The sequence below is a fragment of the Pseudomonas sp. B2M1-30 genome (genome assembly GCF_025447575.1).
Classification (GTDB): Bacteria; Pseudomonadota; Gammaproteobacteria; order Pseudomonadales; family Pseudomonadaceae; genus Aquipseudomonas; species Aquipseudomonas botevensis.
Window position 1 is genome coordinate 112,947 of record NZ_JAOEJT010000002.1, and the last position, 230,686, is coordinate 343,632.

Genomic DNA, 230,686 nt, shown 5'->3' on the forward strand with positions numbered 1-230,686 from the left:
TACAAGCAAGGCGGTTTGTAAAAGGGCGGAGCGATAGCTACCGACCACACCCGGCAGCTTCGCTCGTCATCCGCAGGGCTTACGAATCAGTGTCGCCCTGGGCGCTCAAGAACGCGCGAGGACAACGGTGTGGACATCACGATTGAGGTTCGCGTCTCGCCATAAAGGTTGATCCGTTCGATCAAGCGCTCCAGATCGCTCATGCTGGTCGCGACCAGTCGCATGACATAGGAATCGGCCCCGGTGACATGGTCACATTCGAGAATCTCGGGAATCGAGCGCAGCAAATCCAGAAACTTTGCCTTGGCCGGCTGGGGCACCGTCATCGCGATCAACGCGGCTACCGGGTAACCCGCCGCCGCCAGATTGACGCGAGCGGCATAACCTTCGATGACTCCCACCTCTTCGAGACGCCTGACGCGCTCGGTGACGGCCGGCACGGAGAGGTGGACTTGGCGAGCGAGCTCCGTATACGTCATCCGGCCGTTGTTTTGAAGGTTGCCGAGTATTTTCCAGTCGATTTCGTCCATTTTCTTTAATTTTTAAGTAAAGGAGGCATTATTCCTTTAAAACTGCATTCTTCGCAAATTGGAGAATGCCTACGATGACCACTGAATTCGACGTGCATCGTAAGGGGAAGGCATATGTTGTTCATCAAAGCGGTCGTCATCGGCTGTTCGATTGCTGCACCGGTAGGGCCGATCGGGCTGCTCTGCATTCAGCGCAGTCTGAAGCGCGGATTTCGTTCGGGATTTGCCACCGGCATGGGCGCTGCCAGCGCCGATGCGGTCTACGGCCTGCTTGGCGCGATTGGCGTAGCGGGAGTCGCCCTGTCTTCACCCTCGCTCGCCATGATCTTGAAGATCATGGGCGGCGCGTTTCTCGTTTGGCTCGCCTGGGGCATTGCCCGGGACATGCGCAAGCCCTTGTCGGAATCGAAGGAAGAAGCGTCGGCAGCGGCGGCTCGGGATTTTCTGACAGCGTTTGGCCTGACGCTCTCCAACCCCATGACCATATTGTCCTTCATCGCCATATTCGCGGCGCTCGACCCACTTAGCGGCGGCCACGACCATACCGGCAACGCCATGTGGCTCGCCACCCTGACAATGGTCGCCGGCGTGTTCCTGGGTTCTGCGGCTTGGTGGCTGTGCTTGAGCGGCACAACGTCCGTGCTGCGGCAAAAAATGTCGGCTTCCTTCATGCACACGGTTTCCTCCGTGTCGGCGCTGGCTATCGGAGCGTTTGGATTGGTGCAGGTGGTCAGTGGCGTGCGGGCTGTCCTCTGACAAAACCGCTAGCAGAGGGCCGGCTTCGGATACACACGACCCGAAGCCGCCCCAAGGAACCACGGTTTACGCTACTTCAACATGGTCCAACGCTTGATTCACCGCCAACTCGGCAACCATCACCACCTGCGCGATACCCAACGCCGTTTTGCGATGCGAATGGTCGAGTGTTGCTGCGAAGTTGCTGAGCATTTCGCTGACTGAGCCGAGGTTTTCGCTGGCGTTGGCGAGCAGCGATTCGGTGTTGTACTTGGGATTGGCCATGTACATGGCCTCGGGTTCGTTGCAAGACGACATGATCCGCGCGGACGGGGAGAGGTAATGGTCGAGCGCACGCTCGGCGGCATCGTGGAGTTTCTTCGAACCGGGACATTCGTAGGGCGAGGCGGGGTCGGTTTCCAGATGGGGTTCTGGTGGGTTGGGGGTGATTTTGAACATAGATGAAACTCCTTGTGTCGTTACAGGAGCCTTCACCCAATCGCTACCAAACGATGGGTGGCGGCCATACGCAGGTTGGTAGACCGGACACAAGGAAACCGGCGCGCCCGAAAGCGCCCTGTGCATGGCCACCATAAAATCGCGGCGAGTGAACGCCGCCATGGTGAGCTACGCATCTTGTGTTCATCCCGGGCTACCAAACCCGATCACTGTTTTTCAGTGACATGGGAACGATAAAAGTCATGCCTTGGACGCACAAGCCGGCGGATTCTGGCGTAGGTGTAGGGAAGGGCGCAAGGTGTTGTAGCCCTTTGCGGGGAGATGAGAGTTTGATTTAAACGGCAGTGTTTAGATCAGTGAGGATTGTTTGAGAGCAGCTAGGCTCACGTTGCGATTGGCACAGGCTACAAGGAAATTTGAAACGGACAGAAACGTACAAAATGCTTTGCATCCTCGCGTGAGAGGCCGCTTCCGGCCAATAGGAGACGCTTTTCATGGGCTGACTCCGACGAACCCATTCGGGTTGAGCGATACGAAATGTTGGTGAATTCGTTTTAATGAGTTGGAATGTTCACCATTCTCTTTCAAATGAGTAGTATCGGGAAAACGTTCATTTGGATTCTCCGGTCATGGCAAGAAAAAAAACTCGCGATGCCGCACACACACACAAAATCAGAAAAAAAGCCCCCTTCGACCTGTCAGTGATTACAGAGGAATATCCTCATTTTTCACATCTTCTTGCTGTGGCTGTGGGGCAGCTTAATGAGTTGCCAGATTTTTCTGATGATGAAAAAATTGCTGTGATGTCCGACTTCGGTGGTGAACATCCGGGCGCACACTTTTACACCTATTCATTTCTAATCTTGGCTTACAACAAAATCGGCCCGTTCATGGAGCAGATTGAAAAACTAAGGCAAAAAATATGGCTTACTAAATCCCTACAGTGAGTTTGCATTCAAAGACTTGGGTTATGGGCCAAGGAGCCGGGCTTTACCAGAGTTTCTTCATCTTGTGGATAATTTTATCCACGGCGCAATTATTACCATAGCTATCGACAAGCAGATCGATACAGTTTTTGGTTTATCCAAAAAACAAGCGCATCAGCTAATCGAGGAACAACTACTTTCGATGGGTTTAGGTAAGTGGAAAGGTGCAGCAGGAGAGAAAGTTCTTCGCGTTTGCCATTCGATCGCATTGTTTACCGCTCTCACTACGAGGGAAAACCAACGCTTGCTTTGGTATTGTGATAACGATGCTATTAACGAAAACGCGCAAGACAGAGGTTTCGCCGATACACAGCAAATATTTCTTCGGACGCTTGGTATGTACTCCAAGCATAAACTAGACCTCGTTGGATTCGGTAGGTCATTCAATGGTAAGTCTCACTTGGATGACCTGCTGAGTATTCCGGATTTTGCGGCGGGAGTCGTTCAGGATCTCCTAAAGTCTCATAAAACTGGTGATGACATCATTCCTGGCGGAGCGGAAAAAGTAGAATTACTGAAATGGATGGCAAAAAAAAGCAAATTTCTATCAAAAATAACGATTCAAATTAGCAAGCTTACTGGCGGTGAGCTCGGTAGCGGGATAGTTGATTTTTCTCCTGCTAAGCAGACTAGCTAAAAGATTAATCAATTGTTTACAAGGCAGCACAATTTTGACGATCTTTCACATTTTGGGAATTAGCAGCCCTTCATAAGGGGCACCTATGAGTGATTCACGGTCGACAAGAGGCGATCATGACCAATAGCACCCGAATAGGGAAATATGGCGAAGCATCAGTAGAAATGTGGCTCTTTTTGGCCTGATAGAGGCACACGATGCCGCAGCTGGGGGTGACTTAAGCACGATCTAGGATCTGCTCCCTGCAGCGCGTAATCTTCAGTCATGAATAAGGGAGGGATTTCATGGTACACGAAACGGATACGCTGTTATATCAGGCTGGTTGGATCACCGCGAACCAGCTCTTTGAGCGAATGTTCTCCCCCCTAGCTTTGGAGTGGGTCTTTAGAGATCGTTTCAAGGGCTCCTTAGCGAAAGGGATTGACCGAATTAATGGCTTCCAGTTCTGCGCTCGGTCAGCAATGGAATTTGAAATAGTCTCAGGTAAATGCCTCGATGGCTCATTCAGATTTGCTCCATATCTAGAGCAATTAAAGTTGAAGGGGAGAGGGAAAGAACCCCGTATAATAAGTATTCCAACTATTCGTGACAGAGTAGTCTTGCACCAACTGCAAAAATATCTTGCACTAGTTTTTCCCGATCAAGTTCCAAGAAATGTCGCTAGTAGCTACGTACGACAAGTTGCGCTCGATGTGGGTGCCATGCACCGTCCACGCGCCTGGGTATGCAGCACTGATATACGAAAATTCTACGATTCTATTGATCAAGATCGTATTGTCATGCTTGTCAGTAGAAAGATAAAAAACCAGCCTGTTCTAAGTCTGATCGGTCACGCGTTACGTACCCCAACGGTTCCTAAAAATACACCTCGAAAACAGCGTTCCTTATTTAGGCAGGATACAGGGGTTCCACAAGGGTTAGCGATTTCTAATATTCTAGCGGCTATCTACATGGCAGATGTAGATCAAGCCATGCGCGCCATTCCAGGGCTTCATTACTATAGATATGTAGACGATGTTTTGATGTATGGAGACGAAAAGCTTGTTTCCTCCTCATTTACATCCTTAAAAGGAAGGCTTTCTAGACGCGGTTTAAAGCTTCACAGCCTGAACTCTGAGAAAACGAAATTTGGTCCGTTAGATCAGGAGTTCGCATATCTTGGATATGTTTTCAAACTACCAGAAATAACTGTGCGAAGAGTTACGGTTGAGCGTTTTCTACAATCGATCGCAGCAAAAATTAGTGATTACAAACATAACAAGTCTAGACGGCTTGAAAAATTCAAATATCTTACAGAGTCTCGATTGGTGGATATATTTTATTTGGAGCTGAACGAGAAGATTACAGGTGCGATAAGCCAAAATAAAAGGTACGGATGGGTTGCCTATTTCAACCAAATCACCAACGAGAAGCTTTTGCATGAAATGGACGGTGCTATTAGGCGGATGGTTTCACGGGTTCCTGAACTAGCCGTGCATGGGGTCAATCGACTCAAGAAATTGGCGAGAGCGTATTTTTCGATGAAATACGACCCGCGTGGCGGTTATATTAGGGATTATGATGTGGTGAAGACGACGGCTGAGAAGCTCAGCTTTTTAGAAAGCCGCGGCAGGATAGACCCGGCGGTGGCTCTAACCGAGGTCCAGATTCTCGAGAGATACGATCATTACATCCGCCTAGTATTGGCCCGGATGCACGAAGATGAAGGGGAAATTTACTAGTGGTATGTGTATATTGACGGTGGGTAGCGCCTACCGCTATGCGGTACCTCTTGCCTCTGGACGAGAGCGGAAGTGCTCCGGGCCCCGTAAAAAGGGCGTGACACAATGTGTTATACCTTCCCCAGGGCCGTTTAACGGTCGCTTGAGAAGTGGATCTGACTGATTACTCGGGCGCTACCCTTTTTTTCAAGGACAGATAAATGGAAGAATACCTCGTTGAACTACGCACGGTTATCTGGCGGACAGCTGGCGCGCGTTACAATGCGGCTAGACGTTTGAAGCGAAAAGAGCTTTTCTCAACGATTAGCTTGACATTTTTCTCAGTCATTAGTATCTGCCTTGCTGTGGTTCAAAAAGTCTATGCTCCGGCAATCACAAAAAGCACCGGGCTTGATGACTACATAACTACTCTTTCGATTTTGTCAGGTATTTTTTTGCTAGCTATTTCTTTAATGGAATGGGGAGCAAGAAATGGTTCAAACGCTGATGCGCTCTACAAAAATGCCGAAGATTTAAATTCTTTGCAGAGAAAAATAAAGCAAGAGCTTTTTAAGGTTGGTTCTGGTTCAGTTACATGGGAGAGATGTGGCGCAATATCCGCAGAATACGACGCAGTCCAAAGCCGTTGTGACATCAATCACGACCCAATAGATGATCAGCGTTTTATTGCCGACTATCGGTCTGCGCCAGAGTTTGTTCATAAAAATATAAGCTCAAAGCGGGCCCTTCGCATCCGCATTTTATGGTTTTTTTCAAGTGTCTGGTATTACTTGATTTTTTGGCTAATATCGCTTTTTGCTTTGCTTCCTGTGTTTTCCAGAATTGAGTTCATGACACCAGCTTGAATGGATTCCATCGCTTAAATCCATACTTTCATAATATTCCTAAAGAGCATCGATTAGTGGAAGCTGTAGGCCGAAAGATGTCAGTCTCAAAGAGCAGCTTTTGGTCAACAGCGGACATGTGGTACTGGAAGTTTAAAAAATCGGGCCTTCCTCCTTTGTATCCCTAATTTGCGAGTTGTTACGACTTGCAGGCCTATCTGACAAAAATTAATTTCCGCAAGTCATTTTAGGGCTTGAAAACACCAAATTGTATTCCCGCTAGGGCCTCATCGCGAGTGACTACCTATAGTTGAGTAAAATTGATATGCTTGACAAAATGGGAAGCATATCAATATTTAGTACCGGCTATATGGCATATCAAGGATTCACTAATTATGGAAAAAATTAATCTTGAAGCGATTGATCCTAAAGTCGAACCAATTGATGAGAAGCTACACCGCATTGGAAGAGCTGCCATAGGAGCAGTACCCGTTGTGGGAAGTCCGTTGTTGGAGATATTTAATTCTTTACTTGACGCTCCTTTAAATAAGCGTCGCACAGAGACAATGCTTGCGATTGGATCAGCTCTAAACGACCTCATAGATCAAGGGGTTGTAACGGAAGCAGGGCTACAGGAAAATGAAGCGTTTGTAAGTACGGTTGCAGAAGTTTGCAATATCTCACTAAGGAACCATCAGGCAGAAAAACTTGAAGCTTTACGAAATGCAGTAATAAATTCTGCGTTACCTACATGCCCAAGCGATGATTATCGCCAGATATTCCTTAATTTTGTAGACGTATGCACAGTTTCACACATTAGGCTCCTAAAGCTTTTCGAAGATCCTGAGCGGTGGTTTACAGAGAATAATCGTGTTAAGCCATATCAAACCACAGTATCTCTATCTCAAATTATTGCAAGCGCTATGCCCGAACTAATTGCAAATCAAGAAATTCTTGACAGCATATGGAGCGACCTCTATCAAAAGGGGTTGGTTGAGGTAAAGCAGCTTGAAATGATTCTAAGCGCAGAAAGTTGCCTGTCAAAACAGAACACCAAATTCGGAAGCAAGCTCGTGGCTTTTTTGAGTTGACTGCCTATAGAGTGAGATTATCTTGTGAAGCAAATTTTCTACGCTGGCAATGATCGTCAGCCGTGCGCAGCAGAATATGCAATAGTTGTTGATAGTTCTGGCTCGATTCAACGCGCCCACATTGTTGTAGTGCAGTCGTCACAAAAAGGTATATGGACTAGCTTATACAATACTGACGAAGGACGAAATAATGTATTGAATAGGATTCTGGTGCAGGATCTTTTAGGAGTGAGAATAGAGTTTTTGACATTTAATATTATTTTAGATCTGTCCACTAGAATGGAGGGTTTTCGCCTTCCGATTAGGTTAAATTGGGATGACTATCTGCGCAAGGGTAACCCTTACAGGGCTAAATTTTCTCTAGTATTTGACTTTAAACGTTTCTTTCTTCAATTATTTCGCAGAGAAAGTAGAGAGGTTTCAATCTGGAGCGGTCATGTAGTCGGCGGTTGCGCAGAGTTCTACACCGATCTAATGGATCCAGATAGGTACTCACTCGACATTCACGAGGCTAGTAAACTTTTAGAACAAGCAGGGTACAGTCGCCCTAAACGTCGCTGCTAACTCAAAACCAGTGGGTTTACAGATATGAGAATGGAACGGCAACGTGTCGGGACGCTAGGCGGATTAGAGAAAATGGAACAGCCGTAATCGGTTCCGTCGACTGATATTGGCCCTAATCGGTAGCTCCGAGCGTCCGCTATTGGCCGATTGCTGCCGCTCACAAACTGCTACGAATAGCCAATAGCAAGTCAGCACCACCCCAAAAATCACCCACCCCCAACCGGCTTAGCCAACTCAATCCCCGCCGCCCCCAACCGCTTCAAAATCTCAAACAACAAATCACTCTTCGTCACCCCGACAATCCTCGGGCTCCCGACATACCCCGTCACCGTCAACGTAATCCCGTCCGGCGTCAGTTTGCTGAACCGTACAAACGGCGCCGGTTTTTCCAGGATGGTTTCGTGCTCGGTATAGGTATCCAGCAACAAGCTCTTGACCTGTTCCGGATCGATATCCAGCGGGAACATCAATTCCAGCGTCGCCACGCCTTGGGCGCTGCCGCCGAGGGTGACGTTGCGCAGGTTTTGCGAGATGAGTTGGGAGTTGGGGACGATGACGATGGAGCGGTCGCTGAGCTGGATTTCGGTGGCGCGGACGTTGATGCGGCGGATGTCGCCTTCGACGCCGCTGATGCTGATGAGGTCGCCGACTTTGACCGGGCGTTCGGTGAGGAGGATGAGGCCGGAGACGAAGTTTTTAACGATTTCTTGCAGGCCGAAGCCGATGCCGACGGAGAGGGCGCTGACGATCCAGGCGAGGTTGGTCCATTGCACGCCGAGGGAGGAGAGGGTGAAGAGGATGACGGTGGCGTAGCCGATGTTGGAGAACAGGGTGCTCAAGGACGCGCACATGCCCGGGTCCATGTCGGTCTTGGGCAGGAATTCGTTGTCGAGCCAGCGGCGCAGGGCACGGATCAGGTAGATGCCGATCAGCAGCGCCAGCACGGCGTTGATCAGGTGGCCGGGGACGATGTTGAGTTTGCGCAGGCCGGCGCCGCCGAGGATGGTGCCGATGTTGGCGAGCAGTTGGCCGAGGGTGGTGCCGATGCCGCCGACGAACAGGGTGATCACGCCCAGCAGCAACAGGCCGGCGCGGCCGAAGCCGGCGGTCAGGATCGCCATTTGCTCCAGGCGTCGGTCGCTGACGCCCAGCAGTTGCTTCAGGGCCTTGCCGCTGGAGTGTTTCGGCGAGAAGAGGAATGCGCAACCGTCCTTGAGCACTTGCATCAGCAGGTAGAAACCGGCAAGGACGATGTAGCTCCAGACCAGTTCGTAGGTGACGAAGCGGGCGAGGGACACGTAACCGGTGAGCAGGGCGATGATCGAGATGACCATCGACAGGCTGGCGACGGTGTAGATCACCCCGGCCAGGGTATTGCCCGCCGCCGAGGTGTCGCCGGCAGCGACCAGCGCCTTGCGCACGCGGGCGGTGCGGACCAGCAGCGTCACGACGATTGCCATCACCAGCACTGCTGTTATGCCACGGCCGGCCATGACGATCTGGCTGCTCATGCCCGAGGCGTTGCTGATCTGGATCAGCGTCACTAGCACCAGCAGGGTGCCGGCGAGCAGACGCGGGAACGGTTTGAGGGCGAGGGCGACTTCGTCTTCGATCGATGGCAGGCGCCATGACGGGTGTTCGGTGGACAGCAAGGCGCGGCCCAGGCTGGTGATCATCACGCAGGCGTAGACGGCTTTTTCGAATTCGTCGGAGAAGGTCGCCAGCATCGGCGACAGCGGCACATGGCGGGTGCAGGCGTAGTAGAGCAGTTCCAGCGCGATGGCGGTGGTGGCGAGCGTGGCCAGGGCCGAGGCGAAGGCCAGTGAGCTGCGGCGCAGGCGTCCTTCGGGCATGCGGTGGATGCAGAATTGCGCGAGCCAGCGGTCGGCGAGGCGACGGCCGACGGTCCAGATCAAGGCGGCCAACAGCACCAATAATGTCGTGAAGAAGCGCTGGCCGGGTTCCCAGGCCTGGGCGCCGGTTTGCCGGATCTGCTCGCCGAATGCTTGCCAGCGCTGTCGGTCATCCGGCGATGGGTCGAACAACGGCGCCCAGAACGACGGGTTGAGAATGCTGTAGGTGCGCAGGGTCAGCTCGCTTTCCAGCAGGTTGCGGCGGATGCCGGCGATGTGGGTGATCAGGTCGGTGGCGCTCTGCTTGAGCGCGGCGAGGTTTTTCAGGGTGGTGTCGACTTTGTTTTTCTGTTCGGTCAGCGAGGCGCGTTGGGCGGCGATGTCGGCCTGTTCGGGGGCGATCGCATCCGCCGGCGCGGCGCCGAGGACGCTGAGTTGCACGCTCAGTTGGGCCTGTTGCGGCAGCAGCGATGCCGACAGCCGATCGACGTCGAGGATGAACGACTGCACCCGGTCTTGCGGGCCTTCGAGCTGGGCGTAATTGTTGGTGGAGGAAATCTGCTGTTTGAGTTCGTCCAGGCGTTGTTGCAGCGATTGCAGATCAGTCGCCGAGACTCCGGGCAACGGGGCGGCAATGCCGGCGTTGGCGGTGTCGGGCGGATCGGCGGCGAAGGCGGCCACGACACTTGGGCCGAGCAGGGTCACGGCGATGAAAATCAACGACTTCAAGGCATTGCGCATGAGCGGGCTCGATTCCGGTTGATCACACAAACATTGAGGTTAGGTGATCGGGCCGGGGATCGAGGAAAAGTTTCAGGGTGGGTGTGCCATCCCCCCACATCCCCTGTGGGAGCGGGCTTGCCCGCGAAGGCGATGGGTCAGCTACATAAAGACCGACTGACAGGACGCCTTCGTGGGCAAGCCCACTCCCACGAGATCACCAAGAGAGGGCTGCCTTAGAACGCATACGGAATACTGATCTTGGCCCAGAGCATTTCACCCTCCGGCCGATTTTCCACATCGAACTCCTTGGCCCAGCGAATCTCCGCGCTGGCGTACTTGAGGAACGTGAAATACAGCGCCGGGCCGATGGCGAACACTTTGCCGCGCACGCCGTCGTTCACGTCTTCGCCGGCAAACTGCACGGTATGGCCGAACTGTTTGTCGTCGGTGGTCTGCTTGAGGAAGTAGCCGTTGACGCCGAGCCGCAGGTCATCGGTGACCCGGTAACTGGCCGAATAATCGAAATGGAAGATCTGCCCCGACTTGTAGTCGGTGTCCTTGTTTTTCTCGTTGAAGCTGTAGGTGGTCTTCATCGACACCTCGGTGCGCTCGGTCGGCAGCCAGGTGAAGGAGAACAGCGGTTTGTAGGTGTAGAAATTGTTGCTGGTGTTGGCCAGGCGATCGACGCTGTATTCGCCGGTAGGCACGGTGACTTCAACCGCTGCGCCGAGGGTCAGGTTCTTGCCCATGTCCCACAGGATGATCGGCGCGAATGTGGTATCACCCATGCCTTCGCGGGTGTCGCTGAGGCCGAATACCGAGACTTCCTGTTTCAGCCACGGCTGGGCGATGTACCCGGCCAGGCGTCCGCCGAGAATCCGGACCGGGCTCAGGTAGTCGATGCGCGGGATGACGGCCGTGGACTCGATCTCGACATTCGGCACCTTGCCGCCCAGCGAGCTGATGTTGAATTTGGTCGCCTTGTAGTGGTTGTAGTAGAGGTTGAACGCGACCATGTTTTCCGGGAGGTTGTCGACGTCCAGGGGCAGGACAAAGAATCCGTCGGTGCCGGTGCCGATATTGTCGACGCCGGCTTCGGTCGCCAGGGCCGGCAAGGTCACGGCGCTGGTGGCGAGCATCAGGGCGAGATGCGCAGGGAATGTCGCGCGGTTCTGGGTCATGTCCGTCCTCATTATTATTGTGATTGGGCGTACCGCCGGGGCACATGGCGCCCGGCACCATAGAAATAAGCCGTTGTCGTACGCCGGGGCAGGGTATTGGCGGACACGTAGGGGGACTTCTGCGGACAGTCCGCCAAGCCTGTGCTAACTTCTTTCGACATAACCGGTTACAAAAATAACAATTCAGCGTGATCCGGGATGTCCACCTCCATGAATATGAAAGTCGTCGACCCCACCTACGAACTGGCGCTGGTGTCGCCGTTCCTCTTGCAGACCCTGGCCGAAGTCGCCGCCAACAAGGGCATCGACCCCGAGAGCCTGTGCCGTGGCCTGGGTTTTACCTGTGAAGACTTGCAGGACCCGGCGCAACGCATTTCTTATCGCCAGGCCGTCGCCATGATCCAGCGCGCGCTCAAGGTCCTGCCCAATCAGGGGCTGGGGCTGTGGGTCGGCGCGCAAAATGTGCTGGGCACGCTTGGGCTGCTGGGGCATGTGCTGTCGCTGTGCAAGAACCTGCGCGACGCGTTTGCCCTGGGGATTCGTCATCAGCACACGTCGGGCGGGATCGTGGTGTCCAGCGTGGAGGTGGTGGGCGAGCAGGTGTACCTCGATGCCGAGTGCCGGCTGCCGTTTGCCGAGATTCAGATGTTTGCGGTGGAGGAATTTTTCGCCAGTTTGCTGGTGTATGGCCGGGCGCTGGTGGGCAATGACTTCAAAGCGATTGCCGTGGAATTCGTGCATGCGGCGCCGGATTACGTCGACGAATACCACCGGCTGCTTGGGCCGCAGGTGCGTTTCGGGTGCCTGCACAATCGCATGTTGATCGATGTGCGCTGGCTGGATGTGAACCTGCCGAACCATCATTCCCTGGCGTTGCGTCAGGCGGTGAAGTTGCTGGAGCTGGAAGCGGCGCAGGTGCATCAGAAGCTGGACCTGATTCAGGCGGTGGAGCGGGCGATTGCCCGGGACCTGAGCCAGGGCAGTCATATCGAGAAGATTGCCGGCGACCTGAACATGAGCAGCCGCACGTTGCGCCGCCGGTTGACCGAGCATGCGCTGACGTTCGAGGCACTGCTGGAACAAGTGCGGCAGGCGCGGACGATGAGTTTGTTGGCGAACCCGGAGATGCCGATCGAGCGGATCACGGAGGAGGTCGGGTACAGCGATGTGCGCAGCTTTCGCCGGGCGTTCAAGCGCTGGACGGGGATGAGCCCGAGTGCGTGGCGGCAAGAGCCTGCGGCCTGATTTTCTGGCGCATCGAATCCCCCACAAACCATCCGCCTACAGGTAAACTCCGCGCCACTTTCTCAAGGAGTTCACATGAGTTACTACCAGCCGGGCATCCTCGCCACCCCCGTTCCCCCGCAAGCACGTCACCTGTTTTTCGCTCTCGAATCGGTTGAAGCGCTGCCGCAGGCGTTCGACAACCTGCTGAATCTGGTGGATGGCAAGTCGGCGGTGGTCGGTTTTGGTGAGTCGCTGGTCAAGGCCCTCAACGTCGAAGTCGACGGCTTGCGCAGCTTCCCGGCGCTGACCGGTGTCGGCGTGGAAAACCCGTCGACCCAGCACGCCCTGTGGGTCTGGCTGCACGGCGTTGACCGTGGCGAGCTGCTCAATCGCAGCACCGCCGTGGAGACCGCACTGGCCCCGGCCTTGCGTCTGGTACAGATGAACGAAACCTTCCGCCACATGAACGGCCACGACCTGACCGGTTACGAAGACGGCACCGAAAACCCTCACGACGAAGCTGCGATTGCCGCTGCGTTGCTGGGCGAGGGCGCCGAAGGTCTGGTGGGCGGCAGCTTCGCCGCGATCCAGCAGTGGCAGCATGACCTCAAGGGGTTCCACGCGTTGTCCGCCGAAGACAAGGACAACATCATGGGCCGCCGCCTGAGCGACAACGAAGAAATCGACGACGCGCCAGTCTCCGCCCACGTCAAACGCACCGCTCAGGAAAGCTTTGCTCCCGAGGCGTTCGTTGTCCGTCGTTCGATGCCATGGATCGAAGGTGACCGTGCCGGCCTGATGTTCCTCGCATTCGGTTTCTCCCTCGACGCTTTCGAAGCGCAATTGCGCCGCATGAGCGGCCTGGAAGATGGCATTACCGACGGTCTGTACCGCATCAGTCGGCCGATCACCGGTGGCTACTACTGGTGCCCGCCGCTGAAGGATGGTCATCTGGATTTGCGCGCGCTGCGCATCGGCTGACGGGTACAGGATAAGGAGCAGGGCATGGACATGGACGTGAACCTGGTGCGCTGGGGCATGATCGGTTGTGGCAGTGTCACAGAACGCAAGAGCGGGCCGGCCTTCTACAAGGCGCCGGGTTCTGCGCTGGTGGCGGTCATGGGCCGCCGTCTCGATGCTGTCAGCGATTACGCCGCGCGCCACGGCATCGCTCGGGTCTATACCGATGTCGATGCGTTGATCAACGACCCGCAGGTGGACGCGGTGTACATCGCCACGCCCCCTGACACTCATCACGCCTACAGCCTGAAAGTCGCCGCCGCCGGCAAGCATTGCTGCGTGGAAAAGCCCATGGCCCTCAACGCCGGGCAGAGCCGCGACATGCAGCGGGTGTTTGCCGACGCCGGGCTGCATTTGTTCGTCTCCTACTATCGCCGCTCGTTACCGCGCTTCCAGCAGGTGCGGCAGTGGCTGGAGGAGGGGCGCATCGGCGAAGTGCGGCACCTGAGCTGGACGCTGACCAAGGCGCCGTCGCCCATGGATCTGGACGGCAGCGCCAACTGGCGCACTGACCCGGCCGTGGCGGGTGGCGGTTATTTCGCTGACCTGGCCAGCCATGGCCTGGACCTGTTTCAGTACCTGCTGGGCGATATCGTCGAAGTCGCGGGGCTCACCGCGCGCCAGGCCGGGTTGTACGCGGCCGAGGATGCGGTCAGTGCCAGTTGGCGTTTCGCTTGCGGGGCGCTGGGCATGGGCTGCTGGAACTTCGTGGCGGATCGGCGCGAGGATCGGGTCGAGATCATCGGCAGCCAGGGACGGCTCGGGTTTTCGGTGTTCGACGAGCATCCCGTGCAACTGCATGCCGAGGAGCACCTCAGTCTGGACATTCCCCACCACGAACATATCCAGTGGCACCACGTCCTGGGCATGAACGCGCACATTCGCGGCACCGCGCAACACCCGGCCACCGCCGCCGAGGCCTTGAAGACCGACTGGCTCATGGACCAGATCCTCAAGCGCTCCTGACGGCATTTCACTGTGGGAGCTGGCTTGCCAGCGATAGCGGTGGAGCGGCGCATCTAAGGTTATGCCCAAACAATATTTCTCAAGCTTGTCATAACGTCTCTAAGATCACGTCATAACTCGTTATAACAAGTGATCCCGTGATGACCGATAACGTTCTCTCCCTCAGCAGCGTCCCGCTGCACACTCAACTGCGCGATGTCCTGCGCGCCCGCATTCTCGATGGGGAATACCCGCAAGACAGCCAGATGCCGTCCGAAAGCGAGCTTGGCGCGTTGTTCAAGGTCAGTCGCATCACCGTGCGCCAGGCTCTGGGCGATCTGCAAAAGGAAGGGCTGATCTTCAAGATCCACGGCAAAGGCACCTTCGTCGCCAAACCCAAGACCTTTCAGAACGTCAGCAGCCTGCAAGGTCTGGCCGAGTCCATGACCGGGCGCGGCTACGAAGTAATCAACCGCCTGCGCAGCTTCAAATTCATCCCTGCCGACAAGCGCGTCGCCGAGCGTCTGCAAGTGGCGGAGGGCGAAGTTGTGGCGCAGATCAAACGCGTACGTTTGATCAACCGCGAGCCGATCTCCCTGGAAATCACCTACCTGCCCAAAGCCATCGGCGAGCGGCTGGAGAAGGCTGACCTCGTGACCCGCGACATCTTCCTGATCCTGGAAAACGACTGCGGCATCGCCCTCGGCCACGCTGATCTGGCGATTGACGCGGTGCTCGCCGACAGCGACCTGACCCAGGCACTGAGCGTCGAGGCCGGCTCGCCGATCATGCGCATCGAGCGTCTGACCCACGACGCCAGCGGCCAGCCTCTGGACTTCGAACACCTTTACTACCGTGGCGATGCGTTCCAGTACCGCCTGCGGATCGACCGGCAAAAAGGGGAGCAGGCATGAGTCGCAACGTTCTTGAACAGGAATACGACATCGTCGTGATCGGTGGCGGCACAGCCGGGCCGATGGCGGCGATCAAGGCCAAGGAAAACAATCGCGACCTGCGGGTGCTGCTGGTCGACAAGGCCAACGTCAAACGCAGCGGCGCGATCAGCATGGGCATGGATGGCCTGAACAACGCGATCATCCCCGGCCACTCAACGCCAGAGCAGTACACCAAGGAAATCACCATCGCCAACGACGGCATCGTCAATCAGGCGGCGGTGTATGCCTATGCGACGCACAGTTTTGAAACCATCGAGCAACTCGACCGCTGGGGCGTGAAGTTCGAGAAGGATGAAACCGGCGATTACGCGGTGAAAAAAGTCCACCACATGGGTGCCTATGTGCTGCCGATGCCGGAAGGGCATGACATCAAGAAAGTCCTCTACCGCCAGTTGAAGCGCGCGCGGGTGAGCATTACCAACCGCCTGGTCTGCACCCGTTTGCTGACTGACGAGGAGGGCGCGGTCAACGGCGTGATGGGCTTCGATTGCCGCACGGCGGATTTCCATGTGATCAAGGCCAAAGCGGTGATCCTCGCGTGCGGCGCCGCCGGACGCCTCGGTTTGCCGTCCTCGGGTTACCTGATGGGCACCTACGAAAACCCGACCAACGCCGGTGACGGTTACGCCATGGCCTATCACGCCGGGGCCGAACTGGCGAACCTCGAGTGCTTCCAGATCAACCCGCTGATCAAGGACTACAACGGCCCGGCCTGCGCCTACGTCACCGGCCCGCTGGGCGGCTACACCGCCAACAACAAGGGTGAGCGCTTCATCGAGTGCGACTACTGGAGCGGGCAGATGATGTGGGAGTTCCATCAGGAACTGGAAAGCGGCAACGGCCCGGTGTTCCTCAAACTCGATCACCTGGCCGAGGAAACCATCCAGAACATCGAGGAAATCCTCCACAGCAACGAGCGCCCGAGTCGCGGTCAGTTCCACGCCAATCGCGGCACCGACTACCGCACGCAGATGGTCGAGATGCACATCTCCGAGATCGGCTTTTGCAGCGGCCATTCGGCGTCCGGGGTGTGGGTCAACGAGCGTGCCGAGACCTCGGTCAAAGGCTTGTACTCGGCCGGCGACATGGCGGCGGTGCCGCACAACTACATGCTCGGCGCATTCACCTACGGCTGGTTTGCCGGGCACAACGCGGCGGACTACGTCGCCGGGCGCGAGTTTTCCGCGCTGGATGCCGGGCAGATTGCCAGGGAGCAGGCGCGGGTCTACGCACCGCTGGACCGCGAACACGGCCTGCCACCGGCCCAGGTCGAGTACAAGCTGCGGCGTTTCGTCAACGACTACCTGCAACCGCCGAAAGTAACGAAGAAGATGCAGATCGGTCTGCAACGCTTCAGCGACATCGAGCGCGATCTGGATGAAATGAAGGCCAACAACGCCCACGAATTGATGCGCGCCATGGAAGTCAGCGTGATCCGCGACTGCGCCGAAATGGCCGCACGGGCCTCGCTGTTCCGTGCCGAAAGTCGCTGGGGCCTGTATCACTATCGGGTCGACCACCCGCAACGCGACGACCGCGAATGGTTCTGCCATTGCCATCTGAAGAAGGGCGATGACGGCCGCATGACCAGTTTCAAGAAAGCCGTCGAGCCTTACATCATCCCGCTCGACGCCGAGGAAATGCAGGCCTACGACCGCTTGCGGGTTGGCGCCTTCGCCGCTTGATACACCGATAAGAGAGAGCCCGAACCATGGCCTATCAAGCCCAGGAAATCTTCTTCCGCTCCAATGCCCCCGTCACCGTGGACGAGGACAAATGCATCGCCGAAAAGGGCTGCACCGTCTGCGTCGACGTTTGCCCGATGGACTTGCTGGCGATCAACCCGGCGACCCAGAAGGCCTACATGGCGTTCGACGAATGCTGGTACTGCATGCCCTGCGAAAAGGACTGCCCGACCGGGGCGGTGAAAGTCGAGATTCCGTATTTGTTGCGCTGAGACACCCTTCTGTCGGAGCGACTTGCCCGTCAAGAGGCCCGCCCAGACACCGCAAGACCGCCATCCGGCCACCCCCGGACGCCTGAAATCGAACACCCCTCGTTTCCCACCGTGCCCTGATCGCGGCGGAGACGAACATCCTATAAATGATTCGAGGGGAAACACTCATGTTGCGTGCAGCAATCGCCGGTCTGGTACTGGCTTCATTCACCTTGTCCGCTTCGGCGCAAACCATCCGCATTGCCATCGGCACCCAGGACACCACGATCAACTGCGCCGCTGGCGGTCTGTTGATTCGCGAGCTGGGCCTGCTCGACAAATACCTGCCCCACGACGGCGCCTACAAGGACGCTAAATATGATGTGCAGTGGAAGAACTTCACCAGCGGCGCGCCGCTGACCAACGAAATGGTCGCCGGCAAGCTCGACTTCGGCGCCATGGCCGACTTCCCCGGTACGTTCAACGGCGTGGCCTTCGAAACCGCCGGCAAGCACAGCCTGTTCATCAGCGTGCTGTCGGGCAGCATCAAGGGCAGCGGCAACGGCATCGTGGTGCCGAGCGCCTCGGGCGTGCAGTCGCTGAGCGAACTCAAGGGCAAGACCATCTCCGTCCCGTTCGCCTCCACCGCCCACGGTATGTTGTTGCGGGCCGTGGCGGAGCAGGGCTGGGACCCGCTCAAGGACGTGAACATCATCGCCCAGCCGCCGGAGGTCGCCGGCTCCGCGTTGCAGGCCGGCAAGATCGACGCCCACGCCGATTTCGTGCCGTTCGCCGAGCTGTTCCCCAGCCGTGGCTTCGCCCGCAAGATCTACGACGGCGCCCAGGCCAACGCCCCGACGTTCCACGGCGCGCTGGTGGATCAGGCGTATGCGAAGAAATACCCGGAAATCGTCGTCGCCTACCTGCGGGCGAGCATCGAGGCCAATCAGTTGCTGGCCGCTGAGCCCGAGAAATACAGCGAACTGATCGCCAAGGTCACCGGCGTCGATGCCGAGGTCAACTACCTGTTTCACGGTCCGCTCGGTGTGCAGACCCGCGACCTGAGCTGGAAACCGGAATATCGCCAGGCGGTCGGCACCGCCATCGATACGCTCAAGCTGTTGAAGAAGGCTGATCGTGGACTCGATCTGAATACCTTCATCGACGACCAGTACATCCGCGCGGCGTTCAAGGCGTCGAATCTGGACTACACGGCGCAACTGGCCAATTACGCGCAAACGCCGTTGAAGTCGGTGGATGCGGCCACCGGGAAAGCGATCACGGACTTCAGCCATGTCGCGGAGATCTGGGTGCGGGGTGAAGACAAGGTGCGTCAGTACGCCTCTGCCGAAAGTGCCTTCACCGCGTTGGCCGGGTTGAAGCAGGAAGGCAAGAACATCCGTGCGGTGTATGCCCAGGCCAGTGACAGCGGGATCAAGTTGCTGGCGGAGCAGGCGTGGTTTGCCAGCGATGCCAAGGGACGCTTGAGCGCGTTTCTGCTCAAAGGCCAGGCCCAGCAATTCGCCTCGGCGCAGGGCGGCAAGGTGTTCGACTTTGCCGATGCCACGACCCAGGCCATCGCCAGCCGCTAAAACCACTAGCCCTCCCGAAACGTCGGACCGCCCGTAGGGAGAGGGGACTGATTTTGGTGTTTGGGCTTAATGCGTCGGTCTGAAATTTCGAGTCGAGCCTGGATTTTGAAGGGCATGAAGATCGGCTCCCTTTCCCCCTCGCCCCCTTGGGGGAGAGGGCTGGGGTGAGGGGGCTGGATCTGCGCCACACCACAGTCTCAAAACTGGAAACCCATCAATGAAAACACCCAAAACCCGCTGGATCTCCAGAGCCGCCTCGCTGCTGCTCTGCCTGCTGTTCTGGCAACTCGCCGCCAGCCAGCACTGGAATCTCGGCTTGGTCACCTTCGCCAACGTGCCGACACCTTTGGCCGTGATCGAAGCCGCCCTCGGTCTCGGCGACTCCGGCAAGCTCGCCCAACACCTGAGCAGCAGCCTCGCCCGGGTCTTCGCCGGCTACCTCGCCGCGCTGCTGCTCGGCATTGCCCTGGGCCTGGCCATCGGCCGTTCGAAATGGGCCGAAGACCTGCTGCTGCCACCGCTCGAAGTGCTGCGCCCGATTCCCGCCGTGGCGTGGATTCCATTGGCGATCCTGATGTTCCCGTCGTCGGAGCTGTCGATGGTGTTCATCACCTTCACCGGCGCGCTGTTCCCGATCCTGCTCAACACCGTACACGGCGTCGAAGGCGTCGATCCACGCCTGATCGCCTCGGCCAAAAGCCTCGGGGCAGGGCGCCGGGCGATTCTGCTGGAGGTGATCCTGCCGGGCGCCGCGCCGAGCATCATCACCGGCCTGGCCATCGGCATGGGCACCTCCTGGTTCTGCCTGGTGACCGCCGAAATGATCTCCGGCCAGTTCGGCATCGGTTACTACACCTGGGAGTCGTACACCATCCAGAACTACCCCGACATCGTGGTCGGCATGTTGCTGATCGGCGTGTTGGGCATGGGCAGCAGTCTGTTGATCAAACGCCTGGGCGGGTTGTTCACGCCTTGGCACCGACCACGAGGAAAAGCCTGATGAGCGCGATGCAAACCCCCGAAGGGCGGATCGACATCCGCCAGTTGTCGATTGTCCTCGGCCAGGGCAAACAAGCCTTCGAAGCGGTACAGGGTCTGGACTGCCAGATCGAACCCGGCCAGTTCGTGTGCATTCTCGGGCCGTCCGGCTGCGGCAAGTCGACCTTGCTCGGTGCGCTGGCCGGGCACCTGCAAGCCCACGCCGGTACGCTGAAAGTCGACGGCGCCGAAGTGCCCGGACCGTCACCGCAGCGCGGCATGGTGTTTCAGCATCACACGCTGTTCCCGTGGCGCACGGTGCGCGACAACGTGGCGTTTGGTCTGAAGATGCGCGGTATCGGCAAGGCTGAGCGTCATCGTGCTGCCGATGAAATCCTCGCACTGGTCGGCCTCGACGGCTTCGGCGAGCGCTGGCCGGATCAACTCTCTGGCGGCATGCAACAACGGGTGGAAATCGCCCGAGTGCTGGTCAACCGGCCACGCCTGCTGCTGATGGACGAACCTTTCGGCGCGCTGGATGCCCTGACCCGGTTGAACATGCAGGAACTGCTGCTGGACATCTGGACGCGAATCCGCACCACCGTGGTGTTCGTCACCCATGACATCGACGAAGCGCTGTTTCTTGCCGACCGCCTGCTAGTGATGAGCGCGCGACCAGGGCGGATCATCGAAGACCTGCGCCTGGATTTCCCCCGTCCCCGCACCACCGAACTGGTCACCAGCGGCGAGTTCTCACGGCTCAAACGCCATTGCCTCGAACTGCTGCGCCACGACAACGACCGGCCGCTGCCGCGCCTCAACCCGCTCGGCCTGCCTCCTGAAAACCCTTTGCCGCGATTTGCCCTATGACCTCATTTTTTGCTGTGACCGATAACCACGACATCCTCGCCCTGCAAGCGCGTCTGACTGCTGACGATGCCGGGGTGCGACGGATTGCGCTGATCGACTTGGCCGACCTCGAAGAGCCGGACGGCTTGCTCTGGCTGGTCGAACGACTGGCGCAGGACCCCGCCGAGGAAGTTCGCGCCGAAGCCGCGCGTTTGCTGGAGGCCTGGGAGGACGAGCCGGTGGTTGAGGCGCTGTGTCAGGCGCTGACCGATCCGTCGCCCGCGGTGCAGGCGGCCGCTGCGCAGAGTCTGAGCCTGCTGAAGACGGAGGCGGCCGGCCGGGTGATTCTGCCGTGGACCGGGCATGCCGAGGTCGGCGTGCGAATCGCTGCGTTCCGCGCCTTGCGTGAGCTGCGCTTCCCCGAGGCCGCGCCGGCCGCCGTCACGGCGCTGAACGATGCCGATGCCAATGTGCGCCGCGAAGCGGTGGGTGTGCTCGGCTGGCTCAAGCAGCTCGACGCTTTGCCAGCGCTGGCGCGACTGGCCGCCGATGACCCGGACACCGAAGTCCGCCGCGCCGCCACTGGCGCCCTTGGCCTGGCTTCCGGCGCCGAAGTGCTGCCGGCCCTGCGCCGCGCCTTGCAGGACAACGCCTGGCAAGTCCGCGAAGAAGCCGCAACTACCCTGGGCAAAGTCGGCCAACCTGACGCCGGCCCGGCGCTGATCGAAGCCCTCGGTGACGATTACTGGCAAGTGCGCCTGCGCGCCACCCGCAGCCTGGGACGCCTGCGTTACGCCGCCGCCCTCGAAGCCTTGATCGACACCCTCGGCCATCGCATCAGCAATCTGCGCAAGGAGGCCGCGCTGGCTCTTGGGGAGCTGAATGATCGCGGCGCGGTGGCAGCCTTGCAGGCGGCACAGGACGATGGCGACCCGGAAGTGCGCAAAGCCGTGCGCATTGCCTTGAGTCAGTTGCAATGAGCCCGCTGGCGATCGGCAATTCCCGGAGCGAACAGCGCCTGCGCCTGACCTGGCCGGACGGCCGCGAATCGTTGCTCGATCACGCCGAACTGCGCCGCCAGTGCCCGTGCTCGCAATGCCGCGCCTTTCGCCTGCGAGGCCTGACGCCGATGGTTGATGAGCGCGTCCGGGTGATCGAGCTCAACCCCCAGGGCTATGGCCTGCAACTGGTGTTCAGCGACGGCCATCAGCGCGGCATTTATCCGTGGGCTTATCTGGCACAGCTCGATTCCTGACCTTTAGTGGGCGTTGGGGGCGCGCGCGTAAGCGATTCTTTGGAGGCAGGCTATTGCGCAGCCGTCATCGCCGGCCGACAACTGTGAAACATATCCAGCGCAGGCTGATACAGCGAAGTCCTCACATCAAACAATCCCAGTACCGAATGAAACAGGTTGTCGTGGCTCAGGTCCGCTTGCCCGCGCTTGCCCTCCAGGCATCCCCGGTCAATGCCCGATTGCGCCAGGGTGCCGTTGCCGAACCACATCACCATCGGCACATGGGTCTGCGCTTCCGGCGCCAGGGCGTATGGCGCGGCATGCAGGTAGAGGCCGTTTTCACCGAGGGATTCGCCATGGTCGGAGACGTAGAGCATCGAGGTGTCGAGGCTGTCCTGATTGTGCTTGAGCAGTTCGATGACCTTCGCCAGGAAGTGGTCGGTGTAGAGGATGGTGTTGTCGTACACGTTGACCAGTTCTTCACGGCTGCAACTGCCTAATTGGTTGGTGTGGCAGATCGGTTGGAAGCGCTCCAGCTCCTTCGGGTAGCGCTCGTAGTATTCCGGGCCGTGACTGCCATCGGCGTGCAGGACGATGATCGCGTTGCCCTTGAGGCTGTCGATGTAGCTCTGCAAATCCGCCAGCAGCGCTTCGTCGAGGCAGTTGTTGCCATCGCAGAACGGCCCCGGCTGGTTCTTCGCGATGTCGCGGTTCGGCACGCGCAGGCAGGTGCCCTTGCAGTCGCTGTTGTTGTCCAGCCACAGCACCTGCACGCCGGCCCGTTGCAGGATGTCGAGCAGGCCTTCGTAGGTTTTGCCTTTCTTGTCGCTGTAGTCCTTGCGGGGGAACATCGAGAACATGCACGGCACCGACACCGCCGTGGAGGTGCCGCAGGCATGCACCTGAGTGAAGTTGAGGATGTCCAGTTTGCTCAGTTCGGGGTTGGTTTCGCGTTCATAGCCGTTGAGCGAGAAATGGTCGGCGCGGGCGGTTTCGCCGACCACGAACACCATCAACGATTTCTTCTCGCGGCCGGCCGCCCTGGCGCTCATCACCGCGTCTTCGCCGATGGCCTGCACCACGAAATGCTTTTTGATCCCCAGGCGTTGCTTGGTGTACTTGCTGATCGCGTAGATGTAGTTGGTCGGGTTGATGAAGTGGGTGAGCTTGTCTTCCTGACGGAAGATCGGCGCGTAGGTCGAATAGAACGCGCCCACCGAAGCACCGATCACCAGCACGCAGGCGGCGACCACCAAAATCTTGTTCAGCAACCCGCGAAAGAACGGGCGGTAGCTCACCGGCCAGCGCCAGATCAACACCGCCGGCAGCACGCCGAGCAACAGCACATAGGCCAGCAGTTTGCCGCTGAACAGGGCGGCGGCTTCGCCCGGATTGGTTTCGAACACGTTCTGAATCATCACCGTGTCGATGGTGATGCCGTATTCGTTCATGAAATACGCGGCGCAGGCCGAGAGCAGGGCGACCAGGGTCAGGGCCGGTTTCAGCGTCCAGCGAAACGACACCAGGGTCAGCAGCAGGGTGATGGCGGCCCACAGGAACAGCCCGAAGGAGGCGAAAAACGCCAGTTTGTGTGCACCTTGCAGGGTAATCAGCGTGCCCAGCGCCTTCCAGGTCGCCAGGTTGTACAGCGCCACCAGTGCCAGGGAAAACAGCAGCACCAGCCGGGTTGGAGTGATGGACGGTAAGCGCGATCCTTTGCCCAAAGCCATTCGAACATTCCTCTACTCAAATTAGAAAACACACGCGGTTGCGCGTGTAACTGTAGAAGAACATTGGTAAAAATTTTGTAAACATCCTGTAACAAACGATTTTCTTGTGGGAGCGGGCTTGCTCGCGAAGGCGGCAGACCCGCCGGTATCCATTTCACTGATCCACCGCATTCGCGGGCGAGCCCGCTCCCACAAAAACACAACAGTGCTTGCCGGTCAGAAGGATTTGCTGACGCTGGCGATCACCGTCGCCGTACACACATCCTTGAATCCCCAGTTGCTCAGGCACTGGGTTTGCGACAGATCGGTGTCGACATAACTCAGACCCAACACCACACCCGCCAGGTTATGTGTCAGTTTCACCTCCCACTCGCGGTAAGCCTCTTCGCCACGACCGGACGCCGAGTACAGGTGCGGATCCTTGAAATCCATGTTGCCGTAACGCAGTTTCAGCGCGGAATCGAGTGGCAGCTCGGTTTCGTAGCTGATGTAGCTGTAAAGCGAACTCTGTTTGCTGTCGGCGCCCGGCGCGTCGCTGGAGTAATACGCCGCCACTTTCACCCCGTAGGCGCCGAGAATCGCGTAGACCTCGCCCTGATTGAACTGACTCTCCTTGGGGTAGGCGTACTTGATGTAGCCCAGATCCAGGCTCAGCGCCTCGGTGGCCTGCCATAGCCAGCCGGCGTAGTAATCGACTTCCTGGCGGGTCTTCAGCCCGCCACCGAAATCGACGTTGGAGGTCCAGGCGCCAAGGTACAGGCCGCTGCTGTGGGCCAGGGTCAGGCCAGCCTGCGCGGCCGGATCGTTCTGGGTTTGCGAGATGCCGCGAGTGCGGTAGTCGCTGGCCAGGGTCAGATCCACCAGGACGGCGAAATCGTCGTTCAGGGGGACGGCGTGGCTGCTCAGGGGCAGCAGACTGAAGAAACCGAGGGCGAGCGAAGGCAAGGCTTTCATGTGAAGTCCCGTTGTTGTGATTGTTATGGGCAGGAAAAAGCGCTGGGGGAGGCAAATGCGGGAGCGGGCAGGCCCACTCCCACACGTTTTGGGTTGCCTGTCCTATCGGCGGCGGGCAGGTCCCAAAAGAAGATCTATGTTGTTTTTGCTTTCAAAGACTTGGCGCGTAAACCTGACGGCCGCCGAACCATGTCTGCAACACCTGGGTGTCGTGCAGGGCCTTGTCATCGACGCTGAACACGTCGCGGTCGAGGACGATGAAGTCAGCCTGCTTGCCGAGGCTCAGCGAGCCGATCTGCTGATCCAGGCCAATGGTGCGCGCGGCGTTGGCGGTGTAGGCGTAGAACATGGTTTCGCGATCCAGACGCTCGTCGGCGTTGAGCACCCCCAGCGGCCCGACGCGCGTGATGGCCTGGGCCATGGCGTTGAACGGGTTGGGCGATGACACCGGCCAGTCACTGGCGCCGGCAATGGTCGCGCCCTGTTTCAACAGCGAATGCGCCGGGTATTGATAGCGAAAGGCGAGGGCGCTGACGTAGGGCTTGATCATGTCCGTGGTGTAGTCGTCGGCACTGGCCCACAGCAGTTGCATCGAAGCAATCACGTTCAGCGGCTTGAAGCGGGCGAACTCTTTCGGGTTGACCATCTGCAAGTGGGTGATCGAGTGAGTCACACCGCTTTGCCGATCCTTGCGCGCCTGGGCGATACCGTTCAGCGATTCGCGTACCGCGCGGTCACCGATGGCATGAATGTGTACCAGCCAGCCGCGCTGGTCGATGGCGCTGACCAGTTCGCCGAAGTGTTGCGGATCGATCAGCAACTCGCCCTGTTTGTGCGAATTGCTGTAGGGATCGATCATCGCCGCACTCTGCGCCGGGTATTCGATCACGCCGTCGGCGAAGATCTTGATGCCCGGCAGCGTCAGGTTGGGAATGCCCTGGAACTGCTGGCGCACCTTGTCCAGCACGTCGAGGTCGGCCGGCACGCTTTTCGGGTTGGCCACCAGCAGGGCGGCGACATGGGCGCTCATGCCGCCGCTTTCGGACAAGGCCTTGTAGGCCGGCAGCACGCCGACGGTTTTCTCGGTGGGTTTGAGGGCGAATACCGGCTCGCCCGGTGCTGCGTTGGCGGCGGGATCCATCCACGCCGTGATGCCGAGGCTGTTGTTGTAGCGCACGGCGGATTGCGCGGCCTTGAGCATGTCGGCGGGGCTTGGCACTGGCATTTTCGAGGCGACCCGATCCCAGCCGGCGTCCACCAGAAAGCCATTCGGTTCACCGTTGGCGAGTTTGCCGATGGTGTCTTTTTCCGCGTCCGGCAGGGTTTTCAGAAGGGCAGCATCAATGCCTGCGCGCTTGAGCATCACGTTGTTGGCCCACGCGGTGTGGTGATCGCTGCCGGTGAACACCACCGGCACATCGGCCCATTCACCGCTGTTGAAGAGCTTGCCCAGCGCTTCGGCCTGCGCCCAGTACGCCGAACTCATGCCGGCCACGCTCAACACATCGCCATGCCGGGCCTTGCCGTCGTCCCGCCAGCCGCGCAGACGCTGTTGCAGTTCATCGAGGTTGACCACCTCGTCTTCCATGTTCGCCGACACCATCTCCAGACCGCCGAAAATCGCGTGGGAGTGGCTGTCGATCAGGCCAGGCATCAGCGCCTTGCCGGCCAGGTCGATGACCTGGGTGCCGGGCTCGATCAAGGCTTTGATCTGGGCGTCGCTGCCGACTTTCAGCACCTTGCCGTTTTCCACGGCCAGGGCCTGAACCTTGGGTTGAGCGCGGTCGGCGGTAAAGATCTTGCCGTTGACCAGCACCAGATCGGCGCCGGCCATGGCTTCCAGAGAGGCAAAACTCACAGCGGCGGCGAGCAGGCTTGGGATGAATCTTTTCATTGAACATTTCCTTGTTATTGCTTTTGATGGCGAGATTAGTGGCTGTCGACGCCTGACAGAACGCCTCACTCACGAAAAACGTTTTTGCCTGAATGGAAAAAGCATGGACAAGTTGGGTGCATTGAAAATGTTCGTGGTCACTGCGCAGCTCGGCAGTTTCAGCCGCGCCGCCGAGCAATTGGGCAAGACCCCATCGGCCCTGACCAAAGCGGTCAATCATCTGGAAGCCGAGCTGGGTGCGCGGTTGTTCGAGCGCAGTACCCGGCGGATTCTGCTCACCGAAATCGGCCGGCTCTATCTGGAAACCGCGCGTCAGGTGTTGCAGCGGCTGGAAGAGGCCAGCGAGGAAATCGAGCAGTTGCAACATGGCCTGCGCGGCAGCCTGAAAATCACCGCGCCGCTGGCTTACGGCCGGGCGTTTCTCGATCAGGTGTGTGACGGCTTTTTGCAGCAATACCCGCAGATCAGCCTGCAGGTGGACCTGTGCGACGAGTTCGTCAATTTGCTGGAAAGTGGTTACGACCTGGCGCTGCGCGAGGGCCATGACGACTTGCCGGGGTTGATTGCACGGGTGGTTGGCAGCAATCGTCTGGCGTTGTGCGGCAGTCCCGAATACCTGGCGCGCAAGGGGCTGGAGGTGACGCCGCAAACCCTCGATCAGCATGAGTGGCTGCTGTACCGGCATCCGCTGCTCAGCCGCGAATTCTGGTGGGTCGAGCGCGACGGTCAGCGCCTGAGCCTGGCGCAACCGACGGCACCGCTGTTGCGCAGCGACAATTACGACTTGTTGCTGGCGAGCGCCCTGGCCGGGCGCGGCCTGCTGCACACGCCTCTATGGAGCGCCGCGCCGTACATCGCGGACGGGCGACTGGTGCGGGTCATGGCCGATTACGACATCGACCCGGACAGCTTCGGCCCGCACATTCTCGCGGTGTACCCCAGCCATCGGCGGGCCACGGCCAAGGTGCTGGCATTCATTGATTACATCGCAGGGTTTCTTGCCGAGCGTGAGTTGAGCTGATCGCTCCTACGCAGAGCGTGGGGAAGATCAAAAACGTTGCAGCATGAGTCGACCTGACTGGCGGTGCTTGTCAGGAAAAAACCGAAAGAGTACAAATGTACTCCATGACCCATTTGACTCCCCGCCGTACCGCCATCCTGACCTTTATCCGCGAACGCATCGCCGAACACGGTCAGCCCCCAAGCCTCGCTGAAATCAGCGAGGCTTTTGGTTTTGCCTCCCGCAGCGTGGCGCGCAAGCATGTGCTGGCGCTGACCGAAGCCGGGTTTATCGAGGTCAATCCGCATCAGGCCCGGGGCATTCGCCTGCTCAACCAGCCACCACGCCCGGAGCTGCTGGAGGTCCCGGTGCTCGGGCGGGTGGCCGCGGGTGCGCCGATCGGTGCCGATGCCGACATTCACAATCGGCTGATGCTCGATCCGGCACTGTTCTCCCGGGTGCCGGACTACATGCTGCGAGTGCAGGGCGATTCGATGATCGAGGACGGCATTCTCGACGGCGATCTGGTCGGCGTGCGACGCAATCCCGAGGCGCTCAACGGCCAGATCGTCGTGGCGCGGCTGGATGGCGAAGTCACCATCAAACGCTTCGAGCGGGTCGGTGATGAGGTGCGCCTGCTGCCGCGCAACCCGGCGTACCAGCCGATTGTCGTGCGGGCCGATCAGGATCTCGCCATCGAAGGCGTGTTCTGTGGTCTGGTGAGGCAAGGCTGATGGGCGCCGTCGTTGCGCTGGATACGCTGTTCAATGGCGGCCAGGTCTGGAAGGGCCGGCCTGCGCCTGCGACCGCCAGCCCACAACCCACCGGGCACCCGGCGCTGGATGCGGCACTGCCCAACGGCGGCTGGCCGGAGGCGGCGTTGAGCGAAATCCTCGTCGCCGGCCCCGGTGTCGGCGAACTGCAACTGGTGTGGCCGACCCTGGCGCGACTGTCGGCGGCGGGTGAGCGCATCGTGCTGGTGGCGCCGCCATTCGTGCCGTACCCGCAGGCCTGGGCGAATGCCGGAGTCGATCTGCGCCAGTTGTCGGTGATCCAGGCCAGTGAACGCGATGCGTTATGGGCCGCGGAACAATGCCTGCGCTCGGGCAGTTGCGGCGCGGTGCTGTGCTGGCCGCACAAGGCCGATGATCGTGCCTTGCGGCGTTTGCAGGTGGCGGCGGAAACCGGCCAGACCCTGGCATTCGCGTGGCGCTCGCTGAACGAAGCGCTCAACCCGTCGCCCGCCGCGCTGCGGATTGCCATTGATGCGCGACCGGCGCAGTTGCGCGTGCTCAAGTGCCGGGGCGGTCTGGCGCGCACGGCGCCGATTGCCTTTGCCGTGGGGCACTGAGCCATGCGCTGGGTGTGCATTCTGTTCCCGCAACTGGCCCTCGACGCCGTGCTGCGCCAACGTCCCGATCCCGAACAACCGCTGGCGCTGCTCAGCGGCCCGGCCCAGCGCCGGGTGCTGCAAGCGGTCAACACCTCGGCGCGAGAGCTGGGCCTGCGTCCCGGTCAGTCGATGACCGCTGCGCAGGCTTTGAGCAAAGGTTTCGCCACCGCCGATTACGATGTGGCCGAGGTCGAGCATTGGCAGCAGTTTCTTGCCGCGTGGGCCTATCGGTTCAGCGCCCAGGTCAGCGTGCATTACCCGCGCACGGTGGTGTTTGAAATCGAATCCAGCCTCGGTCTGTTCGGCTCCTGGGCGCAGTTCGAGGCACGATTGCGCACGGAACTGACCGACTTGGGCTTTCGCCATCGCATCGTCGCCGCGCCAAACCCGGTGGCGGCGCGGGTTCTGGCGAATGCCTACGACGGACTGGTGGTGCCGGACGGCGAAGCCTTGCGTTATCACCTCGGCCAGTTGCCCATCGACCGCGTCGGGTTTGAGGCGGGTGTGGCGACGGCGTTGTCGCGCATGGGCCTGCGCAACCTCAGTCAGGTGCAGGGCCTGCCGCGTCAGGCCCTGGCCCGGCGCTTCGAGGCGCCGATGCTCAAGCACCTCGATACGCTGTTCGGCGCACGTCCGCTGGCGCTGGCGTTCTACCTGCCGCCAGATCGCTTCGATGTGCGGATCGAACTCAACTTCGACGTGCAGTCCCATCAGGCGCTGCTGTTTCCGCTGCGTCGCTTGACCGGCGATCTGGCGGCGTTCCTCTGCGGACGCGACAGCGGCGTGCAGCGTTTCGATCTGCATCTGGAACACGCCGGGTTGCCGGACACGCTGATCAAGGTCGGCCTGCTCAGCGCCGAGCGCGATCCGGCGATGTTGTTCGAGCTGGCCCGGGGGCGACTGGAGCAGGTGCAGGTCGAGGCGCCGGTACGTGGTTTTCGCCTGCGCGCCGAAGACCTGCCGAGTTTTGTGCCGCAGTTTCAGGAACTGTTCGACGACCGTCCGCAACAGACCCTGCCCTGGGAGCAACTGCGCGAACGCCTGCGCGCGCGGCTCGGGGACGACGCGGTGCAGGGGTTGCGCTTCCAGGCCGATCATCGCCCCGAGTGTGCGTGGCAGAGCGCCGATGACAAACAGCGTTGTTCCGCGTTGCCGGGGGTACAGCGTCCGGGATGGCTATTGAACGAGCCGCAAACCGTGGCCGAGGGTTCGGCGCGGATTCTCATGGGACCGGAGCGCATCGAGTCCGGCTGGTGGGACGGTGACGATGTGCGCCGCGACTATTACCTGATCCAGAACCGTGCCGGCCAGCAAGGCTGGGCCTATCGGGCGGTGGGTGAGGGCGGGCCGTTGTGGCTGCAAGGCTGGTTCGCATGAGCGGCGGCTATGCCGAATTGCACTGCCTGTCGAATTTCAGTTTCCAGCGCGGTGCTTCCAGTGCCCTGGAATTGTTCCAGCGCGCCAGACAGCATGGCTATCAGGCGCTGGCGATCACCGATGAATGCACCCTGGCCGGGATTGTCCGCGCCTGGCAAGCGGCCAGGTCCGTGGAGCTGCCGCTGGTCATCGGCAGCGAAGTACGCCTCGATCACGGGCCGAAACTGGTGCTGCTGGTGGAGAGCCTTGAGGGCTATCAGGCGTTGTGCGGGTTGATCACCCGTGCCCGGCGGCGCACGCAGAAAGGCCAATATCAGGTGCTGCGCGAGGATTTCGCCGAGCCGCTGCCGGGGTTGCTGGTGCTGTGGGTGCCAGACGCGGTCGATGACGTCGAAGAGGGCCGCTGGCTGAAACAGACCTTCGGCGAGCGTCTGTGGCTGGCGGTGCAGTTGCATCGCGGGCAGGACGATCAGCGGCGGCTGGCGGCGTTGTTGCAGTTGGCCGGTGAGCTGGAGATCCCGGCGGTGGCCAGCGGCGATGTACACATGCACGCCCGTGGCCGGCGCGCCTTGCAGGACACCATGACCGCGATCCGCCACCACGTCCCGGTGGCCGAGGCCGGGTTGCGTTTGCACCCCAACGGCGAGCGCCATTTGCGCAGCCTCGACGGCTTGCGGGAACTGTATCCGCCGGCCCTGCTGGACGAGTCGGTAAAGCTGGCCCGACGTTGCACCTTCGATCTGGGGCAACTGCGCTATCAATACCCGAAAGAACTGGTACCTGAGGGCTACACCGGCCGTTCCTGGCTACGACACCTGACGAAAAAAGGCCTCGCCTGGCGCTGGGAAAAAGGTGTCCCGGTCAAGGTGTTGAGGCAGATCGGCAAAGAGTTGAAGTTGATTGGCGAACTCGGCTACGAAAGCTACTTCCTCACCGTCCACGATGTCGTGAAATTCGCCCGGGATCAGAAGATCCTTTGTCAGGGCCGTGGTTCGGCGGCCAACTCGGCGGTGTGTTACGCCCTGGGCATCACCGAGATCGACCCGGATCGCACCACATTGCTGTTCGAGCGCTTCATGTCGAAGGAGCGCAACGAGCCACCGGACATCGATGTGGACTTCGAACACGAACGCCGCGAAGAAGTCCTGCAATACGTGTTTCGCCGTTATGGCCGGCACCGCGCGGCATTGACGGCGGTGGTCAGCACTTATCACGCCGCCGGGGCGGTGCGCGATGTGGCGAAGGCGCTGGGCCTGCCGCCGGATCAGGTCAACGCACTGGCCGATTGCTGTGGCCACTGGAGCGACGAGACGCCGCCACTGGAGCGGCTGCGCGAAGGCGGGTTCGACCCGGACAGCCCGGTGCTGCGGCGGGTCTTGAGCCTGACCGGGCAACTGATCGGCTTCCCCCGGCACTTGTCGCAGCACCCCGGTGGTTTCGTGATTTCCGAGCAACCGCTGGACACCTTGGTGCCGGTGGAAAACGCCGCGATGGCCGAACGCACGATCATCCAGTGGGACAAGGACGACCTCGACGCGGTCGGGCTGCTCAAGGTCGATATCCTCGCGCTCGGCATGCTCAGTGCGATTCGCCGCTGTTTCGACCTGTTGAGTCGTCATCGCAACCTTCACCTGAGTCTGGCGACAATCCCGGACAAGGATAAAGCGACCTACGACATGATCAGCCGCGCCGACACCATCGGTGTGTTCCAGATCGAATCCCGGGCGCAGATGTCGATGTTGCCCCGACTGCGGCCACAAAAGTTTTATGACCTGGTGATCGAAGTGGCAATCGTCCGGCCGGGGCCGATCCAGGGCGGGATGGTGCATCCGTACCTGCGGCGCAGAAACGAGGAAGAAGAGACAACCTATCCTTCGCCGGAATTGAAGGTGGTGCTCGAACGTACCCTCGGCGTGCCGCTGTTCCAGGAACAGGTGATGCAGATCGCCATTGTTGCCGCCGGCTATACCCCCGGCGAGGCCGATCAGTTGCGCCGTTCGATGGCCGCCTGGAAACGCCACGGCGGGCTCGAACCCCATAGGGAACGCTTGGCCACCGGCATGCAGGAAAGGGGTTACACCCCGGAATTCGCCGCGCAGATTTTCGAGCAGATCAAAGGCTTCGGCAGTTACGGCTTTCCCGAATCCCATGCTGCCAGTTTTGCCTTGCTGACCTACGCCAGTTGCTGGCTCAAGTGCCATGAACCGGCGGCGTTCGCCTGTGCGCTGATCAACAGTTGGCCGATGGGGTTCTACAGCCCGGACCAGATTCTTCAGGATGCCCGTCGCCATCAGTTGCAGATCCGCCCGGTGGATGTACGCGCCAGTGACTGGGATTGCAGCCTGGAACCGATGGCCGGCGCGCAACCGGCGATCCGCATGGGCCTGCGCATGATCAAGGGCTTTCGCGAGGACGATGCCCGGCGCATCGAAGTGGCGCGCCAGTGCGGAGCGTTTGCCGATGTCGGTGAATTGGCCGAGCGCGCAGGGCTTGATAGCCGGGCACAGGCGTTGCTGGCGGACTCCGGGGCCTTGCGCGGCCTGGCCGGCCATCGTCATCGGGCGCGCTGGGAGGTGGCCGGGGTGCAGAAACAGCTCGGCTTGTTTGCCGGGTTGCCGAGCCAGGAAGAGCCGGAAGTGATACTGCCCAAACCAAGTGTCGGCGAGGATTTGCAGGCCGATTACGCCACCGTTGGCATGACTCTGGGGCCGCATCCGCTGGCGTTGCTGCGCGGCGAGTTGCGGGCGCGGCGTTGTCGCAGTTCCCGGGAGTTGCTGGATGTCGAGCACGGACGCCCGGTGAGCATCGCCGGGCTGGTGACCGGGCGACAACGGCCGGGCACCGCCAGCGGCGTGACCTTCGTCACCCTCGAAGACGAATTCGGCAACGTCAACGTGGTGGTCTGGCGCGATCTGGCCGAGCGCCAGCGCCGGGTGCTGGTCGGCTCGCAATTGCTCAAGGTCGACGGACGCTGGGAGCGGGAGGGCGAGGTGCGGCACCTGATTGCCGGACGCCTGAGTGATCTGAGCCCGCTGCTCGACGGCATCCGCGTGCAGAGCCGCGATTTTCACTGATATCGCCTTGATGTGGGAGCGGGCAAACCTGCTCCCACTGGACATTGGGAGCGCTCAGGCGTCAGCGCTCGGGCCAGAACCGCTCGCCGCCCCCCGGCGCCTCCGTCCATGCCTGCAACGAGCGGGTCGGCAGGTCGAAGTAGTCCCGGGTTCGTGCATAGCCATGCCCGCCCATGCGACCAATCGCATCCAGGCCCAATTGATCGATGTACAGGGTTTTCGGGTCGATCAGTTCGTCGCGTACATGGGCCATCAACACCTCGCCGAAAATGATCTCCCGCGATTGACCGATCGACAGCGCCATCATGCGGCGGCATTCCAGTGCCACTGGCGCTTCGCCGATCCGTGGGCATTTGACCGTGGTGCCGGGGATCGCCGTCAGGCCTGCCGCCGTCAGTTCATCGAAGCCGGGGGCGAACGGCACCGCGCAGACGTTCATCGCCTCCACCAGCGCATCGCTGACGATGTTGACGGTGAATTCCTGGTTCAACTGGATATTGCGCGTGGTGTCCTTGGGGCTCTGGTCTCCGTAGTTTTCCACGCCGAGCGCGAGGATCGGCGGGTCCGCCGACAACGCATTGAAGAAACTGAACGGTGCGGCGTTAACCCGTCCCTCGGCGTCGACCGTGGTCACCAGGGCAATCGGTCGGGGCACCACGCTGCCGATCAGGATCTTGTATTTTTCCCGTGGGTTGAGCTGGCTGAAGTCGAAGCTGTGCATGGCAGAAATCTCTAGAGAAGTGGATCGATGGCGCTTAATGGCGCTTCGGCGCTGTAGTCGTCGGCGAACGGGATGGCCGGCTGGAACAGGGTTTTCCAGTCCGGTCGGCCATGGGCGCGGTCGCTGTGGCTGCGCAGCAGTTTTTCGTATTGGCGTTGTGCCTGGCGTTGCAGGGTGGGGTAGTCGACGCCGCTGACCTGACCGTCGTGCATCACGCAGCGACCGTCGATATAACTGGCGATGCAATCGTCGCCGCGCCCGGCCAGCAACAGGTTTTTCAGTGGATCGAACAGCGGCCCCAGGTGCAGGCCGCGCAGGCTGAACACGGTGATATCGGCTTTGGCCCCTGGCGCCAGCCGTCCGAGGTCAGCGCGGCCCAGTGCCTTTGCACCGCCAAGGGTGGCGGCGTTGTACAGGTCGAGGCTGCCGGTCAGCGAGTTACCGCCCTCCATCAGCCGCGCGACGTTCAACCCATGGCGCATGTTTTCCAGCAGATCCGCCGGCCAGGTATCGGTGCCGAGGGCGAAGTTGATGCCTTTGGCCCGGTAGCGGCCGAACGAGTTGAGCGCTTCACCGTCGCGGGCGAACACCAGCGGGCAATGCACCAGACTGGCACCGCCATCCACCAGCCGTTGCAGGTCGTCATCGCCGCTGGTGTAGATGCCGTGGGGCAGCAGGCTGTGCGGATTGAGCAGTTGCAGTTGTTGCAGCCAGTGTAGGGGCGACACGCCGTGCAGACGTTCCACCATGGCGTATTCGCCGGGGGACTGGCAGCAGTGCAAACGCAACGGTGCCTGCAGTTCTCGATTGAGCGCAGCGGTCTGCCGCAACAGGGCCGGGGTGCAGGTCTGGATGCGATCCGGCAGCAATGCGCCGCGAATCAGATCACCGTGGCTGCCGTTGAAGTTATGGAAAAACCGCTGCGCCGCTTGCAGGCCCGCCAGGCCTCGGGCCTCGTCCCAGTGGTGGCCGAGGCTGCCGTCGGTGCGCCAGTAAGCCATGCCGCTCATGTAGCAAGGGCCGAGATAAGTGCGCAGCCCGAGTTCGGCGGCGACCCCGGCGACGGCGGCGAACTCGTCATAGGTTTCCGCCCACTCGCGGTAGTACATCGAGGTGATCGGCATCGCTGTGGTGATGCCGTTGCGAATCAACTGGGTGAAGGCGTAGCGATACTTGAAGACTTCCTCGTCCGGGCTGTAGCTCTCACGGGGGCCGGCGCTCAGGTAATCCTCCGACCACATGCGGCCCATGAAGCGCTCGTCGCCGTTGTCCAGGGTGAGGACGGTGGAGTCGAGGTCGCCGAGGGCGTCGAGGTCAATGAAACCGGGGCCGATCAGCGCGTTGCCGTAGTCGATCCACTGATCCACCGGCCCCGGATAACCGCGTCCGACGAACTCGATGCGCGAGCCGTTGAACACCACTTCGCCGTCGCGCCACAGCACGTGCCGGGCGCCGTCGAAGCCGACCACGCAACTGGCCTTCAGGCCGATGCGTTTCACAGCCGGCTACCCAGCAGACGCCCGCCGCTGGCGATCAGTTCACCGCCGCGATAGACCTCGCGCAGGGGGCGCGCGACCACGGCCTCGCCGAGGGTTTCGACCGGCATCAGGAGAAAGTCCGCCGACCGGCCGATGCCGAAACCATGCTCGACCCCCAGCGCCCGAGCGCCATTCAAACTGGCTGCGTCGAACGCCGCCGCCAGTTCTTCGTCCTTGGCCAGATCGAAACGGAACGCCAGCAGCATCGCCCGCTCCAGCATGTCGCCGTTGCCCATCGGCGACCACGCATCGCGGATGCCGTCGGAGCCCAGGCAGACATTGACGCCCGCCTCGCGCAGGGCCAGGAACGGCGGCACCGCGCAATCGGCCGGCGCCGAACTCATCAGGGAAATCCCCAGCGCCGCCAGACGTTCGGCAACCGGTCTGACCTGGCTCCACGGCAACATGCCGAGGCAATAGGCGTGGCTGATCATCACCCGGTTGTGCAGGCCGAAACGCTCGGTGTAATCGACGATCCGCGCGATCTGCCACAGGCCCAGTTCGCCTTTGTCATGCAGGTGGATGTCGACGCCACGCTGGAATTCGCTGGCCAGTTTGAACACGAAGTCCAGTTGCGCGATCGGGTCATTGTCGATGCCGCAAGGGTCGAGGCCGCCGACGTTCTCCACGCCCAGGGCCATGGCTTCGCGCATCAGTCCGGCGGTGCCGGGGCGGCTGATCAGGCCGGTTTGCGGGAAGACCACCAGTTGCAGGTCGATCAGGTCGCGGTAGCGCTCACGCAGTTGTTGCATGGCTTCGACGTGGCGCAGGCCGAACTCCGGGTCGATGTCGACGTGACAGCGCAGGGTCAGCGAGCCACGGGCGATGCAGTTTTCCAGCAGCGCGCCGGCGCGTTCGGCAATCGGCGCCTGAACTTCGCGCAGCACCCGGCGCTCGTTGCTGATGTAGTCCTTGAGCGTCGGGCCGGCGCTGTTCGGGCGCCAGGGCTGGCCGTAGAGGGTCTTGTCGAGGTGGACATGGCTTTCCACCAGGGGGGCGGTGAGCAACTGGTTCTGGCCGTCGATGTCGGTGGCGGCGAGCGGGGCGCTGGAGGCCGGACGGCGTTGGGTGAACCGGCCGTTTTCGATCAGCAGGTCTTCGGCGGGGGCGCCGTAGGGGCGAATGTTGCGGAGCCAGCGGGGGTGGGACATGGGAACCTCGGTGTTCTTTGAAATTTTTTCCCTCACCCTGGCCCTCTCCCGGAGGGAGAGGGGACCGAATGGGGATATTGAAGAGCTACGCCGACCTGAACGTTTTCCCCTGAATCCATAATCGACCAGGTCTTTCAGGTCGGCGGATAGCGCAAGACAACTCGGTCAGTCCCCTCTCCCTCCGGGAGAGGGCTAGGGTGAGGGGGCTCTTCGAGGTCAGCCTGCAAAGTCGGCGTTTCACTAAAACCGGCGATCCACGATCAGCCCTTGAGCTTCGACCAGATGCGGTCCTGCAGCTCCCGCGCCTTGTTGCTGCATTCCTTTTCCAGGCGCAGGCGCGAGGCGTATTCCTCGGGCATGTTGATGGCGTCCATGACTTTCCATTTCGGATCGAGCAACCCATCGCTCTGGATACCGTTGGCATAGGCAATGGCGTTGGACACCGCTGCCGCGTTTTCCGGTTTCATCATCCAGTCGATGAAGATCTTCGCGTTACCCGGATGCGGCGCGCTTTTCGGCACGGCGAAGTTGTCCTGAAACATCGCCACGCCCTCACGGGGATACACGTACTTGATGGTGTTCTTCTGCAATGTTGCGCGGGCGGTGGAACCGTTCCAGTTCTGCATCATGATCACCTCGCCCGAGGCCATGCGGTCGACGGTGTTGTCCGAGCTGTACATCTTCAAAAACGGCTTCTGCTTTTGCAGCAGCTCAAGGATGCGCTTGGCGTCCTGCGGGTTTTCCGTGCATTCGTCGACGTTCAGGTAATGGCTGGCGGCATTGATCACGCTGCTGGAGGTGTCGAGGGCGGCAAGCTGGCCTTGCAGTTCCTTGCGCGGCTCGAAGAACTCTTTCCACGAATCGTCCAGCTTGCCGCCGGGCACCCGCGCGCTGTCATAGGAAAACCCGGTCGTGCCCCACAGATACGGCGCGGAAAACTTGCGCCCCGGATCAAAGCTCGGGTCGCGAAACGGCCCTTTGACGTACTGGAAATTGCTCAGGGTCGGCGTGTCGATTTCCAGCAGCAGATTCTGTTTGATCAGGGTCTGCATGATCGATTGCGACGGCACGATCACGTCATACGCCGCGCCACCGGCCTGCAATTTGGCGAGCAGGGTTTCGTTGCTGTCGTAGCCGTCCATGGTGACCTTGATCCCGGTCTCCTTTTCGAACTTGGCCAGCAGATCCACCGGGTAGTAATCGGTCCAGTTGTAGAAAAACAGCTCCTTGGGCTCGGCGGCGTGGGCGCTGAATGCGGTGAAACAACTCAGGGCCAGACCGGAAATTGCCAGACGCATGCTTTTGACTTTCATGAACGGAGCGCTCCAGGTTTATTGTTGTTTGCCGCGTTGGCCCAGCCAGAAGGCCAGCACCACAAGGACGATGGAAATCACCAGCATCAGGGTCGAGATCGCGTTGATTTCCGGGGTCACGCCGGCCTTGATCGCCGAGAATATGTACACCGGCAACGTGGTCGAGCCGGGGCCGGCGACGAAGAAGGTCATGATGAAATCGTCGAGGCTGACCACGAATGCCAGCACCGCCCCGGACAGCACCGCCGGCCACAACAGCGGCAAGGTCACCCGGCGGAATACCTGCCACGGGTTGGCGTACAGATCGTTGGCGGCTTCCAGCAGGCTTTTGTCCAGATCATTGAGCCGTGCGCGGATCGGCAGGTAGGCGAACGGAATGCAAAAACCGATATGGGCGACGATCACCGTCATCAGGCCGAGCTTGATCCCCAGCGCCATGAACAGCAGCAGTGTCGCCACGGCGGTGACGATCTCCGGCAGGATCAGCGGCAGGTTGATCCCGCCCTCGACCATTTTCTGTCCGTAGAACGGCCGGTACGTCGCCAGTGCCGCCAGCAGCGCAATCGCCGTGGCGCAGACGGTGGCGATGGTCGCGACGATGATCGAGTTCAGTGCGGCGGTCTGGATCGACGGATTGGCCAGGATGCGGCCGTACCAGGCGAACGAGAATTCGGTCCACACCGTCGCCGAGCGGTTGGCGTTGAAGCTGTAGACGATCAACACCAGGATCGGCAGGTACAGGTAGGCGAGGATCAGCAGGCTGACCTCCCGGGTCGCGGGGAGTTTTTTCAGGTGCAGAGAAATCATGCTTTGGCTCCCCGGTTCAGGGTTTTCGCCGCGCTGCGGCTGTAGAGGGCGTAGAGCACCAGTGACAACAGCAGAATCCCCAGCAGCAGGAACGACAGCGAACTGCCCAGCGGCCAGTTGCGCGCGGTGCCGAACTGCTGCTGGATCAGGTTGCCGATCATCAGGGTCTTGCCGCCGCCGAGAATCGCCGGGGTGATGAAGGCGCCGAGGCTCGGCACGAACACCAGCAGGGCGCCGGCAATCACCCCCGGCATCGACAGCGGCAGGATGATCCGCCGCAACGCGTGCCAGCGATTGGCGCCGAGGTCGTAGGCGGCTTCCACCAGGCGCCAGTCGAGTTTTTCCAGGGTCGAGTAGATCGGCAGGATCATGAACGGCAGAAAGCTGTAGACCAGGCCGACGCTGACCGCGAAATCGTTGTAGAGCAGGGTGATGCCGCCGGCGCTCGGGAACAGTGCGTTGAGGGTCTGGGCGACCCAGCCCTGTTCACGCAGGATGATCAGCCAGGCGTAGTTGCGGATCAGCAGGTTGGTCCAGAACGGGATGGTGATCAGCAACACCATCAGATTGCGTCGGCGCGGGGTCAGGCTCGACATCCACAATGCCACCGGAAAGCCGAACAGAAAGCACAGCACCGTGGTGCCGCCCGCCTGAAGCACTGAACGCAACAACGCCTGGGCGTAGACCCAGTTCAGTTCCAGTTCGCCGTCGAAACCTTCCTGGAAAAACAGCTGCACATAACTTTGCAATTGCCATTGCGCCTGCCAGTCGACGCCGCCATAGGTGTTGCGCGGGAGCAGGCTGATGTAGCCCATGATCCCCAACGGAATGGCGATCAGGGCGAGCAGGGTCAAGACCACCGGGCTGAGCAACAGCGCGCGGTTGAGGGACGGGGACGTGCTGCTGACGCTCATCTCAGGCCTCCATCAACAGGCAGGCTTGCGGCGGCAGATGCACGGCCACGCGCTCACCGACCGTGCGGCCACGGTTCAGGCCTTCGTTGTTCTCGCGCAGCATGACTTTGATGTCGTTGTTCAGGCGGCACTGGTAGAGCGTCGCGGTGCCGACATACAGAACCGCTTCGATCACCCCGCGCAGGTGATGGGGCTGGCTCGACTCGACCAGTTGCGAACGCTCGGGACGAAACGCCAGTTGCACGCTGCTGCCATTGACGCCCTGGGGCAGGCAGGGGATTTCCACCGGCATGCCGTTGGGCACAAAGATGTTTTCGTTGTGCTGGCCGCGCTTGAGCTGGCCGGGAAGGAAATTGATGTCGCCGATGAACTGCGCGACGAAGCGGTGTTGCGGGCGTTCGTAGATATCGGTCGGGGTGCCGATTTGCAGGATCTTGCCGGCAGACATCACCGCGATCCGGTCGGACAGGGTCAGGGCTTCTTCCTGATCGTGGGTGACGAAGATGAAGGTGATCCCGGCTTCCTGTTGCACGCGCTTGAGTTCGACCTGCATTTCCTTGCGCAGCTTCAGGTCCAGCGCCGACAGCGGCTCGTCGAGCAGCAGCACTTTCGGTTTCGGCGCCAAGGCCCGGGCCAGGGCCACGCGTTGCTGCTGACCGCCGGACAACTCCGCCGGTTTGCGCCCGGCCAGATGCTCCATCTGCACCAGCGCCAGCATTTCGTCGACCCGCGCCGGAATCTGCTTGCGATCAAGACCCTGCATCTCGAGGCCGAAGGCGATATTCTGCGCGACACTCATGTGCGGAAACAGTGCGTAGCTCTGGAACACCGTGTTGACCCGGCGCTTGAACGGCGGCAGGTGATTGACCGTTTCGCCGGCCAGACGGATTTCCCCGGCGCTGACATGTTCGAAACCGGCGATGGTGCGCAGCAGGGTGGTCTTGCCGCAGCCGGACGGGCCGAGGAGGGTAAAGAACTCGTTGTCGGCGATGTTCACCGAGACGTTGTCGAGGGCGGGGGCCAGGCCCGGATCGTCGGAATAGCGCTTGGAAACGTTGCGCACTTCAATTGCTATTGGTTGACCCATAATGGTGCAATCCTCTAATTATTGTATGCAATATCTGAATGCAATTTAGAAATACCCGGATTAATCTGCCGGTGCAACCCCCTTTTTCCGTGGCAGTGCATTCGCCAGGGGACGGTTGCCCGGTGCTGAAGGAGTGTTCGAATGACCGAAAAGAAAACCGAAACCACGGTCGACCGCGTCTACCAAGGGGTTTACGAGGCGATCAGCAAGCGTTCGCTGCGCCCCGGCATGAAGCTGGGCGAAGCGTCACTGGCGGAGCTGTTCAATGTCAGCCGCACGTCGGTTCGTGCCGCGCTCAAACAATTGGAGGCCGACGGGCTGGTGACCACCGAGCCCAATAAGGGTGCGTCGGTGTCCCTGCCCAGCGATGAAGAGATCCGTTCGCTATTCGAAACCCGGCGTCTGATCGAGATCGGCATCGTCACCGAGCTGTGCCGACGCAAGGACACGGCCGCGATGCGCGACCTGCGCGATCATCTGTTGCTGGAAGATGAGGCCCACGAGGCCGGTGATCACGAACGGCTGATCCATCTGCTCGGCGAGTTCCACATCAAACTGGCCCGCAGCCTGAACAACCCAGTGCTGCTCGACTGGTTCCAGAAACTGATTTCCCGCGCCTCGCTGTACGCCGCCGCACTGGACGATGACAGCCACCAGGCCTGCCGCGACGACGAGCATCTGCGGCTGATCGAGTACATCGAGGCCGGCAACCAGAACGCCGCGATCGAACTGACCTGCATGCACCTGGACGGCATTCAGAAGGCGATTCTCGACGTCGCCGCAAAAATGAAGACGGGCTACCATCCGCTCAAACACTTGATCGAAGTCTGAGTTCCGGGCGAAGGTGCAATCGGCTATACCTCTAATGAAACCATTTGCCGTTGGCGAAGCTCGAAACAGACGGGCGTGGCGTCAGGGGCGTTGCGAATCAGTCGGTCGAAAATCACGGGACATTGAGCCAGTCGATGCAGTTTTTATCCGATAGCCATGGTTGCGCGGGTTGGAAAGGCGAGATGGCCGGGCGCATTCGTGCGCACGACTGGAGCCAGACCGATCTTGGCCCGCTGGAAACCTGGCCGGCCAGCCTGTGCAGTTCCGTGCAGATGATGCTGGCCTCGCCGCTGCCGATCGTGATGCTCTGGGGCCATGCCGGCTACATGATCTACAACGATGCCTACTCCGAATTCGCCGGTGGCCGGCATCCTTATCTATTGGGCTCGCCGGTAGAGATGGGCTGGCCGGAAGTCGCCGACTTCAACCGCAATGTCGTCGACACCTGCCTGGCTGGCGGCACGCTGGAGTACCGCAACAAGGTGCTGGTGCTGTTGCGCAATGGCGTACCGGAAGATGTCTGGCTCGACCTGTATTACAGCCCCGTCCCCAACGATGACGGGATGCCCGCCGGTGTCATGGCGATGGTGGTGGAAACCACCGAGTTCGTGAAATCCGAGCGTTTGCGCCAGGCTGCGGAAAATGCCTACCGCGCCGACAACGAACGGGTGCGCCTGGCGCTGAACGCGGGGGCCTTGCTCGGCTCGTTCGTCTGGGACGTGAAGCGTGATGTGCTGTCGGCTGACGAACGCTTCGCCCGCACCTTCTCCTACCCGCCGGATCAGGACCTGAGCAACCTGCCGCAGTCCATCGCCGAGTCGCACATTCATCCGGATGATCGCGCCTGGGTGCAGGAGCGCGTCAGCCAGTCTGTACAGACCGGCGAACCCTACAACGCCGAATACCGCGTACTACGCGCCGATGGCAGTTACCTGTGGGTGCTTGCCAGCGGTGCTTGCGAGTTCAACGAGCAGGGTGAGGCGTTCCGCTTTCCCGGTGTGCTGATCGACATTCATGAACGCAAGATCGCCGAAGAATCCCTGCTCAAGTTCACCCGCAACCTCGAACAGCGGGTGGCCGCTGAAGTCGAGGCGCGGCTGTCCGCCGAAGAGCAATTGCGCCAGTCGCAGAAGCTCGAAGCCATCGGCGGCCTGACCGGTGGCGTGGCCCACGACTTCAACAACCTGCTGCAAGTGATCGCCGGCAACCTGCACCTGCTGGCCCGCCATGAACCGGGCAATAGCAATGTGCAGCGCCGGGTCAGCGCTTCGCTGGCGGCGGTCGAGCGCGGTGCCAAGCTGTCATCGCAACTGCTCGCGTTTGCCCGCCGCCAGCCGCTGTCGCCCGCGGTGTGCAATCCCCGGCAGATCTTCGAAGGCCTCGGCGAACTGCTGCAACGGGCGCTGGGCGAAACCATCCAGATCGACGTGCGCTTGCCCCAGGAACCGTGGCACATCAACGTCGACCGCAACCTGCTGGAAAACGCCATTCTCAATCTGGCGATCAACGCCCGCGACGCCATGAAAGGCGAGGGCACCATCGTGCTCAGTGCCCACAACACGCCGCTCGATAAAGCGTTTTGTGCCGGCAAGGGCATCGTTCCGGGGGATTTTGTCCGGGTGGCGGTCAGTGACAGCGGCGTCGGCATCGCCCCGCACATGCTGGAACAAGTGTTCGAACCGTTTTTCACCACCAAGGCCGACGGCCAGGGCACAGGCCTGGGACTGAGCATGGTGTTCGGTTTCGTCAAACAGAGCGGTGGCCACGTCGAGATCGAAAGCCATGTTGGTGAGGGCACACGGGTGCTGTTGTACTTCCCGCGCAGCCTGCGACCGTTGCGTCATGACACTGCGAGCGCGAGTGAGCAGTCAGGTGGCGGCCACGAAACCATTCTGGTGGTCGAAGACAACGAGGCGGTGCGTGCCTCGGCGGTGGAGCTGTTGCGCGAGGAAGGCTATCGCGTGCTCACTGCCAGCAACGGTGATATCGCCATGCAAATGCTGCTCGAAGGGGCGGAGGTCGACCTGATCTTCACCGATGTGGTCATGCCGGGGCTGATCAAAAGCTCCGATCTGGGCGCCTGGGCCAGGGTTCAGGCGCCGCCGGTGGCGGTGCTGTTTACCTCCGGGCATACCCGCGACATCATCTCGCGCAATCACCAACTCAGTCCTGACACTCACCTGCTGGGCAAACCCTACAGCCCCGAAGCGCTGTTGCAGATGATCCGTTCGGTGCTCGGTGGCTGAGTTCTTCCCCGCGTTGCCGCATTCCATTCTTCCAATCAAGGCTGGCCGATGACTGACAAGCGCAGCTCCCATTCCGCCGCGGGCATGGTCCGCGTGCGCGGTGCCCGAGAACACAATTTGAAGAACGTCGATGTCGACATCCCCCGTGATGCGCTGGTGGTGTTCACCGGGGTGTCCGGTTCGGGCAAGTCGTCGCTGGCGTTTTCGACGCTGTACGCCGAGGCGCAGCGACGCTATTTCGAATCGGTGGCGCCCTATGCGCGACGCTTGATCGATCAGGTCGGCGTGCCGGATGTCGATTCCATCGAAGGCTTGCCGCCCGCCGTGGCCCTGCAACAGCAACGCGGTACGCCGAGTACGCGCTCCTCGGTGGGCAGCGTGACCACGCTGTCGAGCCTGATCCGCATGCTGTATTCCCGCGCCGGCAGTTATCCGCCGGGCCAGCCGATGTTGTATGCCGAGGACTTTTCGCCGAACACGCCCCAGGGCGCGTGCCCGGAGTGTCATGGGCTGGGACGGGTCTACGAAGTCACCGAGGCGCTGATGGTGCCGGACCCGAGCCTGACCATTCGCCAGCGCGCCGTGGCGTCTTGGCCGCTGGCCTGGCAGGGACAGAACCTGCGCGACATCCTGGTGACCATGGGCATCGACGTCGATATTCCCTGGCACACACTGCCGAAAAAGCAGCGCGACTGGATTCTCTTCACCGAAGAAGCCCCGACCGTGCCGGTGTATGCCGGGCTGACCCCGGAAGAAACCCGCGTCGCCCTCAAACGCAAAATGGAGCCGAGTTACCAGGGCACTTTCACCGGCGCCCGGCGCTACATCCTCCACACGTTCACCCATTCGCAAAGTGCGCTGATGAAGAAGCGCGTTTCGCAATTCATGCTCGGCAGCCCATGCCCGTTGTGCGAGGGCAAACGCCTGAAGCGTGAGGCGCTGTCAGTGACGTTTGCCGGTTACGACATTGGCGAATTGTCCCGGATGCCTTTGCTGCAATTCGCTGAAGTGTTGAAACCGGTGGCGGCGGCGAGCTATCTGGAACACCCCGATGAAACCGGCGAAACCCTCAGCCACGCGCAGACCCGCGAAGCCCGCCAGCAGCGCGAGGCCCATGGCGCCAGCGGCCACATCAATGCCCCGGATGTGCGACACACACCGAATCTGTCGCTGGAAAAACGCCTGGCGGCGCAGCGCATCGCCGAGGATCTGCTGGAGCGGGTCAGTACCCTGACTGACCTCGGCCTGGGTTATCTGGCGCTGGAGCGCAGCACGCCAACCCTGTCGTCCGGCGAGTTGCAGCGCCTGCGGCTGGCGACGCAATTGGGCTCGCAACTGTTCGGCGTGATCTACGTACTCGACGAGCCGTCCGCCGGGCTGCATCCGGCCGACGGCGAGGCGCTGTTCGAGGCATTGCAGCGTTTGAAGGCCGATGGCAACACGCTGTTTGTGGTCGAGCATGATCTGGAAACCATGCGCCGTGCCGACTGGCTGATCGACGTCGGCCCGGCGGCGGGCGAAAAGGGCGGTCGGGTGTTGTACAGCGGGCCGCCGCCGGGGCTGGCTGAAATCGATGACTCGCAGACCCGCGCCTATCTGTTTGCCGGGCATTCGCGTCCGCTACGCGCCGCGCGCAAACCGTCAGGCTGGCTGAAACTGCAAGGCATCACCCGCAACAATCTGCACAACCTCAGCGCGGAGTTTCCGCTGGGCTGTTTCACCTCGGTGACCGGTGTGTCGGGTTCCGGCAAGTCGAGCCTGGTCAGTCAGGCGTTGCTGGAGCTGGTCGGTGCGCAACTGGGGCGCCCGGTCAGCGAGGCGGAGCCGGAAGAACTCAGCCTCGAAGACGACACGCCGCAGGTCAGCACCGGGCAAGTGGTCGCCGGGCTGGAGTCGATCAAGCGTCTGGTGCAGGTCGATCAGAAACCCATCGGCCGCACGCCACGCTCCAATCTCGCGACCTACACCGGGCTGTTCGACAACGTGCGCAAGCTGTTCGCCGCCACCCCCGAGGCGCGGGAGGCGGGTTACGACGCCGGGCAGTTTTCCTTCAACGTCGCCAAGGGCCGCTGCCCGACATGCGAGGGCGAGGGGTTTGTCAGTGTTGAATTGCTGTTCATGCCCAGCGTTTATGCGCCGTGCCCGACGTGTCACGGCGCGCGCTACAACCCGCAGACCCTGGCGGTGCAGTGGCAGGGCCTGAGCATCGCCCAGGTGCTGCAATTGACCGTGGATGAAGCGGTGACGGTGTTCGCCGAACAACCGGCGATCCGCCGCTCGCTGGAGGTATTGCGCGACATTGGCCTCGGCTACCTGAGGCTGGGGCAACCGGCGACCGAGTTGTCCGGCGGTGAGGCGCAACGGATCAAACTGGCCACCGAGCTACAACGCAACCAGCGCGGCGCGACGCTGTACGTGCTGGACGAGCCGACCACCGGCTTGCATCCACGGGATGTCGACCGTTTGCTGGAACAGCTCGATCTGCTGGTAACGGCAGGGCATACGGTGATTGTGGTCGAGCATGAAATGCGCGTGGTCGCTCAGAGTGACTGGGTCATCGACATTGGCCCGGGAGCAGGCGATCAGGGTGGCAAGATTGTCGTAGCCGGAACACCACAGAAAGTCGCCGCCAGCAAAAAGAGCCGCACCGCGCCGTTTCTGGCCAGTGTCCTGGCCTGAAAATCAGATATCAGGGTGTTCGAGGGTTCTGTGTCTGGCTCAAAGCCTCCGTGCCACCTGAGCCGGCGAAAGCGCCGGTTCAGGTGCCATCCAGTGTCCGGCGAACCTTGTCCAGCAGTTCACTGATCTGGAACGGTTTGATCAGCATTTCCATGCCGCTGCCCAAAAAGACTTGGCGATTGAGGGCGGTTTCCGCGTAGCCGGTCATGAACAGGATCGGCAGGTTTTCACGCCAGCCACGGGCGACATCGGCCAGTTCGCGGCCACTCATGCGAGGCAGGCCGACGTCTGTCAGCAGCAGGTTGATCGACGGGTCGTTCTGCAGGCGCTCCAGCGCCGTTTCGATATCCGGTGCCTGGGTGCAGCGGTAGCCGACATCCTCCAGCACTTCGGTGACGAATATCCGCACCGACGGCATGTCTTCGACAATCAGCACGTGCTCGCCCGAACCCTGCGGGTCCAGCACTGGCGGCACCGTCTCGGTGGCTGTCGGGTCGCTGGTGGCCGGCAGCATGATGGTCACTTCGGTGCCACGGCGAGCGACGCTGCGGATGTGCGCATCACCACCGGACTGGCGAGCGAAACCGTAGATCGACGACAGACCGAGGCCTGTGCCCTGGCCCAGCGGCTTGGTGGTGAAAAACGGATCGAACACCTTGTCGATCAGGGTGTGGTCGATGCCGCTACCGTCGTCGCGCACCGCCAAGGCCACGTACGCACCGTCGGCCAGGTTCGGATCTCCATGAGAGTAAGCGGCATAGGTGCTGACCCAGATATTGCCCCCTTGAGGCAGCGCATCGCGGGCGTTGATCACCAGGTTGAGCATCGCGCTTTCCAGCTGGCTCGGGTCGACCAGGGCGATCGCCGGTTTGCTGGTCAGTTCCAGCTTCAAGGCGATGCGCTCACCGATGGTGCGCACCAGCAACTCCTCGAGTGAACGCACATGTTCGTTGATATCCACCGGACGGGTGTCGAGCGGTTGTTGCCGGGCGAAGGCCAGCAGGCGATGGGTGAGGGCGGCTGCACTCATCGCCGAACTGAGCGCGGCTTCGGCGTAGAAACGCACCTTGTCCGGACGGTTGTCGACGACGCGTTTCTGGATCAGTTCAAGGCTGGTGATGATCCCGGTCAGCAGGTTGTTGAAGTCGTGGGCAATCCCCCCGGTCAACTTGCCCAGTGCGTCCATTTTCTGCACTTGCAGCAATTGCGATTCGGCACGTACGCGCTCCGCGACTTCCTTGGCCAGTTGGGTGGTGGTGTCGTCCAGTTGTGCCAGATGCGAGCGTTCGCGATGACGATGTTCGGTGACATCTTCGATGAATACCAGGCTCAGCTCGGGCGTGCGATACGGGGAAATCTGCCACTCGGTCTCGCGGAGCTCACCTTGAACAAGCATGTTCAGGGTGCCTTTCCAGCGCTCTCCGTCATCCAGGCGCAGGCGCAGCTCATCGAGGATCGTCTGCTGATTCTCGGCGAAACATTCCTTGAGCACCTGCGTATCCAGGTTGTCCTGAATCAGTTGGGTAAAGGCGTGGTTGCATTCATGCACTTGCAGGCTGGCATCGAGCACGGCGATCGGCGCCGAGACATTGACGAAAATTTCGCGAAAGCGCGCCTCGCTTTCGCGCAGGGCATTTTCCGTGTCGCGCACCCGCAGCAGCGTACGCAGGGTGGCCAGCAACACGTCCGGGTCCACCGGGTGAATCAGATACGCGTCGGCGCCGGCGTTGAGGCCGGTGATGATGTCGCCGGTCTGGATCGACGCCGCCGACACATGGATCACCGGCAGCAGTGCCGTGGCGGCCACGGCGCGCAACTGACGGACGATATCGAAGCCACTCATGTCCGGAAGGTTGACGTCCAGGATCAATGCATCCAGCGCTTCACTGGCGATCAGCGCCAGGCCGTCGCTGCCGGTGCCGGCTTCCAGCACCAGGTAGCCGTGACGCTCCAGGCGCCGGCGCAGGGCATAGCGCGTGGCAACGTTGTCGTCGACGATCAACAGGCGGATGTCACGTTTCATGGACGTTCTCCAGAGCGATCGCCAGCGGAATGATCACGAAGAATACCGAGCCGACGCCGGGGGTGCTTTCGACCCCGACTTCGCCACCCAGCAGTTGCGCGAAGCGTTTGCACAATGACAGGCCCAGGCCAGTGCCGCGCAGGCGTTTCTGCAACGGAGAGTCGACCTGGGAAAAGTCTTCGAACAATGCACCATGCAGCTCGGGCGCAATGCCGATACCGGTGTCGCTGACGGCAAAGCGCACCTTGTCCTGGCCTTCGAGGCACGCGGAAACCCGCACCTCGCCCCGCGTGGTGAATTTCAGCGAGTTGGAAATGAAGTTGCGCAGAATCTGCGCGAGTTTTTTGTCGTCGGTGTACAGCCGTGGCAGGCCGACCGGCTCTTCGAAAATCAGATCCACCGCGCTGGCATCGACAATCGGCCGGAACATCCCGCGCAGGGCGGCAAACAGGTCGAACATGTCGAACCAGGCCGGCGAAATGCTGATACGTCCGGCCTCGATCTTGGCCAGGTCCAGCAGGTCATCGACCATGTCGCTGAGCTCGCGGGCGGCGGTGCTGACGAACGCGACCTGTTTGTGTTGTTCCGGGCTCAGCGGGCCGTCGAGTTCGTCGCTGAGCAGGCCGGTGATGCTCAGGATCGAGCCCAGCGGCGTACGGAATTCATGGCTCATGTATGACAGGAATCGGCTTTTCAGGTCCGAAGCCTGGCGCAACTGTTCGGCCTGGGTGTCGAGCTCGGCGTACAGGGCCAGCACCCCCTGATTGGTTTCATCGAGCTCGTCGCGCAGGGCGGCCGATTCGCTCTGCAATTGAGCGATCAGCGCCGCCTGTTCGGCGCTGCTCAGGCTTGGCGATTCAGCCATGGACGGCCTCCAGGGCAACGACCAGTACCGTTACATCGTCCCGTCCGCGACAGAAATCGCGGTGCAGCACGGCGGCTATCACGGCGGGATGGCGGTGCACCAGACCGGGGTAGTCTTGAAGGTTCCAACGGGACTGCAAGCCGTCGCTGTACATGATCAATAGATGTCCGTTCACGTGAGCATAGTCAAAGGGCTGGGCTTTCCGGTATTGCGCACCGACGATCCCCGGATGGGAGGCCAGGCCTCGCGATTTGCCGGCGCCGATCAGGCAGGCACCGATGTTGCCGATGCCGGCGAAGCTCAGGCTGTCGCGCCCGGGGTTGAATTGCGCAAAGGCCACGGCGCCGCCCCGGCTGCCGAGCATCTCGCGGTGCATGTCCTCCATCAGCAGGACCGGTGCAGCGAACGGCGTGCGGGCGAAAGCACTTTCGCCCGCGCGGGCGCTGCGTTCGGCTTCCTCGCCATGGCCGAGGCCATCGATTACCAGTGCGCTGAGGCAGCCCTGGTGCCAGGCCAAGTGCCAGGTGTCACCGCACGCCGGGTCGTCATGCAGCGCATGCTGACTGACGCCGTAGCGCAGGTCCGGCCGTCGATCGCTGTGCGGATAAAGACGTGCCAGCAATACGGCGCCACGGCTGTCGGCATGCACGTCGAACACCTCGGCCTGCCGAGCGACGGCGCCAAGGCCGATACCCTGGGTGCCACCGGTGGAAAACCCGTCGGCCAGACAGGCGTGCAGATCAAACCCCTGAGCCCGATCGACCGCGATTATTTCGATGCCGAAACCCGCCTCGCGGGGCAGCACCCGCAGGTGCAATTCGCCGTGGCTGGCATGCTTGAGCAGATTGCTCGCCAGCTCGGTTGTCACCAACGCGACTCGGCCGGCATCGCCGTCGTCGAAACCGTGTTGTTCGGCAAGCCTCTGCGCGGTACGCCGGGCGTGTCCGATCTGGCTGCTGTCTTCGATCGGCAGAACCCGGGTCATTGCCCCGGCGATATTCATGTCCATCGGGTAATCGTGATGCGGGTGCCCTGGCCGGGAGCGGTGTCCAGTTCGAACTCATCCACCAACCGCTTGGCGCCGGTCAGCCCCAGGCCCAGACCACTGCCGGAGGTCCAGCCATCGGTCATCGCCAGTTTGACGTCGGCAATGCCGGGGCCTTCGTCGCGAAAGATCAGGCGCAGGCCGACCTTGTGCTGGTCGTCGAGAATCTGCCAGTCCATGTCACCGCCACCGCCATAGACCATGGTGTTGCGCGCCAGCTCGCTGACGGCGGTGACCAGTTTGGTCAGATCGATCAGGCGCATGCCGCATTCGGTGGCGAGTTTGCGCGCGGTCTGGCGGGCCAGCACAACGTCCTGTTCGATGTGAATCGGCTGAGTACCACTGCTGCGCACGGTCATTTCTGGCGTACTCGTTCCTGCAACAGTTTCATGCCGCGCTCGACATTCAGCGCGGTGCTGACACCGGGCAGGGTCAGGCCCAGTTCCACCAGGGTGATCGCCACCGCCGGTTGCATGCCGACCAGCATTGTTTCGGCATCCATGATTTTCGAAAGACCGGCAATCGTGCTGATCATCCGCCCGATGAACGAATCGACCATGTCCAGCGCCGAGATGTCGATCAGCACCCCGCGCGCCGAGGTGCGGCTGATGCGCTCGGACAGGTCGTCCTGCAAGGTCAGGGCGAGCTGGTCATGCATGTCGACCTGAATGGTCACCAGCAGGAAGTCGCCCATCTGGAGAATCGGTATGCGTTCCATGGCTCAGGACGTCTTGGTCAGGTTGACGCCCAGACGGGTCAGCGCCAGTTTCAGCGCATCGGCCAGATTGGCCTTGGTGATCACGCCTTGCAGGTCGAGGCCGAGGTGGACGATGGTCTGGGCAATTTGCGGACGTACGCCGCTGATGATGCACTCGGCGCCCATCAGCCGAATGGCGGTGACGGTTTTCAGCAAGTGCTGCGCGACCAGCGTGTCGACGGTCGGCACGCCGGTGATATCGATGATGGCGATTTCGGCGCCGGTGTCGACGATGCGTTGCAGCAGCGATTCCATCACCACCTGGCTGCGCTGCGAGTCGAGGGTGCCGATCATCGGCAGGGCCAGTACGCCGTCCCACAGCTTGACCACCGGGGTCGACAGTTCCAGCAGTTCTTCCTGCTGCCGCTTGATCACCGCTTCACGGGTTTTCTGGTAGGTCTTGATGGTGTGCATGGCGAATGCGTCGAGCAGTTCGGAGATTTCCCAGAGCTGCTCGGCGAGCAGCGCGGGATCGTCTTTGTAACGCTCTTGCAGCACGGCGAACAGCGGGCCTTTGAAGGCAAAAATGAAGGCGGCGGTCTGTTGCGAATCCTGGCCGAGCAGGGCACGGCTCTGGGAGAGTTTTTCGAGGAACTGGCGGGTGGCTTCCCAGCCGGCAGCGGCAATATTGTTGCCGTTTTGATTCTCCAGCCCTGCCTGCACCAGTTGCAGGAATTCGCGGGTCTGCTGCTGGACTTCATGCTCCTTGAGGTTGCGGGTGGCGCCGCTGGCCTCCAGACCGTTGTACCAATCGCTCAGCAGTTGTTCCTGCTTGTTCTTCAACGCATCGAGTGTGCCTTTCTGCAGTGCTGCCATGTGCGTGTTGCTCCGTAGCGAATGGGGGGCCGGTTCGACAGGAAATGACCGGCGCGAAATGACTGACCCTGGCGGTTCTGAATAGTTGTTCGATTCGCCAGGAAAATTTTGCTGATGTCGCAGGAACGCCTCGGTAACTCTAGCCGGCGTGGTGCAGCGTGACGATGTTTTGAACGTTTAGTCAGCACCAGGCTTCGAAACTTCAAGGCCCGACGATTTCAAGTCGCGCTGTCGAACCACGAGGTGCGTATGAACGAACAATCGACGCAACAGCAACCCCCCTCCGGGGAGCCGATCAATCGCAATGATCCGGCCATCGACCCGCAAGTGCCGGGGCAACCTGCACCGACCATACAACCGACCGAGCCGGGGCAGGCCCACGGCGGCGATCCGGCGGTGGATCAGAAAAACCGCCACACCGATAACGACAACGAATTCAGTCCCGGCTTCAAGCCCGATCCTGATCGCCCGCAACCCGGTGACCAGACCGACCACGATATCGATACCGATGGTGGCTAGGCGCTGAAATGCAAAGAGGCCGCATCCAGTGGATGCGGCCTCTTTTTATGCCGGGTTTATTTGCTTGGATGTTTGGCTTGCAGCTCTTTGGCATGCGCCAGGTGTTTTTCCAGCGCCGGGAGCATTTTCTGTGCAAAGGCCTTCAGTTCGGTGGCGCCCTTGGTTTTGTCGTCGGTGACGGTGTTGGCTTCTTTCTTGAACAGCTCGATGGTTTCTTCGTGGGCCTTGACCTGATTGTTGGCGTAGGCCGCGTCGAAGGATTCATCGCGCATGTCGAGGATCTTTTCCTTGGCCTGCTTGACCAGGGTCGTGGTGTCCGGCACTTCGATGTCGTTGGCTTTGGCGATGGTCGCCAATTCATCGTTGGCCTTGCCGTGATCGGTAATCATCTGTTCGGCGAAGGCCTTGATGTCGGCCGACGCGCTTTTTTCCAGGGCCAGGCGACTGGTTTCGATCTCGGCGATGCCGCCGGCAGCGGCGTTATCGACAAAATCGTTGGAGGTGGCGGCGAAGGCACTGCCCATGCCGGTGCTCAAAGCGACAGCCAGGGCGAGGTGACGCAGGTTGAATCCGTCCATTGGTATTTCTCCACGCAGGTTTTTGTGAGCGTTATCCAATGGAGGGAGCGCGGCGGACAAAGGTTTGATCGTATTTGCGAAAGGGCGACGAACGGACATCGCGGTTCTGACAGGGGGGTCGACAGAAGGGGCCGAGGCGGGCCATTCTGCATACCGGCGGCGCAATCAGTGGCGCTGGCCGTCGATCAATTACGGAGGTGTTTCATGCCGGTTCCCCACGATCTGTATCAGGATTTGAGTATCACCAAGGAAAAGATCCAGCAAATACGCTCCCAGGACCCGCATCTGGACGCACTGATCAATAAATATCTCCAGGCGGACAAGGAAGTGGTCGAGGCTGAAACTGCCACCTCCGACGCTCCCAGCGATGACGTGTTGCGCAAGCTGAAAGAAGTCCGGGTATTCGTCAAAGATCAGATTGTCGCGAACTTGCAGCAGCACCTCTGACCTGCGGTTGATCCGCCGACCGTCGATTGCATGATCTCCGGTGGCGGATCAATTGGAACGCCCGCCGCGACCGGCACCTCGAATGTACAGAGTCCGAACCCATCGACTCCTTGCGAGGTGCCTCATGACCGACCCCAGATTCCCCAGTGAAGAGCAGGGCGCATTCGACCCCGTGCCCACCCATCCCGAACCCAACAGCCCGGCGCACACCACGGCCCATCCTGAAAAGGAACCGGGGCTGAAGGATGTGCCTGAGGATGAGGATCCGGACACGTTCGATTCGTCCGGGGCCTGATAGTCCGTCTTCGCGGGCAAGCCCGCTCCCACAAAAGCAACACAATCGAGTGTGGGAGTGGCTTGCCCCACGAAGAGGCCAGGGAATCCAGTACACAGCCGACAGGCTTACTTCAGCGCCGCCGCCAACGGCAACCGCGCCATGTGTGTCGCCTTCAGTGAGCCCAGGTACAGCCAGTCGCCGTACTCGCGAGCCGTGGTGATCGGCGAGTAATTGCCTTCACTGGAATCCTGCAGATTGGCGACGACTTTGCCGTCCGTATCCAGGCCGAGCACAAAGCCACGCCGCTCGATCGGCTTGGGCAGTACGGTCATCGCCCGTACCAGCATCTTGCGTACGAAGGGGTGTCCGGCGGTGCGATCAAGGATGGGATTGCGCGGCGTGTACAGCGCGATCCAGAACCGCTCGCGACCGTTGAACGCGAGGTTGTCAGGCATGCCCGGCAGGTTGTCGATGAACAGGTCGTGGGTGCCGGCCTTCGGCCCGCTCAGCCAATAACGACTGATGCGGTAGGCGCCGGTTTCGTTGACCAGCACGTAAGTGTCATCAGGCCCGAGGGTCACGCCGTTGGCGAATTGCAGGTGATCCAGCAGCACCGTGGTTTTCCCGGTCTGAAAGTCGTAGCGCAACAGACGCCCGTCGCCACCATGTTCGACGATCGCCTCAAAATCATGGCCGTAACCCCAGCGGCTCGACGCATCGCTGAAGTAGGCGTAATGCCCGGATTTGTCGATGGCGACATCATCGGTGAAACCGAACGGCAAACCGTTGGCTTCGGTGGTCAGCGGAATCAGCCGTCCCTGGGCATCGAGAGACAGCAGCCCTTTCACCCCATCGGCAATCACCAGCAAACCGTTCGGATGCCGCGCCAGTCCCAGCGGACGCCCGCCAGTATCGGCCAGCACCTTGCGCTGCTGGCCGTCGAGGCTGCTCTGGATCAGGCGCCCGTCATGCAAACCGGTGATCAGCAAATCGTTTTCCAGCAGCAGCGCTTCGGGGCCTTCGATGTCGCTTGGCCCCACCTTGACCGCTGCCTTGAGCCGTTGATTGTCTGCGTAGACGCCCTCGCTCAGCGACGGCGCCGGTTGCGGCGTCCAGGCAACCGGCTCGACCCGGGTCGGCATCAGCAACAGAAATCCCAGTACGATCACCAGCAGCAAAACCCCGTGGCGCAGCTTCATGCGCTGGCCCGCGCGAGCGTCAGATGTTCGATGGCCCGGTCACGCAGGGCCAGCATCGACGCCGCTGACTCCCGGTCGATACGCCGCTTGAGCAGCAGTTGATTGGCCAGGCGCATGCCCAGACTGTCGAAACGGTAATCCAGGGTACGAACGAAACGCGTGCCATTGCCCTCGGCCGAGCATTCGTAGGTCAACAGCAGCGACAGGCCATGATCACCCTGAGCCCGCGCGCACCAGCGCCGCCCCGGCAGGTATTCGCTGACCTCCCAGCTCAGATGACCGTCACGGCCGCCGACACGAATGTCCTCCTCGAAGCGCGACCCGGCATGCAACGGGCCGGCGGGGCCGTCGATCTTCAGCGACGACGGATGCCACTGCGGCCAGCGGCTGACGCTGGCGGCGTAGGCGAGGATGGCAATCGGGTCGCCAGCGATGTCGATCTGGTGCTGCATGCGGGTCATGGGCGTTCTCGAATGGCTCAGGGGCGTGGGCTGCGGTTCCCAATAAAGGGTGCCGAACAGGTAGTCCATCAACGGCAGGACGATATTGAAATTGCGTTCCTGCATGCGCTCGCGGCGATGATGCAACTCGTGCAGGCGGCGCATCTGGCTGATCCATGGCAGACGGGTCAGCGGGTTGGCCGGCGGCAGATGCTCCATGGCGTGAAACACTTCATAGGTCAGGTAACCCAGGACCATGCAGCCACCGAACAGCCCGGCGACGTTGGCATTGATCTGCGCGACCAGCCACCACAGCGGCAGGGTGATGACCAGCGTATGCAGGACGATCAGCCACGCCGGGAACAGGATCACGCGCCAGTCGCGGGCGCTGTCGTAGGTCATGTGGCCGGGGGTGAAAAAGCTGTGATGGTCGCCGGCATGGCGGGCGTAGAACATTTTCGCGAAGCTTTTCTTGTGATGCCCCAGATGCCGGTGCACCACGTACACGGCGAAGTTGAAGAACAGCAGCGTCAGCGGCACCGTCAGCCATTCCAGCGCCTGCACCTGATGCACGCCGCTCCAGAACGCACCGATCGCCAGCACGCCGAACAGCAGCACAAACGCACCGTGCAGCCACGGGTTGTACAGCGGATGAATCGCCGCGCGATAGCGGCTGCGGAATGCCTCGGTGGTCTGCCTCACTGCGGTCACCTGTGGAATTGTTGTTATTCCAGCAGATTAGCCGATCCCGCCGCTCAGGCTTGATGTCACAAATGCCATGATCCGGTGTAAAGCGACCGGGGCGTTGAGGCTCAGCTCAACGGATTCCAGCGTTGCGACCAGTCGTCATCGTCCTTGATCACGTCGCGCAGCAGGTCGAATGCGTGCTGCAGGGTGGCCGAGTCGCGATCCCGGGAGTAGACGAGGTAAGTCGGGTAGCCGAATTCCGGGGCCTTGGTCACGGTTTCCAGAGCGCCGCTTTCAAGATAGGTGCGAACGACACGGGTGCGGAAATAGCCGCTGCCGCCGTTTTCCAGAATGTATTGCAGGGCCAGCGGGCCGAGGTTGAAGCTCAAGGCAGCCTTGGCTTTCGCCGGCAGGGCGGCGTCGTGCTGGCGACGGAAATCCGAACCCCAGTCGATGTAGACATAGGGATCGGGTTGTCCGGGCGTTCTGACCAGAATCAGCTTCTCTTCGAGGACTTGCTCGACCTGCAACCCCGGCCAGTATTCCGGTTGATAGACCAGCGCGGCGTCAAGCACGCCGAGTTCAAGCTGGCGCAGCAGATTTTCGCTGTCGCGCACCTCCATGCGCAGGGCATGACTGGGGATGGCTTCACTGAGTTTGGCGGCCCAGCGCAGCATCAACGGGTTGCACAGACTGACTTCGCCGCCGATGTGCAGCACATCGCGATACCCCTCGGGCAGCGGCAGGTCGCGGCGGGCGGCCTCCCAGGTCTGCACCAGTTGGTTGGCATAGACCACGAACGCTTCGCCATTGGGTGTCAGCTTGGCGCCGGCGCGATTGCGCACGAACAGGGTGCTGCCCAATTGGCTCTCGAGCTTCTGTACCCGCGCGGTGATGGCAGTTTGCGTGACGAACAACTTCTGCGCCGCCGCCGCGAGGCTGCCGTGGCGAACGATTTCCAGAAAGGTACGGGCGAGGTCGATGTCCATGGGCGGGCCACTGCTTGAGGTGCGCGCATTGTAAGGGCAGCTTCGGGATCACGTCATCGTTCAAAAAGCCCCGCACCCTTCCTTTCTCCCGGAGGGAGAGGGGAAGGGCAGACACCACCGATCAGCCCGCCAGTTCGACGTCACGCACCCGCGCCCATTCCGCGATCAACCGTGCCGGAGTCCCGCAAACCTTGCGCTTGTACACGAAATGGCGGCACTTCTCGGCAAACTGATTGCGGTTGTACAGCATGTCCTCCTGCATCTCCTGCAACTCGGTGTCCCGGCATTGCCCGATCAGCACATGATCGACCCGCAACTTGCGCTCGCGCACGGCGGCGTAGGTCGGGTCGCCCAGAACACCGTTGGCCCGTTGCAGCAGCCACAGGGCGAACTCGTCCGGGCAGCGTGGCCCGAGCTCCTGAACCATGCCCAGTTGCAACGCCTGGCGGGCGCTGACCGGCAGGCAGGCCTGGGTCAATTGCTCGGCCATGGCCGGGCCGACCGCCCGGGGCAGGCTGTAGGTCCAGTATTCCGAACCGTACAGCCCCATGCTTTTGTAATGTGGATTGAGCACCACGTCGGCCCGGGCAAACACAATGTCGGCCGCCAGCGCCAGCATCACCCCGCCGGCACCGGCATTGCCGGTGATACCGCTGACGACCAGTTGCCGGGCACTGAGCAGTTCTGTGCAGACGTCGTCGATGGCCTGGATATTGGCCCAGGCTTCGGCGCCCGGATCCTCGGCGGCCTGAATCACGTTCAGATGCACGCCGTTGGAAAAACTCCCGCGTCCGCCCTTGATCAGCAGCACCTGAGTGTCGCGGGCCTTGGCCCAACGCAGGGCTTCGACCATTCGCCCGCATTGCTCGGTGCTCATGGCGCCGTTGTAGAACTCGAAGGTCAGTTCACCGACATGCCCGGATTCGCGGTAACGGATCGGTTGATAGGCCTCCTCGCAGAACGGCGTACGGGCGAGCGACCAGTCCAGCACCGGCAGCCCCGCCAGTTGCCCGGCAAGCACATGCCGCGCCGGGCGTTTGAAGGTTTCCTCGCCGGGCTGCGGTTTGCGCCGTAGCGAGCCGATCCACAGGCTGTGATCGCCGGTCGCTACCAGAATCGCATCGTCATGCACGGCGAGGATTTCCCCCGGCCTGCCGGTGCGCTCGTCCGGGTGTGCGTCGTACACGTAGTACTGCCCGCCGGCCAGACTCGCAAGGACGCCGGGCTGACCGTCCGCCGCATCGATGCAGCGCTTGATGAAGCGTGAGCAGTCATGCCAGCTGAAACTGCGATCGTCCTGCTTCATGTTCGGCTGCAAGCGCCCGCGTACTTTCGGATCGTTGTAATCGAGCGCTACCGGGACGAAACCGTCGATGAATTTCTCCACCACTTCGCGGATGCAGCGAATCGCCGCATCGCTGACCCGGCCGTTGTACAGCTCGGACTTGCGCAGCCCCGCCGGCAGATTGAATTCGCAGGTGGCCCACACCGGGCCGGCGTCCATTTCTTCCACCGCTTGCAGGGCGGTGACGCCCCACGACGGCAGCTCACGGGTGATCGCCCAATCCAGTGCGCTGGCGCCGCGATCACCAACGATGCCGGGGTGGATGATCACCACCGGGCGTTGCGGATGGCGCCACAGCGCCTCGGGTACGCGATCCTTGAGGAACGGGCAGATCACCAGATCCGCGCCGCTGTTTTCGATCTGTTCGCACACGGCGGTTTCGTCGGTGAACAGCACCACGCTGGGCGAATGCCCGGCCTCGCGCAGCTCCAGCCAGGCGCGTTGCGTCAGGCCGTTGAACGCCGATGCCAGCAGAATGATGTTGAGTGGTCGCATGCTTGCTCTTCCTTGAGGTGCTTTTCCTTGATGGGGACAGCCGCAGGCTCCCGGGGAGCCGTCCGTGGCTTTCGATGGAAGCGCAAGGGTAGAGAGTGTCGTCGACCGTGCCAGTGACCGAGATCAACGTTGTGTCAGCCAATGTTTCTGCGGCGACCAAGGGGCTTTTTTGCGGCTTTTTTGTTCGGAAAACCCATGGGCGTCCTACGGAAAGTGGAGATTTTTGCTCCTGGGGCGGGATATTTCCGACGACATTTTAGGGTTGGCCGTCGGAAGTGCGGTCGATAGCATCGGTCGTGACATGAAGTCACTGAGCGGCGTAAGCGCTCGGAGCCCTGACAACGGATGGATTATGCGAACCCTACCTATCGAGAACGAAACGACCTTTTATTCTCCTCGCCAATCCTGGCGCGATGACCGTGCCAGATGTCCCATGGAGGGCGATGCGATGCCACCAGCAAAAGCGCCCCGGCTCTCGGGGCTGAAGAGGGTCGAAGGCAAACCTGTCGAGGTACTGCTGCACGGCCGGCAATGGGACGAGGACCCGATGTATATCGTTCACTACACGCAGCAGGGCTTTGACCTGCGGGACGTGGCCAACATGATTTCGACCTCCGAGCTGTACCGGGAAAACGAGCTTGTCCAGCTCATCACCGGCAAGTCCGTCCCCACCGTGCGGCGTCTGCTCAAGGAGGTGAAGCCGACTCGCCTCAGCCGGCAACAGAGCATGATCGCTTTCCAGTACGCACAGGCGCTGGAGCTGGCCGTCCACGTACTTCACGATCAGGAGCGGGCCGAGGCATGGTTGAACAAGGCGACCAAGTGGCTGAATGGCTACAGGCCGGTGGAACTGATCGAGAATCCGCTCGGATATAAAATGGTGGATGAGTGTCTGAACCGGATCAAATACGGGGTTTATCAATGAACCCGCTGCCCTGGGATGAGCGCTGGTACGCGTGGCGGCTGGACCCCGAGGTGTATCGGTGTACCCTGGGACAGCGGTATCGGTTCGGAACTCATGGGTGGGCGATGGAACCGACCTGGCCGGCGCGTCGTTTATGCGTCGGTCGATCCGTCCACGGCCATACTGGAGGTTGCGGCGCATGGCAGTTTTGATGCACTGGATAGAGAGCCCCATGTGCTGACGTGCTTTGAGGTGACCAACGCCGCTCAGGTCAAGATCGTCCAGCCGGAAGAGATGCCGAACCCGAACTGGCTGATCCCCGCGCAACCGTCGCCCAATCAGCAACATTTTGCCGATGCGTTGCTGGCCGAGCATCCGTTTGTGCTCGTTCCTTCGGCGGCAACCCGCCATTCGTGGAATTTGCTGGTGAGCTGCGAACTGGCGGAGGGACAGTTCAGGCTGGTGTCGCAAGAGCGCTTCGGCTTGGACACGCGGTTGCTGAAAGAACTGGCATTGGCCTGATCGGTCCCAATGGTTTCCTGCATCACCTGCGCACCGCTAAAGCTTGATCTGCTCCTGAAACGACAAATCCCGCCACGGGGGCGGGATTTGTTTTTCGCTGACCGGAGTCTTACGAAGGGAACAGCTCGGACAGTTTCATGGCCAGCATCATGTCGCCTTCAGCGCGCAGTTTGCCGCCCATGAATGCCTGCATGCCGTCGGTCGAACCGTCGACGATGCCTTCCAGGGTTTCGCCGTCCATCACCAGAGTGACCTGGGCGTCCGGGTTCTCGCCTTCTTTCAGTTCGCAGGTGCTGTCCTTGACGATCAGCGAGAAGTTCTTGGTGTCGTCGATGCGGAAACCGAAGACCAGATCCAGACCGGCAGCAGCGGCTGGGTTGAACTTGGCTTTCATTGCTTGTACGGCATCAGCTACGGAGGTCATGGTTCGATCCTTTTTGGTTGATTGCAGCAGGGTCACAGTAATCCGGACTCAGCGGAAGGTGATGAGTTCCGGGGCCTTCAGCAGTTGCAGATGCGCATGACTGTTGAAGGAAGCCAGAGCCACCTCGCGACCGCGAAACTTCAGCTGGTTGAGCGAGGTGTTGACGATTTGCCAGTTCAGTTCAAAAGCCTGTCGGGCAGGCACTTGGGTAATCAGGTGGAGCAGGGCGGTGATGGTGCCGCCAGAGGTGAATACCGCGATTTTCTGGGTGTTGTCGGCTTGTTCGAGGATGCGTTGCAGTCCGCCCTGGACTCGTTCGACGAACCCCAGCCAGCTCTCCAGGCCCGGTGTGTCGTAGGTGCCGGCCAGCCAGCGCTCGATGATCAGGGCGAAAATACGCTGGAACTCGCCACGGTTCTGTGCGGCGTTGCGCAGGATCTCGAGGGCTTCGGGTTCGTCCGGGAGCATGGCCGGGAGCAGGGCGCGGATCACCGCGTCGGCGTCGAACTCGTTGAAGGCGGAATCGATTTCCAGGGGTGGCACCGGCAGGCCGACGGCGGCGAACTGCTCCAGCGCGCTGTTGGCGGTGTGCTGCTGGCGACGCAGATCACCGGACAGGCAGCGATCGAAGCTGATTCCCAGCTCGGCGAGGTGCCGACCAAGGATTTCCGCCTGACGCACACCGGTGGGGGACAGGACGTCGTAGTCGTCTGCACCGAAGGAGGCCTGGCCATGTCGAATCAAGTAGATGCTGCCCACGTCCGCGTCATCCCGGTACGTTGAAGGTTGAGGCGAGGTTATGGGGATGCAGGTGAGCTGTCAATGAAAAAACATACGCTTGTTTGAAATGCCCGTTACAGGCCTGTTTCCAGAGGTTTCACGGCTGGCCGATGAAGCAGCGCATGGGTATGCTGGACGTTATCCCGCGCGTGTTACACATCGGCGCATCGATTGAAGGAGTCCTCGTGGAGTTTTTGACTGAATACGCCAGCTTCCTGGCCAAGACCGTGACACTGGTCATCGCCATCCTGGTGGTGCTGGCCAGTTTTGCTGCGTTGCGCAGCAAGGGCCGCCGCAAGTCGGCCGGCCAGTTGCAGGTCAGCAAGCTCAATGATTTCTATAAAGGCTTGCGTGAGCGCCTGGAGCAGACCTTGCTCGACAAGGACCAGCTCAAGGCCCTGCGCAAGGGCCAGGCCAAATCCGAGAAGAAACAGAAGAAGCAACCCGAGACCAAACCACGAGTGTTCGTGCTGGACTTCGACGGCGACATCAAGGCCTCGGCCACCGAAAGCCTGCGTCATGAAATCACCGCGCTGCTGACCCTCGCCACGCCGAAGGACGAAGTGGTGCTGCGTCTGGAGAGCGGCGGAGGCATGGTTCACAGCTATGGCCTGGCGTCGTCGCAACTGGCGCGTATCCGTGAAGCGGGCGTGCCGTTGACCATTTGCATCGACAAGGTCGCGGCCAGCGGCGGCTACATGATGGCGTGCATCGGCGAGAAGATCATCAGCGCCCCCTTCGCGATTCTCGGCTCCATCGGCGTGGTCGCGCAGTTGCCCAACGTCAACCGCCTGCTGAAAAAACACGACATCGATTTCGAAGTGCTGACCGCCGGCGAGTACAAGCGCACCCTGACCGTGTTCGGCGAAAACACCGAGAAAGGCCGGGAGAAGTTCCAGGAAGACCTGGATATCACTCACCAACTGTTCAAGAACTTCGTGGCCCGCTATCGCCCGCAACTGGCGATAGATGAAGTGGCGACCGGCGAGGTCTGGCTCGGCATCGCCGCGCTGGACAAGCAGCTGGTGGACGAACTCAAGACCAGCGACGAGTACCTGGCCGAGCGCGCCAAACAGTCCGAGCTTTATCACGTGCATTACGCCGAACGTAAGAGCCTGCAGGAACGTATCGGCATGGCCGCCAGCGGTTCGGTGGATCGCGTGCTGTTGAACTGGTGGAGTCGCCTGACCCAACAGCGTTTCTGGTAAGTCCTGTCAGGAGTTCTGTTTGCAATACCGCAAACAGAACTCCATGCACTTTAAAAAGTGCGGTAAATAGATACTTCAACGTTTCATATTGTTGATATCTGAATTTAAGTAACGATCAGCTATTCGCGCTTTTTTCGGAAAAATTTCAACCTTAAGCTGTGTGTTCTTAACAGCAAGAAGGTTGTTTTTACATGGAAGTTGAAAAAAACAATACCGCCGTGCTTGGAATGACACCGGCCCAGCAAGGTGTATTTTTCGATCTGCTGAAAAAGCAGATACCCGCGTGGATGCTCCAGGCACCAGAAGATGTGCGTACCGCGCTGTATAAAAGCCTGAAGTCCAGTTATCAATCGCGAAGCACCGTGCTTGATGAGTTGCGCGCCTTCAAGTCACCAGAAAAATTCTGTGCGCCGTTGCTGGCCCAGGCCTTGTCAGCCAAGTTGGTTGAGTCTGTGCAGGTTGAAGGCGTGGTTTTCCAGCATGTGCGTTCGGCCTCCAGCCTGCTCGGGCTGCGCAAGAAACTGGTGTTGCCGATCGCCAGGGATCTGTTGACGGCGGCCTGTGAAAACTTTGAAGCCAGCGAGACTGGCGCCGGCAACTATCACGAACGATCGCTGATATACATTCCGGATCGTATTACGGGTCGTGGCAATAAACTTCTCCCGATCGAACCCCATGAGTTTGCGCAATTGTGCCGCGCACTGGATCTGGGGAAAAGTTACCAGAATCACCTCGCTGCACTGTTTGGCAGTAAAAGCCAGGTTGGAAGTTTGCGGGAGAAATCCATTGCCTGTGCGAAAGATCAGTTTGAAGTTGAAAGGCATCTCGCCTACATGCAGAAGCATATAAGCGAAGATGTTTACAAGATGTTGAAGTCCGTCAGCGAGAACAAGTCGTCGATAACCCTGGGTAAAAACTCGCTGGGTTATCAGCGTCTGGAAATGCTCGATATCAAACTCCACGGCCCGATGTTCGTCGGCCCTGTCACCGAACACAAGGATGGTGACTTCCGTTGCGTCGTCTACCTGCCGGGCGATCCGCTGCATCCATTGAAGGAGTACGCCTCGTTCTCCCAGTTCGAGGTGGAACTGAGCAGACGCCTGCGAACGCCTGAGTTCCGCACGTTTTTCATGCGGTACATCAAACTGAAGGACCGGGCCACGTTTCTCTCCAATCTTGACCAACGCCTGATAACCGTCAGACACCCCAGCCTGCACAAGGAGTCGGTGTATGTGCAGATCAGTGGCTTCGATCTGGACACCGAGAACAAATACGATGTGTTTCTGGCGATGTTTCAGCATCACGCCGAGCAGGTGCTGGCCAACGCGCGTTTGCTGGTGGTGCCGACTGACGATGAGGACGAAAAAAGCCGACTGGCGAGGCTCGAAACCTACCAGACCATCGGCTTCAACGCGGTGCTGTTCTTTGCTTCATTCGTTCCGGTGGTGGGCGAAATCATGTTCGCCGTGGCCGGTATCCAATTGCTCTCGACGGTGTATGAGGGTATCGCCAGTTGGGCCGCGGGGGAGCAGGAACAGGCCACGGACTATTTGTTCGATACGCTCGAAAACCTGGTCCTGATGGCGGCGCTGGGAGTCACCGGCAAAGCGGCCAGCGGCACCTACAAGGCGATCATGGCGAGCGATTTTGTCCTGCGCTTGCGTGAGGTGCCGATTTCACCCGGGGCGATGCGTTTATGGAAAAGCGACCTCTCGGCTTATCGTGAGCCTCAAATCATCCCCCGTGGGATCCGGGTGGACGAGCAGGGGCTGGTCTCACAGAAAAACAATCGCTACCTGCGCATCGGCGCGGACAACTTTGCCGTGCAACCCAGACAGCAAACCGATGTGTGGGAAGTCCAGCCTCCGCAACAGACTGGCAGCTATTTGCCGGTACTCGAAACCAACGGCGCCGGGGCATGGCGACATGATTCCGAGTTGCCCCAGGAATGGAATCTGCTGACCTTGTTCCGACGTCTGGGCTATCGCGAGGAAGAGGTGTCGGATGGGCAGGCCTTGCAGGTGTTGGCCGCCATCGGTGTCGATGAAAACCAGTTGCATCGTCTGTTTGTCGACCGGCGAAAACCGATGGCAACTCTGGTCGACACGGTCCGGCGATTTCGCGCCGATGCTGCCGTCGAGCAGTTCATGCAAGCGCTGGGTGAAACCACATCCGCCCCCATGGCCGATGCCGATCTGCAGTTGTTTTTGCTGACTTCCGCCAGCAACTGGCCGAAAGATCTTGCCGTGAGCGTCGTCAGCGCCCTGGGTAACGAGATCACCCGCTACGGTCCGGCCAAGGCTTCGCGGCCTTTGAAGATTGCTCAGGATCTTTTGCACAAGGGGCAGTTCTATCCGGTGCTCCTGGCGGGCCTTGATAACCCGCAGCGCACGCTGCTACTGGGTACGGCGTCGAATGAACAGGCCAGCCAGATTTCCCGTCTCACGCAATTGCTCGCCAGGCAGGCCGGGCGCTCGCGTCTGGCGCTGTTCAACCGACTGGACCTGCGTACCGACATTGCCAGGCAGTCGATGGCCGCCCCGGTGCGCAAGGCGTTTGCCGGGTTGCCGGGTGCGGTGGTCGACGAACTGGCACTCAATGCCGATGCCAGCGAGTGGCTGGAGCTTGAGGACGACAAGCTGCCGCTGCGCCTTGCCGAAGAGGCGCGACGCTATCAGCAAGTGGTGAACCTGAACCGTGTCTACGAAGGCCTGTACCTGGATGGGGCCAGTGACCTGAGCACCGATATGGTGGTGCTCGATACCCTGGGTAATCTGCCAGGATGGCCGCAGGATGTGTTTATCGAAATCACCGAGTGGGCAGTGCCGTCCGAGGACAAGGCCAGACTTGGCCCGGCCGATGCCCGCTACAAAGTGTTCATCGAGGCGTTCGAGGATCGTTATCAAGCGGTCGATGCCGACGAGAAGGTGCTGGCGAAACACTCCTCACGCACCCGCGCGAATTATTTTCAGACCCTGTGGCAAAGCCTGCCTGAACATGCGCGAAAGGCGCTGGGCGTCGAGGCGGACGACGCGGGTGTCGGTTTGCGCGAGAAGATCACTGCACTGGCCCTGCAACGACGTGAGCTCGTTGCGCGACTGGTGAGTAAGGCGTCTCTGCGCGTAGGCTACCGCTCGCCCATGGGCCTGGCTGATCCACGAGTCGTGCGTCTGGTGAGTCTGAGCCAATCGGCACCGGTTGCCCAAGTGGCGCGGTCAGCGGCGCTGGCTCGACGGGCGCGGGAGCTTTACCCCTTGCAGTCGCCTGCGCAGATTGAAAGCTTTCTGACGTCCCTGGGCAGCGATGACGTGGTGGCAATCCGCACCCTTGAAGGCCTCAGGCAGCAATACCTGACGATACGCAACACACTGGAGCGCTGGGTGCACCGTGAAACCCACTACCAGACAGGGGACGGCCCACGCCTAACGGTGCCCGCGCACAACAAGGCGCGGGCAGCCCAGGCCATCCTGCGGGCCTGGCGCAGGGAGTCGGGAACCGCCGGGCACCCTTCGGAAATGCTCGACAACCTGACCTTCGACGCACAGCCGCTGGGTGAACTGCCGGCGCTCGTCGGTGACTTCCGACACATTGGCGTGCTGGAGATGGACAACGTCGGCGCCAGCGCCGGGCTGAACACGTTTTTGCACAACTTTCCCAACCTGCACTCGCTGAGCCTGACCGGCAACGGCCTGACCCGTGTGCCCCAGGCGATCGACGCGATGTCGCGCCTGACCCATCTGGACCTGAGCAACAACCAGATTTTCCTTACGGCCGAGGCGGCGGTGTCGCTGGGTGCCAAGGATCATCTGCAATGGCTCAATCTGAGCTTCAATCCTTCGCTGGGGCGGATGCCGACGGTCTCGGCGATGCGCAAGCTGCAGCACCTTGCCCTGCGCGGCACCGGTATCAGCGAGTGGCCCGAAGGGCTCGACGAACTGCTGGAGCTGCAAACCCTGGACTTGCGCGACAACCTGATCGAGACCCTTCCAGAGGCCGTCTTCAAGGCTCGACAGGCGCTGAATCATGGCACTAACGTCGATGGCAACCCGCTGTCTGCCACCAGTCTGGCGGCGATTGCCGATTACCAGCAGGCCGAGGGCGCCAGCCTTGGCGTGATCACCGCCGACTACATCGATCCGCCTGTCGCTGCGTCGGGTTCCGACGCACGCGGCGCCCATTGGGTGTCCGGTCTGTCGCTCGATGACGTGGTGCAAATGCAGGCAACCTGGGCATCGCTGTCGGCCTATCCGAATTCCCGGGATTTCTTTCTGGTCCTTGAACAGTTGCGCAATACCGCCGATTACACCCGCCAGCACAGGCTATTGGCCGCGCGAGTGTGGAATGTGTTGCAGGCAGCTGCAGAAGACGACAGCTTGCGCAGCGCACTGTTTCGCATGGCCCGGATCGGCCGGGTCAGTGCCAATGAGCCATCGGGATTGTTTAGTGATCTGGAAGTCAGGGTGCTGTGCTATCGGGCCACAGAAGCGGCGCGTACCGGCGTCCAGTCCCTGGAGGGAGAACTGGTGCGACTGCTGCGTGGGCTGTTCCGTCTGCAGGAGGTGCAGAAACAAGCGATGATCGACATCGGCATTCGCGTGCTCGACGACTCGATCACCCGCCAACAGGCGCTGGAGCTGAGCCTGAGTTACCGGGTCAGGCTGGCGCAACGCCTGGATCTGCCGGCCCAGCCCCGGGCGATCAACGTGCAACTGGATGTCGAGGTCACCGAGCAACAGTTGGACAAGGCTTACAAGGAAGTGGCGAAGGCGGAAAACTCACCTGCGTTGCTGGAGTCGATCAATGCGCAGTCGTTCTGGTCCGATTACCTGAATACGACCTATCGCGGGCAATTTGTGGCCGTGCTGGCGCGTTCTGCCGATGCGCTGGCTGAGCTGGAGGCACAGGCTGATTTGTCGCGCGCAGCGGCGACGCAGCGGATGATGGCGATTTTTGAAAACTATCGGAACGAGAACCTGCAGTTGCGCAAACAGTTGACGCAACAGGCGCTGGCGCGCCATCCGGGCCTGGCGATGCCCGCTGCACCGACGCCGGGGCGGCTGACGAAGGGCTGAGGTGAAGGCGAAAAAAAACCTGAGTCCGGGCAACCGGACTCAGGTTTTTTTGTATCAGCGGCGACGGAACAGCGGCAGCGGTTCGTCGGTGGCGGCCTGGTAGGTCACCGAGAAGTCCTTGAGGCTTTCCAGTGCGTCGTACGGGTCTTTGTCGGCGCGCAGGGCGAAGGCATCGAAACCGCAACGGCGCATGTAGAACAGCTGGTCGCGCAGCACGTCGCCAATCGCCCGCAATTCACCTTTGAAACCGTAGCGGTCACGCAGCAGGCGCGCGTTGGAGTAGCTGCGGCCATCGGTGAACGCCGGGAAGTTCAGGGCAATGACCTGGAACTGTGCGACGTCGTCACCGATTTCCTCGGCTTCTTCATCGGCGTCCAGCCACACACCCAGGCCACCATCACGGGCCTTGAGCATGCGCCCGTGTTCGCGCCACAGCTGCAACGGGACGATGTAGTCGTCGCAGTTGCTGATCTCATCGATATTGAAATCCTTGGGCAGCAGGTGCCAGGTTTCGTCGATGACCTCGTTGTTCTTAATGATTCGCTGCATAGACGCGTTCCTTGAAGAGGTCGATGCCAATACGCTGGTAGGTGTCGATGAAACGCTCGTCTTCGGTGCGTTGTTCAACGTACACGTCGATCAGCTTGGAGATCACATCCGGCATGTCGTCCTGGGCGAAGGACGGGCCGAGGATCTTGCCCAGGCTCGCGTCACGGCTGGCGCTGCCGCCGAGGGACACCTGATAGAACTCTTCGCCTTTCTTGTCCACCCCGAGGATGCCGATGTGGCCGACGTGGTGGTGACCACAGGCGTTCATGCAGCCGGAGATGTTCAGGTCCAGCTCGCCGATGTCGAACAGGTAGTCCAGGTCGTCGAAACGGCGCTGGATCGATTCGGCGATCGGGATCGATTTGGCGTTGGCCAGGGAGCAGAAATCACCGCCAGGGCAGCAGATGATGTCGGTCAGCAGGCCGATGTTCGGCGTGGCGAAACCTTGCTCGCGCAGCTCGCCCCACAGGGTGAACAACTGGCTCTGCTCGACGTCGGCAAGAATGATGTTCTGCTCGTGGGAGGTGCGCAGTTGACCGAAGCTGTAGCGGTCGGCCAGATCGGCCACGGCGTCGAGCTGCTTGTCGGTGATGTCGCCCGGCGCAACGCCGGTCGGCTTCAGGGACAGGGTCACGGCCACGTAACCCGGCTTCTTGTGCGCCAGGGTGTTACGCACACGCCAGCGGGCGAAGCCCGGATGCTCTTTGTCGAGATCGGCCAGCGCGGCGGTCTGGTTGTCCAGCGCGCGGTAGTCCGGGTCGACGAAGTGCTTGGCGACGCGATGCACTTCGGCTTCGGTCAGGGTGGTCTGGCCGCCGCGCAGGTGTTCCATTTCGGCGTCGACTTTCTGGGCGAAGACTTCCGGAGTCAGTGCCTTGACGAGGATCTTGATCCGCGCCTTGTATTTGTTGTCGCGACGGCCATAGCGGTTGTAGACCCGCAGGATGGCGTCGAGGTAGCTCAACAGGTCCTGCCACGGCAGGAATTCGTTGATGAAGGCACCCACCACCGGGGTACGGCCCAGGCCACCGCCGACCAGCACGCGGAAACCCAGCTCGCCAGCGGCGTTGTGTACCGGCTCAAGACCGATGTCGTGGACTTCGATGGCCGCGCGGTCGGAGCTCGCACCGTTGATGGCGATCTTGAACTTGCGCGGCAGGTAGGCGAATTCCGGGTGGAACGTAGTCCATTGACGAACGATTTCGCACCATGGACGCGGGTCGATCAGCTCATCGGAGGCGACACCGGCGAACTGGTCGGTGGTGACGTTGCGCAGGCAGTTGCCGCTGGTCTGGATCGCGTGCATCTGCACGGTGGCCAGTTCGGCGAGGATGTCCGGGATGTCTTCCAGCGCCGGCCAGTTGAACTGCACGTTCTGCCGGGTACTGATGTGGGCGTAGCCCTTGTCGTAGTCGCGGGCGATCTTGGCCATCATGCGCATCTGACGCGAGGTCAGTTGGCCGTAAGGCACCGCCACCCGCAACATCGGCGCGAAACGCTGGATGTACAGGCCATTTTGCAGGCGCAGGGGGCGGAATTCTTCTTCGCTCAGCTCACCTGCCAGATAGCGTCGGGTCTGATCACGGAACTGCTTGACGCGGTCCTCGATGATCCGCTGATCGTACTCGTCGTATACGTACATATAAGTCCTGTTCTCAGGCTTGGGTCACTCGGGTGGGCACTCGCGTTTTCGCTTTGCCGGAGTCCGATATGCCTCTGCAATTCTGCGCGCACGGCCGCGCACTCCCAACGGAGCCGGGGCAATATACCCGTTTGCAGTTATGCGCAAAAGTGATGTTTGAGTATATGTAAAGAACCAAATCGCCTAACGAGAATCACTGTCAACTAACCCACATTTGTCGTGCGGACAATCATCGTCTTAACTGTGGTCGAGTCTTTCTGCAATCACCGATAAAACCGACAAGAGGCGATGCAATGAGCAACCCGACCAAAGCAAGGAAAAGCGATAGCAGCGTCGATGCCTGGGCGATTCTGTTCCTGATCATTCTGGTTGTTGGAACGGCAGTGTTCTGGGTCAGTCATCAGTAAACGACCTGTCCGGGTCCACTTCCGACATCTGTCGGACGAAAAGGGGGATCAGACGCAGAAAGCCGCTGTTTCGATGGCTATAATGCGCCGCCATTTTTTCCCTGGGCCCGGACGATTCATGCTCAAGTTCCTCCACATCGCTGTTCTGCTACTCGGCGCGGTTCTGGGAACCGGTGCGCGGGCCGAATCCGTGCTGTTTCTGAATCCAGGCTCGAGCGATGAAGCGTTCTGGGTCAGTTACTCGCAGTTCATGCAGGCGGCTGCCCGGGATCTGGGGATCGATCTGCAAATCCTCTACGCGCAGCGTCAGCCGGAGCAGACCCTGGCCCAGGCGCGAATCGCCTTGCAGGGGTCGAAGCGTCCCGACTACCTGGTGTTCGTCAACGAGCAATACGTGGCGCCGCAGATCATGCGTATGGCGAACCGGAGCGGGGTGAAGCTGTTCATCGTCAACGCCGCGCTGACGCCCAACCAGCAAAACCTGGTGGGCGAGCGTGCGGACCGGATCGGCAGCCTGGTGCCCAATGACGAGGAGGGCGGCTACTTGATGATGAAGGAGCTGATCCGTCTGCACCGGCCGGTCGCGTCCGGTGAGCGGATCGAGCTGCTGGCCTTCTCCGGATTGAAAATCACCCCGTCGGCGCAATTGCGCGAGAAAGGCATGCAACGGGCGCTCGCCGAGCATCCCGAGGTGCGTCTGCGGCAATTGGTCTACAGCGGCTGGACCCGGGAACGCGCCTATGAGCAGGCCCGGCAACTGCTGGGGCGCTATCCGGACGTTTCACTGGTGTGGTCGGCCAACGACGAGATGGCGTTCGGCGCGATGCGGGCGTTTTCCGAAGCGGGCCGGGTGCCGGGCAAGGATGTGCTGTTCAGTGCGGTCAACACTTCTTCGGCGGCGTTGCAGGCGCTGGTCGATGGCCGTTTGAGCGCATTGCTCGGTGGCCATTTCACCCTGGGTGGCTGGGCGCTGGTGGAGTTGCATGACTATGCGCAGGGTGTCGACCTGAGCCGGTATGGCGGGCGTGACCGGCAGATTCCGCTGTTGCAACTGATCGGCAAGGAGCAGGCGCGCCGGATGCTCGCCATGGGCGAGTCCCCGGATTACGGCGTGCACTTTCACAAGCTTTCGGCCAAGGGACGACCGGCTTCGTACCGTTATCCGTTCACCCTGCAGACCCTGATGCACTGACGCGTCTCAGACCCCTGCCAGATGCACCACCAGTTGGACGATGCCGAACAGCGTCAGGGCGAACACCGCCGTGAAGGCAATTCCCAGGATCACGAAATGGCTGGGCTTGCCGTGGGTGAAATCCCTTGCCCGGTTCTTGCCGCTTTGTACCCCGAACGCCGCCGCCATGACGCTGTGCAGCATCTGCCAGAAGGTTGGGGGCTTGTTGTCGACTGGATCGTCCATAAATCCCTCGTCTTGAAGTTGGCCCATTGAGCATAGCCAATCCTGCGCCCGGCGCGGAAAAGCCTTGTAAAGCGTTCGCCGCCGCGCCGATAACTATCTACCGCAATCCGGTCCGCGCCGAATGATGTGCTGACGCTCCCATTTACCGGAGCGAGAGCATGTCTGAAACACTTCTGCCTGAGCCGCCAGGCACCGAACCCCGGCGCCTGACCCGCAGCATCCACGCTGCGCGCCTCGAACAGTCCATTCCCCCCTGGCTGACGGAGGCCGCGCCATCGCAGCGCGCGGCGTTGAAAAAGGCCAGGGCGCCACTGCCGGACTGGTATCGAAAAACCACCCGAGCGCAACGCAAGGCGTTCGATGACAGTCTGGCGGCCAGCTTCAGCGCCCAGAGCCGGCTCGGCAAGACCATGGCCGGGTTGCAGGATATCCACGCCTTCGCCGAACCGTTGCTGACCAGAACCCTGAAGAACCTGTTCAATGTGGAGCTGGACGTCAATAACACCTTCCTGCATCTGATCCAGTCAGTCGACGCAGGGATCTGGAAAATCGAAATCGGCGCTTTTGAAGTGTCGAGAATGTCGTTGTTGCAGGCCGCGCTGCATAACGTTGAAGAGGCTGAATGTGAGCCGGACGCGTTCCATCGGGCGTCCGGGTTCTCGGTAAAGTCGGCGCAGTCGGGCCAGCCGGAGGCGATCAGCCCGGCAATGACGGTTAGCCAGTTCCTCAAGACCTGCCGGGTGCTGGACATCGGCGCGCTGTATCAGCAGTACCTGAAAAACTTCCTGTACCCGCAAGATCCGCAAACCCGGCAAAACCACCGCGAGCAATTCATCACCGCGCAAAAAACCGCGTTGCGTGCGGCGGCCGAGCAGGCGCTGCTGCAAAAGGACATCGAGCCTGAGGATTACGCTTCGATCCTGACGATCATTGCGGGTGAACGGCAACCCCGGCAGGGCAGCAAACACATCTGGTTCTGCGATCTCAATCTGATGCGGCACCGGTTGACGGGGTGTGTCTGGTTCGCGATCGGCGAGCCGTTCAAACGTCTGGATGAGCTGATTCTGTACATTCCCGATGACCCCCAGCATCCGTTGAAGCGCTACCGGGCCGATCAGGTAGAGCCGATGTTCAGACAGCGCTTTACCGCGCGCGACGGAGCGGTCACCGACGGCAGCCCCACGGCCTATCAGCGGTTTTTCAGTCGCTTCGTGGCGTATGCCGATCGTCCGCACTATTTCAGCCAGTTCACCCAGGATGCGCCGGACGCCTCGCTCAAGAGCAGACTGGAGCCGTGGTTGCTCACGATCAATAACCTGATCAACGGCCTCAGCCCGGTGCCAAACCTGTTTATCAATCACTTTCCGCCAGCGCCGACGCCGAGGCAGGTGCCAAACGATGACCCGTTTCTCGGCGTGAGCCACCTGCCGTTCAAGGCGCAGTCGTACTGGGACGACAACATCGACCTGTGGGATTACCTGTTCGAGCGCCATCGCGAACAGATGATCGAGGATGCGCGCCGCTATGCCGTGCCGTCGGCGGACATCGATGCCAAGGTGCGCAAGGAACTGTTCGCCAGGCTGCTCGACATCGGCATGCTGGTGCTGAATACCGTTTCAATGTTCGTGCCGGTGCTGGGTGAAGTGATGATGGCGGTGATGGTCTGTCAGTTGCTGGGAGAGTCGATCGAGGGGGTGATCGAGTGGAGCGAGGGCGACCGGCAAGCGGCCAAGGCGCACCTGCTCGATGTTGCCGAGAATCTGTTGCTGGCCGGCGTCACGGCGGGCATCGGCAAAGGCGTCTCCAAATGGCTGGCGGTGCCGGCGGAACCGGTGATCGAAGACCTGCATTCGGTGACGCGGGCCGATGGCAGCAGCCGTCTGCACAAGGCCGACCTGGCGGGTTATGAGGTCACTGGCGAGTTCATGGCCGATGCCGGGCCTGACGCCCAGGGCCGATATGAGCTGGATGACCGCTCGTACATCCGCATCGATGGGCGGGTTTACGAGCAGGTTTATGACCCGTCCCTCGACCGTTGGCGAGTCAGGCATCCCGTCGAACCGCAGGCTTATCGACCGATCCTGACCCACAACGCGGCCGGTGCCTGGCGCCATACCCTGGAGAATCCGCTGGGCTGGAGCCGTCTGAAACTGTTGCGGCGCATGGGCCATGTCACCGACGCCTGCTCCGACGAGCAATTGCTCAAGGTCGCCGATATTTGCGGCGTCAGCGACAACGCGTTGCGCAAGATGCACATGGACAATCGGCTGCCGCCGCCGGAATTGCTTGATGCGCTGCGATTGTTCGAAGCCGATCGGGATGTCACCCAGGTGATCGAGCAAGTGGTCAGCGGACACGCCATCGACGAGCGTTACCTGTACGCGGTGCCGCTGGTGACCCGACTGGAGCACTGGCCGGCCGGGCGGATTTTGCAGGTCTTTGAAAACCCGCGCATGACGGGCGTGCGTGCCGAATACGGACACGAGCGCCTGTCGGCCGATACCCCACGCAGAACCCCGATCCGCATGAGCCGGTTCGATGTGCTGAGCGGCGAATTGCCGATGCGCATTCTCGCGGCGCTGGACGAATCCGAAATCAGCACGTTGCTGGGCGCCGAAGCCGCGCAGAACCGGGGCTGGCGACCGCAAGCGCTGCGGGACCGGATCGGCGCCTTCGCCCGGAGCCGACGGCGGGGACTGTTCGACGGGTTTTATCGCAGCGCCACACTGGCCGATCCTGGGGTCGACAAATTGCGGCGGGTCTATCCGGGACTCAGCGATGCCGCCGCGCAGGACATTCTGGCCCATGCCGACGCCGAGGCCATGGCGGCCCTGAAAACCACGGCGCGGGTGCCGGGCAAGATGCTCGAGGAAGCCCGCTGGCATGCGCGACGCGGCCGCTTGACTCGCGCACTGGCTGGATTGCACATGGAAAACCTGCCATCGGCCGACACCCGGCGCGTCGCCTTGCATACCCTGAGCCGGCTGCCGGGCTGGCCGGATGATCTGTACCTGGAAATCCGCGAGGGTCATCTCGACGGGCGGTTGCTCGACAGCATCGGCAATCGAACGGCCGGGCAGCATTGCCGGGTGGTGAAGAAAGGCCCGGTGTTTCAGGCGATCAATGCGCGGGGCGAAGCGCTGAATGAGCCCGCTGCGTCCACAGACAGTTTCTATGCCGCGCTCATGCACGCCTTGCCGGTTGAGGCCCGCCAGGCGCTGGGTGTCCCTCGTGTCACACAGGGCGCCATGCTGCGCCGCGCCATCAGCGCCCACGCCACGGCGCATATCAACGACACCGCCGCGATTCTGGTGCCAACGGGCAAGGCAAAACGTCGGTTCAAGCCGCCGCAGCGGATCAGGGAGCGTCTGCTGGGTTATCCCGCCAGCGGGGCGGGCATGGTCGGTTCTTCAGGCTTGAACATGGCGCTGGTGACGCGCCTGCAGGGGCTCTATCCGCCGTTGAAGATCGCCAGGGCCAACGGCTTTCTGCTCAAGTTGCTGAGGGCCGGGAAAAGCGAAGCGCAGATTCTGCAAATGCTCGAAGAACTCGGGCAGCAATGGTTGGCGTTCGAGCAGGCGCTGGACGGCTGGGTCAGCCACGGCGGCAACTGGCAGCAGAAAAACGCGATTGCCAACAACCTGAAAAATGCCTGGCGCCGAAGACCTTTCGTGGATGAGCATCCGGCCTATGCTCAGCTGGATCTGGTCAGCGACGAGCCGTTGCCTGCGCTGTCGGCGGATTTCTCGCACATTTCCACCTTGCATCTGCGTGTGCCCGGTTCGACGGATCAGCAGATCCGCGCGTTGCTGCGCAACTTTCCCGAACTGGAACACCTCGACCTGAGCGGCAACCGGCTGACGAGCGATCCGCTTTCCCCGCACAACGCGGCGCGGCTGCGCCAACTCGATCTGTCCGACAACCTGCTGTATCGGCTGGATGTCAGCGCGATGCATCGCCTGGAAAGCCTGAATCTGAACCGCACACACTTGCAGGAGTGGCCCCGTGGCGCAGAAAGCCTTCGGCACCTGAGCTGGCTGGACTTGCGCGACAGCCGCATCCGCCAGTTGCCCGCCGAGTTACTGTCGCGCAACGAACTGCTGCTCAATACCAATTTGACGGGCGTACCGCTGACGGAGCAGGCGCGCCTGCAACTGGAACTGGCTCACCAACGCTGCGAATTCGCCCTGGGCCTGCCCGACGGCGCGCTGGCGCGGTTTTTTCGTGAGGACGTCTCTTACTACGACACCCAGCCGTTCGAAAACGGTTCGCTGCTCGCCAGCCGCTTGCTGCCGTTGCCGCCGGAGCTAGCGGCGGTTGCAGACCAGCCGTCATTCATCCAGCGCCTGCGCAGGATTGACCCCTCCCTGACCGAGGAGAGCGCAGCGGACGTCGTCCGCAGTTTGCGCAATGGCGCCACCGACGCACAGGTCAACGCGCGGATTGTCGATTGGGGCCAGCGCTTCGAGTCGATCACCCGGCAGTTGAACGGCTGGATCTTCACCCGACGTACCGGCAGCGCACTGTTTGGTGGACGCTGGCGTTCTTCGCAGGGTCGCCGCGAAGCCGCGATGCGGATGATCGAACACTGGAAAAAAGGTCTGGTGGAGGAAGTCGGTGGCGGCTCCTGGGTGCTGGACCTGTCGAACATCCACGGATTGGGGGCGCTGCCCCGACTGCCCGCCGAATTCGAGCATATCGACGCGTTGAACCTTCGCGGGTTGGCCCTGAAAGAAGCGGATCTGGCGGATTTCCTGCCGGCCTTCACGCGATTGCGCTGGATCGAGCTGGGTCTTAACAAGCTGCGTCGCCTGCCGCGAGCCATCGCCGGCATGGAGCATCTGGAGGAACTGGGGCTGTCCGGCAATCGCCTGGGCGATCTTGCGGCCATCGCCCAGGAACTGAGTCGCCTGCAACGTCTCACTTACCTGAGGCTGAACTACAACCGTGTGCGCGCGTTCAATGGCGAGGCCCTGCAAGCCTTGCCCGGATTGCAGAGGCTGGAGCTGAACTACAACCAGATCAGCCTGTTCAGCGGGCCGGTGCCTGATGGGCTGCAAAAGCTGTATCTGAACGGCAACAATCTGCGTTATTGGCCGGACGGTGTTCTGCAAGCGCGGAACCTGGAAAAACTCAGCCTGACCGGCAACCCGATCAGTGAACTTCCGCCCGAGATGTTCGATGGCAGCCATGATCTGTTGCTGGCGGGAACGCGGATGTCCGCCAATTTCCGTTTTCTGTCGAAGGACAGTCTGCTGCGGATCAAGGCTTACATGGACAGGGTGCGCGCTCACAGGGCACTGGGGATTACGCGCGATACCCTGGAGAAATGGCTCGCCGACAGCGAGTGGGGGGCGGCGGATGCCGGGTCTGAAAGTTCATCGGTCGAGGATCTGGAAAAATAGCCGGCCGGCCCTTGTGTCGCCGCAGCGGACACAAGGGCCTGTGCAAGGCTTACTCGTCGTAACCCAGATTTGGCGCGAGCCAGCGCTCGGTGACGCTCAACTCCTGGCCTTTGCGCGAGGTGTAGCTTGCCACCTGATCCTTGTCGACCTTGCCCACGGCGAAGTATTGCGCCTGTGGGTGGGCGAAGTACCAGCCGCTGACCGCCGCCGCCGGGAACATCGCGTAGTGCTCGGTGAGGAACACGCCGCTGCGACCGGCGCGCAGTTCTTGCGCTTCAGGATCGAGCAGTTTGAACAGCGTGGCCTTCTCGGTGTGATCCGGGCACGCCGGGTAGCCTGGCGCAGGGCGGATGCCGGAGTATTGCTCCTTGATCAGCGCCTCGTTGTCGAGAGCTTCGTCCTTGGCGTAACCCCAGTGCTCTTTACGCACCTGTTCGTGCAGCCATTCGGCGCAGGCTTCGGCCAGACGGTCGGCCAGGGCTTTGACCATGATCGAGTTGTAGTCGTCGCCAGCGTCCTGATAGGCCTTGGCCACTTCTTCGGCGCCGATCCCGGCGGTGGTGATGAAGCCGCCGACGTAGTCGGTCACTTCGCTGTCCTTCGGCGCGACGAAGTCGGCCAGGGAGAAGTTCGGCTTGCCGTCGGTCTTGATGGTCTGCTGGCGCAGGTGATGCAGGCGCGCCATTGGCTTGCCGTCATCGCCGTACAACTCGATGTCGTCGTCATGCACCTGGTTGGCCGGCCAGAAACCGAAGACCGCGCGGGCGCTGATCAGCTTCTCGTCGATCAGCTTGGTCAGCATCTCGCGAGCGTCCTTGTACAGCGCGGTCGCGGCTTCACCGACCACTTCGTCTTCGAGGATGCGCGGGAACTTGCCGGCCAGGTCCCAGGAGATGAAGAACGGTGTCCAGTCGATGTACGCGGCCAGGACGTTGAGGTCGATGTTGTCCAGCACACGAGTGCCGGTGAACGTCGGTTTGACCGGCTGGTAAGTCGCCCAGTCGAACTGCGGTTTCTTGGCGATGGACGCCGCGTAGCTCAGACGCTCGGTGCGGGCGCTGCGGTTGGCGGTGCGCTCACGCACATCAACGTACTCGGCGCGGGTCTTCTCGACGAAACCGGCCTTCAGTTCCTTGGACAGCAACTGTGTGGCCACGCCGACCGCGCGGGAGGCGTCGGTGACGTAGACCACGGCGTCGTTGCTGTACTTCGGTTCGATCTTCACCGCCGTGTGTGCTTTGGAGGTGGTCGCGCCGCCGATCATCAACGGCAGGTGGAAGTCCTGGCGCTGCATCTCGCGGGCCACATGCACCATCTCGTCCAGCGACGGCGTAATCAGGCCGGACAGGCCGATGATGTCGCATTTCTCTTCGCGCGCCACTTGCAGGATCTTCTCCGCGGGCACCATCACGCCGAGGTCGACGATGTCATAGCCGTTGCAACCCAGTACCACGCCGACAATGTTCTTGCCGATGTCGTGCACGTCGCCTTTCACGGTGGCCATGAGGATCTTGCCCTTGGCTTCCGGCTTGTCGCCTTTTTCCAGTTCGATGAACGGAATCAGGTGGGCCACGGCCTGCTTCATCACGCGGGCGGATTTAACCACCTGCGGCAGGAACATTTTGCCGGCGCCGAACAGGTCGCCCACGATGTTCATGCCCGCCATCAGCGGGCCTTCGATGACCTCGATCGGCCGCGCGAACGACAGACGCGACTCCTCGGTGTCCTCGACGATATGGGTGGTGATGCCCTTGACCAACGCGTGTTCCAGACGCTTGTTGACCTCCCAGCTACGCCATTCTTCGGTTTCGGCTTCCTTGACGCTGCCGTCGCCCTTGTACTTGTCGGCGATGGCGAGGAGGGCGTCGGTGCCTTCCGGGGTGCGGTTGAGGATCACGTCCTCGACGGCGTCGCGCAGCTCCTGCGGGATCTGGTCGTAGATCTCCAGTTGGCCGGCGTTGACGATACCCATGGTCAGCCCATTGCGGATCGCGTACAGCAGGAATACCGAGTGGATCGCCTCGCGCACCGGGTTGTTGCCACGGAACGAGAACGACACGTTGGACACGCCGCCGGAGCTCAGGGCATACGGCAGTTCGTCACGGATGTAGGCGCAGGCGTTGATGAAGTCCACAGCGTAGTTGTTGTGTTCTTCGATGCCGGTGGCCACGGCGAAGATGTTCGGGTCGAAGATGATGTCTTCCGGCGGGAAGCCGACTTCGTTGACCAGAATGTCGTAGGAGCGTTTGCAGATTTCCTTTTTGCGCGCCTCGGTGTCGGCCTGGCCGACTTCGTCGAACGCCATCACCACCACGGCGGCGCCGTAGCGCTTGCACAGTTTGGCGTGGTGGATGAACTGCTCGACGCCTTCTTTCATGCTGATCGAGTTGACGATGCCTTTGCCCTGGATGCACTTGAGGCCGGCTTCGATCACTTCCCATTTCGAGGAGTCGATCATGATCGGTACGCGGGAGATGTCCGGCTCACCGGCAATCAGATTGAGGAAGGTCACCATGGCCTTCTTCGAATCGAGCATCCCTTCGTCCATGTTGATGTCGATCACCTGGGCGCCGGCCTCGACCTGTTGCAGGGCGACTTCCAGGGCTTCGGTGTAGTTGTCTTCACGGATCAGGCGGGCGAACTTGGCGGAACCGGTGATGTTGGTCCGCTCACCGACGTTGACGAACAGCGAGTTGCGATCGATGGTGAACGGCTCCAGACCCGACAGGCGGCAGGCCTTGGCGATGTCCGGAATCTGCCGTGGCGCATAACCGGCCACAGCCTTGGCGATGGCTTCGATATGGCCGGGAGTGGTGCCGCAGCAACCGCCGACGATGTTGAGGAAACCGCTCTGGGCGAACTCTTCGATGACCTTGGCGGTTTCCGACGGCAGTTCGTCGTACTCGCCGAATTCGTTCGGCAGGCCGGCGTTCGGGTGCGCGGAAACGTGGGTGCTGGCCTTGTCCGAGAGTTCTTCCAGATACGGCCGCAGCTCGCGGGCGCCGAGGGCGCAGTTCAGGCCGACCGAGATGGGCTTGGCGTGGGCCACGGAGTTCCAGAACGCTTCGGTGGTCTGGCCGGACAGGGTACGGCCGGAGGCGTCGGTAATGGTGCCGGAAATCATGATCGGCAGTTCGACGTGCAGTTCTTCGAACACGCCCTGCACGGCGAAAATCGCGGCCTTGGCGTTGAGGGTGTCGAAGATGGTTTCGATCAGGATCAGGTCAGCACCGCCCTCGATCAGGCCTTTGGTGGCCTCGGTGTAGTTCTCCACCAGCTCATCGAAGGTGACGTTGCGGTAGCCGGGGTTGTTGACGTCGGGCGACAGCGAGCAAGTGCGGCTGGTCGGGCCGAGGACGCCGGCGACGAAACGCGGTTTGGCCGGGTTCTCGGCCGTCTTGGCGTCCGCGATCTTGCGTGCCAGGCGTGCGCCTTCTACGTTGAGTTCGTAGGCCAGTTCTTCCATGCCGTAGTCGGCCATGGAAATCCGGGTGGCGTTGAAAGTGTTGGTTTCGAGGATGTCGGCGCCGGCATCCAGGTAGGCCTTCTCGATGCCGCCGATCACGTCCGGACGGGTGATGACCAAGAGGTCGTTGTTGCCCTTGACGTCACTCGGCCAGTCGGCGAAGCGTTTGCCGCGATAATCTTGCTCTTCGAGCTTGTAGCTCTGGATCATCGTGCCCATGCCGCCATCGAGAATCAGGATGCGCTCTTTGAGAGCTTGCTTGAGAGCTTGAAGGCGGACGCTGCGATCGGACATTGGGACTACTCGAAAAGACCATGACGAAGGGCCGGAATCATAACAAACCTGTATGGTTTTGGAGCATGCGGCGCTTTTGCATGAATATCGCTCATGTTGGTACGGCCGTCATAACGGTAGAATCGCGGCGTTTTTTCAGGATCGGGATCAGGGACATGTCGTATCGCGTCATCAGCATTGCGTTGCTGCTTTTCAGCTGGGGCGCGTTTGCCCAGGATCCTGCTGTCTCATCTGCGGTTTCTTCCTCTATTTCTTACACCCGCGATATCCAGCCGATCTTCACCGAGAAGTGCGTGGCCTGCCACGCGTGCTACGACTCCGCCTGCCAGTTGAACCTGGGCAGCGGCGAAGGTGCGAGCCGGGGCGCGAGCAAAATGCCGGTCTACGATGGCGACCGCAGTCAGGCGGCGCCGACCACCCGATTGTTCTACGACGCCTTCGGCAAACGCGCCTGGCAGCAGAAAGGCTTCTATTCGGTGCTCGACGCCCAAGGCAGTCAGGCGGCATTGATGGCACGCATGCTTGAGCTGGGGCACAAGACTCCGTTGCAGCCCAACGCCAAGCTGCCCGAAGACATCGTTCTCGGTCTCAACCGCGAAAACCTGTGCGCAATGCCCGCCGAGTTCGACGGTTACGCCGGCGCCCACCCGAAAGAAGGCATGCCGCTGGCGGTGACCGGCCTGACCAACCAGCAATACCAGACGTTGCAACGCTGGCTGGCGTCCGGCGCGCCTATCGACGAACAGGGCCTGGCCCCGAGCGCCAAGGAAGCGATGCAGATCGTGCAGTGGGAAAACCTGCTCAACACCCCCGGCGCCCGGCAGAGCCTGGTCGGTCGCTGGCTGTTCGAACACTGGTTCCTGGCGCACATCTATTTCAAGGACGGCGAGCCGGGGCATTACTTCCAGTGGGTGCGCTCGCGCACGCCGACGGGGCAGCCGATCGACCTGATCGCCACCCGTCGCCCCAACGACGATCCGGGCACCCAGGTGTATTACCGCCTGTGGCCGGTGCAGGGTGTGATCGTTCACAAGACCCACATCACCTATCCGCTGAGCGCGGCGAAGATGGCGCGGGTCAAGAGCCTGTTCTACAACGGCAACTGGCAGGTCAACGCCTTGCCGGGCTACGGGCCGCAGAGCCGGGCCAATCCGTTCGCCACCTTCGAGGCGATTCCGGCCCAGGCGCGGTATCAGTTCATGCTCGATAACGCCGAATACTTCGTGCGCACCTTCATTCGCGGGCCGGTGTGCCGGGGGCAGATCGCGACCGACGTGATCCGCGACAACTTCTGGGCGTTGTTCCAGGCGCCGGAACACGACCTTTACATCACCGACCCCAACTACCGTGGCCAGGCCACGCCGCTGCTGGCGATGCCGGGGCAGAACGACGACGTCGGCAGTGTACTGAGCCTGTGGCACAACTACCGCGACAAGCGGAACAAGTACGAAGCGCTGCGCCGCGACAGCTACGCCGACCTGCCGGCGCCGAGCTGGTCGACCCTGTGGGCCGGCAACGACAATGCGCTGCTGAGCATCTTCCGCCACTTCGACAGCGCCTCGGTGACCAAAGGCCTGATCGGCGAAGTGCCGCAAACCCTGTGGCTGTTCGACTACCCGCTGCTGGAGCGCACGTATTACCAATTGGCGGTCAACTTCGACGTGTTCGGCAACGTTTCCCATCAGGCGCAGACCCGTCTGTATTTTGACCTGATCCGTAACGGCGCCGAGCAGAACTTCCTGCGCCTGATGCCGGCCGACTCCCGCGAGGACTATCTCGACGATTGGTATCAGAGCAGCGGCCAGTTCAAGATGTGGCTGGATTACGAAGCCATCGACGACGACAAGCCGACCGGGCTGAAGCTCGACGAAAAGGACCCGAAACGTGATTTCGCCATGCAATTGCTCTCGCGTTACGGCGACCTCAATGCGCGGCCGGACCCGATCAACCGCTGTGAAGATGCCTATTGCTCACGGCCGAACATTGACCCGGCGCTGCAAAACGCCGAACAGGCCCTGAGCCGTCTGACCTCACGCCCGGCGGCAGGTCTCAAGGTGATCGATCAGTTGCCGGAAGCGACCATGCTGCGCATCGAAACCCGCAGCGGCAAACGCGAGGTCTACAGCCTGCTGCGCAACCGCGCCCACAGCAACGTGGCGTTCCTGCTCGGTGAGTCGCTGCGCTATCAGCCGGGCCTCGACACCGTGACCATTTATCCGGGCGTGCTCAGCAGTTACCCGAACTTCATGTTCAACATCCCGGCGGACGAAGTGCCAGCGTTTGTCGATGCCATGGAAGCGGCCAAGGATGCACCGCAGTTCGAGAAAGTCGTCGAACGCTGGGGTATCCGCCGCAGTCATCCGCAATTCTGGTTCTATTTCCACGACCTGAGCCAATACATCCACGAAACCGATCCGGTGGAAGAGGGCGTGCTGGACATGAACCGCTACGAGAATCTTTGATCGTTTGGTGAAGCCCTGCTGTCCCAACCTCAAGGACACCGCACCGCCCACGGGATGTGGCGGGCGGTGGTGAGTTGAGGTTGTGACCGGGAGCGCTCAATGCTGATTTCAGTCCAGGCCCTGCGTGCCTTCGCGGCGTGGGCAGTGGTCGGCCATCACTTCATGCAGATCTTCTTCGGCTTCCAGGCCCGTGGCCCGCTGGGCCAGCTGTTCATCGACAAAGGCGCGGTGGGTGTCGATATTTTCTTCGTCATCAGCGGTCTGGTGATCTTCCTGTCCACCGAAGGCAAGGCGTTGCCGCCGGCGCGGTTTCTGCTGTATCGGCTGTTTCGCATCGTGCCGGCGTATTGGCTGTACACCGTGTTGATGGCGTTGCTGGTGGTGTTTGCCCGACCGCTGTTGCCGGATCAAACCCTGGACTGGAACCACTTGTTGCTGTCATTGCTATTCATCCCCACACAAAACCCCGGTGGCTACGGCTTCTATCCGACCCTGAATGTCGGCTGGACGCTGAATTACGAAATGCTGTTCTACGTGCTGTTCGCCTGGGCGCTGCTGTTTCGCTTGCAGCTGCGTCTGTGGGTGGTTGCAGCGTTGTTGTTTGCGGTTTGCCAGACATGGACCGGTTTGGGCTGGATCAGCGAGTTCTATCGCTCGGACATCGTTTACGAGTTTCTGCTGGGGATCGGCATTGGCATGCTCTATCGTCGGGGCTGGTTTCGCAGCGGTTTTTACCGGCCGTTGCTGGGAATCGGCGCCGCGCTTATGGCGATTTATCTATTGCCGCCAGCTCCACGGTTACTCGCCTGGGGCGTGCCGAGTGCTGTGCTGGTGATTTCCTGCATGTCGCTGGAGTCTCGCTTCGAGCATAACCGGCTACTCAAGCTGCTGGGCGACTGTTCCTACTCGGTTTACCTGATGCACGTACTGGTACTTTCGATGGGTGGATTCCTTGCCCATCGTTACGGCATCGACCCGTATATGATGTTCATCCTTTGTGTAATCGCAATCGCCGCCGGTTCATGGCTGAGTTATCAATGGGTTGAAAAGGCCAGTTATCAATGGCTTAAAGCGCGATTTGAAGGTGAAGTGTTCGAGAAACTTTCCCGACAAAAATACTAGGACTTTGTCCGGCGCACCGATTGGCGTAAACTCCGCCACAAGCCTGCGAGGAGTTTCCATGACCGCTATTACCATCACCGACGCCGCCCATGATTACCTGGCCGATCTGCTCTCCAAGCAGAACACCCCGGGCATCGGCATCCGCGTCTTCATCACCCAGCCTGGCACCCAGTACGCAGAAACCTGCATTGCCTACTGCAAGCCAGGGGAAGAAAAACCTGAAGATACCGCGCTGGGGCTGCCTAGCTTCACCGCTTACATCGACTCGTTCAGCGAGGCGTTCCTTGAGGATGCCGTCGTCGATTACGCCACTGACCGCATGGGCGGCCAATTGACCATCAAGGCGCCAAACGCCAAAGTCCCGATGGTCAACGCCGACAGCCCGATCAACGAGCGCATCAACTACTACCTGCAAACCGAAATCAACCCTGGGCTGGCGAGCCACGGCGGTCAGGTCAGCCTGATCGATGTGGTCGAGGACGGCATCGCCGTTCTGCAGTTCGGCGGCGGTTGCCAGGGCTGCGGCCAGGCCGACGTGACCCTGAAGGAAGGCATCGAGCGCACCTTGCTCGAGCGCATTCCGGAGCTCAAGGGCGTTCGCGACGTGACCGACCACACGCAGAAAGAAAACGCTTACTACTAAGGCGTTCGCTGCGAACATAAAAAACGGCGCACCGTGAGCGCCGTTTTTTTATGCCTGAAACTCAGGACTTGTCCGCCAAGTGGCCGCTACGGCCGATACAAATGCGCATGCCCCGCGCGATACAGCGACGACTCACTGAAATGGTCGCTGCCCAACACCCGGCCCACCAGAATCAACGCCGTGCGTCGAAAACCCTTGGCGGCGACTTTCCCGGCGATATCCGCCAGCGTTCCCACGACCCAATCCTGATCCGGCCAGGTCGCGCGGTGAATCACCGCAATCGGGCAATCGGCGCCGTAGTGTGGCAGCAGCTCGGCGAGGATCTTTTCCAGATGATTGACCCCCAGATGAATCGCCATGGTCGCCCCGTGCTGCGCCAGACTGCCCAGTTCTTCCCCGGCGGGCATCGCGGTTTTGTCCGCGTAACGGGTCAGGATCACGCTTTGCGAGATATCCGGCAGGGTCAGTTCGGCGCCCAACAACGCGGCGCAGGCGGCGGTGGCGGTGACGCCGGGGATGATTTCGAACGGGATGTCCAGCTCACGCAAATAGCGGATCTGCTCGCCGATCGCACCATACAGACTCGGATCGCCGGAATGCACCCGCGCCACGTCCTGTCCCCGGGCGTGGGCGGATTTGATCAGTTCGATGATTTGTTCCAGATGCAATTCGGCGCTGTTGACCACCGTTTCGGCTTGATGACCTTGCAGCACCGCCGCCGGTACCAATGAGCCTGCGTAGATGATGACCGGGCAGGTGCGGATCAGCCGCTGGCCTTTGACGGTGATCAGTTCCGGGTCGCCGGGGCCGGCGCCGATGAAGTAGACGGTCATCGCTGAATCCTGTGAAAAAGGGCAGGGTGAGGCGGTATCAGAGCGCTTCAGATGAAGAATGCTCATGATCGATGGCGGGGATTATCGGGATTTCAGGCGGCGCCGGCCAATGCCAAAGTCGCCTGGGCGTATTTCTGCCGTGAAATCAGCAGTTTTGCAGGGGCCTGGATCAGCTGTTCGGCAAGGGCCAGGGCGGCACTTTCGGCCACGCCGTAGCAGCCGGTGCGCTCATAGGCGATTTGCGAACGGTGACTCAATCGCGGCTGGTAACCGGCCAGTTCCTCGCGGCTGAAGTAGAGCAGGGGCAGCGCGAGTTGCGCGGCAAGTTCTTGCAGGCCCGGTTCGTCACGTTTGAGGTCGATGCTGGCCAACGCCTTGACTGCCCGCAGTTCAATGCGATGAGCCTGCAAGGCCTGGTCAAGCAGCGCACGCAGGGTGCTGGCCGGGCAGCCGCGCTGGCAGCCCAGGCCGACCACCAGGGTCGGCGCTGCGCCAGCATCGGTCATGCGTTGTATTGACCGTCGTTCTTGCGGCGGAACAACCAGGCGCTGATCAGGCCCAGGGCCAGCCAGAACGCCACGTTGGTCAACTGCGAAGCGATCTTGAACTGAGCTTCCAGCACTTCCGGAGCGAGCATCGAATGCACTTCCGGTTGCGGCGCGCCGATCACATGCGGCACGGCGATGATCGCCACGCCAAGGATCTTCATTAGCCAGTTGCGGCTGAACGCGATCAGCGACAGACCCACAGCGGTGGACGCGGCGGTGCCGATCCACCACATCTGCCGCGAGGCCAGATCGGCGGCAGCGGTGCCCGGCAGTTCCGGCGGCAGGCCCATGGTCGGCGCGAGCACGAAGGTCGCATAACCGGCGAGGCCCCAAAGCAGGCCTTGCGAGGTTTTGGTCGGCGCACGCAGGGTGTACAGACCGGCCAGCATCAGGGCGAAACCGACAGCGACGACGAGGTTGCCGCCGGTGGTCGAAACCACGCGCTGCCAGCCATCTTCCGGCTCCCAGGCTTCGGCGTCGTGCGTGTGCGCGGCGGTGCCGGCGGCGTGTTCGTGAACTTCAGCCACTGGCTCGGATTTCTCGAAGGTTTCCGCCTGGAGAATCAGCGGCGACACCCAGAAGCTTTGCAGCAGGGTCAGCAGCAGGGCGGCCAGCAGGCCGGTGAAGCCTGCGGTTTGGGCAATGCGCTTGATCATGTCGTCAGGTCTCAGTGGCACGGGAACGCGGCGCTGTGGCGGGTATCGTGGGCGGCGTTGTGTACCGCTTCGATGTGCGAGAAACCGGCGAAGTAGACCAGGCAGGCACCGAGGATCGACGCGCAGACGGCGGCGGTCAGGCGTTGGCTCAGGGTGTTGGTGCTGGAGATCTTGTCCGAATTGCTGCCGGTGCTGCTGATGATCGACATGGCGCTTCCCTCTGGAGTGTCAGCGGGTGAACGGAGCGCATGAAAACCCCTGCGGGTCAGGCACGCAGAGGTTCGAACAGCGCCCGCCCACCGCGGGTTTGTTATGTTCAGCGACGCAAGGTACGCGCTGTGTGTTGCGGGCCGGTCTCCGGGCTCGCGAGGGGTGGCGTCTGGCCGACCTGCAAGCATCACCTTCCCATGCCATGGCACAGTGGATCTGACGCTTCTCTCGCTTACCGTTGCGGGGGCAGCACCGGACTGACATGGCTTTTGAGTAAAGCACATGATTCACCGGTTTCCCGTTTCACCCTTTGCAGGGCACCCGTAACAAGGTGTGTAGGAGAGCATGGGGGAGGGTTTGAGTCAATTGAATGGGGGCATATCCGTTTTTTGAGCACCCGAAGCAACGGATATGCCCCCAATCTCAAAATCCACCAAGCATTGACCCATCCCCATACCCTGCGTAGCCTTGCGCTTTCGAGGTTCTTCGGCGCGTGCCGAAGCTAAGAAGGGAACGCGGTCCAAGCCGCGGCTGCCCCCGCAACTGTGAACGGTGCTGTTCGCTGCCACGCCACTGCAGGCTCCCCCTACGGAGCTCGCGGGAAGGCGCAGCGAATGCCGGGCCAAGTCCCGAACGCCGTCAGCCAGGAGACCTGCCTCGATACAGATTCTCACTACAACCGGGCGGGGTGATCCGGTGGCGAACGCTTCCGGCGCGTGTCTGCGTGGCCGGTTCTCGTCCCGTATGCCCGCCACCTTGCCAAAGGGCATCCGATGAAAACATTGGCCAAACTTCCCGTCACCATCGTCACCGGTTTTCTCGGCTCGGGTAAAACCACCCTGCTGCGGCACATGCTCGACAACGCCCAGGGTCGTCGTATCGCGGTGATCGTCAACGAGTTCGGCGAGCTGGGCATCGACGGTGAAATCCTCAAGCAATGCACCATCGGCTGCACCGAAGAAGAAGCCACCGGCCGCGTCTACGAACTGGCCAACGGTTGCCTGTGCTGCACCGTGCAGGAAGAGTTCTTCCCGGTGATGCGTGAACTGGTCGCCCGTCGCGGCGATCTCGACCACATCCTCATCGAAACCTCGGGCCTGGCCCTGCCAAAACCACTGGTGCAAGCCTTCCAGTGGCCGGAAATCCGCAGCGCCTGCACCGTCGACGCGGTGATCACCGTGGTCGACAGCCCGGCCGTGGCCGCTGGCACCTTCGCTGCGTTCCCGGATCAGGTCGACGCCCAGCGCAAACTCGACCCGAACCTGGACCACGAGTCGCCGCTGCACGAGCTGTTCGCCGATCAACTGGCGAGCGCTGACCTGGTGATCCTCAACAAGGCTGACCAGACCAGTCCGGAAGATCTGGCCCGTGTGCGCCTGGAAGTCGCCGAAGAACTGCCGCCAGCGGTAAAAATCATCGAAGCCAGCAACGGTCGTCTGCCGCTGGATGTGTTGATTGGTCTGGGCGCCGGTTCCGAAGAGCACATCGACAGCCGCCACAGCCATCACGATCACCACCACGACGGTGATGATGACCACGACGATCACGATCACGACGCCTTCGACTCGATCTCCATCGAGCTGCCGCAAGCCGACGAGAGCCTGCTGCTCGACGCCCTGACGCAACTGGTGGTTCAGCACGGCATCCTGCGGGTGAAGGGTTTCGCGGCGATCCCGAACAAGCCGATGCGCCTGCTGATCCAGGGCGTGGGCACGCGTTTCGACAAGCACTTCGACCGTCAGTGGGGTGCCGATGAAGCGCGCGTCACCCGGCTGGTGCTGATCGGCCAGGAACTGGACGCCGCCCGACTTGAAGCGCAACTGCGCGCCGCGCTCAGCGTTTAAACCATGCACCTGCTCAGGACCCAGCCCGGCGGTTTCGTGTCGGATGACAACATCGCCGACCTTGGACAAACCCCCGCCGAACTGGTGATCCTGTGCAGCGGCGATTCCAGCCTGGCGCTGCTCGCCGAAGCGGCGCAGCAGTTGCCCGAGGATTACCCGAGCCTGCGTCTGGCCAACCCGATGCAGGTGCAGAATCACGCGTCGGTGGATCTGTACGTCGACGAAGTGCTGCGCCACGCCAGGGTCATTCTGATTTCCCTGCACGGCGGCATCGCCTATTGGCGTTACGGGGTCGAGCGTCTGGTCGAACTGGCCGAGCGCGGTGTGCAGGTGATTCTGGTGCCGGGCGATGACCGTCCCGATCCGGAGCTCAGCGACCTGAGCACCGTCGGCGCCGAGGATCGCGACCGGCTCTGGCAGTTCCTGCGCCAGGGCGGCATGGGCAATGCGCTGGATTTTTTCCGTTGTCTGGCCAACCGTTGGCTGGCGCGCGATTACACCTGGGGCGAACCGCAAACCCTGCCGCGCACGGCGATTTACCATCCCGATAAAAACACCGCCGCACTGAGCGACTGGCAAGCCGATTGGTTGCCCGAACGCCCGGTGGCGGCGGTGTTGTTTTATCGCTCGCATTTACAGGCGGCGAACACCGCGTTCATCGATGTTTTCTGCCAGCGGCTGCAGGCGGCGGGGCTTAATCCGTTGCCGATTGCCGTGGCAAGCCTCAAGGAGCCGGGTTGCCTGTCGGTGGTCGAGGACTGGCTGGATGAAGTCTCGGCCTCGGTGATTCTCAACACCACGGGATTTGCCCAGTCGAGCCCCGAGGCGCCACATCTGCGGCCGTTTCGCCGCGATATCCCGGTGATCCAGGCGATTTGCGCCCAGGACAACGAACCGGGCTGGCGCGAAAGCGAGCAGGGCCTCGGCCCGCGAGACCTGGCGATGCACATTGCATTACCGGAGCTCGACGGGCGGATCATCAGCCGCCCCATCAGTTTCAAGGACCTGGCCTGGCGCAGCGAGCGCAGTCAGTCCGATGTGGTCTGCTACCGGGCGGCGCCCGAGCGGATGGATTTTGTTGCCGAACTGGCGCGGCGCTGGAGCGATCTGGCGCGGGTGCCGAACGGCGATAAACGCATCGCGTTGATCCTCGCCAATTACCCGACCCGTGACGGGCGCATCGGCAACGGTGTCGGACTCGACACGCCGGCGGCGGCGTTGAATATCCTGCGTGCATTGCAGGCCGAGGGGTATCCGCTGACGGCGCAGTTGCCGGACAGCGGCAGCGAATTGATTCGCCAATTGCTTGGCGGCGTCAGCAACGACCTCGACACGCTGGATCAGCGGCCGTGCATGCAAAGCCTGGCGATGGATGACTATCTGGCGATGTTCAACCGCTTGCCCGAAGCCAATCGCGCGGCGGTGCTGGAGCGCTGGGGCACGCCGCAAAACGATCCGATGTGTCGCCAGGGGCGGATGATGATTGCCGGCCTGCGCCTGGGCCTGACTTTCGTCGGCATTCAGCCGGCGCGGGGGTATCAGGTCGATCCGAGCGCGGTGTATCACGACCCGGATCTGGTTCCGCCCCACGCTTATCTGGCGTTTTATTTCTGGCTGCGCCACACCTACGGCGCCCATGGCGTGATCCACGTCGGCAAGCACGGCAACCTCGAATGGTTGCCGGGCAAGGGCGTGGGGCTGTCCGAAAACTGCTGGCCGGATGCGCTGCTCGGGCCGCTGCCGAATATCTATCCGTTTATCGTCAACGATCCGGGCGAGGGCGCCCAGGCCAAGCGCCGTACCCAGGCGGTCATCATCGACCACCTGATGCCGCCGCTGACCCGCGCCGAAACCTACGGCCCGTTGCGCAACCTGGAACTGCTGGCCGACGAGTATTACGAGGCGCAACTGCTCGATCCCCGGCGTGCCCGGGAATTGCAGCGCGACATTCTGCAGCTGGTGCGCGAGGCGCAGATCGACCGCGAATTGCAACTCGACGCCAGTCTCGACAGCGACGCCGATGCCGCGATCTGGCTGCCACGGCTGGACACTTATTTGTGTGATCTGAAGGAATCGCAGATCCGCGATGGTCTGCACATCTTCGGTGAATCGCCGGCCGGGCAGTTGCGCATCGACACGTTGCTCGCGTTGCTGCGTATTCCGCGTGGGGATGGCAAGGGCGCGCAGTCGAGTTTGTTGCGGGCGTTGGCGAAGGCGTTTGCACTGGGCTTCGATCCACTGGATTGCGCACTCGCCGAGCCTTGGGTTGGCCTTCGTCCAGATGAATTGCAAGCCGTGAGCGATGATATCTGGCGCTCCGCCGGGGACACTCGCGAACGTCTTGAGTTGTTCGCCGCGCAACTGATTACGCAGGCGCTGACCCACTCGGTTCCGCACGAAACGCAATGGTCTGAAGTCAACACAATACTCAGCCACCTGCGCGAAGTCGTCGCCCCACGCCTCGACGCCTGCGGCCCCGCCGAAATGCGTGGTTTGCTCGATGCCCTGAGCGGACGTTTCGTCCCCGCCGGCCCGAGCGGTGCACCGAGTCGCGGACGCCTCGATGTATTGCCGACCGGGCGCAACTTCTACTCGGTGGACGTGCGCAACCTGCCGACCACCACCGCGTGGCGCATCGGTTTCCAGTCGGCCACCCTGATTCTCGAGCGGCATTTGCAGGATCACGGCGATCATTTGCGCCAGCTCGGTCTGTCGGTCTGGGGCACGGCGACCATGCGTACCGGCGGCGATGACATTGCCCAGGCGATGGCGTTGATGGGTGTGCGTCCGGTGTGGGCCACCGGCAGTCAGCGGGTCGATGATTTCGAGATTCTGCCGTTGAGCCTGCTCGACCGGCCTCGGGTCGATGTGACGTTGCGGGTTTCCGGATTTTTCCGCGACGCCTTTGCCAATCTGATCCGGCTGTTCGATGCGGCGGTACAAGCCGTGGCGGAGCTGGATGAGCCGGACGACCTCAATCCGCTCGCCGCCAGGGTCCGAGCCGAGCGCGAAGCCTTGTTGCAATCCGGGCTGGACGAAGACGCAGCGCGGCGTCAGGCCGGCTGGCGGATCTTCGGCGCCAAACCCGGTGCCTACGGCGCGGGCGTGCAGGGCGCCATCGACGGTCGCCTGTGGCAGAGTCGCGAGGATCTGGCCGAGGTCTACCTGAACTGGGGCGCCTACGCTTACGGCGGTTCCGACGAAGGCACTGCGGCCCGCGAACAGTTCGTCCAGCGCCTGAGCCAGGTGCAAGCCGTGTTGCAGAACCAGGACAATCGCGAGCATGACCTGCTCGACTCCAACGACTATTACCAGTTCCAGGGCGGCATGCTCGCGGCGGTGGAGAGCCTGCGCGGCGAAGCGGCGGCGAGTTATCACGGCGATCACAGCCAACCGGACCTGCCGAAGATCCGCACCTTGAAGGAAGAACTGAACCGGGTGATCCGCGCCCGGGCGGCCAATCCGAAATGGATCGACGGGGTCAAGCGTCACGGCTATAAAGGCGCGTTCGAACTGGCGGCGACGGTCGATAACCTGTTTGCCTTCGATGCGACCACGCAGTTGATCGACGATCACCAGTACGCGTTGCTGGCCGATGCCTATTTGCTGGACCCGGCGACCCGGGATTTCGTCCGCGAGCACAATCCCCATGCACTTCGGGACATGACTGAGCGGATGCTCGAGGCGCAGCAGCGCGGGATGTGGAAGGCGCCCGGGGATTACCGCGAGGCGCTGGAGAATCTGCTGCTGGATATTGAGGAAGAGGGGTGACAGTTTCAAAGCCCCTCACCCTGTAGTTCCAACGCACACCGAAGACCACGACAGAGAAAATCCAGATGACCGACACCCCCCATTTCCCGCTCTCCGCCGTGGTCGGCGCCGATGACCTCAAGCTCGCCCTGTACCTCACCGCCATCGACCCGAAAATCGGCGGCGTGCTGATCGAAGGCCCGCGTGGCATGGCCAAGTCGACCCTGGCCCGAGGCCTGGCGGATCTGCTCGCCAGCGGTCAGTTCGTCACCTTGCCGCTGGGCGCCACCGAAGAGCGGCTGGTCGGCACCCTCGACCTCGACGCTGCACTGAGTGACGGTCGCGCGCAGTTTTCTCCCGGCGTGCTGGCGAAGGCTGATGGCGGTGTGTTGTACGTCGATGAAGTGAACCTGCTGCCGGACCATCTGGTGGATCTGCTGCTCGATGTCGCGGCCAGCGGCACCAACCTGATCGAGCGCGACGGCATTTCCCATCGGCATTCGGCAAAGTTCGTCCTGATCGGCACGATGAACCCGGAAGAGGGCGAGCTGCGCCCGCAATTGCTGGATCGTTTCGGCTTGAACGTGGCCCTTGGCGGTCATACCGCGCCGACCGAACGCGGGCAGATCATCCGCCGTCGTCTGGATTTCGACAGTGACCCCCAAGGGTTCTGCGCGCAGTGGGAAACCGAGCAAAAGGCGCTGCGCGCGCGCTGCGAAAACGCCCGCAAGGCGTTGCCGGGCATTCCTTTGGATGACGCCGCGTTGGCGCAGATTACCGAGCGTTGCTTTGCTGCTGGCGTCGACGGTTTGCGCGCCGATCTGGTTTGGTTACGGGCAGCGAGGGCGCACGCGGCCTGGCGTGGCGCTGCGCAGATTGCCGAGCAGGACATCGACGCTGTGGCCGAATTCGCCCTGCGTCATCGCCGCCGTGAACAGGCCGCGCCGAGTCCGCAACAACCGCCGCAATCGCCGGCCACCCACCCGGCCAATCCGAGTGAAGGGCAGGGCCAGTGGGGCGATTTGCCGGCGCCGGCACTCGCCACCGGCGCGCGCCGTGAAGTGCCGGGCTGGCCAAAAAAGCCTTAGGCATTCGCCCCCGATCCGACGCGGGGGCGAATGCCAGACCCCGCGCCGGTCGGCTGGACAATGGCCGCCAGGGCAAGCGTCACGCCGCGCGCAGCGGTTCGGTCAACTGGCCGGCAACGCTGCTCAACGGACGCCCCCGGAGCCGTGCCGATCTGCTGTTCCAACTGCGTACCCGTACGCCTCACGAGTTGTGGCTGGTGATCGTCGATGCGTCGGCCTCGACCCGACGTCATCAAGCGTTGAGCGATGCCAAGGGCTTGCTCGCGCAGTTGTTCGATGACGCCTACCGACAGCGCGCGCGACTGGCCTTGCTGACCGCCAGCGGTAGCGTGCCGCAATGGCAAGTCCAGGGGTTGAAGGCCTCCAGCGGATTGCGCCTGTGGCTCGATGGTCTGGGTGCGGGCGGCGGCACACCGTTGCGCGCGGCGCTGGTGCAGGCCGAGCAATGGTTGACGGTGCGGCGCAAGCGCTTTCCCGCCGAGCAGCAGCGCTTGTTGGTGGTGACTGATGGGCGCTTGAAAGCCTTGTCCGGACTGCCGGTGCTGGCGTGTCCGGGGTTGTTGATCGATATCGAGCGCGGGCCGATCCGCCTGGGCCGGGCCAAAGAGCTGGCGCAGGCGTTGGGCGCGGATTATCGGCATATCGATGGGTTGGATTCGGTCACAGGAATCAGCGGCGGCTGAGTCAGTGAGCCTCAGCCCTCACACCTCCATCGCCTGCCGATACTGCCGGGTCCGACGACCCAGATAGATCTGGTCACGAATCAGCGCCCACAGCGCCGACACCCCAGGACGCGGTGTGCGTCCACGGCTCAAACGATCCATCTGAAACCGCACCACGGCCATGTTCGCCAACGATGCCAGCGCTTTGCGTTTCCAGCGGATCGGTGGCAATTGCGGCTGGCTGTCACGGCCTTCGCGCCAGTGCTTGACCAGATGTGGCTCGATGGCCAGCGCCGTGGCGATCCCGGCCATGGCGACACCACTGTCCAGCACTTGCTCGACAATCGGCAGACGGCGAATCCCGCCCGTGACCATCACCGGCATCCGCGCCACGCTGGCGAGTTCACCGGCCATTTCCAGAAAGTACGCCTCACGGGCCAGAGTCCGTCCGTCGCGCGCTTCGCCCTGCATGGCCGGAGCTTCGTAGCTGCCGCCGGAGAGTTCGAGCAGGTCGATCGGTAATTCGTTGAGCCACTCGATCACCTGATGCGCGTCGTGGGTGTCGAAGCCGCCGCGTTGAAAATCCGCCGAATTGAGCTTCACCGCCACGCAGAACTGCGGCGAAACCGCCTGACGCACCGCTTCGACCACCGACAGCAGCAGGCGCGCGCGGTTTTCCAGGGAGCCGCCCCAGCGGTCGGTGCGGCGATTGCTCAGCGGCGAAAGGAATTGGCTCAACAGATAACCGTGCGCGGCATGAATCTGCACACCGCTGAAACCTGCTTTCTCGGCGAGGGCGGCACTGGTGGCGAAACGCTGGATGACCTCTTCGATGTCGTCTTCGGTCATGGGTTTGGGTTGGGCGAACATCTTCGAGAACGAACCCATTTCCAATGCGACCGCCGACGGCGCCAGGGCTTGCTGGCCGAGTTTGGCGAAGGTCTGGCGGCCGGGATGATTGAGCTGCATCCAGAACTGCGCGCCGCCGCTGCGACCAATCTTCGCCCACTGTTCGAAACGACGCAGATGCCTCTCGTCTTCCAGTACCACGCCGCCGGGGCCGGTCATCGCGCGACGGTCGATCATCACGTTGCCGGTCAGCAACAGCCCGCTGCCGCCGTCCGCCCAGGCTTGATACAGATTGAACAGCGCTTCGGAAGGTGCCTGCTCGCGATCGGCGAGGTTTTCTTCCATGGCGGCTTTGGCGATACGATTGCCGACGTTCTGACCGTTGGGCAGTTGCAGAGTTTGGAAGGGCGACATGCTTGACTCCTCATCAGTGATGGGGAGAGGCTAAGCTTAAAGTTAACTTTAATGTCAAGCGTGTAAATCGAGGGTGAAAATGAAGATTGGAGAACTGGCGCAACAGAGTGGCCTGAGCGCTTCGCGAATCCGTTTCTATGAAGCTCAGGGACTGATCCCCAAGGTCGAGCGTCTGGGCAATGGTTATCGGCGTTATCCGCCGCAAGTGCTGCAATCGCTCCACATCATCCAACTCGCGCAGCAGGCCGGATTCAGCCTTGAAGAACTCAAGGCGCTGTTGCCGGACAGCGCCACCGGCGAGTTCAAGGAAGAGGAACTGGTGACTGCCTTGACGCGCAAAGTCGAACAGATCGAAGCGATGCAGGCGCACCTTGCGCAGAGCAAGGCCCATCTGTTGGCAACGATCGAAAACGTTCGCTCCCGGCCCGAGGGCATGAGTTGTGGCGCGAACGCCGACCGGATGCTGGAAAAACTCAAGCTGCGGGACGGATCGTCAGAGAATTCATAAGCGCCACAGATCCCTCGTGGGAGCGGACTTGCCCGCGAAGTTTTTGAAGGCTGTACAGATTTTGAAATGATTTCCGGCTGTGGGAAAAGTTACCTCAGCCTGTACTCTGCGAGTCCTTTTTTCCTTTCAGGACTTGCATGAACACCCTCACGGAGCCCCCCAGTTACCCCTTCACCTCGCGCCATGGCGCGGTCTTGACGCACTCGCAGCATCCGGTCTTCCGACTTCCGACTATCGTTGACAGCGCAGCCTTCGAGCTTTCGCGCCGCGCTTTGCCGTGTCCGGCAGCCTGAATTCACTGAAGAGAGATCGAGACATTTTATGGAATGGTTAGCGGATCCCACGGCCTGGTTGGGCTTGTTGACATTGATCGTGCTGGAGTTGGTGCTGGGCATCGACAACCTGGTGTTCATCGCGATTCTGGCGGACAAGTTGCCGCCCCATCAGCGCGACCGCGCGCGAATTATCGGCCTGAGCCTGGCGTTAATCATGCGCCTGGGCCTGTTGGCGAGTATTTCCTGGCTGGTCACCCTTACGCAGCCGTTGTTCGAAGTGTTCGGCAAGAGCTTCTCCGGCCGTGACCTGATCATGCTGTTCGGTGGTGTGTTCCTGTTGTTCAAGGCCACCATGGAGTTGCACGAACGGCTGGAGGGCCATGTCGGCCAGCGCACCAGCAACACCGCTTATGCATTGTTCTGGCCGATCGTGGCGCAGATCGTGGTCCTTGACGCGGTGTTCTCGCTGGATGCGGTGATTACCGCTGTGGGCATGGTCGATGAACTGGCGGTGATGATGATCGCGGTGATCATTTCCATCGGCCTGATGATCGTCGCCAGCAAGCCGCTGACTCGCTTCGTCAACGCGCACCCGACGGTGATCATGCTGTGTCTGGGCTTCCTGATGATGATCGGTTTTGCCCTGACCGCCGAAGGTCTGGGCTTCCACATCCCGAAAGGCTACCTCTACGCGGCAATTGGTTTCTCGATCCTGATCGAGGTCTTCAACCAGATCGCCCGGGCCCGACGCAAGCGTTCGATGCAGGGCCTGCGTCCGATCCGTGAGCGCACGGCGCATGCGGTCATGCGTTTGTTGGGCGGACGCAAGCTGGCGGTCGAGGAGGTCGGCGAGGAAATTTCCGACTTGCTCGACGACGGTGAAGCGCCGAATGCGGAGCTGTTCGACCGCCGTGAACGGGTGATGATCAGCGGCGTGCTGCAACTGGCCGAGCGCCCGATCCGGACCTTGATGACCGCGCGAGCCGATGTCGATCACGTTGATTTGGCCGACGATACCGAGACGATTCGTACACGATTGATGCACTCGTCCTACTCGCGCCTGCCGCTGATTCGTAACGGCGCGGTGGATGAACCGCTGGGCTTCGTGCACAAGAAGGAATTGCTCAAGGAATACCTGGCCGGCAATGAGCCGAACCTGGAACACTTGGCGCGCAAGACCATCAACCTGCTCGACAGCTACTCGATCCTCAATGCGCTGGAGCAGATGCGCGCGGCGTCGACCCACATTGCGTTCGTGGTCAACGAGTTCGGCGACTTTGTCGGCGTCCTGACCATGACCGACATTCTTGAGTCGATCGCCGGTGAACTGCCGGACGCCAGCGAAATCGCCGGTCCGGACGTGGTCGAGGAGCAGGGCGGATTTGTGGTCAACGGTGCCTTGAACCTGGCGCGGATCCGCCAGCACACCGGTTTCGGTGCCGAGCCGACCGAGGACTACCAGACCCTGGCCGGGTTGGTGATGAGTCTGCTGGATCGCTTGCCGATCAAGGGCGACCGCCTGGTGCATGACGGCTGGGGCATGACCGTGATGGCGGTCGAGGAGCGCAGGGTGACAAGGGTATTGCTGGTGCGCGAGGCGGATTGATGATCGATGCGCGGTGTTCCGGGCGTTTGCCTGGAACACCGTGCTTGTTGCCGGTCCAGGTTATCCGGCGTTATTCGAAAGGTTTAGCGTTTAGCACTCAAACCGCTCGGGTTGGAGAAGCGATCGTTTTCGCTACCCTTTGTCGAGTCAGGTTTCGGCCGAATAGACTTCAGTGTTGGTAACACATCCTTCAAGAGCGGCCCCAGTTTCTTGAAATTGTTTAAATATGCATTCAGAAGTTCTTTTCCATCGTGTTCGAGGGATTGCCGGAACAGACGTGACATGCTCAGCACGTCGAGCAAATCACTAAACGGCCAGAAAATGCCGTCTTGGGTGGCGATGGCAACTTTCATCGGGTGCCCGGCACCCCCTTCGGTTGCTTCGTGCAGGCGACCCAATAGCTGAAGGTAGGCGAGCATTTCAGTGAATTCCCAGCCGACCTGCCCCCGCAATAGTTTTTCAACCGAAATCTCGCCAGTCTTGTCGACGGTGCTACCGAAGATATTCAAGTACGGGTGAGCCGTCAGAGCCAGCGCTCGTCCTTCGCCAAAGGCGTTGACACCCTTGCTCTGTGCCTTGGCATCGGCTCTTTTTCCGACCACCAGAAAGTGACCGGCCTTCGACAGCGTCACGAATTTTTCGTGTTCCTGCTTGCCTGGATCCACCAGCGACATCAGATCAAAGATGAACTTGCCCGATTCCGTGGACGATTTGGAAAGGCCGGATTTGAATTCCAGTAAAAAGTAACGCTGTTGCGCCGAGGTCAGTACATCTCCAGTGGCATTTTCCGCAGCCCCGTCCAGCTTTGCGAGCAGCGGTGGAGCCGGAGAACACAGTTTGCGCTGGAGGAAGCTGGCCACTGAATTGTCAATCGTCAGGGAGTCCATGAACTGCGCCACGGTTTTCTGCCATTGAAGGTCCCTGAACGCGAGGATCAGTGTGTCCTCCCATGGAAACCTGTTTTTTGATGTGGATCCGCTCAAGGCTCAATTCCCTTTTGATGAAAGTGATAGCAACACGCCATTATCCATGGGCGGGCATCCGGGTAAAACCATTGAAGCCTGATTGAGAGTCCACTGCTTTTATGGCTCTGGGTGGGGCACTTTCAGGCGAAGCTCCGTCGACGTACATCGGGAATGGTGCGCAGGGTGCAAAGAGTGCGGCGCAGCCAGGCGAGATCGTGCAGCCGCTTGCGCCGTGGGGCCGGTGGTTTGACCTTGCCGATGTGCTCGGCGAAGACCCGAACCAAGGTGCCCTCGTCACGGATGCCTTTAAGGTGTTTCAACAGTTTGCCGTCCTTGTAGAACAGCATTGTCGGCGTCCCGGTGACCTTCGGATGGCGCGGGCACTCGCTGGTATTGAGCATGTAGATGCTGGCCCGATGCCGATACGGCTCGGCAACCCGGCGAAAGATCGGCCCGGCGATTTCGCAGGCAAAGCAATGCTGATTGGCGAAATACAGGATGACCGGGCGCCAGGTGTGGAGGGCTTTGCGATAGACCGGAGGCAGGCTTGGCTGCTTGGAGTTCCTGCTCATCGGTGTCTCCTTGTGAGTGATCGTCAGCGATCTCTCGACCTTAAGGTCAGAAGACAAACCGGTCTACTGTCAGAAATTACAGGTGTTAACGGGCGCATCAGAAACCTATCTCTCCGAAGAGCAGGAAAAATCTGACAACTGATAGAGAAATGCAGAATCGTGAGCCGTGGTAGGTTTTAAGTCGTTTTTTCTAATGCAATCATATGCGGCTTGAATGGGAAATTGAGGGTTATGAACACGGATCCTGATGTAGCTTTTACATCCAAGAGGTATAGGTCGGGTGCGCCTTGGAGTGCTACTTTTAGCACCTTTCAAAGCACTCTTAGGAGCAATCTCATGACGCATATCGTTCTTTCGCAGGTGGTGGCCAGCATTTCTGAACTAAAAAGAAACCCTATGGGCACAGTAGCCGCCGGGGGCGGGCTCTCCGTGGCTATCCTGAACCGGAATGAGCCGGCGTTTTACTGCGTCCCTGCCAAGGCGTATGAGGCAATGATGGCGCGCCTGGAAGATCTCGAACTGATCGCTCTTTGTAAAGAGCGAGAGAACGATCCTACTGTGAAGGTCTCGATTGATGACCTATGAGTTGGAGTTTTCTGAGAAGGCCTGGAAGGAATGGAAGAAACTCGCAGCGGATCTGAGGGCACAGTTCAAGAAGAAACTTCAGGAGCGACTGGTCAATCCGCATGTTTCCGCTGATCGACTTCGAGGTTTGGGGAATGCATACAAGATCAAACTTCGGGGGGCGGGGTATCGAATGGTTTATCGCGTCAGGGATGAAGCATTGATCGTCACTGTAATCGCGATAGGAAAAAGAGAGCGGGACGACGTTTACAAAGACGCGGCCAAGCGTTGATGGTGAAAGCTCAAAACTGAACGTCTTTCCGGTTCCCTGGCAATGCTGCACCGAACCAGTTCAACCGAACCCAATTGGGAACCTGCTACTCGACCGATGTAGCCAACGGTAGCGCAGCGAGAATGACACCTCGCGTAACACACATCACCCAATTCTCCGCATCCCCTTGATTCCAAAAACATTTCAAACCTCTACAGATTCCTCGCGAATCCTGTGGCACACTTTCTGCTGTCTATTCCGTTGTTACAAACCATGTTCCGGTATAGCGGAATAAACATTCTCCTGGAGTGCTTGCCATGCATCGCCGACCTTCCTTGTTAAAAGCATGTGTTTTTGTTTTCGCGGCTTCGTCCGCTGTCATGGGCATGGCCCAGGCAGCCGACAGTAAGCTCGACAGCGTTCTGGCCCGTGGAAAACTGATTGTGGGCACCGGCAGCACCAATGCGCCGTGGCACTTCCAGGGTGCGGACGGCAAGTTGCAGGGCTTCGATATTGATATCGCCAGGATGGTGGCCAAGGGATTGTTCAATGATCCGAGCAAGGTCGAATTCGTGGTGCAGTCGTCTGATGCACGGATTCCCAATCTGCTGACCGACAAGGTCGACATGAGCTGCCAGTTCATCACCGTCACCGCCAGTCGCGCGCAACAAGTGGCGTTCACCTTGCCTTACTACCGCGAAGGCGTCGGTCTGCTGCTGCCGGCCAACAGCAAGTACAAGGAAATCGAAGACCTCAAAGCCGCCGGTGACAGCGTGACGGTGGCCGTGCTGCAGAACGTATACGCCGAGGAACTGGTGCATCAGGCGCTGCCCAAGGCCAAGGTCGACCAGTACGACAGCGTCGACTTGATGTATCAAGCCGTGAACTCCGGTCGCGCCGATGCCGCCGCCACCGACCAGTCCTCGGTCAAATACCTGATGGTGCAGAACCCTGGCCGCTACCGCAGCCCGGCTTACGCCTGGAGCCCGCAGACCTATGCGTGCGCGGTCAAGCGCGGCGATCAGGACTGGCTGAACTTCGTCAACACCACCCTGCATGAAGCCATGACCGGCGTTGAGTTCCCGACCTACGCGGCCTCGTTCAAACAGTGGTTCGGCGTGGATCTCCCAAGCCCGGAAATCGGTTTCCCTGTTGAATTCAAATGATCCCGTGAGAGTGGGGCGCCGCTGCGCGCTCCGCTCAAGGTACTGCCGACCATGAACTATCAGTTGAACTTTGCCGCCGTGTGGCGCGATTTCGACACCTTGCTGGCGGGGCTCGGTCTGGGCCTGGAACTGGCATTGGTGTCGATCGCCATCGGCTGCGTGATCGGCCTGCTGATGGCGTTTGCCTTGCTGTCGAAGCATCGCGCCCTGCGGGTGCTGGCATCGGTGTACGTGACGGTGATCCGTAACACGCCGATTCTGGTGTTGATTCTGTTGATCTACTTTGCATTGCCGAGCCTGGGCATCCGTCTGGACAAGATTCCCTCGTTCATCATCACCCTGTCGCTGTATGCCGGGGCGTACCTGACCGAAGTGTTCCGTGGCGGCTTGTTGAGCATTCCGAAAGGGCAGCGCGAAGCGGGGCTGGCCATCGGCCTGGGTGAGTGGCAGGTGAAAGCCTACGTCACCGTGCCAGTGATGCTGCGCAACGTGTTGCCGGCGCTGTCGAACAACTTCATTTCGCTGTTCAAGGACACGTCGCTGGCCGCCGCAATCGCGGTGCCGGAGCTGACCTATTACGCGCGCAAGATCAACGTCGAGAGCTACCGGGTGATCGAAACCTGGCTGGTGACCACGGCGTTGTATGTCGCGGCCTGTTACCTCATTGCCATGCTGCTGCGGTTTCTCGAGCAGCGTCTGGCGATCCGCCGCTAGGAGGCTGCGATGTACGAATCCCCCAGTTGGTTGCATGAGTTGTGGATCGCCCGCGAAGCCTTGTGGCAAGGCTTTCTGACCAGCGTGCAGGTGTCGGCGCTGGCGATTCTGTTCGGCACGCTGGTCGGTGTGTTCGCCGGCCTGGTGCTGACCTACGGCAAGTTCTGGATGCGCGCGCCGTTCCGCTTTTACGTTGACCTGATTCGCGGCACGCCCGTGTTCGTGCTGGTGCTGGCCTGCTTCTACATGGCGCCGGCGCTGGGCTGGCAGATCAGCGCGTTTCAGGCCGGCGCCCTGGGCCTGACGCTGTTCTGCGGCTCCCACGTGGCTGAGATCGTGCGCGGTGCGTTGCAGGCCTTGCCTCGCGGGCAGATGGAAGCGAGCAAGGCCATCGGCCTGACGTTTTATCAGTCCCTCGGCTATGTGCTGTTGCCCCAGGCGTTGCGGCAAATCCTGCCGACCTGGGTCAACTCGTCCACCGAAATCGTCAAGGCGTCGACGCTGCTCTCGGTGATCGGTGTGGCCGAACTGCTGCTCAGCACCCAGCAGATCATCGCGCGGACGTTCATGACCCTGGAGTTCTATCTGTTCGCCGGTTTTCTGTTCTTCGTCATCAACTACGGCATCGAATTACTCGGCCGGCACATTGAAAAGCGGGTGGCCTTGCCATGACTCAAGCTCAAGTTGCTTCACAGACTCAACCGCTGCTGGACATCCGTGGCCTGCACAAACAATACGGCGCGGTGGAAGTGCTCAAGGGTGTCGACCTGAGCATGCAGCGCGGCAATGTGGTGACGCTGATCGGCTCCAGCGGTTCGGGCAAGACCACGCTGCTGCGTTGCGTGAACATGCTCGAAGAGTTCCAGGGCGGGCAGATCCTGCTCGACGGCGAATCCATCGGCTATGACGAACTCAACGGCAAACGCGTGCGTCACGCGGAAAAAGTCATCGCCCGCCATCGCGCGATGACCGGCATGGCATTCCAGCAATTCAACCTGTTTCCGCACCTCACCGCGTTGCAGAACGTCACCCTCGGCTTGTTAAAGGTGAAGAAGATGCACAAGGACGAGGCCGTTGCGCTGGCCGAAAAGTGGCTGGAGCGGGTAGGCCTGTTGACGCGGCGTGATCACTTTCCCGGTCAGTTGTCCGGCGGCCAGCAGCAGCGCGTGGCGATTGCCCGGGCCATTGCGATGAACCCGAGCCTGATGCTGTTCGACGAAGTCACCTCGGCCCTTGACCCGGAGCTGGTCGGCGAGGTGCTGAACGTGATCAAGGGCCTGGCCGAGGACGGCATGACCATGTTGCTGGTGACCCACGAAATGCGTTTTGCCTTCGAGGTCTCGGACAAGATCGTTTTCATGAATCAGGGGCGTATCGAAGAGCAGGGACCTCCCAAGGAACTGTTCGAACGCCCGCAATCGCCGCGTCTGGCTGAGTTTCTCAAAAGCACGCGGTTCTGACTTTTCACTTTTTCAATCAGGAGAAACATCCATGAGCATTACTCGATACGGCACCGGCAGCACCGCCGCCGGCGGCCAGCCACGTCCATTCGCGCGCGCAGTTGAAGCCGATGGCTGGCTGCACGTTTCCGGCCAGGTGCCGGCGGTGGATGGCGAGATCATTGTTGGCGGCATCGTCGAGCAGACTCACCAGACCATGAAGAACCTGATCGCGATTCTCGAAGAGGCCGGTTATGGCCTGGAAGATGTGGTGCGGGCCGGGGTGTGGCTGGACGATCCACGGGATTTCAGCAGCTTCAACAAGGTGTTTGGCGAGTACTTCAAGCCTGAGCATGCACCGGCCCGGGCCTGTGTGCAGGCGAGCATGATGGTCGACTGCAAGGTCGAGATTGATTGCATTGCATACAAGAAGAAGGCTTGAGCGCGGCGTCGGCTGACCGGGCGTAGCCCCTCACCCTGACCCTCTCCCGAGGGAGAGGGGACTGGTTTGGGCGAGGGGTGAGGGCTGCGACCCAACTGACACAACGCCAAGGGCCAGTTACCATCCCGGCACTTTGAATGGGAATCCAATGACATGACCGAAGACACCATCAAGCGCCGGGCACGCGGTCTGGACCGGGCGTTCGACATCCTCGATTTTCTCAAGGAAATCGGCCAGCCATTGCGCCCGAACGACATCGCCAACGGCATCGGCAGCCCGAAATCCACGGTCTACGAACTGGTCGCCTCGTTGCTCGAACGACGGATTCTCGAACCGGTGGGCAAGGAGGGTCACGTCTATCTCGGTCGCCAGCTCTACTTCCTCGGACAGGCGCACCTGCGGCATTTCGATCTCAGTCGCGAGGCCGATCACGCCTTGCAGGAAATCGTCAGCCAGACCCGGGAAACCGCGCAGATGTGCCTGCTCAACGGGCGCAAATACACGGTGGCGCTGATGAAGGAAGGGGAGCGGCATTTCCGTATTTCTTCTGACATCGGCGAGAATGCGCCGATCCCCTGGACCGCGTCCGGACGCCTGTTGCTGGCGCACCTGAGCGACCAGCAGATCAGCGACCTGATCGACCCCGACGATTTCATCCTGCCCGACGGCGAACGCTTGCCGATGGAGACGTTTCTCAAGGAAATCCGTCAGGCCGGGCTCGACGGTTTCTTCTCCTTCGACAGCGTCGCCGACACCTTCACCCATTGCTTCGCCGCGCCGGTCAAAGACCCCGGCGGCATTGCCATTTGTACCCTGTGCATCGTCGCACCGCGCGCCGATGCGAAGAACAATTACAACGACTACCGCCGGGTCTTGATCGAGAGCGCCAACAGCCTCGCCCGGCGGATCAACGAATAAACGCGACCGCCAGCGGACGCGAATGCGAGGAGTTCGACCATGACGACTGCCAACAACACTGCTGCCGTGGAAAAGGGCGACGCCGCCATCGGCGCACAACTGGTGCGCGACATCAGTCTGCCGGCGCTGGTGCTGCACCGTGAGGCGCTGGAGCACAACATCCGCTGGATGCAGAAATTCGTCAGCGACAGCGGCGCGCAGCTCGCGCCCCACGGCAAGACCAGCATGACCCCGGCGCTGTTTCGCCGTCAGCTCGACGCCGGTGCCTGGGGCATCACCCTCGCCAGCGCGACCCAGACCCGCGCGGCTTACGCCCACGGCGTGCGCCGGGTGCTGATGGCGAACCAGTTGGTCGGCACGCCGAACATGGCGCTGATTGCCGATCTGCTGGCCGATCCGGCTTTCGACTTCTATTGCATGGTCGATCACCCGGACAACGTCGCCGACCTGGGCGCCTACTTCGCCTCGCGCGGCGTGCGTCTGAACGTGATGATCGAGTACGGCGTGGTCGGCGGCCGTTGCGGTTGCCGCAGCGAGCAGGAAGTCATCGAACTGGCGAAGGCCATCGGCGCCCAACCGGCGCTGGCGCTTACCGGCATCGAAGGTTACGAAGGGGTGATCCACGGCGATCACGCGGTCAGTGGCATTCGTGAGTTCGCCGCGTCGCTGGTGCGGTTGGCGGTGCAGTTGCAGGACAGCGGCGCGTTCGCCATCGCGAAACCGATCATCACGGCGTCGGGTTCGGCCTGGTACGACCTGATCGCCGAGTCGTTCGAGGCACAGAATGCCGGCGGACGCTTCCTCAGCGTGCTGCGGCCCGGCAGTTACGTGGCCCACGACCACGGCATTTACAAAGAAGCGCAATGCTGCGTGCTCGACCGACGCAGTGATTTGCACGAAGGACTGCGCCCGGCGCTGGAAGTCTGGGCGCACGTGCAGTCGCTGCCGGAGCCGGGTTTCGCGGTGATCGCCCTGGGCAAGCGCGACGTGGCGTTCGATGCCGGTCTGCCGGTGCCGCTGCTGCGCTACAAGGCCGGCGTGCTGCCGGCGGTGGGCGATGATGTCGGTGCGTGCAAGGTGACCGCGGTGATGGATCAACATGCGTTCATGACCGTGGCGCCGGGTGTCGAATTGCGCGTGGGTGACATCATTTCGTTCGGCACCTCGCACCCATGCCTGACGTTCGACAAGTGGCGGGTCGGGTTGCTGGTGGATGAACAGTTGTCGGTGATCGAATCGATGGAAACCTGTTTCTGATGAACACGCTCAGCCCTCTAGGCCCGAACACCCCGCGCATCGCCCTGATCGGCGAATGCATGATCGAACTTCAGCAGCGCGCCGACGGCAGCCTGCAACAGAGCTTCGGCGGCGACACCCTCAACGCGGCGGTCTATCTGTCCCGCGCCATGGGCGACAAGGCCCGGGTCGATTACGTCACCGCGTTGGGCGATGACAGTTTCAGCGATGCGATGTGCCAGATCTGGGCCGCTGAAAATATCGGCCTCGAGCAAGTCCAGCGCCTGCCGGGCCGCTTGCCGGGCCTGTATTGCATCCAGACTGACGCCGCCGGTGAGCGGCGTTTTCTCTACTGGCGCAACGAGGCCGCCGTGCGCGACTGCTTCACCACGCCGGCCGCCGCGCCGATTCTGGCGGCCTTGCCGGATTACGACGTGCTGTATTTCAGCGGAATCACCCTGGCGGTACTCGGCGCGTTGGGACGGGAGAAGTTGATCGAAGTCTTGATCGACGCGCGCCAGCGCGATGCGCGGATTGTCTTCGACAACAACTACCGGCCACGACTGTGGGCTTCGCGGGAAGACGCGCAGGCTGCGTATCGCAGCGTGTTGCCGCATGTCGACCTGGCGTTGCTGACGGTGGATGACGAACAGGCGTTGTTCGGTTTTGCCGATTGTGACGCAGTGTTCGAGGCGTACGCGCAAATCGGCACGCCGGAAGTGGTGCTCAAGCGTGGCGCCGAGGCGTGCCTGATTCACTGCGACGGGGAGCATTTTGCGGTGCCGGCGCAGAAGGTCGAGAAGGTTGTCGACACCACGGCGGCAGGGGATTCGTTCAGTGCGGCGTATCTGGCGAATCGCCTGATGGGTGGCAGTCCTGCCGAGGCCGCCGAGGCGGGGCATCGCTTGGCGAGCCGGGTGATTCAGGTGCCGGGGGCGTTGATTCCCAGATAAGCGCTGGATGGCCCGCTCCCACACTGTTGTGCCCGGCACAGCACCTGTGGGAGCGGGCTCGCCCGCGAAGAGGCCTGCAAGGCAACCACTCAGTCGCGGAAAAACACCTGCACCAGGTGATAACCGAACTTGCTTTTGATCGGTCCATGTACGGTGCGCAGCGGTTTCTTGAAGATCACTGCGTCGATTGCACCAACCATCTGTCCTGGCCGCACCTCACCCAGATCACCACCGCGTTTGCCGGACGGGCAGGTCGAGTATTTTTTCGCCAGCACATCGAACGCCTCACCCTTGGCGATGCGTTGCTTGAGTTGTTCGGCCTCTTCGGCGGTTTTCACCAGAATGTGGCGGGCTTGGGCTTTCATCGTGCAATACCTGATAGCGGGGTGACGGCGGGGCGCGGATTATGCCTCAACTCAAGGCGTTTGGCTGATCATCGTGCGGATCTTGCCGGCCAGCAGATCAATGGAAAACGGCTTGGCGACCATGTCCATGCCGTCCTCGAGAAAGCCCTGGCGTTCGGCGGCGTTCTGCGCGTAACCGGTCATGAACAACACTTTGAGCCGTGGCCGGTGCTGCCGGGCAATCTCGGCCAGTTGGCGGCCGTTCATCCCCGGCAGACCGACATCGGTCACCAACAGGTCCACGCGCATGTCCGATTCCAGCAACGGCAGGGCGCTTTTTGCGTCTTCGGCTTCATGGGCGCGGTAGCCCAGTTCCTTGAGCAGATCGACCACCAGCATGCGCACCGCCGGATCGTCCTCGACCACCACCACGGTTTCCCCGGCAGCGGCGGTGGGCGCTTCGCTGCGCGGTTCTTCCTGCGCGTAATGCGTTTCCAGTGATTGCAGGCGCGGCAGATACAAACGCACGCAAGTGCCCTGACCGGGCAGGCTGTCGAGGCTGACATGCCCGCCGGACTGCTGGGCGAAACCGTAAATCATCGACAACCCGAGCCCGGTGCCCTGGCCGATGGGTTTGGTGGTGAAGAACGGGTCGAACGCTTTGGAGCGCACCGAGGGCGTCATGCCGGTGCCGTTGTCGCTGACCGCGAGCATCAGGTAGTCGCCGGCCTTGACCGGTTCCAGGGTGGTGATGTCGTTGCCGTCGAGGTAGACGTTGGCGGTTTCGATCAGCAGTTCGCCACCGTCGGGCATCGCGTCGCGGGCGTTGATGACCAGATTGAGCAGGGCGTTTTCCAGTTGGCTGACATCGGTGCTGACCGGCCACAGATCCTCGGCCAGGCGCAGGCTGAGTTCGATCGGATCGCCCTTGGTGCGGCGAATCAGGTCTTCCAGGGAATGAATCAGTTCGTTGACGTTCAGGGTCTTGCGGTCCAGCGACTGACGACGGGAGAACGCCAGCAGACGGTGGGTCAGGGCGGCCGCGCGGTTGGCTGAAGACACCGCCGCTTCGGTGAAACGGCCGATTTCATCGGTGCGGCCGCTGTCGATGTAACGCTGCATCAGATCCAGGCTGCCGATGATCCCGGTGAGCATGTTGTTGAAGTCGTGGGCGATGCCGCCGGTGAGCTGGCCGACCGCTTCCATTTTCTGCGCGTGGCGCAGGGCGTCTTCGGCGCGTTCGCGTTCGAACATCTCGTTCTGCAGACGCTGGTTGGCCTGGGCCAGTTGTTCAGTGCGGGCGCTGACCCGTTCTTCCAGCGTTTCATTGAGGTTGCGCAGCGCTTCTTCGGTCTTTTTGCGCTCGGTTTCGTCGATCACGAAGATGTAGAAACCGTTCACCGCACCGTCCGGGCCGAGGCGCGGCAGGTAGTTCATCAAGGCGTGGCGCTGACTGCCATCGCGATGGGTCGTGTACAGCGTGAACGAGCAAGGGCGGCCGGCGAGCGCTTCGTCGATGAAGGGCGCGCGCTGGAAGTAGCCTTCATCGCCGAGCACTTCGCGAATGGTCCGGCCGTACAGTTCTTGCGGTGTCAGGCCGTACCAGTCGAGGTAGGCAGCGTTGTTCAGGCGAAAGCGTTGTTCGTGGTCGACGTAGCTGATCAGAATCGGCATCGCGTTAATGATCAACTGCAACTCGGTCTGACTCTGGCGCAGCGCCTGCTCGGTGTGTTTGCGCTCGGTCAGGTCCAGCGCCGCGCCGAGAAAACGCATGGGACGACCGTGATGATCCTTGTAGCAGCGCCCGCGCGCGAATACCCAGCGCAGCTCGCCGTTGGCCTGCAACAGCCGATACTCCTCGGCATACTCGGTGCCGTGGGTGATGCAGTGGCGGATGCTGCGGGCAATGAACGCGCGATCCTCGGGGTGCACGCCATGCAGGTATTCACTGATGGGCAGTTGCCTGGACAGCGCCGGGTCGACGCCGTGCAACTGGGCAAAATGAGCGTCGGCGATAAAGCGGTCTTCGCCGATGTCCCAGTCCCAGGTGCCGACGGCATCGGTGGCCGCCAGGGCCAGTTGCAGGCGTTCCTCGGTCTGCTGCTGGGCCTTGAGGCTTTCCTCGGAACGCTGTTGCAGCTCAAGGGCGATGCGTCGGCGTTCGTTGGTTTCAATGGCAGTGACCAGAATCCCCGCGACCCGGGCGCTTTCATCACGGATCGGGCTGTAGGTCAGGTCCAGCCAGAAGTCGGAATCCTTGCCGTCCCGTTGCAGGGTGAAGCGCCGTTCGCTGTAGGTGCGCACCTGGCCTTGTAGGACGGCGCTGTAAATCGGGTCGGTAAAGTCTCGAAGTTCCGGCCATATCTGGTGCGCAGGTTGTCCGAAAGCGTGCGGATGCTTGTTGCCAGCCAGCAGGGCGAAGCCGTTGTTGTAGATCTGCGTCAGCTCCGGCCCCCACAGCAGCAACATCGGCATCGGTGAGTGAATCACGATGTCCACGGCGGTGCGCAGACTTTGCGGCCAGGTTCCGGCAGCGCCCAGCGGGCTGCGGCTCCAGTCGGTGCGGGCGATCAGCGCCTGGGCGTCGTCAGTCATCGGTACAGCATTCATCACGTCAGTCCTGGGCATCGGTCGGTGAGGCGGCGTCTACTATGGTTACAAGGCGGTAGACGCTGCATGGCCCATTGCGTCACTGCACCGGGCCGATTCTGTTCATTGAAAACCTCGTGGGTGCTTTTTGCCATGGAAATCGATGCGTTATTGGTACGCCTGTCCAGCCAGCATGGCTCCGATCTGTTCCTGTCCACCGGTGCGCCGCCCTGTGCGCGGATCGATGGCGTGCTGACACCCTTGAGCGAGCGGCCCTTCAAACCCGGCGAAGTGGCCGCGATTGCAAACTCCCTGATGGACGCCGAGCAGCGCCGAGAGTTCGACCGGGATCTGGAAATGAACCTGGCCATTTCGCGTACGGGCATCGGTCGCTTCCGCCTGAACATCTTCAAACAGCGCAACGATGTGTCGATGGTGATTCGCAACGTCAAACTCGACATTCCACGTTTCGAAGACCTCAAATTGCCGGCGGTGCTGCTGGAGACGGTCATGCTCAAGCAGGGGCTGATCCTGTTCGTCGGCGCCACCGACTCCGGCAAATCGACCTCGCTGGCGGCGTTGATCGATCATCGCAACCGCCATAGCAGCGGGCACATCATCACCATTGAAGACCCGGTGGAATACATTCACCGGCACAAGAAATCGATCATCAATCAACGGGAAGTGGGGGTGGACACCCGCAGTTTCCACGCCGCCCTGAAAAACACCCTGCGCCAGGCGCCGGACGTGGTGCTGATCGGCGAGATCCGCGACCGCGAAACCATGGAGCATGCGTTGGCCTTCGCCGAAACCGGGCATCTGGTGCTGTCCAGCCTGCACGCCAACAACGCCAATCAAGCCCTGGATCGGGTCATCAATCTGTTTCCCGAAGAGCGGCGGCCACAACTGCTGCAAGCGCTTGGCAATCATCTGAAGGCGATTGTCTCGCAGCGCCTGGTGCGGACCCTCGATGGTCAGCGGCGTGCGGCAGTGGAAGTGATGCTCGGGACGCCGACCATCGGTGACCTGATCCGGCGCAATGAGTTGGGCGAACTCAAGGGCATCATGGAAAAGTCCGCGCAGTTGGGCATGAAGACCTTTGATACGGCGTTGTTCGAGTTGGTGGCCGAGGGCGTCATCAGCGAAGACGAAGCGCTGAAACATGCCGACTCGGTCAATAACCTGAAGTTGCGCATGAAACTGACGGGCGAGACCGATGCAGTACCGGATTCATCTTCCGGTAAATGGGGCTTGATGGATTAGTTGTTTTGTTTATTTCAAATTGATGGAAAAACCAGCTCATTGAATTCTGCTGGCCAGTTCGGTTTTGGGAAGTAATCTGGCCGCCGCTGAATAGTTTGGCAAATTCAATTGACAGGTTGGTTTTATGTACTCCGAAATAACAAACAGGTTTTATCGAATAGCTTCAATCGCTCATCAGGAACAATCCACTCGGGAACAGGCCGATATAGCCGAACGGTTACAGATATTGCAGCAACTGAAGGATGCCCTTGTCGAGCAGGAGGGGGCGGACAGTGTCAGTTGGCAGGGTTATGAAGTGAAGTTGCAGGAAACCTCGTCGCTGCACGAAGTCTTCATGCCCGGTCGGGTCATCTGGAACCAGATGCTCAAGCACACGCTGGTGTTTGAAACAATCCGCGACCACAAGCCCAAGTCCCTCGATTACATCCGAATCACGGGGGAGGCGAAAATCGAAATGCTCGATCAGGAAACTCTGGATTGGCGCGTGGTGGAAGACCGGGACAGATTCCGCTTCATCCCTGAACTGGCCGACTCACAGGCGAGAATCGGAGATATAGCAAAACAGGCGGGCGGATATATTCACTATGAAGATTTCGTTTCGGTTGAACAGTGGCTGACATTTCATGATCTGGATGTTCCGAAAAATTCGGTACAAATAAAGAATCTCATCGACTTTCTCGACTTTGATATTCCGGTGGCGGATTCGTTGAGTCATTACTGGGCGCAACTGGTTGCCGATGATGCTTCGCAAGTTGTATTGACGACCGCGCAATATCAGGCGGTTCGGCAAGTAACGGCGCAACTGGTTGCGTCCGACCAACGTCTGCTGGATGTACTGTACGAGCAGGTCGGGTTGTCATCGGCCACCCATGACAATGCCGCCGAGCAGATTGGCAAGTTGCTGCGTCATCCGGTGTCGCAGGGCTACGCCTGGAAATACATCGAGTTATTGAACTGGTATGGCGTGGAGGCCGGGCAAAACCTGTCCGGGCAGGATTTGGGGCAGGTCCTGCTGACGGCGATTCTGCTGGATCTGAATCCGTTCATTGGCAAAAACACCGACCGAAAAGCCATCGGCAGCTTTGCCTTGTATGCTCCGGCTTTCGTCGAGCGACCGTCGTTCATTGCCCTTGAAGGCCTGCAGAGCCATCTGCTGAACAATCGGTGGGTGTCGTCGCCGGCCCAGCCGCTGGCGGCACATCTGTTGCTGGCCGATATCGCGCCGGAATTTCTGGTCAGGCAAATACCGTCCTCCGTGCTGATGGGCTCGCTCGACTGGGTCGCATTGTGCCGTGGGGTCGCGTTGGTGGATGCCGCCAGCCGGGGTGCCGCCAGTGCCATGACGTATTCGCAAGTCATGGCCTACGCGGCGCTGGAACCGGTGTCACCGGCGCAGGAGCGATTGCACGCACTGGCGCTGATCGACCCGATCGTCGACTGGGCGCTGATGAACGCCGTGATCACCGCAGAAGAGTTGCAGCAGGACAAAAAAGCCGCCACCGAGCGCGCGATTTCCGCCTATCAGCACTACACCGACAGCTACGCCGGTATCACGCATGCCTTCGCCACGCCGCTGCCCGATCGCAGAGTCATTGCGCGCGCGGCTTTGCAGCGGCTCGCGCCGGGCTGTGATTTTGTCGAGGATGCGCTGCTGTTCCAGCGACCGGGGCTGTATGCCTCGCCAACCGCGATGTCCATGCTCGATCTGCACGTGTCGGGGGACCTGGCTGGCGGGGAATGGGACTTTCGCGATGTACACCCGTTCAACCGCCCCACGGATCTGCTCGGCTCCGTCACCCATCAGCCACGCCCGAATCGCGATCCTTCGGTCGTGAGTGTTTATGAGCGCTTCCCTCGATTGCTTGAGTTGAAGCCGGTCAGCCTCGAGTTTCGGCGCCAACTGGCTGAGTATCTGGAAAAGCTCGACCGTTCCTTGATCGTTCAATTGCGTCTGGCCCTTGCGCAATTGCCGAAAGCCGATCTGGAGTCATTGCTGAAAAGCGAAATCAGCCTGTTCACCGTGCGCGATACGGCTGAGTTCATTCGCAAGACGCCGGTAGGCCCGATCACCCTCAATGACAAAGTGGAAAACCAGGAGGGCCGGGATGCCGCGACGGGGCGTTACGGCGTGGTGATGTGTTTTTCCTCCCGCGATCGACTCATCTGTTATGAAGTGTTCACCTTGCGCGGCGAGGTGCGGCTGAACCCGGCACTGGGCAAATTCATCGTCGACAGTGGAAAGATGAAGGCCGCCTCCAGAATGGAGTTCAAGGGTGACCTCAAGGCCCAGCGCCGGGCGACGCCCAAGGAGCGCGTGCCGCTCGATCTCAAGCGTTACACCCAGGGTATCGGTGAAGCCACCAGCAGCATGGCAATCATCGAGAAACTCGCGGTGTTGCCGGCCCCGGCGGCGTTCTCGCGGCTTGCGCAGAGCGTCTATCGCAATTTCTCCGATCCGCAGGTGGTGCAGCTCGCGGAGTTCATTGGTAAGTGGCGCTCGCTGGTCACTTTCGATGAACTTGAAGCCATCGCCCTGCAGCCTACCGTCCTGGAAATCGAGCGACAGAAGGGCGAGCTTACTGCGACGTATCTGGTGGACCTGGCCGTACCGTTCAAGAAATGCATCGAGGACATTGGTTCCGGCGAGTACAACCGGGTCATCGATGGCGTCTACGGCTGTGCCATGGACACGATTGCGCTGGTGGGCACGTTCGCCGGGGCCGCCGCCAAGACTGCGAGTATTTCGAGCAAGTCGATATCACTGGGCGCCAAGGGCGCGCGCGTGGCGGCGGTCATGGTGGGCACCAGCCTTTCCCTGTTCAATCCGCTGGATGACGTGCCTGCGGTGTTGAGCGGTTTCGCAAAACTCCTGCAAAAGAGCGGGCTGCGGCTCGGCAAGCAGGCCCAGCAACTGATTGCCCAGGCGAAAACCCAGTTGGGCAAGACGCGGGCGGGGCAGGCGTCGCAGAGCGCGCTACGGGCGAGCGCGGACGTCAAGGTCGGGCAGGGGAGCTGGCGACCGCAGGGCGCTGTGGGCGATACGCTGTCGGTGGTCGCCGCGCGCCAGGATTTCCAGTGGTATGCCCTGGACCGACGCGGCAGGCCGTGGGGGCAGAAACTCAGCGGCTTCAGTTATCAGCGGCCGGCGCAGCGCAGCCAGTCGTTCAAGACCCTGCCCGAGAGCTACACCCGCCATTTCATTTCCCGAAGCCTGCCGCGAGCGCAACTGAAGATCGAGAATGCGATCCACGCTCTGACGCTCCGTGACTTCGCCAACGAGCGGGCGTTGGTGTTCCGGATGTTGCTGGGTAAGGCGCCGGTGGACGCGCTGGATCGCATGCTGAAATACCTGAAAGCGGTGCGCACCGATTTTGCCGGCAGCTCGCTCAGTAATTACGTCCTCGACCCGTACAAGGACAGCGACAACCTCGCGGTCTTCGACATGACGGCTTACAAGATCTGGAAAGACAGCGGCGCAGCGGATACGCCATTCATCGAGATCCACTCACAGAATCTGAACCGGCATTTCGTCAAGAGTGGCTTCAATCATGAGGTGATTGCCGACGACCTGATCCACGAGATGTTCCATGGCGCGGCGAGTACCGTCGATGTGAGTTACGCGCGAGAAACCGCTCTGAGCGCGACCGGGCAAGTGCTGGATGTCGCGCCGCTGCTGAATCTGGCGCGCGGTTGTCTGCCGGTTTCCGATGAAGATCGCGAGGCTGGCTATCATGCGGTCTCGAAGGCTTTTGAAAACGCCGATTCCCTGGCACTGACGGCGTCGCTGCTGGGCCAGTTGTATGCCGACAAGGCAACGTATCTGGAGAACATGTCGGTCATGACGGCCGCTGTTCAAGCGCAGGGCGACGGCCCGATCACGCAACCGGTGCTGGTGAAACTGAACAAGGCTTGAGCCTTGGGTTGACCACGATGCCCGGCCATTGGTGGCCGGGCATCGCGGTTCAGTCCGCCAGCTCTGGCCGGTCGCGAAACTGCTCCAGCGCTTCGGGATTGGCCAGGGCGTCGGTGTTTTTCACCGGATCGCCATGCACCACGTTGCGCACCGCCAGCTCCACCACTTTGCCGCTGATGGTGCGCGGGATGTCGGTGACCGCAACGATTTTCGCCGGCACATGGCGTGGCGTGGTGTTGGCCCGGATCACCTGGCGGATCTGCTGTTCGAGTGCCTGATCCAGCGTCACGCCGTCCTTGAGGCGCACGAACAGCACCACACGCACGTCGTCCTGCCATTGCTGGCCGATGGCGACGCTGTCCAGCACCTGCGGGACTTTTTCCACCTGACGATAGATTTCCGCCGTGCCGATGCGCACGCCGCCGGGGTTGAGGACGGCGTCGGAGCGCCCATGGATCAGCATGCCACCGTGGGGCAATTGTTCGGCGTAATCACCCTGCGCCCAGACGCCGGGGAACAGACTGAAATAGGATTTGCGCAGTTTTTCGCCGTCCGCATCGTTCCACAAACCGATCGGCATGGCCGGAAAGTGCCGGGTACACACCAGCTCACCTTTCTCGCCGATCACCGGTTGGCCCGCGTCGTTCCACACCTCGACCGCCATCCCCAGGCTCTTGCCCATCATTTCGCCACGGCGCACCGGCAACATCGGGTTGCCGTTGACGAAACAGGAAATGATGTCGGTGCCGCCAGACATCGACGCCAGGCAAACGTCGGGCTTGAAGTCGCGATAAACGAAGTCGTAGCTCTGCGGCGACAAAGCCGAGCCGGTGCAGAGCAGGGTTTTCAGGCTGCTCAGGTCATGGCTTTGCCGGGGCTTGATGCCGCTGCTTTCCAGGGTCGCGAGAAATTTCGGGCTGGTGCCGAACACGCTGACCCGCTCGTCTTCGAGCAACTCCAGCAGGCGCTGGTTATCCGGGTGAAACGGCGAACCGTCGTACAGCACCACCGCGCTGCCCACCGCCAGCGCCGACACCAGCCAGTTCCACATCATCCAGCCGCACGTGGTGTAGTAGAACAAGCGATCGCCGGGACCCAGGTCGACGTGCAGCCCGTGTTCCTTGGCGTGCTGCAACAACGCGCCGCCAGCACTGTGGACGATGCACTTGGGCACGCCGGTGGTGCCGCTGGAATACAGCACGTACAGCGGATGATTGAAGGGTACGGCGACAAAACGGGGCTCACCGCCCGGCTGGTAGAATTCGTCCCACAGCGCCACGTCGGCTTCGGTGTGATAGTCCTCCACGCTGGTCGACGGCTGGGCGTAGGGCACGACGATCAACTGTTGCAGCGACGGCAGTTGTTCGAGGATTTCGTTGATCTTGGTGCGTTGGTCGATCTCCTTGCCGGCGTAACGATAACCGGCGCAGGTAATCAGCACTTTCGGCTCGATCTGGCCGAAGCGGTCGATCACCCCGTGGGTGCCGAAGTCTGGTGACGAACACGACCAGACGGCGCCCAGACTGGTGGTGGCGAGCATCGCCACCAGGGTTTGCCAGGTGTTGGGCATGCACGCTGCCACACGGTCACCAAGACCTACGCCGGCCGCTTGCAGGCTGGCCTGGAGTCCGGCGACGTGATGGGCCAGATCGGCCCAGGTCAGCAGTTCACGCTGGCCATTTTCCGCGATGGCGATCACCGCGATCGCGTCGTCACGCCGACGCAACAGGTGCTCGGCAAAGTTCAGGGTCGCGCCGGGAAACCATTCGGCGCTGGGCATTTGCGCGCCTTCACGCAGGACGGCTTCGGGTTGGGCGTGAAACTGGATGTCGAAGAAATCGACTATGGCCTGCCAGAAGTCCGGACGCTGCTCGACACTCCATTGGTGCAGGGACGCGTAGTCGGTCAGATTCAGCGAATGCCGTTCATTGACGAAGCGCCGAAAGGTGTCCATGCGGGATCGGGCGATACGGTTGGCATCGGGTTGCCAGAGGATGTCGGACATGGTTTGCCTCTTCTTATCGGTTTGATGCATGAAAGCAGTATTCCTGGCGGGAGCGACTGTCCTGGGCAAGCCCACTCCCACCAGAGGGCAGCACGACCCGGATTACTGGGCCAGCCACCCACCATCAATATTCCACGCCGCGCCACGCACCTGGCTGCCGGCCTCGCTGCACAGGAACAGCACCAGTTCGCCCAGATGCGCCGGGGTCACGAACTCCAGCGACGGCTGCTTCTCGGCCAGCAGATCGTGTTGCGCCTGCTGCGGATCGACGCCGTTGGCTGCGCGATCATCGATCTGTTTCTGCACCAGCGGCGTCAGCACCCAGCCCGGGCAGATGGCGTTGCAGGTGACGTTGCTGGTGGCGGTTTCCAGGCCGACCACTTTGGTCAGGCCGATCACCCCATGCTTGGCCGCAACGTAGGCAGCCTTGCCGGTCGAACCGACCTGGCCATGCACCGAGGCAATGTTGACGATCCGCCCCCAACCCTTGTCGCGCATGCCCGGCAGGCTCAGGCGCGTGCTGTGGAACACCGAGGACAGGTTGATCGCGATGATCGAGTCCCAGCGCTCCACCGGAAACTCTTCCACTGCGGCCACGTGCTGAATCCCGGCGTTGTTGACCAGAATGTCCACGCCGCCGAACTCACGTTCGGCGTAAGCGATCATGTCGGCGATCTGCGCCGGGTCGCTGACGTCGGCCGGATGGTGGCCGACCTTGCCACCGAACTGCGCGACTTCGGCGATGACTTTGGACGCGTCGCCGAAACCGTTGAGGATCAGGTTGGCCCCGGCTTTTGCCAGTGTCAGCGCGATGCCCAGGCCGATGCCGCTGGTGGAACCGGTGACCAGTGCGGTCTTGCCCGAAAGAGTCGTCATGAATACCTCACACAATGCCAGTGGCGTAGAAAGTGCCGATCACCACGAAAACCGCCAGGGTCTTGATCAGCGTAATACAGAAAATGTCCTTGTAGGCCTCGCGGTGAGTCAGGCCGGTGACTGCCAGCAGGGTGATCACCGCGCCGTTGTGCGGCAGAGTATCCATACCGCCACTGGCCATCGCGGCGACCCGGTGCAGGACTTCCAGAGGAATGTTCGCGGCGTTGGCGGCGTGGATGAATTGCTCGGACATCGCCGCCAGGGCAATGCTCATGCCGCCCGAGGCCGAACCGGTGATGCCGGCCAGCAGGGTGACGGTGATCGCTTCATTGACCAGCGGATTGGGAATGCTCTTGAGCCAGTCGGCCAGCACCAGAAACCCCGGCAGCGAGGCGATGACCGCACCGAAGCCGTATTCCGAGGCGGTGTTCATCGCCGCCAGCAACGCGCCGCTGACCGCACTTTTGCTGCCTTCGGCAAGCTTGCTGCGAATCGCCTGGAAGCCGAACACCAGCACCATCAGGATGCCCACCAACAGTGCTGCCTGCACCGCCCAGATTGCCGTGAGCTTGGCGATTTCAGTGGTGACCGGTGTGGCCATGCCTGGCAGCGCGAGGCTGTGGGTCTTGCCGTACCACTGCGGAATCCATTGGGTGAACAACAGGTTCATGATGCCCACCGCCAGCAACGGCGAAAGGGCGATCCACGGGTTCGGCAGTTTCAGGTCAGCAGCGGTTTCCGGCTCGTTGCGCAGTTCGGTGCCATACCCTTCGCCCGCGCGCTGCGCCTTGTTGCGCTGACGCTGAAGGAACAGCATCCCGGCGCAGAACACGAAAATCGTGCCGATCACGCCGAGCCATGGCGCGGCCCATGCGGTGGTGTTGAAAAACGTGCTGGGAATGATGTTCTGGATCTGCGGGGTGCCGGGCAGGGCGTCCATGGTGAAGGAGAACGCGCCGAGGGCGATGGTCGCCGGGATCAGGCGCTTGGGAATGTTGCTCTGGCGGAACATTTCGGCAGCGAACGGATACACCGCGAATACCACAACGAACAGCGATACGCCGCCGTAGGTCAGCAAGGCGCAGACCAGCACGATCACCAGCATCGCCTGACGGGTGCCAAGCAGGCGAATCGCGGCGGCAACGATCGAGCGCGAGAAACCCGACAGCTCGATCAGCTTGCCGAACACCGCGCCGAGCAGGAACACCGGAAAGTACAGTTTGATGAAGCCAACCATTTTCTCCATGAACACCCCGGTAAACGCAGGCGCCACGGCGGAAGGATCGGTCAGCAGGACAGCGCCGAGGGCGGCGATGGGGGCAAAGAGGATAACGCTGTAGCCACGATAGGCGGCGAGCATCAGCAGCGCGAGCGCTGCCAGGGCGATGATCACACTCATTGAGTGCTCCTTCCGATTGTTATTTTTGTGGGGTGAAACGTTGTAGGAAGAGGCTATAGCCAGATTTGTGCCATAAGCTCAAGTTATTGAAATATAAGGAAATTCGTTGTTTCTACTGCAGGGTCTTTGAGGGTTTTGTCTCTATTCTGAGACTTTGTTGGCGCTGAGGGCCTCTCCGCGGGCAAGCCCGCTCTCAAAGGAAGACCCGGATCAAGCCATGGGAGTGGGCTTGCCCGCGAAGTTTTGATATTTCTTTATTCGGAGACTCAAGTCTCTTTATTGAGACTCAGCAATTCCCAGGGCGACCATTTTCTTGTACAGCGTCGAGCGCCCCAGCCCCAGACGCGCCGCCGCTTCGATCACTTTCCCCCCGCATTGCGCCAGAGTGGCCTGAATCAATTGTCGGTCGAAGCGCTCTCGGGCCTGGCTGAATGTTTCCCCGGTAACCGGCTCTAGCACGGGTTCGGCGGGGCGCTCCACCGGCGTGAAAGTCCCGATCGCCGCACGGATGTCAGCCTGGGTGAGCATCAGGTCATCGCTGAGCAACGCCGCGCGCTCCAGCACGTTGCGCAGCTCGCGGATATTGCCCGGCCAGGCATGCTGCCCGAGCAGTTCCAGCGCCTCGCGGTTCAATTCATGCTGGCTGCGCAATTCCTCAAGGATCGCTTCGCTGAGGGCGGGCAGGTCGTCCAGTCGTTCGCGCAGGGGCGGGACATGGATCGGCAGGACGTTGAGGCGGTAATACAGGTCGGCGCGGAACTCGCCGCGCTTGATTGCCGCCTGCAGATCCGTCGAAGTCGCCGCGATCACCCGCACATCACTCTGGATCACTTCGTTGGAGCCGACCGGTTCGAACTCCTTCTCCTGCAACACCCGCAGCAGCTTGCTTTGCAGCGGCAATGGCATGTCGCCGATTTCGTCGAGAAACAGCGTACCGCCCTGGGCGATCTGCAATTTGCCGGTGCGGCCCTTGCGGTCGGCGCCGGTGAACGCGCCGGGGGCGGTGCCGAAGAACTCCGCTTCGAGCAGGGCTTCAGGAATCGCCGCGCTGTTGATGCTGACGAAAGCCTTGTGCGCCCGTGGCGAAGCACCATGAATGGCCTGGGCCAGCAATTCCTTGCCGGAGCCGGTCTCGCCGAGCAGCAGCACCGGCGAATCGGCGCTGGCACTGCGACGGGCGCGGCGTTTGACTTCGAGGCTCGCGGCACTGGTGCCGATGAAGTGCGCGAAATTGTATTTGGTCTGCCGCGCCCGTAGCAGCGAGCGGGTCGAGGCCAGTTCTTCCTGCATGCTCAGGTAACGCTTGAGCATCGGCGACAGCGTGCGCAATTCGTCGAACAGGGCAAAGCCGATGGCGCCGATCACCGCGCCCGCGTTGTCGTGGATCGGCAGGCGCATCACCACCAGCGGCTCCTTGGGCGTGTCCTGCATGTCCAGCAGGATCGGCCGTCCGGTGCGTACCACTTCGCGTAGCAGGCTGCCGGGGATCACGCTTTCGCAGGGCTTGCCGATGGCGCCGGCCGCCGACTCCAGGCCGAAACGCCGGGCGTAACGCTCGTTCATCCAGACGATGTTGGCGTCGCGGTCGACGATCACCGTGCCCTCGCTCGATTGCTCGATGATCTCGAACAGCGAGCGGATCGCCAGGGTGCGAACCCGTTGGTAGTCCTTGAGGTTTTCGGTGGTGTTCATGGGCGGGGGAATCCAGGTTTTTAGTTGTCTGGGAGGGTCTAGCCCGGATGTGCCGCTGCCAACAGCTCTTTGGTGTACGGATGCTGGGGCGAGTCGAATACGTCGTGACTGGCGCCGCGTTCGACCACTTTGCCGTCCTTGATCACGATCATGTCATGGGCCAGCGCGCGCACCACGGCGAGGTCGTGGCTGATGAAAAGGTAAGTCAGGCCATGTTTTTCCTGAAGCTGGCGGAGCAGGGCGACGACTTGCTTTTGCACCGTGCGATCCAGTGCCGAGGTCGGTTCGTCGAGCAGGATCAGCGCCGGTTTCAGCACCAGTGCCCGGGCGATGGCGATGCGCTGGCGCTGGCCACCGGAGAACTCGTGGGGGTAGCGGTGGCGGCTTTCCGGGTCGAGACCGACTTCCTTGAGGACCCGGATCACCTCGGCGTCGCACTCGCCAGCGCTGGTCTGGCAATGCACCTCCATGCCTTCGCTGATGATCTGCGCCACCGACATTCTCGGGCTGAGGCTGCCGAACGGGTCCTGAAACACCACCTGCATCTGCCGCCGCCATGGCCGCAGCTGCTTCTGGTTGAGGCCATCGAGGGCTTCGCCCTGAAAGCGGATGCCGCCCTCGGAATCGAGCAGCCGCAGAATCGCCTGACCCAGCGTCGACTTGCCGGAACCCGACTCGCCGACGATGCCCAGCGTCTTGCCGCGCTGGATATTCAGACTGATGCCGTCCACCGCACGCAGGTATTTCTTGCGCTGGAACAAGCCGCCGCCGACCGGGAAGTCGACTCGCAGATCATCGACTTCCAGCACATTCTCGCGCTCGTCCCGAGGCAGCGCTTCGCCTTCCGGCTCGGCGTTGAGCAGCACGCAGCTGTAAGGATGCTGCGGTGCGGTAAACAGGGTTTCGCACGGCGCCTGCTCGACGATTTGCCCGGCCTTCATCACGCACACCCGTTGCGCGATGCTGCGCACCAGATTGAGGTCGTGGCTGATCAGCAGCAGCGACATGCCCAGGCGCTGTTGCAGGGATTTGAGCAGCAGCAGAATCTTGCGTTGCACGGTGACATCGAGGGCGGTGGTCGGCTCGTCGGCGATCAACAGTTCCGGTTCGCAGGCCAGGGCCATGGCGATCATCACCCGTTGCCGCTGGCCACCGGACAGTTGATGCGGGTAGGCCTTGAGGCGTTCCTGGGGTTTCTGGATGCCCACCAGCTCAAGCAGTTCGAGAATGCGTCGCTGCGCAGCCTTGCCACCCAGGCCCCGGTGCAACAGCAGGGTTTCACCGATCTGCTTCTCGATGGTGTGCAGCGGATTGAGCGAGGTCATCGGCTCCTGGAAGATCATGGCGATGCGGTTGCCGCGCAGGTCACGCAGGGTCTTGGCGTCGGCGCCGACCAGTTCCTGACCGCGATAGCGGATGCTGCCGGTGGTCAGGGCCTCGGTTTCGGGAAGCAGTTGCAGGATCGAGTGGGCAGTCACCGATTTGCCCGAACCCGACTCGCCAACCAGCGCCAGACACTCGCCGGGGCGGATGTCCAGGCACAGGTCGCGCACGACGGTCTGGCCGTGGAAGGCGACGCTCAGTTCGCGGATTTCGATCAGGTTTTCACTCATGTCGGCCTCCGCCTCAGGAACGTGGATCGAAGGCGTCACGCAACGCTTCGCCGATGAATACCAATAAAGAAAGAATCAGCGCCAGGGTGAAGAACGCCGTCAGCCCCAGCCATGGCGCCTGCAGGTTCTGTTTGCCCTGGCCGATCAGCTCACCCAGCGACGCACTGCCGGCCGGCATGCCGAAACCGAGAAAATCGAGGGCCGTGAGGGTGGAAATCGCGCCGGTCAGAATGAACGGCAGATAACTCAATGTCGCGTTCATCGCGTTGGGCAGAATGTGCCGGAAGATCACCTTGCGGTCGGTCAGGCCCAACGCCCGTGCGGCTTTGACGTATTCCAGATTGCGCCCGCGCAGAAACTCGGCCCGCACCACGTCCACCAGCGCCAGCCAGGAAAACAGCGCCATGATTCCCAGCAGCCACCAGAAATTCGGCTCGACGAACCCGGAGAGAATGATCAGCAGGTACAACACCGGCAATCCCGACCAGACCTCGAGCAGGCGTTGACCGAGCAGGTCGACCCAGCCGCCGTAATAACCTTGCAGCGCACCGGCAGCGATACCGATCAGCGCGCTGACGAAGGTCAGCATCAGGGCGAACAGAATCGACACCCGCGCGCCGAAAATCACCCGCGCCAACACGTCTCGCGCCTGATCGTCGGTGCCCAGCCAGTTGACGGCCGATGGCGGGCTCGGCGCCGGTTTGTTGAGGTCATAGTTTGGCGTGTCATCACTGAACGGAATCGGCGGGAACAGCAGCCAGCCGCCATCCTTGCGGATCAGGCTTTGCACGTAGTCGCTGCGGTAATCGGCCTGGAACGGCAGTTGTCCGCCGAACTCCTGTTCGGTGTGACGCTTGAACACCGGGAAATACCATTGGCCCTGATAACTGACGATCAGCGGTTTGTCGTTGGCGATCAGCTCACCGCCGAGCGTGAGCAGGAACAGGCCGATAAACAGCCACAACGACCACCAGCCCCGGCGGTTTTTCTTGAAGCGCTGGAAACGACGACGCCCCAGAGGCGAGAGCTTGAACATCAGGCATTCCTCGCGGCGAAGTCGATACGCGGGTCGACGAGGGTGTAGCACAGGTCGCCGATCAGTTTTATCAGCAGGCCGAACAGGGTGAAGATGAACAGCGAGCCGAACACCACCGGGTAGTCCCGGGACACGGCGGCTTCGTAGCTCATGCGCCCGAGGCCATCGAGGGAGAAGATCACCTCGATCAACAGGGAACCGGCGAAGAACACGCTGATGAACGCCTGGGGAATCCCCGACACCACCAGCAACATCGCGTTGCGGAATACATGGCCGTACAGCACCCGGCGCTCGCTCAGACCCTTGGCCCTGGCGGTGACCACGTACTGGCGCGTGATTTCATTGAGGAACGAGTTCTTGGTGAGGATGGTGAGGGTGGCGAAACCGCCGATCACCAGCGCCGTGACGGGCAATACCAGATGCCAGAAATAGTCGGCGATCTTGCCCAGGGTCGACAGCGATTCGAAGTTGTCCGAGACCAGTCCGCGCACCGGGAACCAGTTCAGCGACGTGCCGCCGGCAAACACCACGATCAGGAACATCGCGAACAGGAACGCCGGCATCGCGTAGCCGATGATGATCGCGGTGCTGCTCCAGATATCGAAATGGCTGCCGTGGTGTACCGCCTTGCGGATGCCCAGCGGGATCGACACCAGGTAGGTAATCAGCGTCGCCCAGAGCCCGAGGGAAATGGTCACCGGCATTTTCTGCAGGATCAGGTCGGTGACCGTCGCGCCACGGAAGAAGCTCTTGCCGAAGTCCAGCTGCGCGTAATTCTTGAGCATCAGCCACAGGCGTTCGTGGGCCGGTTTGTCGAAGCCGTACTGTTTTTCGATGTCCTTGATCAGTTGCGGGTCGAGGCCTCGGCTGGCGCGGGAGGTTCCGCTCATGGTTTCGCCGGAGCCGCCACCGACGCTGGCGCCGCCAATGCCCTGCAAATGGGCGATGGCCTGTTCCACCGGGCCGCCGGGCGCGGCCTGGATGATCACGAAATTGACCAGCAGGATGATCACCAGCGTCGGAATGATCAGCAGCAGGCGCCGCAGTATGTAAGCCCACATCAATGCGGCCCTCCGGGTCTGCCACGGCTGATTTTCTCGGCCGTCATCTGCTGGTTGGTCAGCGGTGTGCTGCTGATTTCCCACCAGCTCTCGATCGCTTCGTCATTGCTGGCTTGTACGGCGGGCATGCCGAACCGGTTCCACCAGACGGTGGAGGTGCCTGGCGGGTAGTAATTGGGAATCCAGTAGTAGTTCCATTGCAGCACCCGGTCCAGCGCATGGGCGTAACGCAGCATGTCGGGCTGGGTCGAGGCGCGGATCAGGCCGTTGATCAAGGTGTCGACCGCTGGATTCTTCAGCACCATGTAGTTGTTGGCGCCGGGATCGTTGGCCGAGGCCGAGCCAAAGTAGTTCAGCAGTTCGCCGCCGGGCGAGGTGGTGACCGGGTAGCCGGTGACGATCATGTCGTAGTCGCGGCTCATCAGGCGATTGACGTACTGCGAGGAGTCGATGCGGCGAATGTTCAGGTCGATGCCGATCTGTTTCAGGGTGCGCTTGTAGGGCAGCAACAGACGATCCATGCCGTTCTGGCTGACCAGAAAGGTGAAACTCAACGGCTCGCCCTGAGCGTTGACCAGTTGGTCGCCGTCCGGTTTCCAGCCGGCCTGCTCCAGCAACTCCAGCGCCTGCAACTGCTTGTCGCGGATCAGCCCGCTGCCATCGGTTTTCGGCGCTTCGAACACCTGGGTGAAAACTTCATCGGGAACCCGCCCGCGCAGGGGTTCGAGAATTTTCAGCTCGGCGGCATCCGGCACTGCATTGGCGGCCAGATCACTGTTGGAAAAGTAGCTCTGCTGGCGGATGTACATATTGCGCATCATCTGCCGGTTGCTCCATTCGAAATCCCAGAGCATGGCCAGGGCCTGTCGTACCCGGCGGTCCTGGAACATCGGTTTTTGCAGGTTGAACACAAAGCCCTGGGCCGATTGCGGCGCCTCGGTGGCCAAGTGCGCCTTTTGCAGGCGCCCGTCGCTCAGGGCCGGGCTGTCGTAGCCGATGGAGTAGCCCGTGGCGGAGAACTCGCGGTTGTAGTCATAGGCCCCCCCGCGCAGCACCTGGCGGGCGACGTCGGTGTCGCCGAAGTATTCGATGCTGAAATGATCGAAGTTGTACAGGCCACGGCTCACCGGCAGGTCCTTGCCCCACCAGTCGGGATTGCGTTCAAAGGTGATGCTGCGTCCGGAGTCGACCTTGCCGACCCGATACGGGCCGCTGCCCAGCGGCGCCTCGTAACCGCCGCCACCGGCGAAATCGCGGGTCTTCCACCAGTGTTCGGGAAAGACCGGCAGGGTGGCGATGTCCAGCGGCAGGGTGCGGTTTTCGTTGCTCTTGAAGTCGAAGCGGATCGTCAGCGGCGCCTCGACCTCAACATCTTTGACGTCGGCGAACTGGGTGCGATAGCGCAGACTGCCCTGGGTCATCAGCAAATCGTAGGTGTAGCGCACGTCTTCGGCGGTGATCGGCTTGCCGTCAGCGAAGCGAGCCTTTGGGTTGATGAAGAAACGCAGCGACAGACCATCATCCGAGCGCTCCATTTTCTCTGCCACCAGGCCGTAGACGGTGTAGGGTTCGTCCAGCGAGCGCTGGGCCAGCGGCGAGTACACCATGCCGTCGATCTGGGTGACGCCGATGCCTTTGTCTATATAAGGCAGGATGTGATCGAAATGGCCGATCTCGACGGCCGAGCGACGCATCGTTCCGCCTTTCGGCGCCTGGGGGTTGGTGTAGGCGAAGTGGCTGAAGCTGGCCGGGTATTTCGGCGCTTCACCATAAACGGTCAACGCATGCTGTGGTGCGGCGTTCACCCCCGAGCAACCCAGCAGCAGGGCTACGGCAGTGAACATCAATGTGGAGAAAGCCAGTCGCATTTTCAGCCTTAGAGCCGGGTGATCGATAAGCGCAATTTGTACGCGAGCGGCGCGCCGGTCGCCAGCCCAATCGTGTGTCTGAAACACAACGGCCCACCAAAGGGCGGGCCGTTGCACAGCAGGTCTGCGGACAGATCAGTCCTGACGGCTGGTGACTTCCAGCAGGTGATAACCGAACTGGGTCTTCACCGGGCCCTGCACGACGTTGATCGGTGCGCTGAACACCACGGTGTCGAACTCCTTGACCATCTGGCCCGGGCCGAACGAACCCAGGTCACCGCCCTGGCGGCTGGACGGGCAGGTGGAGTTGGCCTTGGCCACCTCGGCGAAATCGGCACCGGCTTCGATCTGGGCCTTGAGTTCGTTGCACTTGTCTTCGCTGGAAACCAGGATGTGGCGGGCAGTGGCTTTAGCCATGGGAAACTCTCCAATCAATTTCAGTAAAGTGCGGAGCCTACCGGATTCAGTGGCCGATTTCTCGGCAAAGTTCCGCCAGGCTGTCCAATGCCTGTTATCAGAGATTCTTCGCTCGCAGGCGTGCGGCATGCTCAACATACAGCTCGACCGGATCCAGTGGAGCCGTGCGCTGACCAGCGGTCCGGCGCAGGCTGCCCAAGTGATCGAGCGGATAGTCGGAACGTACCACCGTGCCCAGGTGCGAGCTGAACCGGCCCACAAAACCGTCATTTTGCGCGGGTTCGGTAATGAAGTACTCCGATAACGCCTGACACAGGTTCTGAACCGGGTCGAGGTCGCGGCCGTTCGCCGGCGGCACCACGCCACTCCAGGAGAAGTAGCGAACACCGTTGACCAGCTCGGCCCCGTGCCCGCCCCAGACCTGCGGCAAGCCCTGTGGGTACTTGTCATTGAAGTCGCCGACCCCTTCGGTGGTCAGTGCATTCAGTGCGGCGAGGGCATTCTGCGGCAGGGCGGTGCTGCCGCTGAGCAGGGACAGAAAGTTGGAGAACAGCGTGGCGACATTCTGCGCGACGTTCTCCGGCAGGCGTCCCGGGATCAGCGCCTTGCGCAGGAAGTCCGCCAGCTCCGAACCATGGTTCGGCCCGCTGACCGAGGTCACCGAGGCGACGTTGTCGGGGGCAAGGGCTGCCGCATAGCGAGCGGCGAGTGCGCCCTGACTGTGACCGATCAGGTTGACTTTGCCAGCGCCTGTGCCTCGCAGCACGCAGCCGATCTGCGAGAGCAATTGTTCGCCTCGCACCTCGTTGTCATGGGTTGCCGAGAGATGGGCCACAAATACGCGGCTGCCGCTCGCCTTCAGGGCCTGCTTGACCTCGTGAAACAGTTCGAAAGAACCGATGCGCTCGAATCCGAACAGACCGTGCACCAACAGGATGGGATAACGGGTTGAAGCATTCCGTTGCATGTTCTTACCTTTTTCGCAGAAGTTCATCGGTGAAATCTGCGTGCAACTCTAAAACACTCATCTCGCTGGCGAAGTACGAAGCGGCTTCGGGGGCTGCCGGAAACTGGACTAGGATCCGTAAGATTTTTCGGATCTTTATGAAATCCGGGTCGGAATATTTAGACATCTTTTGCATCCGCCGAAGTGATTTCCTGCCGCTTGCCTACTTTCTCCGTCGTGATTGCCTCTGCCTTGCGGCGTACCGTGCCGACATCGAACCTTTGCCGATTCGCGTTTCAATTCAGCTTGCCAGCGCAGTCATTGACGACCGCGCTACATCCAGGGAATGGAGTTACGAATGACTACTCAGGCAATACAGCCCACCGCGCTGTCATCACAATGGACCGGTGCCGCTCCGCCGACGGGAGCAGGCCATCTCAGTCTTAAAATCGACGAGAACTCGCTGGAGCTTTGTTATGGCCCGGGCCAGCTCGCCAGTGCTGACCCGGTCGGCATGCTGGAAGCGCCAAGGCTCGACTCGGTCGATGGCGCGGTGCTCGATCCGGCGCTGTCGAGAGGCATTGTCCGGGTCGCGCCTTATCCAGGCATGGCGTGCGGCGACAAACTGATATTGAGGTGGGATGGACTGGATTTGGAGGGATATGCCTACCAGCATGAAATTGTCCGCTTCGTCAGTGAGGGACAGGTGGGCAAGGAAGTGGTGTTCGTGGTCAAGGGCATGCACATCGCGGCGCTGGACGGCGGTTCGCTGGACGTTTACTGGATGCTCATCAGCGCCGCGCGGGCTGAGCCGCTGTCTTCTGCCCGGCTGCAACTGAGCGTGGGTGATTCGGCGCTCCGGTTGCTGGCCCCGCATGTGGAGGAATCGGCGGGGGAGGTGCTGGATCCGGATCGGGTGTCGCACGGCGTATCCGTCACCCTCCAGCCCTACGCGCGAATGACCGCCGGAGACCGGATTTTGCTGTCGTGGCAAGGTGCGACGACGGCCACTGAATACAGCGACGCCTTGCTCGTCGAATCTTTTTCCGTTGGCGAGAACCTGTCGTTCTGGGTGGCGCCTGAGACCGTGACGGCCCACATCGGCGACAAAGTGACGGTGCGCTACCGGGTTCTGCAAGCAAGTGGGGCGACTCGGGACTCCGAGCCGACACGCATTGTGTTTGCTGCATTGAATCGAGGGGTTCTGGACGCTCCCGATGTCCTCGAGGCCGAGGATGGCGTGCTGGACGTGGAGGACTCGATCGACGGAATTACCGTGGTCGTCGGCAATGCCCAGGTGCAGGAAGGGGAGTTGGTGTACCTCAAGTGCGATGGCGAACTGTTCAATCACCGTGACGACCGGGAGATCACCCGGGATATGGCCGGGCAGCCACTGGTGTTCATCGTGCCTCATCGATTCTGGCGTGAACATGCAGGCCTGACGGTACGCGTGGCGTACTCCGTGGAGCATCTGGACGATGTCAGTCAGGAGTCCGCCGTCACTGAGGTGCGTGTCGAGCGTTAACGCTCTATGCGAGTCCATCCTTCCGGTGGGTGCGGATCGCCGGAAGGATGGTTTTGCCGTCAGGCCCGAGCCTGTGCGCGAAGGCGTTCGGCGGCGTCCCGCAGCAAGCGTTCGGTTGCGTCGAAGCCGAGACAGCCATCGGTCACCGAAACGCCGTAGCGCAGTGGCGGGTTCAAAGGCTGGCAGCCTTCGAACAGGTGCGATTCGATCATCATGCCGATCAGCGAGCGGTTGCCTTGCAGGCGTTGTTCAAGCACATCGTTGAACACCGCTGGTTGGCGTGATGGGTCCTTGCCGCTGTTGGCATGGCTGCAATCGACCATGATCCGGTCCGGAATCTTCAAACGGTCGAGTTCGGCGTTGATCCGGGCCACGCTCTTACGATCGTAGTTCGGCCCCTGATGACCGCCTCGCAGCACCAGATGGGTATCCGCATTGCCGGCTGTCTGAATGATGGCTGGGTGGCCCTGGCTGTCCACGCCGAAGTGCCGGTGCGGATGAGAGGCCGAGCGCATGGCGTCGACCGCAATGGCCACACCCCCATCGGTGCCGTTCTTGAAGCCGACGGGCATGCCCAGGCCACTCGCCATTTCGCGGTGAATCTGCGATTCGGTGGTGCGGGCGCCGATAGCCACCCAACTGAGCAGATCATCGAAGTAACCGGCGGCCATGGGTTGAAGCAATTCAGTAGCCACGGGCAGGCCGAGGCGGATCATGGCCAGCATTAGCTCGCGGGACAGGGTCAGGCCACCAGCCATGTCGTCGCTGCCATCGAGATGCGGGTCATAGGCCAGACCTTTCCAGCCGACCGTGGTACGCGGTTTTTCGACGTAGGCGCGCATCACCAGCAACATTTCGTCGCTGACGTCTCTGGCGAGTCGGGCAAGTTTGTCGGCGTATTCGATGGCCGATTGCGGGTCGTGGATCGAGCAAGGGCCGACGATCACCAGCATGCGCTGATCTTCACCGTTGAGAATCGCGCGAACCGCCTGGCGGTGAGCCGCGATCTGCTGGGTCAGCAAATGACTCAGGGGCAATTGCTGCTTGAGTTGCAACGAGCTGGGCAGACGCAGGGTCAGTGCTTCGTTGGCAGGGGAAATAGTGGACAGCGGCAGAGCAGAAACAGACGAATTCATAAGGATCTTCCTGGGCTGGCGGCGGGTGCTTCCCGCTCGCTCGGCCCTACTGGGGTGTTCGACAATTGGCCGTATTGGCTACGTGTGTGTGCTTGCCACCTGTGGGTGACCGATCGGAGGCGGCAGGCTGTCCCGAGCGGAGGCTGGTAAATCGCCAGGCGGTAAAACTGTCGTAACGGTAATAAGTGGCGTAGTTCATGTCGTGATTCCTCAAAGTGTCTGGTGTGTTGCTGAAAAAATGTACAGCCTGAAAAAACAAAACCCCCGGTCGGGGAGGCCGACCGGGGGTTGAGAATTCTCTGGTGGGCGTCCCGTTGTCATGGGCGCCGTTTGGGTATCAGGCGCGCCAGTGGCTAAACCAATACCCAAAATAAAAGCTGACCGGAGCGCAAACGTCAGTCGCCCGGGCAGCCGAAACCGAGCGCAGGGCGCTGGCGGTACGAAGCTGTGAAGGGGCGTTGAACATGGTCTGTCTCCGATGAATGCGCCGAGCTTACTAGAGGCAACTGCGCGTCAGCAATCAGAAAATGCTATCGAATGTGCAAGAGAGCATCTATCGATCGACTGCGCGCAAGGTTGTGACACACTCTGAAGTGTACTTAGCTCCATGAGGAAAACCTGTCAGTAATGGCAGGCACCGAATCTGGACGATCAAGAACAGGACAAGGTTTGAATGACATTCCAGTTACGCCGGGCAACGCCAGCCGACCTGCCGTTCGCTCGAGAGCTCACTTGCCGGAACATGCTGCGCTACTACATTCACTATGATCTGCTTTGGCAGGACGACGGGTTCGATCTGGCCTGGTCCGGCCGCGACAATTGGCTGATTTTTCGCAGCGAGGCGCTTTGCGGCTTCTTCAGCCTGAGTCGGGATGCACGAGCGTTGTACATCCGCGAGTTGCAGATGGATGAAGCGTTTCAGCGCCAGGGGGCTGGAAGTTGGGCGATCGATCAGGTTATTGCCGTGGCTCGTCATGAGAAGCGTCCGGCGTTGCGTCTGACGGTGTTCAAGAACAACCCGGCGCAAAAACTGTATCTGAGCAAAGGGCTGGTGGTGCAGGGTGAGGATGAGTGTTTCCTGCGCATGCAGCTGGATTTCAGTACAGGTGTTCTCTGAAACGCACGGCCGGCAAGCCTTCGATGATGAATTGAAACTTTTTATATGCGGCTTTCCGCTAGGTCTGCCCGGCACTTTTTGCTAAGGTGTCCGGCATCCCAATAAGACCATATCGCGAGGTGTCTGCTTGATTAGGGTGCTAGTGGTCGATGACCATGATCTCGTTCGTACAGGCATTACACGTATGCTGGCCGATATCGATGGCCTGCAAGTGGTTGGCCAGGCCGAGTCCGGGGAAGAATCCCTGATCAAGGCTCGTGAGCTGAAGCCCGACGTAGTGCTGATGGACGTCAAGATGCCTGGCATCGGCGGCCTGGAAGCCACGCGCAAATTGCTGCGCAGCCATCCCGACATCAAAGTGGTTGCCGTTACCGTGTGTGAGGAAGATCCTTTTCCTACACGGTTGTTGCAGGCTGGCGCCGCCGGGTATCTGACCAAGGGCGCGGGACTTCCGGAAATGGTTCAGGCGATTCGCCTGGTGTTCGCCGGTCAGCGCTATATCAGCCCGCAAATCGCCCAGCAACTGGCGATCAAATCCTTCCAGCCAACCAACGATTCGCCGTTCGATGCCTTGTCCGAACGGGAAATCCAGATCGCGTTGATGATTGTCGGCTGTCAGAAGGTGCAGATCATTTCCGACAAATTGTGCCTGTCGCCAAAGACCGTCAACACTTACCGTTACCGCATTTTCGAGAAGCTCTCGATCAGCAGCGATGTCGAGTTGACGTTGTTGGCGGTTCGCCACGGCATGGTTGATGCCAGTCTCTGACCATGACCGAAACATTTGACTCCGGCGCCTTCCTGTCGACCGTCAGCGGGCGCCCCGGCGTATATCGCATGTTCGACGGCGAGGCGCGTCTGCTGTACGTGGGCAAGGCCAAGAACCTCAAGAAGCGTCTGGCCAGCTATTTTCGCAAGACCGGTCTGGCCCCGAAAACCGCCGCGCTGGTCGGTCGGATCGCCCAGGTCGAAACGACCATCACCGCCAACGAAACCGAAGCGCTGCTGCTTGAACAGACCCTGATCAAGGAGTGGCGGCCGCCGTACAACATCCTGTTGCGCGACGACAAATCCTATCCCTATGTGTTTTTGTCTGACGGACAGTTCCCGCGCCTGAGCATCCATCGCGGCGCCAAGAAGGCCAAGGGCAAGTATTTCGGCCCTTATCCGAGCGCGGGAGCGATTCGCGAAAGCCTCAGCCTGCTGCAAAAGACTTTTTTCGTACGTCAGTGCGAGGACAGTTACTACAAAAACCGCACCCGACCCTGTCTGCAATATCAGATCAAACGCTGCAAGGCGCCTTGTGTCGGCCTGGTCGAGCCTGAGGTCTACGCCGAGGATGTACGTCACTCGGTCATGTTCCTCGAAGGGCGCAGCCATGCGCTGACCAACGAACTCTCCACCGCGATGGAAGAGGCGGCGATCAATCTCGAATTCGAGCGCGCCGCCGAGTTGCGCGATCAGGTTGCGCTGCTGCGCCGGGTTCAGGATCAGCAGAGCATGGAGGGCGGTACGGGCGATATCGACGTCATCGCAGCCTTCGTCAATCCAGGGGGCGCGTGTGTTCATCTGATCAGCGTGCGTGGCGGGCGCGTGCTCGGCAGCAAGAACTTCTTCCCTCAGGTCGGGATCGAGGAGGAAGTGGGCGAAGTCATGGCTGCGTTTTTGGGCCAGTATTTCATCAGCAGTCCCGAGCGCGATTTGCCGAGCGAGCTGATCGTCAACGTGGTTCATGAAGACTTCCCTGCGCTGATCGAAGCAATCCAGGAACTGCGCGGGCGCGAATTGACCATCAGCCATCGCGTGCGGGGTACTCGAGCGCGATGGCAGCAACTGGCCGTGACCAATGCCGAACAGGCGCTGGGAGCAAGGCTTGCCAACCGGCAACATGTTGCGGCGCGTTTCGACGCACTGGCCGAAGTATTGAATCTGGATGAACCGCCGCAGCGTCTTGAGTGCTATGACATCAGTCACTCCAGCGGTGAGGCGACGGTGGCGTCCTGCGTGGTGTTCGGCCCGGAAGGCGCGATCAAATCGGATTACCGGCGCTATAACATCGAGGGCGTGACAGCGGGTGACGACTATGCCGCCATGCATCAGGCCCTGACCCGACGCTTCAGCAAGCTGAAGGAGGGCGAGGGCAAGTTGCCGGATATTCTGTTGGTGGACGGTGGCAAGGGGCAGTTGTCGATGGCTCGCGATGTACTGAACGAACTGGCGGTGCCGGATTTGATTCTGCTCGGCGTGGCAAAGGGGGCAACACGCAAGGCCGGGTTCGAAACGTTGTATCTAAATGATGCAGCGCACGAGTTCACTTTGCGGGGTGATTCACCTGCCTTGCACCTGATCCAGCAGATTCGCGATGAAGCCCACCGGTTCGCAATCACTGGCCACCGCGCGCGTCGCGGTAAAACCCGGCGTACGTCAACGCTGGAAGGGGTCGCCGGAGTAGGTCCGACCCGTCGCCGGGATCTGCTGAAACATTTTGGTGGATTGCAGGAGCTGTCTCGTGCAAGCATCGAAGAGATCGCCAAAGCCCCGGGGATCAGTAAAAAGCTCGCAGAGTCGATTTATGCAAACCTGCATAGTGAGTAGAATGCCCATTCACCTCGTAGCCAGTTGTGCCGATGAATATCCCTAATCTGATTACCGTTCTCCGCGTCCTGCTCATCCCGATTTTCATTTTGCTGTTCTACCTGCCTTACCAATGGAGTTACCTTGCCTCGGCTTCGGTATTTGCCTTTGCTGCGGCGACCGACTGGCTCGATGGCTATCTGGCGCGCCGCCTGGAGCAAAGTACGCCGTTTGGAGCGTTTCTCGATCCGGTCGCCGACAAACTGATGGTCGCCGTCGCCCTGGTGCTGCTGGTGCAGGAGCATGGCAATCTTTGGCTTACGCTGCCGGCAGCGGTCATCATCGGTCGCGAGATCGTTGTTTCAGCCTTGCGTGAGTGGATGGCCGAACTCGGAGCCCGAGCCCATGTGGCCGTGTCCAACCTCGGCAAATGGAAAACCGCCGCGCAAATGCTCGCGCTGGTGATCCTGCTGGCCAATCCGAAGGATTTCAGCTTCTGGGTTTTCATCGGCTATGCGCTGCTGATGGTTTCCGCAGGCCTGACTTTGTGGTCGATGGTCCAGTACCTTCGGGCTGCCTGGCCACATCTGAAGACCGATGTTGAAAAGAAATAAAACTTTTTTGAATCAAAGGGTTGACGGGGCTTCTTAATTCTATAGAATGCGCCCCACACCAAGCGGGAATAGCTCAGTTGGTAGAGCACGACCTTGCCAAGGTCGGGGTCGCGAGTTCGAGTCTCGTTTCCCGCTCCAATTTGTACACGTTCGTTGTCGTGCTACTAGATAGCGAATGTTTTGAGGCCGAGTAGCAAAATGGTTATGCAGTGGATTGCAAATCCACCTACGCCGGTTCGATTCCGACCTCGGCCTCCACTATAAACAAGCTCCGTAGATCCATGATTTACGGAGCTTTTTTATTTCTATCTCGCTGCAAGATTTAGTCTCTAAATCGACCGCCGCGAACTTGCTTCACAGGGAAGTGATGTATATATTTCCCCCTCGGTTGCTTGAGCGCCAATCCTGTCAGGATCGTGAATGAGCAGCGGAGAATCGCTACACCGCGCTACCGCCCGAATGGCGAAACTGGTAGACGCATGGGACTTAAAATCCCCCGCTCGTAAGGGCGTGCCGGTTCGATTCCGGCTTCGGGCACCATGAATATCAAGGGCTTGCATGAGATACCTCATGCAAGCCCTTAGTTCTTTTTTCCGCAATCAAAAAGTCTTTTCCGCAATTCGTGACCGTCAGTCACTTCGTAGGGGTAACCTTCAGACCCTTGCGCATTCGGATGTACTGTTCTGTCATCCCGACGGCTGTATGTCCTAGCTGATCCCGAGCTTCTCGGATGCTCCCTGTTGACTCCTCCTTATCCGTCGCCGCTTTTGCTCTTAGGTCGCGCATCTGAAATTCTGCTTTTGGAATCCCGGCTGCTTCCCTAGAGTCATCAAACCGTTTTCTGAGCATGCTGGTCGTCATTGGCTGTCCAGAGTCGATTACTACCAGGTGTGTTGATCTGATTTTGTGTCCAGCCTTTCGTGTCACGATTCGATCGATACGACTTTGAGTTCACCAATGATCTCGATCCTTCGTTTAGCCCCAGTCTTGCCTTGCTGAACGGAGAGCTTCCCGTCTTTTATGTCTCGCTCATCCATCTTCAATGTGTCTGCGATCCTCTGACCTGTTGGGTAGAGCAGGTCCAAAGCGTCTCTCAATGGCTGATCGGCATGCTGATAGGCGCTGGCAAGTACGTCGTCTTCAATATATATCGCGACCGGTTTCTTTATTGCCTTTCACGCCCGAGCAAGGATTTGCCAAGGATGTATAGCCATTCTCGCGAGCAAAGTTCCAGATGGAGCTGAGTAATGCCTTCTCCCGATTCGCGCGAATAGGTGCTGTCTTGCCACGATGGCGAAGGTACTGGCTGACATGTTTCGGTTCGATAGCTTCTAGAGGCGCGGGCGAGTCGTTGAAGAATAGAAGCGGCTTTTCAGTTCGCGCGCGTTGTCCTTTTGGGTGGCGTGGGCTTTTGATCATCTGTCGCGATGACGACTGGAAAACCACCAAGCCCAACGGCGATGCGTGCAGCCCCTTATGGCGGTGGCACCGGCGAGTGGGCTGACATCGATGACGTGCGGGTGATGAAGTGGCTCGCGCATTCACCGACATTCGCCAGCCGTTCACCGTGCGTAAGCCACACATTCACCGGATGGCATTAAAACGGTCTTGCTGCCACCAGAATCGACCTGTAAAAAGTGGCCATCTTCGATGGGTGCGACCGCCAAGCGCGGCAGGCCACCCACCACCTGACCCGGCCATAGCGCCGGGTCTTTTTGTTTAAGGGGCAGGGCAGTGACGAACGAACAACAGGCGCTGGCAGAGATGCCGATCTGGTTGGCGTTTGCCCTGGCAGAGATGGAGTTTCGCAAGGGGAGAGCTGGTGGAAGTCAGCTTTGTGCAGAAGGCCGCGTATGAAACGGCCCGCTCCCTCAACCAGTCGCTGATGAGCATGTCGCCGCAATTGGCACCACAGCTCGCTGCTCTGTCTGATCCATGGGAAGTGGAGCGGCAATTAACCGCTGCATTGCGGCAGCGACTTAATGAAGCGGCTCAAGTATCCAGCGACGACTTTGGATTTGCACTGGACGTGTGCTAACGAATGCGCTGATTGGAGTTCATTCGGCTGACAGGCTCACCTCTGTCAGCTTTCGGAAGAAGGGACGCTGAGAACCACGTATTTGCCTGAGGCCTGTTGCATGGGTAGAATGCGATTCATTATCAATTGTGTACTGCCGGGACGCCGATGCGCAGCGACGAAACACTAGGTACTGCAGATTTAGGGCTGCTCTATCGCACCCACCACTCGTGGTTACAAGGTTGGCTGATCCGACGCATCGGTTGTCGCGATAACGCAGCAGATCTGGCGCAAGACACCTTCGTACGTCTGCTCAAATCCCGTCAGTCCAGTCCCTTGCGCGAACCCCGTGCCTATCTGAGCAGTATCGCCCGTGGACTGATGATTGATCAGTATCGTCGTCGCGAGCTCGAACGTGCCTACTTGGAAAGCGTCGCGTTGCTACCTCAACATGAGGTTCCCTCGGAAGAAAGCCGGCTGATGATTCTTGATGCGCTCGAGCGCATAGACCGCATGCTCAATAAGCTTAAACCGAGAGTTCGCCAGGCGTTTTTGTTTGCTCGGTTAGACGGTCTAACGTGCGGGCAAATAGCCGAAAAGCTGGGTGTTTCCCGCGCGACGATTGAACGCGACCTGACCACGGCCCTGCAACACTGCTATCGCTTGCGTTATGTCGAGGCCTGAGCCGCAGGCGCTGGATCCGGCCATTGTTGAACAGGCGATCCAATGGCTGGTGCGCCTTCGCTTCAATCAAGCCGATGAACAAACACAGCGCACTTTTGAGCACTGGCTGCAGCAGCACCCAGAGCATGTGTTGGCGTGGCTGCGTGTGGAAACGCTTGGGGATGAATTTGCCGGCGTACCCGCTCAACTGGCGCGACAAACCCTTAATGGCACCCATCAGGGAATGCGGCGGCGGGACAGCCTGAAGCTACTGGGCATATTGGCTACTGTTGGCACGGCAGCCTGGCTTGTCCGGGATTACACACCTGTACCCGCCATGCTTGCGCAGCAGCGCAGCAGTACCGGCGAGCAACGACGCTTCCAACTCGATGATGGCAGCCTTATTCAGCTCAATAGCGATAGCTCCGTCGACAGCGATTTCGACGCCCAGCGACGCCTGATCATCCTGCGACGTGGTGAAATCATCGTGAATGTCGGCGCCGATCAACACTCGCCGCAAGCACGACCGTTCTGGGTGCAATCACGTGACGGGATCATGCGCGCTCACAGTTCCCGCTTTCTGGCACGCGAGCTGGACGATGGCACGCTGGTCGCGGCTCAGGAAGGATCAGTCACGGTGTTCCCCGGTGCCAGTCAAACTGATGCGAGCCGCACCGTCCAGGCAGGAAATCAGCTGCTGTTCACATCAAGTAGCGCCCGAACGTTCAGCGACAACGGCCTCGATCTGTGGAGCTGGGGTGACGGAGTGATCAGTGCGCGCAATATGCGCCTCAAGGATTTCATCGTGGAGTTGTCGCGTTATCGCCCCGGGGTATTGCGTTGCGCCGAAGAGGTCGCGGATCGCCGCGTTTCCGGCACCTTCCAGCTCGCCGACAACGATCAGGTCCTGGCATTGATCGCGCAGTCACTGCGCTTGCACATTGATTACCGAACCCGTTACTGGGTGACCGTGACCGCTGCTACCTGAGGCCATCAAAACCACATAAAAAATAATGAGGTGGTTTCTCATTCTCGTTCGACCTCTAAGGAAGGCCGGAATACAGGCCAGTTTGCCGATGTCCTTTCTTGGAGCGAGAAAATGAGTTCGTCCCCGGTTTCACAGCGCCATCCATTAAATCGTGCCTTGCAGGGTGCGATGTTGGGTTTGATCGTGAGCAGCTACGCATTGCCGTCGCTGGCGCAAACGTCGAGCGCTGACCACAGCAATCAAGTCAAGCAGTGGGACATCGCTCCCGGCCCACTGGCGCCGGCGCTTGATCGCTTTGCGCGCGAGGCCGGCATCAGTCTTTCCTTCGACGCGTCGAGTGTCGCGAACCGCACCACCGCTGGCGTGAATGGCTCGCTCGATACGTCGGCAGCGCTGTCATCGTTGCTGCAGGGGAGCCAATTGCAGATCGAACAACAAGGCCTGAATGCTTATCTGCTGGTTCCTCAAGCAAAAACCGCTGGCCCGCTGGAACTCGACGCAACGGATGTCGAGGACTACCGCCTTGCCCCCCTCATCATCAATGCCAAGGTCAGGGTCAGTGCCGACGACGACGCCAACTCGGTGGTCGCCAAGGAACTCTGGGTCGGCGGCAAGGTAGCAACCAGCATTCTCAACACACCGGCATCGGTATCAGTTGTTACCAACAAGGAAATGCAACAGCGCAGCGTCAGCACCACAGAGGAGGCGCTGCAATACACGCCAGGCGTGGTTACTGACTTCTATGGTACGGATGACCGCAACGACTACTTCCAGATCCGCGGCTTCCAGGCCACAACCTACCGTGACGGCTTGACCCTGAGTTCGATGCGCGGCGTACGCGAAGATCCATTCGCTTATGAGCGCATCGAGATTCTGCGTGGCGCCAACTCCACCCTGTTTGGCCCGGCGGACCCTGGCGGCTCGGTAAACTTCGTGACCAAACAGCCACGCTTCGAGCAGTTTGGCCAAGGCTATGTGACCTACGGTTCGTTTGACCATGTCGAGACAGGCATCGATGTGGGGGACGCGCTGAATGACGAGAAAACCCTGGCTGGCCGCTTTACTGCCAAAGGGCAAAACAGTGACCGCGAGTACGACCACTCGCAGGACGATAACCAGTTGTTTATGGGTGGCCTCACCTGGGCACCGACGGATTACACGTCAGCTACGATGATTCTGGACTACCTGAAAACCGAAAGTTCGCCCAACAGTGGCGGTTATCCGCTGGACAAGGAATACGACCGCAGCAAGTTTTATGGTGAGCCCAGCTACAACTTTCACGATGTTGAGCGCACCAGTCTCAGCGGTAACGTCACCCATGACTTCGACAACGGCTTCGTGCTGCGCAGCAATCTGCGTTACAGCAAGTTGACCGATGATTTTGGCTACGTTTACCTCAGCGACAGCGCCGCACGTGTCGGTACTACCGTTGACCGCTATCTGTTTGGAACGGACACCGAAGCCGACCAGTTCAACGGCAATCTGATGCTGCAATACGATGCCCGCTTCGAGAACATCGACAGCAGCAGTCTGGTGGGCGTGGAGTACCTCGATTCGACCACCAAGGAAAGCTCGGTCTACGCCCCGACGACTTCGATTGACATTGTAAACCCCGTGTTTACTGGGGTCTCACGCTCAATCGCGCCGTATGCCATCAACAAGCGAGACGCGACCACCAAGGCCGTATTTCTTCAGCAGAACCTGTCGTTCTACGAGCGTTTCATCGTCACCGCGGGTGTGCGCAACGACTCGATGGATCTGACCAGCAAAGGCTTGCAATCCACTGAGAAAGACACCTTCTCTGAAACCTCCTACCGAGGTGCGTTGACCTATATCGTCAACGATGAGGTGTCCACCTATGTAAGTATGGTGGAATCGGTCTCGCCACCGCAGGTTGGTGTAACACCGCAGACGGGCAGGCAATACGAAGTGGGCGTGAAGTACGCGCCGATGGGGATGGACGCACTGTTCTCCGCAGCCGTTTATGACCTGACCCAGGAAAACGTCACCATCGCCGTGGTGCTGCCGAGCGGCATTATTGAGCAACAGACTGTGGGCGAGTCGCGGGCGCGTGGGCTCGACCTGGAGGCCAAGGCGCAAGTGACGCAGAACCTCAGTCTAATTGGTGGCTATTCCTACATGGAGTCCGAAGTCCTGCGTGGTTCGTTGTACGACGGCAGCTCCCTCAAGGGTAATGAGTTCACCACGGCACCCAAGCATTCGGCTTCGCTCTGGAGCTACTACGACGTGCCCGGCACTGATGTGAGCCTGGGCTTGGGTGCGCGCTATGTCGGCGCTTATTACTTCGATGCAGCCAACACCGGTAAAAGCGATGGCACCACGCTGTTCGACGCCGCCTTCAACTACAAGATAGCCAAGGGCACCGACCTTGCGGTGAACGTCAGCAACCTGCTGGATGAGCAGCACGTGGTCGGCTCCGGCACGGCGAACTTCTACAATCCGGGTCGCGAGATTACCGCCAAATTGAGTTACAACTGGTAAGTCGGCGTGTAAGCCTTTTCCCCACATAGGAAGTGGTGCCCGCTGTACAGCGGGCACCGCCAACCTGGCCATCAAGCGGCGATGCAAAAAGTGAAGGTGTGCGACTTCCATTGTATTGCACCGGCAGATAGGTACTCGCCGGTAGCGCGACATAACAGACATGACATTAGCCTGGTTTCGAGTGCCCGCTTTCGGCCAAAAGCGGTCCTTTAAGGACTCAAGTCGAACCTACTTCGAAAGCCCGTTTGCGCCGTCGTCGACCTCACGCAAAATCCTCTCGAGCTCGGGCCGTGTCCACTTCTCCCAAGGAAATACGTCCCGGTCGTCGTCGCTGTGCCAATACTCGCCTGCATCAAATGCCTGGTAGATAGAGAATGCCGGCAGGGGCATATCCGCGTGCATGGACAAGTCGACGATATCGCTGATGACAGTATTCATCACCTCATCACAGGAATGAAAATCGCGGGAGCCTGTAATAAACAGTCTTGCTACTGAGATCGCCAACTGATTCAAAAGATCGCGACTGTCGATCTGTAGGTGCTCACACATCACACCTAACTCGGTATTTGGAGCACTTTCAATGACCGCAAGTACGTAATTAAGGTTGGCATCACTCAGACCTTTGTTCATGGGATGAAAGTACTCTTCAATTCAGTTACGCGATGGACTCAGGACAAGCTTGTCAGAAAACTTGTTGCCAGATGTGCTGCCGAGCGTCCGCTTTGGTTCGAAAGCTGTCCTTTAGGACAGAAATTTAAGGCTTGGAGACGAACCATCATTGCCAGAGAACACGATTGGTCCAGCAAGGAAAGTCACCTACTGATCGTGCACCCAAAGGCTTTGGTCACTTCAACATGACGAGTACCGTAAATATAACTTTTACCTCCGTTTACATCCGGTGATGTTCCACCAAGAAGTCCACGAACAATCGCACTCGTGCTGGCATTGCTGCCCTACCTACGAACACCGCATGAATCGGTTCCTGGTCCCCGGGGTTCCAGGTTTCCAACAGCGCGACCAGGGCACCGCGCTGTAGATCTTCGCTCACGGTGAACTCACCGATGCGTGCAATTCCGGCGCCGACTCGCGCGAGTTGTGCCAGTGCTTCACCACTGCTGCACTCGATGTTGCCGCTGACTTTCAGGGAAAACTCTTTTCCATCGCGAACGAACGGCCAGTTGGGTTCGGCACGCCGGAAATTAAAGCGCAGGCAGTTGTGCTTTAGCAGGTCTTCCGGTTCCTGGGGGATGCCATGGCGCTGCAGATACTCGGGCGAGGCCACCACTACCTGGCCGGTGTCGCCGATCCGGCGTGCGGTCAGCGGGCTGTCGGGTAGATGGCCAAAACGGATCGCGACGTCGGCCTGTCCACCGAGAATGTCGACCACCTCGTCGCCGAGTGTGAGGTCGACGACGATGTTTGGGTAACGGGCGCTGAATGCTGCGACCAAGGGAACGATGGCCAGCCGGCCATGGCCAAGGGCGGCACTGACGCGCAATCGCCCTTTGGGTACGCCCTGATCGGCGATGGCTTCTTCGACTTCGTCCATGTCGGCGAGGATGCGCCGAGCGCCACGGAGGAATGCTTCGCCTTCGGCAGTGAGGGTGATCGCTCGAGTCGTGCGCAACAACAAGCGGGTGCCAAGACGTTGTTCGGTGCGCGCGATGATCCGACTGACTGCCGAGGGTGTAAGGCCCAGTGCACGCGCCGCAGCTGACAGGCTGCCTTCCTGCGCCACCGTGGTGAACACGCTCATTTCACCCGACCTGCCGTTGAAATCCACTTGTGCCTCCTGCGCAAAGGTGATTGCCAAAAATGCTATCTACCGCTTGAAAAAAGAGGATCGTAGCATCTGCGGCATAGATAAGGAGCCTTCCATGCGTATCAATCCACCACTTGTCGCGCTCGCCATCGGTGCCTTCGGCATCGGCGTAACAGAATTCGCCCCCATGGGCATGTTGCCGGGTATCGCTGCGGACCTAGGCGTTTCCATTCCCGCGGCCGGTTTGCTGGTCAGTGCTTATGCGCTGGGCGTATTGCTCGGTGCACCGCTGATGACCCTGACTACCGGCAGGATTCCACGGCGCTATCTGCTGATCGGGCTGATGGCGATTTTCACCCTAGGTAATCTGATGTCAGCTCTGGCCACGGATTACTACAGCCTGATGGTTGCAAGGGTGGTGACTTCACTGAACCATGGTGCATTTTTTGGCGTCGGCTCCATCGTCGCCGCCAGCGTGGTCGCCCCCGAAAAACGTGCCGGAGCGGTTGCGGCGATGTTCATGGGCCTGACGCTGGCGACCATTGGCGGTGTGCCGCTGGCCGCCTGGTTTGGTGAACTGTTCGGTTGGCGAACCGCGTTCTGGGGGATTACCGGCCTGGGCTTGGTGACCATGGCCGCGTTGTGGTTCGCGCTGCCTGACGTGCGGGCGTCGCAAAGCGTTGGTGTCATGGCGGAAATTCGTGTGCTGGGACGCGGCCCGGTGTTGGCTGCGCTGGCCCTGACCGTAGTCGGCTCGAGCGCCATGTTCACCGTCTTCACCTACATCGCACCGATCCTAAACAGCGAGACCCTTGCGTCTAGCGCCTACATCACTGCCATGCTGATGCTTTACGGTGTCGGGTTGACGCTCGGCAACATGTGGGGTGGCAAGGCTGCTGACCGCTCGATAGATCGCACCCTGATCGTCTCGCTGAGCGTGCTGATTCTGGTCTTGTTGGCGTTCGCCGTGCTGATGCGCTGGCCACTGCCGGCCGCCGTGGCCATCCTGATTTGGGGGATCGCCAGTTTTGCCCTGGTGCCGCCGCTACAGATGCGCGTCATGGAAGCCGCTAAAGACGCGCCCAATCTGGCCTCGGCGGTGAACATCGGAGCCTTCAATTTTGGCAACGCGATTGGTGCAGCGCTGGGCGGAGCAGTGATCAACGTAGGGCTGGGTTATCCGGCGATTTCCCTGGCTGGAGCGGCGATGGCAGGCTTGGGGTTGCTGATGGTGTTGGCTTTGGCCTGGCGTTCCAGAAAGGTTGAAGCACTAGCGGTTTGACGACGATGGCGGGAGAGTGATTTGTTACCCACGAGGCGTGGCGGCAGGTTGTACGTCCCACGCCTGATAACTCAACCTCCAACATCGCTGCGACAGATGCTCCTACATTGCTTCTGCACAACTACCATGCAATCGGTGCTGAAATACATCAGGTCACGAAAAGGTTTTCAGAGAATGGCGTAAAGGATGCTGCTCTCAATGCAAGTAAGGTGATGGAGACATTGGGGACAAATGCGCAAGCGCTAACAGAAGCGATTCTGCGACTACAACAGGTGTAGGAAGTTGCTGTTGAATCTGCGGTTTGGACGATGACCACCAACAATTTTTACACCTTCACTCGCTGCAGCAGAGCCTTATGATTTATTAACGATGCAACTCAAACTGTTGAGTGCCTTTCTCGCATCGGTTTCAGATATGGTTAGTCTAGGGTGCCAGTTGACACTGAGAGATTTTACGTCAACAGAACGCACACCAGTAAAGCTCAGCAGAGAAGTAAACGCCTTCTGCCCATTACCTCGTAGCCATGAATACAAAAAACTTTCTTCATTGCATTTTAGGTAGATCCTCCAAGTTGACGCCCTGGCTAGTTCTAAGCAAAGACACACTTCGCATCCTGCACCATTTTTGGCGTCTCGCACAAATGATGTTACGGCCTCTCTAGCTTCTGAGGCGTAACGCTTTTGATATTTTACAAAAATCACAAATCTAACTTTCATATAACTTCCGCTCGCTGATGGTTTGAGCATGGACTGAGGGGTTTTTATCAGATAAAAAATCGACACTAAAATTTTCCATTCTTACAAGTCACGAGTTTAAACAGCGCACCTCAAGGATCATCACGCGCTAATTAAGTTGCTCGTAGCGCCTTGCTTATTGCAAGGCACCACGACGGGCAATTTACTTTGGATTTATAGTGTTAAAAACCTCGCCATATCTTCCATGCAATTCGGCATCACGATCATTGCGGACACGCTCAATGATAATTTCCCCGTTCTCAGATTCAGACTTCATTAGTGCTTCCATCGTTTCACTAATAAAATCGGCAAGGGGCATGGCTCTAGGATCTTCGCTTTGATGGGGGCCAGTTAATTGGGTTCTGACATACGGAGGCGCCAGCTCTAAAACCTCAACCCCCAAATTTCGCAACTGATAGCGAAGTGATTGAATCCAAGAATGCAAGAAGGCTTTGCTCGCGCAGTAACTTGGAAAATTTGCCCGAGGGACAAAGGCCAGGCTTGATGTGGTTATTATGATGGTGGACTTTCTTTGCTTTAATACTGGCAGCGCAGCATTTACAGTACGAAGAACCCCAAGTATGTTGGTGTTAATTATATCTTCCGCCACGGAAATATCACAATCATCAGTCAAATCCTCCGGTTTCATGATTCCCGCATTTGCAATGAGCACATCAATGTCCGGAAATCTATTCTCGATACTGGAGGAGAGTTTTGCCAACGAATTTTTATCGTTCAAATCCAGTTCAAGTCCTAAGATTTTTGGTCGGGCAAGCTTCATCTCGTTTATTAAATCCAGCTTCCTGCCGGCAACAATCACCGTATTTCCCAGATCATAGAATGATTCGGCAAGCGCTCTCCCAATGCCGCTAGTCCCACCAACAATCAGTATTGTGCTTTCATGCATTTTCATAAGTCAGTTCTCGTTAATATTTTGAGTGTTTAGGCTTCAAGGGAAACTGGTTGCTTCTGATTGCTTACCCACCTCTCGTTTTTTAGCGTTGTCGCAATGCCGATAGCCAAACCGGCAGATAAAAAGCCAAACATGAATACACTTGCGTAGCCAAATTGCTGTGCCAAGCATCCAGCCAAAGGTCCGGTTAATCCATACGCTAGATCTTGAAAGGCAACAAAGCTTCCTATTGCGACGCCCTTCATATCTGCTGGAATACGTTTCAATGCGTCTGACCCCATCGAAGGAAAAACGAGAGAACATCCCATGCCAGTAAATAGCGCGCCGGCGAGCGCATAGATCGGGTTTAAGGAGCTCCATATTAGAACTAGTCCCGATATCTCAACGACTAGTGAAATCAGAGCAACTTTTTTTCCGCCGATACGATCAGGTAATCCACCTAGTAGAACTCTAACTAATACAAAGCCTATTCCGAAAAAACTAATGCCTAGCCCGGCCCACTCCCAGCCTTTGAAATGAAAATAAAGAGGGAAGAAGGCACCTATGACCGCAAAGCCGACGCCTTGCAAACCGACAATTGCCCCATGCTTCCAGATTATTCTTACTGCGTTATACATTGTGTATGACTGAGGTTTATTCAGTACTTTTGGAGCAGCAATAAAACACAACATAAACACCGACACCATTGGCGCTATCGCACATGACAACATTAATGAGCGAAACCCAAAGGAGTCCATAAGCCATATGCCCACAGGTGCTCCCACAGCAAGGGAGGAATATATGCCGGCACCAATAATGGACATGACTAACCCAGTTCTGGAATCGCCCGAAGATAAAATGCACCATGAAAGAATTGCGACAAGAGCGAGGCTTTCACCGACTCCTAATAGAGCTCGCCCTGTAAGCAGGGTAGTAAATTCCAAAATTGGCATACTCACTAAGAGAGAAGAGGCCAAGCAAATAATTGAGGAGGTCGTTAAGACTCCCGCGCCAAGAAATGCAGTTTTCTGAACCCCGTAAGTATCGGAGAATCTACCTGCCCAGCCACGACTAAATATCGTAGCCAGAAAGGGAAGACTTACCACAACGCCCGCGGCTACATCTCCCATTCCTTTGGACTGGGTTATGTATAAGGAAAAAGCTGACATCGACATTGCAATGGCGAGATAGCTGATAAACAGCGCTATCGCCATCCAAATTAGAAAACCGAGATTTTTTTTAATCGATACGCCCGACATGAACATCTACTCGAAGTGAGTGACGTCTAGGTGAACTGTTGGTGCGCGAGAGGAAAAAGTTAACCAATAGCGACCCACAGTAACATAGTAGTCACTGTTGTCGCGTTGGCTAACGGAAACGCTTACGACTGAAGAACATCAGTGCGCGAATACTATTTTTTGGAATAAACCCTGTCAACAACCGTTAATCCATTTTTTACGTTTTGATACAGTCGCCTCCGCGAATGAGGTGGCCACAACGGCTTTTCGGGGCATCCGCAGCAAGATTGGAGGGGAGGCTTTTGCCAAGAGATGACAGCAATATTCAGTCCGTCAAATATAGAAAGCAGCTGGAAACGAGCGACTGCTTCTGGCCGGTTAGCGACCCTTCCTCTGGTCAGCCATCCTTGTCCTTCGACACGTGGAGGACTCGTCATGAACATCTTCGCTCCCTGCAGCTGCCAGCCTTGGAACAAAGGAAAACTGGTCGGGCAGAAAGCTCCACTCAGCCTGAGAGATATCTGGGCCATCCGGGTAAGGCTTCAAATTGCAGAGCGAACCCGTGATCTTGCGCTCTTCGATCTGGTTATCGATAGCAAGCTTCGGGCCTGCGACTTAATTGAGCTTCGTGTGCGCGACGTCGCCCATGGCGAGCACGTATCGCCACGCGCCATTGTGATGCAGCAGAAAACGTTGCGGCCAGTGCAGTTCGAGATCACCGAACAAACACGGTTTGCGATCGCGGCCTGGATACACCAGGCCCAACTCCGGAGCGAGGACTGCCTATTTCCGAGCCAGCTGCATACCTCAGACCATCTATCAACACGTCAATACGCACGTATCGTCAAAGGCTGGGTGGAAGCAGTTGGCCTTGATCCAGCCATGTATGGCACTCACTCAATGAGGCGTACGAAGGCATCGCTGATCTATCGCAGGACGAAGAATCTGCGAGCGGTTCAACTGCTGCTTGGCCATACTAAGCTGGAGAGCACAGTTCGATATCTGGGAATTGAAGTCGACGACGCCCTAGAGATGGCGGAACAGACCGAGGTTTGAATATGCATAGCGACGGTCGAGCCCTGACCGTCGCTAACCGGCCAGAATCTGACATTGCCGGCGAAAACCCGCATGTCTATGAGAAGGGCAGTGGGGCAGCCATTCGTCAGCAGGACGAAAAGCCCCTCCTTGACAGGCAAGCTATCTGGGCAAATACTCGCCGCAAGATTCATATAGATGACTAGATAACAAGGTGAATAAAGTCGATGAATTCTTTATCAAGTGATGCCCGACTGCCGCTGTACCAACGCCTGCGTGACCAATTGGCTGAGCAGATTGCCAATAATCGCTGGCGTCCGGGGGAGGCGATCCCTACTGAAGCGGCGCTGTCTGCGGAATATCAACTGTCCACCGGCACGGTGCGCAAAGCGATTGATGCGTTGGTTAGTGAGGGCATTCTGGAGCGTCAGCAAGGGCGAGGGACGTTCATTCGCCGGGCGCAGTTTCAATCCTCATTGTTCCGTTTCTTCCGATTCCAGACTGTTTCCGGTGAGCGCCAGGTCCCGGAGAGTCGCATCCTCTCGATCGAGCCCATTGCCGCACCTTCGGCCGTAGCGCAAGCGCTCGGGTTGCCCGCCGATGCGCCGGTCATTCGTATTGTCCGTGTGCGTCTGCTCGATGTTAAGCCGGTGCTCGCCGAAGAAATCTGGTTACCCCGCCAGCGATTTCAGGCGCTGCTGGAGATCGACCTCAGTCGCGAAGGGCCGCTGCTGTATCCGATCTACGAAGAAGTGTGCGGACAGGTTGTTGCATCGGCCGAAGAAACGCTGACCGCTGAATCGGTGAATGACGTGCATGCCCGATTGCTACAGGTAGCGGTCAACAGTCCGGTGATCGTGATCGAGCGTCTGGCCCGCGATTACGCGGGTAGCCCGCTGGAGTGGCGTCGCTCGCGCGGCCACGCGCAGCACTTCCGCTACAGCGTGGATATTCGCTGACGCCTGCCTGCGTAGCGGAGCGTTCTGCGGCGGCTAGATCGCCGCCCGATTTCTGTTTGTTTGCCAAAGCTGACCCTGTCGCGGTGCGGTTGGCTGTCGGCTGCCTTGCGTAACACCTATAAGGATAAGAATCATGTTCAGATGGTATCGCCAAGTCACTCCTCGGGAGCGCAAAACGTTTTGGGCCTGCTTCGGCGGATGGTCGCTCGACGCGTTGGAAGTACAAATGTTCGGTCTGGCGATTCCGGCGCTGATCGCCGCGTTCGCGCTGACAAAGGGCGATGCCGGATTGATCAGCGGCGTTACCCTCGTCACCTCGGCACTCGGTGGCTGGGTGGGTGGGACGTTGTCTGACCGCTATGGCCGTGTGCGCACGTTGCAGTTGATGATTTTGTGGTTCTCGTTCTTCACCTTTCTCTCGGCCTTCGTCACGGGCTTCAATCAGCTGTTGGTGGTCAAAGCGCTGCAGGGTTTCGGGATTGGCGGGGAGTGGGCGGCCGGCGCGGTGCTGATGGCCGAGACGATCAATCCGCACTATCGCGGCAAGGTCATGGGCACTGTGCAAAGTGCCTGGGCGGTGGGTTGGGGCCTGGCGGTCGGGGTGTTCACGCTGATCTATACCTGGGTGCCACAGGACATGGCCTGGCGTGTGATGTTCCTTGTCGGGTTGCTGCCGTCGTTCCTGATCATCTGGGTGCGTCGTAACGTTGAGGAACCGGACAGCTTCCAGCGTCTGCAAAAAGACAACGCCATCCCGCAGAGTTTCTTCAAATCGCTCGTCGGCATTTTTCGCCCGGAACTGATTCGCGTGACCCTGTTTGGGGGGCTGCTGGGACTGGGCGCGCACGGTGGCTATCACGCGGTAATGACCTGGTTGCCGACCTTCCTCAAGACCGAGCGCAATCTGTCTGTGCTGAACTCGGGCGGCTATCTGGCGGTGATCATCATCGCCTTCTGGTGTGGTTGTGTGGCCAGCGGCTATTTGATCGATCGCATTGGCCGTCGTAAAAACATTGTGCTGTTTGCCTTGTGCTGCGTGGTCACGGTGCAGTGCTACGTATTTTTGCCGCTGACCAATACGCAGATGCTGTTCCTGGGGTTCCCGTTGGGGTTCTTCGCCGCCGGTATTCCGGCCAGTCTGGGAGCGCTCTTCAACGAACTTTACCCTGCCGATGTACGCGGCGCCGGCGTTGGCTTTTGCTACAACTTTGGCCGGGTGCTGTCCGCTGTGTTTCCATTCCTGGTCGGGCACATGAGTGACTCCATGTCGCTGGGTTCGGCGATTGGTATCGATGCCGGGATCGCCTACGGCGTGGCGGTGCTTGCCGCACTTTGCCTGCCTGAAACCCGGGGCAGGGACCTTGAAGCCAATACCACCTCCGTTAAGGCCGGTATCAACGGCAATCAACGTGCTCGGGCGTGATGATCCTAACCTTCAGTAGATAAAACCCATGTCAGATACCCGCCCCAAGTCGATCACCGGCATCGACTCCCATGCTCATGTGTTCAACCGTGACCTGCATCTGATCGGTGCACGGCGCTACACCCCTGAGTACGACGCCACGCTTGACCAGTACCTTGAGCATTTGCAAACGCATGGTCTGAGTCACGGTGTATTGGTGCAACCAAGTTTCCTTGGCACCGACAATAGCTACCTGTTGGCGGCGTTGAAGCAAGCGCCGCAGCAGTTGCGCGGTGTGGTGGTGCTGGAGCCAAGCGTCAGTCGTTCTACTTTGAATGACATGGCTCGACTGGGCGTGGTCGGCGTGCGCTTGAACCTGATCGGCAAGGCGCTACCTGATTTTCGTGATAGTGCCTGGCAAGGGTTTTTCAGCGATATCGCTGATCTCGACTGGCATGTCGAGTTGCACCGGGAACTCAAGGATCTGCCGGGCCTGATCCAGCAATTGACGCCGTTCGGCGTGAAGTTGGTGATCGATCACTTTGGGCGGCCGGACGCGAATGCGGGTCTCGATCAGCCCGGGTTTGGCGAGTTGCTTGAGGCCGGATCGAAAGGTTCGCTCTGGATCAAGGTATCGGGAGTCTATCGTTTGGGAGGTACGCCACAACAAAACATTGATTTCGCTCGAAGGGCATTACCGTTGCTGGAACAAAGCTTCGGCCTGCATCAGTTGGTATGGGGCAGCGACTGGCCGCATACGCAGCATGAGCAAAGCATCGGTTTCGCCACCGTCGTCGACCAGTTGCAAGCCTTGGAACTTTCGGCGCAAGCCAGCGACTCGCTGCTGGTGCAAGCGCCTCGAAGGTTATTCGGTTTTTAGAAAGTCGAACGCTGAAACTTAGCCGTTGCGGATGCCATTCATCTCACCCACTTACAAGAATTTGGGCACCAGCCCAACCGAGAACCTTTCATGACTCCCTTAGATATAGATCTGTTACTGACCGCATTGGTCAGCGTCCTGGTGCTGGTAGCGCTGATCGTCTCGCGCCTGAAAATGCACCCGCTGCTGGCTTTGCTGGTAGTTTCCGTCGGCGTAGGCTTTGCAACCGGTATGGAGCCAGATGGCATCGTCTCCCACTTGGTCACCGGCGCCGGCAAGACACTGGGGGCAGTGGGGGTGGTCATCGCGCTGGGGGCGATGCTCGGCAAAATTCTTGCTGACGCCGGCGTCACCGAGCAGATTGCTGCGGTCATCCTCAAGCGCACACCGGATCGGATGATTCCGTGGGCGATGATGATGGTCGCGTTTGTGATAGGCATTCCGATGTTTTTCGAGGTCGGCCTGGTGATCATGCTGCCGCTGATCTTCAGCGTGGCGCGCAAGCTGGAAAGTCAGGCGCGCTTCAAGGGTTCAGCGTATGTCTATGTGGGCGTTCCGGTGATTGCCGCACTGGCCGCCATGCACGGCATGGTCCCGCCGCACCCCGGCCCGTTGACGGCCATCGCCGCGCTGAAAACCTCGGTCGGGCCGACCATGCTCTATGGTTTCCTGGCGGCTATCCCGGCCATGATTTTAGGCGGCCCACTGTATGGCGCATTCATTTCCCCGCGCATGAGCACTCGGCCCGATCAGGTGTTGCTGGATCAGTTCACCCTGGCTGAAAAAGCCGACGATAAACCAAGCCCCAGCGTATACCTTGGCGTGCTGGCAGCCTTGCTGCCGGCGATCCTGATGCTGATCCATGCCGTCGCCGAGATGGTATTGGCCAAGGACAATGCGCTGCTGAAAATGGCCGGTTTCCTCGGCAATCCGCTGATAGCGATGCTGCTGGGCGTGCTGTTCGCCGGGGCCAGTCTGGTACTCGCGCGCGGCGGCGATGCGGGGCAATTGCGCGACTCGCTGGGCAAGAGCCTCAAGCCAATCGCCTCGATCATCATGATCATCGCCGGCGGCGGTGCCTTTCAGGAACTGCTGACCAGCGCCAAGGTGGGCGATGCGATTGTGCATCTGACTCAGCAGTCGGCGTTCCCTCCGCTGATCCTCGGTTGGTTGATCGCCATGTTGCTTTCGGTATCTACCGGTTCCGCCACGGTAGGTATCGTGGGGGCTGCCGGCTTGCTGGCGCCGCTTGCCGGTGCTGATCCCAGCCTCAACCTGCCGCTGCTGGCCTTGTCCATTGGCTGCGGCTCGCTGTTCTTCAACTACGCCAACCATGCAGGTTTCTGGATGGTGAAGGAATCCTTCGGCATGACGATGGGCGAAGCCACCAAGACTATTTCGGTGGTGCAATCGATCGTTGCCGTGGTCGGTTTGATTGTGGTGTTGCTGTTGAACGTGGTCGTGTAATGACCTGAGGCGGCGTCAAATCAGGACGCCGCCATCTGTGAAACCCCTTTTGGGCCGTCGATCAGGCGCGGCAGTTGCAGCGGATTGGACTCGCGCAGTACCTCTCCGACCGCTTTTGGCCAGAAGCGGCCACTCCAAGCCTCTACGAAACCAGGGGCGACTTGCAGGACGAGAGCGTATGCAACTGACAGTTAGCGGTTACTGGATTTTAGGAATGGGAATACGCTTTGAGGTTGAATATCCTGCCCTTGAAGCCGTATTGGTCAACGAGCGGGTGCTGGTGACGTTTGATTGGATGGCCTTCGATAGGAATGCTCCGGCGCAGAATTTTTTTTGCTACGACTCGTCAGGCAATCTACTTTGGCGAGCGCCAGGTATTGGCATGGGGGCCGTGGACGCCTATACCGGTGTAACGAACGAGACGCCTCTTTGGGTAGGAAATTTTTCTGGATTCGACTGCCGGATAGATGAAACATCTGGCCGAGTTCTCGAAACTCGCTTCACGAAATAATCAACGCCTGGATCGTCCCTTGTTTTGAAGGTGCTGAGCGACTGCCTTTAAACGATTACAGGCTGTTGTTAAGGACCGAAATCGGCTGATGATCATGCAAAATCGCCCTCGACGATGATCAATTCGCGGCGCAATGCGCGAACTGCGAACTCTTTGCCCTGCGTATAGGCTGGGTCGCTGTAACAGGTCGTCAGCAAGGAGCGAACGCGCAGCTCTAAGCGCTGCGCGTCGTCCTGCTGAATAGTTGAGGCGGCTCAGGGGCGGGTGATGCCTATAGCTTGGGCCTGTTCGGCCTGTTCTACGGGGTTGGTCCAGATGGTTCGGTCGATGTTGAGGTCATGGAACGTGCTGGTTGTGAGAACGGGCTCGGCAATGCCGGCTTTTCGCTGTACGTCATAGTCTGCAAGCAACCGCAGGCCGACCTTGCACAACAGCACGAGAGCTATGAGGTTCACCAGCGCGGACAGCGTCATGGTGATATCGGCGAAGGCGAATACCGTCGACAGATCCTGCACCGATCCCCAGAGAATCAATCCCAATACCAAGGCGCGATAGCTCAGTAGCGCCTTACGATTCTTACCCAGGATGAACCTGAGGTTGTTTTCGCCCAGATAGTAGTTGTAGAGAATCGAGGTGAACACGAACAACGCCAGGGCAACGCTGATGAAGATGCGGCCCCAGTCACCCACTACCGCGGCCAGGGAGTTTTGCGTCAGTACGATGCCGTCACCCGTAAAGCCTGGGGTGTAAAAGCCCGACAGCAGGATCAGCAGTGCGGTACAGGTGCAGATGATGAACGTGTCGAAAAACACGCTGAAAGCCTGCACGACACCTTGTGAGATTGGGTGCCGTACTTCGGCTACCGCCGCCACGTTCGGCGCGCTACCCAGGCCCGCCTCGTTGGCGAACACACCACGTTTTACTCCCATGACGATGGCACTACCGATCAGGCCTCCAAAGGCTTGATCAAGCCCGAAGGCACTTTTGATGATCGTCAGGAGCATCATGGGCACGTGATCGAATTGCAACGCAATGACGTACAGAGTCACCGCGATATAGGCCAGTGTTTTGACCGGTACCAGCAAGTCGGCCACCTTGGCAATTCGCTTGATGCCGCCCAAGAACACAAGAGCCAGGACGACGGCCAGAGCTATACCAGAATAGGCAGGATCGAAACCGAAGGCATTTTGCAACGAATGGGTAACGGCGTGCGACTGCAGGCCATTGAATGAGAAGCCGAATGTGACGATTAACAGTACCGCCATAACCACGCCTAGCCAGCGCTTGTTCAGCCCGTACTCGATGTAGAACGACGGCCCTCCGTGGAACTGGCCGCTACCGTTGTGACGCTTGTACAGCTGCGCCAGGCTGCATTCAAAAAGCGTGGTGGCCATCCCGACCAACGCAGTAACCCACATCCAGAATACCGCTCCAGGCCCACCCAGGGTTACAGCCACACCGACGCCGGCAATGTTACCTGCACCGACCCGGCCCGCCAGGCTGAGCATCAGGGCCTGGAACGAGCTGATCTGAGTCGTGCTGCTGGTAAGGCTGTCCTTGAAAACCTTGAACATGTGCAGGAAATAGCGAAGCTGCACAAAGCGTGTCCTGACGGTGAAATAGGCGCCCAGTCCGACGACCAGGACGATGAGTAGCTTTCCCGAGAGAAAGCCATTGATGGCTTCGAGCATGACGTAACCTCATTATTGTTATGACTGGCTTATGCGAGCGCACACGACCACAAGCAGCCGTGTATGGGGAATGATGTGGGAGGTAGATCAGGCGCGGTCTTGCAACGCCTTAATGTGCTGCCACATCAGCGCAGGGTTGCAATACATCGGGAAATGGCCACAGTCCGGGATGCAAGCCAGTTGCACTCCTTGGGCAGCAATATTATTCAGATACGACAGGTGCGAGTTGGTCACGCCATACATGTACTGGCGTGGGAGTGGCAGTTCCAGGAACTTGGCCATCAGGTCACCGTTATCGGACAGGTCAACCATGGACTCGAAAATCCCACGCACTGCCCCGGTCCGCACCTTGTGCGCAAGGCTGGCCGCATAGAGCGCGCTGGCAGGATCTGGTGCCAGGCGGGCACGCTCGATGAAGTCGTGGAAGAAGCGTGCGTCGTCGTCGCGCGGGTGATCGTGGATCTGGCGGCTGAGGAAGCAATCCTCCGGGGCGATGTTGCCCTCGATGTCGACGAAGCTCAGCACACGTAAGGGGTCGGCGTGAGCGAGCAACAGCCCTGTCAGCCCGCCCATGGAGTGACCTACCAGGTGGAATTGCTCGATCCCGAAATGAGCAAGCACGGCTTGGGCAGTCCTCACCAAAAAAGGGATGTTGATGCGAGATAGATCGCCGCACTCCGTTTCCCCACAACCTGGCGCATCGTAGGCAATGAATGGGTGGCCTGCGAAGGCCGACTGCAGAGTGATGTCGGCGTAATCTTCTTTGGTCGAGCCAAAACCGTGCAAAAACAGGATTGGAGCTTTCGGACCGGATCGGTGGATCATCGCCAGATCAAGCTGCACACCGTCGATGTTCAACGGCAGTTTCTCGTGAGTGAAGCGAGCAGTGTGTGGCACCGTGGGACCTCCTTATGCAGATTCCCCTCAATGTCGAACTCGCCCGGCAATTTGTAAAATACGAAGTCGCGAAGCTTGTCATATGCCCAGCCTATGATCAGTAAATCTGCCTGGCCTGATCGATCATTGCATCCACCAACGGATTGTTATGGCCGTCATGCCATGCCATGGCGGCAGTGACTATTTTGATCTCCGGTTGCAGCGGTCGCACGAGCACGTTTTCTGGGGCGAGCTTGTCCATGGACGTTGGCACCAAGGCGATTCCCTGACCACAGCTGACGAATGCGACCTGAGAAGATACAGAGCGGACCTGATGCACGATACGCGGCGCGAACCCGCTGGCTTTGCATAGCCCCACCATATAGTCGAAGTACACCGGACTGACATCACGCGAAGCCATGACCAGGGTTTCATCGGCAAGCGCCTTGAGTTCGATTACCTCACAGGCGGCGAGGGGGTGGTCATTGGGCATCGCGACGGCCAGACGATCCTCCGACAAAGACATCGACTGGAGGTGTCGACCCAGATTGCCCTCCAGACGTGCGAAAGCGATATCAATATCCCCGGCCTCCAGCGCCGGAATCGCTTCCGCGCTGTCGATTTCCCGCACGGACACTGTGATCAACGGGTGGTCCTGCTTGAAGCGCTCGATCAATTGCGGCAGCACATCGATCATCGCCGAGGTGATCGCGCCAATCGTCAACACCCCCGCATGGCCGGCAACGGCTTCATGTACCGCCAATTCGAGCCGTTCAAGCTGATCGGCAAACTTGCGCACCGCGGGCAGGATCGCAGCTCCGGCCGACGTGAGTTGCGCACCACGGCGCGAGCGGGTGAACAGTTGAACGCGTAACGATTGTTCAAGCGCCTGGATCTGTTCGGTCAATGGCGGCTGCGACATTCCCAGTCGTTTGGCGGCACGGCTGAAATTCTGGTCTTCGGCTACTGCCAGAAACAGCCAGAGATGGCGTATCAAGCGGAAATTGATCACGGTGCTTTTCCATAGGTTTTTGGTATGACAGGCTTAGCTTCTTAGTAATATACGTATCAAATCGTCTTGCTGATACTCAGGCTTCATTTACAAGAGGTCAGCAACCGATGAGCTTGAAAGCCCCGCTTGATCGCCTGGCTGCGCTGGATACCAACACGATTTCCGACGCACTGGATTTCCTCAACCTGCCCGGTGCTACCAACGGCCTGATGCCGTTGTGGAACTGCCCAAAAATTGTCGGTCGTGCCAGCACCGTGCAGCTTGGCCCGAAGCAAGATGTTGCTCCCACCGTTCACCTGATTACCCCAGTGGTAGAGCAAATCACCACTGATGACCGCGTGCTGGTGATCGCCGGAGGCGTGGACGGTATTTCCAGCTGGGGCGACATCCTTGCCAACGCAGCCCAACGCAAAGGCATTCGTGGCTCGATCATCGACGGTTTCAGCCGCGATATCCGCGGCAGCGCCGACATTGGCTACCCGGTTTTTGGCCGCGGCGTGACCATGATCAGTGCCCGAAACCGGCTCATTCAAATCGACGCCGCCGTCAAAGTGCGCATAGCAGGCGTGGACGTCGAGGAAGGCGATTATGTGATCGCCGACGAGTGCGGCACCGTCTTCGTGCCGGCCAAGGTCATCGACCAAGTCCTGGATCTCGCCGAACGCATTGACCTTCGCCAAGCCGGCATGGTTGACGCTGTCCGCGCAGGCCGTTCAGTGGAAGAAGTGATGCACGACACCCAATTCGAAGCCATCAAGGTGGAGCACTGATATGAGCCTCTCCGATAAAGACCTTATCGCCTTGTTCGAAGGCTTGGATACCCCAGGCGTTTCCGACGCGATGGACAAACTGGGACTGCCAGGCCAGGTATTCGGTATCGCGCCACTCGCCAATTACAGCCAGGTCGTGGTCGGCCCGGCCTTCACAGTGCAGTACGTGAGCGCGAGCACCCCGCCAGGCACGGTCGGCGATTTCATCGATGACGTGGCACCGGGCGATGTCGTAGTGATTGCCAACGAAGGCCGCACTGACTGCACAGTCTGGGGCGACATCATGACCCAGTATGCGCTGGCTCGCGGCATTGCTGGCACGGTCATCGACGGCGTCTGCCGTGACGTGAACAAGGCGCTCAGTGAAGGCTATCCGCTGTTCAGCAAAGGCCGTTTCATGCGTACCGGCAAGGATCGGGTGGAAGTGGTCGCCGTCAACCAGCCAGTGTCCGTTGGTAATGCTCGAGTGTGTGCACGCGACATCGTTGTGGCCGATGCCAATGGCGTGGTCGTCGTGCCCCGCGCACGTGCCCAGGAAGTCGCTGAAACCGCGCGCCGTATCGAAAACGCCGAAGCGCAGATTCGCGATCAGATCGCCACTGGCAAGAGCCTCAAAGAATCTCGTGCCGCCCTCGGTTACCATTCCCTGCAGAGCAAACCACAATGAGCCTTCCACACGATTATCAGAACATTTCCAAAGTCCTGGGCAGCTCCACCTTGTATGAGGCCTCGGGCCTTCCGTGCGCTGTCGACCGTCAAATCCGCCCCGTCTGGAAAGGCGCCTTCATCGCTGCGCCAGCCTATCCGGTGCAATGCTCGCCAGGCGATAACCTGGGCCTGCATCTGGCGGTGGCCAGTGCGCCACGCGGCAGCGTGCTGGTATGCGATACCGCTGATTTCGTGGCGGGTTACTGGGGAGAGGTGCTGACCGTTGCCGCAGAAGCGGCCGGCATCGTCGGCCTGGTTATCAATGGTGGGGTGCGCGACATCGCGGCCCTCGAAGCTCATGGCTTCCCGGTGTTCGCACGTGGTATCTCGGTCAAGGGCACGGTCAAGGCAACCACGCCTTCGGTGGGAAAACCATTTGATTTCAACGGCGCGGTAGTCAGTGCTGGGGACTTGGTCGTTGCGGATGAAGATGGCGTCATCATCATTCCCGGCACTGCTGTCGAGCGCACTCTGCTGGAAGGACAAAAGCGCGCGGACAAGGAAGCGGTATTCATGAACGAGTTGCGCGAAGGGCGTACCACAATGGAGCTGATGGGTCTCGCCTATCCGGAGGAGCACGCGTGAGCCTGGAAACCCTGAACCGTCGCCTGGAGGCTGCCAAGCCTTCGGCAACCTACAAGATCATCGACCGTGTGGCTGCACGCCGCGCCGAAGGTGCCAGGATCATTTCGTTGTGCGCGGGTGAGCCAGACTTCGATACGCCTGAACACATCCGTGCAGCCGCAATCAGCGCAATCGACAACGGCCACACCCGCTACACACAAGTGGCGGGGCTTCGCGCACTGCGTGAGGCGATAGCTCGCAAGTACCAGCGTGAAAATGGACTGGACGTCAGCTGGCAGGAGACCCTGGTGTGCAGCGGCGGCAAGCAGGTCATTTTCAATGCCTTGGCTGCGACCCTCAACGAAGGTGATGAAGTCGTCATTCCGGCTCCGTATTGGGTCAGCTATCCAGAGATGGTGCAACTTTGCGGAGGTGAGTCACGTATCGTCGCTTGCGGTGCGGAGTCGGGCTTCAAGCTGACCCCTCAGGCGCTGGCCGAAGCAATCGGGCCGAACACCCGATGGTTGATTCTCAACTCGCCATCCAACCCAACCGGTGCGCTGTATGAGCGGGAAGAACTCAAGGCTTTGGCCGAGGTGCTGCTGGCCCATCCGCAGGTACTGATTCTGGCGGACGACATTTATGAGCACCTGATTTTCGATGGCCGCGATTTCCTTACACTTGCTCAGGTCGAGCCGCGTCTGGCTGAGCGGACCCTGACCATGAACGGTGTGTCCAAGGCCTACGCCATGACAGGCTGGCGGATCGGTTTCGCGACCGGCCCGCGCTGGCTGCTCGAAGCAATGGAAAAACTGCAAGGTCAGCAGACGTCGGGGGCATGTTCGATTTCCCAGCATGCCGCCATCGCTGCCTTGGACGGCCCCAAGGACTTTATTGCTGATAGCCGAGAAGTGTTCCAGCGTCGTCGGGACTTCATGGTGCAATTGCTGAACCAGGCACCGGGCATCAGCTGCGAAACACCAGGTGGTGCGTTCTACGCATTCGCTGACTGCACCGGCCTGATCGGCAAGCGATCGGCAGGCGGGCGTGATCTGGTCGATGACGAAGCGGTAGCGCTGGCTTTGCTGGAGGAAGCCAACGTGGCCGTGGTGCAAGGCAGCGCGTTTGGCCTGTCTGGGTACCTGCGAATTGCCTATGCGCTGGATGATGAGTCGCTGCGTGCCGCGTGCCAGGCGATTCATAGCTTCTGCGAAAGTGCTCTGTAATCCCTCCTTTTTCTTCCTCAGGTATCCCGTGCTGTTGTGGGATACTTGAGGTCGTCTCCAGCCTCTTCGAACGCCCTTATGCTTATCCACTGATGCGGCAGCAACTGATCAAGTTCCTGATGGCAAAGCTGGGGTCTGGTCAGGCGACTGCGTAATGGGACATTGTAAAAGGAGTTGAACGTGAGCGATGCATTGGCGGCAATGCACCTGTAGCCGGCAGTGAGGATCCGTACCTTAAAAATGCTGGACTACATAAGCTAGGCGGTTGGGTTCCACACCAGTAATGCACCGGTGATCTCGCCACTGTGTTCTTCTTGAACTGGAAGCAGTCGAATTGCTTGCGCTAGAAAAAGCCATTTCTACAGACCGAAGCCCGTCAGTTTTCCGTTGAAATGCGAGATCGAGGCAGCCTGAGTTCTTTCCGCAATTTATTTTGAGGGTGCTGGTTTTGCTACCTTAAAACGGAAAGGAAATTTGTATGATACGGAAAAGTAGTGGGCCTAAGTTCATGATTTTTAAATAGAAAATTGTGGACTTAAAATCCCCGCTCGTAAGGGCGTGCCGGTTCGATTCCTGCTTCGGGCACCATGAATATCAAGGGCTTGCATGAGATACTTCATGCAAGCCCTTATTTTTTGCGCCTAGACAAATGCCTGTCCGGCGAAACCCCGAGGCAGACGCTGCAGTCCGACCATTTCGGTCAATCGCTCAATCCATTCGCTTCGCCAGTTACCGGTCGAGTGCGCGGTACTTGCCCGACGGGCTGCCCGCCGAGCTGCGTTACGCTGGTCTTTTCGTGCATTTTTGTAGGCGTCGGTGCTGCGGCAGCTGCGACACTTCACTCGGTTGAGTTCGCGGCTGGAGGAGAGGTTGTGACCTTTGTGACCGCAAGCCAGGTGTCCGTCGACTTTAAAGTGGATGACCATAAAACGTCTCCTTGGTGACGTGTAAAGGCTTTGACCTTTCACGACCAAGGGTGTTCGGCGAATCTGGCTATTGCGCCATCAACCGGCGAGAGGCGACCAACCAGTTGCGTTGTCGCTCAACCGCCAGTTCGGGTTCCGCGTGGATTATCTGAAACGTGGCAGCGGCCGATCAACAGGCTTGAGCGCCGACAGCGTGCTGCGAATCAGCGGAGTGTCCTTCTCGATGTCGTTCAGGCGATCGCGGATGCGCAGGGCAGTCGGGTGTCCGCCCTGATGATCGACCCAGTCGGCGATCTCTTTGCAAGCCGCCGCGAGGCGCGCCTCCCGAGCGTCGAGCAAGGTGAGGAGGGTGGTGATGGACTCTCTTTCGGACATGTGACACCTCCGTCAGGAAACTGCTGAGGGCAGCAAAAAGCCCGCGCAGCGCGAGCTTTCTACCGTCGGGGTGCTGCTCCTTCAGCTCGTTTCAGTATAGACCGGCAAATGAAAGGCATCAGCCGGAGGATTCCTGGGCAACAACCCGGGCGCTGACGGCGTTCAGCCGGTCACATTCGCTTCGGGCCTGCTCTTCGTGATCGTAGCCATCGCCGAGGAAGCCACCAGTGCGCGTGTCGCAGATGCGGAACCAGCCTTGGGCTTCGGCAGGTTCATGGAGACTTTCTCCGGCGCGGCGACCGTGGATGATGATCTTGTTGCAGCGCTTCACGACGAAAATGTCTTCCATGGCGTCACCGCAGCTGATTCGTATCAGATCAACTATAGAAGCCCTGACCAATCGTGCAAAAAATAGACAGGTCAGTTCGTCGGTTGCGGGTGTCAAAGGAAAACGTTCGGCGACTTCAGGGCGCGGCGACCTCGCTCATCCGCTCGAGGAACAGCGCCAGCGCCACTTCCTCCTTGCGCAGGCCCTTGCGCACCCGAGGCTTTGGCAACTCGGCCAGCGCCCCGAGCATGAAGCTCTCGACGACCGCCGGGTGGATGTAGCACTTGCGGCATACTGCCGGAGTGTTGCCGAGCTGTCGTGCGACACCTTTCACCATGTCGACCACGTGCCGCTTGGCCTCGGATTCCGACTCCCATTGCAGTTCGCGCAGTACCGCCAAGGCCAGGGCGCTGCCGGCCCAGGTTCGGTAGTCCTTGGCGGTGAAGTCGGCGCCGGTCAGGGTTTGCAGGTACGCGTTGACGTCAGAAGAGCTGATGGTGTGTCGTTCGCCGTTTTCATCCAGATATTGAAAGAGATTCTGCCCTGGAATCTCCAGGCAGCGCTTGATGATCCGCGCCAGGCGCCGATCCCTGACGGTGATCTGGTGTTCGATGCCGCTTTTGCCGCGAAACTGGAACAGGATCGCGCTGCCGTTCACCTCGACGTGGCGGCTGCGCAGGGTGGTCAGGCCATAGGAGCGGTTGTCCCGAGCGTATTGGGTGTTGCCGACGCGGATCAGCGTGGCATCGAGCAACGTAATCACCGTGGCCATGACCTTGTCGCGACTGAAGCCAGGCGCCGCCAGCAGCGTTTCCAATTGTTTGCGCAGTTTGGGCAGCGCCAGGCCGAACTCCCGCAGACGCGAGTATTTGTCGGCGTCGCGTACTTCGCGCCAGCGCGGGTGATAGCGGTATTGCTTGCGGCCTCGGGCATCGCGTCCGGTGGCTTGCAGATGGCCACGCGGGTCGGCGCAGATCCACACGTCGGTGTAGGCGGGTGGTACCGCCAGTGCGTTGATGCGTTTGATTTCGTCTGTGTCGGTAATGCGCTGACCCGCCGCATCGAAGTAGCAGAATTTGCCACGCAGTTTTTTGCGGGTCAGGCCTGGCTGGGTGTCATCGACGTAATGCAGATCCGCAGGCAAAGCATCGGTCAGCGCGGTGTCGGGCATGGCGGTTTTCCTTGGCAGGCAATCAGCTGTTACAGCGATTGACCGCGCGCCATGGCCGTCGTGCCCGCCGATTTACGCCAGCACTGCGACCGCTTTGATCTGTGCCCAGAGTTGCTGGCCGGGATGCACGCCGAGGTGATCCCGCGAATAGCGGGTGATGCGCGCCAGCAACGGCGTACCACCGGCATCCAGGCGGATCAGCACGTGGGCGGCGTTATCGGCCGGTTGTTCGCTGACAACAGTGACCGGCAGACGATTGAGGATGCTGCTGAACTCATTCCCTTCCAGCGTCAGGCTGATGTCGCGGGCCTGTACCTTGCAACGCAAGGCCTGGCCGGTCGCCATCGGTGCGTGGGTTACGCGAATGCTCAACAAGGTATCCGGCAGTTGCAGCGTGAGCAATTGGTAGTCGGCATCGTAGGCACTGACCAGACCCTCGATGATCACGCCAGCGTCATCGCCCATGGCCAGCGGCAGGTCGAGCCGGGCCAGGGTTTCGCCGATCGGGCCGCTGGCGAGGGCCTTGCCGTCGCTGAGCAGTACCAAGTGATCGGCCAGACGCGCCACTTCATCCTGGGCGTGGCTGACGTACAGCACCGGAATGTCCAGTTCGTCGTGCAGGCGTTGCAGGTAAGGCAGGATTTCGCTTTTGCGCTGGCTGTCGAGGGCCGCCAGCGGCTCATCCATCAGCAGCAGTTTCGGGCTGGTCAGCAGCGCACGGGCGATGCCGATACGCTGGCGTTCACCACCGGACAGGTGCTGCGGATGGCGTTCGAGCAGATGGCCGATGCCCAGCAGTTCCGTGGCTTGCGCCATGTCCACCCGGCGCTGGGCCTTGGCGATGCGCTTGAGGCCGAATTGCAGGTTGGCCAGCACCGAGAGGTGCGGGAACAGGCTGGCCTCCTGGAACACATAGCCGAGCGCCCGTTTATGCGGAGGCACGAAAATGCCTTTGTCGCTGTCCTGCCAGACCTCGTCATTGATCTGGACAAAGGCCTGTTCGGCGCGCTCCAGCCCGGCAATACAGCGCAGGCAAGTGGTCTTGCCCGAACCGGATTGGCCGAGCAGCGCCGTCACGCCGCGACCGGGCAGGTGCAGGTCGACGTCCAGGCCAAAGCCCGAATAAGTCAGTTTCAGACGCGCATCAATCATCGATCAACTCCAGCCCGCGCGGGTCTTGCGGCTGGAGTAGAGCGCCAGCAACACCAGGAACGAAAACACCAGCATGGCCCCGGCCAGCCAGTGAGCTTGCGCGTACTCCATGGCTTCGACGTGGTCGTAGATCTGCACCGAGACGACCCTCGTCTTGTCGGGAATATTGCCGCCGATCATCAGCACCACGCCGAATTCACCGACGGTATGGGCAAAGCCGAGGATCGCCGCTGTAATAAAACCGGGGCGCGCCAGTGGCAGGATCACGCTGAAAAAAGTGTCCCAGGGATTGGCACGCAAAGTCGCGGCCACTTCCAGCGGGCGGGTGCCAATGGCGGAGAAGGCGTTTTGCAACGGCTGCACCACAAACGGCATGGAATAGAGCACCGAACCGATCACCAGTCCGGTGAAGCTGAATGTCAGAGTGCCCAGCCCCAGCCACTGGGTAAATTGGCCGAGAAAGCCGTTCGGACCCATCACCAGCAACAGGTAAAAACCGATGACCGTGGGCGGCAGGACAAGGGGCAGGGCGACGATCGCGCCAATCGGTCCGCGCAACCAGGAACGGCTGCGCGACAACCAAAGGGCAATCGGAGTGCCGACGACCAGCAGGATCGCAGTGGTCAGGGACGCCAGTTTCAGGGTCAGCCAGATCGCCGCGAAATCGGCACTCGTCAGCGACATTTAGAGCTGGTAACCGAACGACTTGATGACCGCAGCAGCTTTCGGACCTTTGAGGTATTCGACCAGCGCCTTGGCGGCGGCGTTGTCCTTGCCTTTGTTCAGGATGACTGCATCCTGTTTAATCGGGTCATGCATGCTCGCCGGGACGATCCACGCCGAACCGCTGCTGACTTTGCCGTCCTTGTAGATCTGCGAGAGGGCGACGAAGCCCAGTTCAGCGTTGCCAGTGGAAACGAATTGATAGGCCTGGGTAATGTTCTGGCCTTCGACGATTTTGGCTTTGGTCGCCTCAGTCAGTTTCAGCTTTTCCAGCACCTGGGTGGCGGCCAGGCCGTATGGCGCGGCTTTCGGGTTGGCGATGGACAGGTGCTGGAATTCGTTTTTCTTCAGCACGTCACCTTTGGCGTCGACGTAGCCTTCTTTGGCCGACCACAGCGCCAGGGTGCCGATGGCGTAGGTGAAGCGCGAGCCTTTGACGGTGTCGCCTTCTTTCTCGAGTTTCTCCGGGGTGGTGTCGTCTGCCGAGAGGAACACTTCGAACGGCGCGCCGTTTTTGATCTGGGTGTAGAACTGGCCGGTAGCGCCGTAGGCGGCGACCAGCTTGTGCCCGGTGTCTTTTTCGAAATCGGCGGCGATCGCCTGGATCGGTGCGGTGAAGTTGGCCGCGACGGCAACCTGCACTTCATCGGCCTGCGCAGCGCCGATGGCGAATACCGCCAGCAGGGAAGCCAGGCAGGTAGGGGCAAAACGTGAGGCACGAATCGTCATGTAACAGCTCCGTTGTGGGCAAGTGTAGTGGGCAGTGGTTGTTGGGGGTGGACTGCGCCGTTGCGAGGGGTGAATCGCTATATATCGGAATATATAGCGAAATGCCGCTAAACGGAAAGCGTCATGGCAGGAACGATATATCCCTGCCATGGTTCAGGTCATTGGCGCGTCAGTTTCGCCAGTGCGCCTTCGGCCAGTTGCCGGGTCAATTCGGCGCTGCCGAGCTCTTTGCCCAGCGTAAATGCCTGGCCTGCCCACAAATTGCTGAAGTCCGCTTCGCCCTTGGCCCGCAACGGCATCAAGGCGCCACCGGCCAGCGGGAAGGCCGGAGCCTTGTCCGATATCGGACCCAGTTCGCGCATCACCCGGTTGAGAATCCCCCGCGCCGGTCGCCCGGTGAATAGGTTGGTGACCGCTGTCTCGCTTTCCTTGGCGGTACGCAGCGCCTTGTGGTGAGAGGCGCTGACCTTGGCTTCCGGCGTGAACAGATACGCCGTGCCGACTTGCACCGCCGACGCTCCCAGCATGAACGCCGCTGCCACACCCCGGGCATCGGCGATCGCCCCGGCCGCGATCACCGGCACGCTCACCGCATCGACCACTTGTGGCACCAGGGCGAACGTACCGACCTGGCTGCTCAGGTCATTGCTGAGAAACATCCCGCGATGGCCACCGGCCTCATAACCCATGGCGATAATTGCATCGCAACCGTTCTGCTCCAGCCAGACGGCCTCATCGACGGTGGTCGCCGAAGACAGGATTTTCGCGCCAATGGCCTTGACCCGGTCCAGCAGGGACTTTTCCGGCAGGCCGAAATGGAAGCTCACCACTTCGGGGCGAAATTCCTCCAGCACTTCACAGGCAGCGGCATCAAACGGTGCGCGGTTGGACACCGGCGTCGGCGCATCGAAATCGACACCCAGTTCGCGGTAATAAGGTTCCAGCAGGTTTTTCCAGTCACGCGCCCGTTGCTCGTCGGCGGCCGGCGGGGTGTGGCAGAAGAAATTGACGTTGAACGGTTTGGTCGTGCCCTGGCGAATGGTCTTCAGTTCCTCGCGCAACTGCTCGATGCTCAGCATCGCCGCCGGCATCGATCCGAGGCCACCGGCGTTGCACGTCGCGATCACCATCGACGAGTTGGTGGCACCGGCCATGGGGCCCTGGATGATCGGCAGTTCGATGCCGAGCAGGTCAAGAATGCGGGTATCTGGCCATTGGCTCATGGAAAAGGTTCTCCGAAGGACAAATCAGGGCAGGGACGCTGGAGGCGGATTTTTTACCAGCAAAGCCGTGTGCAAGGCCAGTCGAGATTTGTAGCGCGGGCGGCACACATCAGCACGAACTCTGTGCGGATTGGCGGAAAGTCGGGTAGGGCAATGTGTTGCTTTGTGTTATTTCAATCCCACGACCAACTCAAATTCATTCCTGAGAGGCAGTCATGTTCAACGGCATTCTGATCGATAAAGACGACAACGGCTATCGCGCCAGCCTGCAGCAGATCACCGAAGAGCAACTGCCCGAAGGCGATGTGACTGTGCGAGTCGCCTACAGCACGCTGAATTTCAAGGATGGCCTGGCGATCACCGGCAGCAGTCCGGTGGTGCGCAAGTTTCCGATGGTGCCGGGGATCGATCTGGCGGGCACCGTCGAATTCAGTTCGCACCCGGACTATCAGGCCGGCGATCAGGTGCTGCTCAATGGCTGGGGCGTGGGTGAGGGACATTGGGGTGGCCTGGCGCAGAAGGCGCGGTTAAACGGCGATTGGCTGATTCCGTTGCCCAAGGCCTTCACCCCGTCGCAAGCCATGGCCATCGGCACGGCGGGTTATACGGCGATGCTGTGCGTCCTGGCGCTGGAGCGCAATGGCTTGACGCCACAGCAGGGCGAAGTGCTGGTCACCGGTGCCAACGGCGGGGTCGGCAGCTTTGCCATCGCGCTGTTGAGCAATCTTGGTTACCGCGTGGTGGCGTCCACTGGCCGGGTTTCCGAGCATGAGTATCTGAAACAGTTGGGTGCCGACGAAATCATTGATCGTGCGACCCTGTCCGAGCCGGGCAAGCCGCTGGCGAAAGAACGCTGGGCCGGGGTGATCGACTCGGTTGGCAGCCACACGTTGGCCAATGCCTGCGCCAGCACCCGCGCCGAAGGCACGGTCGCGGCATGTGGTCTGGCCCAGGGTATGGATTTCCCGGCGTCGGTGGCGCCGTTCATTCTGCGGGGCGTGACCCTGGCCGGGATCAATAGCGTGACGCAGCCCAAGGCTCGGCGCCTCGAAGCATGGGAGCGTCTGGCCCGGGATCTGGACTTCGCCTTGCTGCCCCTCATCAGCCACGAAATAGGCCTTGGCGAAGCCCTCGACGCCGCGCCAAAACTGCTCGCCGGACAGTTGCGCGGCCGGGTTGTGGTGGATGTCAATCGCTGACACAGTAAGCGCCATTGCGGCTCTTTCGAGCCGCATCCGGCTTACAGGGAGTGGCGCTTTCGATGGACGTAAAACAACAGCATGTCGATCCATTCACGGTTTCGGGTTTGCGGGTGCGAACCACCAACGCGGCCGAGCACAACGCCGAAACGGCGAAAATTGGTCCGATGTGGGGGCGTTTTTTCGCTGAAGGTTTGGCGCAGGTCATTCCCGGCAAGCTGACCGAATCGCCGGTTTATGGCGTTTATTCGGCGTACGAATCGGATGCGTCGGGCGCGTTCGATGTGACGGCCGGTGTCGCAGTCACCGACCCCTCGACAGATTTCGAAACGATCCGCATCGAGAGCGGCGATTACCTGGTGTTCTCGGCGTCCGGGGCGATGCCTGACACGGTCATCAGTACCTGGGGTTACATCTGGAACCATTTTCAGACCAACCCGCACCTCCAGCGGCGCTTCGCCACCGACTTCGAGGCCTATACCGGCCCCGAGTCGGTGTCGATCTACATCGGCGTCCGCTAGGGCTGCGCTTCCCGCGTGAGCAGCTCACGCTTGCGCTCCACGCCCCAGCGATAGCCCGACAGGTTGCCATCGCTGCGCACCACGCGGTGGCAGGGGATCGCCACCGCGAGGCTGTTGGCGCCACACGCCTGAGCCACCGCACGCACCGCTTTGGGCGAACCGATGCGTTGGGCAATGTCGGCGTAACTGGCGGTGCTGCCTGGCGGGATTTCCCGCAGCGCCTGCCAGACCCGCTCCTGAAACGCCGTGCCGCGGACATCCAGTGGCAGATCGAGGCCGATGGCTGGTGTTTCGATGAAGCCGACGACCTGGGCGATCAGTTGCTCGAAGTCACGGTCGGCACCGATCAGGTTGGCCCGGCGAAATTGATCCTGCAGGTCGCAGACCAATTGGTGCGGATCATCCCCCAGCAAAATCGCGCAGATCCCGCGCTCGCTTTGCGCCACCAGAATGGCCCCGAGCGAGCATTGGCCAACAGCGAAACGGATGTCGTTGTTTTGCCCGGCGGCCCGGAAGTCGCCGGGTTTCATCCCCAGTACCTGGTCGGCGGCTTCATAGAAGCGGCTGTTGGAGTTGAAGCCGGCATCGTAGAGCGCATCCGTCACCGAGCCGCCGTCCGCAAGCCGCTGACGCACCCGGCGCGAGCGATGTGCGGCAGCGTAGCCCTTGGGGGTCAGGCCGGTCGCGGCTTTGAAAACGCGGTGGAAGTGGAAGGTGCTCAGGCCGGCGGTTTCGGCCAGGTCATTGAGCGCCGGCAGGGTTTCCGACGCCTCGATCTGCCGGCACGCCGCCGCAACGGTGGCGGCATGCTGTGCGGCGACCTCGCTCTGATCCTTGCTGGCCCGTTTGCTGGGACGGTATCCCGCGGCTTCGGCATCTTGCGCGGTGTCGAAGAATTCGACGTTCTGTGGTTTCGGCAGACGCGCCAGACTGCTAGGGCGGCAATAGACGCCGGTGGTTTTTACCGCATAGACAAACTGGCCGTCCGCCTGCGGGTCGCGCGCCACCACAGCGGCCCAGCGTGGATCGTTTTCAATGTTCGGTGTGGTCGAAAGCGTTTTCATGATCGAGAGTCCGTTGGCCTGTAGGATTTCAGGTTAACCAGCGCTGCCTGACGTAACACTCCGGCCCTTGCGGTCAAACTTTGCGCGATTATCCAGCGGTGCGAAAGGTCAGGTTAAAACGTTGCTCGCCCAGCAGCCGATGCCGGCCGGGCTTGATCGGCAGCACGCCGTGATAGCGCAGGCGATCGACGCCGCCCCAGACCACCATGTCGCCGTGCAGCAGGGCGATACGCTGGCTCTTGTCGCTGCGGGCGAAACCGCCAAACAGAAACATCGCGGACAAGCCCAGCGACAGGGATACGATCGGCGCGGCGTAATCGCTTTCGTCCTTGTCCTGATGCAATGACATCTTGGCACCGGGGGCGTAACGGTTGATCAGGCAGGAGTCTGGTATGAAACCGGCAAATCCTGCCTGCGTCGCTGCTGCCTGTGCCAGTTCGCGAAAGGCGTCGGGCATGGCAGGCCAGGGCTGGTTGCTGAGTGGGTCCACAGCCGAGTAGCGATAACCGCTGCGGTCGGTGATCCAGCCGAGTTCGCCGCAGCTGCTGGTGGCCACCGACATGCTGAAGCCGCCAGGCGTCATCATGTGGCGCAACGGCGCGATGGCAATAACCGATTCCAGTGCCGGTAGCAGCCGCTCGATATGGGGCAGGGCGAAACCGCGCAACACCCAGGATTGATCGCCGATCTGTTCCGCGCGTCGGGGCTGTTCGGATTCGCTGTCGGCAAACAGGTCGAAAGTGATTTGCATGGCGGTCATGAAGCGTCGTGAAAGATGATGCCCAGAGTATGCCGTTTTCCGCTGTGCAGGCGACTGACGCCGTGGCGCATGGTCACGCGATAATCACCGCGTACGCCCTGGACCGGGCGCTGGTTGACGGCGAAGATCAGCGCATCGCCTTGTCTCAGGTCCATGACCTGTGGGCGGGACTGCATTCTCGGGCGCTGTTCGGTCAGGACGAATTCCCCGCCACTGAAATCGCGACCCGGTTCTGACAGAAGTATCGCCACTTGCAGCGGAAACACGTGTTCGCCGTACAAGTCCTGATGCAGACAGTTGTAGTCCTCGGGTCCGTATTGCAGCAATAGCGGGGTGGGTCGCATTTGACCGGCGGCATGGCAACGCTGCAGAAATTCGCTGTGAGTGACCGGAAAACGTTCGGCCAGTCCCATCCGTTCATGCCAGCGGTTGGCGAGGGGAACGAGGCGGGGATACAGCGCCTCGCGCAGACGTTCGACCAGCGGCGGCAGCGGGTAGCGAAAGTATTTGTACTCGCCGCGACCGAATCCGTGGCGCGCCATGATGACCTGCGAACGGAACGGTTCGTCTTGCGTGTACAACGCGCTGAGGCGTTCACAGGTTTCCGGGCGCAGCAGTGTGCGGATGATGGCGCAACCGTCCTGATCCGGCTGCAGTTCCAGCGCGTTCCAGTCGAGGCTGTCCAGCGGGGAATTGGGTGACTTCGGCATGCTGACTCCTTGATTCACATCGAGGCGATCAGTCTGGGCAGCCCGGCAGGTCGAAACACTCCGATGCTTGCGGTCGAATCAGGGTCGCCCGGGTCTTACAGGGCCTTGCTGACGCTGATGTCGCTGATTACGTCGTCGCCCTGGCCGTGCAGCGCGTCGAGCGCAGCCTTGGCTTCTTCCGCCGTGCCGTTTTCCAGTTGGGCGAACTCGAAACGGCGTTCACCATTGAGTTTGTACTTGATGACGTATTTGGTCGTTTGAGCCACGGTCATGCTTACCTGATTGGTTGATTGGGGGATTCAGCTGAGTTTCGAGCTGGAGCGGCGGATGATCTTGATCGAGTGAGTCAGGTTCGGCTTGCGCGTTACGCTGATGGCGCGGCGGCTGACGGTATCGATGGTGATGTTCCAGAAGCCGGTGCTCGGAGCGGTGATGCGCGCCGGGAACTTGTCGAACGCGCCACCGTGATAGGTGTGGCGTCCGCCGTTCTTGAAGCTGCGGAAGTTGGCGTCGTTCATCAGACGAATGTTGCAGGTTTGCGAGCATTGGATGACGACGATGTCGTCTTCATTGAGGTGTTCGCGCTGGTGAATGAATTTCATGGGCGCCTCCAGAAGGGCTTTTTCTACAAAATCAAAACGATAGCAGGATAGATCGGCGCAGTTTATCAGCCCGGACGGGTTATTATCTGGCCGTCGGGCGCTGCTTTGACAATTTAAAACGGTTATTCGCGATTTGAAGCGGGTTAAATGCGGTAAGCCTCGGAGAAAAACGGCATTCGTGCTGTCGGAGGGTCTTTATTGGAGATTTTGTATGAAATGGGGTGTGGTGTGTCTGTCGGCGGTGTTGGCATTGGGTGGTTGCGCGAGCGTTGCGGAAATCAATGAAACGCTGCCGACCATGATCGTCATTTCCGGCAAGAAACCCCATGAGTATGCGCAGTGCCTGGTCGAAAAACTGGCAGACAGTCGCGGCGCCCTGCAAGTGGAGCCGCACAAGGACGGCATGCGCGTCATCGTGCCGGGGAAGCTTTCCTCCGGACCGGCAGCGGTATTCGATATCGACGACCGTTCCGGCGGCAGTAGCATCAAGTTGCATGAGCGCATTTCCAACGTGCCTTTGCGTCCACGGGATGTGCGCAACGCCGCCACGGTTTGCATATCCGGCTGATAAACTGTCGCCAATCGGCACCGATGCCGTCCAGGTCTGGCCTGGGCGGCATTGTCATTTCTGGAGGGACGCATGAAGCGCGAGCACGTACGGGAGAGGCACGCAGAGGGCCTTATTTCTGCCACCCATGTGATCCAGAACCCGGCGAATCCGGGGGAGTGGATCGTATTTTTCAAGAAGAGCGCCGGGCGCAGCTATTTCCTGGTGGACGACAACGACGAAGTCGAGTCTTTCGCCCGGCTGGACGACCTGATTGAAGTCGTGCGCGGACTGGGGATCAAGTTCGCCGAAATCCACATGTAAAAGCTATTTGCAGACCACCACCACGCTGCGGTTCTTGTAGTTGCCCACGTCGACGCCCAGGGTCTTGTCGCTTTCGGCCGGGGCCGGCGTACCGTCGGTGCCGACGATGCGATAGCCGGTGCCTGCGCAGGAGGCGTCAGCCTTTTCGTAACAGGAGGCCCAGGAATTGGCCTCGCCGGAACAGTCAATGCTCAGGCCCTGTTCGCCATTATTGAGGTAGGTCGTTTGCGAAGTGGCGCAACCGCCAGTCAGGGCCAGTAGCGCAATCAGTGGGAGGATGCGGGTGTTCATGGCGATATCGTCTTCGAAAGGAGAGGGTCAGACGCTATGACAGCGCCGGCAGGAAAAGGTTATAGCGATTGGCCACATCTCTGTGCGCAGAGACAAAAAAGCCCTGCGCAATGCAGGGCTCTTGTCCATCGCAGGTCGATCAGTCCCGATCTTTACCGCGACGCTTGGGAGCAGCAGGCGTGTCCTCGAACACCGAAGCGACTTCAACTGCCATCGCTTCGCTCGGGAATGGCCCGGCAATGTGCTCGCCATTGGCGGCGCTGATGTGCCACTGGCCGTCCTTCGCCTTGTCGACCACGTACCCGTTGATGATTTTTGCTGCGGCCATCTACTTGCCTCGTTGGCTGGTTCAAAGGCGCCATGATACCGGCAAACGCACGCGGCGGCTGCCGATAGTCGCGGGCAGGGTAGTTTGTCGGTGGCTTTGAGCTACTCTGTTTTCGCGCGCTCGAAGCGTCGATGGAACTATCGGCGAGAATATTTCTCTATGTTGGCATCGGTTAGCCAGTGCGGGGCATTGTAAGGTGCACGCCGCCTGATTAGACTGCGCCGAAACTCGTACACACAGCCCTTTCAAGGACTTATATGATCAAGAAATGCTTGTTCCCAGCAGCCGGTTACGGTACTCGCTTCCTGCCAGCGACTAAAGCCATGCCCAAGGAAATGCTGCCGGTGGTAAACAAGCCACTGATCCAGTACGGCGTTGAAGAAGCACTGGACGCGGGTCTGAACGAAATCTCCATCGTGACCGGTCGCGGCAAGCGCGCTCTGGAAGACCACTTCGACATCAGCTACGAGCTGGAAAACCAGATCAAGGGCACCGATAAAGAGAAATACCTGGTCGGTATCCGCAAACTGCTGGACGAGTGCTCGTTCTCCTACACCCGTCAGACCGAAATGAAGGGCCTTGGCCACGCGATCCTGACCGGCCGCCCGCTGATTGGCGACGAGCCTTTCGCCGTGGTTCTGGCGGACGACCTGTGCGTCAACCTGGAAGGCGACGGCGTGCTGACCCAGATGGTCAAACTGTACGAACAGTACCGCTGCACCATCGTTGCGATTCAGGAAGTCGATCCGAACGAAACCAACAAGTACGGCGTGATCGCCGGCGAGTTGATCGCTGATGACCTGTACCGCGTGCGCAACATGGTCGAGAAACCAGCGCCGGAAGATGCTCCGTCGAACCTGGCGATTATCGGTCGCTACATCCTGACGCCGGATATTTTCAAACTGATCGAGCAAACCGAACCGGGCAAGGGTGGCGAGATCCAGATCACCGACGCCCTGATGAAGCAGGCCAAGAACGGTTGCGTGATTGCCTACAAGTTCAAGGGCAAGCGTTTCGACTGCGGTGGCGCCGAAGGCTACATCGAAGCAACCAACTTCTGCTTCGAGAACTTCTACAAGACTGGCAAGGCTTACTGATAGCGCTTGATCCGTCTGCTTTAAACAGGCTTTTTCGCACGCTGTATGAAAATACGCGTGCGATACCGCCAATAAGCGCCCCGACTTGTTCGGGGCGTTTTTTTTGGAGCGGAGCGTTCGCAACATGCACTTTTACAGGGCGATGTGCCTGGCGTCCTGCATCACTCGGGGGCGGGGATATCAACTTCGTTGTTCTGGTGTTTCGAAGGAGAGGCCTTGTTCTTGCGAGTTCGAAGCGTCGTGAGGCCTCAATTCTGCTGATTGGCACATAGCCTGCAATGGTTCGCATCAGTCACGCAGCCCTCGGTCAACGATGATCAGGCGGCAGCATCGGTGCATCAGGCATAGGTGTCTGGTTTCAACACCGCAAAGAACAGGCAAAGACGCCTGAAACCGAAAGGTTTCAGGCGTCTTTTTTTTTGGACATTTGAAAGGTGACCGGTTGTAGGCCACTTGCTCAATCCCGGATTAAACCAGGCTCCGGCGGAGCCCATGATCCATAGCGCACAGTGTTGGAGGCTCGCATGAAAACAGCTGCACAGTTGCTGAGATTGAAGGTCGCGCAAAACCAGCGGGTACATAGCATCGCGCCAGACCAGATGGTGCTTGAAGCGTTGAAGCTGATGTCTGAAAAGAACGTGGGAGCCTTGCCGGTCATAGAAAACGGGCAGGTGGTCGGCGTCATCAGTGAGCGGGATTATGCGCGTAAGATCGTTCTTCAAGGGCGCTCTTCGGTGGGTACGCCTGTCCGGGCCATTATGAGCGCGCCAGTGGTGACGGCTGACAGTCAGCAGAGCATCGAGCGTTGCATGGCGGTCATGACCGACAGTCATTTGCGTCATCTGCCGGTGGTGGAAGGGGATCAGTTGATTGGCCTGTTATCGATTGGTGATCTGGTTAAAGAAGCCATTGTCGAGCAGGCCAACCTGATCCAGCAGTTGGAGCACTATATTCGCGGGCACTGAAACTGCCGGCGAACGCTGATCAGCGCTGTAAGGGGGTATGACGTTTTCCGATTTTCTGTCTGTCCGGCGCCTGCATGGGTGGTTTTTTCATTTTCCGCCCTTATATGGATGGCAGTGCTTGCTCAAAGGATGGCTGCGGGTATTCTGATGTCCCGCCGAGGAGATAGAAATGGATTACGATTTTGACCTGTATGTGATTGGCGCCGGTTCCGGCGGTGTGCGGGCTGCGCGTTTTGCCGCCGGTTTTGGCGCGAAAGTGGCAGTGGCCGAGAGCCGCTATCTGGGCGGCACCTGCGTCAACGTCGGCTGCGTGCCGAAGAAGTTGCTGGTGTACGGTGCGCACTTCGCCGAAGACTTCGAACAAGCCTCCGGATTCGGCTGGAATCTGGGCGAAGCTGATTTCGATTGGGCGACGCTGATCGCCAACAAGGACCGCGAGATCAATCGCCTGAACGGCATTTATCGCAATCTGCTGGTCAATAGCGGTGTGACCCTGCATGAGGCGCACGCCAAAATCGTTGGCCCGCATGAAGTCGAGGTCAATGGTGAGCGATTCACCGCGAAAAACATCCTGATCGCTACCGGTGGCTGGCCGCAGATTCCCGAAATTCCCGGGCACGAACACGCCATCAGTTCCAACCAGGCATTCTTCCTGAAAGAGTTGCCCAAGCGTGTGCTGGTGGTTGGCGGCGGTTATATCGCGGTCGAGTTCGCCGGGATCTTCCATGGCCTTGGTGCCGATACCACGTTGCTGTATCGCGGCGACCTGTTCCTGCGCGGTTTCGACGGTTCTGTGCGCAAGCATTTGCAGGAAGAGCTGACCAAACGCGGCATGGATCTGCAATTCAACGCCGATATTGCCCGGATCGACAAGCAGGCTGACGGCAGCCTGAAGGCTACCCTCAAGGACGGTCGCGTGCTTGAAGCTGATTGCATCTTCTACGCCACGGGCCGGCGGCCGATGCTGGACAATCTGGGGCTGGAAAACACTGACGTTCAACTGGATGACAAAGGTTTCATCAAGGTCGATGAGCAGTATCAGACCAGTGAGCCTTCAATCCTCGCGCTGGGCGATGTTATCGGTCGCGTGCAGTTGACGCCGGTTGCGCTGGCTGAGGGCATGGCTGTCGCCCGACGTCTGTTCAAGCCTGAGCAATATCGCCCGGTGGATTACAAAATGATCCCTACGGCGGTGTTCAGCTTGCCAAACATCGGCACCGTCGGCCTGACTGAAGAAGAGGCACGCCAGGCGGGCCACGACGTGGTGATCTACGAAAGCCGCTTCCGTCCGATGAAGCTGACCCTGACCGAGTGTCAGGAGCGCACGCTGATGAAACTGGTGGTCGATGGCAAGACCGACAAGGTTCTGGGTTGCCACATGGTCGGGCCGGATGCCGGCGAGATCGTGCAGGGCCTGGCCATCGCCTTGAAGGCCGGCGCGACCAAGCGTGACTTCGACGACACGATCGGGGTTCACCCGACGGCCGCCGAAGAATTTGTCACCATGCGTACGCCGGTCGGCGCTTAAGCGTCTTTCTTCCCTGCTGCGTCTGGCGCTGCCGTCACGGTAGCGTTCAGGCGCAAGCTGTCTTGCAGGCTGGTCTGAGCCTGGGTCAGCTCTTTTTCCAATGATTGATTGAGCTGCGTCTGCTCGTCGACGTTTTGCTTCAGTGTCTGGCTTTCCAGCAGGGAGACGCGCAAGCGTTCCTGGAGGAGGGTGCGTTCGCTGTCGACGCGGGTGGCTTGTTCCAGCAGTTGATCCTGACGCTGGTTGCTGTGCTTGAGTTGATCCTGCAACAGGGTCAGCTCACGCAGTGTGCCGCGATTCTCGGTCAGCAGGCGTTCGTTATCGCGGTGCAACTGGGTGATTTCGTCCTGACGGACCAGTGCGCTTTGCTGGGCCTGGCGCAATTCCATCTGCAATTGCTGCACTTGTCCCTCGTGGCGGTTTTGCTCCTGCTCGCGCTGTTCCTTGATCGCGTTGCGGTAATGCTCAAGCGCGTCACGGGCGTGCAAGTGCTTCTCTTCCAGCGAGCGAATCTGCTCGTCCTTGTCCTGCAGGCGCAAGTCGAAATCCGCCAGCGCCTGGTTCAGACCGGCGTTGCGGGTCTGTTCGGTTTGCAGCATCGAACGGGTTTCACCCAGCGCTTCTGACTCCTTCGCCAGTGCAGCGCCTTGAATCTCGTGCTGCTGCTCAAGTTGCGCGTGGGCCTGGCGGAGTTGCTGCAACTCGGTTTCAAGGGTCTGACGTTGCTGCTCGAATTCCTCGCGAGCCTGTTCGATCGGCTCCTTCGCCTGTTCTTTCAAGCGCTGGGCGAGGCGGCTGACGAGGGCCAGAAGCTCGTCATCGATGGGTTCTACCGATGGATCGGCCGGTTCGCTGCCGTCATCGAGCTCCTTCAGATAGCGATGAATCGTGGTTTTCGATCCGGTATTGCCCAGTTCGATGCGTACGGCATCGATGCTGGGGTGTTCTCCTCGGGCGAGAATCGCCGAGCGCGCTATCTGAACCACTGCTTTATTAACGCCGCCACGGGCCATGATCAATCCTACCGTTACGTACTGTGGTACATGCCACTAAAGTATGCAGTGTACCATGCTGAGTAAGAAGTTAAATGCTTGATATCCATGATGCGGGATATACTCGTATTACCCAATGTGAGGCGTTGAAAATCACTCTTCCAACGCCTTATCAGTACAGCCGTGAGAAATCAGCCCATGAGCGATCTGGATCGCTATCTGCAAGCCGCAACCCGCGACAACACCCGCCGCAGTTACCGTGCGGCCATCGAACACTTTGAAATCAAGTGGGGCGGTTTCCTGCCGGCCACCGCTGACAGCGTTGCGCGTTATCTGGTGGCGCATGCCGGAGTGCTGTCGATCAACACGCTGAAGTTGCGATTGTCAGCGTTGGCGCAATGGCATAACAGCCAAGGCTTCGTCGATCCGACCAAAGCACCGGTGGTGCGCCAGGCACTGAAGGGGATTCGCGCCCTGCACCCCGCCCAGGAAAAACAGGCCGAACCTCTGCAATTGCGCGATCTCGAGCGGGTTGTTGACTGGCTTGAGCACGAAATGCAAACCGCCAGAGCCGAGCAGGATCAGGCTTCGTTACTCAAGGCCAGCCGCGATCGGGCGTTGATCCTGTTGGGTTTCTGGCGCGGCTTTCGCAGCGATGAGCTTTGCCGTCTGCAGATCGAGCACGTGCAGGCACACGCCGGCAGCGGCATTACTCTGTATTTGCCGCGCAGCAAGGGAGATCGGGAAAACCTCGGTCAGACCTACCAGGCCCCGGCGCTGCTGCGTCTGTGTCCGGTGCAGGCGTATATCCAGTGGATCAGTGACGCGGCGCTGGTGCGTGGCCCGGTGTTTCGCGGCATCGACCGCTGGGGCAATCTGAGCGAGGAGGGGTTGCACGCTAACAGCGTGATTCCGTTATTGCGCCAGGCACTGGAGCGCGCGGGTGTCGCCGCCGAGCATTACACCAGCCACTCGTTGCGACGCGGGTTCGCCACTTGGGCGCATCAAAGCGGCTGGGACCTCAAATCCCTGATGAATTACGTGGGCTGGAAGGATATGAAGTCCGCCATGCGCTATGTTGAAGCGGCCCCTTTCCACGGGATGGCCCGGATTACGGATAAGCCGCTGTCGCCGTAGATAACGTTTTCTTCTATTAATACAGTCAGCTAATAGCGAAAACAAATCAGCAGCATCAGGTTTGCCAATGAGCCATCCGTCGAGTGAGTGGGTAGGATTCACCCATCGAATTCACAACCCTGACGGAGAGTCATCAATGCCTATCATCAACAGCCAAGTTAAACCGTTCAAAGCTACCGCCTTCAAAAACGGCGACTTCGTACAAGTCTCGGACGCTGACCTGAAAGGCAAATGGTCCGTGGTGTTCTTCTACCCGGCCGACTTCACCTTCGTTTGCCCAACCGAGCTGGAAGACCTGGCTGACAACTACGCTGCGTTCCAGAAACTGGGCGTAGAGATCTACAGCGTTTCCACCGACACCCACTTTGCCCACGCTGCCTGGCACAACACTTCGCCAGCCATCGGCAAAATCGAATACACCATGATCGGCGACCCGACCCACGTCATCTCCCGCAACTTCGACGTGCTGATCGAAGAAGCTGGCCTGGCTGACCGTGGCACCTTCGTGATCAACCCTGAAGGCCAGATCAAGATCGTTGAACTGAACGATGGCGGCGTTGGCCGTGACGCTTCCGAGCTGCTGCGCAAGATCAAGGCTGCTCAGTACGTTGCTGCTCACCCAGGCGAAGTTTGCCCAGCCAAGTGGAAAGAAGGCGAGGCCACTCTGGCTCCGTCCCTGGACCTGGTCGGCAAGATCTAAGTCTGTGACACGCAACGCAGGGCGGAACTCCGCACCTACTTAAGTAAGCTGCACCGCCCAATAAAACGCCCGGGCGAGATTCGCTCGGGCGTTTTTTTTCGCCTCAAATATATTCTGGAGATCGCCCGTATGTTGGACGCCAATCTTAAAGCCCAGTTGAAATCGTACCTGGAACGGGTCACCCAACCGATCGAGATCGTTGCTTCGCTCGACGACGGTGCGAAATCCCGGGAAATGCTCGACCTGCTGAAAGACGTTGCCAGTCTTTCCAGCCAGATTACCCTGATCGACAGCGGCAACGATGCACGCAAACCGTCGTTCTCGATCAACCGCCCCGGTGCCGATATCAGCCTGCGTTTCGCCGGCATCCCGATGGGCCACGAATTCACTTCGCTGGTGCTGGCCTTGCTGCAAGTCGGCGGCCACCCTTCGAAGGCCAGTGTCGAAGTGATTGAACAGATTCGCTCGCTCAAGGGCGAGTTCACCTTCGAGACTTACTTTTCGCTGTCTTGCCAGAACTGCCCGGACGTCGTCCAGGCGCTGAACCTGATGGCGGTGCTGAACCCGAACATCCGCCACGTCGCCATCGACGGTGCGTTGTTCCAGGACGAAGTCAACGATCGCAAGATCATGGCCGTGCCAAGCATCTACCTCAATGGTGAGAACTTCGGCCAGGGCCGTATGGGTCTGGAAGAGATCCTCGCCAAGCTCGACACCGGCGCCATCGAGCGTCAGGCCGAGAAAATCAGCGCCAAGCAAGCCTTTGACGTGCTGGTGGTCGGCGGTGGCCCGGCCGGTGCTTCGGCGGCGATCTACGCCGCTCGCAAAGGCATCCGCACCGGTGTCGCGGCCGAGCGCTTCGGCGGACAGGTGCTGGACACCATGGCCATCGAAAACTTCATTTCCGTGCAGGAAACCGAAGGCCCGAAACTGGCGGTGGCTCTGGAAGAACACGTCAAGCAATACGACGTCGACATCATGAACCTGCAACGCGCCGACAAGCTGATTCCTGGCAAGAATGGCGAATTGCATGAAGTTCACTTTGCCAGCGGCGCGACCCTCAAGGCCAAGAGCGTGATTCTGGCGACGGGTGCTCGGTGGCGTGAAATGAATGTGCCGGGTGAGCAGGAATATCGCAACAAAGGTGTTGCGTACTGCCCGCACTGCGATGGCCCGCTGTTCAAAGGCAAGCGAGTGGCGGTAATCGGCGGTGGCAACTCCGGCGTCGAAGCAGCCATCGACCTGGCCGGTATCGTCTCCCACGTGACCCTGCTGGAGTTCGACGTGCAACTGCGCGCCGACGCGGTACTGCAACGCAAGCTGCACAGCCTGCCGAATGTCACCGTGATCACCAGTGCGCAAACCACTGAAGTGACCGGCGACGGGCAGAAGGTCAACGGCCTGCGCTACAAGGATCGTCAGACTGACGAACTGCGTAACGTGGAACTGGAGGGGATCTTCGTACAGATTGGTCTGCTGCCCAACACCGACTGGCTCAAAGGCACCATCGAACTGTCGCCGCGTGGCGAGATCATTGTCGATAACCGTGGCGAGACTTCGGTTCCGGGTATCTTCGCTGCCGGCGACGTGACCACCATGCCGTACAAGCAGATCGTGATTGCAGTGGGCGAGGGCGCGAAGGCTTCCCTCAGCGCGTTCGATCACCTGATCCGCACTTCGGCTCCGGCGTAAACGTCAGTCGCTGAAACGAAAAAACCCATGAGCGATCATGGGTTTTTGCGTTATGCGTCAGATTCTGACCTCATTCCTGCCTCTACCGAGGGAGGAGGGGGCTTTCAGCCTTTACAGCGGTGCCGGCTGGATAATCTCAACCCAGTAGCCATCCGGGTCCTTGATGAACGCCAGGCTCTTCATCCGCCCATCGGTCAGGCGCTTCTGGAAATCGCAGCCCAGCTCTTCAAAACGCGCGCAGGCCGCAACGATGTCCGGCACCGAGATGCAGATGTGGCCAAAACCACGCGGGTCGGTGTTGCCATTGTGGTAAGCGAAGTCGGCATCGTTTTCGGTGCCGTGGTTGTGGGTCAGTTCCAGGATGCCGGGAATCGACTTCATCCATTCGGTGCGGGCCGCGGCGTCGGCCGGGATCTGCGCCTTGTCGACCAGCGCCAGGAAGTACAGGCTGAATTCCGCTTCCGGGAAGTCGCGTTTCTCCACCAGCGAGAAACCGAGGACGCGGGTGTAGAAATCCAGGGACTGGGTGATGTTTTTGACGCGCAGCATGGTGTGGTTGAAAACGAAGTTGCGGGTTGCGCTGTCCGGGGTGGCGGTGACGCCAGGGAAAGTGTTCAGTTCTTGCAGGCTCATGAGCCCTCCGTAACAAATGGGGCGAGTGAATGGGCGCAATGATACGCATGGCTGTCGGCATCGCCAAACCGAAAGAGCGGGCTTGCCCTGTGTGCGGGCGAGGCTCAGACTTCACGGCTCAATTCGCGAGTGCCTCTGGTAATGATCCGACCGTTCAAATCGCTGTTCGTTTTCTTCGGCTTGACCCTGATTGCCACCGCTGTGGTAGCCCAGGAACCTGCAATTACCTGGCCGGCCGGTTGGCAGGTTGAAGCATTGCCCGACGCAAGCCCTGAGGTTTCTCGTCAGCGTGCGGTGAAAAATGATGCGGACGGCAACCAGGTGATGGTGATGGAGTTGACCATGACCCATGTGGAAAGCGGTCATCAAGTCAACTTGCAGGGCGTTCTGCTGGAGATGCGCAAGTCTGTGCAGAAGGATTTTTTCCAGGGCGGTTATCAGAGTGTCTGCAACAGGGTTCATCCCTCTACGCTTGGCTCGTTGGCGGCATTGGAAACCACTTGCACCATTACTGAAAATGGCCGACATGTGCTGTCGCAAACATTGGTGGCGGCGGTTGAGGCGGACAAGGCTTACGTTCTTTCGTATGCCGGTCAGGCTGAGGTCTACAAGGCAAGCGAAGACGAAATAGCGGCGGCGAGAAACAGTCTGAAACTTTAATCCTGTGTCGGGTGAGCCGGCAGCTTTTAGATGCCCGAAGGAATTAACCACAAAGTTTAACAATGGACGAAATTTGCAACATGTCGCACCGCCCATTTAGCGAACAAGCGATGCGCACCGGTCAAGAATCCCAACTTGTTCGGCAAAATTCGTTGCAATTGTTAGATATTGTCAAAAAAAAGCCCTGCATGTGCAGGGCTTCTTTATGTGGCCTTGAAATCAGCCACGCAGCCAGGAATCAACAGTGGCAGCGCCGTATTGTTCCTTCCAGGCCTTCAGGCCGCGATGGTTGCCGCCCTTGGTCTCGATCAGTTCGCCGGTGTGCGGGTTCTGATAAACCTTGACCACCCGCGCGCGACGGGTTTTAGGCGCTGCAGACAGCGATACGCCGGACTTGGTCGAACCCGGATCGAGAATGGCGATGATGTCTTTCAGGCCTTTGCCGTAGGTTTTCATCAGCCCCTGGAGCTTTTCTTCGAATTCGATTTCTTTCTTGAGCCCGGCATCGTTCTTCAGCGATTCCAGCTGCTTGAGCTGTTCCTGAAGGGCCTTTTCAGCGGCACGAAATTCAGCGAGTCTGGACAATATCTTTACTCCAATAGTGTGATTGGCTGATCCCAACCGCAAACAAAGCTATAAGCAAAAAGCCTTGAAGCGACTCGGTGATAATGGCTCACCTGCCAATCTTGCAACAGGTACGAAAAATTGTAGTAGTTAATGAGCCAAGAGTAAATCCTGACTTTTTCTTCATGTAACGACAATGCAGTTTTGTATCAATTTGGTGCGCGAATTAGCATGCGTCGGGTTTATTGCACGATGTTAACGGTGACTTAATGCGTTAATGAAGTCTGCGGCCGGCATTGGTTTGCCAAACAGATAACCTTGCAGGAAGTTGACGTGATGAGCTCTCAGGTAATCGCACTGCGCCTGCGTCTCGACGCCTTCGGCAACAATGCCCAGATCGAGTTTGGCCGACAGTTCGATAATGCTGTCGAGAATATGCCGGGACAGGGCGTCGGCGCCGATCATGGCGACAAAACTCTGATCGATCTTGAGAAAGTCCACATTGAACTGGCGCAGATAACCAAGACTTGAGTGACCGGTGCCGAAGTCGTCGATAGCGATCTTCACCCCCATGGCATGCAGTTGTTCGAACAATTGCCGGGTGATGTCGGTCGGCTCGATCAGTTCGCGTTCGGTCAATTCGAGCACCAGGCTCACGCTGCCCGGAACGAATGCGTCCAGAAATATCCGGCAGTCTTCGACCAACTCCAGATCCTGGCAATGACTGGCGGTAATGTTGATGCCGATATGAAACGGCGCGGTAAAGGTCGGTGACAACGGGCCGAGCAACGCTGCCGTTTGCTGCATCAACCCTCGGGTCATCGGTACGATCAGTCCGGAATGCTCGGCAAATGGAATGAACAGATCCGGGCGCACCAGTCCTTCCTTCGGGTGGTTCCAGCGCATCAGCACCTCGGTGCCCGACCATTGTTGGCTGTCGCCATGCACCACCGGCTGAAAGTAGGGGATGAACTCGCCGGCCTCCAGAGCACGTTGCATTTCGTGGCTCGGCGACGTCGAGCGCTTTTGCAGGACATGCCCGATGGCCCCCGACACCGCGCCGAAAAAGATCAGCAGGCTGAACAGCGGCGGGTATTCATCGGTCATGTAGCGCCATGTTTCGCCTTTGGGGAAACCCGCCGACACACTGAAGGCATAGCGCGAGGAATCCAGCGTGTTTTGCGCGACCGGTAGCGCCGGCAACGGCCCCGTATGCACCTTGCCGTCCGCCGACAGCCAGTTCTTGCCGACCTGCAGCAGCAACAGTGTGTGGCGACCGATCAGGCGCAGGATGTTGCTCAAGTGATAACCGTCGAGAGTGGTCAGCGCGCCGCCCCGACCTTCGCTGAGCCGGTACACCAGCAGCGCGGTATTGGGCGTCACCGGATTGCCGTTCATCAACCACAACTTGCCCTGGTTGTAGTCGCCGGGATTGACCGCTTCCTGATAATCACCGAACAACGAGCTGCAATACAGATTGTTGTCCCACACCAGATTGGTCGAGCGCACGAAGGGCCGGCGGGTGACTTGTTCACGCAGGGCCAGCTTGACGTCGTTGCAGGTCTGGCCGGCCAGCGGCAGCAAGACCTGGGCGGCTTGCGCGGTGTTGTCGAGCATCAGCTCGAACTGCCGCAAGGCTTCATCGGCGGTGTGTTGTGCGCTTTGTTGCAGGGTGCGTTCGGCTTGCATGTAGAGAATCACGCTGCCCAGCGCCACGGGGAGCAGGCCGCACAGCAGTGTCACGAATAGCCGGGAACTGCGCTTGCGGCGGTGTCTGGCGGTCAGAGGCATGAGCGCATCCTGTCGCGATGGAATGGAACTCTCGAAATCGCCGCGATCCCTGCGCAGCGACCGGTGTGAGGGCATGATAGTTGGCGGTTGATGCTTGCGCCGCTCATCGCTGATTCATCTGTGTCGCCAGTTCGATAAAGGCCAGCGTTGCGGGTGAGGACTGGCGCTGATCGAGCACGGCCAACCCGACCTGACGCCGCACGGCCGGCGACAGCGGTTTGCTCACGTAGCGTGGGTTTTCCATGTCGGGCAGCGAGCCTTCGGCCACAAGGGTGATCGCATCGCCCCGGCTGACGGCGTCGAGGGTGCTGATCAATTGCGAGCAGCGGTAACGAATGTTCGGTTGCAGACGCGCAGCATTGAACAACCGTGAAACCAGCTCGCTGGAGCCGGCTTCGGTCAGCACGAAGGGGTCGTCACACAATTCCTTGAGGCTCACGTCGGAACGTGCCGCCAGTCGATGATTCAAGGGGAGCAGGGCCACCATCTGGTCCTCAATCAGGGCAAAGGTGTCGAAACGCTCTTCGGGCAGCACGACAAAACCGATGTCGATCCGCCGCTCCTCCAGCCACTGAATCACCTGACGATCCGGCCCTTCATCCATGTGGACTTCGATACCCGGATGTACTTCGCGAAAGCGTCGCAGGATCTTCGGCAACAACTTGATCGACGACGTCGGGCCGAACGAGCCGATGCGCAGGGTGCCGCGCTTCATGCCTCGGGCATCGGCGGCTTCCTGGCGCAAGGTGTTGGCCAGTCCCAGCATCGCCCGTGCCCGCAGCAGCAGTTGTTCGCCGATGTCGCTGAGTTCCACTTGGGATTGATGGCGGCGCAACAGTTCGACACCCAACTCCTGCTCCAGAGACTTCAGCGCGTGCGACACCGCCGATTGCGAAATCCCCAGGCGATGGGCGGCGAGGGTGAAACCGCGTAACTCGGCCACCAGCGAAAAGATTTCCAGTTGAGTCAGGGTCATGAGTTTTTACTCATTTTACGATGATGGAGAATCGGCTGAATGATACGCCATCCGTCAATTCAATCGTTTGGAGTGTTATGAGCAGTTGTGAGCAAACCCGTGGGGGCGCGTCGGATCTGCCGGTTTACCTGACCCTCTGCGCCGTGACCATGATCTGGGGCGGAACCTTTGTTGCCGGGCGGTTCCTGGCGGGTAGCCTGAGCCCGATATTCGCCGCCAGCCTGCGCTTTCTGCTGGCGAGCCTGGCGTTGCTGATGTTTCTGTGGCTCGCGCGGATTCCGCTGGCCAGGCCCAGCCCTCGGCAATGGCTGCAACTGGCGCTGCTGGGGTTCTTCGGGATTTTCTTTTACAACCTGTGCTTCTTTTATGGGCTGCATTACATCAATGCCTCGCGCGCCTCGTTGATCGTTGCGTTGAACCCGGCGGTCATCGGTCTGGCCTCCTGGGGGCTGTTCAAGGAACGTCTGGGCCGGGCCAGGGTAATGGGCATTGCGATCTGTATTGCGGGGGCGAGCCTGGTGATCGTCAGTCGCAATCCGCAGTGGCTCGCGGCGACGGCGGACGCGTGGATCGGTGATCTGCTGATCTTCGGCTGCGTGCTGGGCTGGGGTGTCTACTCGCTGTTTTCCCGTGGCCTCAACCAGAGCCTCGGCCCGGTGCAGACCGTAACGTTTTCGATTTTGCTCGGCACGCTGATGCTGTGGGCGCTGGCGGTGCTGCGCGGGGAGGTGAGTGTTGCGGCGCTGGTCGAACTCGGCGCGCCCCAGTGGTTGAGCCTGCTCTATCTGGGCGTGCTCGGTTCCGCGCTGGCCTATATCGGGTATTACCACGGTATCCGCAAAATCGGCGCGACACGTTCCGGGGTGTTCATTGCGTTGAATCCGCTGACGGCGGTCATTCTCGGCGCGTTTCTGCTGGGCGAACGACTGACGCTGCCCATGTGCCTGGGCGGCGGGTTGATTCTGGGCGGCATCTACCTGTGCAACAAACCCTTTGCACCCACGGCAAAAAAGCGGATTTTATAGAGAGGGCAGACAACCCTATTTACGCTGTGTAGAATCGGGTTACGCATACAATAATAATCGTCTTCTGGCAGCAGAAGCCTCGCCCGCAAGAGCCTTGGGTCGACAATGAAGATATTCGGGTTTCAACTGATCTACGGTGACTTCCTCGCCCGCAGTGTGCGTGGCATCTCCTGTGCGCCACCCACCGGTCTCAGCATTACTGACAAATAACTCTGGTTAATTGATAAGAATGATGAGGCGCCAACCATGGCAGATTTATACGAAAACCCAATGGGCCTGATGGGCTTCGAGTTCATCGAGTTCGCATCGCCGACACCCGGCACCCTGGAGCCGATCTTCGAGATCATGGGCTTCACCAAGGTCGCGACCCACCGTTCCAAGAACGTGCACCTGTATCGTCAGGGCGCGATCAACCTGATCCTCAACAACGAACCGCACAGCGTCGCCTCGTACTTCGCTGCCGAGCACGGCCCGTCGGTTTGCGGCATGGCATTCCGGGTCAAGGATTCGCAGAAGGCCTACAACCGCGCGCTGGAACTCGGCGCCCAGCCGATCCATATCGAAACCGGTCCGATGGAACTGAACCTGCCGGCGATCAAAGGCATTGGCGGCGCGCCGCTGTACCTGATCGACCGTTTCGGCGAAGGCAGTTCGATCTATGACATCGACTTCGTGTTCATCGACGGTGTCGACCGTAACCCGGTGGGTGCCGGCCTGAAGATCATCGACCACCTGACCCACAACGTGTATCGCGGGCGCATGGCCTACTGGGCCAAGTTCTACGAGACGCTGTTCAACTTCCGCGAAATCCGTTACTTCGACATCAAGGGCGAATACACCGGCCTGACTTCGAAGGCGATGACCGCGCCGGACGGCATGATCCGCATCCCGCTCAACGAAGAGTCGTCGAAAGGCGCCGGGCAGATCGAAGAGTTCCTGATGCAGTTCAACGGCGAGGGCATCCAGCACGTCGCATTCCTCACCGACGACCTGATCAAGACCTGGGATTCGCTGAAGAAAATCGGCATGCGCTTCATGACCGCGCCGCCGGACACGTACTACGAAATGCTCGAAGGCCGCTTGCCGAACCACGGTGAGCCGGTGGATCAACTGCAATCGCGCGGCATCCTGCTCGATGGCGCTTCGGACAAAGACGACAAGCGTCTGCTGCTGCAGATTTTCTCGGAAACCCTGATGGGGCCAGTGTTCTTCGAATTCATCCAGCGTAAAGGCGACGATGGTTTCGGCGAAGGCAACTTCAAGGCGCTGTTCGAATCGATCGAGCGTGATCAGGTTCGCCGTGGCGTGCTGGCTACCGAGTAAGCCTTGCCCGATATAAAAAAGCCCGGTCTGCAGACATGCAGGCCGGGCTTTTTTTCAGGATTTTTTCAAGGGCGGCGCTGACGCATCATATGCTTGAACCCTTCGAACACCAGCACGACAACCGCCAGCCAGATCGGGATGTAAGTCAGCCATTCGCCGGGCTTGATACTCTCGCCCAGCAGCAGCGCCACACCGAGCAACAGCACCGGCTCGACGTAACTGAGCAGACCGAACAGACTGAATGGCAGCAAGCGGCTGGCAATGATGTACACCACCAGCGCCGAAGCGCTGATCAGGCCGAGCAACGGGATCAGCCACGCCAGCGCCGGGTACTGATCGAATACGCCAAACCCTTGGTCGCCACCGCGCACGAACCAGTACGCCACCGGCAGCATCAGGGCCATGTCGACCCACAAACCGCCAAGGTTGTCGGATTTGAGGTACTTGCGTAGCACGAAGTACAGCGGATAACCCACGACCACCACCAGCGTCGCCCAGGAGAACCCGCCGACCTGATACAACTCGTTCAGCACGCCGAGACTGGCGAAGAACACCGCGACTTTCTGCAGGTACGACAGGCTTTCACCGTAGGCAATACGCCCGGTGAGCACCATCGCCAACGGCAGCAGGAAGTAGCCCAGCGACACATCGAGACTGTAGCCGTTGAGCGGTGCCCACATGAACAGCCACAGCTGCACGCCGAGCAGCGCCGCCGAAACCACCAGGCCGGCAATCAACTTGGGATATTCGGCCATCCGGCGCAACAGCGTAACCACACGCCGCCATTCGCCGGACAGCAGCATGAACAGGGTCATGCAGGGCAGGGTCAACAGCATCCGCCAGCCAAAGATTTCCACGCCGCTCAAAGGGGTGAGCAGAGAGGTGTAGTAATACATGACGGCAAACAGCGTCGAAGCTGTCACCGAGAGAGCGATACCTTTAGACAAACTGTCCTCGCGGGTTGAAGGTCGAACGGGGCGCGCAGGATACGTGGTTTTTGTGCTGAATATTGGTCGGGGTGGTCAATATTTTCTACATCCGCCAAAAAGCCCCTCACCCCAGCCCTCTCCCCGGAGGGAGAGGGGCGACCGAGGTGTCTCAGTAAATCCGTCGACCTGAAAAGGCATGCCGATTGTGGATTCAATTCAAGGCGCTCAGATAAAAAGCATAGTCCGAACATCCCCCAATCGGTTCCCTCTCCCTTTGGGAGCGGGCTAGGGTGAGGGGGCATCTCACGCCAGACGCGGTTTACGTCCCGACACAAAATGGCTCACGTCATTGAACCCCGGCGTCGAGGCATGCCCCGGTGTCACCAGCGAATCGATGAATGCTTCATCCTGCGCCGTGATCTTCACTGCCTGCGCCTTGGTGTAGGCGTCCCATTGTTCTTCAGTCCGAGGCCCGACTATCGCCGACGTCACCGCGCTGTTGTTCAGTACCCAGGCAATCGCAAACTCGACAATCCCGACCCCGCGCTCACGGGTGTATTGCTGGATCTGCTGGGCAATGCGCAGGGACTCAACGCGCCATTCGGTTTCCAGAATGCGTTTGTCCTGGCGCCCGGCACGGCTGTTGGCGTCCGGCGTCACGTCCGGCGCGTACTTGCCGCTGAGCACGCCACGGGCCAGCGGGCTGTAAGGCACCACACCGAGGCCGTAAGTCTGGGCGGCGGTGATCTGCTCGGTCTCGGCCTGGCGGTTGACGATGTTGTACAGCGGCTGACTGATGACCGGGCGATCGACCCCCAGTCTGTCAGCGATGCGAATCACCTCGGCGATGCGCCAACCACGATAATTCGACAGGCCCCAATAACGGATCTTGCCCTGGCGAATCAGATCGCCAATCGCCGAAATCGTCACTTCCAGCGGCGTGTCGTGGTCTTCGCGATGCAGGTAATAGATGTCGAGGTAATCAGTGCCGAGCCTGCCCAGGCTGGCCTCCAGACCGTTGAACAGATGCTTGCGGCTCAAGCCGCTGCGATTCGGCACGCCGTCCACCGGACCGAACCCCACCTTGGTCGCCAGCACCCACTCGTGACGACGGCTGGCGATGGCCTCGCCGACGATTTCTTCCGAGCGACCGTTGGTGTAGACGTCAGCGGTATCGATGAAATTGATGCCTTGATCCCAGGCCTTGTCGATGATGCGCAGTGAGTCCTCTGCGCTGGTCTGTTCGCCGAACATCATCGTGCCCAGGGTGAGGGTGGAGACTTTCAACCCCGAGTGACCGAGTGTGCGATAGCTCATGCCGAAATCCTTTTGTCGGTGGGAAAGCTTCCATCAAATACCAGAAGCGCCTGGCGCGGCAAAGTGAATTTATTGGCTCAGCGCCGTGCAGCGCTCGCGCAAAAACGCCTGCAACACCTTGACCCGCTCCGATACCTGCACCCGGTGCGGGCACAGCAGATTGAACGGTACGCTCTCGCCGTGCCAGTCATCGAACAGCATCACCAGCCGCCCGGCGCGCACGTCTTCGGCCACGTCGAGCCATGCTTTGTAGGCGATGCCGTGTCCGGCGAGCGCCCAGCGGCGGGCAACTTCACCGTCATCACTGATGTAGTCGCCGCGAACTTCAACCTCGACTGTTTCGTCTTCGCGATGGAAACGCCAGGTGTTGTACGGTCGGCCGTTGCGCAGGTAGAGCAGGGCGCTGTGCTCACTCAATTCGGCGGGGTTTTGCGGCGTGCCGTGGCGTGCCAGATAGTCAGGACTGGCGCAGGCGACGCGGCGATGGTTCGGCAGAATCGGCAGCGCCACCAGTGTCGAATCGCTCGGCACGCCAAAGCGCAGCGCCACGTCCACCGTCTCGCGGAACAGATCGGCATGCCGGTCGTTGAGCAGCAATTGCAGTTGAATGTGTGGATGCTCGCGCTTGAAATCATCCAGCCATGGCAACAACACATTGCGCCCGAAGTCCGACGGCGCTGCCAGTTGCAGCACGCCGCTCAAGCCTTGGGCCTGTTGCTTGAGCGCCTGTTCGCCCTCGGCCAGGGTCGCCAGGGCCAGGCGCACACTTTCCAGATAATGCCGGCCTTCTTCGGTCAGACGCATGCTGCGGGTGGAGCGCGCGAACAGACGGATGCCGAGTCGGGTTTCCAGACGTTTCAACGCAATGCTGGCCGCCGCCGGGGTGAGTTCCAGTGCTCGGGCGGCGGCGGAAATGCTGCCGGAGTCGGCCACGCGAACGAAGATCTCCAGATCGAGAATCGAGCTCATTGATAAAAATCCTTTAAAGATCCTTTCGATTTGGCGGGATTTTTCTTCGATTGGCAACCTTGGAAGATGGAATCTCCTTAAGCCCAGCGGAGATTTCCCATGAAACAGCTCGAATCCATCTTGCGCAACCAGACCGTCGTCGTGATTGGCGGCAGCAGCGGTATTGGTGCCGCTGTCGCTTTGGAGGCTGCCGGACGTGGCGCTCATGTTTATGCGGTGGGTCGTCGTGCCGAAACGTCCGATGATCCGCATGGTATCCGCCATGAGTCCGTCGATTTGACGGATGAGACGTCGCTTCGCGCCTTGTTCGAGCGTATCGGCAGCGTCGATCATCTGGTCATCACCGCCGGCCCGAGCGTCGCCGCCAGACCACTGGCGGACAGCGATCTGTTCCAGGCGCAGCAGGCGTTCGAGGTGAAATTCTGGGGCGCGTTGCGGGCGATCCAAACGGTGCTGCCGCACCTGAGCGAGCGGGGTAGTGTCACCCTGACCTCCGGTCTGCTGTCGCGCAAATTCGTCGCCGGGCAATTTATCAAGACCACTCTCAATGCCGCGCTGGAAGCCCTTGCCAAGCAATTGGCGAAGGAGCTTGCGCCGCGTCGGGTCAACGTGATCAGCCCCGGCGTGACCGATACCGAGGCCTACGCCGGAATGGATGAAAGCCTGCGCACGGCGATGTTCGCTCGCACATCGGCGGCGTTGCCGGTGGGTCGGGTGGGCACGCCGCAAGACCTGGCGGCGGCGTTTATGCTGGTGATGGAGAACGGCTTTATCAGCGGCAGCATCATCGACGTCGATGGAGGGGGATTGTTATGACCTGGCACTTCGATCACCTGGCGTTCAACACGCCGGACGGTCAACCGTTGCAGGAGGCCTTCGGTGCCTTGCTGGGGCTGACGCCGGGGCGGCGGCCGCCATTTCCATTCCCCGGTCGCTGGCTGTATCAAGATACGCAGGCGCTGGTGCATGTAATCGAGCAGCCGACGCTCGACGAGACGGCGTTGAGTCATATCGCCTTTCGTACCGATGATGACGCGGCGACGGTATTGCAGCGGGTACAGGCCAGTGGCTTGCCGTATCAGGTGGCGCAGGTGCCGGAGGACGGAATCTGGCAGATTTTTGTGCAGATGCCCGGTGGGCTGGTGGTGGAACTGGACGCGAATTTTGAACCGCACACCGATCCCTGATCAAACACCCCGCAAAAAAAACGGCCCATAAAAAGGGCCGTTTCTCGTCGCTACCAACCCTTAAGCCCGCAGCGCTCGCGTCATCCGCAACGCCAGCAGACTCCCGCCGACAATCACCGCCGCCAGCAGATACAACGCCGCGTCGGTCGAGCCGGTGCTGTCCTTGACCCAACCCACCAGGTACGGGCTGAGGAACCCGGCCATCTGTCCCATGGAGTTGATCAGCGCCAGACCACCCGCTGCCGCACCGGCGCTGAGCATGGCGGTCGGCACCGGCCAGAACATCGGCAGGCCGGTGAGGGCACCCATGGTGGCCATGCTCAGGCCGAGAATGGCGATGGTCGGATTGCCGGCGAAATTCACCGCGATCACCAGACCGATGGCGCCCATCAGCATCGGCACCACCAGGTGCCAGCGGCGCTCCTTGCGCAGGTCCGCCGAGCGCCCGACCACCAGCATGAATACCGCTGCCAGCAGATACGGAATCGCGCTCAGCCAGCCGATCACCAGGTTATCGCTGAACCCCAGATTCTTGATGATCGACGGCAGCCAGAAGTTGATCGCGTACACACCGCTCTGGATGCAGAAATAGATCAGACCGAATGCCCAGATCGCTGGGTTCTTGAACACCGCGAGCAACGAGTCGGTGGTGGTTTTCGGCTTGTTCGCCAGATCTTCGGCCTGATCCGCTTCCAGCACCGCACGCTCATGGGGGCTCAGCCATTTGGCGTTGGCGAAGTTGTCGCTCAACAGGAAATACGCCAGCGCCCCAAGCACCACGGTCGGAATGCCTTGCAGCAGGAACATCCACTGCCAACCGGCCAGGCCTCCTTGACCGGCAGCAAAATGATTGAGGATCCACCCGGAAAACGGGCTGCCGAGCAGGCCGGACACCGGGATCGCCGACATGAACAGCGCCATGATCCGGCCACGGCGGAAGGTCGGGAACCATTGCGAGAGGTAAAGCACCACGCCGGGGAAGAACCCGGCTTCAGCCGCGCCGGTGAACAGGCGCAGGGTGTAGAACCCGGTCGGAGTGGTCACGAACAGCAGGCAGGTCGACAGCGTGCCCCAGGTAATCATCATCAGTGCAATCCAGCGCCGAGGACCGAATTTGGTCAGGGCCAGGTTGCTCGGTACGCCGCACAGCACGTAGCCGATGAAGAAGATCCCGGCGCCGAGGCCGTAGACGGTTTCGCTGAATTTCAGTGCGTCGAGCATCTGCAGTTTGGCGAAGCCAACGTTCACCCGGTCGAGGTAGTTGAACAGGTAGCAGATGAAAATGAAGGGGATCAAACGCAGGGTAATGCGCTTGTATACGGCGTTTTTGTCGTCAGCGATGGCCTGGACGGCTGCGGCGCTCTGGGACATGGCGGCTCTCTCTTTATTATGATTTTTTGCGATGCAAGGGTAACGTTGATCGCCCTGAGAGTCTCGGTCACCTGTGGCCGGATTGTCTTTGTGCCTGAGCACAGGGTTTGCCGCCAGACCCTGTGCGGGTGAACAACCGTCCGCGCCTGTTTACAAGGATTCCCGCTGTCATGTTTGAACTCGATCACGATCTGGCCCAGGACATCGTCGACCGGGCGATGGCCATTTTGCCGTACAACGTCAACGTCATGGACAGCCAGGGCCTGATCCTCGGCAGCGGCGAGCCTGAGCGGATCAACACCCGCCATGAAGGCGCGCAACTGGTGCTGGCCAACAGTCGGGTGGTGGAGATCGACGCCCAGACCGCCGCGCATCTGAAAGGCGTGCAACCGGGGATCAACCTGCCGCTGTTGCTCGATCAGCGCTTGATCGGCGTGCTGGGCATCACCGGCGAGCCGGAGCAGTTGCGCACCTACGCCGAACTGGTGCGGATGACCGCCGAGATGCTGGTCGGCCAGCGCAACCAGCAGGCCGAACAACAATGGCGGCGTCAGCGTTGCGATGACCTGCTGGCGCTGCTGTTGAGCGAGGCCGGGGATTCGCCGCGTCTGGTGGACGAAGCGCAGCAACTGGGGCTCAAGCCGCAACTGACGCGAGTGCCGTATCTGTTCGAACTGGGCCTGGAACACGGGCCGGGGCAGACCGTCGATGCGCTGAGTGCCTGGCTGATGTCGCGCTATCCGGACAGTTGGTGTGTGAGTTCGGCGAAGTCGTCGCTGCTCTGGTGTCGGCCGGCCAGTCAGACGGTCGAGCATGATCGCCTGCTGGAGAAACTTGATGGCCTGGGCTGGAAGATTCTGCGTATCGCCGTGGGCGGGCAGGCTGATGGTCTGGCGGGGTTGCGCCGCTGCTATCGGCGAGTCGGCGACTTGCTCGCTTACGGCCGTGAAGTGTTGCCGCGCTCACGGCTGCTGACGCTCAATCGCTATCGGTTGCCAGTGATGCTCTGGCGCCATCGCAACGATGACGCCCTCGATGAATTGCTCAAACCGCTGCGCAAAGTGATCGCCAAAGACAACAACGGCCAGTTGCTCGCGACCCTGCGAAGTTGGTGCGATCACGACGGACAGAGTCAGGCCTGTGCCGATGCGCTGGGGATTCATCGCAACAGTCTGCGTTATCGGATGGAGCGGATTGCCGAACTCAGCGGAGTCGATCCGTTGCGGCTGGACGGCATGCTGGCGTTGTACCTGGGTGTGCAATTGCTGCCGCAGACCGACGATTTGTCGAAATGAACAATAAACGCCTGCACCCATTGTGCAGCGGACAGGCGTCAAGGATCGAGACGACTGGCAGCATGAGGGCCATTGGAACTGGAGAATTCGCATGAAGATCGTCATCGCCCCCGATTCGTTCAAGGACAGCCTGAGTGCCCAAGGCGTGGCCGAGGCCATTGCGTTGGGGCTGGCGCAGGTCTGGCCGCAGGCCACGCTGGTCAAGTGCCCGATGGCCGATGGCGGTGAAGGCACGGTGGAGTCGATTCTTGACGCTTGCGAAGGCCAGTTGCGCCGCACTCGCGTGCGTGGCCCGCTGGGCGCTCCGGTCGAAGCCGCGTGGGGCTGGTTACCGCACAACCACACCGCGATCATCGAAATGGCCGAAGCCAGCGGCCTGCAATTGGTGCCGCCGGGGCAGCGCGATGCGTGCATCAGCAGCACGTTCGGCACGGGCGAGTTGATCCGTGCGGCGCTGGATGCCGGCGCGCAACGGGTGATCCTCGCTATCGGCGGCAGTGCCACCAACGACGCCGGTGCCGGGGCGATGCAGGCGCTGGGAGTCAAGTTGCTGGATGCTCAGGGCCAGACACTGGTGCCGGGTGGCCTGGCGCTGTCACAGCTGGCGCGGCTGGATCTGACCGATCTCGATCCGCGTCTGGCCCACGTGCGTTTCGACATTGCCGCCGACGTGAACAATCCGTTGTGCGGCCCCCATGGCGCCTCGGCGATTTTCGGCCCGCAAAAGGGCGCATCACCGGCGCAGGTGCAACAACTGGATCAGGCCTTGGGTCATTTCGCTGAAGTCTGCGCCCAGGCACTGGGCAAGGACGTGCGCGACGAGCCGGGCAGCGGGGCGGCGGGTGGCCTGGGTTTTGCGGCGAAGGCCTTTCTCGGCGCACGGTTCCAGGCCGGGGTGGAAGTGGTCGCCGAACTGGTGGGCCTGGCCGATGCAGTCAAGGGCGCGGATCTGCTGATCACCGGGGAAGGGCGCTTCGATGCCCAGACCCTGCGCGGCAAGACGCCGTTCGGCGTGGCGCGGATCGCCAAGCAAAACGGGGTGCCGGTGATCGTCATTGCCGGGACCCTGGGTGAGGGTTATCAGGAACTCTACGGCCATGGCATTGATGCGGCGTTCGCCGTCACCAGCGGCCCGATGAGCCTTGAACAGGCCTGCGCCGAAGCGCCGCGCCTGTTGCGCGAACGCGCCACTGATATTGCTCGCGTCTGGCGGATTGCGGCCAAGCCTTGAATCTCATTGCTGATTGTTCCCACGTGGCCCGTGGGAACAATCAAACAGCCATCATGCACAAGTGTTTCATTCGTGTAACACCTTGAAAAATATTTCTTCTTCCCCTGCAAACTTCCTCAAGCCTGGCCGATACAGAGAACAGGCGCGCACAAGACCTCGTAAAACAGTGACGCCGGACTGACACCCGTTCCACGGGCCAGTGATTACGGCAAGGACGCTCGTTGTTTCCATCATCCGAGAGTCCTCCTATGTCCTTGCGTAATCTGAATATCGCGCCCCGTGCCTTCCTCGGTTTTGCCTTTATTGCCCTGTTGGTGATCGTGCTCGGCGTGTTTGCCGTCAACCGCATGTCGATCATCCGCCAGGCATCCATCGACATGGAAACCAATCAACTGCCCAGCGTTGGCTACCTTGGGGTCGTCACGGAAAACGTTCTGCGCATGCGGATTCTGTCGTTCCGGGTCTTGGTCAATCGTGAGCCGGCCAGCCTGCAAGAGGCCCAGACTCGCATCGGTGTGCTGGTGGACAAGGTGCGTGGTGCTCAGGCCAGTTATGCCGCGCTGCCCGCCGGTGGCGAGGAGGCCGCACAATACAAGGCTTTCGCTGCGACACTTGAGAACTACCTGCAAGCGCAGAGCCAGATGCTGGAGTTGTCGCGCCAGGACAAGGTCGAAGAGATGCGCACCCTGATCAACACCCGGATCAAAGAGGGCACCGATCAGATGGGTGAGCAGCTCAACAAGCTGATTGCGATCAACACCGCCGATGCGAAAACCGCGTCGGCGCAGGCCGGCGAGCATTTCGATAGCGCAATCACCGGCATCATTATCGTCGCGGTAATTGCCGCGTTGGCGACCGTCCTGCTGGCCCTGCTGCTGACCCGCAGCATCGTCAACCCGCTGAACCGCGCGGTGCAGGCCGCGCAAACCATTGCCGGTGGCAATCTGAGCAAAACCATCGAGGTCGACGGCAAGGATGAACCGGCCCGTCTGCTCGAAGCCCTGGCGGCGATGCAGACCAACCTGCGCAAGACCATCGAGCAGATCGCCGGCTCCGCAACCCAGTTGGGCGCAGCGGCCGAAGAACTCAGCGCGGTGACGGAAGAGGCCGCCCGTGGCGTGCAGCAGCAGAACGACGAAATCGAGCAGGCCGCCACCGCCGTGAATGAAATGACCGCGGCGGTGGAAGAGGTCGCGCGCAACGCCGTGTCGACTTCCGAGGCGTCGAACCAGTCGAACCACGCTGCCCGCGAAGGCCGCGACCAAGTGGTGAAAACCGTCGACGCGATCCAGACCATGACCCGTGACGTGCAGAACACCGCACAAATGATCGAGGGCCTGGCCGCGCAGGGCCGCGACATCGGCAAGGTGCTGGACGTGATCCGCGCCATCGCCGAGCAGACCAACCTGCTGGCGCTCAACGCAGCGATCGAAGCGGCCCGCGCCGGTGAGGCCGGACGTGGCTTTGCGGTGGTGGCGGACGAAGTGCGTGCCTTGGCCCATCGCACTGCGCAATCGACTCAGGAAATCGAAAAAATGGTCGCCGGCATCCAGAACGGCACCGGCGAAGCGGTCGAGTCGATGCAGCAGAGCAACCAGCGCACCCAGTCGACCCTGGAAATGGCTCGCGCCGCCGGCGTCGCGCTGGAACAGATCACTCAGTCGATCAACCTGATCAACGAGCGCAATCTGGTGATCGCCAGCGCCTCCGAAGAACAGGCCCAGGTGTCGCGCGAGGTCGACCGCAACCTGGTGAATATTCGCGATCTGGCCACGCAATCGGCCGCCGGGGCCAACCAGACCAGCGCCGCGACCCACGAATTGTCGCGTCTTGCGGTGGATTTGAATGCCATGGTGGCGCGTTTCGTGATTTGAGATAGGGTGAAGGCTGGAGACCGCGCAAACAGGAGAGGTAAATGCGCTATTCAGCCTTGACCCAACGAATCGCCGGGGAAGGAGCAGCAGCCTGGCGGATTCATGACCGAGCGCTGGAGTTACGCGCGCAAGGCGTCGATGTGTTGCTGCTGTCGGTGGGCGATCCGGACTTCGACACGCCGCTGCCGATCATCCATGGCGCCATCGACAGCCTGTTGGCCGGCGATACACATTATTCGGAGGTGCGCGGCCGGCTGGAGCTGCGCAACCTGATCGCCGAGCGCCATCAGCGGCACTGCGGGCAAATCGTCGATGCCGAGCAGGTGATTGTGCTGCCGGGCGCACAATGTGCGGTGTATTCAGTGGCGCAATGCCTGCTGGACCCGGGCGATGAAGTGATCGTCGCCGAGCCGATGTACGTGACCTATGAAGGTGTGTTCGGCGCGTGCGGCGCGACCGTGGTGCCCGTGCCGGTTCGCCCGGACAACGGCTTTCGCGTCGACCCGGCGGACGTTGCGGTGCGAATTACCCCGAAGACCCGGGCCATGTTGCTCAACAGCCCCAATAACCCCTCGGGCGCCAGTCTGTCGCTGCCGATCTGGCAGGCACTGGCGGCGCTGTGCGTGGGCCATGACTTGTGGCTGATCAGCGATGAGGTCTACAGCGATCTGTTGTACGAGGGCGAACACGTCAGCCCGGCGAGTCTGCCGGGCATGGCCGAGCGCACGGCGACCATCAACAGCCTGTCGAAATCCCACGCCATGACCGGTTGGCGGATCGGCTGGATGATCGGCCCCAGGGAGTTGGCCGAACATCTGGTGAACCTGTCGCTGAGCATGTTGTTCGGCCTGCCTGACTTTGTGCAGAAAGCCGCGCAGGTGGCGCTGGAAAAGGATCTCCCGGAAGTGACGCAGATGCGCGAGGAGTATCGCTTGCGCCGGGATCTGGTGTGCGAGCGTCTGCGCGGCTGCCCGGGGCTGTACCCGATCGTTCCGGATGGCGGGATGTTTGTGATGGTCGATGTGCGCCAGACCGGCCTTGGCGCCCAGGACTTTGCCGAGCGCCTGCTTGAGGGCTACGGGGTTTCGGTGCTGGCCGGCGAAGCCTTCGGGCCGAGTGCGGCGGGACACATCCGCATCGGCCTGGTGGTGGATCGGGTGAAACTGGCCGACGCCTGTTCGCGGATTGCCTTGTGCGCGGCGCAACTGTTGCAGGCGCGTACGGCCTGAGGTTCCTGTGGTGCCTGTGCCGGCCGCTTTCGCGGGCTTGCCCCCGAAAGCGGCCTGGCAGGCGGCGATAATCTCAACCCTGCCAGGCCGCTGGATTCACCAGATTCGCAGGTTTTTCCCCACTCAACGCCGTCAGCAGATTCTCCACCGCGCACCGCGCCATCGCTTCCCGCGTTTCATGGGTGGCTGACCCCATGTGCGGCGTGGCGACCACGTTGCTCAATTGCAGCAACGGTGAGTCATGGTTCAGCGGTTCGTGCTCGAACACGTCCAGGCCCGCAGCGCGAATGCGCTGGTGACGCAAGGTGTCGATCAGCGCCGCTTCGTCCACCACTTTGCCCCGTGAAATGTTGATGAAAATGCTCTCGGGACGCATCAATGCGAACTGTTCGGCACCGATCAGGCCTTCGGTCTGCGCAGTCAGCGGCAAGGTCAGGCAAACGAAATCCGCTTCCTGCAACAACGCTTCGAGGCTGCGGTAATGCGCATCGAAGCGTGCCTCGACCGTCGGTTTGCGCGACTGGCTGTGATAGATCACCGGCATGCCGAAACCGAAATGCCCGCGCTGGGCCAGCGCCTCGCCGATCCGGCCCAGGCCGATGATGCCCAGGGTCTTGCCATGCACATCGGTGCCGAAGTGCGCCGGGCCGATGCTGCGATGCCACTGACCGCCGCGCACCAGGTTCGCCAGTTCCACCACCCGCCGGGCTGTCGCCAGAATCAGCGCGAAACCGGTGTCGGCGGTGGTTTCGGTGAGCACGTCCGGGGTGTTGGTCAGCAGGATACGGCGGCGGGTCAGGTAATCGATGTCGTAGTTGTCGACGCCCACCGAAACACTGGAAACCGCTTGCAGCTGCGGTGCCAGATCGAGCAACGGCGCGTCCAGTTTCAGGCTGGCACCGAGCAAACCGTGAGCGCCGGGCAGGGCGTCGCGCAGTTTCATCAGGCCATCGGTGTCGAGGCTGTCGATCAGCGTGACGTCCACCTGCTGATGCAGGCGCGCCATCAACAGCGGTGAGAGTTTCTTGTACAGCACAACCTGCTTTTTCATCGCAGTCATCTCTTGGGCAATTCAGGAATGGGCCGGCAGCGGACGCGGTGCGACACGCGGGGCGATCACCCGGTCACTGGCGCCGGGCTTGAGAAAAATCGTCAGCACTACCGACAGCAGCAACGCGCCGCTCATCAACAGATACGAAGCGCCGGGCGAGCCGGTGGAGCTGTTGAGGTAACCGACCAGATAGGAGCCGCCGAACGAGCCGAGTGCGCCCATGCTGTTGATCAGCGCCATGGCCCCGCCGGCTACGTTGGCCGGAAGGATTTCCGGGACAATCGCGAAAAACGGTCCGTATGGGGCGTACATACAGGCGCCGGCAATCACCAGCAAGGTGTACGACCACCAGAAATGCTCCGCGCCCAGGGCGTAGGAGCCGTAGAACGCGATCGATGCGATCAGCAGCGGTGGCCAGACGAAGCGTTTGCGCTTTTGCAGTTTGTCCGAACCCCACGACACCAGCAGCATGCCGATCACCGCCGCCAGATACGGCAGCGCCGACAGCCAGCCGGCCTCGACCATGTCCATCTGCGCGCCGGACTTGAGGATCGACGGCAGCCACAGCACGAAACCGTAGACACCGATGCTCCAGCAGAAGAATTGCAGCGCGAGGATGATCACCTTCGGCGAACGGAAGGCTTCGGCATAGTTCTTCACCGCTTTGATCCCGACCTGTTCGGCGGCCAGCGCGCTTTCCAGATCGTGCTTTTCCTGGTCGTTGAGCCACTTGGCCTGGGCCGGACGATCATCCGCCAGACGCCACCAGATAAATGCCCAGAACACGGCCGGCAGGCCTTCGATGATGAACATCCAGCGCCAGCTGAAATGCTGCACCAGATACCCCGAGACCACCGACATCCACAGCATCGTCACCGGGTTGCCGAGGATCAGGAACGTGTTGGCCCGCGAGCGTTCGGCACGGGTGAACCAGTGGCAGAGGTAGACCAGCATCGCCGGCATCACCGCTGCCTCGACCACGCCGAGCATGAAGCGGATGACAATCAGCCAATAGGCGTTGGAGACCACGCCGGTCAGGGTGGCGAGGCCGCCCCAGAGAATCAGGCTGACGAAGATCAGTTTCTTGACGCTGTGCTTTTGCGCGTAGATCGCGCCCGGCACCTGGAAGAAAAAGTAACCGAGGAAGAACAGCGCACCGAGCAACGAGGAAAGGCCCGGCGTGATCATCAGGTCGGCGGCCATGCCCGACGCGGCGGCGAAGCCGTAGTTGGCGCGATCCAGATACGCCAGGCTGTAGGTGATGAACACGATGGGCATGATGTACCACCAGCGGCGGGTGGCAAGGGTTGCGGTTTTCATGGTTGTTGCTCCTGAGCTTGTTGTTTTTGTCGCAGCAGGTTCAATTAACGGTTGTCTTCGCGGGCAGGCCCGCTCTCACGGGTCATGGGGTTGTCAGCGGTTCGCGGAGGGTGGCTTCGAATTCGGCAGTGAGTTCGGCGCGTGTCGGCAGGCCTTCCATGTCTCCGCGACTCTGCACCGCGCGGCTGCCGATCCAGTTGGCGCGTCTGACCGCGTCGGCAAAACTCTGGTGCTCGAGCAGGGCGCTGATCATGCCGACGGCAAAGCCATCCCCGGCGCCCACGGTGTCGACCACGGTTTCCACCGGCACCCCGGCGACGAATCCTTCGTCCAGGTGGGTGCGGAAATACGCACCCTGCGGGCCAAGTTTGATCGCGACGGCTTCGGCGCCCTGATCCAGGTAAAACCCGGCGATGTCTGCCGGATCTTCAAAACCGGTGAGCAGACGACCTTCACTCAGTCCCGGCAACACCCAATGGGCGAGGGCGGCGAGGCGGTTGGTCTGGGTGATCATTTCCCGCTCGCTGGCCCACAGGCTTGGGCGCAGGTTGGGGTCGAAGGAGACACTGCGGCCGGCGTCACGCATGCGGGTCATCAGCTCGAACGACATGGCCCGACTGCTGGCCGACAGCGCGGCCGGAATCCCGGTGGCGTGCAGGTGAAGGGCACCGAGCAGGGCCGGGGTGATCGATTCGGGCGACAGGTGACTGGCCGCCGAGCCACGACGGAAGTACTCGACCGTCGGGTCGCTGCCATCGTCGCTGCGCGACTTGAGCTGGAACCCGGTCGGGTGTGTTGCGTCCACCGCGACATGACTGCAATCGAGGCCTTCTTTAGCCAGCGTTTCGACCACGAAGCGTCCGAGGGAATCGGCGCCGACCCGGCTCAGCCAGGCGACATTGAAACCGAGTCGCGACAGGCCGATGGCGACGTTGCTGTCGGCCCCGGCAATGCGTTTGTGAAACTGCGCGACCGCCGCCAGATCGCCACTCTGTTCGGCGACGAACATCGCCATGGTTTCGCCGAACGACAGGATATCGATCTCAGACATGGGCAGGCTCCAGGCGGGATTGGCCGAGGCGGGCGAGGGCGGCGACGTGTTCGTGGGTCAGTTGCAGCAGATCGTCGCCTTGCAGCGGGTATTCGGCGGCGCGCATAACGCCTTGGGCCATGTGCCGCAGCAGTTGTTCCCACAGATGCAGGTCACTCACGGCGGGCGGCACGGCGACCAGTTTGCCGTCGGCGCGACGGGCCACGGCCTTGCAATGCACATAACCGACATGCCGGCCCAACAGGCGCGCGGCGCTGGTGGCGGACTGGTCTTGCCATTGCCAGTTGCCGATGTCGAAAGTCATTTTGATCGGCAGGTCGTGCTGCTCGACAGCGGCGAAGAAACGCTGGAACGGCTCGATCCGCCCGCCATGCAGAGTCTGGTCGTTTTCCACCAGCAGTTGCACCGGGCTGTGTTTGATCAGGTGTTCCAAGGCCTGGAGATCGTTGTTGTCGGTGAAGAAACCGAGGGAAACCTTCAGCCACTTCGCACCGAACGCCTGCGCCCGTTGCAAAGCGGTGACGAGTTCGGGATTGGGCCGCGCCTGCCCGGCCAGCCACAGTTCGATGGGCGAGGAATAGATGCTTTGCAGCCCGGCCTCATGGGTGGCGGCCGCCAGTTGTTCGGGGACTTCGTTGGTCAGCAGTTCCTCGCGCCACTCGATGCGATTGGCGCCGGCCAGTGCCAGCGTCTCGATGAACGAGCCTTGGCCACGCTGGCGCACAAGGTCGGCGCCGTAGCTGGACAGGCTGATGGAAATGGCAGGTTTATTCATTGTTATTGACCTCTGAAACCGGTTTCATTTTTGTTCAAAAAAATATCGCGGCTTCTCCGCCCCTCTTGGGAGCGGGCTCGCCTGCGAAAGTATCAGTTCAAGCGCCGCCAACCTTTCGGGTCGATCCCCGCTCAATCAGCACCGGCGCAAAATCCAGTAATCGCGCCGCCGTGTCATCCCCGCGCAAGCGCCTGAGCAGGCACTCGAACGCCTGCGCGCCGATCTCGGCGGTCGGTTGGGCGAGGGCCGTGATGCCGCTGCCCACCAGCGGATACCAATCCAGGTCATCCAAGGCAATCAGCCCGACGTCCTCGAACAACCGGCATCCGATATCGCGCAACGCACGGGTGCAGGCCAGCGCCGCCACGCCGTTGGCGCAGAACAGCGCTTTGGGTCCGGTGGACGGACTGTTGAGAAAGGTTTGCAGGCTGGCGGCCAGCGAATCACCGGTTTCCTGCACCGCCCCGGTCAGGTGCCCGCGCTCGGCGATGTGTCGGTGAAAACTGTTGACCCGTTCGATCCGCGAACTGGTTCCGTCGAAGGGTTCGGTCACCAGCAGCACGTCGCGAAATCCTTGGTGTTGCAGGTGATCGAGGGCCATCTGTACGGCTTGCGGGTTGTTCAGCCCGACCATGTCGCTGTCGAGCCCGTCGACCTTGCGATCCACCAGCACCAGCGGCATTTCCCGTTGCAGCTCATGCAGTTCGTCGCGGTGATGGCCGAGGGTGTTCACGATCAGGCCTTCGATGTTGTACGAGCGCAACAGCGCCAGGTGTTGGCGTTCCTGCTCGTCATCGCGGTCGGTGTTGCACACCACCAGGCTGTAGCCGTGCTGACGGCAGGCGGTTTCCACGCCATGCATCACGGCAATCGAATAAGGGTTGCGGATATCGGCCACCAGCATGCCGATCAGGCGCGTGCGGCCGCGTTTCAGACCACGGGCCATCTGGTTGGGGCGATAACCCAGTTCGGCGATGGACTGTTCGATGCGCAGGGCAATGGCGTCGGAGAGCAGGGCGCGGTCGTCGCCAATGAAGCGCGAGACGCTGGCCTTGGAAACACCGGCATGTTCGGCAACGTCGAGCATGGTCACGCGGCTGCGCTGGGCGGCGGAAAAGTCGTTCACGGTGTGAAACCTTATTATTGGATTTGTCGGGTCGGCTCCCTGAGACGCGAGAGCTGAAACCGGTTTCAGGAAACACCAGAAGCCAATCTGCCGTCAAGTAAATGATCGGCCCGAAGCGCAGAAGCGCCGACCAACGGCATTCAAGCCCAGATGCTCGACCACGCCGAAACCAGCAATAAAACCGCCATGACCCGATTCAGCCGCTGCAAGGCACGCGGTGATCGCAGCCAGCGTGTGGAGCCGGCGCCGAGCAACGCCCACACGCCAAGGCAGGGCAGGGACACCAGGAAAAACGCCAGTGACAGGATCAGCACGCGCGTCACGCGGCCTTCACTGTCCCCCGCGAATACGCTGACCACCGCCAGCGCCATCATCCAGGTTTTCGGATTGACCAGTTGCAGGCCGGCGGCACCGGTCAGGCCGAGTCGGCCACGGCCTTCCTGTGCGCCGAGTTCAACCGCAGGCGCCCGGTAAATCTGCCACGCCAGGTAACTCAGCCAGGCCACGCCAAACGCTTGCATGGCGTGTTGTACACCGGGCAATTGCGTCAGCAGCGGACCGGCACCGCTGCCCACCGCCAGTACCAACAGCGCAGCGGCCGCGCAGGCACCCAGAATGATCGGCAACGCCGCCGTCAGGCCGTAACGCGCGCTGTTGCTGAACACCAGAATATTGGTCGGGCCGGGCGTGATCGACGCGACGAACGCGAACAGCAGGAAGGGCAATAACGTCGGGAGGGTGGACAACATCGCAGGCAACTCCGTTGAGGATCAATGACCTCGATCTTCAACGGTCGTGGGCGGGCCTGTCTGGAAGATTTGAGCAGCGCTTGCGGTACATCGCCGGCGTCAGGCCATAGGCGCGGACGAACCAGCGACCGAGGTGGCTCTGGTCGGCGAAACCCACTTGAGTGGCGACGGTGACCGGATGCTCACCGCCTGCCAGCAGACGCCGGGCAATCGACAGGCGCAGTTGCACCAGATAGGCGTGGGGCGCCAGACCGTAAGCGGCCTTGAATGCGCGGGTCAGGCGAAAGCGATCAACGCCGATGGCCTCGGCCAGTTGCTGCAAACCGATGTCTTGTTGCGCATGGGCGTGCAGATATTCGCGAGCCTTTTGCGCCACCAACGGCAGGCGCGGATCTTCGGAATAACGCTGGCGCCAGTGCAGATGGTGCGTGAGGCGTTCGAGCAGGCCGTCCAGCGCGGTCTGACGGACGATTTTCAGCTCGCCACCGTGCAGCGCCTGAAACGCCTGGCCGGTGGCCTGCGCCAGAAACGGATCGGTGGCGAGGGTCCGGGTGAAACTCAACTGGCTGTTGAGCGGTGCGTTTTCGAACAGCGAGGCCAGTTCCCGTTCCAGCCACTGCGGGTCGAGGTAGAGCATGCGGTAGGTGAAACCGCCCTCGGTGGGGGCTTCGCCGTCATGAATGTCGCCGGGTTCGAGCAGAAAGACCTTGCCTGGCGTGCTCTGGTGCCGGGTACGGCGGCAGTTGAATTGCTGCACGCCTTGCTCGGTAACGCCCACCAGATAGCTGTCATGCCAGTGCGGATCATAGGCATGGCCTTCGAAATGCGCGCGCAGAGTCTCGATGCCGGTATCGGCGTCCTGGGCCAGATCGATCCAGTTACGAGCGCTCATTGGGCACCTGTCAGTCGAGGGTTCGGCCAATCTAGCGCCGCACCACGGGCGATGCCTAGAAGATTTGTGCAGCCGTCAGCCGAACAGCCCTGCCGCGATATTGATCGAAAACCCCAGAATCGCGGTGTTGAAGACGAATCCAAGCAGCGACTGCGCCAGGACGATCTTGCGCAAATCGCGACTGGCGACACCGACGTCCGCCGTCTGCACCGCCACGCCGATGGTGAACGAGAAGTACAGGAAGTCCCAGTAATTGGGCGTGGTCAGGCCTTCGGCGAACCGCAGGGCCGGCTCCTTGCCGTCCCAGGTGTAGAACAGGCGGGCGTAATGCACGCTGAAAATCACCCCGATCAACAGCCACGAACCGATCACGGTCAGCGCGGTGAAGCCGTAGTGCAGCAGCTTTTGGGTAGCGTCCAGATCCTTGCTGCCGGCCAGTTCCAGGGTGATGGTGGCCAGGCTCGCCAGTGCGGCGATGCACACCAGCAGCAGCACGAGGCCGGCGTTTTCATCTTCGATTTCGGCGATCCGCCGCACGTCCGGCGCCTTGGCCCGGGCGGTGAGCCAGAGCATCAGGATCAGGTACGTCCACACCCCGGCATTCCAGCCGATGAGGATTTTGCTGGTGAGCGAACCGGCGGGAACCAGCAGCCCCGTGGCGAGGCCTAGCAATGCGGCGGCGGACAGGCGAGGGTGAGTACGGGCAAGGAAGCGCATGGGAACTCGATGGGCCAGGGTGTGCTGACACCTTAGCCCAGCGTGACGTTGTGTGACCACTGGGGGACCGGGCTTGTCCGCGAAGAGGCCGTGTCAGTCGACATCACTGCCAGATGACACGCCGATTTCGCGACCAGCCCAGGCCCCCATGGTTTTAAGGATGCTTCGTGGATTTGCGCACCAGTTTCATGACCACCACAAAGAACACCGGCACAAAGATCACGGCCAGGGTCGCGGTGATCATGCCGCCGATCACGCCCGTACCGATGGCTTGCTGGCTCGCCGAGCTGGCACCGGTGGCGATTGCCAGCGGCACCACGCCCAGGATGAACGCCAGGGACGTCATGACGATCGGGCGCAGGCGCAGGCGAGCCGCTTGCAGCGTGGCGTCGATCAGGTCGTGGCCTTCGTCATACAGACTCTTGGCAAACTCGATGATCAGGATCGCGTTCTTCGCCGACAGACCGATGATGGTGATCAGGCCCACTTTGAAGAACACATCGTTGGGCATGCCGCGCAAGGTCACCGCCAGCACCGCGCCGAGCACGCCCAGCGGCACTACCAGCAGCACCGAAGTCGGAATCGACCAGCTCTCGTACAGTGCCGCCAGACACAGGAACACAATCAGCAACGACAGGCCGAGCAGAATTGGCGCCTGACTGCCGGACAAGCGTTCCTGCAACGACAGGCCGGTCCATTCCTGACCGAGTCCGGCCGGCCCCTGGGCGACCAGGCGCTCGATTTCGGCCATGGCTTCACCGGTGCTGTGACCGGGTGAAGGTTCGCCCGAGATCGAAATCGCCGGATAGCCGTTGTAGCGCGTCAGTTGCGCAGGGCCTTGGGTCCATTTGGCGGAAACAAACGCCGACAACGGCACCATGCTGCCACCCGTGTTGCGCACATGCATTTTCAGCAGATCGTCGACCTGGCTGCGGCGGTCGCCTTCGGCCTGCACCACCACACGCTGCATGCGGCCTTGGTTGGGGAAGTCGTTGACGTAGGTCGAACCGACGGCTGCGGCCAGCACATTGGCGATGTCGGCAAACGACACGCCCAGGGCTTCGGCCTGCTTGCGATCCACCTCCAGTTGCACCTGTGGCGCTTCGGCCAGGGCACTTTCGCGGACGTTCATCAGAATCGGGCTTTTCTCGGCCGCCGCCAGCAACTCGGTGCGCGCCTGCATCAGCGTTGCATGGCCGAGGCCGCCGCGATCCTGCAAGCGGAACTCGAAACCACTGGAAGTCCCCAGGCCATCCACCGGCGGCGGCAGCACCGCGAACACCATGGCGTCCTTGATCTGGCTCAGGGCGGCGTTGGCGCGGTCGGCGATCGAACTTGCCGAGTCATCGCTGCTGCGTTGCGACCAGTCCTTGAGGGTGGTGAATGCCAGTGCCGCGTTCTGTCCGCTGCCGGAAAAACTGAAACCGAGAATCACCGTGCTGTCACCCACGCCCGGTTCGCCGGCGTTGTGCGCTTCGATCTGCTCGACCACCTTCACCGTGCGGTTCTTGCTCGCGCCGGGCGGCAATTGAATGTCAGTGATGGTGTAACCCTGATCCTCCACCGGCAGGAACGAGGAGGGCAGACGCGCGAAGCACCAGCCCAGGCCCACCAGCAACACCACGTAGATCAGCAAGTAGCGGCCGGTGCGTTTCAGCGCATAGCCGACCCAACCCTGATAACGCACGGTCAGGCGTTCGAAGCGGCGGTTGAACCAGCCGAAGAAGCCGGTTTTTTCGTGATGCTCGCCCTTGGCGATCGGCTTGAGCAGCGTTGCGCACAGCGCCGGGGTCAACGTCAGGGCGAGGAATGCCGAAAACAGGATCGAGGTCGCCATCGACAGCGAGAACTGCTGATAGATCACGCCCACCGAACCTTGCATGAACGCCATCGGAATGAACACCGCCACCAGCACCAGAGTGATCCCGATGATCGCCCCGGTGATCTGCTGCATCGCCTTGCGCGTCGCTTCCTTGGGCGACAGGCCTTCGGTGGCCATGATCCGCTCGACGTTCTCCACCACCACGATCGCGTCGTCCACCAGAATACCGATCGCCAGCACCATGCCGAACATGGTCAGCACGTTGATCGAGAAACCCAGCGCAAGCATGGTGGCGAAGGTGCCCATCAGCGCCACTGGCACCACCAGAGTCGGAATCAGCGTGTAGCGGATGTTCTGCAGGAACAGGAACATCACCGCGAACACCAGCAACATCGCTTCGCCGAGGGTGTAGACCACTTTGGTGATCGACACTTTGACGAACGGCGAGGTGTCGTACGGGATCTTGTACTCCACCCCGGCCGGGAAGTAACGCGACAGCTCATCCATCTTCGCGCGGATCAGGGTGGCGGTATTCAGGGCATTGGCCCCCGGCGACAACTGCACGCCCACGGCGGTGGACGGTTTGCCGTTCAGACGGGTGCCGAACTGGTATTCCTGGCTGCCGATTTCGACCCGGGCGACATCCTTGATACGCACGGTGGAGCCGTCCGGGCGGGCTTTGAGCACGATGTCGGCGAAATCTTCCGGCGTCGAGAGCTGGCCCTTGACCAGAATGGTCGCGGTGATTTCCTGGCTGGAGGGCGCCGGCAAGTCGCCGATGCTGCCGGCCGGAACCTGCACGTTCTGCGCGGCGATCGCGGCGTTGACGTCTGCCGGAGTCAAATTGAAAGCGATGAGTTTCTGCGGATCGATCCAGATCCGCATCGCCCGCTCGGCGCCATACAGCTGGGCCTTGCCGACGCCGTCCAGACGCTTGATTTCGTTCATCACGTTGCGCGCCAGGTAGTCGCTGAGCGCCACGTCGTCGAGTTTGCCGTCGCTGGAGGTCAGGGTGATCAGCAGCAGGAAGCCCGAAGACACCTTCTCGACCTGCAAGCCTTGCTGGTTCACTGCTTGCGGCAGGCGCGACTCCACCACTTTGAGGCGGTTTTGCACGTCGACCTGGGCCAGTTCCGGGTTGGTGCCCGGCTGGAACGTGGCCTTGATGGTGGCGCTGCCGAGGCTGCTCTGGGATTCGAAATACAGCAGGTGATCGGCGCCGTTGAGCTCTTCCTCGATCAGGCTGACCACACTTTCGTCGATGGTCTGCGCCGAAGCACCGGGGTAGGTGGCGTTGATTTCGATCTGCGGCGGCGCGACGTCAGGGTACTGCGCCACCGGCAATTGCGGGATGGCCAGCGCACCGGCCAACAGGATGAACAGCGCGACCACCCAGGCGAACACCGGGCGGTCGATAAAGAACTGCGGCATATAAAAGCGTCCTGCTTACTGACCAGAGGTCTGGGCAAGTGGAAGAGGGGTGTCGTCGATCTGCACGGTTTCGCCGGGCCGGGCGTGTTGCAGGCCTTCGGTGACGATGCGGTCGCCGGGCTTGAGGCCGCCGATGACGATCCAGCGATCGTTCTGCACCGCGCCGAGCTGAACCGGTTGCTGGGCGATGCGCATCTGCTCGTCGACCGTCAGCACCTGCGCGACACCGGCGCTGTCTCGCTGCACCGCGCGCTGTGGCACGGTGAGGCCATGCTGGATCACCGCTTGTTCGAGGCGTACGCGAATGAAGCTGCCGGGCAGTAAGTCCAGATCCGGGTTGGGGAATTCGCTGCGCAGGGTGATCTGCCCGGTGCCCGGGTCGACAGTGATATCGCTGAACAGCAACTTGCCCGGCAACGGATAAAGGCTGCCGTCGTCCTGAATCAGCGTGGCTTTGACCTGGTCCTGGCCGATCTGCTGCAACTGTCCGGAGCGGAAGGCGCGGCGCAGTTCGTTGAGTTCACGGGTCGACTGGGTCACGTCGGCGTGGATCGGGTTCAGTTGCTGGATCAGCGCCAGTGGCGTGGTTTCGTTCTGCCCGACCAGGGCGCCTTCGGTCACCAGCGCGCGGCCGATGCGCCCGGAAATCGGCGCGGTGACGGTGGCGTAGCCCAGATTCAGTTTTGCCCGCTCTACGGCGGCCTTGTTGGCGGCCACGTCGGCGGCGGTCTGCCGGGCGTTGGCCCGCGCGTTGTCGTAATCCTGGGCGCTGATGGCCTTGTCGTCGATCAACTGGGCGTAGCGTTGTTCCTGCAATTTCGCCTGGAAGGCATTGGCTTCGGCCTTGCGCAGCGCGGCTTCGGCGCTGTCCAGGTCTGCCTTGAAGGGGGCCGGATCGATGCGGAACAGCACATCGCCCTTTTTCACGTCGCTGCCTTCGCGGTAGGTGCGTTGCAGCACGACACCCGCCACCCGTGCACGAACCTCGGCGATCCGTGGGGCGGCGATGCGTCCGCTCAGTTCGCTGCTGATCGCCAGGGGCTGGGCTTGCAGGGTCTCGATCCGCACGGTGGCCGGCGGTGCCTGCTCCTCGGTATCCGAGGACGAGCCACAGCCGCCGAGCGTCAGCGCCAATGTGAACAGACCGAGCCCGGCCAGCAGATTCTTCGACATGTACAACCCCCGATATTGATGTCCGTATCCTACGGACAGACGCCGAGGGTAGCGGTGAAGCTTTGTAGCTGCTGTGTGAAATTGTGTAAGGGTTTTACTCATGGACGGGTGAGGCCGTATATCCTTTATGCATCGAAATTTATTGCGACACAGATAGCGCTTTCGCGGGCAAGCCCGCTCCCACAGGGTTCTGGTGAGTACGTGGGAGCGGGCTTGCCCGCGAAGGCGGCCGATCAGTCGCCACAGCACTTTCTGGAACACCCCCCGATGCCCAATATTCTCCTGGTCGAAGACGACACGGCACTCGCCGAACTGATTTCCAGCTATCTGGAGCGCAACGGTTACTCCGTCTGCGTGATTGGCCGAGGCGATCATGTGCGCGAGCGGGCGCGACTCAATCCGCCGGATCTGGTGATTCTCGACCTGATGCTGCCGGGCCTCGACGGCTTGCAGGTCTGTCGCCTGCTGCGCGCCGATTCGGCAACGCTGCCGATCCTGATGCTCACCGCCCGCGACGACAGCCACGATCAGGTGCTGGGCCTGGAAATGGGCGCCGACGACTACGTCACCAAACCCTGCGAGCCGCGTGTGCTGCTGGCCCGGGTGCGCACCTTGCTGCGGCGCAGCAGCCTCGGCGAACCACAGACCGCCAACGACCAGATTCTGATGGGCAACCTGTGCATCGACCTGTCCGAGCGCACGGTCACCTGGCGCGGGCAACCGGTGGAGTTGTCCAGCGGCGAATACAACCTGCTGGTGGTGCTGGCCCGGCATGCCGGTGAAGTGCTGAGCCGCGACCAGATCCTGCAACGCCTGCGTGGCATCGAGTTCAACGGCACCGATCGCTCGGTGGACGTGGCGATTTCCAAGCTGCGGCGCAAGTTCGACGACCATGCCGGCGAGGCGCGCAAGATCAAGACCGTGTGGGGCAAGGGTTACCTGTTCAGCCGTTCCGAGTGGGAATGCTGAGCTGATGTTCAGAATCCTTTTTCGCCTGTATCTGGTGACGATCGTCTCCTATAGCGCAGCGATGTACCTGGTGCCAGATCTGGTGGTGATGGGCTTTCGCGAGCGCTTCGTCACCTACAACCTGGATTACTCCCGTGGCCTGCAATCGCTGATCACCAAGCAGTTTCGCGCCGTGCCGCAGGAACAATGGCCGGCGCTGGCGGCGTCGATGGACAAGGATTTCCAGCCGTTGCATATCATCCTGGCGAAAATCGAAGATGCCGAATTCACCGAGCCCGAGCGCGAACGTCTGCGCCGTGGCGAAAACGTGGTGCGCATCGGCGACTGGGGCTGGCGTACCCTGGCGGTGACGCCGCTGAACAGCGAAACAGCAGTGCAGATGGTGGTGCCGCCGGACCCGATGGACGTGAGTCTGCTGTACTGGAGCATCAACGTGCTGGTCGGCGCGGCGCTGCTCGCGTGTCTGCTGTTGTGGTTGCGTCCGCACTGGCGCGATCTGGAACGCCTCAAAGGCACGGCCGAGCGTTTCGGCAAGGGCCATCTCAGCGAGCGTACGCAAATCGCCCAGAGTTCGAACATCGGCAGTCTGGCCAACGTGTTCGACACCATGGCGGGCGATATCGAAAACCTGCTCAATCAACAGCGCGACCTGCTCAACGCCGTGTCCCACGAGTTGCGCACGCCGCTGACCCGGCTGGATTTCGGCCTGGCGCTGGCGCTGTCCGATGACCTGCCGGCCACCAGTCGCGAACGCCTGCAAGGGCTGGTGGCGCACATTCGTGAACTGGATGAGCTGGTGCTGGAATTGTTGTCGTTCAGCCGCTTGCAGAATCCATCGCGGTTGCCGGAACAGGTCGAGGTGTCGCTGGACGAGTTCATCGACAGCATTCTGGGCAGCGTCGATGAGTCGCTGGAGTCGCCGGAAATCGTTATCGATGTGCTGCTGCACGGGCAGTTGGAACGTTTCACCCTCGATCCGCGCCTGACCGCGCGGGCCATCCAGAACCTGCTGCGCAACGCCATGCGTTATTGCGAAAAGCGCATTCAGATCGGCGTGCAGGTGTGCCCGAAGGGCTGTGAAATCTGGGTCGACGATGACGGCATCGGTATTCCGGAGGATGAGCGGGACCGGATTTTCGAACCGTTCTATCGCCTGGATCGCAGTCGCGACCGGGCCACGGGCGGATTTGGACTGGGGCTGGCGATCAGCCGGCGGGCGCTGGAAGCGCAGGGCGGGACGCTGACTGTCGAGAGTTCTCCGCTGGGTGGGGCACGGTTCCGGTTGTGGCTGCCGACGCCGGTTTGAGGACGTCGCCGATTCTGGATTCGGCGACGTATTTTCAGGACGGCGGATTTCTCGAACATCCCCCAATCAGTTCCCTCTCCCTTGGGAGAGGGCCAGAGTGAGGGGCTGCGATCTCAGCCTTGAAGGGTCAGATCAGTTCGCTCGACCGGATCAAGCCAACCCCGGCCGTCTGCATCCGTTCGATCGCCACCGCCAGCGAGCCATTCAGGTCGATCGCCCGGCAGGCATCGGTCACCACAAACGCATTGAATCCCGCCGCCCGCGCATCCAGCGCGGAAAACATCACGCAGAAGTCCAGCGCCAGGCCGACCATATACAGTGTGTCGATGCCGCGCTCCTTGAGGTATCCGGTCAGCCCCGTGGGCGTGGCGCGGTCGGCTTCCAGAAACGCCGAATAGCTGTCGATGTCAGGGTTGCAGCCCTTGCGGATCACCAGTTGCGCGTGGGGCAGTTGCAGCGCAGGGTGAAACCCGGCGCCGGGCGTGGCTTGTACGCAATGATCCGGCCACAGGGTCTGTTCGCCGTAGGGCAACTGAATCACATCGTAGGGTTTGCGCCCCGGATGACTGGAAGCGAACGACGCATGTCCGGCCGGGTGCCAGTCCTGGGTGATGATGACTTGCTTGAACAGGCCACTCAGTCGGTTGATCAACGGGATGATCAGATCGCCCTCGGGCACCGCCAGTTGGCCGCCGGGGGTGAAGTCGTTCTGCACGTCGATGACCAGCAGCGCCGCGCGGGTTGAAATCTGCATCAGGGTTCCTCGTTGGGTAATCACTGGCCAAGCATAGCTTTTCTCAGGCGTTCAACCGCTCACGCAACAGTTGCGCCAGCTCTTCCAGCTGCGCCGGCGGGTTATGGCCGATCAGCATCCAGGCGTGTTCGCGTTCGCTCCAGTACACCACGTTCATGTCATGCCGGCGTTCGTGGGCCAGTGGCTGGCTGCCTTTGTTCGAGCGTGTGACGCACAGCGCCAGCGCCCCGTGCCGGGCATCAAGGAAGGTCATCTGGGCGATGGGCACGCCGTCGTACTCGAGCATTTGCGAGCGTTTCAGCTCGGCGCCGGGTAATTTGAGCGTGGCCGTCGACAGATTCAGCCCCAGCCGCGCATCGACGGTGCGCAACTGCGCCCGTTGCGACGCTTCGTCGGTCGGCAAATGATCGAGGGTTTGCGGCACGTACAGTGCCATGTAGTCGCCGACCAACCCGCGCCAGTTGTGCGATTGCCCGCTCTGCCAGGCAAGGAACAAGCGGTCGGCTGTCACGCCAACGGCCAGCAGGCCCGCAGCGGCGGCGCCGATGAACCAGCGCCGACTGAAACCGGGTCGGGCCGGCGAGGGCGCGGCGTCGAGCCGGGCTTGCAGGCGATCCAGCGGTGCTTGCAGCGCCAGTTCGTTGTAGGCGTTTTTGAAGGGCAGGTTGCTGCGGCTCAGCCATTGCACGCGTAGGCTGAGCAACGGGTCGTCGGCGATGGCGCTGTCGAGCAGGGTGCGTTGTTCGCGGTCGATTTCACCGTCCAGGTACGCCACCAGCAGTTCGTCCGAAGGCGTGTTCATGGCCGGTCTCCTCCGGTGGTTTTCGGCACCGCTTGCAGCGGCGGGTACTCGGCCAGTTTCAGGCGTGCGGTGGCCAGGCGACTCATCACCGTGCCGATCGGCACTTGCAGGATGTCGGCGACTTCGCGGTAGGAAAAACCTTCGACGTAGGCCAGATAAACCGTTTCGCGCTGGGCTTCGGGCAAGGCATCGACGCGGCGGATGACCTGCGCGGCCATGACGTGGGTCTGGGCCGCGTATTCACCGTCGAACGCCAGTTGCCCGTCGGCATCGCTGACGCCCTGGCCCTGGCGCACCCGGCGGGCGCGCACTTCGTTGAGCCAGATCGAATGCAGGATGCTCAGCAGCCAGCGATCCATGCGCGTCCCGGCCACGTACTGGTTCGCGCGTTCCAGCGCGCGCACGCAAGTGGCCTGCACCAGATCTTCGGCCACATGCTTGTTGCGCGACAGCAGCAGGCCGTAGCGCCAAAGGCGCGCCAGGTGCTGCCCGAGTTCGGCCCTGAAGGCCTGATCGCTGAAAATGATGGTCACCGCTTGTGTTCGTTTCAGGTTTTCGATGAGTCGTCGATGGCTTCGGCCAGGTCCCGGTATTCCTCGCAGTTGGTGCCGCAGATCGACTTGATTTGCTGCAACTGTTCCTGCGCGAGGTCGACACGTCCCTTGATCACATAGGCTTCACCCAGGTATTCGCGCACTTGCGCGTAGTGCGGATCGAGCTTCACCGATTGCAGGTAATAGCCGATGCCTTCGTCGGTCCGGCCCAGTTTGCGTGTGGCGTAACCGCGATAGTTCAAGGCCTTGGCGGTATTCGGCTGCTTGAGGGTATCAAGCAATGCCAAGGCCTCTTCGTAGCGACCGTCCTTCGCCAGACGATAGGCATAGTCGGTGCGGTCGGCATCCGGGACCAGGCTGCTGGTCTGCATCACGCATTTCTGCGTCTTGCTGTCATAAACCTGGCCCTTGGGGCAGCTGGGTTTCTGTACCGGCTCGTCTTCATCGCCATGAGCGAAGGCCAGCGGACTGGTCAAAACCGCGGCCATCAGCAACGGGGCGGCGAACATAACGGAACGGATAGTCATGGGCAAGGCTCCACAGTGGGTTACGTTTTACTTTGAACACCTCAGCGTGAAAATTTATTCATTGCTTTGTCAGTCGCCGTTCAAGGAAAGCTCAAATTCGAGGGCTATGCTCGTTGGCGTCCGTCGTCGATCCGGAGTTCTGCCATGAAAGATCAGGTTCATCATTCAGCCGCCACTGGCTACAAAACCGCCGCCGATACCTACATCAAGGGACGGCCGGACTATCCACCCCAGGTCAGCGAATGGCTTACCCGCACGCTCGGGCTGGACGGGCATAAAACCGTGATCGATCTTGGCGCCGGAACCGGCAAGTTCACCGGACGGCTGGTGGCGACCGGCGCGCAGGTGATCGCCGTGGAACCGGTCGCGCAGATGCTGGAAAAACTCGCCGACACCTGGCCGGATGTGCTGGCGGTAAGCGGCACGGCAAGCGATCTGCCGTTGCCGGACGCCTCGGTAGACGCAGTGTTCTGTGCCCAGGCCTTCCATTGGTTCGCCAGTCGCGAGGCACTGGACGAGATTGCCCGGGTGCTCAAGCCCGGTGGCAAGCTCGGGCTGATCTGGAACCTGCGTGACACCCAGGTCAGTTGGGTGCCGAAGCTCGACGCCATCGTCAATGCACTGGAAGGCGATACGCCGCGTTATTACACCGGGGCGTGGCGCAAGGCGTTTCCGCATCCGGCGTTCGGCGCGTTGCAGGTGCAGCAGTTTCACCATGGGCACACCGGCTCGCCGGAGGATGTGATTTTCAATCGGGTACGCTCCACCAGTTTCATCGCGGCGCTGCCTCAGGCGCAGCGGGCAAAGATCGACGAGCAGATTCGCGGGCTGATTGCCGAAGAGCCGGAGTTGCAGGGCAGGGACGTGGTCACGGTGCCTTACGAGACAGCGGCGTTTGTAGTGGTGAAGGGCGGTTAGTTCCACACCTTCAGCGGGGCGGATGAGTCCTGTCTTTGGCCGAACCGCCGCCACGTTGCCTTGTTATAGTTCGGGCCTCATTTTCAGCCCGGTAAAGGATTTCTGCCATGACTCAATACACCGCCTTCAGCGTCGAACTGGCCGACAACATCGCCCATGTGCAGATCAATCGCCCGGAAAAGATCAACTCGATGAACGCCGCGTTCTGGAGTGAAATTGTCGAGGTGTTCCAGTGGATCGAAGACACCGATGAAGTGCGGGTGGTGGTACTCAGCGGTGCCGGCAAACACTTTTCCTCCGGCATCGACCTGATGATGCTGGCCGGCGTCGCCAATGAGCTGGGCAAAGACGTCGGGCGCAACGCGCGCCTGCTGCGGCGCAAGATCCTGACCCTGCAAGCCTCGTTCAATGCGGTCGACAATTGCCGCAAGCCAGTGCTGGCGGCGATCCAGGGTTACTGCCTGGGCGGCGCCATCGACCTGATCGCCGCCTGCGACATGCGTTACGCCGCCGACGACGCACAATTCTCGATCAAGGAAATCGATATCGGCATGGCCGCCGACGTCGGCACCCTGCAACGGTTGCCACGGATCATCGGTGACGGCATGCTGCGTGAGCTGGCCTACACCGGTCGCACCTTTGGTGCCGAAGAGGCGCGCAGCATCGGCCTGGTCAATCGCGTCTACAGCGACAAGGACAGCCTGCTCGAAGGCGTGATGGACATCGCCCGGGACATCGCCGGCAAGTCGCCGATCGCGGTCACCGGCACCAAGGAAATGATCAGCTACATGCGTGACCATCGTATCGACGACGGTCTGGAGTACGTTGCCACCTGGAACGCCGCCATGCTGCAATCCACCGACTTGCGCGTGGCAATCGCTGCCCACATGAGCAAACAGAAACCCGAATTTCTGGATTGAGAAACCATGACATCTCGCTGGACCACTGCAGTACTGGACACTGATCAACCGGGCGGCTGGGCCGTGGCGCGCAGCCCCGAAGGTTTTCTGTTCGATGACAACGGCGCGCTGTTCCCCCGGGAATGGCTCAAGCGTCAGGACTTGTCGATCCTCGCCGAGCATGGCATCGGCCATCTCGACGGCGAGCCGGTGTATCTGCTGGAGCTGCGCAGTCACAGCGAGGTGCCGGGTTGCAACTGGAAAGGCCTGCGCGCGTTCATGCTCGAAGGCGATCACACCGTCTACAAGGTTCTGGGGTATGCCGCGCAGATTGGCACATGGGCGCGGGAGCACCGGTTCTGCGGCAATTGCGGTCAGGCCATGACCCAGGTGCCACGGGAGCGGGCGATGTATTGCCAGCCCTGCGATCTGCGCAGTTATCCACGGATTTCGCCGAGCATGATCGTGCTGGTGACCCGAGGCGACGAAGTGCTGCTGGCGCGTTCCCCGCGTTTTGTCAGCGGGGTCTACAGCACTCTGGCCGGTTTCGCCGAGCCGGGGGAGTCGGCCGAGGATTGCCTGATCCGCGAAGTGCGCGAGGAAGTCAGCATCGAGGTGCAGAACATCCAGTACATGGGTAGCCAGTGCTGGCCGTTCCCGCATTCGATGATGCTGGGTTTCCATGCCGAATATGCCGGGGGCGAGATTGTCTGTCAGGAAGACGAGATCGAAGACGCCCAGTGGTTCAACGTGCACGAGCTGCCGCCGTTGCCGGCGTCACGCTCGATTGCCCGTTATCTGATCGACGTCTACGTGGCGCGGCGCTTAGGCCACGCTGAACCAGTGCTGCCAGGCTAGACGCACGGTCAATCCCAGCACCACGGTGATGAACACCGGACGAATGAACTTGGCGCCGCCGCTGATCGCGGTGCGCGCGCCGAAGAACGCGCCGACCATCACCGACAGGCCCATGGCCAGGCCGATGATCCAGTCCACCTGCCCGGAAAACACGAACACCGACAGCGCCGCGATGTTGCTGACGAAGTTCATGCTGCGCGCCACACCGCTGGCCTTGACCAGGTCGATCGGGTAGAGCAGCAGGCTGCTGACGGTCCAGAACGCGCCCGTACCTGGGCCGGCGACACCGTCATAGAAGCCGAGGCTGAAGCCCTGAGTCGATTGCCACTTCTTCTTGATTGGCGCGTCGCTGTCCAGTGGCGCTTTCGGCGTCCCGCCAAACAGCAGGTACACACCGCAGGCGAACACGATCACCGGCAGCATCTTGTTCAGCCATTCCGCTGGCAGGTAGTGGGCGACGATGGCGCCGCTCAGGGCGCCGACCAATGTACCGACGATGGCGTGTGTCCACTGCCGAGGGTGGAACAGCTTGCGACGGTAGAAGGTGAAACTGGCGGTGGCCGAACCGAAGGTCGAACTGAGTTTGTTGGTGCCCAGCACCAGATGTGGCGGCAGGCCGGCGGTGAGCAGTGCCGGGGTGGTCAACAGTCCGCCGCCGCCGGCGATGGCGTCGATGAATCCGGCAAGGAAAGCAACAGCGGCCAGAATGGCCAGGGTGGTGAGGTCAACGCTGAGTTCGAAAGGCATGGAATCGGCTTATTTCGGCAGGGCGCAGCGCGGGGCTGCGGGAGAGGGCAGCCATGTTACTCATTTCCAGATGTTGCTGCGACCCGTCTGATGCCTTCGCGGGCAAGCCGGGCGTGATCGTGCCCTCGCTGGGCGTGGGCACGATCAGTACTGAGTCAAGGCAGATTACAGACCCAGGTCAGACAGCCCCGGATGATCGTCCGGACGCCGGCCCAGCGGCCAGTGGAACTTGCGTTCGCTTTCCTTGATCGGCATGTCGTTGATGCAGGCGTAACGCTGGAACATCAGGCCGTTTTCATCGAATTCCCAGTTTTCGTTGCCGTAGGAACGGAACCAGTTGCCCGAGTCGTCGTGCCATTCATAGGCATAACGCACGGCGATGCGCGTATCGGAGTAGGCCCAGAGTTCCTTGATCAGGCGGTAATCCAGTTCCTTGGCCCATTTGCGGGTCAAGAACGCCTTGGCTTCTTCGCGGTTGTTGGCGAATTCGGCGCGATTGCGCCATTTAGTGTCCAGGGTATAGGCCAATGACACGCGCTGCGGATCGCGAGAGTTCCAGCCATCTTCGGCCAGGCGAACTTTTTCAATGGCCGATTCACGGTTGAAGGGCGGTAATGGCGGACGAACTTCGGCTGCAGTAGACATATTTGTCTCCCGGTCAAATTAACGATTTAACAACTTGTCAGGCTTATTAAGGCGTTACAGGTCCAATAACTTTCGCGCCATGCATTGCGCATTATCGGCGGCACTGTGATCACCCATCACAAGCGCTACGGTAATGGCACCGTCAATCAGAATCAGCAGCTGTTTGGCCAACAGTTGCGGGTCCTCGGCACCATGTTCGGTACACAGCTCGCACACGTAGTCGAGCAGCTTTTGTTTGTGGTCTTTGGCGACCAGCCGTACCGGGTCCTGTGGATCCCCGGTTTCGCCGCTGGTGTTGATGAAGGCGCAGCCCCGGAAGCCTTCCGAGGCGAACCAGCCCTTGAGCACGGTAAACAGGTTGAGCAGCCGGTCGGCCGGGGTTTCGGCCTGATCGACCGCGCTTCGATACCAGTGCATCCAGCGGATGTCGCGGCGTTGCAGGGCGGCGACGGTCAGCTCCTCCTTGCTGGCGAAGTAGCGGTAAATGCTTTTTCGGGAGACACCGGCGGTTTTCACCAGAAGATCCATGCCAGTGGCGGCGATGCCACTCTTGTAGATCAACTTTTCGGTGACATCCAGAATGATGTCGCGGGTCGAGTCGTTGCTTGTGATTTCGTTCATGTGGCGAACGGTAGAACGATCGTTCTCCTTGGTCAAGTGGAGATTTTATTGGCCTGCGAAAAAGCATTCGCGGACGAGCCCGCTTGCCCATCCGGAATGTGTTTTGCCGGGGTGACGGACACGCCCGCGAAGGCGACATTACAGACACTCACAAGACCCGAACGGGTTGATGGTGTAAGCTCTCGGACTCTTCGGATTCGACCCATTGCGAGCCCTATGCCGTTGCTTTTCAAACGCTCCCTGCTGCCCAAACTGCGCAGCTTTCCGCTGACCGCCGAGGCCGTGACCATTTTGTCCGGCGCCGCCGAGTTCCGTCGTTGCCTGCTGGAGAAAATCGCCCAGGCGACCCAGCGCATCTACCTCGTCGCGCTTTATCTGCAAAACGATGAGGCCGGTCAGGAAATCCTCGATGCCTTGCACGCCGCCAAACTCAAGCGCCCGGAGCTTGAAATCGCGGTGGTGGTCGACTGGCTGCGTGCCCAGCGCGGGCTGATCGGTGCCGGCAAGCAGCCGGGCAATGCCGCCTGGTATCAGGAAATGACCCGTACCCATCAGAGCGAAGTGCCGGTGTATGGCGTGCCGGTGCAGACCCGCGAGCTGTTCGGCGTGCTGCACCTGAAGGGTTTCGTGATTGACGATTGCGTGGTGTACAGCGGCGCGAGCCTGAACAACGTCTACCTGCACAAGTTCGACAAGTACCGCTTCGACCGTTATCACGTCTTGCACAGCCATGAACTGGCGGACTCGATGCATCACCTGGTCAAGCACGGTCTGATCGAGTCCAAGGCTGTGCATCGCCTCGACCTGCCGAACCTGCCGACCACCCGCAGCCTGCGCAACGACATCGGCGATCTGCGCAGCCGGCTCAAACACGCGGCTTACGACACCACCGCCGGCAGCGTCGACCATAGCGGTCTGTCGGTCAGTCCCTTGCTGGGCGTGGGCAAGAACAATCCGTTGAACCGGGTGATTCTGGAGTTGATCGCCAGTGCGCAGAAGCAACTGACCATCTGCACGCCGTATTTCAACCTGCCGTTGGGGATCATCCGCGAGATCAACCGGGCGCTGGCCCGTGGGGTGAAGATCGACATCGTGGTCGGCGACAAGACCGCCAACGACTTCTTCATTCCGCCCAGCGAGCCGTTCAAGGTGATCGCCGCGTTGCCGTACCTGTACGAAATCAGCCTGCGCCGTTTCGCCAAGCGCCATCAGCGCAATATCGACAGCGGCCAGTTGAACCTGCACCTGTGGCGTGAGGGCGACAACAGCTATCACCTCAAGGGCATGTGGGTCGATCAGCGTTACACCTTGCTGACCGGCAACAACCTCAATCCACGGGCGTTCCGCCTGGATCTGGAAAACGCGCTGTTGATCGATGACCCGAAAGGAGAGTGGCTGGAACCGCGACGCCTGGAGCTGGAAAACATCTTTGAACACACCGCACGGATCAAGCATTTCCAGGACCTGGAAACGCTGCCCAATTACCCGGCAGGCGTAGCCAAGTTTCTCAAGCGGGTGAGTCGGGTGCGGATCGAGCGGTTGCTCTACCGGATTCTGTAAGGATTCGGGATCTTCAAATGCCTTCGCGAGCAAGCCCGCTTCTACAGTGTAGAAGCGGGCTTGCTCGCGAAGGGGTCAACCAGACGCTATAAAACTCAGTTCAGACCCAGTTTGCCACGCAATGTGGACAGGTCTTCAGCCAGGGTATTGACCGGCCCGACCAGCGCCTTGCGGTCGTTGTCCTTGACCTTGTCATAGGTCTCGAAACCACCGTCCTTGGTCTTGTACTTGGCGAGGATCTTGTCGACGGTGGCGAAGTTCTTGTCGACTTTCGCGACAAACGCCTTGTCTTGCTTCTCGATCTGCGGACGGAACAGGTCGACGATTTTCTTCGCGCCGTCGATGTTGCCCTGGAAGTCATACAGGTCGGTGTGGCTGTAGCGGTCTTCCTCACCGGAGATCTTGGTGGCGGCGACTTCTTCCAGCAGCGCAGCGGCGCCGCCCACGACTTTCTCTGGCGGGAAGGTCAGGCCGGCCACGCGGGTTTGCAGGTCCTTGACGTCTTTGTCCAGGCCATCGGCCAGCGCGTCGAGGCCTTGCGTGGTTTTCTCGGAGAACAGCGAATATTCGATGCGGTGGAAGCCGGTGAAGTCTTCGGCTTTCACGCCTTTTTCGTGGTCGTCGACCCGGGAGTCGATCGACGCGTCAAGGTCGCTGAACAGCTCGGCGATCGGCTCGATCGACTCGTAGTAGACGCGGGTCGGCGCGTAGAGCTTCTGCGCGGTCGCCAGGTCGCCTTTCTTCACGGCGTCGGTGAATTGCTGGGTGTGGCTGGCGAGCTCATCCAGTTGCTCGGTGACGTAGATCTTGTAGTCCGAAACCGGCCCGACGAGGTCCAGTGGCGCGGTCGCGGCGAACACCGACAGCGGGGTGTTGAGCAAACCGAGGGTCAGCAATAACGCGAGTGGCGTCTTTTTCATGAGGCGGCTCCTGTGGCGATTGTTATGCAGTTGTTTTTGGTTGTGTGGCATTGAGCAGCGAGCGACCGATGAAGTCCTGATCGCCCGTGACACCCGGCAGGGTGAAGAAATAGCCGCCGCCGACCGGCTTGAGGTATTCCTCCAGCGGCTCACCGTTGAGGCGGGTCTGCACGGTGATGAAGCCTTTTTCCAGGTCGGCCTGGTAGCAGATGAACAGCAGGCCCATGTCGAGCTGGCCGTTCTTGTTCACCCCGTTGGAGTAGTTGAACGGCCGGCGCAGGATCAGGTTCGCCTGGGTCGCGGCGGTGCGCGGATTGGCCAGGCGGATGTGCGCATCGAGCTTGGTCAGCTTGCCTTCCGGGTCCTTGCTGTAGTCCGGGACTTCGGTTTCATGCTGGCCGCCCATGGGCGCGCCGGTGGCCTTGACCCGGCCGAGGATGCTTTCCTGCTCTTGCAGCGGCGTGCGGTCCCAGCGCTCGACGAAGTTGCGGATGATCCGCACCGCCTGATAGCTGCCGTGGGCGGCCCAGGCCGGCTCGTCGCTGCCCGGTTGTACCCAGACGATGCGATCCATGGCCTTGCCGTCGTTGGAGTCGGGGTTGGCCGAGCCGTCGCGGAAACCGAGGAAGTTGCGCGCCGATTGCGCCGGCACCCCCGGTTTGGCCGGGGCTTGCGGCGGTACGCTGCCTTCCTGTTTCCAGCGCACCAGCAGCAGGTCCGGCAGGTTCTTCACGATGTCACGCAGGGCGTGGATGTTGGTGTCGGCGGTGTTCGAGCAAAATTGCAGGCTCAGGTCGCCGTGGCAGCAATCGGCTTCCAGCGCATCGTTGGGGAAACCGACCATGCGGATCAGCCGCTTGGGCTTGGCGGCGGCGAGGCCGAAACGCTCGTCGAACAGCGACTCCCCCACGGACACGGTGATGGTCAGGTTGTCCGGTGTCACCACCGGGCCGAGGATGCCGGAATCGACTGGCGGCAACTTGGGATCGATCTGTGCCACCGGGCCGCCCTTCATCAGGAAGGCGATGCGCTCGTTGAGGGTGCGGAACAGCCGCTCGAGGTCTTCGCGGTCAGTGGCCAGCACATCGAACGACACCAGCATGCCGGACGCCGGGCGTGGGGTGACGATGCCGGTCTGGTGGGTGCCATGGAAATCGTGGCGATCTTCGGTCTTGTCGCTGCTCGGCGCTTCGGTGACTTGCGCGGGCGCGGCGGCCATGGCAGGGCAGCTCAGCGCGGAGCCGGCCAGTGCGACACCGGCGGCGCCCATGCCCATCAGTACACGGCGGCGTTGCAGGTTGAGGTTTTCGGAGTCATTCATTGCTATTCGTCTTCTGCTTACAGGCCGGAGAGGCCGAGGGCGGGATCAATGGCATCGAGGGCGTCGGCCAGGGCCTGGGCCTTGTCGGCGATCTGTTTGCGTTGCTCACCGTTGACGGTGTCGTAACTGGCGTAGCCGTCCTTGACCTTGAAGCCGTTGAGCGTGGTGTCGAAATCTGCCAGTGCACGGTCGATCTTCGGCAGCAGCTCGGCGGCGGATTTGCTCAGCAGCGGACGCAACAGGTCGACGACCTTGTGCGCGGTCTGCTGGTTGGCCGCAAAACCGTTGAGGTCGCTGTGGCTGTAGCGTTCCTCTTCACCGCTGGCGGCGCGCACGTCGGCCAGGGTGTTGAGATTGCGCACCACGATGCTCACCAGTTGCTCCGGCGGCAGCGATTGGGCCAGCAGTTGCTGTTTGAGCGAGGTGACATCGTCGAGCAAACGCTGGGCAACCGGGGCTAACCCCTCGAGATTGCGTTGCTGGAACAGCGCGTATTCGAGGCGATGGAAGCCGACGAAGCCCGGGTCCTGCTCGCGCTTTTCGAAGTAATCGGCGCGGGCATTGATGCCGTTGTCCAGTTCGCCCAGGCGTTGTGCGGCCGGGGCCAGGCGCTGGTAGGCGGCGCGGGCCGGCAGGTACAGCGCCTGGGCCTGGGCCAGGTCGCCGCTGGCGATGGCCTGGTTCAGTGCCGTCACGGCTTTGATCAGCGCGCTGCCCTGGCTGGCGAGGTACACGCGGAATTCCGACAACGGCCCGACAAACGCGACCATCGACGGCTTGGCCTTGGCGGCGGCATCCGAAGCGGCGGTCGGCGTCACATGCAGGGTGCCGCGCGGGTTGCTCAACAGGCCGCAGGTGATCGCGTAGTCGCCGGGTTGCAGGTTGGCGTTGATCACTTGGCTGAGGCCCGGCGCGATGTTCTCGCGTTCTTCGATCACCAGCACGCCATCGAGGATTTCCCATTCCACGGCGCGGTCGGAGCGGTTGACGATGCGGAAACTGGCGCGGCCGGCCGGCACCGTCAGGGCGTTGGGTTCACAGCTGTGGTCGTGAATGTTGACCACCACTTCGTCGCGATTGTGCTGACGCTTGGCGGCGGCCATTTTCGAGGCGTAGTAGAACAGGCCTCCGGCGGCGATCATCACCACCACCGAACCGGCCACCGCCCAGCGCAAGGCGCGGGGAGGGGAGGCCTGGGGAGACGTAGGCTTTGACATGAATGCCCTTACTGGTTGGAAACGGAAGATTGCGCAGCGGGTTTGGGCGCGGGAGCCGGGAGGAAAAACATCACCAGCGCCACCAGCAGATAAATCAGGTAGGCACCGAGGGTGCTGACGGTCGGCGCATCCTGGTAACCGAACATGCCGGCCAGCACCGAGCCCAGCGGGCCATCCATCGGCAGCGTCGCGCTGAAGTCGAAGAGCACGGTTTGCAGGTGATTCCACACCCCGGCTTCATGCAGGGCCTGCACCGAATTGGCGAGAATCCCGGCGGCCACCACCAGAATGAACAGCCCGGTCCAGCGGAAGAACGCCGAGAGGTTCAGGCGCATGCTGCCGGTGTAGATCAGGAAGCCGACGATGATTGCCAGGATCAGGCCGAGCAGGGCACCGATGGGCGCGGCCGGGCCTTCGCTCTGCTGGAACACCGCGAGCAGGAAGAACACGGTTTCCAGGCCCTCCCGGGCGACGGCGAAAAACACCATGGCGATCAGTGCGATGACCTGGTGTCTGGACGCGGTCAGCGCATGATCGAGAGAGGCTTGCAGCGAATGTTTGATCGACCGCGCGACCTTGCGCATCCAGAACACCATGGAACTGAGAATGCCCACGGCCACCAGCCCGACCACACCCTCGAACAGCTCTTGCTGCTTCTGCGGGAACTCGGCGCTGACCAGTTCCAGGCCACCGCCCACCAGCAATGCCAGGGCTGCGGCGAGAAACACGCCAATCCACACGGCCGGCATCCACTGGCCGCGACCGGTCTGTTGCAAGTAGCTGGCGATAATGCCAACGATCAGCGCGGCTTCAATGCCTTCACGCAGCATGATCAAAAAGGGAACGAGCATTCGGCATCCATCAAGTCAATCGAAGAGGTTACAAGTTGTAACATAATGACTTTCATTCTCACATGACATTCATTGACATGTACCTGAACCGTAGCTGAACAACCCTGAATATCAATGATTCTCAGACGGGGCCGAATCTGCGGGAGGGCCGTGATGCCAACCCGCTCCGACAGGGTTTTGTGTTGATTTTGAGCGGCTGCGTTAAGATGCCTGCCATTCGCACAAGCACAGGATTTGCCCCGTTCCATGTCGGAAAAAGACACCATCGCCATTCAACTGGTGCGTGAAGCGCTGTTGCAGAGTTGCGCGCCGGGCGTGGCCACGGATGAAGTCCTGAGCAAGGTCGGCATCGAGCCGGCGCTGTTGCAGACCGACGACGCCCGGGTTCCGGCCAGTCAATACGCGCGGTTGTGGCGCTTGCTGGCCCGGCGTGGCGATGACGAGTTCTTTGGCATGGACCCGCGCAAGCTCAAGTCCGGCAGTCTGGCGTTCCTCTGTCGCAGCGCCATGGCCCAGCCGACGCTGGCGGCCGGTCTGGACACCGGGCTCAATTTCCTGTCGCTGATGCTCGAACGGATGCCCGCACAACTGGTGCATCAGCAAAGCCTGGCGGAAATTGTCCTGCTGGAAGACGATCCGCAGCCGCGCCGGGCCTTCACCTATTTCACCTACTGGATGATCGTCCACGGCGTCGCGTGCTGGCTGGCCGGGCGACGGATTCCGATCCTCGCCATCGAATTGCGCTGCCCGGCACCGGACTTCAGCGCCGATTACCGGGTGATGTTCTCGGAAAACCTGCGTTTCGACCGCCCGCGCACGCGGATGATCTTCGCCGCCGATGTGCTGGACCTGCCGCTCAAGCGCAGCGCCGAGGAATTGAAACGCTTCCTCGCCCACGCCCCCGCGAACATTCTGGTGAAATACCGCGACCCGCAAAGCCTGGCCAGCCGGATCAAGCAGGATCTGCGGCAATTGCCCGCCGATCAGTGGCCGGAAACCGAACCTCTGGCCCAGCAGTTGTGCATGTCGGCCTCGACCCTGCGCCGCCGGCTGGCGGAGGAGGGCCAGACCTACCAGGGCCTCAAGGACAGCGTGCGCAAGGAGCTGGCGATCACCTGGCTGGCGGAGCCGTCGATCAGTTTCACCGAGATCGCCACTCGCCTGGGATTTGCCGATGCGAGTTCGTTCTACAAGGCGTTTCGCAAGTGGTCGGGGTCCAATCCGGGGCATTACCGCAGCCTGATTCTCAACGAGGCGTCCTGACCACCCGTCATATCCCGAGTCTTGGCCAAACCAGTCATCCATCTTGATGGCTTTGACCATTGCCCCGCACCCCGGGCGGCGCGAGTATTCCTCTGTTATTCACGGTTCCCCAACCTAATAAAAAACACAGAGGGATTCTGGCAATGCGCGATTACTTGTCTGCCATCGAACAGTTCAACTATCAGCACACCGTCCACGCGGCGCTCAGCGGCACGCTCGAAGCGCTCAACGCCTGTGTCGAATGCTGCGACCGGCACGCTTTGCCGGGGCGCATCGCGCTGTTCTGGGAAGGGCGCGATGGCTCCAGCGCCACGTACACCTTCAGCGACCTGCAAGACAAAGCCGCGCGTTTCGCCAATTTCCTTCTCGCCCAGGGCGTGCAGAAGGGCGACAAGGTTGCCGGCCTGCTGCCGCGCAATATCGAATTGCTGATCACCGTGTTCGCCACCTGGCGCATCGGCGCGGTGTATCAACCGCTGTTTACCGCCTTCGGCCCCAAGGCCCTCGAGCATCGCCTGAACAGCTCCGGCGCCAAAGTGGTGGTGACCGACGCGGTCAACCGGCCGAAGCTCAGCGAGGTCGCCGATTGCCCGACCGTGGTTACCGTTGGCGGCGCCAAAGGCCAGGGCATTGTCCGTGGCGATTTCAGTTTCTGGGCCGAGTTGCCCAATCATTCCAATGTCTGCGAGCCGCTGCTGCTGAGCGGCGAAGACCCGTTCCTGCTGATGTTCACCTCGGGCACCACCGGCCCGTCGAAAGCCCTGTCGGTGCCGCTCAAGGCCATCGTCGCGTTCCAGAGCTACACCCGCGACGCCGTGGATCTGCGCCCGGAAGACGCGTTCTGGAACGTCGCCGATCCGGGCTGGGCCTACGGCATCTACTTCGGCGTCACCGGCCCGCTGTCGATGGGGCACCCGATCACCTTCTACGATGGCCCGTTTACCCTCGAAAGCACCTGCCGGGTGATCAACAAATATGGCATCACCAACCTCACCGGCTCGCCGACCGCGTACCGTCTGCTGATCGCGGGCGGTGATGAGTTCGCCAGGTCGATCAAGGGCAGGCTGCGCATCGTCAGCAGCGCCGGCGAGCCGCTGAACCCGGAAGTGATCCGCTGGTTCGCCGACAATCTCGGCGTGGCGATCCACGATCACTATGGCCAGACCGAGTTAGGCATGGTGTTGTGCAAC

General features: G+C 60.5%; 206 protein-coding genes, 3 tRNA genes, 2 pseudogenes and 2 riboswitches (2 of these 213 only partly in view). Of the genes and pseudogenes, 107 read left to right on the plus strand and 104 right to left on the minus strand.

What is annotated here, in order from left to right; genetic code table 11:
- A protein-coding gene (locus tag N8H74_RS04195) for an alpha/beta fold hydrolase (protein ID WP_262146347.1) crosses the window boundary here: on the plus strand, positions 1-21 show its end. It extends 1,035 nt beyond the left edge of the window; 21 of the gene's 1,056 nt are visible here — the last part of the coding sequence; the start codon falls outside the window, past its left edge; it ends in the stop codon at positions 19-21.
- Positions 22-86: 65 nt separating this feature from the next.
- On the opposite strand, the gene N8H74_RS04200 is transcribed toward N8H74_RS04195, so the two are convergent.
- Complete coding sequence (locus N8H74_RS04200) at positions 87-530, minus strand: Lrp/AsnC family transcriptional regulator (protein WP_262146348.1); 444 nt, start codon at positions 528-530, stop codon at positions 87-89.
- 114 nt (positions 531-644) lie between these two features.
- Between N8H74_RS04200 and N8H74_RS04205 the strand changes: the two genes are divergently transcribed.
- Positions 645-1,286: a LysE family translocator gene (locus N8H74_RS04205; protein ID WP_262146349.1), complete on the plus strand. Its 642-nt coding sequence runs from the start codon at positions 645-647 to the stop codon at positions 1,284-1,286.
- A 66-nt stretch (positions 1,287-1,352) separates the two neighbouring features.
- On the opposite strand, the gene N8H74_RS04210 is transcribed toward N8H74_RS04205, so the two are convergent.
- Positions 1,353-1,724, minus strand: coding sequence for a hypothetical protein (locus N8H74_RS04210; protein ID WP_262146351.1), 372 nt, complete (start codon positions 1,722-1,724; stop codon positions 1,353-1,355).
- Between the two features lie 614 nt (positions 1,725-2,338).
- Here N8H74_RS04210 and N8H74_RS04215 point away from each other — a divergent pair.
- From N8H74_RS04215 to N8H74_RS04240, 6 genes are all read left to right on the plus strand, one after another.
- Positions 2,339-2,671 (plus strand): hypothetical protein, encoded by a 333-nt coding sequence (locus N8H74_RS04215; protein ID WP_262146352.1) that lies wholly within the window; start codon positions 2,339-2,341, stop codon positions 2,669-2,671.
- 64 nt (positions 2,672-2,735) lie between these two features.
- Positions 2,736-3,347 (plus strand): hypothetical protein, encoded by a 612-nt coding sequence (locus N8H74_RS04220; RefSeq protein WP_262146354.1) that lies wholly within the window; start codon positions 2,736-2,738, stop codon positions 3,345-3,347.
- Positions 3,348-3,631: 284 nt separating this feature from the next.
- Positions 3,632-5,068, plus strand: coding sequence for an RNA-directed DNA polymerase (locus N8H74_RS04225; protein ID WP_262146356.1), 1,437 nt, complete (start codon positions 3,632-3,634; stop codon positions 5,066-5,068).
- Between the two features lie 200 nt (positions 5,069-5,268).
- Positions 5,269-5,913, plus strand: a complete 645-nt coding sequence (locus N8H74_RS04230) for an SLATT domain-containing protein (protein WP_262146357.1) — start codon at positions 5,269-5,271, stop codon at positions 5,911-5,913.
- 374 nt (positions 5,914-6,287) lie between these two features.
- The gene (locus tag N8H74_RS04235) at positions 6,288-6,983 is read left to right on the plus strand and encodes a hypothetical protein (RefSeq protein WP_262146358.1); all 696 of its coding nucleotides are present in this window, start codon (positions 6,288-6,290) and stop codon (positions 6,981-6,983) included.
- A 24-nt stretch (positions 6,984-7,007) separates the two neighbouring features.
- Complete coding sequence (locus N8H74_RS04240; RefSeq protein ID WP_262146360.1) at positions 7,008-7,547, plus strand: hypothetical protein; 540 nt, start codon at positions 7,008-7,010, stop codon at positions 7,545-7,547.
- 206 nt (positions 7,548-7,753) lie between these two features.
- Here N8H74_RS04240 and N8H74_RS04245 read toward each other — a convergent pair whose 3' ends face one another.
- Both N8H74_RS04245 and N8H74_RS04250 read right to left on the minus strand, forming a co-directional pair.
- Positions 7,754-10,141 (minus strand): DUF3772 domain-containing protein, encoded by a 2,388-nt coding sequence (locus N8H74_RS04245; protein WP_262146361.1) that lies wholly within the window; start codon positions 10,139-10,141, stop codon positions 7,754-7,756.
- 215 nt (positions 10,142-10,356) lie between these two features.
- The gene (locus tag N8H74_RS04250; RefSeq protein ID WP_262146698.1) at positions 10,357-11,262 is read right to left on the minus strand and encodes a transporter; all 906 of its coding nucleotides are present in this window, start codon (positions 11,260-11,262) and stop codon (positions 10,357-10,359) included.
- Positions 11,263-11,514: 252 nt separating this feature from the next.
- Between N8H74_RS04250 and N8H74_RS04255 the strand changes: the two genes are divergently transcribed.
- From N8H74_RS04255 to N8H74_RS04305, 11 genes are all read left to right on the plus strand, one after another.
- Positions 11,515-12,549, plus strand: coding sequence for an AraC family transcriptional regulator (locus N8H74_RS04255; protein ID WP_217829711.1), 1,035 nt, complete (start codon positions 11,515-11,517; stop codon positions 12,547-12,549).
- A 75-nt stretch (positions 12,550-12,624) separates the two neighbouring features.
- The gene (locus tag N8H74_RS04260) at positions 12,625-13,512 is read left to right on the plus strand and encodes a Dyp-type peroxidase (RefSeq protein ID WP_262146363.1); all 888 of its coding nucleotides are present in this window, start codon (positions 12,625-12,627) and stop codon (positions 13,510-13,512) included.
- 36 nt (positions 13,513-13,548) lie between these two features.
- Positions 13,549-14,517 (plus strand): Gfo/Idh/MocA family oxidoreductase, encoded by a 969-nt coding sequence (locus N8H74_RS04265; protein ID WP_262146699.1) that lies wholly within the window; start codon positions 13,549-13,551, stop codon positions 14,515-14,517.
- Between the two features lie 140 nt (positions 14,518-14,657).
- Entirely contained in the window at positions 14,658-15,410 is a 753-nt protein-coding gene (locus N8H74_RS04270) for a GntR family transcriptional regulator (protein WP_262146364.1), read from the plus strand.
- Positions 15,407-17,137, plus strand: coding sequence for a fumarate reductase/succinate dehydrogenase flavoprotein subunit (locus N8H74_RS04275; protein ID WP_217829714.1), 1,731 nt, complete (start codon positions 15,407-15,409; stop codon positions 17,135-17,137). The genes N8H74_RS04270 and N8H74_RS04275 overlap by 4 nt, the downstream gene beginning before the upstream one ends.
- A 26-nt stretch (positions 17,138-17,163) precedes the next feature.
- A complete protein-coding gene (locus N8H74_RS04280; protein ID WP_007959413.1) occupies positions 17,164-17,409 on the plus strand; it encodes a ferredoxin family protein in 246 nt (81 codons plus the stop codon).
- 146 nt (positions 17,410-17,555) lie between these two features.
- Positions 17,556-18,980 (plus strand): ABC transporter substrate-binding protein, encoded by a 1,425-nt coding sequence (locus N8H74_RS04285; protein ID WP_262146365.1) that lies wholly within the window; start codon positions 17,556-17,558, stop codon positions 18,978-18,980.
- A gap of 217 nt (positions 18,981-19,197) precedes the next feature.
- Positions 19,198-19,980, plus strand: a complete 783-nt coding sequence (locus N8H74_RS04290) for an ABC transporter permease (protein ID WP_262146366.1) — start codon at positions 19,198-19,200, stop codon at positions 19,978-19,980.
- Positions 19,980-20,828, plus strand: a complete 849-nt coding sequence (locus tag N8H74_RS04295) for an ABC transporter ATP-binding protein (RefSeq protein ID WP_262146367.1) — start codon at positions 19,980-19,982, stop codon at positions 20,826-20,828. Before N8H74_RS04290 ends, N8H74_RS04295 begins: the two co-directional genes overlap by 1 nt.
- The gene (locus N8H74_RS04300) at positions 20,825-21,787 is read left to right on the plus strand and encodes a HEAT repeat domain-containing protein (protein WP_262146368.1); all 963 of its coding nucleotides are present in this window, start codon (positions 20,825-20,827) and stop codon (positions 21,785-21,787) included. The genes N8H74_RS04295 and N8H74_RS04300 overlap by 4 nt, the downstream gene beginning before the upstream one ends.
- Complete coding sequence (locus N8H74_RS04305; protein ID WP_262146369.1) at positions 21,784-22,062, plus strand: DUF971 domain-containing protein; 279 nt, start codon at positions 21,784-21,786, stop codon at positions 22,060-22,062. The genes N8H74_RS04300 and N8H74_RS04305 overlap by 4 nt, the downstream gene beginning before the upstream one ends.
- A gap of 50 nt (positions 22,063-22,112) precedes the next feature.
- Here the strand turns inward: N8H74_RS04305 and N8H74_RS04310 are convergent, their stop codons facing one another.
- The 3 genes from N8H74_RS04310 to N8H74_RS04320 all read right to left on the minus strand — a co-directional run bounded on the left by N8H74_RS04310 (position 22,113) and on the right by N8H74_RS04320 (position 26,619).
- On the minus strand, positions 22,113-23,765 hold the full coding sequence (locus N8H74_RS04310) for a phosphoethanolamine--lipid A transferase (protein WP_262146700.1): 1,653 nt from the start codon (positions 23,763-23,765) through the stop codon (positions 22,113-22,115).
- Positions 23,766-23,987: 222 nt separating this feature from the next.
- Entirely contained in the window at positions 23,988-24,725 is a 738-nt protein-coding gene (locus N8H74_RS04315; RefSeq protein ID WP_262146370.1) for a TorF family putative porin, read from the minus strand.
- Positions 24,726-24,876: 151 nt separating this feature from the next.
- Entirely contained in the window at positions 24,877-26,619 is a 1,743-nt protein-coding gene (locus N8H74_RS04320; protein WP_262146371.1) for an amidohydrolase, read from the minus strand.
- Positions 26,620-26,722: 103 nt separating this feature from the next.
- Here N8H74_RS04320 and N8H74_RS04325 point away from each other — a divergent pair, with 103 nt between their 5' ends.
- The 5 genes from N8H74_RS04325 (at position 26,723) to N8H74_RS04345 (ending at position 33,463) form a co-directional block, all read left to right on the plus strand.
- Positions 26,723-27,640: a LysR family transcriptional regulator gene (locus tag N8H74_RS04325; RefSeq protein ID WP_262146372.1), complete on the plus strand. Its 918-nt coding sequence runs from the start codon at positions 26,723-26,725 to the stop codon at positions 27,638-27,640.
- A gap of 95 nt (positions 27,641-27,735) precedes the next feature.
- Positions 27,736-28,353 (plus strand): transcriptional repressor LexA, encoded by a 618-nt coding sequence (gene lexA / locus N8H74_RS04330; RefSeq protein WP_262146373.1) that lies wholly within the window; start codon positions 27,736-27,738, stop codon positions 28,351-28,353.
- Complete coding sequence (gene imuA / locus N8H74_RS04335; protein WP_262146374.1) at positions 28,353-28,970, plus strand: translesion DNA synthesis-associated protein ImuA; 618 nt, start codon at positions 28,353-28,355, stop codon at positions 28,968-28,970. Before lexA ends, imuA begins: the two co-directional genes overlap by 1 nt.
- 3 nt (positions 28,971-28,973) lie before the next feature.
- Positions 28,974-30,389 (plus strand): DNA polymerase Y family protein, encoded by a 1,416-nt coding sequence (locus N8H74_RS04340; RefSeq protein WP_262146375.1) that lies wholly within the window; start codon positions 28,974-28,976, stop codon positions 30,387-30,389.
- Entirely contained in the window at positions 30,386-33,463 is a 3,078-nt protein-coding gene (locus N8H74_RS04345) for an error-prone DNA polymerase (RefSeq protein WP_262146376.1), read from the plus strand. Before N8H74_RS04340 ends, N8H74_RS04345 begins: the two co-directional genes overlap by 4 nt.
- Positions 33,464-33,524: 61 nt before the next feature.
- Here the strand turns inward: N8H74_RS04345 and N8H74_RS04350 are convergent, their stop codons facing one another.
- The 7 genes from N8H74_RS04350 to N8H74_RS04380 form a co-directional block, all read right to left on the minus strand.
- Positions 33,525-34,184: a flavin reductase family protein gene (locus N8H74_RS04350; RefSeq protein ID WP_217829727.1), complete on the minus strand. Its 660-nt coding sequence runs from the start codon at positions 34,182-34,184 to the stop codon at positions 33,525-33,527.
- A gap of 11 nt (positions 34,185-34,195) precedes the next feature.
- Positions 34,196-35,683, minus strand: coding sequence for an amidohydrolase family protein (locus tag N8H74_RS04355; protein WP_262146378.1), 1,488 nt, complete (start codon positions 35,681-35,683; stop codon positions 34,196-34,198).
- Complete coding sequence (locus N8H74_RS04360; protein ID WP_262146379.1) at positions 35,680-36,873, minus strand: amidohydrolase family protein; 1,194 nt, start codon at positions 36,871-36,873, stop codon at positions 35,680-35,682. Before N8H74_RS04360 ends, N8H74_RS04355 begins: the two co-directional genes overlap by 4 nt.
- Before the next feature lie 260 nt (positions 36,874-37,133).
- Complete coding sequence (locus tag N8H74_RS04365; protein WP_262146380.1) at positions 37,134-38,186, minus strand: extracellular solute-binding protein; 1,053 nt, start codon at positions 38,184-38,186, stop codon at positions 37,134-37,136.
- Between the two features lie 18 nt (positions 38,187-38,204).
- Positions 38,205-38,993 (minus strand): ABC transporter permease, encoded by a 789-nt coding sequence (locus N8H74_RS04370; RefSeq protein WP_217829731.1) that lies wholly within the window; start codon positions 38,991-38,993, stop codon positions 38,205-38,207.
- The gene (locus tag N8H74_RS04375) at positions 38,990-39,907 is read right to left on the minus strand and encodes an ABC transporter permease (protein WP_262146381.1); all 918 of its coding nucleotides are present in this window, start codon (positions 39,905-39,907) and stop codon (positions 38,990-38,992) included. The genes N8H74_RS04370 and N8H74_RS04375 overlap by 4 nt, the downstream gene beginning before the upstream one ends.
- Position 39,908: 1 nt before the next feature.
- Entirely contained in the window at positions 39,909-40,994 is a 1,086-nt protein-coding gene (locus N8H74_RS04380; protein ID WP_262146382.1) for an ABC transporter ATP-binding protein, read from the minus strand.
- Between the two features lie 141 nt (positions 40,995-41,135).
- Between N8H74_RS04380 and N8H74_RS04385 the strand changes: the two genes are divergently transcribed.
- From N8H74_RS04385 to N8H74_RS04395, 3 genes are all read left to right on the plus strand, one after another.
- Positions 41,136-41,825, plus strand: coding sequence for a GntR family transcriptional regulator (locus N8H74_RS04385; RefSeq protein ID WP_217829734.1), 690 nt, complete (start codon positions 41,136-41,138; stop codon positions 41,823-41,825).
- 134 nt (positions 41,826-41,959) lie between these two features.
- Entirely contained in the window at positions 41,960-44,071 is a 2,112-nt protein-coding gene (locus N8H74_RS04390) for a PAS domain-containing sensor histidine kinase (RefSeq protein ID WP_262146383.1), read from the plus strand.
- 48 nt (positions 44,072-44,119) lie between these two features.
- Complete coding sequence (locus N8H74_RS04395; protein ID WP_262146384.1) at positions 44,120-46,750, plus strand: excinuclease ABC subunit UvrA; 2,631 nt, start codon at positions 44,120-44,122, stop codon at positions 46,748-46,750.
- 79 nt (positions 46,751-46,829) lie between these two features.
- On the opposite strand, the gene N8H74_RS04400 is transcribed toward N8H74_RS04395, so the two are convergent.
- Genes N8H74_RS04400 through N8H74_RS04425 form a run of 6 tightly spaced genes read right to left on the minus strand, consistent with a single transcriptional unit; the run spans position 46,830 to position 52,256 of the window.
- On the minus strand, positions 46,830-48,773 hold the full coding sequence (locus tag N8H74_RS04400) for a response regulator (protein WP_262146385.1): 1,944 nt from the start codon (positions 48,771-48,773) through the stop codon (positions 46,830-46,832).
- Positions 48,763-49,638, minus strand: coding sequence for an ATP-binding protein (locus N8H74_RS04405; protein ID WP_262146387.1), 876 nt, complete (start codon positions 49,636-49,638; stop codon positions 48,763-48,765). Before N8H74_RS04405 ends, N8H74_RS04400 begins: the two co-directional genes overlap by 11 nt.
- Entirely contained in the window at positions 49,631-50,641 is a 1,011-nt protein-coding gene (locus N8H74_RS04410; RefSeq protein WP_262146701.1) for an ATP-binding protein, read from the minus strand. Before N8H74_RS04410 ends, N8H74_RS04405 begins: the two co-directional genes overlap by 8 nt.
- Positions 50,638-51,042 carry an anti-sigma regulatory factor gene (locus N8H74_RS04415; RefSeq protein ID WP_262146388.1) on the minus strand — a complete coding sequence of 135 codons (405 nt, stop codon included), beginning with the start codon at positions 51,040-51,042 and terminating at the stop codon, positions 50,638-50,640. Before N8H74_RS04415 ends, N8H74_RS04410 begins: the two co-directional genes overlap by 4 nt.
- A complete protein-coding gene (locus tag N8H74_RS04420) occupies positions 51,039-51,401 on the minus strand; it encodes an STAS domain-containing protein (RefSeq protein ID WP_262146390.1) in 363 nt (120 codons plus the stop codon). The genes N8H74_RS04415 and N8H74_RS04420 overlap by 4 nt, the downstream gene beginning before the upstream one ends.
- 3 nt (positions 51,402-51,404) lie before the next feature.
- Positions 51,405-52,256 (minus strand): STAS domain-containing protein, encoded by an 852-nt coding sequence (locus N8H74_RS04425; protein ID WP_262146392.1) that lies wholly within the window; start codon positions 52,254-52,256, stop codon positions 51,405-51,407.
- 249 nt (positions 52,257-52,505) lie between these two features.
- Between N8H74_RS04425 and N8H74_RS04430 the strand changes: the two genes are divergently transcribed.
- A complete protein-coding gene (locus tag N8H74_RS04430; RefSeq protein WP_262146393.1) occupies positions 52,506-52,775 on the plus strand; it encodes a hypothetical protein in 270 nt (89 codons plus the stop codon).
- Between the two features lie 56 nt (positions 52,776-52,831).
- Here N8H74_RS04430 and N8H74_RS04435 read toward each other — a convergent pair whose 3' ends face one another.
- A complete protein-coding gene (locus N8H74_RS04435; protein WP_217829737.1) occupies positions 52,832-53,353 on the minus strand; it encodes a DUF4142 domain-containing protein in 522 nt (173 codons plus the stop codon).
- 204 nt (positions 53,354-53,557) lie between these two features.
- Here N8H74_RS04435 and N8H74_RS04440 point away from each other — a divergent pair, with 204 nt between their 5' ends.
- Positions 53,558-53,800, plus strand: coding sequence for a hypothetical protein (locus N8H74_RS04440; protein ID WP_217829738.1), 243 nt, complete (start codon positions 53,558-53,560; stop codon positions 53,798-53,800).
- 124 nt (positions 53,801-53,924) lie between these two features.
- On the plus strand, positions 53,925-54,095 hold the full coding sequence (locus tag N8H74_RS04445; protein WP_262146395.1) for a hypothetical protein: 171 nt from the start codon (positions 53,925-53,927) through the stop codon (positions 54,093-54,095).
- Between the two features lie 107 nt (positions 54,096-54,202).
- Here N8H74_RS04445 and N8H74_RS04450 read toward each other — a convergent pair whose 3' ends face one another.
- The 4 genes from N8H74_RS04450 to N8H74_RS04465 all read right to left on the minus strand — a co-directional run bounded on the left by N8H74_RS04450 (position 54,203) and on the right by N8H74_RS04465 (position 59,232).
- Positions 54,203-55,276: an SMP-30/gluconolactonase/LRE family protein gene (locus N8H74_RS04450; protein WP_262146396.1), complete on the minus strand. Its 1,074-nt coding sequence runs from the start codon at positions 55,274-55,276 to the stop codon at positions 54,203-54,205.
- On the minus strand, positions 55,273-56,418 hold the full coding sequence (locus N8H74_RS04455) for an SRPBCC family protein (RefSeq protein WP_262146397.1): 1,146 nt from the start codon (positions 56,416-56,418) through the stop codon (positions 55,273-55,275). The genes N8H74_RS04450 and N8H74_RS04455 overlap by 4 nt, the downstream gene beginning before the upstream one ends.
- 110 nt (positions 56,419-56,528) lie before the next feature.
- The gene (locus tag N8H74_RS04460) at positions 56,529-57,392 is read right to left on the minus strand and encodes a LysR family transcriptional regulator (protein ID WP_217829741.1); all 864 of its coding nucleotides are present in this window, start codon (positions 57,390-57,392) and stop codon (positions 56,529-56,531) included.
- Positions 57,393-57,513: 121 nt separating this feature from the next.
- Positions 57,514-59,232, minus strand: coding sequence for a hydrogenase maturation protein (locus tag N8H74_RS04465; protein ID WP_262146399.1), 1,719 nt, complete (start codon positions 59,230-59,232; stop codon positions 57,514-57,516).
- 448 nt (positions 59,233-59,680) lie between these two features.
- Here N8H74_RS04465 and N8H74_RS04470 point away from each other — a divergent pair, with 448 nt between their 5' ends.
- Both N8H74_RS04470 and N8H74_RS04475 read left to right on the plus strand, forming a co-directional pair.
- Complete coding sequence (locus N8H74_RS04470; RefSeq protein WP_262146400.1) at positions 59,681-60,157, plus strand: antitoxin Xre/MbcA/ParS toxin-binding domain-containing protein; 477 nt, start codon at positions 59,681-59,683, stop codon at positions 60,155-60,157.
- A pseudogene (locus tag N8H74_RS04475) lies at positions 60,154-60,658 on the plus strand (RES domain-containing protein). The gene N8H74_RS04470 and the pseudogene N8H74_RS04475 overlap by 4 nt, the downstream one beginning before the upstream one ends.
- A 109-nt stretch (positions 60,659-60,767) precedes the next feature.
- Here the strand turns inward: N8H74_RS04475 and N8H74_RS04480 are convergent.
- Both N8H74_RS04480 and N8H74_RS04485 read right to left on the minus strand, forming a co-directional pair.
- On the minus strand, positions 60,768-61,082 hold the full coding sequence (locus N8H74_RS04480; RefSeq protein WP_019690779.1) for an SCP2 sterol-binding domain-containing protein: 315 nt from the start codon (positions 61,080-61,082) through the stop codon (positions 60,768-60,770).
- Between the two features lie 48 nt (positions 61,083-61,130).
- Entirely contained in the window at positions 61,131-61,841 is a 711-nt protein-coding gene (locus N8H74_RS04485) for a histidine phosphatase family protein (protein WP_217829744.1), read from the minus strand.
- Between the two features lie 206 nt (positions 61,842-62,047).
- On the opposite strand from N8H74_RS04485, the gene sohB reads away from it, so the two are divergent.
- Both sohB and N8H74_RS04495 read left to right on the plus strand, forming a co-directional pair.
- Positions 62,048-63,070: a protease SohB gene (sohB, locus tag N8H74_RS04490; RefSeq protein ID WP_262146401.1), complete on the plus strand. Its 1,023-nt coding sequence runs from the start codon at positions 62,048-62,050 to the stop codon at positions 63,068-63,070.
- Positions 63,071-63,261: 191 nt separating this feature from the next.
- A complete protein-coding gene (locus N8H74_RS04495) occupies positions 63,262-68,142 on the plus strand; it encodes a DUF6543 domain-containing protein (RefSeq protein WP_262146402.1) in 4,881 nt (1,626 codons plus the stop codon).
- 54 nt (positions 68,143-68,196) lie between these two features.
- Here N8H74_RS04495 and N8H74_RS04500 read toward each other — a convergent pair whose 3' ends face one another.
- Together N8H74_RS04500 and N8H74_RS04505 are read right to left on the minus strand one after the other, a co-directional pair.
- On the minus strand, positions 68,197-68,691 hold the full coding sequence (locus N8H74_RS04500; protein WP_217829746.1) for a DUF934 domain-containing protein: 495 nt from the start codon (positions 68,689-68,691) through the stop codon (positions 68,197-68,199).
- The gene (locus N8H74_RS04505) at positions 68,675-70,333 is read right to left on the minus strand and encodes a nitrite/sulfite reductase (RefSeq protein WP_217829747.1); all 1,659 of its coding nucleotides are present in this window, start codon (positions 70,331-70,333) and stop codon (positions 68,675-68,677) included. Before N8H74_RS04505 ends, N8H74_RS04500 begins: the two co-directional genes overlap by 17 nt.
- A 525-nt stretch (positions 70,334-70,858) precedes the next feature.
- Between N8H74_RS04505 and N8H74_RS04510 the strand changes: the two genes are divergently transcribed.
- The gene (locus tag N8H74_RS04510; RefSeq protein WP_262146403.1) at positions 70,859-71,932 is read left to right on the plus strand and encodes an ABC transporter substrate-binding protein; all 1,074 of its coding nucleotides are present in this window, start codon (positions 70,859-70,861) and stop codon (positions 71,930-71,932) included.
- A gap of 6 nt (positions 71,933-71,938) precedes the next feature.
- On the opposite strand, the gene N8H74_RS04515 is transcribed toward N8H74_RS04510, so the two are convergent.
- Positions 71,939-72,157: a DUF2970 domain-containing protein gene (locus N8H74_RS04515; RefSeq protein WP_217829749.1), complete on the minus strand. Its 219-nt coding sequence runs from the start codon at positions 72,155-72,157 to the stop codon at positions 71,939-71,941.
- A 158-nt stretch (positions 72,158-72,315) separates the two neighbouring features.
- Here N8H74_RS04515 and N8H74_RS04520 point away from each other — a divergent pair, with 158 nt between their 5' ends.
- Positions 72,316-77,562, plus strand: a complete 5,247-nt coding sequence (locus tag N8H74_RS04520; RefSeq protein ID WP_262146404.1) for a leucine-rich repeat domain-containing protein — start codon at positions 72,316-72,318, stop codon at positions 77,560-77,562.
- A 49-nt stretch (positions 77,563-77,611) separates the two neighbouring features.
- Here the strand turns inward: N8H74_RS04520 and metH are convergent, their stop codons facing one another.
- Positions 77,612-81,322 (minus strand): methionine synthase, encoded by a 3,711-nt coding sequence (gene metH / locus N8H74_RS04525; RefSeq protein ID WP_262146405.1) that lies wholly within the window; start codon positions 81,320-81,322, stop codon positions 77,612-77,614.
- Between the two features lie 155 nt (positions 81,323-81,477).
- Between metH and N8H74_RS04530 the strand changes: the two genes are divergently transcribed.
- The 3 genes from N8H74_RS04530 (at position 81,478) to nfuA (ending at position 85,549) form a co-directional block, all read left to right on the plus strand.
- Complete coding sequence (locus tag N8H74_RS04530; protein WP_262146406.1) at positions 81,478-83,784, plus strand: fatty acid cis/trans isomerase; 2,307 nt, start codon at positions 81,478-81,480, stop codon at positions 83,782-83,784.
- 99 nt (positions 83,785-83,883) lie between these two features.
- Positions 83,884-84,906 (plus strand): acyltransferase, encoded by a 1,023-nt coding sequence (locus N8H74_RS04535; RefSeq protein WP_262146407.1) that lies wholly within the window; start codon positions 83,884-83,886, stop codon positions 84,904-84,906.
- A gap of 58 nt (positions 84,907-84,964) precedes the next feature.
- A complete protein-coding gene (gene nfuA, locus N8H74_RS04540; RefSeq protein WP_217829754.1) occupies positions 84,965-85,549 on the plus strand; it encodes a Fe-S biogenesis protein NfuA in 585 nt (194 codons plus the stop codon).
- An 86-nt stretch (positions 85,550-85,635) separates the two neighbouring features.
- Here the strand turns inward: nfuA and cobM are convergent, their stop codons facing one another.
- The 4 genes from cobM to N8H74_RS04560 all read right to left on the minus strand — a co-directional run bounded on the left by cobM (position 85,636) and on the right by N8H74_RS04560 (position 87,795).
- Positions 85,636-86,382, minus strand: coding sequence for a precorrin-4 C(11)-methyltransferase (gene cobM / locus N8H74_RS04545; protein WP_262146408.1), 747 nt, complete (start codon positions 86,380-86,382; stop codon positions 85,636-85,638).
- A 92-nt stretch (positions 86,383-86,474) separates the two neighbouring features.
- Positions 86,475-86,888 (minus strand): cobalamin biosynthesis protein, encoded by a 414-nt coding sequence (locus N8H74_RS04550; RefSeq protein ID WP_217829756.1) that lies wholly within the window; start codon positions 86,886-86,888, stop codon positions 86,475-86,477.
- On the minus strand, positions 86,885-87,586 hold the full coding sequence (locus N8H74_RS04555; protein ID WP_262146410.1) for a CbtA family protein: 702 nt from the start codon (positions 87,584-87,586) through the stop codon (positions 86,885-86,887). The genes N8H74_RS04550 and N8H74_RS04555 overlap by 4 nt, the downstream gene beginning before the upstream one ends.
- 11 nt (positions 87,587-87,597) lie before the next feature.
- Positions 87,598-87,795, minus strand: a complete 198-nt coding sequence (locus N8H74_RS04560) for a CbtB domain-containing protein (protein ID WP_262146411.1) — start codon at positions 87,793-87,795, stop codon at positions 87,598-87,600.
- Positions 87,796-87,916: 121 nt separating this feature from the next.
- Positions 87,917-88,136: riboswitch (cobalamin riboswitch) on the minus strand.
- A gap of 122 nt (positions 88,137-88,258) precedes the next feature.
- A riboswitch (cobalamin riboswitch) is annotated at positions 88,259-88,471 on the plus strand.
- A 98-nt stretch (positions 88,472-88,569) separates the two neighbouring features.
- Between N8H74_RS04560 and cobW the strand changes: the two genes are divergently transcribed.
- The 4 genes from cobW (at position 88,570) to N8H74_RS04580 (ending at position 95,161) form a co-directional block, all read left to right on the plus strand.
- A complete protein-coding gene (gene cobW / locus N8H74_RS04565; protein ID WP_279309267.1) occupies positions 88,570-89,640 on the plus strand; it encodes a cobalamin biosynthesis protein CobW in 1,071 nt (356 codons plus the stop codon).
- 3 nt (positions 89,641-89,643) lie between these two features.
- Positions 89,644-93,411: a cobaltochelatase subunit CobN gene (gene cobN / locus N8H74_RS04570; RefSeq protein WP_262146414.1), complete on the plus strand. Its 3,768-nt coding sequence runs from the start codon at positions 89,644-89,646 to the stop codon at positions 93,409-93,411.
- Between the two features lie 65 nt (positions 93,412-93,476).
- A complete protein-coding gene (locus N8H74_RS04575; protein WP_262146415.1) occupies positions 93,477-94,478 on the plus strand; it encodes an AAA family ATPase in 1,002 nt (333 codons plus the stop codon).
- Positions 94,460-95,161 (plus strand): VWA domain-containing protein, encoded by a 702-nt coding sequence (locus N8H74_RS04580; protein WP_262146702.1) that lies wholly within the window; start codon positions 94,460-94,462, stop codon positions 95,159-95,161. The genes N8H74_RS04575 and N8H74_RS04580 overlap by 19 nt, the downstream gene beginning before the upstream one ends.
- Before the next feature lie 18 nt (positions 95,162-95,179).
- Here the strand turns inward: N8H74_RS04580 and N8H74_RS04585 are convergent, their stop codons facing one another.
- Positions 95,180-96,403, minus strand: coding sequence for an NADH:flavin oxidoreductase/NADH oxidase family protein (locus N8H74_RS04585; RefSeq protein ID WP_262146416.1), 1,224 nt, complete (start codon positions 96,401-96,403; stop codon positions 95,180-95,182).
- 79 nt (positions 96,404-96,482) lie between these two features.
- On the opposite strand from N8H74_RS04585, the gene N8H74_RS04590 reads away from it, so the two are divergent.
- Together N8H74_RS04590 and N8H74_RS04595 are read left to right on the plus strand one after the other, a co-directional pair.
- Entirely contained in the window at positions 96,483-96,911 is a 429-nt protein-coding gene (locus tag N8H74_RS04590; RefSeq protein ID WP_262146417.1) for a MerR family transcriptional regulator, read from the plus strand.
- Positions 96,912-97,232: 321 nt separating this feature from the next.
- The gene (locus N8H74_RS04595) at positions 97,233-98,792 is read left to right on the plus strand and encodes a TerC family protein (protein WP_217829763.1); all 1,560 of its coding nucleotides are present in this window, start codon (positions 97,233-97,235) and stop codon (positions 98,790-98,792) included.
- A gap of 83 nt (positions 98,793-98,875) precedes the next feature.
- On the opposite strand, the gene N8H74_RS04600 is transcribed toward N8H74_RS04595, so the two are convergent.
- The gene (locus N8H74_RS04600) at positions 98,876-99,775 is read right to left on the minus strand and encodes a hypothetical protein (RefSeq protein WP_262146418.1); all 900 of its coding nucleotides are present in this window, start codon (positions 99,773-99,775) and stop codon (positions 98,876-98,878) included.
- A 122-nt stretch (positions 99,776-99,897) separates the two neighbouring features.
- The gene (locus tag N8H74_RS04605) at positions 99,898-100,329 is read right to left on the minus strand and encodes a thioredoxin family protein (RefSeq protein ID WP_262146419.1); all 432 of its coding nucleotides are present in this window, start codon (positions 100,327-100,329) and stop codon (positions 99,898-99,900) included.
- Between the two features lie 336 nt (positions 100,330-100,665).
- Here N8H74_RS04605 and N8H74_RS04610 point away from each other — a divergent pair, with 336 nt between their 5' ends.
- The 10 genes from N8H74_RS04610 (at position 100,666) to N8H74_RS04655 (ending at position 108,032) form a co-directional block, all read left to right on the plus strand.
- The gene (locus tag N8H74_RS04610) at positions 100,666-100,914 is read left to right on the plus strand and encodes a type II toxin-antitoxin system Phd/YefM family antitoxin (protein ID WP_217829766.1); all 249 of its coding nucleotides are present in this window, start codon (positions 100,666-100,668) and stop codon (positions 100,912-100,914) included.
- The gene (locus tag N8H74_RS04615) at positions 100,904-101,185 is read left to right on the plus strand and encodes a type II toxin-antitoxin system RelE/ParE family toxin (protein WP_217829767.1); all 282 of its coding nucleotides are present in this window, start codon (positions 100,904-100,906) and stop codon (positions 101,183-101,185) included. Before N8H74_RS04610 ends, N8H74_RS04615 begins: the two co-directional genes overlap by 11 nt.
- Before the next feature lie 296 nt (positions 101,186-101,481).
- Positions 101,482-102,330, plus strand: coding sequence for a transporter substrate-binding domain-containing protein (locus N8H74_RS04620; protein ID WP_262146421.1), 849 nt, complete (start codon positions 101,482-101,484; stop codon positions 102,328-102,330).
- A 51-nt stretch (positions 102,331-102,381) separates the two neighbouring features.
- Positions 102,382-103,044, plus strand: coding sequence for an amino acid ABC transporter permease (locus N8H74_RS04625; protein WP_217829769.1), 663 nt, complete (start codon positions 102,382-102,384; stop codon positions 103,042-103,044).
- Positions 103,045-103,053: 9 nt separating this feature from the next.
- The gene (locus tag N8H74_RS04630) at positions 103,054-103,716 is read left to right on the plus strand and encodes an amino acid ABC transporter permease (protein WP_217829770.1); all 663 of its coding nucleotides are present in this window, start codon (positions 103,054-103,056) and stop codon (positions 103,714-103,716) included.
- Positions 103,713-104,504 (plus strand): amino acid ABC transporter ATP-binding protein, encoded by a 792-nt coding sequence (locus tag N8H74_RS04635; protein ID WP_217829771.1) that lies wholly within the window; start codon positions 103,713-103,715, stop codon positions 104,502-104,504. Before N8H74_RS04630 ends, N8H74_RS04635 begins: the two co-directional genes overlap by 4 nt.
- Positions 104,505-104,535: 31 nt before the next feature.
- Positions 104,536-104,925 carry a RidA family protein gene (locus N8H74_RS04640; RefSeq protein ID WP_007912330.1) on the plus strand — a complete coding sequence of 130 codons (390 nt, stop codon included), beginning with the start codon at positions 104,536-104,538 and terminating at the stop codon, positions 104,923-104,925.
- 153 nt (positions 104,926-105,078) lie between these two features.
- Positions 105,079-105,843, plus strand: a complete 765-nt coding sequence (locus N8H74_RS04645; protein WP_217829773.1) for an IclR family transcriptional regulator — start codon at positions 105,079-105,081, stop codon at positions 105,841-105,843.
- A gap of 39 nt (positions 105,844-105,882) precedes the next feature.
- Positions 105,883-107,100: an amino acid deaminase gene (locus N8H74_RS04650; protein ID WP_262146423.1), complete on the plus strand. Its 1,218-nt coding sequence runs from the start codon at positions 105,883-105,885 to the stop codon at positions 107,098-107,100.
- Positions 107,100-108,032, plus strand: coding sequence for a sugar kinase (locus N8H74_RS04655; RefSeq protein WP_262146424.1), 933 nt, complete (start codon positions 107,100-107,102; stop codon positions 108,030-108,032). The genes N8H74_RS04650 and N8H74_RS04655 overlap by 1 nt, the downstream gene beginning before the upstream one ends.
- A gap of 89 nt (positions 108,033-108,121) precedes the next feature.
- Here the strand turns inward: N8H74_RS04655 and N8H74_RS04660 are convergent, their stop codons facing one another.
- Together N8H74_RS04660 and N8H74_RS04665 are read right to left on the minus strand one after the other, a co-directional pair.
- Entirely contained in the window at positions 108,122-108,397 is a 276-nt protein-coding gene (locus N8H74_RS04660) for a peptidylprolyl isomerase (RefSeq protein WP_003225447.1), read from the minus strand.
- 51 nt (positions 108,398-108,448) lie between these two features.
- Positions 108,449-110,986, minus strand: a complete 2,538-nt coding sequence (locus tag N8H74_RS04665; protein WP_217829776.1) for a PAS domain-containing protein — start codon at positions 110,984-110,986, stop codon at positions 108,449-108,451.
- 132 nt (positions 110,987-111,118) lie between these two features.
- Here N8H74_RS04665 and N8H74_RS04670 point away from each other — a divergent pair, with 132 nt between their 5' ends.
- Entirely contained in the window at positions 111,119-112,228 is a 1,110-nt protein-coding gene (locus tag N8H74_RS04670; RefSeq protein ID WP_262146425.1) for a PilT/PilU family type 4a pilus ATPase, read from the plus strand.
- A 226-nt stretch (positions 112,229-112,454) separates the two neighbouring features.
- The gene (locus tag N8H74_RS04675; protein WP_262146426.1) at positions 112,455-116,141 is read left to right on the plus strand and encodes a hypothetical protein; all 3,687 of its coding nucleotides are present in this window, start codon (positions 112,455-112,457) and stop codon (positions 116,139-116,141) included.
- A 49-nt stretch (positions 116,142-116,190) separates the two neighbouring features.
- Here the strand turns inward: N8H74_RS04675 and N8H74_RS04680 are convergent, their stop codons facing one another.
- The 10 genes from N8H74_RS04680 to N8H74_RS04725 all read right to left on the minus strand — a co-directional run bounded on the left by N8H74_RS04680 (position 116,191) and on the right by N8H74_RS04725 (position 129,075).
- Positions 116,191-118,146 (minus strand): acetoacetate--CoA ligase, encoded by a 1,956-nt coding sequence (locus tag N8H74_RS04680; RefSeq protein WP_262146427.1) that lies wholly within the window; start codon positions 118,144-118,146, stop codon positions 116,191-116,193.
- Between the two features lie 102 nt (positions 118,147-118,248).
- The gene (hbdH, locus tag N8H74_RS04685; RefSeq protein ID WP_217829780.1) at positions 118,249-119,022 is read right to left on the minus strand and encodes a 3-hydroxybutyrate dehydrogenase; all 774 of its coding nucleotides are present in this window, start codon (positions 119,020-119,022) and stop codon (positions 118,249-118,251) included.
- 7 nt (positions 119,023-119,029) lie between these two features.
- Positions 119,030-120,421, minus strand: a complete 1,392-nt coding sequence (locus tag N8H74_RS04690; protein WP_262146428.1) for a GntP family permease — start codon at positions 120,419-120,421, stop codon at positions 119,030-119,032.
- Positions 120,422-120,697: 276 nt separating this feature from the next.
- On the minus strand, positions 120,698-122,113 hold the full coding sequence (locus N8H74_RS04695; RefSeq protein ID WP_217829782.1) for a sigma 54-interacting transcriptional regulator: 1,416 nt from the start codon (positions 122,111-122,113) through the stop codon (positions 120,698-120,700).
- A 38-nt stretch (positions 122,114-122,151) separates the two neighbouring features.
- Positions 122,152-123,726 carry an ABC transporter ATP-binding protein gene (locus N8H74_RS04700; RefSeq protein ID WP_262146429.1) on the minus strand — a complete coding sequence of 525 codons (1,575 nt, stop codon included), beginning with the start codon at positions 123,724-123,726 and terminating at the stop codon, positions 122,152-122,154.
- A gap of 13 nt (positions 123,727-123,739) precedes the next feature.
- Positions 123,740-124,762 carry an ABC transporter permease gene (locus N8H74_RS04705; RefSeq protein ID WP_217829784.1) on the minus strand — a complete coding sequence of 341 codons (1,023 nt, stop codon included), beginning with the start codon at positions 124,760-124,762 and terminating at the stop codon, positions 123,740-123,742.
- The gene (locus N8H74_RS04710; protein WP_217829785.1) at positions 124,762-125,823 is read right to left on the minus strand and encodes a microcin C ABC transporter permease YejB; all 1,062 of its coding nucleotides are present in this window, start codon (positions 125,821-125,823) and stop codon (positions 124,762-124,764) included. The genes N8H74_RS04705 and N8H74_RS04710 overlap by 1 nt, the downstream gene beginning before the upstream one ends.
- Complete coding sequence (locus tag N8H74_RS04715) at positions 125,823-127,691, minus strand: extracellular solute-binding protein (protein WP_262146430.1); 1,869 nt, start codon at positions 127,689-127,691, stop codon at positions 125,823-125,825. Before N8H74_RS04715 ends, N8H74_RS04710 begins: the two co-directional genes overlap by 1 nt.
- A 135-nt stretch (positions 127,692-127,826) precedes the next feature.
- Positions 127,827-128,108: a peptidylprolyl isomerase gene (locus N8H74_RS04720; protein ID WP_041478733.1), complete on the minus strand. Its 282-nt coding sequence runs from the start codon at positions 128,106-128,108 to the stop codon at positions 127,827-127,829.
- Between the two features lie 97 nt (positions 128,109-128,205).
- A complete protein-coding gene (locus N8H74_RS04725; protein ID WP_217829787.1) occupies positions 128,206-129,075 on the minus strand; it encodes a triacylglycerol lipase in 870 nt (289 codons plus the stop codon).
- A gap of 493 nt (positions 129,076-129,568) precedes the next feature.
- On the opposite strand from N8H74_RS04725, the gene N8H74_RS04730 reads away from it, so the two are divergent.
- A complete protein-coding gene (locus tag N8H74_RS04730; protein ID WP_262146703.1) occupies positions 129,569-130,579 on the plus strand; it encodes a hypothetical protein in 1,011 nt (336 codons plus the stop codon).
- 59 nt (positions 130,580-130,638) lie between these two features.
- Here the strand turns inward: N8H74_RS04730 and N8H74_RS04735 are convergent, their stop codons facing one another.
- Entirely contained in the window at positions 130,639-131,715 is a 1,077-nt protein-coding gene (locus tag N8H74_RS04735) for a 3-deoxy-7-phosphoheptulonate synthase (protein WP_262146431.1), read from the minus strand.
- Positions 131,716-132,388: 673 nt separating this feature from the next.
- Here N8H74_RS04735 and N8H74_RS04740 point away from each other — a divergent pair.
- The 7 genes from N8H74_RS04740 to N8H74_RS04770 all read left to right on the plus strand — a co-directional run bounded on the left by N8H74_RS04740 (position 132,389) and on the right by N8H74_RS04770 (position 136,560).
- Complete coding sequence (locus tag N8H74_RS04740) at positions 132,389-132,832, plus strand: GNAT family N-acetyltransferase (protein ID WP_262146432.1); 444 nt, start codon at positions 132,389-132,391, stop codon at positions 132,830-132,832.
- A 127-nt stretch (positions 132,833-132,959) separates the two neighbouring features.
- A complete protein-coding gene (uvrY, locus tag N8H74_RS04745; protein ID WP_032829778.1) occupies positions 132,960-133,601 on the plus strand; it encodes a UvrY/SirA/GacA family response regulator transcription factor in 642 nt (213 codons plus the stop codon).
- Positions 133,602-133,603: 2 nt separating this feature from the next.
- Positions 133,604-135,427, plus strand: coding sequence for an excinuclease ABC subunit UvrC (gene uvrC, locus N8H74_RS04750; RefSeq protein ID WP_217829790.1), 1,824 nt, complete (start codon positions 133,604-133,606; stop codon positions 135,425-135,427).
- Positions 135,428-135,459: 32 nt separating this feature from the next.
- Positions 135,460-136,020 (plus strand): CDP-diacylglycerol--glycerol-3-phosphate 3-phosphatidyltransferase, encoded by a 561-nt coding sequence (pgsA, locus tag N8H74_RS04755; RefSeq protein WP_217829791.1) that lies wholly within the window; start codon positions 135,460-135,462, stop codon positions 136,018-136,020.
- 62 nt (positions 136,021-136,082) lie between these two features.
- Positions 136,083-136,158: transfer RNA gene (locus N8H74_RS04760), tRNA-Gly, on the plus strand.
- A 46-nt stretch (positions 136,159-136,204) separates the two neighbouring features.
- A tRNA-Cys gene (locus N8H74_RS04765) sits at positions 136,205-136,278 on the plus strand.
- A gap of 195 nt (positions 136,279-136,473) precedes the next feature.
- Positions 136,474-136,560: transfer RNA gene (locus N8H74_RS04770), tRNA-Leu, on the plus strand.
- A gap of 93 nt (positions 136,561-136,653) precedes the next feature.
- Here the strand turns inward: N8H74_RS04770 and N8H74_RS04775 are convergent.
- Positions 136,654-137,435, minus strand: a pseudogene (locus tag N8H74_RS04775) (tyrosine-type recombinase/integrase); the annotation flags it as partial.
- A gap of 407 nt (positions 137,436-137,842) precedes the next feature.
- Here N8H74_RS04775 and N8H74_RS04780 point away from each other — a divergent pair.
- The 4 genes from N8H74_RS04780 to N8H74_RS04795 all read left to right on the plus strand — a co-directional run bounded on the left by N8H74_RS04780 (position 137,843) and on the right by N8H74_RS04795 (position 142,190).
- Entirely contained in the window at positions 137,843-138,058 is a 216-nt protein-coding gene (locus tag N8H74_RS04780) for a hypothetical protein (RefSeq protein ID WP_225929859.1), read from the plus strand.
- 147 nt (positions 138,059-138,205) lie between these two features.
- On the plus strand, positions 138,206-138,721 hold the full coding sequence (locus N8H74_RS04785; RefSeq protein ID WP_217829792.1) for a sigma-70 family RNA polymerase sigma factor: 516 nt from the start codon (positions 138,206-138,208) through the stop codon (positions 138,719-138,721).
- On the plus strand, positions 138,708-139,688 hold the full coding sequence (locus N8H74_RS04790) for a FecR domain-containing protein (RefSeq protein WP_217829793.1): 981 nt from the start codon (positions 138,708-138,710) through the stop codon (positions 139,686-139,688). Before N8H74_RS04785 ends, N8H74_RS04790 begins: the two co-directional genes overlap by 14 nt.
- A 111-nt stretch (positions 139,689-139,799) precedes the next feature.
- Entirely contained in the window at positions 139,800-142,190 is a 2,391-nt protein-coding gene (locus N8H74_RS04795) for a TonB-dependent siderophore receptor (RefSeq protein ID WP_217829794.1), read from the plus strand.
- Positions 142,191-142,418: 228 nt separating this feature from the next.
- Here the strand turns inward: N8H74_RS04795 and N8H74_RS04800 are convergent, their stop codons facing one another.
- Entirely contained in the window at positions 142,419-142,820 is a 402-nt protein-coding gene (locus tag N8H74_RS04800) for a hypothetical protein (RefSeq protein WP_217829795.1), read from the minus strand.
- A 259-nt stretch (positions 142,821-143,079) separates the two neighbouring features.
- A complete protein-coding gene (locus N8H74_RS04805) occupies positions 143,080-143,973 on the minus strand; it encodes a LysR family transcriptional regulator (RefSeq protein WP_217829796.1) in 894 nt (297 codons plus the stop codon).
- Between the two features lie 94 nt (positions 143,974-144,067).
- Between N8H74_RS04805 and N8H74_RS04810 the strand changes: the two genes are divergently transcribed.
- Positions 144,068-145,234 carry an MFS transporter gene (locus N8H74_RS04810; RefSeq protein ID WP_217829797.1) on the plus strand — a complete coding sequence of 389 codons (1,167 nt, stop codon included), beginning with the start codon at positions 144,068-144,070 and terminating at the stop codon, positions 145,232-145,234.
- Between the two features lie 897 nt (positions 145,235-146,131).
- Here N8H74_RS04810 and N8H74_RS04820 read toward each other — a convergent pair.
- Both N8H74_RS04820 and N8H74_RS04825 read right to left on the minus strand, forming a co-directional pair.
- Positions 146,132-146,881: an SDR family NAD(P)-dependent oxidoreductase gene (locus tag N8H74_RS04820; RefSeq protein ID WP_262146433.1), complete on the minus strand. Its 750-nt coding sequence runs from the start codon at positions 146,879-146,881 to the stop codon at positions 146,132-146,134.
- Between the two features lie 29 nt (positions 146,882-146,910).
- Positions 146,911-148,119, minus strand: a complete 1,209-nt coding sequence (locus N8H74_RS04825; RefSeq protein WP_262146434.1) for an MFS transporter — start codon at positions 148,117-148,119, stop codon at positions 146,911-146,913.
- Between the two features lie 414 nt (positions 148,120-148,533).
- Here N8H74_RS04825 and N8H74_RS04830 point away from each other — a divergent pair, with 414 nt between their 5' ends.
- From N8H74_RS04830 to N8H74_RS04855, 6 genes are all read left to right on the plus strand, one after another.
- Positions 148,534-149,154 (plus strand): tyrosine-type recombinase/integrase, encoded by a 621-nt coding sequence (locus N8H74_RS04830; protein ID WP_262146435.1) that lies wholly within the window; start codon positions 148,534-148,536, stop codon positions 149,152-149,154.
- 206 nt (positions 149,155-149,360) lie between these two features.
- Positions 149,361-150,092 carry a GntR family transcriptional regulator gene (locus N8H74_RS04835; RefSeq protein ID WP_262146437.1) on the plus strand — a complete coding sequence of 244 codons (732 nt, stop codon included), beginning with the start codon at positions 149,361-149,363 and terminating at the stop codon, positions 150,090-150,092.
- 133 nt (positions 150,093-150,225) lie between these two features.
- Positions 150,226-151,515, plus strand: coding sequence for an MFS transporter (locus N8H74_RS04840; RefSeq protein ID WP_262146439.1), 1,290 nt, complete (start codon positions 150,226-150,228; stop codon positions 151,513-151,515).
- Positions 151,516-151,543: 28 nt separating this feature from the next.
- Entirely contained in the window at positions 151,544-152,374 is an 831-nt protein-coding gene (locus N8H74_RS04845) for an amidohydrolase family protein (RefSeq protein WP_262146440.1), read from the plus strand.
- A 90-nt stretch (positions 152,375-152,464) separates the two neighbouring features.
- Positions 152,465-153,841 carry a GntP family permease gene (locus N8H74_RS04850; protein WP_262146441.1) on the plus strand — a complete coding sequence of 459 codons (1,377 nt, stop codon included), beginning with the start codon at positions 152,465-152,467 and terminating at the stop codon, positions 153,839-153,841.
- Between the two features lie 178 nt (positions 153,842-154,019).
- Positions 154,020-154,352: a hypothetical protein gene (locus N8H74_RS04855; protein WP_262146442.1), complete on the plus strand. Its 333-nt coding sequence runs from the start codon at positions 154,020-154,022 to the stop codon at positions 154,350-154,352.
- A 254-nt stretch (positions 154,353-154,606) separates the two neighbouring features.
- Here the strand turns inward: N8H74_RS04855 and N8H74_RS04860 are convergent, their stop codons facing one another.
- The 3 genes from N8H74_RS04860 to N8H74_RS04870 form a co-directional block, all read right to left on the minus strand.
- On the minus strand, positions 154,607-156,043 hold the full coding sequence (locus N8H74_RS04860) for an alanine/glycine:cation symporter family protein (RefSeq protein WP_262146443.1): 1,437 nt from the start codon (positions 156,041-156,043) through the stop codon (positions 154,607-154,609).
- 87 nt (positions 156,044-156,130) lie between these two features.
- The gene (locus N8H74_RS04865) at positions 156,131-156,868 is read right to left on the minus strand and encodes an alpha/beta hydrolase (RefSeq protein WP_262146705.1); all 738 of its coding nucleotides are present in this window, start codon (positions 156,866-156,868) and stop codon (positions 156,131-156,133) included.
- Positions 156,869-157,037: 169 nt separating this feature from the next.
- Positions 157,038-157,931, minus strand: coding sequence for a LysR substrate-binding domain-containing protein (locus N8H74_RS04870; protein ID WP_262146444.1), 894 nt, complete (start codon positions 157,929-157,931; stop codon positions 157,038-157,040).
- 107 nt (positions 157,932-158,038) lie between these two features.
- Between N8H74_RS04870 and N8H74_RS04875 the strand changes: the two genes are divergently transcribed.
- From N8H74_RS04875 to N8H74_RS04890, 4 genes are read left to right on the plus strand one after another with little or no spacing between them, the layout of a single operon-like run.
- Positions 158,039-158,701: an RraA family protein gene (locus tag N8H74_RS04875; protein WP_262146445.1), complete on the plus strand. Its 663-nt coding sequence runs from the start codon at positions 158,039-158,041 to the stop codon at positions 158,699-158,701.
- A 1-nt stretch (position 158,702) separates the two neighbouring features.
- On the plus strand, positions 158,703-159,368 hold the full coding sequence (locus N8H74_RS04880; RefSeq protein WP_262146446.1) for an RraA family protein: 666 nt from the start codon (positions 158,703-158,705) through the stop codon (positions 159,366-159,368).
- Entirely contained in the window at positions 159,365-159,994 is a 630-nt protein-coding gene (locus N8H74_RS04885) for a dimethylmenaquinone methyltransferase (RefSeq protein ID WP_262146447.1), read from the plus strand. The genes N8H74_RS04880 and N8H74_RS04885 overlap by 4 nt, the downstream gene beginning before the upstream one ends.
- A complete protein-coding gene (locus N8H74_RS04890) occupies positions 159,991-161,199 on the plus strand; it encodes a pyridoxal phosphate-dependent aminotransferase (RefSeq protein ID WP_262146448.1) in 1,209 nt (402 codons plus the stop codon). Before N8H74_RS04885 ends, N8H74_RS04890 begins: the two co-directional genes overlap by 4 nt.
- Positions 161,200-161,840: 641 nt before the next feature.
- Here the strand turns inward: N8H74_RS04890 and N8H74_RS04895 are convergent.
- The 8 genes from N8H74_RS04895 to N8H74_RS04930 form a co-directional block, all read right to left on the minus strand.
- Positions 161,841-162,125, minus strand: coding sequence for a hypothetical protein (locus tag N8H74_RS04895; RefSeq protein WP_262146449.1), 285 nt, complete (start codon positions 162,123-162,125; stop codon positions 161,841-161,843).
- A 144-nt stretch (positions 162,126-162,269) separates the two neighbouring features.
- On the minus strand, positions 162,270-162,500 hold the full coding sequence (locus N8H74_RS04900) for a hypothetical protein (protein WP_217829809.1): 231 nt from the start codon (positions 162,498-162,500) through the stop codon (positions 162,270-162,272).
- Between the two features lie 118 nt (positions 162,501-162,618).
- A complete protein-coding gene (locus N8H74_RS04905; RefSeq protein ID WP_217829810.1) occupies positions 162,619-162,849 on the minus strand; it encodes a hypothetical protein in 231 nt (76 codons plus the stop codon).
- 115 nt (positions 162,850-162,964) lie between these two features.
- Complete coding sequence (locus N8H74_RS04910; RefSeq protein WP_262146450.1) at positions 162,965-163,999, minus strand: DNA topoisomerase IB; 1,035 nt, start codon at positions 163,997-163,999, stop codon at positions 162,965-162,967.
- A gap of 72 nt (positions 164,000-164,071) precedes the next feature.
- A complete protein-coding gene (gene modC / locus N8H74_RS04915; RefSeq protein WP_262146451.1) occupies positions 164,072-165,151 on the minus strand; it encodes a molybdenum ABC transporter ATP-binding protein in 1,080 nt (359 codons plus the stop codon).
- 3 nt (positions 165,152-165,154) lie between these two features.
- Entirely contained in the window at positions 165,155-165,835 is a 681-nt protein-coding gene (gene modB / locus N8H74_RS04920; protein ID WP_217829813.1) for a molybdate ABC transporter permease subunit, read from the minus strand.
- Entirely contained in the window at positions 165,836-166,603 is a 768-nt protein-coding gene (gene modA / locus N8H74_RS04925; protein ID WP_225929861.1) for a molybdate ABC transporter substrate-binding protein, read from the minus strand.
- A 158-nt stretch (positions 166,604-166,761) separates the two neighbouring features.
- Positions 166,762-167,826, minus strand: a complete 1,065-nt coding sequence (locus N8H74_RS04930; protein ID WP_262146453.1) for a nitronate monooxygenase family protein — start codon at positions 167,824-167,826, stop codon at positions 166,762-166,764.
- A gap of 215 nt (positions 167,827-168,041) precedes the next feature.
- Here N8H74_RS04930 and N8H74_RS04935 point away from each other — a divergent pair, with 215 nt between their 5' ends.
- Positions 168,042-169,025, plus strand: a complete 984-nt coding sequence (locus N8H74_RS04935; RefSeq protein ID WP_262146454.1) for an MDR family oxidoreductase — start codon at positions 168,042-168,044, stop codon at positions 169,023-169,025.
- 62 nt (positions 169,026-169,087) lie between these two features.
- On the plus strand, positions 169,088-169,546 hold the full coding sequence (locus tag N8H74_RS04940; RefSeq protein ID WP_262146455.1) for a GyrI-like domain-containing protein: 459 nt from the start codon (positions 169,088-169,090) through the stop codon (positions 169,544-169,546).
- On the opposite strand, the gene ada is transcribed toward N8H74_RS04940, so the two are convergent.
- The 5 genes from ada to N8H74_RS04965 all read right to left on the minus strand — a co-directional run bounded on the left by ada (position 169,543) and on the right by N8H74_RS04965 (position 172,682).
- On the minus strand, positions 169,543-170,610 hold the full coding sequence (gene ada / locus N8H74_RS04945) for a bifunctional DNA-binding transcriptional regulator/O6-methylguanine-DNA methyltransferase Ada (RefSeq protein WP_262146456.1): 1,068 nt from the start codon (positions 170,608-170,610) through the stop codon (positions 169,543-169,545). The two genes, N8H74_RS04940 and ada, sit on opposite strands and share 4 nt — an antisense overlap.
- 88 nt (positions 170,611-170,698) lie before the next feature.
- Entirely contained in the window at positions 170,699-171,361 is a 663-nt protein-coding gene (gene alkB, locus N8H74_RS04950; RefSeq protein ID WP_217829989.1) for a DNA oxidative demethylase AlkB, read from the minus strand.
- 5 nt (positions 171,362-171,366) lie between these two features.
- The gene (locus N8H74_RS04955; protein WP_262146457.1) at positions 171,367-172,080 is read right to left on the minus strand and encodes a 2OG-Fe(II) oxygenase; all 714 of its coding nucleotides are present in this window, start codon (positions 172,078-172,080) and stop codon (positions 171,367-171,369) included.
- A gap of 95 nt (positions 172,081-172,175) precedes the next feature.
- Entirely contained in the window at positions 172,176-172,352 is a 177-nt protein-coding gene (locus N8H74_RS04960; protein WP_217829819.1) for a hypothetical protein, read from the minus strand.
- A gap of 27 nt (positions 172,353-172,379) precedes the next feature.
- Positions 172,380-172,682: a DUF1883 domain-containing protein gene (locus tag N8H74_RS04965; protein ID WP_065260500.1), complete on the minus strand. Its 303-nt coding sequence runs from the start codon at positions 172,680-172,682 to the stop codon at positions 172,380-172,382.
- A 211-nt stretch (positions 172,683-172,893) separates the two neighbouring features.
- Between N8H74_RS04965 and N8H74_RS04970 the strand changes: the two genes are divergently transcribed.
- Positions 172,894-173,250, plus strand: coding sequence for a hypothetical protein (locus N8H74_RS04970; RefSeq protein ID WP_217829820.1), 357 nt, complete (start codon positions 172,894-172,896; stop codon positions 173,248-173,250).
- Positions 173,251-173,322: 72 nt separating this feature from the next.
- Positions 173,323-173,553, plus strand: coding sequence for a hypothetical protein (locus N8H74_RS04975; protein ID WP_217829821.1), 231 nt, complete (start codon positions 173,323-173,325; stop codon positions 173,551-173,553).
- Between the two features lie 3 nt (positions 173,554-173,556).
- Here the strand turns inward: N8H74_RS04975 and N8H74_RS04980 are convergent, their stop codons facing one another.
- Complete coding sequence (locus tag N8H74_RS04980) at positions 173,557-173,844, minus strand: hypothetical protein (protein ID WP_217829822.1); 288 nt, start codon at positions 173,842-173,844, stop codon at positions 173,557-173,559.
- 139 nt (positions 173,845-173,983) lie between these two features.
- Entirely contained in the window at positions 173,984-174,172 is a 189-nt protein-coding gene (locus N8H74_RS04985) for a hypothetical protein (RefSeq protein ID WP_217829823.1), read from the minus strand.
- Positions 174,173-174,429: 257 nt separating this feature from the next.
- On the opposite strand from N8H74_RS04985, the gene galU reads away from it, so the two are divergent.
- The 3 genes from galU to gorA all read left to right on the plus strand — a co-directional run bounded on the left by galU (position 174,430) and on the right by gorA (position 177,762).
- Positions 174,430-175,269, plus strand: a complete 840-nt coding sequence (gene galU / locus N8H74_RS04990) for a UTP--glucose-1-phosphate uridylyltransferase GalU (RefSeq protein ID WP_217829824.1) — start codon at positions 174,430-174,432, stop codon at positions 175,267-175,269.
- Positions 175,270-175,793: 524 nt separating this feature from the next.
- Positions 175,794-176,234, plus strand: coding sequence for a CBS domain-containing protein (locus N8H74_RS04995; protein ID WP_217829825.1), 441 nt, complete (start codon positions 175,794-175,796; stop codon positions 176,232-176,234).
- Between the two features lie 169 nt (positions 176,235-176,403).
- The gene (gene gorA, locus N8H74_RS05000; RefSeq protein WP_262146458.1) at positions 176,404-177,762 is read left to right on the plus strand and encodes a glutathione-disulfide reductase; all 1,359 of its coding nucleotides are present in this window, start codon (positions 176,404-176,406) and stop codon (positions 177,760-177,762) included.
- Here the strand turns inward: gorA and N8H74_RS05005 are convergent.
- Positions 177,759-178,775, minus strand: a complete 1,017-nt coding sequence (locus tag N8H74_RS05005) for a DNA-binding protein (RefSeq protein ID WP_262146459.1) — start codon at positions 178,773-178,775, stop codon at positions 177,759-177,761. The two genes, gorA and N8H74_RS05005, sit on opposite strands and share 4 nt — an antisense overlap.
- 177 nt (positions 178,776-178,952) lie before the next feature.
- On the opposite strand from N8H74_RS05005, the gene N8H74_RS05010 reads away from it, so the two are divergent.
- The 3 genes from N8H74_RS05010 to ahpF all read left to right on the plus strand — a co-directional run bounded on the left by N8H74_RS05010 (position 178,953) and on the right by ahpF (position 182,283).
- Positions 178,953-179,891 (plus strand): site-specific integrase, encoded by a 939-nt coding sequence (locus tag N8H74_RS05010; RefSeq protein WP_262146461.1) that lies wholly within the window; start codon positions 178,953-178,955, stop codon positions 179,889-179,891.
- A 136-nt stretch (positions 179,892-180,027) separates the two neighbouring features.
- The gene (ahpC, locus tag N8H74_RS05015) at positions 180,028-180,591 is read left to right on the plus strand and encodes an alkyl hydroperoxide reductase subunit C (RefSeq protein ID WP_003224621.1); all 564 of its coding nucleotides are present in this window, start codon (positions 180,028-180,030) and stop codon (positions 180,589-180,591) included.
- Positions 180,592-180,720: 129 nt separating this feature from the next.
- Complete coding sequence (gene ahpF / locus N8H74_RS05020; protein ID WP_262146463.1) at positions 180,721-182,283, plus strand: alkyl hydroperoxide reductase subunit F; 1,563 nt, start codon at positions 180,721-180,723, stop codon at positions 182,281-182,283.
- Positions 182,284-182,394: 111 nt separating this feature from the next.
- On the opposite strand, the gene gloA is transcribed toward ahpF, so the two are convergent.
- Positions 182,395-182,916, minus strand: a complete 522-nt coding sequence (gene gloA, locus N8H74_RS05025; protein ID WP_262146464.1) for a lactoylglutathione lyase — start codon at positions 182,914-182,916, stop codon at positions 182,395-182,397.
- A gap of 141 nt (positions 182,917-183,057) precedes the next feature.
- Between gloA and N8H74_RS05030 the strand changes: the two genes are divergently transcribed.
- A complete protein-coding gene (locus N8H74_RS05030) occupies positions 183,058-183,576 on the plus strand; it encodes a DUF4946 domain-containing protein (RefSeq protein ID WP_262146465.1) in 519 nt (172 codons plus the stop codon).
- A gap of 219 nt (positions 183,577-183,795) precedes the next feature.
- On the opposite strand, the gene N8H74_RS05035 is transcribed toward N8H74_RS05030, so the two are convergent.
- The 3 genes from N8H74_RS05035 to N8H74_RS05045 form a co-directional block, all read right to left on the minus strand.
- Positions 183,796-184,161: a histone-like nucleoid-structuring protein, MvaT/MvaU family gene (locus tag N8H74_RS05035; protein ID WP_217829832.1), complete on the minus strand. Its 366-nt coding sequence runs from the start codon at positions 184,159-184,161 to the stop codon at positions 183,796-183,798.
- A gap of 234 nt (positions 184,162-184,395) precedes the next feature.
- Positions 184,396-185,931 (minus strand): EAL domain-containing protein, encoded by a 1,536-nt coding sequence (locus tag N8H74_RS05040; protein WP_262146466.1) that lies wholly within the window; start codon positions 185,929-185,931, stop codon positions 184,396-184,398.
- 103 nt (positions 185,932-186,034) lie between these two features.
- The gene (locus N8H74_RS05045; RefSeq protein WP_262146467.1) at positions 186,035-186,907 is read right to left on the minus strand and encodes a LysR family transcriptional regulator; all 873 of its coding nucleotides are present in this window, start codon (positions 186,905-186,907) and stop codon (positions 186,035-186,037) included.
- A gap of 77 nt (positions 186,908-186,984) precedes the next feature.
- Between N8H74_RS05045 and N8H74_RS05050 the strand changes: the two genes are divergently transcribed.
- A complete protein-coding gene (locus N8H74_RS05050) occupies positions 186,985-187,932 on the plus strand; it encodes an EamA family transporter (RefSeq protein WP_262146469.1) in 948 nt (315 codons plus the stop codon).
- 246 nt (positions 187,933-188,178) lie between these two features.
- Positions 188,179-189,255, plus strand: coding sequence for a 4-hydroxyphenylpyruvate dioxygenase (gene hppD, locus N8H74_RS05055; RefSeq protein ID WP_217829836.1), 1,077 nt, complete (start codon positions 188,179-188,181; stop codon positions 189,253-189,255).
- A gap of 65 nt (positions 189,256-189,320) precedes the next feature.
- Here hppD and rarD read toward each other — a convergent pair whose 3' ends face one another.
- From rarD to N8H74_RS05070, 3 genes are all read right to left on the minus strand, one after another.
- On the minus strand, positions 189,321-190,202 hold the full coding sequence (gene rarD, locus N8H74_RS05060; RefSeq protein WP_262146470.1) for an EamA family transporter RarD: 882 nt from the start codon (positions 190,200-190,202) through the stop codon (positions 189,321-189,323).
- A gap of 285 nt (positions 190,203-190,487) precedes the next feature.
- Positions 190,488-191,501, minus strand: coding sequence for an aldo/keto reductase (locus N8H74_RS05065; RefSeq protein WP_262146471.1), 1,014 nt, complete (start codon positions 191,499-191,501; stop codon positions 190,488-190,490).
- 69 nt (positions 191,502-191,570) lie between these two features.
- Positions 191,571-192,470: a LysR family transcriptional regulator gene (locus N8H74_RS05070; RefSeq protein WP_262146472.1), complete on the minus strand. Its 900-nt coding sequence runs from the start codon at positions 192,468-192,470 to the stop codon at positions 191,571-191,573.
- A gap of 99 nt (positions 192,471-192,569) precedes the next feature.
- On the opposite strand from N8H74_RS05070, the gene N8H74_RS05075 reads away from it, so the two are divergent.
- Both N8H74_RS05075 and N8H74_RS05080 read left to right on the plus strand, forming a co-directional pair.
- Positions 192,570-193,286, plus strand: coding sequence for an SDR family oxidoreductase (locus N8H74_RS05075; protein WP_262146473.1), 717 nt, complete (start codon positions 192,570-192,572; stop codon positions 193,284-193,286).
- Positions 193,283-193,657: a hypothetical protein gene (locus N8H74_RS05080; RefSeq protein ID WP_262146474.1), complete on the plus strand. Its 375-nt coding sequence runs from the start codon at positions 193,283-193,285 to the stop codon at positions 193,655-193,657. The genes N8H74_RS05075 and N8H74_RS05080 overlap by 4 nt, the downstream gene beginning before the upstream one ends.
- Before the next feature lie 60 nt (positions 193,658-193,717).
- On the opposite strand, the gene N8H74_RS05085 is transcribed toward N8H74_RS05080, so the two are convergent.
- Positions 193,718-195,028 carry an MFS transporter gene (locus N8H74_RS05085; RefSeq protein ID WP_262146475.1) on the minus strand — a complete coding sequence of 437 codons (1,311 nt, stop codon included), beginning with the start codon at positions 195,026-195,028 and terminating at the stop codon, positions 193,718-193,720.
- 170 nt (positions 195,029-195,198) lie between these two features.
- On the opposite strand from N8H74_RS05085, the gene N8H74_RS05090 reads away from it, so the two are divergent.
- From N8H74_RS05090 to N8H74_RS05105, 4 genes are all read left to right on the plus strand, one after another.
- The gene (locus tag N8H74_RS05090; RefSeq protein ID WP_217829842.1) at positions 195,199-196,323 is read left to right on the plus strand and encodes a sugar diacid recognition domain-containing protein; all 1,125 of its coding nucleotides are present in this window, start codon (positions 195,199-195,201) and stop codon (positions 196,321-196,323) included.
- A gap of 91 nt (positions 196,324-196,414) precedes the next feature.
- Positions 196,415-197,554 carry a glycerate kinase gene (locus N8H74_RS05095; protein WP_262146476.1) on the plus strand — a complete coding sequence of 380 codons (1,140 nt, stop codon included), beginning with the start codon at positions 196,415-196,417 and terminating at the stop codon, positions 197,552-197,554.
- A gap of 248 nt (positions 197,555-197,802) precedes the next feature.
- Positions 197,803-199,428, plus strand: a complete 1,626-nt coding sequence (locus N8H74_RS05100; protein ID WP_262146477.1) for a methyl-accepting chemotaxis protein — start codon at positions 197,803-197,805, stop codon at positions 199,426-199,428.
- Positions 199,429-199,469: 41 nt separating this feature from the next.
- Entirely contained in the window at positions 199,470-200,657 is a 1,188-nt protein-coding gene (locus N8H74_RS05105) for an aminotransferase class I/II-fold pyridoxal phosphate-dependent enzyme (protein WP_217829845.1), read from the plus strand.
- 73 nt (positions 200,658-200,730) lie between these two features.
- Here N8H74_RS05105 and N8H74_RS05110 read toward each other — a convergent pair whose 3' ends face one another.
- The 10 genes from N8H74_RS05110 to N8H74_RS29330 form a co-directional block, all read right to left on the minus strand.
- Entirely contained in the window at positions 200,731-201,708 is a 978-nt protein-coding gene (locus N8H74_RS05110) for a D-glycerate dehydrogenase (protein ID WP_217829846.1), read from the minus strand.
- 21 nt (positions 201,709-201,729) lie between these two features.
- A complete protein-coding gene (locus N8H74_RS05115) occupies positions 201,730-203,028 on the minus strand; it encodes an MFS transporter (RefSeq protein WP_217829847.1) in 1,299 nt (432 codons plus the stop codon).
- A gap of 82 nt (positions 203,029-203,110) precedes the next feature.
- The gene (locus N8H74_RS05120) at positions 203,111-204,079 is read right to left on the minus strand and encodes a sugar kinase (protein WP_217829848.1); all 969 of its coding nucleotides are present in this window, start codon (positions 204,077-204,079) and stop codon (positions 203,111-203,113) included.
- Positions 204,072-204,854, minus strand: a complete 783-nt coding sequence (locus tag N8H74_RS05125; RefSeq protein ID WP_217829849.1) for a sugar phosphate isomerase/epimerase — start codon at positions 204,852-204,854, stop codon at positions 204,072-204,074. The genes N8H74_RS05120 and N8H74_RS05125 overlap by 8 nt, the downstream gene beginning before the upstream one ends.
- Positions 204,855-204,951: 97 nt before the next feature.
- Positions 204,952-205,980 (minus strand): LacI family DNA-binding transcriptional regulator, encoded by a 1,029-nt coding sequence (locus N8H74_RS05130; RefSeq protein ID WP_318837752.1) that lies wholly within the window; start codon positions 205,978-205,980, stop codon positions 204,952-204,954.
- Positions 205,981-206,120: 140 nt separating this feature from the next.
- Complete coding sequence (locus N8H74_RS05135) at positions 206,121-206,729, minus strand: LysE family translocator (RefSeq protein WP_262146479.1); 609 nt, start codon at positions 206,727-206,729, stop codon at positions 206,121-206,123.
- A gap of 37 nt (positions 206,730-206,766) precedes the next feature.
- A complete protein-coding gene (locus tag N8H74_RS05140) occupies positions 206,767-207,621 on the minus strand; it encodes an AraC family transcriptional regulator (protein WP_262146480.1) in 855 nt (284 codons plus the stop codon).
- Positions 207,622-207,696: 75 nt separating this feature from the next.
- Entirely contained in the window at positions 207,697-208,338 is a 642-nt protein-coding gene (locus N8H74_RS05145; RefSeq protein ID WP_262146482.1) for a DUF1345 domain-containing protein, read from the minus strand.
- Between the two features lie 154 nt (positions 208,339-208,492).
- Positions 208,493-211,591 (minus strand): efflux RND transporter permease subunit, encoded by a 3,099-nt coding sequence (locus N8H74_RS05150; protein ID WP_217829853.1) that lies wholly within the window; start codon positions 211,589-211,591, stop codon positions 208,493-208,495.
- 15 nt (positions 211,592-211,606) lie between these two features.
- Entirely contained in the window at positions 211,607-213,538 is a 1,932-nt protein-coding gene (locus tag N8H74_RS29330; RefSeq protein WP_347710396.1) for an efflux RND transporter periplasmic adaptor subunit, read from the minus strand.
- Between N8H74_RS29330 and N8H74_RS29335 the strand changes: the two genes are divergently transcribed.
- Positions 213,431-213,733 carry a winged helix-turn-helix domain-containing protein gene (locus N8H74_RS29335; protein WP_347710397.1) on the plus strand — a complete coding sequence of 101 codons (303 nt, stop codon included), beginning with the start codon at positions 213,431-213,433 and terminating at the stop codon, positions 213,731-213,733. The two genes, N8H74_RS29330 and N8H74_RS29335, sit on opposite strands and share 108 nt — an antisense overlap.
- Before the next feature lie 4 nt (positions 213,734-213,737).
- Positions 213,738-215,039: an ATP-binding protein gene (locus N8H74_RS05165; protein ID WP_217829856.1), complete on the plus strand. Its 1,302-nt coding sequence runs from the start codon at positions 213,738-213,740 to the stop codon at positions 215,037-215,039.
- Positions 215,040-215,166: 127 nt separating this feature from the next.
- On the opposite strand, the gene pncA is transcribed toward N8H74_RS05165, so the two are convergent.
- The 4 genes from pncA to N8H74_RS05185 all read right to left on the minus strand — a co-directional run bounded on the left by pncA (position 215,167) and on the right by N8H74_RS05185 (position 217,676).
- Complete coding sequence (gene pncA / locus N8H74_RS05170; RefSeq protein WP_217829857.1) at positions 215,167-215,793, minus strand: bifunctional nicotinamidase/pyrazinamidase; 627 nt, start codon at positions 215,791-215,793, stop codon at positions 215,167-215,169.
- A 43-nt stretch (positions 215,794-215,836) separates the two neighbouring features.
- Complete coding sequence (locus N8H74_RS05175; protein WP_217829858.1) at positions 215,837-216,595, minus strand: transcriptional regulator; 759 nt, start codon at positions 216,593-216,595, stop codon at positions 215,837-215,839.
- Positions 216,592-217,050 carry a sigma-70 family RNA polymerase sigma factor gene (locus tag N8H74_RS05180; protein WP_262146706.1) on the minus strand — a complete coding sequence of 153 codons (459 nt, stop codon included), beginning with the start codon at positions 217,048-217,050 and terminating at the stop codon, positions 216,592-216,594. Before N8H74_RS05180 ends, N8H74_RS05175 begins: the two co-directional genes overlap by 4 nt.
- A gap of 92 nt (positions 217,051-217,142) precedes the next feature.
- Positions 217,143-217,676 (minus strand): tetratricopeptide repeat protein, encoded by a 534-nt coding sequence (locus N8H74_RS05185; RefSeq protein WP_217829859.1) that lies wholly within the window; start codon positions 217,674-217,676, stop codon positions 217,143-217,145.
- Between the two features lie 144 nt (positions 217,677-217,820).
- On the opposite strand from N8H74_RS05185, the gene N8H74_RS05190 reads away from it, so the two are divergent.
- From N8H74_RS05190 to nudC, 3 genes are all read left to right on the plus strand, one after another.
- The gene (locus tag N8H74_RS05190) at positions 217,821-218,594 is read left to right on the plus strand and encodes a class I SAM-dependent methyltransferase (protein ID WP_262146484.1); all 774 of its coding nucleotides are present in this window, start codon (positions 217,821-217,823) and stop codon (positions 218,592-218,594) included.
- A 107-nt stretch (positions 218,595-218,701) separates the two neighbouring features.
- A complete protein-coding gene (locus N8H74_RS05195) occupies positions 218,702-219,514 on the plus strand; it encodes a crotonase/enoyl-CoA hydratase family protein (RefSeq protein WP_217829861.1) in 813 nt (270 codons plus the stop codon).
- 6 nt (positions 219,515-219,520) lie between these two features.
- Positions 219,521-220,351, plus strand: coding sequence for an NAD(+) diphosphatase (nudC, locus tag N8H74_RS05200; RefSeq protein ID WP_217829862.1), 831 nt, complete (start codon positions 219,521-219,523; stop codon positions 220,349-220,351).
- On the opposite strand, the gene N8H74_RS05205 is transcribed toward nudC, so the two are convergent.
- The 3 genes from N8H74_RS05205 to N8H74_RS05215 form a co-directional block, all read right to left on the minus strand.
- A complete protein-coding gene (locus N8H74_RS05205) occupies positions 220,319-221,098 on the minus strand; it encodes a TSUP family transporter (RefSeq protein ID WP_217829863.1) in 780 nt (259 codons plus the stop codon). The genes nudC and N8H74_RS05205 overlap by 33 nt on opposite strands.
- A 165-nt stretch (positions 221,099-221,263) precedes the next feature.
- The gene (locus N8H74_RS05210; protein ID WP_217829864.1) at positions 221,264-221,743 is read right to left on the minus strand and encodes a nuclear transport factor 2 family protein; all 480 of its coding nucleotides are present in this window, start codon (positions 221,741-221,743) and stop codon (positions 221,264-221,266) included.
- Between the two features lie 54 nt (positions 221,744-221,797).
- The gene (locus tag N8H74_RS05215; protein WP_217829865.1) at positions 221,798-222,364 is read right to left on the minus strand and encodes a TetR family transcriptional regulator; all 567 of its coding nucleotides are present in this window, start codon (positions 222,362-222,364) and stop codon (positions 221,798-221,800) included.
- Between the two features lie 216 nt (positions 222,365-222,580).
- Between N8H74_RS05215 and pssA the strand changes: the two genes are divergently transcribed.
- A complete protein-coding gene (gene pssA, locus N8H74_RS05220; protein WP_217829866.1) occupies positions 222,581-223,924 on the plus strand; it encodes a CDP-diacylglycerol--serine O-phosphatidyltransferase in 1,344 nt (447 codons plus the stop codon).
- Between the two features lie 95 nt (positions 223,925-224,019).
- On the opposite strand, the gene efeO (N8H74_RS05225) is transcribed toward pssA, so the two are convergent.
- Genes efeO (N8H74_RS05225) through efeU form a run of 4 tightly spaced genes read right to left on the minus strand, consistent with a single transcriptional unit; the run spans position 224,020 to position 228,233 of the window.
- A complete protein-coding gene (gene efeO, locus N8H74_RS05225) occupies positions 224,020-224,844 on the minus strand; it encodes an iron uptake system protein EfeO (RefSeq protein ID WP_217829867.1) in 825 nt (274 codons plus the stop codon).
- 22 nt (positions 224,845-224,866) lie between these two features.
- Positions 224,867-226,165, minus strand: coding sequence for an iron uptake transporter deferrochelatase/peroxidase subunit (gene efeB / locus N8H74_RS05230; RefSeq protein WP_217829868.1), 1,299 nt, complete (start codon positions 226,163-226,165; stop codon positions 224,867-224,869).
- A 17-nt stretch (positions 226,166-226,182) separates the two neighbouring features.
- A complete protein-coding gene (gene efeO, locus N8H74_RS05235) occupies positions 226,183-227,382 on the minus strand; it encodes an iron uptake system protein EfeO (RefSeq protein ID WP_217829869.1) in 1,200 nt (399 codons plus the stop codon).
- Positions 227,383-227,390: 8 nt separating this feature from the next.
- On the minus strand, positions 227,391-228,233 hold the full coding sequence (efeU, locus tag N8H74_RS05240) for an iron uptake transporter permease EfeU (protein WP_217829870.1): 843 nt from the start codon (positions 228,231-228,233) through the stop codon (positions 227,391-227,393).
- A 246-nt stretch (positions 228,234-228,479) separates the two neighbouring features.
- Between efeU and N8H74_RS05245 the strand changes: the two genes are divergently transcribed.
- Together N8H74_RS05245 and N8H74_RS05250 are read left to right on the plus strand one after the other, a co-directional pair.
- Positions 228,480-229,496: an AraC family transcriptional regulator gene (locus tag N8H74_RS05245; protein ID WP_217829871.1), complete on the plus strand. Its 1,017-nt coding sequence runs from the start codon at positions 228,480-228,482 to the stop codon at positions 229,494-229,496.
- Between the two features lie 143 nt (positions 229,497-229,639).
- Positions 229,640-230,686 carry the 5' portion of an AMP-binding protein gene (locus N8H74_RS05250; protein WP_262146486.1) on the plus strand. It continues 618 nt past the right edge of the window, so the window shows 1,047 of its 1,665 coding nt (coding positions 1-1,047); the start codon lies at positions 229,640-229,642; the stop codon falls past the right edge of the window.

Coding starts and splice junctions, on each gene's coding strand:
- N8H74_RS04910 (WP_262146450.1), bottom strand. CDS start 163,999: ATGCCCGACACCGCGCTGACCGATGCTTTGCCTGCGGATCTGCATTAC.
- N8H74_RS04515 (WP_217829749.1), bottom strand. CDS start 72,157: ATGGACGATCCAGTCGACAACAAGCCCCCAACCTTCTGGCAGATGCTG.
- N8H74_RS04985 (WP_217829823.1), bottom strand. CDS start 174,172: ATGGCCGCAGCAAAAATCATCAACGGGTACGTGGTCGACAAGGCGAAG.
- N8H74_RS04365 (WP_262146380.1), bottom strand. CDS start 38,186: ATGAAAGTCAAAAGCATGCGTCTGGCAATTTCCGGTCTGGCCCTGAGT.
- N8H74_RS04735 (WP_262146431.1), bottom strand. CDS start 131,715: ATGAATTCGTCTGTTTCTGCTCTGCCGCTGTCCACTATTTCCCCTGCC.
- N8H74_RS05140 (WP_262146480.1), bottom strand. CDS start 207,621: ATGAGCGCTCGTAACTGGATCGATCTGGCCCAGGACGCCGATACCGGC.
- efeO (WP_217829869.1), bottom strand. CDS start 227,382: ATGTCAAAGCCTACGTCTCCCCAGGCCTCCCCTCCCCGCGCCTTGCGC.
- N8H74_RS04250 (WP_262146698.1), bottom strand. CDS start 11,262: ATGCTCGCCACCAGCGCCGTGACCTTGCCGGCCCTGGCGACCGAAGCC.
- N8H74_RS04845 (WP_262146440.1), top strand. CDS start 151,544: ATGTCAGATACCCGCCCCAAGTCGATCACCGGCATCGACTCCCATGCT.
- N8H74_RS04740 (WP_262146432.1), top strand. CDS start 132,389: ATGACATTCCAGTTACGCCGGGCAACGCCAGCCGACCTGCCGTTCGCT.
- N8H74_RS04460 (WP_217829741.1), bottom strand. CDS start 57,392: ATGGACATCGACCTCGCCCGTACCTTTCTGGAAATCGTTCGCCACGGC.
- N8H74_RS04995 (WP_217829825.1), top strand. CDS start 175,794: ATGAAAACAGCTGCACAGTTGCTGAGATTGAAGGTCGCGCAAAACCAG.
- cobN (WP_262146414.1), top strand. CDS start 89,644: ATGCACCTGCTCAGGACCCAGCCCGGCGGTTTCGTGTCGGATGACAAC.
- N8H74_RS04465 (WP_262146399.1), bottom strand. CDS start 59,232: ATGCGACCACTCAACATCATTCTGCTGGCATCGGCGTTCAACGGCCTG.
- N8H74_RS04655 (WP_262146424.1), top strand. CDS start 107,100: ATGAACACGCTCAGCCCTCTAGGCCCGAACACCCCGCGCATCGCCCTG.
- N8H74_RS04260 (WP_262146363.1), top strand. CDS start 12,625: ATGAGTTACTACCAGCCGGGCATCCTCGCCACCCCCGTTCCCCCGCAA.
- N8H74_RS04225 (WP_262146356.1), top strand. CDS start 3,632: ATGGTACACGAAACGGATACGCTGTTATATCAGGCTGGTTGGATCACC.
- N8H74_RS04810 (WP_217829797.1), top strand. CDS start 144,068: ATGCGTATCAATCCACCACTTGTCGCGCTCGCCATCGGTGCCTTCGGC.
- N8H74_RS04530 (WP_262146406.1), top strand. CDS start 81,478: ATGTCGTATCGCGTCATCAGCATTGCGTTGCTGCTTTTCAGCTGGGGC.
- N8H74_RS04940 (WP_262146455.1), top strand. CDS start 169,088: ATGGACGTAAAACAACAGCATGTCGATCCATTCACGGTTTCGGGTTTG.
- N8H74_RS04510 (WP_262146403.1), top strand. CDS start 70,859: ATGCTCAAGTTCCTCCACATCGCTGTTCTGCTACTCGGCGCGGTTCTG.
- N8H74_RS04505 (WP_217829747.1), bottom strand. CDS start 70,333: ATGTACGTATACGACGAGTACGATCAGCGGATCATCGAGGACCGCGTC.
- N8H74_RS04320 (WP_262146371.1), bottom strand. CDS start 26,619: ATGAAAAGATTCATCCCAAGCCTGCTCGCCGCCGCTGTGAGTTTTGCC.
- N8H74_RS04725 (WP_217829787.1), bottom strand. CDS start 129,075: ATGCAACGGAATGCTTCAACCCGTTATCCCATCCTGTTGGTGCACGGT.
- N8H74_RS04480 (WP_019690779.1), bottom strand. CDS start 61,082: ATGACCTCCGTAGCTGATGCCGTACAAGCAATGAAAGCCAAGTTCAAC.
- N8H74_RS04340 (WP_262146375.1), top strand. CDS start 28,974: ATGCGCTGGGTGTGCATTCTGTTCCCGCAACTGGCCCTCGACGCCGTG.
- N8H74_RS04670 (WP_262146425.1), top strand. CDS start 111,119: ATGGAAATCGATGCGTTATTGGTACGCCTGTCCAGCCAGCATGGCTCC.
- N8H74_RS05075 (WP_262146473.1), top strand. CDS start 192,570: ATGAAACAGCTCGAATCCATCTTGCGCAACCAGACCGTCGTCGTGATT.
- N8H74_RS04445 (WP_262146395.1), top strand. CDS start 53,925: ATGACCGACCCCAGATTCCCCAGTGAAGAGCAGGGCGCATTCGACCCC.
- N8H74_RS04440 (WP_217829738.1), top strand. CDS start 53,558: ATGCCGGTTCCCCACGATCTGTATCAGGATTTGAGTATCACCAAGGAA.
- N8H74_RS05185 (WP_217829859.1), bottom strand. CDS start 217,676: ATGACTATCCGTTCCGTTATGTTCGCCGCCCCGTTGCTGATGGCCGCG.
- galU (WP_217829824.1), top strand. CDS start 174,430: ATGATCAAGAAATGCTTGTTCCCAGCAGCCGGTTACGGTACTCGCTTC.
- N8H74_RS04935 (WP_262146454.1), top strand. CDS start 168,042: ATGTTCAACGGCATTCTGATCGATAAAGACGACAACGGCTATCGCGCC.
- N8H74_RS04210 (WP_262146351.1), bottom strand. CDS start 1,724: ATGTTCAAAATCACCCCCAACCCACCAGAACCCCATCTGGAAACCGAC.
- N8H74_RS04605 (WP_262146419.1), bottom strand. CDS start 100,329: ATGAGCAGGAACTCCAAGCAGCCAAGCCTGCCTCCGGTCTATCGCAAA.
- N8H74_RS04385 (WP_217829734.1), top strand. CDS start 41,136: ATGACCGAAAAGAAAACCGAAACCACGGTCGACCGCGTCTACCAAGGG.
- N8H74_RS04425 (WP_262146392.1), bottom strand. CDS start 52,256: ATGGCAGCACTGCAGAAAGGCACACTCGATGCGTTGAAGAACAAGCAG.
- N8H74_RS05195 (WP_217829861.1), top strand. CDS start 218,702: ATGACTCAATACACCGCCTTCAGCGTCGAACTGGCCGACAACATCGCC.
- N8H74_RS05125 (WP_217829849.1), bottom strand. CDS start 204,854: ATGAATAAACCTGCCATTTCCATCAGCCTGTCCAGCTACGGCGCCGAC.
- N8H74_RS04200 (WP_262146348.1), bottom strand. CDS start 530: ATGGACGAAATCGACTGGAAAATACTCGGCAACCTTCAAAACAACGGC.
- N8H74_RS04325 (WP_262146372.1), top strand. CDS start 26,723: ATGGACAAGTTGGGTGCATTGAAAATGTTCGTGGTCACTGCGCAGCTC.
- N8H74_RS04595 (WP_217829763.1), top strand. CDS start 97,233: ATGGAATGGTTAGCGGATCCCACGGCCTGGTTGGGCTTGTTGACATTG.
- N8H74_RS04660 (WP_003225447.1), bottom strand. CDS start 108,397: ATGAAAGCCCAAGCCCGCCACATTCTGGTGAAAACCGCCGAAGAGGCC.
- N8H74_RS05100 (WP_262146477.1), top strand. CDS start 197,803: ATGTCCTTGCGTAATCTGAATATCGCGCCCCGTGCCTTCCTCGGTTTT.
- lexA (WP_262146373.1), top strand. CDS start 27,736: ATGTACTCCATGACCCATTTGACTCCCCGCCGTACCGCCATCCTGACC.
- N8H74_RS05050 (WP_262146469.1), top strand. CDS start 186,985: ATGAGCAGTTGTGAGCAAACCCGTGGGGGCGCGTCGGATCTGCCGGTT.
- cobW (WP_279309267.1), top strand. CDS start 88,570: ATGAAAACATTGGCCAAACTTCCCGTCACCATCGTCACCGGTTTTCTC.
- N8H74_RS04300 (WP_262146368.1), top strand. CDS start 20,825: ATGACCTCATTTTTTGCTGTGACCGATAACCACGACATCCTCGCCCTG.
- pssA (WP_217829866.1), top strand. CDS start 222,581: ATGCCGTTGCTTTTCAAACGCTCCCTGCTGCCCAAACTGCGCAGCTTT.
- cobM (WP_262146408.1), bottom strand. CDS start 86,382: ATGACCGTCTACTTCATCGGCGCCGGCCCCGGCGACCCGGAACTGATC.
- N8H74_RS04965 (WP_065260500.1), bottom strand. CDS start 172,682: ATGAAATTCATTCACCAGCGCGAACACCTCAATGAAGACGACATCGTC.
- N8H74_RS04825 (WP_262146434.1), bottom strand. CDS start 148,119: ATGTCGGGCGTATCGATTAAAAAAAATCTCGGTTTTCTAATTTGGATG.
- N8H74_RS04230 (WP_262146357.1), top strand. CDS start 5,269: ATGGAAGAATACCTCGTTGAACTACGCACGGTTATCTGGCGGACAGCT.
- N8H74_RS04585 (WP_262146416.1), bottom strand. CDS start 96,403: ATGTCGCCCTTCCAAACTCTGCAACTGCCCAACGGTCAGAACGTCGGC.
- N8H74_RS04345 (WP_262146376.1), top strand. CDS start 30,386: ATGAGCGGCGGCTATGCCGAATTGCACTGCCTGTCGAATTTCAGTTTC.
- N8H74_RS04720 (WP_041478733.1), bottom strand. CDS start 128,108: ATGGCTAAAGCCACTGCCCGCCACATCCTGGTTTCCAGCGAAGACAAG.
- N8H74_RS04495 (WP_262146402.1), top strand. CDS start 63,262: ATGGAAGTTGAAAAAAACAATACCGCCGTGCTTGGAATGACACCGGCC.
- N8H74_RS05045 (WP_262146467.1), bottom strand. CDS start 186,907: ATGACCCTGACTCAACTGGAAATCTTTTCGCTGGTGGCCGAGTTACGC.
- N8H74_RS05030 (WP_262146465.1), top strand. CDS start 183,058: ATGATCCGACCGTTCAAATCGCTGTTCGTTTTCTTCGGCTTGACCCTG.
- N8H74_RS04980 (WP_217829822.1), bottom strand. CDS start 173,844: ATGAACACCCGCATCCTCCCACTGATTGCGCTACTGGCCCTGACTGGC.
- N8H74_RS04665 (WP_217829776.1), bottom strand. CDS start 110,986: ATGAATGCTGTACCGATGACTGACGACGCCCAGGCGCTGATCGCCCGC.
- N8H74_RS05215 (WP_217829865.1), bottom strand. CDS start 222,364: ATGAACGAAATCACAAGCAACGACTCGACCCGCGACATCATTCTGGAT.
- N8H74_RS04290 (WP_262146366.1), top strand. CDS start 19,198: ATGAAAACACCCAAAACCCGCTGGATCTCCAGAGCCGCCTCGCTGCTG.
- N8H74_RS04430 (WP_262146393.1), top strand. CDS start 52,506: ATGAACGAACAATCGACGCAACAGCAACCCCCCTCCGGGGAGCCGATC.
- efeB (WP_217829868.1), bottom strand. CDS start 226,165: ATGAATGACTCCGAAAACCTCAACCTGCAACGCCGCCGTGTACTGATG.
- N8H74_RS05210 (WP_217829864.1), bottom strand. CDS start 221,743: ATGTCTACTGCAGCCGAAGTTCGTCCGCCATTACCGCCCTTCAACCGT.
- N8H74_RS04715 (WP_262146430.1), bottom strand. CDS start 127,691: ATGCGACTGGCTTTCTCCACATTGATGTTCACTGCCGTAGCCCTGCTG.
- N8H74_RS05010 (WP_262146461.1), top strand. CDS start 178,953: ATGAGCGATCTGGATCGCTATCTGCAAGCCGCAACCCGCGACAACACC.
- N8H74_RS04645 (WP_217829773.1), top strand. CDS start 105,079: ATGACCGAAGACACCATCAAGCGCCGGGCACGCGGTCTGGACCGGGCG.
- N8H74_RS05165 (WP_217829856.1), top strand. CDS start 213,738: ATGTTCAGAATCCTTTTTCGCCTGTATCTGGTGACGATCGTCTCCTAT.
- N8H74_RS05150 (WP_217829853.1), bottom strand. CDS start 211,591: ATGCCGCAGTTCTTTATCGACCGCCCGGTGTTCGCCTGGGTGGTCGCG.
- nfuA (WP_217829754.1), top strand. CDS start 84,965: ATGACCGCTATTACCATCACCGACGCCGCCCATGATTACCTGGCCGAT.
- N8H74_RS04295 (WP_262146367.1), top strand. CDS start 19,980: ATGAGCGCGATGCAAACCCCCGAAGGGCGGATCGACATCCGCCAGTTG.
- N8H74_RS04555 (WP_262146410.1), bottom strand. CDS start 87,586: ATGATCAAGCGCATTGCCCAAACCGCAGGCTTCACCGGCCTGCTGGCC.
- uvrC (WP_217829790.1), top strand. CDS start 133,604: ATGACCGAAACATTTGACTCCGGCGCCTTCCTGTCGACCGTCAGCGGG.
- modB (WP_217829813.1), bottom strand. CDS start 165,835: ATGTCGCTGACGAGTGCCGATTTCGCGGCGATCTGGCTGACCCTGAAA.
- N8H74_RS04900 (WP_217829809.1), bottom strand. CDS start 162,500: ATGTCCGAAAGAGAGTCCATCACCACCCTCCTCACCTTGCTCGACGCT.
- pncA (WP_217829857.1), bottom strand. CDS start 215,793: ATGCAGATTTCAACCCGCGCGGCGCTGCTGGTCATCGACGTGCAGAAC.
- N8H74_RS04800 (WP_217829795.1), bottom strand. CDS start 142,820: ATGAACAAAGGTCTGAGTGATGCCAACCTTAATTACGTACTTGCGGTC.
- N8H74_RS05245 (WP_217829871.1), top strand. CDS start 228,480: ATGTCGGAAAAAGACACCATCGCCATTCAACTGGTGCGTGAAGCGCTG.
- N8H74_RS04880 (WP_262146446.1), top strand. CDS start 158,703: ATGAGCCTCTCCGATAAAGACCTTATCGCCTTGTTCGAAGGCTTGGAT.
- ahpC (WP_003224621.1), top strand. CDS start 180,028: ATGCCTATCATCAACAGCCAAGTTAAACCGTTCAAAGCTACCGCCTTC.
- hppD (WP_217829836.1), top strand. CDS start 188,179: ATGGCAGATTTATACGAAAACCCAATGGGCCTGATGGGCTTCGAGTTC.
- N8H74_RS04680 (WP_262146427.1), bottom strand. CDS start 118,146: ATGTCCGACATCCTCTGGCAACCCGATGCCAACCGTATCGCCCGATCC.
- N8H74_RS04235 (WP_262146358.1), top strand. CDS start 6,288: ATGGAAAAAATTAATCTTGAAGCGATTGATCCTAAAGTCGAACCAATT.
- N8H74_RS04575 (WP_262146415.1), top strand. CDS start 93,477: ATGACCGACACCCCCCATTTCCCGCTCTCCGCCGTGGTCGGCGCCGAT.
- N8H74_RS04705 (WP_217829784.1), bottom strand. CDS start 124,762: ATGTTCAAGCTCTCGCCTCTGGGGCGTCGTCGTTTCCAGCGCTTCAAG.
- N8H74_RS04785 (WP_217829792.1), top strand. CDS start 138,206: ATGCGCAGCGACGAAACACTAGGTACTGCAGATTTAGGGCTGCTCTAT.
- N8H74_RS04410 (WP_262146701.1), bottom strand. CDS start 50,641: ATGAATATCGCCGGGGCAATGACCCGGGTTCTGCCGATCGAAGACAGC.
- metH (WP_262146405.1), bottom strand. CDS start 81,322: ATGTCCGATCGCAGCGTCCGCCTTCAAGCTCTCAAGCAAGCTCTCAAA.
- N8H74_RS04350 (WP_217829727.1), bottom strand. CDS start 34,184: ATGCACAGCTTCGACTTCAGCCAGCTCAACCCACGGGAAAAATACAAG.
- N8H74_RS04885 (WP_262146447.1), top strand. CDS start 159,365: ATGAGCCTTCCACACGATTATCAGAACATTTCCAAAGTCCTGGGCAGC.
- N8H74_RS29335 (WP_347710397.1), top strand. CDS start 213,431: ATGGGCAACCTGTGCATCGACCTGTCCGAGCGCACGGTCACCTGGCGC.
- N8H74_RS04860 (WP_262146443.1), bottom strand. CDS start 156,043: ATGCTCGAAGCCATCAATGGCTTTCTCTCGGGAAAGCTACTCATCGTC.
- N8H74_RS04375 (WP_262146381.1), bottom strand. CDS start 39,907: ATGAGCGTCAGCAGCACGTCCCCGTCCCTCAACCGCGCGCTGTTGCTC.
- N8H74_RS04415 (WP_262146388.1), bottom strand. CDS start 51,042: ATGACCGTGCGCAGCAGTGGTACTCAGCCGATTCACATCGAACAGGAC.
- N8H74_RS05205 (WP_217829863.1), bottom strand. CDS start 221,098: ATGCCTTTCGAACTCAGCGTTGACCTCACCACCCTGGCCATTCTGGCC.
- N8H74_RS05090 (WP_217829842.1), top strand. CDS start 195,199: ATGTTTGAACTCGATCACGATCTGGCCCAGGACATCGTCGACCGGGCG.
- N8H74_RS04520 (WP_262146404.1), top strand. CDS start 72,316: ATGTCTGAAACACTTCTGCCTGAGCCGCCAGGCACCGAACCCCGGCGC.
- N8H74_RS04400 (WP_262146385.1), bottom strand. CDS start 48,773: ATGAAACGTGACATCCGCCTGTTGATCGTCGACGACAACGTTGCCACG.
- N8H74_RS05110 (WP_217829846.1), bottom strand. CDS start 201,708: ATGAAAAAGCAGGTTGTGCTGTACAAGAAACTCTCACCGCTGTTGATG.
- N8H74_RS05085 (WP_262146475.1), bottom strand. CDS start 195,028: ATGTCCCAGAGCGCCGCAGCCGTCCAGGCCATCGCTGACGACAAAAAC.
- N8H74_RS04640 (WP_007912330.1), top strand. CDS start 104,536: ATGAGCATTACTCGATACGGCACCGGCAGCACCGCCGCCGGCGGCCAG.
- N8H74_RS04390 (WP_262146383.1), top strand. CDS start 41,960: ATGCAGTTTTTATCCGATAGCCATGGTTGCGCGGGTTGGAAAGGCGAG.
- N8H74_RS04865 (WP_262146705.1), bottom strand. CDS start 156,868: ATGATCCACCGATCCGGTCCGAAAGCTCCAATCCTGTTTTTGCACGGT.
- N8H74_RS04205 (WP_262146349.1), top strand. CDS start 645: ATGTTGTTCATCAAAGCGGTCGTCATCGGCTGTTCGATTGCTGCACCG.
- imuA (WP_262146374.1), top strand. CDS start 28,353: ATGGGCGCCGTCGTTGCGCTGGATACGCTGTTCAATGGCGGCCAGGTC.
- N8H74_RS04795 (WP_217829794.1), top strand. CDS start 139,800: ATGAGTTCGTCCCCGGTTTCACAGCGCCATCCATTAAATCGTGCCTTG.
- N8H74_RS04550 (WP_217829756.1), bottom strand. CDS start 86,888: ATGACCGATGCTGGCGCAGCGCCGACCCTGGTGGTCGGCCTGGGCTGC.
- ahpF (WP_262146463.1), top strand. CDS start 180,721: ATGTTGGACGCCAATCTTAAAGCCCAGTTGAAATCGTACCTGGAACGG.
- N8H74_RS04875 (WP_262146445.1), top strand. CDS start 158,039: ATGAGCTTGAAAGCCCCGCTTGATCGCCTGGCTGCGCTGGATACCAAC.
- N8H74_RS04435 (WP_217829737.1), bottom strand. CDS start 53,353: ATGGACGGATTCAACCTGCGTCACCTCGCCCTGGCTGTCGCTTTGAGC.
- N8H74_RS04315 (WP_262146370.1), bottom strand. CDS start 24,725: ATGAAAGCCTTGCCTTCGCTCGCCCTCGGTTTCTTCAGTCTGCTGCCC.
- N8H74_RS04280 (WP_007959413.1), top strand. CDS start 17,164: ATGGCCTATCAAGCCCAGGAAATCTTCTTCCGCTCCAATGCCCCCGTC.
- N8H74_RS04620 (WP_262146421.1), top strand. CDS start 101,482: ATGCATCGCCGACCTTCCTTGTTAAAAGCATGTGTTTTTGTTTTCGCG.
- N8H74_RS04305 (WP_262146369.1), top strand. CDS start 21,784: ATGAGCCCGCTGGCGATCGGCAATTCCCGGAGCGAACAGCGCCTGCGC.
- gloA (WP_262146464.1), bottom strand. CDS start 182,916: ATGAGCCTGCAAGAACTGAACACTTTCCCTGGCGTCACCGCCACCCCG.
- N8H74_RS04270 (WP_262146364.1), top strand. CDS start 14,658: ATGACCGATAACGTTCTCTCCCTCAGCAGCGTCCCGCTGCACACTCAA.
- N8H74_RS04615 (WP_217829767.1), top strand. CDS start 100,904: ATGACCTATGAGTTGGAGTTTTCTGAGAAGGCCTGGAAGGAATGGAAG.
- modC (WP_262146451.1), bottom strand. CDS start 165,151: ATGATTGATGCGCGTCTGAAACTGACTTATTCGGGCTTTGGCCTGGAC.
- N8H74_RS05145 (WP_262146482.1), bottom strand. CDS start 208,338: ATGCGCTTCCTTGCCCGTACTCACCCTCGCCTGTCCGCCGCCGCATTG.
- N8H74_RS04405 (WP_262146387.1), bottom strand. CDS start 49,638: ATGGCTGAATCGCCAAGCCTGAGCAGCGCCGAACAGGCGGCGCTGATC.
- N8H74_RS04930 (WP_262146453.1), bottom strand. CDS start 167,826: ATGAGCCAATGGCCAGATACCCGCATTCTTGACCTGCTCGGCATCGAA.
- N8H74_RS04560 (WP_262146411.1), bottom strand. CDS start 87,795: ATGTCGATCATCAGCAGCACCGGCAGCAATTCGGACAAGATCTCCAGC.
- N8H74_RS05080 (WP_262146474.1), top strand. CDS start 193,283: ATGACCTGGCACTTCGATCACCTGGCGTTCAACACGCCGGACGGTCAA.
- N8H74_RS05120 (WP_217829848.1), bottom strand. CDS start 204,079: ATGTCTGAGATCGATATCCTGTCGTTCGGCGAAACCATGGCGATGTTC.
- N8H74_RS04245 (WP_262146361.1), bottom strand. CDS start 10,141: ATGCGCAATGCCTTGAAGTCGTTGATTTTCATCGCCGTGACCCTGCTC.
- N8H74_RS05175 (WP_217829858.1), bottom strand. CDS start 216,595: ATGAACACGCCTTCGGACGAACTGCTGGTGGCGTACCTGGACGGTGAA.
- efeU (WP_217829870.1), bottom strand. CDS start 228,233: ATGCTCGTTCCCTTTTTGATCATGCTGCGTGAAGGCATTGAAGCCGCG.
- N8H74_RS04285 (WP_262146365.1), top strand. CDS start 17,556: ATGATTCGAGGGGAAACACTCATGTTGCGTGCAGCAATCGCCGGTCTG.
- ada (WP_262146456.1), bottom strand. CDS start 170,610: ATGAAAACGCTTTCGACCACACCGAACATTGAAAACGATCCACGCTGG.
- N8H74_RS04710 (WP_217829785.1), bottom strand. CDS start 125,823: ATGTGGGCTTACATACTGCGGCGCCTGCTGCTGATCATTCCGACGCTG.
- N8H74_RS05070 (WP_262146472.1), bottom strand. CDS start 192,470: ATGAGCTCGATTCTCGATCTGGAGATCTTCGTTCGCGTGGCCGACTCC.
- N8H74_RS04610 (WP_217829766.1), top strand. CDS start 100,666: ATGACGCATATCGTTCTTTCGCAGGTGGTGGCCAGCATTTCTGAACTA.
- N8H74_RS05005 (WP_262146459.1), bottom strand. CDS start 178,775: ATGGCCCGTGGCGGCGTTAATAAAGCAGTGGTTCAGATAGCGCGCTCG.
- N8H74_RS04450 (WP_262146396.1), bottom strand. CDS start 55,276: ATGAAGCTGCGCCACGGGGTTTTGCTGCTGGTGATCGTACTGGGATTT.
- N8H74_RS04895 (WP_262146449.1), bottom strand. CDS start 162,125: ATGGTCATCCACTTTAAAGTCGACGGACACCTGGCTTGCGGTCACAAA.
- efeO (WP_217829867.1), bottom strand. CDS start 224,844: ATGAAAAAGACGCCACTCGCGTTATTGCTGACCCTCGGTTTGCTCAAC.
- N8H74_RS04975 (WP_217829821.1), top strand. CDS start 173,323: ATGAAGCGCGAGCACGTACGGGAGAGGCACGCAGAGGGCCTTATTTCT.
- N8H74_RS04275 (WP_217829714.1), top strand. CDS start 15,407: ATGAGTCGCAACGTTCTTGAACAGGAATACGACATCGTCGTGATCGGT.
- N8H74_RS05065 (WP_262146471.1), bottom strand. CDS start 191,501: ATGAGCTATCGCACACTCGGTCACTCGGGGTTGAAAGTCTCCACCCTC.
- N8H74_RS04420 (WP_262146390.1), bottom strand. CDS start 51,401: ATGGAACGCATACCGATTCTCCAGATGGGCGACTTCCTGCTGGTGACC.
- N8H74_RS04835 (WP_262146437.1), top strand. CDS start 149,361: ATGAATTCTTTATCAAGTGATGCCCGACTGCCGCTGTACCAACGCCTG.
- N8H74_RS05135 (WP_262146479.1), bottom strand. CDS start 206,729: ATGTTGTCCACCCTCCCGACGTTATTGCCCTTCCTGCTGTTCGCGTTC.
- hbdH (WP_217829780.1), bottom strand. CDS start 119,022: ATGACGACTCTTTCGGGCAAGACCGCACTGGTCACCGGTTCCACCAGC.
- N8H74_RS04855 (WP_262146442.1), top strand. CDS start 154,020: ATGCAACTGACAGTTAGCGGTTACTGGATTTTAGGAATGGGAATACGC.
- N8H74_RS04790 (WP_217829793.1), top strand. CDS start 138,708: ATGTCGAGGCCTGAGCCGCAGGCGCTGGATCCGGCCATTGTTGAACAG.
- N8H74_RS04700 (WP_262146429.1), bottom strand. CDS start 123,726: ATGAGTGAAAACCTGATCGAAATCCGCGAACTGAGCGTCGCCTTCCAC.
- nudC (WP_217829862.1), top strand. CDS start 219,521: ATGACATCTCGCTGGACCACTGCAGTACTGGACACTGATCAACCGGGC.
- N8H74_RS04690 (WP_262146428.1), bottom strand. CDS start 120,421: ATGAGTGTGATCATCGCCCTGGCAGCGCTCGCGCTGCTGATGCTCGCC.
- N8H74_RS29330 (WP_347710396.1), bottom strand. CDS start 213,538: ATGCCGGGCCAGCACCACCAGCAGGTTGTATTCGCCGCTGGACAACTC.
- N8H74_RS04820 (WP_262146433.1), bottom strand. CDS start 146,881: ATGAAAATGCATGAAAGCACAATACTGATTGTTGGTGGGACTAGCGGC.
- N8H74_RS04650 (WP_262146423.1), top strand. CDS start 105,883: ATGACGACTGCCAACAACACTGCTGCCGTGGAAAAGGGCGACGCCGCC.
- N8H74_RS04970 (WP_217829820.1), top strand. CDS start 172,894: ATGAAATGGGGTGTGGTGTGTCTGTCGGCGGTGTTGGCATTGGGTGGT.
- N8H74_RS05105 (WP_217829845.1), top strand. CDS start 199,470: ATGCGCTATTCAGCCTTGACCCAACGAATCGCCGGGGAAGGAGCAGCA.
- gorA (WP_262146458.1), top strand. CDS start 176,404: ATGGATTACGATTTTGACCTGTATGTGATTGGCGCCGGTTCCGGCGGT.
- N8H74_RS04840 (WP_262146439.1), top strand. CDS start 150,226: ATGTTCAGATGGTATCGCCAAGTCACTCCTCGGGAGCGCAAAACGTTT.
- modA (WP_225929861.1), bottom strand. CDS start 166,603: ATGACGATTCGTGCCTCACGTTTTGCCCCTACCTGCCTGGCTTCCCTG.
- N8H74_RS04960 (WP_217829819.1), bottom strand. CDS start 172,352: ATGACCGTGGCTCAAACGACCAAATACGTCATCAAGTACAAACTCAAT.
- N8H74_RS04360 (WP_262146379.1), bottom strand. CDS start 36,873: ATGTCCCACCCCCGCTGGCTCCGCAACATTCGCCCCTACGGCGCCCCC.
- N8H74_RS04635 (WP_217829771.1), top strand. CDS start 103,713: ATGACTCAAGCTCAAGTTGCTTCACAGACTCAACCGCTGCTGGACATC.
- N8H74_RS05115 (WP_217829847.1), bottom strand. CDS start 203,028: ATGAAAACCGCAACCCTTGCCACCCGCCGCTGGTGGTACATCATGCCC.
- N8H74_RS05040 (WP_262146466.1), bottom strand. CDS start 185,931: ATGCCTCTGACCGCCAGACACCGCCGCAAGCGCAGTTCCCGGCTATTC.
- N8H74_RS04695 (WP_217829782.1), bottom strand. CDS start 122,113: ATGAACACCACCGAAAACCTCAAGGACTACCAACGGGTTCGCACCCTG.
- N8H74_RS04955 (WP_262146457.1), bottom strand. CDS start 172,080: ATGCCGAAGTCACCCAATTCCCCGCTGGACAGCCTCGACTGGAACGCG.
- N8H74_RS05190 (WP_262146484.1), top strand. CDS start 217,821: ATGAAAGATCAGGTTCATCATTCAGCCGCCACTGGCTACAAAACCGCC.
- N8H74_RS04255 (WP_217829711.1), top strand. CDS start 11,515: ATGAATATGAAAGTCGTCGACCCCACCTACGAACTGGCGCTGGTGTCG.
- pgsA (WP_217829791.1), top strand. CDS start 135,460: ATGAATATCCCTAATCTGATTACCGTTCTCCGCGTCCTGCTCATCCCG.
- N8H74_RS04730 (WP_262146703.1), top strand. CDS start 129,569: ATGCTGGAAGCGCCAAGGCTCGACTCGGTCGATGGCGCGGTGCTCGAT.
- N8H74_RS04500 (WP_217829746.1), bottom strand. CDS start 68,691: ATGCAGCGAATCATTAAGAACAACGAGGTCATCGACGAAACCTGGCAC.
- N8H74_RS04470 (WP_262146400.1), top strand. CDS start 59,681: ATGCCACCAGCAAAAGCGCCCCGGCTCTCGGGGCTGAAGAGGGTCGAA.
- N8H74_RS04590 (WP_262146417.1), top strand. CDS start 96,483: ATGAAGATTGGAGAACTGGCGCAACAGAGTGGCCTGAGCGCTTCGCGA.
- N8H74_RS04380 (WP_262146382.1), bottom strand. CDS start 40,994: ATGGGTCAACCAATAGCAATTGAAGTGCGCAACGTTTCCAAGCGCTAT.
- N8H74_RS05095 (WP_262146476.1), top strand. CDS start 196,415: ATGAAGATCGTCATCGCCCCCGATTCGTTCAAGGACAGCCTGAGTGCC.
- N8H74_RS04395 (WP_262146384.1), top strand. CDS start 44,120: ATGACTGACAAGCGCAGCTCCCATTCCGCCGCGGGCATGGTCCGCGTG.
- N8H74_RS04850 (WP_262146441.1), top strand. CDS start 152,465: ATGACTCCCTTAGATATAGATCTGTTACTGACCGCATTGGTCAGCGTC.
- N8H74_RS04535 (WP_262146407.1), top strand. CDS start 83,884: ATGCTGATTTCAGTCCAGGCCCTGCGTGCCTTCGCGGCGTGGGCAGTG.
- N8H74_RS04830 (WP_262146435.1), top strand. CDS start 148,534: ATGAACATCTTCGCTCCCTGCAGCTGCCAGCCTTGGAACAAAGGAAAA.
- N8H74_RS04625 (WP_217829769.1), top strand. CDS start 102,382: ATGAACTATCAGTTGAACTTTGCCGCCGTGTGGCGCGATTTCGACACC.
- N8H74_RS04905 (WP_217829810.1), bottom strand. CDS start 162,849: ATGGAAGACATTTTCGTCGTGAAGCGCTGCAACAAGATCATCATCCAC.
- N8H74_RS04630 (WP_217829770.1), top strand. CDS start 103,054: ATGTACGAATCCCCCAGTTGGTTGCATGAGTTGTGGATCGCCCGCGAA.
- alkB (WP_217829989.1), bottom strand. CDS start 171,361: ATGCAAATCACTTTCGACCTGTTTGCCGACAGCGAATCCGAACAGCCC.
- N8H74_RS04370 (WP_217829731.1), bottom strand. CDS start 38,993: ATGATTTCTCTGCACCTGAAAAAACTCCCCGCGACCCGGGAGGTCAGC.